The sequence below is a fragment of the Actinocorallia longicatena genome (assembly GCF_039534125.1).
Lineage (GTDB): Bacteria > Actinomycetota > Actinomycetes > Streptosporangiales > Streptosporangiaceae > Actinocorallia > Actinocorallia longicatena.
Map to the genome: position 1 here is coordinate 309988 of NZ_BAAAUV010000001.1, position 227391 is coordinate 537378.

General features: G+C 71.7%; 198 protein-coding genes and 3 pseudogenes (1 of these 201 only partly in view). 89 read left to right on the top strand and 112 right to left on the bottom strand.

The features are described 5' to 3' along the window. Positions 1–40, top strand: partial view of an HD-GYP domain-containing protein gene (locus tag ABD785_RS01375; RefSeq protein ID WP_344821269.1) — the end only. Its footprint begins 1286 nt before the window's first position; only the last 40 of its 1326 coding nucleotides appear in the window; its start codon lies off the left edge, out of view; it ends in the stop codon at positions 38–40. A 176-nt stretch (positions 41–216) separates the two neighbouring features. After that, positions 217–660, top strand: a complete 444-nt coding sequence (locus ABD785_RS01380; protein ID WP_344821270.1) for a DUF4279 domain-containing protein — start codon at positions 217–219, stop codon at positions 658–660. Between the two features lie 16 nt (positions 661–676). Here ABD785_RS01380 and ABD785_RS01385 read toward each other — a convergent pair whose 3' ends face one another. The 3 genes from ABD785_RS01385 to ABD785_RS01395 all read right to left on the bottom strand — a co-directional run bounded on the left by ABD785_RS01385 (position 677) and on the right by ABD785_RS01395 (position 2491). Continuing rightward, positions 677–1015 carry a VOC family protein gene (locus ABD785_RS01385; protein ID WP_344821271.1) on the bottom strand — a complete coding sequence of 113 codons (339 nt, stop codon included), beginning with the start codon at positions 1013–1015 and terminating at the stop codon, positions 677–679. Positions 1016–1091: 76 nt separating this feature from the next. After that, a complete protein-coding gene (locus tag ABD785_RS01390) occupies positions 1092–2108 on the bottom strand; it encodes a LacI family DNA-binding transcriptional regulator (protein ID WP_344821272.1) in 1017 nt (338 codons plus the stop codon). A 38-nt stretch (positions 2109–2146) separates the two neighbouring features. After that, positions 2147–2491 (bottom strand): hypothetical protein, encoded by a 345-nt coding sequence (locus ABD785_RS01395; protein WP_344821273.1) that lies wholly within the window; start codon positions 2489–2491, stop codon positions 2147–2149. On the opposite strand from ABD785_RS01395, the gene ABD785_RS01400 reads away from it, so the two are divergent. The 5 genes from ABD785_RS01400 to ABD785_RS01420 are packed head-to-tail and all read left to right on the top strand — an operon-like array spanning position 2479 to position 8172. Next, a complete protein-coding gene (locus ABD785_RS01400) occupies positions 2479–3117 on the top strand; it encodes a DedA family protein (RefSeq protein WP_344821274.1) in 639 nt (212 codons plus the stop codon). The genes ABD785_RS01395 and ABD785_RS01400 overlap by 13 nt on opposite strands. Before the next feature lie 30 nt (positions 3118–3147). Beyond that, positions 3148–3795, top strand: a complete 648-nt coding sequence (locus ABD785_RS01405; protein ID WP_344821275.1) for a rhomboid-like protein — start codon at positions 3148–3150, stop codon at positions 3793–3795. A 56-nt stretch (positions 3796–3851) separates the two neighbouring features. Beyond that, entirely contained in the window at positions 3852–6356 is a 2505-nt protein-coding gene (nirB, locus tag ABD785_RS01410; RefSeq protein WP_344821276.1) for a nitrite reductase large subunit NirB, read from the top strand. Then, the gene (nirD, locus tag ABD785_RS01415) at positions 6353–6703 is read left to right on the top strand and encodes a nitrite reductase small subunit NirD (RefSeq protein ID WP_344821277.1); all 351 of its coding nucleotides are present in this window, start codon (positions 6353–6355) and stop codon (positions 6701–6703) included. Before nirB ends, nirD begins: the two co-directional genes overlap by 4 nt. Continuing rightward, complete coding sequence (locus ABD785_RS01420) at positions 6700–8172, top strand: FAD-dependent oxidoreductase (protein WP_344821278.1); 1473 nt, start codon at positions 6700–6702, stop codon at positions 8170–8172. The genes nirD and ABD785_RS01420 overlap by 4 nt, the downstream gene beginning before the upstream one ends. A 64-nt stretch (positions 8173–8236) precedes the next feature. Here ABD785_RS01420 and ABD785_RS01425 read toward each other — a convergent pair whose 3' ends face one another. Then, positions 8237–10288, bottom strand: a complete 2052-nt coding sequence (locus tag ABD785_RS01425; protein ID WP_344821279.1) for a molybdopterin oxidoreductase family protein — start codon at positions 10286–10288, stop codon at positions 8237–8239. Further along, the gene (locus ABD785_RS01430; RefSeq protein WP_344821280.1) at positions 10288–11685 is read right to left on the bottom strand and encodes an MFS transporter; all 1398 of its coding nucleotides are present in this window, start codon (positions 11683–11685) and stop codon (positions 10288–10290) included. The genes ABD785_RS01425 and ABD785_RS01430 overlap by 1 nt, the downstream gene beginning before the upstream one ends. 167 nt (positions 11686–11852) lie before the next feature. Between ABD785_RS01430 and ABD785_RS01435 the strand changes: the two genes are divergently transcribed. The 6 genes from ABD785_RS01435 (at position 11853) to ABD785_RS01460 (ending at position 16874) form a co-directional block, all read left to right on the top strand. Next, positions 11853–12362, top strand: coding sequence for a dimethylamine monooxygenase subunit DmmA family protein (locus ABD785_RS01435; RefSeq protein ID WP_344821281.1), 510 nt, complete (start codon positions 11853–11855; stop codon positions 12360–12362). Continuing rightward, a complete protein-coding gene (locus tag ABD785_RS01440) occupies positions 12359–13270 on the top strand; it encodes a PDR/VanB family oxidoreductase (protein ID WP_344821282.1) in 912 nt (303 codons plus the stop codon). The genes ABD785_RS01435 and ABD785_RS01440 overlap by 4 nt, the downstream gene beginning before the upstream one ends. After that, on the top strand, positions 13267–14220 hold the full coding sequence (locus ABD785_RS01445) for a heme-dependent oxidative N-demethylase family protein (protein ID WP_344821283.1): 954 nt from the start codon (positions 13267–13269) through the stop codon (positions 14218–14220). Before ABD785_RS01440 ends, ABD785_RS01445 begins: the two co-directional genes overlap by 4 nt. A gap of 27 nt (positions 14221–14247) precedes the next feature. Next, the gene (locus ABD785_RS01450; protein ID WP_344821284.1) at positions 14248–15333 is read left to right on the top strand and encodes an S-(hydroxymethyl)mycothiol dehydrogenase; all 1086 of its coding nucleotides are present in this window, start codon (positions 14248–14250) and stop codon (positions 15331–15333) included. Then, positions 15333–15950, top strand: a complete 618-nt coding sequence (locus ABD785_RS01455) for an MBL fold metallo-hydrolase (protein ID WP_344821779.1) — start codon at positions 15333–15335, stop codon at positions 15948–15950. Before ABD785_RS01450 ends, ABD785_RS01455 begins: the two co-directional genes overlap by 1 nt. A 66-nt stretch (positions 15951–16016) precedes the next feature. Beyond that, positions 16017–16874: an oxidoreductase gene (locus ABD785_RS01460; protein ID WP_344821285.1), complete on the top strand. Its 858-nt coding sequence runs from the start codon at positions 16017–16019 to the stop codon at positions 16872–16874. Positions 16875–16920: 46 nt separating this feature from the next. Here ABD785_RS01460 and ABD785_RS01465 read toward each other — a convergent pair whose 3' ends face one another. Next, entirely contained in the window at positions 16921–17454 is a 534-nt protein-coding gene (locus ABD785_RS01465; protein WP_344821286.1) for a GrpB family protein, read from the bottom strand. Between the two features lie 81 nt (positions 17455–17535). Continuing rightward, positions 17536–18396, bottom strand: a complete 861-nt coding sequence (locus tag ABD785_RS01470; protein WP_344821287.1) for a dienelactone hydrolase family protein — start codon at positions 18394–18396, stop codon at positions 17536–17538. A 268-nt stretch (positions 18397–18664) separates the two neighbouring features. On the opposite strand from ABD785_RS01470, the gene ABD785_RS01475 reads away from it, so the two are divergent. Beyond that, positions 18665–19555, top strand: a complete 891-nt coding sequence (locus ABD785_RS01475; protein WP_344821288.1) for a metal-dependent hydrolase — start codon at positions 18665–18667, stop codon at positions 19553–19555. Here ABD785_RS01475 and ABD785_RS01480 read toward each other — a convergent pair. From ABD785_RS01480 to ABD785_RS01520, 9 genes are all read right to left on the bottom strand, one after another. Beyond that, positions 19552–20520 carry a PH domain-containing protein gene (locus ABD785_RS01480; RefSeq protein WP_344821289.1) on the bottom strand — a complete coding sequence of 323 codons (969 nt, stop codon included), beginning with the start codon at positions 20518–20520 and terminating at the stop codon, positions 19552–19554. The two genes, ABD785_RS01475 and ABD785_RS01480, sit on opposite strands and share 4 nt — an antisense overlap. Positions 20521–20585: 65 nt before the next feature. After that, positions 20586–20966 carry a hypothetical protein gene (locus ABD785_RS01485; RefSeq protein ID WP_344821291.1) on the bottom strand — a complete coding sequence of 127 codons (381 nt, stop codon included), beginning with the start codon at positions 20964–20966 and terminating at the stop codon, positions 20586–20588. A gap of 31 nt (positions 20967–20997) precedes the next feature. Next, complete coding sequence (locus ABD785_RS01490) at positions 20998–22809, bottom strand: hypothetical protein (protein ID WP_344821292.1); 1812 nt, start codon at positions 22807–22809, stop codon at positions 20998–21000. Next, a complete protein-coding gene (locus ABD785_RS01495) occupies positions 22806–23954 on the bottom strand; it encodes a VWA domain-containing protein (protein ID WP_344821293.1) in 1149 nt (382 codons plus the stop codon). The genes ABD785_RS01490 and ABD785_RS01495 overlap by 4 nt, the downstream gene beginning before the upstream one ends. After that, positions 23951–26158 (bottom strand): DUF5682 family protein, encoded by a 2208-nt coding sequence (locus tag ABD785_RS01500; RefSeq protein ID WP_344821294.1) that lies wholly within the window; start codon positions 26156–26158, stop codon positions 23951–23953. Before ABD785_RS01500 ends, ABD785_RS01495 begins: the two co-directional genes overlap by 4 nt. Further along, positions 26155–27240 (bottom strand): ATP-binding protein, encoded by a 1086-nt coding sequence (locus tag ABD785_RS01505; protein WP_344821295.1) that lies wholly within the window; start codon positions 27238–27240, stop codon positions 26155–26157. Before ABD785_RS01505 ends, ABD785_RS01500 begins: the two co-directional genes overlap by 4 nt. A gap of 51 nt (positions 27241–27291) precedes the next feature. Then, positions 27292–30540 (bottom strand): DUF4132 domain-containing protein, encoded by a 3249-nt coding sequence (locus ABD785_RS01510; protein WP_344821296.1) that lies wholly within the window; start codon positions 30538–30540, stop codon positions 27292–27294. Further along, entirely contained in the window at positions 30540–33767 is a 3228-nt protein-coding gene (locus tag ABD785_RS01515) for a DUF4132 domain-containing protein (RefSeq protein ID WP_344821297.1), read from the bottom strand. Before ABD785_RS01515 ends, ABD785_RS01510 begins: the two co-directional genes overlap by 1 nt. 46 nt (positions 33768–33813) lie before the next feature. Then, on the bottom strand, positions 33814–36276 hold the full coding sequence (locus tag ABD785_RS01520) for a DUF4132 domain-containing protein (RefSeq protein WP_344821298.1): 2463 nt from the start codon (positions 36274–36276) through the stop codon (positions 33814–33816). A 68-nt stretch (positions 36277–36344) separates the two neighbouring features. Between ABD785_RS01520 and ABD785_RS01525 the strand changes: the two genes are divergently transcribed. From ABD785_RS01525 to ABD785_RS01535, 3 genes are read left to right on the top strand one after another with little or no spacing between them, the layout of a single operon-like run. Beyond that, positions 36345–37025 carry a nitroreductase family protein gene (locus tag ABD785_RS01525; protein ID WP_344821299.1) on the top strand — a complete coding sequence of 227 codons (681 nt, stop codon included), beginning with the start codon at positions 36345–36347 and terminating at the stop codon, positions 37023–37025. Positions 37026–37049: 24 nt separating this feature from the next. Continuing rightward, a complete protein-coding gene (locus tag ABD785_RS01530) occupies positions 37050–37454 on the top strand; it encodes an acyl-CoA thioesterase (RefSeq protein WP_344821300.1) in 405 nt (134 codons plus the stop codon). Beyond that, positions 37451–38563, top strand: coding sequence for a zinc-dependent alcohol dehydrogenase family protein (locus tag ABD785_RS01535; protein ID WP_344821301.1), 1113 nt, complete (start codon positions 37451–37453; stop codon positions 38561–38563). The genes ABD785_RS01530 and ABD785_RS01535 overlap by 4 nt, the downstream gene beginning before the upstream one ends. 173 nt (positions 38564–38736) lie before the next feature. Here the strand turns inward: ABD785_RS01535 and ABD785_RS01540 are convergent, their stop codons facing one another. The 3 genes from ABD785_RS01540 to ABD785_RS01550 form a co-directional block, all read right to left on the bottom strand. After that, the gene (locus ABD785_RS01540) at positions 38737–39327 is read right to left on the bottom strand and encodes a TetR/AcrR family transcriptional regulator (protein ID WP_344821302.1); all 591 of its coding nucleotides are present in this window, start codon (positions 39325–39327) and stop codon (positions 38737–38739) included. Next, positions 39324–40079, bottom strand: coding sequence for an SDR family oxidoreductase (locus ABD785_RS01545; RefSeq protein ID WP_344821303.1), 756 nt, complete (start codon positions 40077–40079; stop codon positions 39324–39326). Before ABD785_RS01545 ends, ABD785_RS01540 begins: the two co-directional genes overlap by 4 nt. Positions 40080–40181: 102 nt before the next feature. After that, complete coding sequence (locus ABD785_RS01550) at positions 40182–40910, bottom strand: alpha/beta hydrolase (protein WP_344821304.1); 729 nt, start codon at positions 40908–40910, stop codon at positions 40182–40184. 64 nt (positions 40911–40974) lie between these two features. Between ABD785_RS01550 and ABD785_RS01555 the strand changes: the two genes are divergently transcribed. The 3 genes from ABD785_RS01555 to ABD785_RS01565 all read left to right on the top strand — a co-directional run bounded on the left by ABD785_RS01555 (position 40975) and on the right by ABD785_RS01565 (position 42803). Then, positions 40975–41571, top strand: a complete 597-nt coding sequence (locus tag ABD785_RS01555) for a TetR/AcrR family transcriptional regulator (RefSeq protein WP_344821305.1) — start codon at positions 40975–40977, stop codon at positions 41569–41571. A gap of 121 nt (positions 41572–41692) precedes the next feature. Then, positions 41693–42265 (top strand): copper chaperone PCu(A)C domain-containing protein, encoded by a 573-nt coding sequence (locus ABD785_RS01560; protein WP_344821306.1) that lies wholly within the window; start codon positions 41693–41695, stop codon positions 42263–42265. A gap of 25 nt (positions 42266–42290) precedes the next feature. Further along, a complete protein-coding gene (locus tag ABD785_RS01565; RefSeq protein WP_344821307.1) occupies positions 42291–42803 on the top strand; it encodes a DUF6368 family protein in 513 nt (170 codons plus the stop codon). A gap of 21 nt (positions 42804–42824) precedes the next feature. Here the strand turns inward: ABD785_RS01565 and ABD785_RS01570 are convergent, their stop codons facing one another. Then, the gene (locus tag ABD785_RS01570) at positions 42825–43214 is read right to left on the bottom strand and encodes a RidA family protein (RefSeq protein ID WP_344821308.1); all 390 of its coding nucleotides are present in this window, start codon (positions 43212–43214) and stop codon (positions 42825–42827) included. Between the two features lie 74 nt (positions 43215–43288). On the opposite strand from ABD785_RS01570, the gene ABD785_RS01575 reads away from it, so the two are divergent. Beyond that, positions 43289–43894 (top strand): CGNR zinc finger domain-containing protein, encoded by a 606-nt coding sequence (locus ABD785_RS01575; RefSeq protein ID WP_344821309.1) that lies wholly within the window; start codon positions 43289–43291, stop codon positions 43892–43894. Between the two features lie 7 nt (positions 43895–43901). Here ABD785_RS01575 and ABD785_RS01580 read toward each other — a convergent pair whose 3' ends face one another. Together ABD785_RS01580 and ABD785_RS01585 are read right to left on the bottom strand one after the other, a co-directional pair. Further along, positions 43902–45494 carry a GTPase family protein gene (locus ABD785_RS01580; RefSeq protein WP_344821310.1) on the bottom strand — a complete coding sequence of 531 codons (1593 nt, stop codon included), beginning with the start codon at positions 45492–45494 and terminating at the stop codon, positions 43902–43904. Further along, positions 45491–47212 carry a GTPase domain-containing protein gene (locus ABD785_RS01585; protein ID WP_344821311.1) on the bottom strand — a complete coding sequence of 574 codons (1722 nt, stop codon included), beginning with the start codon at positions 47210–47212 and terminating at the stop codon, positions 45491–45493. Before ABD785_RS01585 ends, ABD785_RS01580 begins: the two co-directional genes overlap by 4 nt. 125 nt (positions 47213–47337) lie before the next feature. Here ABD785_RS01585 and ABD785_RS01590 point away from each other — a divergent pair, with 125 nt between their 5' ends. Beyond that, positions 47338–47766, top strand: a complete 429-nt coding sequence (locus ABD785_RS01590; RefSeq protein ID WP_344821312.1) for a nitroreductase family deazaflavin-dependent oxidoreductase — start codon at positions 47338–47340, stop codon at positions 47764–47766. Positions 47767–47833: 67 nt separating this feature from the next. On the opposite strand, the gene ABD785_RS01595 is transcribed toward ABD785_RS01590, so the two are convergent. Both ABD785_RS01595 and ABD785_RS01600 read right to left on the bottom strand, forming a co-directional pair. Next, the gene (locus ABD785_RS01595; protein WP_344821313.1) at positions 47834–48094 is read right to left on the bottom strand and encodes a hypothetical protein; all 261 of its coding nucleotides are present in this window, start codon (positions 48092–48094) and stop codon (positions 47834–47836) included. 301 nt (positions 48095–48395) lie between these two features. Then, positions 48396–51764 (bottom strand): pyruvate carboxylase, encoded by a 3369-nt coding sequence (locus ABD785_RS01600; RefSeq protein ID WP_344821314.1) that lies wholly within the window; start codon positions 51762–51764, stop codon positions 48396–48398. 199 nt (positions 51765–51963) lie between these two features. On the opposite strand from ABD785_RS01600, the gene ABD785_RS01605 reads away from it, so the two are divergent. Further along, positions 51964–53496, top strand: coding sequence for an alpha/beta hydrolase (locus tag ABD785_RS01605; protein ID WP_344821315.1), 1533 nt, complete (start codon positions 51964–51966; stop codon positions 53494–53496). Between the two features lie 32 nt (positions 53497–53528). On the opposite strand, the gene ABD785_RS01610 is transcribed toward ABD785_RS01605, so the two are convergent. Further along, entirely contained in the window at positions 53529–54137 is a 609-nt protein-coding gene (locus tag ABD785_RS01610) for a TetR/AcrR family transcriptional regulator (protein ID WP_344821316.1), read from the bottom strand. Positions 54138–54230: 93 nt separating this feature from the next. Between ABD785_RS01610 and ABD785_RS01615 the strand changes: the two genes are divergently transcribed. The 4 genes and pseudogenes from ABD785_RS01615 to ABD785_RS01630 form a co-directional block, all read left to right on the top strand. Further along, on the top strand, positions 54231–55118 hold the full coding sequence (locus ABD785_RS01615; RefSeq protein ID WP_344821317.1) for an alpha/beta fold hydrolase: 888 nt from the start codon (positions 54231–54233) through the stop codon (positions 55116–55118). A 43-nt stretch (positions 55119–55161) separates the two neighbouring features. Next, positions 55162–56247, top strand: a complete 1086-nt coding sequence (locus ABD785_RS01620) for a PucR family transcriptional regulator (RefSeq protein ID WP_344821318.1) — start codon at positions 55162–55164, stop codon at positions 56245–56247. Continuing rightward, complete coding sequence (locus tag ABD785_RS01625; RefSeq protein WP_344821319.1) at positions 56244–59378, top strand: MmpA family trehalose lipid delivery protein; 3135 nt, start codon at positions 56244–56246, stop codon at positions 59376–59378. The genes ABD785_RS01620 and ABD785_RS01625 overlap by 4 nt, the downstream gene beginning before the upstream one ends. A 5-nt stretch (positions 59379–59383) precedes the next feature. Next, positions 59384–61363 (top strand): annotated as a pseudogene (locus tag ABD785_RS01630) (alpha-(1->3)-arabinofuranosyltransferase domain-containing protein); the annotation flags it as partial. A 1851-nt stretch (positions 61364–63214) separates the two neighbouring features. Here the strand turns inward: ABD785_RS01630 and ABD785_RS01635 are convergent. Further along, positions 63215–64528, bottom strand: a complete 1314-nt coding sequence (locus tag ABD785_RS01635; RefSeq protein WP_344821320.1) for an acyltransferase family protein — start codon at positions 64526–64528, stop codon at positions 63215–63217. A gap of 134 nt (positions 64529–64662) precedes the next feature. Here ABD785_RS01635 and ABD785_RS01640 point away from each other — a divergent pair, with 134 nt between their 5' ends. From ABD785_RS01640 to ABD785_RS01650, 3 genes are read left to right on the top strand one after another with little or no spacing between them, the layout of a single operon-like run. Beyond that, a complete protein-coding gene (locus tag ABD785_RS01640; protein ID WP_344821321.1) occupies positions 64663–65436 on the top strand; it encodes a glycosyltransferase in 774 nt (257 codons plus the stop codon). Then, complete coding sequence (locus ABD785_RS01645; protein ID WP_344821322.1) at positions 65436–66566, top strand: glycosyltransferase family 4 protein; 1131 nt, start codon at positions 65436–65438, stop codon at positions 66564–66566. Before ABD785_RS01640 ends, ABD785_RS01645 begins: the two co-directional genes overlap by 1 nt. Beyond that, positions 66563–67294 carry an FkbM family methyltransferase gene (locus ABD785_RS01650; protein ID WP_344821324.1) on the top strand — a complete coding sequence of 244 codons (732 nt, stop codon included), beginning with the start codon at positions 66563–66565 and terminating at the stop codon, positions 67292–67294. Before ABD785_RS01645 ends, ABD785_RS01650 begins: the two co-directional genes overlap by 4 nt. On the opposite strand, the gene pgfA is transcribed toward ABD785_RS01650, so the two are convergent. From pgfA to ABD785_RS01690, 8 genes are all read right to left on the bottom strand, one after another. Continuing rightward, on the bottom strand, positions 67258–69096 hold the full coding sequence (pgfA, locus tag ABD785_RS01655; RefSeq protein ID WP_344821325.1) for a cell envelope lipid trafficking protein PgfA: 1839 nt from the start codon (positions 69094–69096) through the stop codon (positions 67258–67260). The two genes, ABD785_RS01650 and pgfA, sit on opposite strands and share 37 nt — an antisense overlap. A gap of 100 nt (positions 69097–69196) precedes the next feature. After that, positions 69197–69664 carry an SRPBCC domain-containing protein gene (locus tag ABD785_RS01660; RefSeq protein WP_344821326.1) on the bottom strand — a complete coding sequence of 156 codons (468 nt, stop codon included), beginning with the start codon at positions 69662–69664 and terminating at the stop codon, positions 69197–69199. Then, positions 69661–69999, bottom strand: a complete 339-nt coding sequence (locus ABD785_RS01665) for an ArsR/SmtB family transcription factor (RefSeq protein ID WP_344821327.1) — start codon at positions 69997–69999, stop codon at positions 69661–69663. The genes ABD785_RS01660 and ABD785_RS01665 overlap by 4 nt, the downstream gene beginning before the upstream one ends. A gap of 39 nt (positions 70000–70038) precedes the next feature. Continuing rightward, on the bottom strand, positions 70039–71733 hold the full coding sequence (locus ABD785_RS01670; protein WP_344821328.1) for a cation:proton antiporter: 1695 nt from the start codon (positions 71731–71733) through the stop codon (positions 70039–70041). A 107-nt stretch (positions 71734–71840) separates the two neighbouring features. Beyond that, on the bottom strand, positions 71841–72941 hold the full coding sequence (locus ABD785_RS01675; RefSeq protein ID WP_344821329.1) for a hypothetical protein: 1101 nt from the start codon (positions 72939–72941) through the stop codon (positions 71841–71843). Between the two features lie 75 nt (positions 72942–73016). Further along, complete coding sequence (locus ABD785_RS01680; protein ID WP_344821330.1) at positions 73017–73901, bottom strand: SDR family NAD(P)-dependent oxidoreductase; 885 nt, start codon at positions 73899–73901, stop codon at positions 73017–73019. Between the two features lie 13 nt (positions 73902–73914). Then, positions 73915–74790, bottom strand: coding sequence for an LLM class F420-dependent oxidoreductase (locus ABD785_RS01685; protein WP_344821331.1), 876 nt, complete (start codon positions 74788–74790; stop codon positions 73915–73917). 53 nt (positions 74791–74843) lie between these two features. Beyond that, complete coding sequence (locus tag ABD785_RS01690; RefSeq protein ID WP_344821332.1) at positions 74844–75809, bottom strand: LysR family transcriptional regulator; 966 nt, start codon at positions 75807–75809, stop codon at positions 74844–74846. A gap of 123 nt (positions 75810–75932) precedes the next feature. Here ABD785_RS01690 and ABD785_RS01695 point away from each other — a divergent pair, with 123 nt between their 5' ends. After that, positions 75933–77195, top strand: a complete 1263-nt coding sequence (locus ABD785_RS01695) for an MFS transporter (protein WP_344821333.1) — start codon at positions 75933–75935, stop codon at positions 77193–77195. Beyond that, entirely contained in the window at positions 77192–77920 is a 729-nt protein-coding gene (locus ABD785_RS01700) for a metallophosphoesterase family protein (protein WP_344821334.1), read from the top strand. Before ABD785_RS01695 ends, ABD785_RS01700 begins: the two co-directional genes overlap by 4 nt. Here the strand turns inward: ABD785_RS01700 and ABD785_RS01705 are convergent, their stop codons facing one another. Further along, positions 77921–80950 (bottom strand): hypothetical protein, encoded by a 3030-nt coding sequence (locus ABD785_RS01705; RefSeq protein WP_344821335.1) that lies wholly within the window; start codon positions 80948–80950, stop codon positions 77921–77923. Positions 80951–81132: 182 nt separating this feature from the next. On the opposite strand from ABD785_RS01705, the gene ABD785_RS01710 reads away from it, so the two are divergent. Beyond that, on the top strand, positions 81133–82374 hold the full coding sequence (locus ABD785_RS01710; protein ID WP_344821337.1) for an ATP-binding protein: 1242 nt from the start codon (positions 81133–81135) through the stop codon (positions 82372–82374). Here the strand turns inward: ABD785_RS01710 and ABD785_RS01715 are convergent. Then, positions 82352–83383, bottom strand: coding sequence for an NAD(P)H-binding protein (locus tag ABD785_RS01715; RefSeq protein WP_344821339.1), 1032 nt, complete (start codon positions 83381–83383; stop codon positions 82352–82354). The genes ABD785_RS01710 and ABD785_RS01715 overlap by 23 nt on opposite strands. Positions 83384–83478: 95 nt before the next feature. Here ABD785_RS01715 and ABD785_RS01720 point away from each other — a divergent pair, with 95 nt between their 5' ends. Together ABD785_RS01720 and ABD785_RS01725 are read left to right on the top strand one after the other, a co-directional pair. Further along, complete coding sequence (locus ABD785_RS01720) at positions 83479–84426, top strand: helix-turn-helix domain-containing protein (protein ID WP_344821340.1); 948 nt, start codon at positions 83479–83481, stop codon at positions 84424–84426. Positions 84427–84494: 68 nt separating this feature from the next. Further along, positions 84495–85247, top strand: a complete 753-nt coding sequence (locus ABD785_RS01725) for a hypothetical protein (protein ID WP_344821341.1) — start codon at positions 84495–84497, stop codon at positions 85245–85247. 25 nt (positions 85248–85272) lie between these two features. Here ABD785_RS01725 and ABD785_RS01730 read toward each other — a convergent pair whose 3' ends face one another. The 4 genes from ABD785_RS01730 to ABD785_RS01745 form a co-directional block, all read right to left on the bottom strand. Further along, a complete protein-coding gene (locus ABD785_RS01730; RefSeq protein ID WP_344821342.1) occupies positions 85273–86304 on the bottom strand; it encodes a mechanosensitive ion channel family protein in 1032 nt (343 codons plus the stop codon). A 106-nt stretch (positions 86305–86410) separates the two neighbouring features. After that, a complete protein-coding gene (locus ABD785_RS01735) occupies positions 86411–87178 on the bottom strand; it encodes an SDR family NAD(P)-dependent oxidoreductase (RefSeq protein ID WP_344821343.1) in 768 nt (255 codons plus the stop codon). 311 nt (positions 87179–87489) lie between these two features. After that, positions 87490–88155 carry a response regulator gene (locus tag ABD785_RS01740; protein WP_344821344.1) on the bottom strand — a complete coding sequence of 222 codons (666 nt, stop codon included), beginning with the start codon at positions 88153–88155 and terminating at the stop codon, positions 87490–87492. Next, positions 88152–89282: a sensor histidine kinase gene (locus ABD785_RS01745; protein WP_344821345.1), complete on the bottom strand. Its 1131-nt coding sequence runs from the start codon at positions 89280–89282 to the stop codon at positions 88152–88154. The genes ABD785_RS01740 and ABD785_RS01745 overlap by 4 nt, the downstream gene beginning before the upstream one ends. Positions 89283–89446: 164 nt before the next feature. Between ABD785_RS01745 and ABD785_RS01750 the strand changes: the two genes are divergently transcribed. The 6 genes from ABD785_RS01750 to ABD785_RS01775 all read left to right on the top strand — a co-directional run bounded on the left by ABD785_RS01750 (position 89447) and on the right by ABD785_RS01775 (position 97014). Continuing rightward, a complete protein-coding gene (locus tag ABD785_RS01750) occupies positions 89447–90901 on the top strand; it encodes an MFS transporter (protein ID WP_344821346.1) in 1455 nt (484 codons plus the stop codon). Next, positions 90898–92649, top strand: a complete 1752-nt coding sequence (locus tag ABD785_RS01755) for an ABC transporter ATP-binding protein (RefSeq protein ID WP_344821347.1) — start codon at positions 90898–90900, stop codon at positions 92647–92649. Before ABD785_RS01750 ends, ABD785_RS01755 begins: the two co-directional genes overlap by 4 nt. Next, positions 92646–94352 carry an ABC transporter ATP-binding protein gene (locus tag ABD785_RS01760; protein WP_344821348.1) on the top strand — a complete coding sequence of 569 codons (1707 nt, stop codon included), beginning with the start codon at positions 92646–92648 and terminating at the stop codon, positions 94350–94352. Before ABD785_RS01755 ends, ABD785_RS01760 begins: the two co-directional genes overlap by 4 nt. Before the next feature lie 133 nt (positions 94353–94485). After that, a complete protein-coding gene (locus ABD785_RS01765; protein ID WP_344821349.1) occupies positions 94486–94689 on the top strand; it encodes a hypothetical protein in 204 nt (67 codons plus the stop codon). Beyond that, positions 94667–95626 (top strand): SDR family NAD(P)-dependent oxidoreductase, encoded by a 960-nt coding sequence (locus ABD785_RS01770; protein WP_344821350.1) that lies wholly within the window; start codon positions 94667–94669, stop codon positions 95624–95626. Before ABD785_RS01765 ends, ABD785_RS01770 begins: the two co-directional genes overlap by 23 nt. 101 nt (positions 95627–95727) lie before the next feature. After that, positions 95728–97014: a cation:proton antiporter gene (locus tag ABD785_RS01775; RefSeq protein WP_344821351.1), complete on the top strand. Its 1287-nt coding sequence runs from the start codon at positions 95728–95730 to the stop codon at positions 97012–97014. 31 nt (positions 97015–97045) lie between these two features. Here ABD785_RS01775 and ABD785_RS01780 read toward each other — a convergent pair whose 3' ends face one another. Beyond that, entirely contained in the window at positions 97046–97831 is a 786-nt protein-coding gene (locus ABD785_RS01780) for a PaaI family thioesterase (RefSeq protein ID WP_344821352.1), read from the bottom strand. A gap of 178 nt (positions 97832–98009) precedes the next feature. Between ABD785_RS01780 and ABD785_RS01785 the strand changes: the two genes are divergently transcribed. Then, on the top strand, positions 98010–98792 hold the full coding sequence (locus tag ABD785_RS01785; protein WP_344821353.1) for a TSUP family transporter: 783 nt from the start codon (positions 98010–98012) through the stop codon (positions 98790–98792). 103 nt (positions 98793–98895) lie between these two features. Here the strand turns inward: ABD785_RS01785 and ABD785_RS01790 are convergent, their stop codons facing one another. Then, entirely contained in the window at positions 98896–99618 is a 723-nt protein-coding gene (locus ABD785_RS01790; RefSeq protein ID WP_344821354.1) for a cutinase family protein, read from the bottom strand. Positions 99619–99816: 198 nt separating this feature from the next. Here ABD785_RS01790 and ABD785_RS01795 point away from each other — a divergent pair, with 198 nt between their 5' ends. After that, positions 99817–100800 carry a magnesium and cobalt transport protein CorA gene (locus ABD785_RS01795; RefSeq protein ID WP_344821355.1) on the top strand — a complete coding sequence of 328 codons (984 nt, stop codon included), beginning with the start codon at positions 99817–99819 and terminating at the stop codon, positions 100798–100800. Positions 100801–100814: 14 nt separating this feature from the next. On the opposite strand, the gene ABD785_RS01800 is transcribed toward ABD785_RS01795, so the two are convergent. Both ABD785_RS01800 and ABD785_RS01805 read right to left on the bottom strand, forming a co-directional pair. After that, positions 100815–101615, bottom strand: coding sequence for a SigB/SigF/SigG family RNA polymerase sigma factor (locus ABD785_RS01800; RefSeq protein ID WP_344821356.1), 801 nt, complete (start codon positions 101613–101615; stop codon positions 100815–100817). 34 nt (positions 101616–101649) lie between these two features. Continuing rightward, positions 101650–102804 carry a glycosyltransferase gene (locus ABD785_RS01805; RefSeq protein WP_344821357.1) on the bottom strand — a complete coding sequence of 385 codons (1155 nt, stop codon included), beginning with the start codon at positions 102802–102804 and terminating at the stop codon, positions 101650–101652. A gap of 229 nt (positions 102805–103033) precedes the next feature. On the opposite strand from ABD785_RS01805, the gene trpM reads away from it, so the two are divergent. From trpM to trpA, 3 genes are all read left to right on the top strand, one after another. Beyond that, entirely contained in the window at positions 103034–103198 is a 165-nt protein-coding gene (gene trpM, locus ABD785_RS41240) for a tryptophan biosynthesis modulator TrpM (RefSeq protein WP_425547713.1), read from the top strand. A 135-nt stretch (positions 103199–103333) separates the two neighbouring features. Then, positions 103334–104575: a tryptophan synthase subunit beta gene (gene trpB / locus ABD785_RS01810; RefSeq protein WP_344821358.1), complete on the top strand. Its 1242-nt coding sequence runs from the start codon at positions 103334–103336 to the stop codon at positions 104573–104575. Continuing rightward, on the top strand, positions 104572–105390 hold the full coding sequence (trpA, locus tag ABD785_RS01815) for a tryptophan synthase subunit alpha (RefSeq protein WP_344821359.1): 819 nt from the start codon (positions 104572–104574) through the stop codon (positions 105388–105390). Before trpB ends, trpA begins: the two co-directional genes overlap by 4 nt. A 46-nt stretch (positions 105391–105436) precedes the next feature. Here the strand turns inward: trpA and ABD785_RS01820 are convergent, their stop codons facing one another. The 7 genes from ABD785_RS01820 to ABD785_RS01850 form a co-directional block, all read right to left on the bottom strand. After that, the gene (locus tag ABD785_RS01820) at positions 105437–106237 is read right to left on the bottom strand and encodes an NPP1 family protein (protein WP_344821360.1); all 801 of its coding nucleotides are present in this window, start codon (positions 106235–106237) and stop codon (positions 105437–105439) included. Between the two features lie 134 nt (positions 106238–106371). Beyond that, positions 106372–109116: an AbfB domain-containing protein gene (locus tag ABD785_RS01825; RefSeq protein ID WP_344821361.1), complete on the bottom strand. Its 2745-nt coding sequence runs from the start codon at positions 109114–109116 to the stop codon at positions 106372–106374. A gap of 152 nt (positions 109117–109268) precedes the next feature. Then, positions 109269–109694 (bottom strand): RbsD/FucU family protein, encoded by a 426-nt coding sequence (locus tag ABD785_RS01830; protein WP_344821362.1) that lies wholly within the window; start codon positions 109692–109694, stop codon positions 109269–109271. Between the two features lie 15 nt (positions 109695–109709). Beyond that, a complete protein-coding gene (locus ABD785_RS01835; RefSeq protein ID WP_344821363.1) occupies positions 109710–110723 on the bottom strand; it encodes an ABC transporter permease in 1014 nt (337 codons plus the stop codon). Beyond that, positions 110720–111688 (bottom strand): ABC transporter permease, encoded by a 969-nt coding sequence (locus ABD785_RS01840; RefSeq protein WP_344821364.1) that lies wholly within the window; start codon positions 111686–111688, stop codon positions 110720–110722. Before ABD785_RS01840 ends, ABD785_RS01835 begins: the two co-directional genes overlap by 4 nt. Further along, positions 111685–113253, bottom strand: a complete 1569-nt coding sequence (locus tag ABD785_RS01845) for a sugar ABC transporter ATP-binding protein (RefSeq protein ID WP_344821365.1) — start codon at positions 113251–113253, stop codon at positions 111685–111687. Before ABD785_RS01845 ends, ABD785_RS01840 begins: the two co-directional genes overlap by 4 nt. A gap of 69 nt (positions 113254–113322) precedes the next feature. Then, entirely contained in the window at positions 113323–114405 is a 1083-nt protein-coding gene (locus tag ABD785_RS01850) for an ABC transporter substrate-binding protein (protein WP_344821366.1), read from the bottom strand. Positions 114406–114525: 120 nt separating this feature from the next. Here ABD785_RS01850 and ABD785_RS01855 point away from each other — a divergent pair, with 120 nt between their 5' ends. Beyond that, positions 114526–115572 (top strand): LacI family DNA-binding transcriptional regulator, encoded by a 1047-nt coding sequence (locus tag ABD785_RS01855; protein WP_344821367.1) that lies wholly within the window; start codon positions 114526–114528, stop codon positions 115570–115572. A 20-nt stretch (positions 115573–115592) separates the two neighbouring features. Here the strand turns inward: ABD785_RS01855 and ABD785_RS01860 are convergent, their stop codons facing one another. Beyond that, on the bottom strand, positions 115593–116072 hold the full coding sequence (locus ABD785_RS01860) for a hypothetical protein (RefSeq protein ID WP_344821368.1): 480 nt from the start codon (positions 116070–116072) through the stop codon (positions 115593–115595). 76 nt (positions 116073–116148) lie between these two features. Here ABD785_RS01860 and ABD785_RS01865 point away from each other — a divergent pair, with 76 nt between their 5' ends. Beyond that, complete coding sequence (locus tag ABD785_RS01865; protein WP_344821370.1) at positions 116149–117282, top strand: LLM class flavin-dependent oxidoreductase; 1134 nt, start codon at positions 116149–116151, stop codon at positions 117280–117282. A gap of 12 nt (positions 117283–117294) precedes the next feature. On the opposite strand, the gene ABD785_RS01870 is transcribed toward ABD785_RS01865, so the two are convergent. After that, entirely contained in the window at positions 117295–117693 is a 399-nt protein-coding gene (locus ABD785_RS01870; RefSeq protein ID WP_344821371.1) for a hypothetical protein, read from the bottom strand. A 181-nt stretch (positions 117694–117874) separates the two neighbouring features. Here ABD785_RS01870 and ABD785_RS01875 point away from each other — a divergent pair, with 181 nt between their 5' ends. Beyond that, the gene (locus ABD785_RS01875; RefSeq protein WP_344821372.1) at positions 117875–118255 is read left to right on the top strand and encodes a hypothetical protein; all 381 of its coding nucleotides are present in this window, start codon (positions 117875–117877) and stop codon (positions 118253–118255) included. Between the two features lie 235 nt (positions 118256–118490). After that, positions 118491–119822: a lipase family protein gene (locus tag ABD785_RS01880; protein ID WP_344821373.1), complete on the top strand. Its 1332-nt coding sequence runs from the start codon at positions 118491–118493 to the stop codon at positions 119820–119822. A 50-nt stretch (positions 119823–119872) separates the two neighbouring features. Here ABD785_RS01880 and ABD785_RS01885 read toward each other — a convergent pair whose 3' ends face one another. From ABD785_RS01885 to ABD785_RS01895, 3 genes are all read right to left on the bottom strand, one after another. After that, positions 119873–121066: a globin domain-containing protein gene (locus ABD785_RS01885; RefSeq protein WP_344821374.1), complete on the bottom strand. Its 1194-nt coding sequence runs from the start codon at positions 121064–121066 to the stop codon at positions 119873–119875. Positions 121067–121139: 73 nt separating this feature from the next. Beyond that, entirely contained in the window at positions 121140–121592 is a 453-nt protein-coding gene (locus ABD785_RS01890; RefSeq protein WP_344821375.1) for an RrF2 family transcriptional regulator, read from the bottom strand. A 61-nt stretch (positions 121593–121653) separates the two neighbouring features. Beyond that, entirely contained in the window at positions 121654–122286 is a 633-nt protein-coding gene (locus ABD785_RS01895; RefSeq protein WP_344821376.1) for a TetR/AcrR family transcriptional regulator, read from the bottom strand. 124 nt (positions 122287–122410) lie between these two features. Between ABD785_RS01895 and ABD785_RS01900 the strand changes: the two genes are divergently transcribed. Both ABD785_RS01900 and ABD785_RS01905 read left to right on the top strand, forming a co-directional pair. Further along, a complete protein-coding gene (locus ABD785_RS01900; RefSeq protein ID WP_344821377.1) occupies positions 122411–123001 on the top strand; it encodes a TIGR03086 family metal-binding protein in 591 nt (196 codons plus the stop codon). 414 nt (positions 123002–123415) lie between these two features. Beyond that, positions 123416–124102, top strand: a complete 687-nt coding sequence (locus ABD785_RS01905) for an alpha/beta hydrolase (protein ID WP_344821781.1) — start codon at positions 123416–123418, stop codon at positions 124100–124102. A 21-nt stretch (positions 124103–124123) separates the two neighbouring features. Here the strand turns inward: ABD785_RS01905 and ABD785_RS01910 are convergent. Then, positions 124124–126004 (bottom strand): annotated as a pseudogene (locus ABD785_RS01910) (bifunctional copper resistance protein CopD/cytochrome c oxidase assembly protein); the annotation flags it as partial. Continuing rightward, a complete protein-coding gene (locus ABD785_RS01915; protein ID WP_344821378.1) occupies positions 125997–126587 on the bottom strand; it encodes a copper resistance CopC family protein in 591 nt (196 codons plus the stop codon). The pseudogene ABD785_RS01910 and the gene ABD785_RS01915, both read right to left, overlap by 8 nt. Before the next feature lie 103 nt (positions 126588–126690). Between ABD785_RS01915 and ABD785_RS01920 the strand changes: the two genes are divergently transcribed. The 3 genes from ABD785_RS01920 to ABD785_RS01930 all read left to right on the top strand — a co-directional run bounded on the left by ABD785_RS01920 (position 126691) and on the right by ABD785_RS01930 (position 131884). Continuing rightward, the gene (locus ABD785_RS01920; RefSeq protein WP_344821379.1) at positions 126691–127521 is read left to right on the top strand and encodes an SAM-dependent methyltransferase; all 831 of its coding nucleotides are present in this window, start codon (positions 126691–126693) and stop codon (positions 127519–127521) included. A gap of 280 nt (positions 127522–127801) precedes the next feature. Next, the gene (locus ABD785_RS01925; protein ID WP_344821380.1) at positions 127802–128824 is read left to right on the top strand and encodes a methyltransferase; all 1023 of its coding nucleotides are present in this window, start codon (positions 127802–127804) and stop codon (positions 128822–128824) included. A gap of 360 nt (positions 128825–129184) precedes the next feature. Then, on the top strand, positions 129185–131884 hold the full coding sequence (locus tag ABD785_RS01930) for a helix-turn-helix transcriptional regulator (protein ID WP_344821381.1): 2700 nt from the start codon (positions 129185–129187) through the stop codon (positions 131882–131884). Positions 131885–131889: 5 nt separating this feature from the next. Here ABD785_RS01930 and hppD read toward each other — a convergent pair whose 3' ends face one another. The 12 genes from hppD to ABD785_RS01990 form a co-directional block, all read right to left on the bottom strand. Then, positions 131890–133020, bottom strand: a complete 1131-nt coding sequence (gene hppD / locus ABD785_RS01935; protein ID WP_344821382.1) for a 4-hydroxyphenylpyruvate dioxygenase — start codon at positions 133018–133020, stop codon at positions 131890–131892. Between the two features lie 128 nt (positions 133021–133148). Then, positions 133149–134414: a glycoside hydrolase family 1 protein gene (locus ABD785_RS01940; protein WP_344821383.1), complete on the bottom strand. Its 1266-nt coding sequence runs from the start codon at positions 134412–134414 to the stop codon at positions 133149–133151. A gap of 80 nt (positions 134415–134494) precedes the next feature. Next, entirely contained in the window at positions 134495–135136 is a 642-nt protein-coding gene (locus tag ABD785_RS01945; RefSeq protein WP_344821384.1) for a TetR/AcrR family transcriptional regulator, read from the bottom strand. A gap of 19 nt (positions 135137–135155) precedes the next feature. After that, the gene (locus ABD785_RS01950; RefSeq protein ID WP_344821385.1) at positions 135156–135617 is read right to left on the bottom strand and encodes a phage tail protein; all 462 of its coding nucleotides are present in this window, start codon (positions 135615–135617) and stop codon (positions 135156–135158) included. A 24-nt stretch (positions 135618–135641) separates the two neighbouring features. Further along, positions 135642–140987 (bottom strand): non-ribosomal peptide synthetase/MFS transporter, encoded by a 5346-nt coding sequence (locus ABD785_RS01955; protein WP_344821386.1) that lies wholly within the window; start codon positions 140985–140987, stop codon positions 135642–135644. Further along, on the bottom strand, positions 140984–142048 hold the full coding sequence (locus ABD785_RS01960; RefSeq protein ID WP_344821387.1) for a 2-oxo acid dehydrogenase subunit E2: 1065 nt from the start codon (positions 142046–142048) through the stop codon (positions 140984–140986). Before ABD785_RS01960 ends, ABD785_RS01955 begins: the two co-directional genes overlap by 4 nt. After that, a complete protein-coding gene (locus ABD785_RS01965; RefSeq protein ID WP_344821388.1) occupies positions 142041–143036 on the bottom strand; it encodes an alpha-ketoacid dehydrogenase subunit beta in 996 nt (331 codons plus the stop codon). The genes ABD785_RS01960 and ABD785_RS01965 overlap by 8 nt, the downstream gene beginning before the upstream one ends. Further along, a complete protein-coding gene (locus ABD785_RS01970) occupies positions 143036–143941 on the bottom strand; it encodes a thiamine pyrophosphate-dependent dehydrogenase E1 component subunit alpha (protein ID WP_344821389.1) in 906 nt (301 codons plus the stop codon). The genes ABD785_RS01965 and ABD785_RS01970 overlap by 1 nt, the downstream gene beginning before the upstream one ends. Continuing rightward, a complete protein-coding gene (locus ABD785_RS01975; RefSeq protein ID WP_344821390.1) occupies positions 143938–145191 on the bottom strand; it encodes a glycosyltransferase family 4 protein in 1254 nt (417 codons plus the stop codon). The genes ABD785_RS01970 and ABD785_RS01975 overlap by 4 nt, the downstream gene beginning before the upstream one ends. Further along, complete coding sequence (locus ABD785_RS01980) at positions 145188–146423, bottom strand: glycosyltransferase (RefSeq protein WP_344821391.1); 1236 nt, start codon at positions 146421–146423, stop codon at positions 145188–145190. Before ABD785_RS01980 ends, ABD785_RS01975 begins: the two co-directional genes overlap by 4 nt. 2 nt (positions 146424–146425) lie before the next feature. Beyond that, positions 146426–146767, bottom strand: a complete 342-nt coding sequence (locus ABD785_RS01985) for a phosphopantetheine-binding protein (RefSeq protein WP_344821393.1) — start codon at positions 146765–146767, stop codon at positions 146426–146428. A gap of 328 nt (positions 146768–147095) precedes the next feature. Further along, the gene (locus ABD785_RS01990) at positions 147096–147491 is read right to left on the bottom strand and encodes a nuclear transport factor 2 family protein (protein WP_344821395.1); all 396 of its coding nucleotides are present in this window, start codon (positions 147489–147491) and stop codon (positions 147096–147098) included. Positions 147492–147577: 86 nt separating this feature from the next. Here ABD785_RS01990 and ABD785_RS01995 point away from each other — a divergent pair, with 86 nt between their 5' ends. Continuing rightward, positions 147578–148126: a TetR/AcrR family transcriptional regulator gene (locus ABD785_RS01995; RefSeq protein WP_344821397.1), complete on the top strand. Its 549-nt coding sequence runs from the start codon at positions 147578–147580 to the stop codon at positions 148124–148126. A gap of 81 nt (positions 148127–148207) precedes the next feature. Here ABD785_RS01995 and ABD785_RS02000 read toward each other — a convergent pair whose 3' ends face one another. Beyond that, the gene (locus tag ABD785_RS02000) at positions 148208–148978 is read right to left on the bottom strand and encodes a DUF6585 family protein (protein ID WP_344821400.1); all 771 of its coding nucleotides are present in this window, start codon (positions 148976–148978) and stop codon (positions 148208–148210) included. A 242-nt stretch (positions 148979–149220) separates the two neighbouring features. Continuing rightward, positions 149221–150615, bottom strand: coding sequence for a tetratricopeptide repeat protein (locus tag ABD785_RS02005; RefSeq protein WP_344821402.1), 1395 nt, complete (start codon positions 150613–150615; stop codon positions 149221–149223). Between the two features lie 184 nt (positions 150616–150799). Here ABD785_RS02005 and ABD785_RS02010 point away from each other — a divergent pair, with 184 nt between their 5' ends. Then, on the top strand, positions 150800–151807 hold the full coding sequence (locus tag ABD785_RS02010; RefSeq protein WP_344821404.1) for a C40 family peptidase: 1008 nt from the start codon (positions 150800–150802) through the stop codon (positions 151805–151807). A 30-nt stretch (positions 151808–151837) separates the two neighbouring features. Here ABD785_RS02010 and ABD785_RS02015 read toward each other — a convergent pair whose 3' ends face one another. The 4 genes from ABD785_RS02015 to ABD785_RS02030 form a co-directional block, all read right to left on the bottom strand. Continuing rightward, a complete protein-coding gene (locus ABD785_RS02015) occupies positions 151838–152707 on the bottom strand; it encodes a universal stress protein (RefSeq protein ID WP_344821406.1) in 870 nt (289 codons plus the stop codon). A 72-nt stretch (positions 152708–152779) separates the two neighbouring features. Then, positions 152780–153733 (bottom strand): Acg family FMN-binding oxidoreductase, encoded by a 954-nt coding sequence (locus ABD785_RS02020; protein ID WP_344821408.1) that lies wholly within the window; start codon positions 153731–153733, stop codon positions 152780–152782. 118 nt (positions 153734–153851) lie between these two features. Next, entirely contained in the window at positions 153852–154898 is a 1047-nt protein-coding gene (locus ABD785_RS02025) for an NAD(P)-dependent alcohol dehydrogenase (RefSeq protein WP_344821410.1), read from the bottom strand. A 219-nt stretch (positions 154899–155117) separates the two neighbouring features. Then, a complete protein-coding gene (locus ABD785_RS02030) occupies positions 155118–155657 on the bottom strand; it encodes a DoxX family membrane protein (protein ID WP_344821412.1) in 540 nt (179 codons plus the stop codon). Between the two features lie 179 nt (positions 155658–155836). Between ABD785_RS02030 and ABD785_RS02035 the strand changes: the two genes are divergently transcribed. The 3 genes from ABD785_RS02035 to ABD785_RS02045 all read left to right on the top strand — a co-directional run bounded on the left by ABD785_RS02035 (position 155837) and on the right by ABD785_RS02045 (position 160167). Continuing rightward, a complete protein-coding gene (locus tag ABD785_RS02035) occupies positions 155837–156571 on the top strand; it encodes a CBS domain-containing protein (protein ID WP_344821414.1) in 735 nt (244 codons plus the stop codon). A 4-nt stretch (positions 156572–156575) separates the two neighbouring features. Beyond that, positions 156576–158813 carry a SpoIIE family protein phosphatase gene (locus ABD785_RS02040; protein ID WP_344821416.1) on the top strand — a complete coding sequence of 746 codons (2238 nt, stop codon included), beginning with the start codon at positions 156576–156578 and terminating at the stop codon, positions 158811–158813. A gap of 79 nt (positions 158814–158892) precedes the next feature. After that, complete coding sequence (locus tag ABD785_RS02045) at positions 158893–160167, top strand: FG-GAP repeat domain-containing protein (protein ID WP_344821418.1); 1275 nt, start codon at positions 158893–158895, stop codon at positions 160165–160167. 199 nt (positions 160168–160366) lie between these two features. Here the strand turns inward: ABD785_RS02045 and ABD785_RS02050 are convergent, their stop codons facing one another. From ABD785_RS02050 to ABD785_RS02080, 7 genes are all read right to left on the bottom strand, one after another. Further along, positions 160367–160522, bottom strand: coding sequence for a DUF4235 domain-containing protein (locus ABD785_RS02050; protein WP_344821420.1), 156 nt, complete (start codon positions 160520–160522; stop codon positions 160367–160369). Between the two features lie 34 nt (positions 160523–160556). After that, a complete protein-coding gene (locus ABD785_RS02055) occupies positions 160557–161279 on the bottom strand; it encodes a DUF3618 domain-containing protein (RefSeq protein WP_344821422.1) in 723 nt (240 codons plus the stop codon). Between the two features lie 512 nt (positions 161280–161791). Further along, positions 161792–162205 carry a globin family protein gene (locus tag ABD785_RS02060; protein ID WP_344821424.1) on the bottom strand — a complete coding sequence of 138 codons (414 nt, stop codon included), beginning with the start codon at positions 162203–162205 and terminating at the stop codon, positions 161792–161794. Between the two features lie 25 nt (positions 162206–162230). Then, the gene (locus ABD785_RS02065) at positions 162231–162527 is read right to left on the bottom strand and encodes a cytochrome C oxidase subunit IV family protein (RefSeq protein WP_344821426.1); all 297 of its coding nucleotides are present in this window, start codon (positions 162525–162527) and stop codon (positions 162231–162233) included. Between the two features lie 3 nt (positions 162528–162530). Next, a complete protein-coding gene (locus ABD785_RS02070) occupies positions 162531–163154 on the bottom strand; it encodes a cytochrome c oxidase subunit 3 (RefSeq protein ID WP_344821428.1) in 624 nt (207 codons plus the stop codon). Beyond that, positions 163151–163918, bottom strand: coding sequence for a hypothetical protein (locus ABD785_RS02075; protein WP_344821430.1), 768 nt, complete (start codon positions 163916–163918; stop codon positions 163151–163153). Before ABD785_RS02075 ends, ABD785_RS02070 begins: the two co-directional genes overlap by 4 nt. Beyond that, entirely contained in the window at positions 163915–164655 is a 741-nt protein-coding gene (locus tag ABD785_RS02080) for a hypothetical protein (RefSeq protein ID WP_344821432.1), read from the bottom strand. The genes ABD785_RS02075 and ABD785_RS02080 overlap by 4 nt, the downstream gene beginning before the upstream one ends. A 180-nt stretch (positions 164656–164835) precedes the next feature. On the opposite strand from ABD785_RS02080, the gene ABD785_RS02085 reads away from it, so the two are divergent. Next, positions 164836–165420 carry a TetR/AcrR family transcriptional regulator gene (locus tag ABD785_RS02085; RefSeq protein WP_344821434.1) on the top strand — a complete coding sequence of 195 codons (585 nt, stop codon included), beginning with the start codon at positions 164836–164838 and terminating at the stop codon, positions 165418–165420. Between the two features lie 1028 nt (positions 165421–166448). Here ABD785_RS02085 and ABD785_RS02090 read toward each other — a convergent pair. Continuing rightward, entirely contained in the window at positions 166449–167279 is an 831-nt protein-coding gene (locus ABD785_RS02090; protein ID WP_344821436.1) for an IS5 family transposase, read from the bottom strand. 123 nt (positions 167280–167402) lie between these two features. On the opposite strand from ABD785_RS02090, the gene ABD785_RS02095 reads away from it, so the two are divergent. Then, positions 167403–167705: a hypothetical protein gene (locus ABD785_RS02095; protein ID WP_344821438.1), complete on the top strand. Its 303-nt coding sequence runs from the start codon at positions 167403–167405 to the stop codon at positions 167703–167705. A 254-nt stretch (positions 167706–167959) separates the two neighbouring features. Here the strand turns inward: ABD785_RS02095 and ABD785_RS02100 are convergent, their stop codons facing one another. After that, entirely contained in the window at positions 167960–170056 is a 2097-nt protein-coding gene (locus ABD785_RS02100; RefSeq protein WP_344821440.1) for a restriction endonuclease, read from the bottom strand. Between the two features lie 646 nt (positions 170057–170702). On the opposite strand from ABD785_RS02100, the gene ABD785_RS02105 reads away from it, so the two are divergent. Further along, complete coding sequence (locus ABD785_RS02105) at positions 170703–172118, top strand: AAA family ATPase (RefSeq protein ID WP_344821442.1); 1416 nt, start codon at positions 170703–170705, stop codon at positions 172116–172118. Between the two features lie 305 nt (positions 172119–172423). On the opposite strand, the gene ABD785_RS02110 is transcribed toward ABD785_RS02105, so the two are convergent. Further along, positions 172424–172552, bottom strand: coding sequence for a hypothetical protein (locus ABD785_RS02110; protein ID WP_344821444.1), 129 nt, complete (start codon positions 172550–172552; stop codon positions 172424–172426). Here ABD785_RS02110 and ABD785_RS02115 point away from each other — a divergent pair. Continuing rightward, positions 172545–173306: a helix-turn-helix transcriptional regulator gene (locus tag ABD785_RS02115; protein ID WP_344821446.1), complete on the top strand. Its 762-nt coding sequence runs from the start codon at positions 172545–172547 to the stop codon at positions 173304–173306. The two genes, ABD785_RS02110 and ABD785_RS02115, sit on opposite strands and share 8 nt — an antisense overlap. Here ABD785_RS02115 and ABD785_RS02120 read toward each other — a convergent pair. After that, positions 173205–174542 carry an MFS transporter gene (locus ABD785_RS02120; RefSeq protein ID WP_344821448.1) on the bottom strand — a complete coding sequence of 446 codons (1338 nt, stop codon included), beginning with the start codon at positions 174540–174542 and terminating at the stop codon, positions 173205–173207. The two genes, ABD785_RS02115 and ABD785_RS02120, sit on opposite strands and share 102 nt — an antisense overlap. Positions 174543–174621: 79 nt before the next feature. On the opposite strand from ABD785_RS02120, the gene ABD785_RS02125 reads away from it, so the two are divergent. Beyond that, entirely contained in the window at positions 174622–175497 is an 876-nt protein-coding gene (locus tag ABD785_RS02125; protein ID WP_344821450.1) for a LysR family transcriptional regulator, read from the top strand. Positions 175498–175809: 312 nt separating this feature from the next. Further along, complete coding sequence (locus tag ABD785_RS02130) at positions 175810–176277, top strand: hypothetical protein (protein ID WP_344821452.1); 468 nt, start codon at positions 175810–175812, stop codon at positions 176275–176277. 115 nt (positions 176278–176392) lie between these two features. Here ABD785_RS02130 and ABD785_RS02135 read toward each other — a convergent pair whose 3' ends face one another. Then, positions 176393–177922 carry an MFS transporter gene (locus ABD785_RS02135; protein WP_344821454.1) on the bottom strand — a complete coding sequence of 510 codons (1530 nt, stop codon included), beginning with the start codon at positions 177920–177922 and terminating at the stop codon, positions 176393–176395. 89 nt (positions 177923–178011) lie between these two features. Here ABD785_RS02135 and ABD785_RS02140 point away from each other — a divergent pair, with 89 nt between their 5' ends. Together ABD785_RS02140 and ABD785_RS02145 are read left to right on the top strand one after the other, a co-directional pair. Next, positions 178012–178767: an IclR family transcriptional regulator gene (locus ABD785_RS02140; protein ID WP_344821456.1), complete on the top strand. Its 756-nt coding sequence runs from the start codon at positions 178012–178014 to the stop codon at positions 178765–178767. A gap of 178 nt (positions 178768–178945) precedes the next feature. After that, positions 178946–180484 carry an MFS transporter gene (locus ABD785_RS02145; RefSeq protein ID WP_344821458.1) on the top strand — a complete coding sequence of 513 codons (1539 nt, stop codon included), beginning with the start codon at positions 178946–178948 and terminating at the stop codon, positions 180482–180484. A gap of 72 nt (positions 180485–180556) precedes the next feature. On the opposite strand, the gene ABD785_RS02150 is transcribed toward ABD785_RS02145, so the two are convergent. From ABD785_RS02150 to ABD785_RS02190, 9 genes are all read right to left on the bottom strand, one after another. Then, positions 180557–181174 (bottom strand): MBL fold metallo-hydrolase, encoded by a 618-nt coding sequence (locus ABD785_RS02150; RefSeq protein ID WP_344821783.1) that lies wholly within the window; start codon positions 181172–181174, stop codon positions 180557–180559. Then, positions 181174–182259: an S-(hydroxymethyl)mycothiol dehydrogenase gene (locus ABD785_RS02155; protein ID WP_344821460.1), complete on the bottom strand. Its 1086-nt coding sequence runs from the start codon at positions 182257–182259 to the stop codon at positions 181174–181176. The genes ABD785_RS02150 and ABD785_RS02155 overlap by 1 nt, the downstream gene beginning before the upstream one ends. 152 nt (positions 182260–182411) lie before the next feature. Then, positions 182412–183038: a CoA transferase subunit B gene (locus ABD785_RS02160; RefSeq protein WP_344821462.1), complete on the bottom strand. Its 627-nt coding sequence runs from the start codon at positions 183036–183038 to the stop codon at positions 182412–182414. Beyond that, positions 183035–183778: a CoA transferase subunit A gene (locus tag ABD785_RS02165; protein WP_425547714.1), complete on the bottom strand. Its 744-nt coding sequence runs from the start codon at positions 183776–183778 to the stop codon at positions 183035–183037. The genes ABD785_RS02160 and ABD785_RS02165 overlap by 4 nt, the downstream gene beginning before the upstream one ends. After that, positions 183778–184701: a fumarylacetoacetate hydrolase family protein gene (locus ABD785_RS02170; protein WP_344821464.1), complete on the bottom strand. Its 924-nt coding sequence runs from the start codon at positions 184699–184701 to the stop codon at positions 183778–183780. The genes ABD785_RS02165 and ABD785_RS02170 overlap by 1 nt, the downstream gene beginning before the upstream one ends. A 153-nt stretch (positions 184702–184854) precedes the next feature. After that, a complete protein-coding gene (locus ABD785_RS02175; RefSeq protein WP_344821466.1) occupies positions 184855–186048 on the bottom strand; it encodes a cytochrome P450 in 1194 nt (397 codons plus the stop codon). Between the two features lie 20 nt (positions 186049–186068). After that, on the bottom strand, positions 186069–187025 hold the full coding sequence (locus ABD785_RS02180; protein WP_344821469.1) for a PDR/VanB family oxidoreductase: 957 nt from the start codon (positions 187023–187025) through the stop codon (positions 186069–186071). A 96-nt stretch (positions 187026–187121) separates the two neighbouring features. Next, on the bottom strand, positions 187122–187862 hold the full coding sequence (locus ABD785_RS02185; protein WP_344821471.1) for an IclR family transcriptional regulator: 741 nt from the start codon (positions 187860–187862) through the stop codon (positions 187122–187124). Next, positions 187859–188776 carry a LysR family transcriptional regulator gene (locus ABD785_RS02190; RefSeq protein WP_344821473.1) on the bottom strand — a complete coding sequence of 306 codons (918 nt, stop codon included), beginning with the start codon at positions 188774–188776 and terminating at the stop codon, positions 187859–187861. The genes ABD785_RS02185 and ABD785_RS02190 overlap by 4 nt, the downstream gene beginning before the upstream one ends. Before the next feature lie 105 nt (positions 188777–188881). On the opposite strand from ABD785_RS02190, the gene ABD785_RS02195 reads away from it, so the two are divergent. The 8 genes from ABD785_RS02195 to ABD785_RS02230 all read left to right on the top strand — a co-directional run bounded on the left by ABD785_RS02195 (position 188882) and on the right by ABD785_RS02230 (position 197841). Further along, positions 188882–189847, top strand: a complete 966-nt coding sequence (locus ABD785_RS02195) for a fumarylacetoacetate hydrolase family protein (protein ID WP_344821475.1) — start codon at positions 188882–188884, stop codon at positions 189845–189847. After that, positions 189844–190788: a cyclase family protein gene (locus ABD785_RS02200; protein WP_344821477.1), complete on the top strand. Its 945-nt coding sequence runs from the start codon at positions 189844–189846 to the stop codon at positions 190786–190788. The genes ABD785_RS02195 and ABD785_RS02200 overlap by 4 nt, the downstream gene beginning before the upstream one ends. Positions 190789–190811: 23 nt before the next feature. Continuing rightward, positions 190812–191546, top strand: coding sequence for an SDR family NAD(P)-dependent oxidoreductase (locus tag ABD785_RS02205; RefSeq protein WP_344821787.1), 735 nt, complete (start codon positions 190812–190814; stop codon positions 191544–191546). Next, on the top strand, positions 191543–192652 hold the full coding sequence (locus tag ABD785_RS02210; RefSeq protein WP_344821479.1) for an FAD-dependent monooxygenase: 1110 nt from the start codon (positions 191543–191545) through the stop codon (positions 192650–192652). The genes ABD785_RS02205 and ABD785_RS02210 overlap by 4 nt, the downstream gene beginning before the upstream one ends. After that, the gene (locus ABD785_RS02215) at positions 192649–193641 is read left to right on the top strand and encodes an amidohydrolase family protein (protein ID WP_344821481.1); all 993 of its coding nucleotides are present in this window, start codon (positions 192649–192651) and stop codon (positions 193639–193641) included. Before ABD785_RS02210 ends, ABD785_RS02215 begins: the two co-directional genes overlap by 4 nt. A 2-nt stretch (positions 193642–193643) precedes the next feature. Beyond that, positions 193644–194576 (top strand): VOC family protein, encoded by a 933-nt coding sequence (locus ABD785_RS02220; protein WP_344821483.1) that lies wholly within the window; start codon positions 193644–193646, stop codon positions 194574–194576. Between the two features lie 63 nt (positions 194577–194639). Next, positions 194640–195536, top strand: coding sequence for a helix-turn-helix transcriptional regulator (locus ABD785_RS02225; protein ID WP_344821485.1), 897 nt, complete (start codon positions 194640–194642; stop codon positions 195534–195536). A gap of 112 nt (positions 195537–195648) precedes the next feature. Next, positions 195649–197841: a beta-glucosidase gene (locus tag ABD785_RS02230; RefSeq protein WP_344821487.1), complete on the top strand. Its 2193-nt coding sequence runs from the start codon at positions 195649–195651 to the stop codon at positions 197839–197841. A 123-nt stretch (positions 197842–197964) separates the two neighbouring features. Here the strand turns inward: ABD785_RS02230 and ABD785_RS02235 are convergent, their stop codons facing one another. The 5 genes from ABD785_RS02235 to ABD785_RS02255 all read right to left on the bottom strand — a co-directional run bounded on the left by ABD785_RS02235 (position 197965) and on the right by ABD785_RS02255 (position 204155). Further along, positions 197965–198189 (bottom strand): hypothetical protein, encoded by a 225-nt coding sequence (locus ABD785_RS02235; RefSeq protein ID WP_344821793.1) that lies wholly within the window; start codon positions 198187–198189, stop codon positions 197965–197967. Between the two features lie 159 nt (positions 198190–198348). After that, positions 198349–200970 carry a glycoside hydrolase family 78 protein gene (locus tag ABD785_RS02240; protein ID WP_486303539.1) on the bottom strand — a complete coding sequence of 874 codons (2622 nt, stop codon included), beginning with the start codon at positions 200968–200970 and terminating at the stop codon, positions 198349–198351. A 42-nt stretch (positions 200971–201012) separates the two neighbouring features. Then, positions 201013–201894, bottom strand: coding sequence for a carbohydrate ABC transporter permease (locus ABD785_RS02245; protein ID WP_344821492.1), 882 nt, complete (start codon positions 201892–201894; stop codon positions 201013–201015). Then, positions 201891–202778 (bottom strand): carbohydrate ABC transporter permease, encoded by an 888-nt coding sequence (locus ABD785_RS02250; RefSeq protein WP_344821494.1) that lies wholly within the window; start codon positions 202776–202778, stop codon positions 201891–201893. Before ABD785_RS02250 ends, ABD785_RS02245 begins: the two co-directional genes overlap by 4 nt. A gap of 75 nt (positions 202779–202853) precedes the next feature. Beyond that, complete coding sequence (locus ABD785_RS02255; RefSeq protein ID WP_344821496.1) at positions 202854–204155, bottom strand: ABC transporter substrate-binding protein; 1302 nt, start codon at positions 204153–204155, stop codon at positions 202854–202856. Positions 204156–204536: 381 nt separating this feature from the next. Here ABD785_RS02255 and ABD785_RS02260 point away from each other — a divergent pair, with 381 nt between their 5' ends. From ABD785_RS02260 to ABD785_RS02280, 5 genes and pseudogenes are all read left to right on the top strand, one after another. Then, positions 204537–205442 (top strand): AraC family transcriptional regulator, encoded by a 906-nt coding sequence (locus ABD785_RS02260; protein WP_344821498.1) that lies wholly within the window; start codon positions 204537–204539, stop codon positions 205440–205442. 382 nt (positions 205443–205824) lie between these two features. After that, positions 205825–206166 (top strand): annotated as a pseudogene (locus ABD785_RS02265) (TOBE domain-containing protein); the annotation flags it as partial. A gap of 42 nt (positions 206167–206208) precedes the next feature. Next, positions 206209–206985 (top strand): molybdate ABC transporter substrate-binding protein, encoded by a 777-nt coding sequence (modA, locus tag ABD785_RS02270; protein ID WP_344821789.1) that lies wholly within the window; start codon positions 206209–206211, stop codon positions 206983–206985. Continuing rightward, positions 206982–207260 (top strand): hypothetical protein, encoded by a 279-nt coding sequence (locus ABD785_RS02275; RefSeq protein WP_344821499.1) that lies wholly within the window; start codon positions 206982–206984, stop codon positions 207258–207260. The genes modA and ABD785_RS02275 overlap by 4 nt, the downstream gene beginning before the upstream one ends. After that, a complete protein-coding gene (locus tag ABD785_RS02280; protein WP_344821501.1) occupies positions 207257–207481 on the top strand; it encodes a hypothetical protein in 225 nt (74 codons plus the stop codon). The genes ABD785_RS02275 and ABD785_RS02280 overlap by 4 nt, the downstream gene beginning before the upstream one ends. A gap of 44 nt (positions 207482–207525) precedes the next feature. Here the strand turns inward: ABD785_RS02280 and ABD785_RS02285 are convergent, their stop codons facing one another. The 5 genes from ABD785_RS02285 to ABD785_RS02305 form a co-directional block, all read right to left on the bottom strand. Further along, positions 207526–207960: a molybdopterin-binding protein gene (locus tag ABD785_RS02285; RefSeq protein WP_344821504.1), complete on the bottom strand. Its 435-nt coding sequence runs from the start codon at positions 207958–207960 to the stop codon at positions 207526–207528. A gap of 178 nt (positions 207961–208138) precedes the next feature. Next, the gene (locus ABD785_RS02290) at positions 208139–208621 is read right to left on the bottom strand and encodes a molybdopterin-binding protein (protein WP_344821506.1); all 483 of its coding nucleotides are present in this window, start codon (positions 208619–208621) and stop codon (positions 208139–208141) included. A gap of 135 nt (positions 208622–208756) precedes the next feature. After that, the gene (locus ABD785_RS02295; RefSeq protein WP_344821508.1) at positions 208757–209359 is read right to left on the bottom strand and encodes a nucleoside deaminase; all 603 of its coding nucleotides are present in this window, start codon (positions 209357–209359) and stop codon (positions 208757–208759) included. Between the two features lie 27 nt (positions 209360–209386). Then, positions 209387–210403, bottom strand: a complete 1017-nt coding sequence (locus ABD785_RS02300) for a Rieske 2Fe-2S domain-containing protein (RefSeq protein ID WP_344821510.1) — start codon at positions 210401–210403, stop codon at positions 209387–209389. A gap of 464 nt (positions 210404–210867) precedes the next feature. Beyond that, entirely contained in the window at positions 210868–212613 is a 1746-nt protein-coding gene (locus ABD785_RS02305) for a serine/threonine-protein kinase (protein WP_344821512.1), read from the bottom strand. Positions 212614–212844: 231 nt separating this feature from the next. Here ABD785_RS02305 and ABD785_RS02310 point away from each other — a divergent pair, with 231 nt between their 5' ends. Genes ABD785_RS02310 through ABD785_RS02320 form a run of 3 tightly spaced genes read left to right on the top strand, consistent with a single transcriptional unit; the run spans position 212845 to position 215231 of the window. After that, positions 212845–213621 carry an ABC transporter ATP-binding protein gene (locus ABD785_RS02310; RefSeq protein ID WP_344821514.1) on the top strand — a complete coding sequence of 259 codons (777 nt, stop codon included), beginning with the start codon at positions 212845–212847 and terminating at the stop codon, positions 213619–213621. 10 nt (positions 213622–213631) lie between these two features. Then, entirely contained in the window at positions 213632–214393 is a 762-nt protein-coding gene (locus tag ABD785_RS02315) for an ABC transporter permease (RefSeq protein WP_344821516.1), read from the top strand. Between the two features lie 43 nt (positions 214394–214436). Continuing rightward, entirely contained in the window at positions 214437–215231 is a 795-nt protein-coding gene (locus ABD785_RS02320) for a MerR family transcriptional regulator (protein WP_344821518.1), read from the top strand. Between the two features lie 293 nt (positions 215232–215524). Here ABD785_RS02320 and ABD785_RS02325 read toward each other — a convergent pair whose 3' ends face one another. Together ABD785_RS02325 and ABD785_RS02330 are read right to left on the bottom strand one after the other, a co-directional pair. Then, a complete protein-coding gene (locus tag ABD785_RS02325; RefSeq protein WP_344821520.1) occupies positions 215525–216487 on the bottom strand; it encodes an alpha/beta hydrolase in 963 nt (320 codons plus the stop codon). A gap of 210 nt (positions 216488–216697) precedes the next feature. Further along, positions 216698–217345, bottom strand: coding sequence for a TetR/AcrR family transcriptional regulator (locus ABD785_RS02330; protein WP_344821522.1), 648 nt, complete (start codon positions 217343–217345; stop codon positions 216698–216700). A 150-nt stretch (positions 217346–217495) separates the two neighbouring features. On the opposite strand from ABD785_RS02330, the gene ABD785_RS02335 reads away from it, so the two are divergent. Together ABD785_RS02335 and ABD785_RS02340 are read left to right on the top strand one after the other, a co-directional pair. Further along, positions 217496–218086 (top strand): methyltransferase family protein, encoded by a 591-nt coding sequence (locus ABD785_RS02335; RefSeq protein WP_344821523.1) that lies wholly within the window; start codon positions 217496–217498, stop codon positions 218084–218086. A gap of 439 nt (positions 218087–218525) precedes the next feature. After that, the gene (locus tag ABD785_RS02340; RefSeq protein WP_344821524.1) at positions 218526–220661 is read left to right on the top strand and encodes an MMPL family transporter; all 2136 of its coding nucleotides are present in this window, start codon (positions 218526–218528) and stop codon (positions 220659–220661) included. A gap of 198 nt (positions 220662–220859) precedes the next feature. On the opposite strand, the gene ABD785_RS02345 is transcribed toward ABD785_RS02340, so the two are convergent. Both ABD785_RS02345 and ABD785_RS02350 read right to left on the bottom strand, forming a co-directional pair. Continuing rightward, complete coding sequence (locus ABD785_RS02345; RefSeq protein ID WP_344821529.1) at positions 220860–222275, bottom strand: HAMP domain-containing sensor histidine kinase; 1416 nt, start codon at positions 222273–222275, stop codon at positions 220860–220862. Further along, positions 222272–222955 (bottom strand): response regulator transcription factor, encoded by a 684-nt coding sequence (locus tag ABD785_RS02350; protein ID WP_425547716.1) that lies wholly within the window; start codon positions 222953–222955, stop codon positions 222272–222274. Before ABD785_RS02350 ends, ABD785_RS02345 begins: the two co-directional genes overlap by 4 nt. Positions 222956–223314: 359 nt before the next feature. On the opposite strand from ABD785_RS02350, the gene ABD785_RS02355 reads away from it, so the two are divergent. Next, positions 223315–224178, top strand: coding sequence for a helix-turn-helix domain-containing protein (locus tag ABD785_RS02355; protein WP_344821533.1), 864 nt, complete (start codon positions 223315–223317; stop codon positions 224176–224178). Here ABD785_RS02355 and ABD785_RS02360 read toward each other — a convergent pair. Beyond that, positions 224175–224930, bottom strand: coding sequence for a DUF6879 family protein (locus tag ABD785_RS02360; protein ID WP_344821535.1), 756 nt, complete (start codon positions 224928–224930; stop codon positions 224175–224177). The two genes, ABD785_RS02355 and ABD785_RS02360, sit on opposite strands and share 4 nt — an antisense overlap. A gap of 605 nt (positions 224931–225535) precedes the next feature. On the opposite strand from ABD785_RS02360, the gene ABD785_RS02365 reads away from it, so the two are divergent. Beyond that, complete coding sequence (locus ABD785_RS02365; RefSeq protein WP_344821537.1) at positions 225536–225745, top strand: DUF397 domain-containing protein; 210 nt, start codon at positions 225536–225538, stop codon at positions 225743–225745. Positions 225746–225782: 37 nt separating this feature from the next. Continuing rightward, positions 225783–226628 carry a hypothetical protein gene (locus tag ABD785_RS02370; protein WP_344821539.1) on the top strand — a complete coding sequence of 282 codons (846 nt, stop codon included), beginning with the start codon at positions 225783–225785 and terminating at the stop codon, positions 226626–226628. The last annotated feature ends 763 nt before the right edge of the window (positions 226629–227391 follow it).

Sequence of the window (227391 nt, forward strand, 5' to 3'; positions counted from 1 at the left end):
CCCGACCGCCCCGATCCCGATCATCAATCCGGCCGGCTGACGGCTCCCTGGACGGCCCGTTCCGCGACGGACGGGTGTTCCGATGCCCAAATTGGACGCGGATTCAGCGCGCCTCGCCTGTTCCGTCCGATCCGCGCCATACGATCGACGCATGTACGCCTGTGCGCTGTCCGGGAAGCACGGCCTCGAAGCCCGGGGTGGAGTGCTCTGACGCCCATGCGGGTAACCCAGTACGCGTATTTCGCGCTCTTCAGTGACCAGGTCTCCGCCGCGGAGATCACCTCACGGCTGAGCCTCGCGCCGGACGAGTCCGACATCCTCGGCAGCGAGCACCCCCATCTCCCCTCCCCCGCGTTCCACAGCTGGCGGATGGTCTGCCGGGAGCCGAACCTCCGCCCGGACGAGCAGGTCATCCGGATCATCACCCGCCTCCAGCCGCACACCGCCCGCATCGCCCACCTGGCCGCGAGCTTCCGCACCCAGTCCTCCGGCGGCGCGGTCCTCCAGCTCGTCCGCTACCTCAACGACAACGACAGCGCCCCCCACCCACCGGGCTTCCACCCCCTCGGCTTCCATCTCGACAACACCGTCATGGCCTTCCTCCACACCACGGGCGCCGCCCTGGACGTCAACGAGTACGACCTCTCCGAGGGGTACTGAGGGTCTGCGCGCGAGGTCAGGAGGAGGTCAGGCAGAAGGGGTGGCCGGCGGGATCCAGGAGGACCCTCCAGCGTCCGTCGCCAGGCTGATGGTCCGGTTTGACCGCGCCGAGTTCCAGGGCCAGCTCTTCCATCGCGTCGAGGTCGTCGGCGTGGAAATCCAGGTGGAACTGCTGCGGCACGTCCTGACCCGGCCATTGCGGCGCCCGGTATCCGTCGACCCGCTGGAACCCCAGGTCACAGCCGGAGCCGCTCGTCAGAGCGACGAACTCGTCCGTGCCGAAGAGCTCGCGCATCCCGGTCAGCGCACCGTAGAAGCTCGCCAGCGTCCGCGGGTCGGCACAGTCCAGAGTCACCCCCCGCAGTACAGCGCCTGGCATCCTTCGCTCCTTCGCGTCCATGTCCACCGCCGAAGCGCTGTCGGAAGAGAAACTAGGCCAGACCGAGGCGGCCGGCGGTGCTTTCGCGGATCTCCAGGGCGAAGGGGATCTGGACGTCCTGGACGGGGAAGGGGTCGTCCTCCGAGACGCGGCGGTGGATGAGGTCGACGGCGGTCCGGGCGATGGCGAGCTTGTCGGGGGCGATGGTGGTGAGGGAGGGGATGCTGTAGGCGCTCTCCTCCGCGTCGTCGAAACCGGCGATCGCCACGTCCTCCGGGACGCGCAGGCCGCGTTCGGCGGCCGCCCGCAGGGCGCCGATGGCCAGCAGGTCGTTGAAGCAGAAGACCGCGTCGGGGGGTTCGGGCAGGTCGAGGAGGTGGCGCATCGCGAGGGCGCCGTCCTGGCGGTGGTACTCGAGCGCGGGGACGATCAGCTCGGGCGACTCGGTCATCCCCGCCTCGCGCAGGGCCGTCCGGTAGCCCTCCAGGCGGAGGGCGGCGGTGCCGCGGCCGGGGTTGGTGCCGATCGCGGCGATGCGGCGGCAGCCCAGGGACGTCAGATGCCGGACGGCGGTGCGCGCGGCCAGGACGTTGTCGATCGCCACATGGTCGATCGGCACGTTCACCGCGTGCTCCCCCACCATGACCAGCGGGATGCCGCGGTCGAAGCCGGTGAAGTCCTCGGCCGCGAGGGCCTGCGGGCTGAGGATCGCGCCGTCGATCATGTGCGGGCCCAGGGCGGTCAGGGCGGTCCGCTCGCGGTCGCGGGTGCCCTGGGTCTGCTCGATCAGCACGTTCCAGTCGTAGCGGCGGGCCGCGGTGATGACCAGCCCGGCGAGCTCCCCGAAGTAGGGGATGCTCAGCTCGGGCAGGACCAGCGCGATGAACCCCGTCTTGCCGCGCCGCAGGTTGCGGGCGCTCAGGTTCGGCCGGTAGCCGGTCGCCTCCAGCGCCGCTTCGACCCTGCGCCGGTTCTCCGGCTTCACGAACGCGTACCCGTTGACCACGTTGGACACGGTCTTCACCGAGACGCCCGCGAGCGCCGCGACGTCCTTGAGCGTTGCGGCCATCCGCGCCCGTCCCTTCACCACGATCCGACGGACAGAGCCTATGGCCGTCGCGTTCCCTCCGCGCTGCGCGGCGCGGCGGCGCGGGCCCGCTGCCAGGCCGCGGGGCCGAGGAAGTGGACGTCGAAGCGGCCCTGTTCGGGCAGGAGAGCGGCGAAGGGGATCTCGCCCGCCTGGATCAGGCCGAGGGCGCGGAAGTAGCCGAACCGGTCGACGCCCGGGGTGAGGACCGACAGAAGATACGAGGTCGCGGGGGTGCGGGCGCTGCTGGGCGTGCTCGGCGGCTGGTCCGGCGGGAACCGGGGCGGGGCGGAGTCCGTTGTGCCCGGACCGGAGGATGGACGGACGAGGACGTGAGGGGTTCCCGGGGCGGATGATCGTCGCACAGCAGCAGGAGAACGACCTGACCGGAGTGGCGGGCTGGGCGGCGGGGGTGATCGAGACGCTGGGGGCGGTGGGCGTGGGCCTGCTGATCCTGCTGGAGAACCTGTTCCCGCCGCTGCCGAGCGAGCTGATCCTGCCGCTGTCGGGGTTCGCGGCCAGCGAGGGACGGGTCAACGTGGTCGCGGTGGCCGTCGCGGCGACGGCCGGGTCGGTGGCGGGGGCGCTGCTGCTGTACGGGCTGGGCGCCTGGCTCGGGCATGAGCGCGCCTACCGGCTCGCCGACCGGATCCCGTTCGTCGACCCCGCCGATCTCGACAGGGCCACCGGCTGGTTCCGGAAGCACGGCGGCGCGACCGTGCTGTTCGGGCGGCTCGTCCCGGTCGTCCGGAGCTTCGTGTCGATCCCGGCCGGGATCGAGCGGATGCCGCTGACCCGGTTCATCCTGTACACGACGCTCGGGAGCGCCGTGTGGAACACCGCCTTCGTGGCCCTCGGCTATCTGCTCGGCTCGCGCTGGGAAGAGGCCGGGACCTACGTCGGCTACGCGACCTGGGCGGTCCTGGCGCTGGCCGTGCTCTGGATCGCGAAGTTCCTCCTGGGCCGCGCCCGTCACCGGAACTTCCCGTGAATTTACGGGAGGCTGGGTAGGGTGCCTCGGGTGGTGGGAATCGTACGGCGGTATCCGGTGCCGTTCTGCTACGCGGGCGTGGTCGCCGCCGTCTCCCTGGTGTGGGGGTACGGGCTCGGGCCCGAACAGCAGCGGGGGTTTCTCGGCTGGGCCAGCACGAACGTGGCGAACCTGACGGTCCGGCCGGTCACGAGCATGATCGTTTCGGCGTTCGTGGCGCAGGAGACGATGGCCCTGTGGTCCGTGATGATCCTCGTGGGGCTCGGGCCGCTGGTCCACCGGTTCGGGAACATGCGGTCGATCGGCCTGGTGCTGGCCGCACATGTCACGGGGACCCTGATCAGCCAGGGGATCACCGCGCTGCGGCTGGCCGTGGGGGCGGCGCCGGACGCCGTCCGCTACATGCACGACGTCGGGCCGTCCTACGTCGTGGTCTCGGCACAGATCGCCGTGGTGTTCTACGGGCACTCGTGGTGGCACCGCGCGATCGCCCTGGGCAGCTGGCTGATGCTGGCGCCGTTCCTGTTCGGCGGCCTCGGCGACTGGGACGTCGCCGCCATCGGGCACCTCAGTGCCATGATCACCGGGGCGGTCGCGGGCGGGCTGCTGGTGCGCCGGACGCCCGCCACGTTGCGGGGAGCCAACCGTGACGCTGTTAACGCTGTGAGTCTCAGTTAACGCTCGGGTGACGGTCGGGACCTCGATGGGTAACTTTCGCCCACTTTCATCGGACCATGGGAGTTAACACAACGGATTTCGAGCTGGTCGTGGTCGGTCATGGGCCCGCCGGACACCGGCTGGTGGAGGCTCTTCGCGAGCGGGACGCCCCCGGGTCCTGGAAGATCACTGTGATCGGGGAGGAGACGCGGACCGCCTACGACCGGGTGGCTCTGACGACCCACCTCGAGGGTGCCGAGCTGGCCTATCCGGCGCACGGCCCCGAGGTCACGGTCCTGCCGGGCGAGAAGGTCGTCTCGATCGACCGGGCCGGACGCAGAGTGATCACCGACGCCGGGCGGGACGTCCCCTACGACGCCCTCGTCCTGGCGACGGGTTCGGCCCCCTTCGTTCCGCCGGTGGAGGGCAAGGACCTCCCCGGAGTCTTCGTGTACCGGACCATCGACGACCTTGAGGCGATCCGGGAGTACTCCTCGACCAGGGGCTCCGGTGTCGTGGTCGGCGGCGGTCTGCTGGGCCTCGAGGCCGCCCGCGCGATCCAGGGACTGGGACTGGACTCGAGCGTGGTCGAGGTGGCGCCGTGGCTGATGCCGCGCCAGCTCGACGAGGGCGGGGGCGCGATGCTCCGCCGCCACATCGAGACCCTGGGCATGGACGTCCACGCGGGCACGCCGATGGCGCGGCTGTCGGCGGGTGAGGACGGGGCGGTCCGGCACGTCGTGCTGTCGGACGGCCGGGAGATCGACGCCGAGGTCGTGGTGTTCTCCGCCGGGATCAGGCCGCGGGACGAGCTGGCCCGCCTGGCGGGGCTCGAGGTCGGGGAGCGCGGCGGCATCGTCGTCGACTCGGCCTGCCTGACCTCCGACCCGGCGATCTTCGCCGTGGGTGAGTGCGCGCTGATCGGCGGCATGGTCTACGGGCTGGTCGGGCCGTGTTTCTCCATGGCCGAGGTCGTCGCGGACCGGCTCGTCAATCCCGACAGCACCGCCTCCTTCGAGGGCGCCGACCTGTCGACCAAGCTCAAGCTGATGGGCGTGGACGTCGCCAGCTTCGGCGACCCGTTCGCCGACGCGCTCGGCGTCACCTACACCGACCCCATCGGCGGGGTGTACAAGAAGCTCCTGGTCTCCGACGACGCCCAGACCCTGCTCGGCGGCGTCCTGGTCGGCGACGCCGAGTCCTACTCCACCCTGCGGGCCTTCGTCGGCGGCAAGCTCCCCGGCGCCCCCGAGCAGATGCTGTTCGGGGGGACCGAGGCCGCGGGCGGCGACCTGCCCGGCACGACCGTCATCTGCTCCTGCAACAATGTGACGGCCGAGGGCATCCGCTGCGCGATCAGCGACCACGAGCTGCGCGACGTCCCCGCGATCAAGGCCTGCACCAGGGCCGGATCCTCCTGCGGCTCGTGCGTCCCCCTGGTCAAGAAGATCCTCGACGCCGAGCTCACCGCCGCCGGGATCGAGGTGTCCAAGGCGATCTGCGAGCACTTCGCCTACTCTCGCGCGGAGCTGTTCGACATCGTGAGGGTCCGGCAGATCCCGACCTTCAGCCAGCTGATCGCCGAGCACGGCACCGGCCGCGGCTGTGACATCTGCAAGCCGACCGTCGCCTCCATCCTGGCCTCGCTCAGCAGCGGCCACATCCTCGACGGCGAGCAGGCGGCCCTCCAGGACACCAACGACCACTTCCTGGCCAACCTGCAGAAGAACGGCACCTACTCGGTCGTCCCCCGCATCCCCGGCGGGGAGATCACCCCCGACAAGCTCATCGTGATCGGCCAGGTCGCCAAGGATTTCGGCCTCTACACCAAGATCACCGGCGGTCAGCGGATCGACCTCTTCGGGGCCAGGGTCGAGCAGCTCCCCCAGATCTGGAAGATCCTCGTCGACGCCGGATTCGAGTCCGGCCACGCCTACGGCAAGGCGCTGCGGACCGTGAAGTCGTGCGTCGGCGAGACCTGGTGCCGCTACGGCGTCCAGGACTCGGTCGGCATGGCGATCCGCCTGGAGCTGCGCTACCGCGGGCTCCGGGCGCCCCACAAACTGAAGTCCGCGGTGTCCGGATGCGCCCGCGAGTGCGCCGAGGCGCAGTCCAAGGACTTCGGGATCATCGCCACGGAGAAGGGCTGGAACCTCTACCTCGCCGGCAACGGCGGGATGCGGCCGCGGCACGCCGACCTCTTCGCCACGGACCTGTCCGACGACGAGCTGATCCGGACGATCGACCGGTTCCTGATGTTCTACATCCGCACGGCCGACCGCCTCCAGCGCACCTCGGTGTGGCTCGAGTCCCTGGAGGGCGGCCTGGAGTACCTCCGCGAGGTGATCGTCGAGGACAGGCTGGGCATCTGCGCCGAGCTCGACGCCGCCATGGACCACCACGTCGAGGTCTACTCCGACGAATGGCGCGACACCCTCGAGGACACCGAGCGCCTGCGCCGCTTCGTCACCTTCGTCAACGCCCCCGACGTCCCCGACTCCTCCATCGCCTTCGAGATCGAACGCGACCAGATCAAGCCCGTGCTCGTGACCGGCCCCCGCCTGGAAGTGGTGACCAAATGACCGCGTTGACCCTGACGACCTCGACGGACCTGTGGACCGACGTGTGCGCCTACGACGACCTCGTCCCCGAGCGCGGTGTCTGCGCCCTCGTCGGCGGCGAGCAGATCGCGATCTTCCGGACCCTGGAGGGCGACCTGTACGCCCTGTCCAACCTGGACCCCTTCAGCGACGCCTACGTGCTGTCGCGCGGCATCCTCGGCTGCCGGGGCGGCGTCGCCACCGTGGCCTCCCCGATGTACAAGAACGTCTTCGCGCTGGAGACGGGCCTGTCCCTGGACGACCCCGAGCGTTCGGTCCGCGCCTATCCCGTCCGGCTGGCCGACGGCCGGGTGGAGGTGTCGACGTGAGCGTGGTCGTCGTGGGGAACGGCATGGCGGGATCGCGGTTCGTCACCGAGCTGCGCACCCGCGACCCGAAGATCCCGATCACGGTCTTCGGCGCGGAACGCCAGCAGGCCTACAACAGGGTGCTGCTGTCGAACGTCCTCGCGGGCGTCACCCGGCCCGACCACATCGGGCTCGTCGACCCGTCCTGGTACGCCGCCCACGACGTCGAGGCGCACTTCGGCGTCGAGGTCGTCCGGATCGACCGTGAGGCCGGGCTGGTCCACGCCTCCGACGGGTCGGCCACCCCCTACGACACGCTGGTCCTCGCGACCGGCAGCACGGCGTTCGTCCCGCCGATCCCCGTCGAGGGCAGCGACCTCACCGCGGCCCGGCGGCTGCCCGAGGGCGCGCTCGTCTTCCGGACCCTCGACGACTGCCGGGAGATCGCCGCGGCGGCCGACGACGCGCGCCGTGCCGTCGTGGTCGGCGGGGGCCTGCTCGGCATCGAGGCCGCCCGGGGCCTGGTCGGACGCGGTCTCGACGTGACCGTGCTGCATCTGGCCGGGCACCTGATGGAACGGCAGCTCGACCCGTCGGCGAGCAAGGTGCTGGTCCGCACGCTCGACCGGCTCAACATCCGCACCCGGCTCCAGGCGAACGTCGCGGGCCTCACCACCGGGCCCGGCGGCCGGGTCTCCGGGGTCGAGCTGGCCCTTCCCGGCGGCGGGTCCGAGCGGGTCGAGGCCGATCTGGTGATCCTCTCGTGCGGGGTCCGTCCCGAGACGGGCCTGGCCAGGGACGCGGGACTGTCCGTCGGCCGGGGCGTCATCGTCGACGACGAGCTGCGCTCGGTCACCGATCCCCGCGTCCGGGCGATCGGCGAGTGCTCCGAGCACCGCGACGAGATCTACGGCCTGGTCGCGCCCGCGTGGGAGCAGGCGGGCGTCCTCGCGGGGCTGCTCGCCGGCACCGAGCCGGACGCCCGCTTCACCGGCTCCCGCCAGATCACCCGGTTGAAGGCGACCGGGATCGAGCTGGCCTCGATGGGCGAGACCCACTGGGAGGACGACGACGAGGACGTCGAGGTCGTCCAGTTCGCCGACTCGGCCCGCGGCACCTACAAGAAGGCCGTCATCCGGGACGGGCGGCTGATCGGGGCGATCCTGCTGGGCGAGACCGGCACCGCCGGCACCCTCACCCAGCTCTACGATCACGAGTCCCCGCTGCCCGCCGACCGTCTCAGCCTGCTGTTCCACGGCATCGGCGCCTCGCCCGAGGCGGCCTCGCCGGTCCGGATCCCCGACGCGGCGACGATCTGCCACTGCAACAACGTCACCAAGGGCCAGATCCGGGCGTGCTGGCAGCGCGGCGCCCGCACCACCGACGAGGTCTCCCGCCAGACCCGCGCCGCGACGGGCTGCGGAAGCTGCCGCGACGCGGTCGAGGGCATCGTCTCCTGGCTCGACGAACAGGACTCCGTCACCGTGTGACGCCCCGCGGAAAGAATGAAGCCGTCCAGGACGATGACGTCCCGGACGGCTTTCGTGTCTCCGCTCAGCCGGCCTTCGCCGTGATCCGGACCGCGCAGACCTTGAACTCCGGCATGCGCGAGATCGGGTCGAGGGCCGGGTTGGTGAGATCGTTGGTGCCCTTCCAGTGGAAGGGCAGGAACACGGTGTCGGGGCGGATCGCGTCGGTGAGGCGCGCCTTCACCACGTTCGTGCCGCGCCGGGTGCTGACCTCGACGAGAGCGCCGTCCTCGATGCCGGAACGCTCGGCGAGGTCGGGGTGGAGCTCCAGGAACGGCTCCGGGGCGGCGGCGACCAGGGAGGCGACCCGCCTGGTCTGGGCGCCGCTCTGGTAGTGGGCGAGCAGCCGTCCGGTCGTCAGGTAGAGCGGGTAGTCCGCGTCGGGCCGCTCGGCGGGGCCGCGGTGCTCGACGGGGACGAACCTGGCGCGGCCGTCGGGGGTGGCGAACCGGTCGAGGAAGGGCCGGGGCGTCCCCGGGTGCTCCTCGTCGGGGCACGGCCAGAAGACGCCGCCCTCCTTCTCGATCCGCTCATACGTGATCCCGGCGTAGTCGGCGATACCGCCGCCGGAGGCCCGGCGCAGCTCGTCGAAGACCTCGGGCGGCACGGTGCTCCACACGCCGGGGGCCTCCAGCCGGGCGGCCAGGCCCTCGATGATCTCCAGATCGGTGCGGACGCCCTCGGGCGGCTCGACGGCCTGGTTGCGGAGCAGGACCCGGCCCTCCAGGTTCGTCATCGTCCCCGACTCCTCCGCCCACTGGGCGGTCGGCAGGACGATGTCGGCGCGTTCGGCCGTCTCCGACAGCACGAAGTCCGCGACGACCAGCAGGTCCAGGGCATCCAGGCGCTCGGTGACATGACGGGCGCGCGGCGCCGAGACGACCGGGTTGGAGCCGAACAGCAGCAGCCCCTTGGGACCCTCCTCGGTGCCGAGGGCCGCGAGCAGCTCGTAGGCGGAGCGTCCGGCGCCGGGGAGCGTCTCGGGGTCGACGCCCCAGACCCCGGCGACGTGCGCGCGGGCCGCCGGGTCGTCGATCTTCCGGTAACCGGGCAGCTGGTCGGCCTTCTGGCCGTGCTCGCGGCCGCCCTGCCCGTTGCCCTGCCCGGTGATGCAGCCGTACCCCGAGCCCTCGGTGCCGGGCAGGCCCAGGCCGAGGGCGAGGTTGATGAACGCGGTGACGGTGTCGACGCCCTGGGCCTGCTGCTCCGCGCCACGGGCGGTGAGGATCAGGGAACGTTCCCCCGCCGAGAGCATCCGGACGCACTCGCGCATCTGCGCGACGGGGACGCCGGTGATCCGCTCCACGCGTTCGGGCCAGTAGCCGTTGAGCGAGGTGCGCAGGGCGTCGAAACCGGTGGTGCGGGCGGCGATGTACTCCTCGTCCAGCAGTCCCTCGGTCATCGCCAGGTGCAGCAGGCCGTTGGCGAGGGCCAGGTCGGTGCCGGGGGTGAGCTGGAGGTGCAGGTCGGCCTGGCGGGCGGTCGGGGTGCGGCGCGGATCGGCGACGATCAGCGCTCCCCCGGCCTCCTTCTGCTCGGTGACGTGCCGCATGAACGGCGGCATGGTCTCGGCGACGTTCCCGCCGACCATGAGGATGACGTCGGCGCGGGCCACGTCGGTGATCGGCCCCGGCAGCCCGCGGTCGAGGCCGAACGCCCGGTTCAGCGCGCCCGCGGCCGACGACATGCAGAACCGGCCGTTGTAGTCGATCTGCGAGGTCCGCAGCGCGATCCGGGCGAACTTGCCGAGCTGGTAGGCCTTCTCGTTGGTGAGGCCGCCGCCGCCGAACACGCCGATCGCGTCCGGCCCGTGGCCGGCCTGGAGCGAGCGGATCCGCGCGGCGACGGCGTCCAGGGCCTCGTCCCAGGAGCAGGGCTCCAGCGGGGAGTCCCTGGACGCCCGCATCAGCGGCGAGGTCAGCCGTCCGGGGACGGTCAGCAGATCCGCCGCCGACCACCCCTTCTGGCAGAGGCCGCCCCGGTTGGCCGGGACGTCCTCCCTCGGCTCGATCCTCAGTTCGGGCGAAACACTCATCCCGCACTGGAGCGCGCAGTAGGGGCAGTGGGTGGCGGTCATCAGACGCCCGCCTCCGCGAGGCTCGACCGGCCGGTCTCGGCGGCGGTGATGCCGCGCTTGCGCAGGTAGAGCGCCCAGGTGGTGATCATGCAGAGCGCGTAGAAGACGGCGAGGCCGATCAGCGCGGGGGCGATCCCCTTGGTCGTCTCGATGGAGATCCGGAAGGCCTGCTGGATGAGGACGCCGCCGAGCGCGCCCACGGCCGAGCAGATGCCGATCGCCGCCGCGGCGTGCCGCCTGCCCGCCGCGGACGCCCTGGCCACGGCAGCCTCGTCGGTGGCGTCGGCCCGCGACAGCGCCTGGATCCGGAAGATCGCCGGGATCATGCGGTAGGTCGAGCCGTTGCCCAGGCCGGTCGCGGCGAAGACGAACAGGAACGCCCCGAGGAACAGCGCCCAGTTCCCGGCCTCCACGGCGTAGGCGACCGCGCCGATGCCCGCCGTCATCGCGAAGAACACGATCATGGTGACGCGGGCGCCGCCGAACCGGTCGGCCAGCCAGCCGCCGACGGGACGGGCGAAGGACCCCACGAACGCGCCGAGCCAGATGAAGTTCGCGCCCTTGACGTCCGGGAACTGGGCCTTGATCAGCACCCCGAAGGAGAAGGCGTAGCCGATGAACGACCCGAACGTCCCGATGTACAGCACGGACATGATCCAGGTCTGGGCGCGCCCGCAGATCGAGACCATCTCACCGACGGTGTAGGCGGTCGTGGCGGTGCGCAGGTTGTTCATGAAGAAGTAGGAGCCGGCGGCGGCCAGCAGCACCAGCGGCATCCACACCCAGCCGACCGCGACCAGCCCGAAGGCGACGATCAGCGGCGGCATGCACAGCTGGGTGACGCTCGTCCCGAGGTTCCCTCCGGCCGCGTTGAGCCCGAGCGGGAGCCCCTGCTTGGAGGCGGGATAGAAGTGGGTGATGTTCGCCATCGAGGAGGCGAAGTTCCCGCCGCCGAGCCCGGTCGTGGCGGCGATCAGCAGCAGGACCCCGAACGGCAGCGAGTCCAGGTTCTCGACCGCGTAGACGAACAGTCCGGTGGGGATCAGCAGCAGCAGCCCCGAGACCACCGTCCAGTTGCGCCCGCCGAACCGGGCGGGAGCGAAGGTGTAGGGGATCCTGATCAGCGCGCCGACCAGGTTGGGCGTCGTGGTCAGCCACAGCACCTGGCTCGTGGTGAACATGCCCTTGGGCAGGTTCAGCACGGCGATGCTCCACAGCAGCCACACGCAGAAGCCCAGGTGCTCGGTGAGCACGGAGAACATGAGGTTGCGGACCGCGATCCGCTTCCCGGTCGCCGCCCAGAACGCGGCGTCGTCCGGCTCCCACCGCTCGATCCACCGGCCCTTGCCCGACTCCGGCGCGGCCTGGTCCGCCCGCGCCTCGAAGACTGTGGTCATCCCGATCCTCCGCGTCTCAACCGATCCGACTCTCAGGACGGTATGTACGCTGCGTTACGGCACGCGCCCGCAACGATGTCGGCGGTGAAACAGGGAACGCACAGCGGTAACAATGAGTTGTTGGCTCCGCCCGCGAGACCGAATTCCGTCGCCGAGAGGGGGTCCGGATGGCGATCGACCGGACGAGCGTGCCCCGCTGGGGGCCCGAGCCCCCCGGGGTGGACGCCGCCGGGCGTTCCTTCGCGATCGTCTCCCTCGGCGAGGCCGCGCTGCCGGTGGCGGCGGCGTGGGCAGCGGAGATCGCCCCCGGCCTGCCGCTCCGGCACGTCCACGCCGAAGTCCTGGACGAGGCGCTCCTGGCCCGGTTCGGGCGCGAACTCGGCCGGGCCGTCGTCGGCTGGCGGCTGATGCTGGCGGGGCCCGAGGACGAGGTCCAGGTGCTGCGGGCCCGGGCGGCCGAGGCGGGGGCGCTGCCGTGCGAGGTCCGCGCGCACGCCACCGCGACCGGCGCCCTGCGCGTGTACTGCGCGCACTGCCGGACGACCGGCAGGGCCGCCGTGGAGATCGGCGGGGTCCTGCCCTGCACGGGCTGCGGAGCGGACCTGGTCGTCCACGCCCACCACTCGCGCCGCCTCGCCGCCTATCTCGGCACCCGGGCCCATGTGGAGACGCCGTGAGGCTCGTGGTCCTCGACGTCGCCGAGGCCTGCGCCGGGGTGCGCACCCTCCGGCTGGGCCGTCCCGGCGGCGGCCCGCTCCCCGCCCATCCGCCGGGCGGCCATGTCGTGGTCGTGGCCGGAGACCGGCGGAACGCCTACTCCCTGACCGGCGACGGCGGCCCCGCCGATCACTACGAGATCTCGGTGCTGCGCAAGGACGCCGGATCGGCCTGGATGCACCGGCTGGAACCGGGCGACCCGGTCGAGGTGTCGGCGCCGCGCAGCCGGTTCGCCCCGGTGGCCGGCGCCCGGCGGCATCTGCTCGTCGCGGGCGGCATCGGCGTCACCCCGATGCTCTCCCACGCTCGGGCCGCGGTCCGGTGGGACCGTCCGTTCCTTCTGCTGTACGGCTACCGGCCCGGGCACGCCGCGCACCTGCCGGAGCTGCGGGAGCTCTGCGGTGACCGGCTTCTGGAATACCCGGGCGGCCGGGAGGACTTCGCCGCCGCCCTGACGGCGGCCCTGCGGTGCCAGCCCCTCGGAACCCACGTCTACGTGTGCGGTCCCGGCTCGCTGATCGGCTTCGTGCTCGAGCAGGCGGCCGAGGCCGGATGGCCGCCGGAACGGGTCCATGTCGAGCGGTTCGCCGCCGAGGAGGCCGGGCCGGGCGTCCCGTTCGATGTACGGCTGCGGTCGGGACGCCGGGTGCCCGTGCCCTCGGGGGTCTCGCTGCTCGAGGCGCTGGAGCGCGCCGGGATCACCCTGCCGAGCATGTGCCGCCAGGGCGTGTGCGGCGAGTGCAGGACCGGCCTGCTGGCCGGGCGGGCGCTCCACCGCGACCTCTATCTGACCGCCGAGGAGCGCAGCACCGCGATCATGCCGTGCGTGTCGCGCGCCGACGCCGACGGGCTGGAGCTGGACCTGTGACCCTCGAGCGCTTTCCCTTCCCCTTCACCCGTGACTCCTACCGCTACAGCACCAACATCGAGCCCGCCCGGACGTTCACGAGGACCGCGACCGGCGGCTGGGGCGCCGACGTCATCGACGTCGACCCTCACTACGCCGCCGATCTGACGCTGCGCGAGGAGATCCTGGCGAGCGACCCGAGCAGGGCCGTCGTGCTGCCGCACATGCGGCCCGCCGCCTGGGACGCCCTCCGCTACGTGCTCACCGAGCTGGCCGCGGCGCACCCGGGCGACTTCCGGCTGCGTCACGACGGCCCGGTCCTGCACTGGGAGAACCGGCGGCGCGGCGTCCGGGCCTCGTTCCGCTTCGGCGACGACTCGGCCCTGCCCTGCGATCCGCTGACCTTCGCCGCGCTCCAGGCCCAGGAGGATCTCGTCCTGCTCGACCAGCGCGAGGACACGCTCTGGGCCGACGCGGGCGTGGTGACGTTCGCCGCCGACTGGTCGCTCGCCTTCGTCATCGGCATGCCGTTCGCGGAGATCCACGGGCCCGTGCCGCGCGTCCACGAGGAGGGGGTCGTCTCCCGCGCGCAGGACTTCCTCCTGCGGCTCGAACCCGGCGCGGAGTTCCGGCGGACGAACTGGTCGATGACGGTCGGCCGGCGGCTGGACGTCTCGGCCGAGGCCTACCCCTCCTGGGGGCGCGACCGGCGTCGCGCCACGGTCGAGGGGACCCTGGCCGAACTGCTGCACCTGCGCGTCGAGGTCCAGCACCTCATCAGGCTCCCGGCCTCGAACGCGATCCTCTTCCTGATCCGCACCCATCTGGCCCCGCTGAGCGAGATCGCCGCGGTGCCGGAATGGCGGCAACGGTTCGGAAGGGTGTTGCGGGAACTACCGGAGGACATGGTGGAGTACAAGGGACTCCAACGCTACCGAGCGGCGGCGGCCACCTGGCTCGCCACGGCTTGAACCCACCCCAACGAAAGGCGGAACAGCATGGCACAGCACGTACGGGGCATCGTCGCTCCGGGACGCGGCGCCCCCGTCGAGGTCCGGACGATCGTCGTTCCGGATCCCGGCCCCGGCGAGGCCGTCGTCCGGATCCAGGCGTGCGGGGTCTGCCACACCGACCTGCACTACCGGGAGGGCGGCATCAACGACGACTTCCCGTTCCTGCTCGGCCACGAGGCCGCCGGCGTCGTCGACCGCATCGGTGAGGGCGTCACCGACATCGCGCCCGGCGACTTCGTGATCCTGAACTGGCGGGCGGTCTGCGGGAACTGCCGGGCCTGCCTGCGCGGCCGGCCCCAGTACTGCTTCAACACCCACAACGCGAAGCAGAAGATGACGCTGGAGGACGGCACCGAGCTGTCGCCCGCCCTGGGGATCGGGGCGTTCGCGGAGAAGACCCTGGTCGCGGCGGGCCAGTGCACCAAGGTCGACCCGGCGGCCTCCGCCGAGGTGGCCGGGCTGCTCGGCTGCGGCGTGATGGCGGGGATCGGCGCGGCGATCAACACCGGCGGCGTCGGCCGCGGCGACTCGGTCGCGGTCATCGGCTGCGGCGGGGTCGGCGATGCCGCGATCATGGGATCCAGGCTGGCCGGAGCCGCGAAGATCATCGCGGTGGACATCTCCGGGGCGAAGCTGGAGAAGGCCCTGGAACTCGGCGCGACCCACGCGATCAACTCCACCATCGACGACCCGGTGGAGAAGATCCGCGAGCTGACCGGCGGGAACGGCGCGGACGTCGTGATCGAGGCCGTCGGCCGTCCCGAGACCTACGAGCAGGCCTTCTACGCCCGCGACCTGGCCGGGACCGTCGTGCTGGTGGGCGTGCCGACCCCCGACATGAAGATCGAGCTGCCGCTGCTGGACGTGTTCGGCCGGGGCGGGTCGCTGAAGTCGTCCTGGTACGGCGACTGCCTGCCCTCCCGCGACTTCCCCATGCTCATCGACCTGCACCTGCAGGGCCGTCTCGACCTCGGCGCGTTCGTCACCGAGACGATCGCCCTCGAGGACGTGGAGAAGGCCTTCGAGCGGATGCACGCCGGCGACGTCCTGCGTTCGGTGGTCGTCCTGTGATCACCAACCTCGTCACCTCCGGCACCTTCTCCCTCGACGGCGGCACCTGGGACGTCGACAACAACGTCTGGATCGTCGGCGACGCCACCGAGGTGATCGTCATCGACGCCGCCCACGACGCCGAGGCGATCGCCGAGATCGTCGGCGACCGCAATCTCAAGGCGATCGTGTCGACGCACGGGCACGACGACCACATCGACGCGGCTCCCGCCCTGGCCGCCCTCACCGGGGCGCCGATCCTGCTGCACCCGGCCGACCTGCCGCTGTGGGAGATGACCCACCCCGGCACCAAGCCGGACGGCACCCTCGCCGACGGCGACGTCCTGACGGTCGCCGGGGTCGAGCTGCTGGTCCTGCACACCCCCGGCCACGCCCCGGGCGCGGTCTGCCTCCACGCCCCGGAGCTGGGGACCGTCTTCTCCGGCGACACCCTCTTCCAGGGCGGCCCGGGCGCGACCGGGCGGTCGTTCTCCGACTTCCCGACCATCATCACCTCGATCGAGAGCCGCCTGCTCACGCTCCCGGCCGACACCGTCGTCCGGACCGGCCACGGCTCCACGACCACGGTCGGCGCGGAGTCCCCGCACCTTCCCGAATGGCTTGACCGAGGTCACTGATCCGCCTCACCGGGGCGTCCTCGGCTGCGCCCCGCTCCCCCGCCCGCGGCCGTCTAGGGTGTGATCATGACGATGGAACGATGGTCGCTGGGCGGGGATCCGGGCGTCGCGCGGGTCGGCTACGGGGCGATGAAGCTGTCCGGCTGGCCGGGAGGCGGGCGTCCGGACCGGGAGACCGCGCTGGCGATCCTTCGGCGGGCCGTCGAGCTCGGGGTGAACCACATCGACACCTCGCACTACTACGCGCGCGACGGGGTCGCGGCCAACGAGCTCATCAGGGAGGCCCTGTCGCCCTACCCCGCCGATCTGGTGATCGTGACCAAGGTGGGGGCGCTGGTCGAGGGCTCCGACATCACCCGGCCCCCGGCGGAGCAGACCGGGTTCAGGCCCGGCGAGCTGCGGCGCGGTGTCGAGGCGAACCTGCGCTCGCTCGGGGTGGACCGGCTGGACGTGGTCAACCTGCGGCTCGGCTCCGTCGACGGTTCGGCGACGCCCCTGGCGGAGCCGCTGGAGACCCTGCTCGCGCTGCGCGAGGAGGGCATGATCCGTCATCTGGGCATCTCGAACGCGACCGCGGCCGAAGTCGCGCAGGCGCGCCGGATCGCGCCGATCGTCTGCGTCCAGAACGCCTACAACCTGGCGCTGCGCGACGACGATCCGCTCGTCGACGCCTGCGCGGCGGCGGGCATCGCCTACGTGCCGTTCTTCCCCGTCGGCGGCTTCCAGCCGATCACCACCGAGCACCTGGACACCGTCGCCGCCCGGCACGGGGCGACCGCGCCCCAGGTGGCGCTGGCCTGGCTCCTCGCCAGATCACCGAACATCCTGCTCATCCCCGGCACCGGCTCCCTCGCCCACCTGGAGGAGAACATCGCGGCCGGCGCCCTGCGCCTGACCTCCCGGGACCTCGCCGACCTCGGCTGATCCGGCCTCGCCCTTTACGTAGTAAGGTTCGGTCTGATCCGGGTCGTCACATCTCCCACACCGGAACCGAGGGCAGCCCCCGGGCGGCGCGGGCGCGGTCCGTGATCTCCTGGATGAGCTCGGTCTTCGCCCGGGTGTAGTCGTCGAGGGGGACACCGCTCGAGGCGATCCTCCGCTTCAGCTCGGCATAGCGCTCGAGGTCACGCGGGTGCCCGCGGAGATGGTCGCGCAAGATCCGCTGGTTCCTGGTCGGCCAGCTCTCCAGCGACACCACGTGCAGGATGCTCGTGCGGCGCCCGCCCGCCATCCCGAAGTACAGCAGCCGGTCGGTCATCGTGTTCACGTGCCGCTCGTAGCCGAGGTCGGCGAGCCGGCCCTCCCCCGCCTCGACCTCCGCGAAGTCCCCGACCGCGGCCATCAGGTCGATCACCGGCTTGGCCGCCAGCCCGGGAACGGCCGTCGAGCCGATGTGCTCGGCCTCCACGAAGACCCCGGGCAGGGCCGCCCTCAGTCCGGCGATGGCCAGCGCCGCGAGCTCCGGCCATCTCGGGTCATATTCGACCACTTCCACCTCGGTCATCACGCCATCCTCGACCAAGGGCCCCCTCGTCCCGTCCGTTCTGGTGCGGGTAGGACACCACGTCGTGTCCCCGCCCGGCCGTCACAGGGGGCAGGTCTCCTCGAACTTCGCGATCGTGCTGCTGGGCGCGGGCGCGGGGCAGAGGAAGGGCGTGTAGCGGGTGTCGTCGTCCACGAACCGCTTCAGCCAGGCGATGCCGTACTGGGCGACCGCGGTGTTCGGCAGGATGTACTGGGCGTGGCCCGCGTTCTTCAGCAGGACGTACGCTTTCTCGGGCGCCGAGGTGAGGCTCGCGTAGAAGGCGCCGGCATAGGTCGCGGCGGGCGCGATGAAGTCGTTGTCCGAGCCGAAGATCATCGTGGGGACCTTCACCCCGGGCCAGCCCTGGGTCTGGTGCCAGGGCGCCAGCGGCACCGCCGCCCTGAGCGCCGGACGCTTCTGCGCGGCGCTCAGGGCCCCGCCGCCGCCCATCGAGTGCCCCATGACCGCGAGCCGGTCCGCGTCGACCCGGTCCCTGACCTCGCTCCGGCCGGTCAGGTAGTCGAGGGCGGCCAGCATCTGGTCGGCGCGGGAGTCGGGACGGTCCAGCACCGAGACGGGTTCGAGGGTGAAGACCACGAAGCCCTGGGACGCCAGCCGCGGCCCGTACCAGCCGACGGAGAACTCGGGCCCGAGGAACCCGGGCATGACCACGACGGCACCGAACCTGCCCTCACTCGTGGAGACCGGGTAGTAGACCGTCCCCTTGTTGAACCCCGCACCGGAGCCCGCGCCCACCGTCACCTGTGCGATGGCGAACGGCCCCTTCTCCGCCTGGAGGCCGGCCGTCGTCGGATCGGGCCCCCGCCGATAAGGACCGTCCGCCGCCCGCACCGCACCGGCGGGAGACACACCCGCGACGGCCAGCGCCACGAGCACCACAAGAACTCTGAAGAGCTTCACGAGGGGGTCCGTTCTCCCGGCATCCGAACCCCCGCAGCATGTGACCCAGGCCACGCCCCCGCCTAGACACCACACCCCAAATCCGACATCCCGTTTTGTCATCCGCTGCAGTACAGGGCCTGCCCCGGCGTCTGCCCCGGAACGGGGTGGAATGTCGGCGCGACACGCCCGTAGAAAGACCAATTCTGGATCAAGAGGCTGTTGACTGATCCGGCTGCCGGGTTGCGACGTCCAACCCTTCGAGACACGATTGGAGGCGCGTTCGTCGATGATGGGTCGCACCCACGCCCTGTCCGGACTGGCGCTGTTCACGGCCGGTACCTATCCCCTGCATCTGCCCGCCGACCAGATCGCCATCGGGGCGGTCGTCTGCGCGGGAGCCGCCGTCCTTCCCGACATCGACCACCACGGCTCCAACATCGCCAGGACCTTCGGCCCGATCACCCGGGGCTTCGCCTGGACGATCGGCAAGATGTCCGGCGGCCACCGCAACGGCACCCACTCCGCCCTCGGCGTCGGGCTGGTCGCCGCCCTGGTGTTCCTGTCCTCCTCGGTCTACACGCGCGACCTCATCACCCTGCAGATCGGCTGCGGCATCACCGCGGCCATGCTGGTCGTGGGCGTGCTCATCGGGCTGCTGCCCACCAAGGGCAAGGGCCGCCGCGCCTACAAGGAGCGCTGGCACGGCTTCGTCTCGATCATCGTCTGCGCGATGGCCGCGACGGCGATCGCGGTGAGCTGCTACCGCTACGGCCACCAGGCCGGCGCCTTCCTCGTCGGCGGCATCCTCGTCCTGGTCCTGGCCGCGGCGATCCGGCCGCTGGCCATCAAGGGCATCTGGGACGACCTCGCGCCCATCCCGATCGCGTTCGTGGCCCTCTGGTACCACGTCGACCTCAGCGTGATGCCCTACGCGATCGTCATCGGCGTCGTCATCCACATCGTCGGCGACATGATCACCCTCGGCGGCTGCCCCATCGGCTGGCCGTGGTCGCAGACCATGTTCGGCCCCAAGTGGTTCAAGACCGGCAGCCGCATCGAGCGCCGGATCGTCGCCCCGATCCTCGTCGCCGTCCTCGGCCTGGGCGTCGTCGTCCACGTCTACCCCGAACTCTCCGACCGCGCCAGAACCTTCCGCGCCTCCTCCCTCCAGCGCTAAAGACGGGTGAGGACGGCGCGGGCGACGTCCTTCAGCCGGGATTCCAGGTCGGCCCGGGTGAGCGGGGTACCGGAATCGCGGCGTGGATACAGGGCCACGACGATGACGACGTCGGCCTTGCGCACGTACAGGTAGGTGGAGGCGCCGTCCGGCCGGCGCTCGAGGACCCGCTCGTCGCCGAGGCCGGGCTCTCGCTGGACGGTGCCGTGCCGGCGCCTGAGGAAGTCCGCGGCCCTGCCCGAGGGGCTTCGGGCGGCGTCGCGGCCGAACCGCCAGATGGTGAGGAAGGCCTCGGCGTCCTTCGCCTCGACGCCGCATTCCTCCCGGCCGGGACGGGCGAGATAGGTGTTGGGAAAGCCGCTCTCGGCGAGGACCGCGCAGGGATCGGGAAGAGCGCCCGTCACCAGCGCCTGCCCCGGCCACCAGGGGTCGAGCCACGGACGCTCCCAGGCCGCGGTCCAGCCCAGCAGCAGAACGAGCCCCACCACCGCGGCAGAAGGACGCGAGAGCAGCCGCCGGACCGGCACCTTCGCGGGCGCCGTCGCCAGCAGACGGTCGAGCCGCGCCGGCGCGCCGAGGCCCCGCGGCATCGTCAGCGTGACCCTCCGCACCGCGGCGAACGGCGGGAGGAACGGCGGACGGCTCCGCTCACCGGCGAGTCTCACCCGGTAGCGGCCTCCCACCTGCTCGACGGCCGCGACCTCGTCCCACCGGATCACCCGCGTCCGACCCGTCCTCCGGTCCTCGATGCCGTCATCGTCAGCCGCGGTGTACCCGAACCGCAGCACCGTCCCGTACAGCAGCAGGAGCAGCAGGGGCGTCTCCCAGACGAGGAAGGCGAACTCCCGGTGCTCCCAGCAGAACCACCCGGCGCCCGCCAGCGCCGCCGCCCACCCGAACCGCGTCGCCACCGATGCCTCGAGGCACACGCCCTTACGCCGAAGCTTGATCGTTTTGACCGTCATGGGCGCTATTAACCCATCAGTCTCGAATCTGGAGAAGTCCTTCCCGGACGGTCAGGCGGGGCGGGTCAGGTGATCTTGAGGGTGGCCTTGTAGGTGGCGGGGTCGATCTGGGTGCCCTGGGTGGGGTGGGGGTCGAGGCGGAGCAGCTCGACGGTGCGGCCATTGATCGTGAAGGAGCGGGGGTCGCCGTTGACGTGGAGTTCGTAGGACTGGTCGTCGGTGGACAGGACGGCGGTCGCGTCGCCCGCCCAGACGCAGGTGACACCGGTCGGGCAGCGGCTGTCGTTCTCGACCTTGGTGAAGGTCAGGCGGGGTGGGAGGTCGAGCCCTCCGCCGTAGTCGAGGGTGGTCTCCCCCGGCGGCGTGGTCTCCCCGGCGTCGGCGCAGCCGCCGCCGACCATGATCACTATTGCGGCCAGGGCGGCCGCGCGCGCGAAGGGTCTCATGTCCGAACGACTATCACGGCGCGGCCTCTGATCATCGGAGGTCGGCGGCGGTCTGCGCGTGGAGATGGGCGGGGAACCAGGTCGCGGGCCTGGGATCGGCCGCCGCGGCGGAGACCAGGGCTGCGGTGGTGGCGAGGCCCGATCCGGCCAGATCACGGGCGGCTCCGGCCAGTCGCGACAGATGGTGCGTGGTCAGGTGGCGCAGGCCGCGGTGGGCGGCGTCGGAGAGGGCGGCGAGCGCCTCGTCGAGGACGTCGGCGAGCGGGTCGGGCGGGAGCGGCGCGGCGAGCGGCAGGGCGGTGCGGTCGTCGCCCGGAGCGAGGTCGGGGACGACGACGCCGCCGGGGGTGAGCACGGCCAGCGGGCCGACCAGCAGGGTTCCGCGGGTACGGCGGACCGCGGCGGTCAGGAGCTCGGGGCCCTGCTCCAGCGCGGCGGCCAGGGCGCCGAGGGCCGCGGGGGTGTGCGCGGCGTGGTCGGCGACGAGCTGGGCGGGAGTCCCCGCCTCGTCGAGGAGGGTCGCGGTGAGGCGTTGCGCGCCGGGGTCGTATCCGAGGTCGCGGACCTCCGCAACGGCCATCACCCGGACCGACTCGGCCTCGACGCGCGGCCGGATCGGCCGGGGCGGCAGTCCGGCCAGCAGGGCGGCGTGCCCGGCGTAGTCAGCGACGATCGGCAGGTCGCGCCAGGAGTTCCCGACGGGCGTCACCGAGGTGCGGGCGATCCGGCCGGCGCCCAGGCTGAGGACGCGGCTGGCGCTGCGCGAGGCCGCCTCGGACACGACGTTCGCCCCGGCCAGGGCCGCCAGGGTGGAGCCGCCGAACCGCCGGGCGCCCAGGGCGTGGCCCGTCACCTCCTCGTCCCAGTCGCGGCGCAGGACCAGGGTGGTGTCGCCGTGGGCGAAGCAGACCGAGGCCGTGCGGCGGCCGCCGAGCGCGGTGATCCGGCAGCCGAGGCCGATGAGGCGGACCTTGCGGAGCGGGGTCTCGCCCGGCTCGTCCGCGCCGAGAGCTCCCGCCCTGGCCCTGGCGTACAGCTCGGAGACGGTGTCGGCGAGCCGGCGCGGCTCGTAGCGGGCGGAGCGTTCGCCGTATCCGGCGAGCTGGTCGCCCAGCTCCGCGAGGCCGCCGGCGATCCAGTGCAGCCCGGCGAGGCCGGACCCGAGCCGGGCGATCCGCCCGGCCATGAGCGGCCCGGCGTGGACGGCCCCCTCGCGCAACACCTCGTCGAGCAGAGCGGTCAGCCCGGTCAGGTCCGGGGCCGCTGCCGCCGTCGCTCCGCCGACCCTGACGGTCCCCTCCCCTCCCGCCCGGAACGCCCACACGGCGAGGATGACCGACTCGGCCCGGTGGGAGGGGGCGGCGTCGGTGACGGCCAGAGCCGGATCGCCCGGCACCGGGAACCGCACGGAGCAGGCCGGCAGCTCCACGGAGGGGACCTCGCCGGTGCCGAACACGACGGTGAGACCGCGGTTGAGCCGGGTCCTGGCCGCCTTGACCGCCCGGACGCCGAACGCCCGCTCCAGCGCCTCGTCGTCGACGTCGGCAGGGGTCCACCCGGCCGGAGCGGCCTCGGTGCGCGGGACCTCGCGCTGGTAGGCCAGGACGAGCCCGATGAGATGGCGGCAGATGCCGGTGGCGGCGCAGGTGCAGGAGCCGCCGTCCAGTCCGGACCCGGAACCGACCGAGGCGGTCGTGCCGTCGGCGAAGACCGCGACGACCGGGTCGCCCGCCGTCAGCTCGGGGACGCCCCCCGCGGCGAGCTCCCTGGCGGCCCGCTTGACCAGCCCCCGGTTGGCGAGGGCGGCGAGGGTGTCCTCGTCGAGGTCGTGCAGCGCGGTCACCGGCCGATCCTCTCCGCGACGAACTCCGCGAGCCGCGCCGGGGTCATCGCCCCGACATGCGCGCCCACGTCCGCGAGGCGGCGCCCCAGCTCCCGGTCGTAGGCCGGTTCCGCCTCCTCGTCGAGAGCCGCGAGCGCCAGCACGTGGGTGCCCTGCTCGGCCAGCCGCCGGACGGTCCGCACCAGCGCCCCCTCGTCACCGCCCTCGTAGAAGTCGGAGATCACCGCGACGATCGTCCGCCGCGGATCCTCGACGAGGGAGGCCCCGTAGGCCACCGCGGAGGCGATGTCGGTGCCGCCGCCGAGCTGGACCTTCATGAGCAGCTCGACCGGGTCCGTGACGTCCGAGGTCAGGTCGACGACGCTCGTGTCGAAGGCCACGAGATGGGTCCTCAGCCCGGGCAGCCCCCACAGGCAGGACGCCGTGACCGCGGAATGGATCACCGATCCGACCATCGAGCCCGACTGGTCGACCAGCAGGATCATCTGCCAGGATCGCAGCTGCGGCCGGGTCCTGGTGTGGAAGCGGGGCCGCTCGATCAGCACCCGCCGGTGCTCGGGCTGGTAGTGCTTGAGGTTGGCCCGCAGGGTGCCCGCGAAGTCGAAGTCGCGGGCCTGGCCCGTCCGGGAGGTCTGCCGCGACCTGGTCCCGGCGAACGCCCTGCGCACCTCGGGCTTCAGCTTGGCCACCAGCTCCCTGACCACCGCCGAGACGATCCGCCGGGCCATCGCCAGGACGTCGGGGTTCATCAGGTGCTTGGTCCGCAGGACCGCGCGCAGCAGCGCCGGGTTGGGCTCGACCCGTTCCAGGACGTTCGGGTCGGTGACGACCTCGAGGATCTCATACCGTTCGACGGCGTCCCGCTCCAGCCGTTCGATGGTCTCCTTCGGGAACAGCCGGTGGACGTCGTCCAGCCAGTCGACGGTCGTCACGTTCGACGGTTCGCTCCCCGCCGACCGGTTCGCCCCGCCGCGCCTGACCCCGCGCCTGGTCAGCTCCTCGTCCCTGCCGTACAGCCATTCCAGCGCGGCGTCCTGGCCCGCGGCCGTCCCGCTGAGGCCGCCGGTGCAGCCCTCGGCGGGCGAGCCGAGGATCAGCCGCCAGCGTTCGAGTCCCTCGTCGGGCGCGGAGGGTCCGGTGGTCATACGGCGGCTCCGGGAAGGTCGTGGGCGGCGAGGAGCGCGGACGCGGCGGCGTCGAGCGCGTGGGCCTCGGCCTGGAGGACGGCCGGGGCCGCCGTGCGCAGGAGTGCCCTGGGGGTGAGCGTCGTGTCGCGGAGGGCCAGCAGGGACCGGGCGATGGTCTCGCGTTCCCGTGGCGGGAAGAACTCGAAGGCCTGGCGGAGGGCGGGGAGGCCGGCCAGGAAGTCCTGGGCGGGCAGGCTGACGATCAGGTCGTCGAGGATCGGCAGGAGCTCGGGGTCGGTGAGCAGTTCCTCGCGGGCGACGGCGAACAGGCCGATCAGCCAGTCGCCGAGCGCGCCCGAGGGCAGGGCGAGCCGTCCGGGCTTCGACGACAGGGTCCAGGCCAGGCCGTGGGCGGCGCCTCGCAGGTCGGGCGGGGCCGCGGAGTCGGCGGCGATCCTTCCGGCGATGGAGGCGGCCGTCTCCCGGGTGATCGACAGCAGCGGGGCCGCGTGGCGGAGAGCGTCGCGGACGGCGGCGACCGCGCGGACGCGGGGCAGGTCGGCGGCGGGGCCGCCGCGCAGCCCCTCGGCGAGCCAGAGGACGCGGGTGACCGCGGCGTCGATGAGGGAGCCGAGCAGGGCCGAGTCCGCGGTGCCGAAGATCTCGTCGTGCCGCCAGAGGGCCAGGACGGTCGCCAGGGTCTCCGCGAGCTCGCCGGGCTCGCGGGCGGCGGCGACGGTGCCGGTCAGCCGGGTGGCGAGCTCGGCCGCCTGGTCGGTGAGGCCGCACAGCGCGGCGTCGAAGAGCACCTCGGCGGGGTCTCCCGGACGGCCGGCGAGCCGGGCGGCGGCGGCCTCGCCCAGGGTGGCGCCGAAGACCGCGGCCTCGATCAGGACCGCGTTCCTGCGGTCGTCGGAGCGGAGCGTCCACCGCTCGTCGAGGACGGGGTCGAGCCCGGTGGCGGGACCGCTGTCGCGCACCGGCCCGGGGACCCCGAGGACGCGCAGCCGGTGCAGCAGCCGGCTCCGCTCCAGATCGGCGGGGTCGGTGAGCTTCAGGCCGACCTGCCCTGGGCCGTCGAGACCGTGCGCCTGGAGCAGCGCGCTCACCTCGCGGACCAGGGGCGGAGCCGGGGTGCCCGGATGCAGCGCGCCGACGCGGTCGCCGCTGAGGACCGCGACCATCTCCACGACGGCCGGATGGGCCCCTGCCGCCAGGGGGGCGCGGCGGCTCCACGGCAGCGGCTGTTCGAGGTCGTCGCTGACCAGCGCGGACACCAGCCCGTCCAGGACGTCGGTGCGGGCGGGAGCGGGATTGCCGCGCAGCCGCGCGAGGCCCTCGGCCTGGGTCCTGGCGGCGATGAGGTCGGCCGTCGAGACGGGCTGCCGCCGTCGCCGCAGCCCCTCCGCGACGCGCTCGGTGAGCCAGCGCCCGGCCGCCTCCACCCCCTCCTCCCAGACCCGCTGGTAGTAGCCGGGCGAGGGCATCCCCGACTGGTAGCCGCCGAAGGCGTCCAGCCTGCGGAAGGAGTAGGGCACCAGATAGCTGCCCGCCCCCTCGGGGACCCCCGGCACCTCGGGCCATCCGGCCGGGCCCGGCCCGGCGGCGAGGCGGCGCAGCGCCGGGGTGTGGAAGCCGCCGGTCACCACGACGACCGGTCCGTCGTCCGCGGCGGCGGCCGCCCGGATCCAGCCCGCCATGTACTCCTCGCGGACCGTGTCGGCCCCGGACGCCTCGGCGTCGCCGCGCACGAGGGCGAAGTAGGCGTCGAGGCGCTCGGCGAGGTCATCGGCCGCCTCGACCTCGAACATCCGGTCCCAGAGCGCGTCGGTGTTGTCGACGGCGAACGCGGCGCACAGCCGGCCGGTGGCCTCGGTGTAGCGGACCTCGGCGTCGGCGTAGCGGTTGGCGCGCTCGGCGAAGGCCGGATGCCAGGCGGGCAGGTCGATGAAGCGGACCTCGGCGCCCGCCGCCCGTCCGCCGGTCAGGGCCGCCCACTCCGGCGAGTAGTCGCAGAACGGGGTCCAGGACTGGTGGCCGTCGCCGTAGGTGAACAGCGCGACGGGCAGCCGGTGGCCGAGCAGCAGCTCGCCGATCCGGTCGTTCATGTCGGCCGGGCCCTCGATGAGGACGTGCGCGGGCCGCACCCGCTCGATCGTGTCCGCGACGAGCCGGGCGCACGCCGGGCTGTGGTGGCGGATGCCCACGAAGACGACGCTCATCCGGGCAGGTGGTGCCGGGCGGCGTGCAGGGCCCGCCACTGCCGTCCGCCGCGCTTGGGGGCGTGCTGTTCGAGGTAGCGGCGGAGCTTGACGAGGTCGTCGGCGTTGTCCTTGGCCGCGGTCCCTGCCAGGCAGGCCACGATGTCCTCCGCCGACCCCGGCTCACCGCGCAGGAACCAGCCGCGCAGGCCGACGGCGTGCGCGACCGACACGGCCTCGGCGGTGCTCATCACGGTCGACAGCCGCTCCATGGTCCGGCCGTCGGAGGTGGTGCCGGACCGCAGGTCGCGGAAGGTCTCGACCAGCACCTCCAGCACGTCGCGGTGCGGTGCGGCCTCGACGCCCGAGCGGCGCAGCAGGGCCGCCGACTCGGCCTCGACCAGGTCGAGCTCGGTGGCCAGGTCGGGGATCGGGAAGACGGTCTCGAAGTTGAAGCGCCTCTTGAGCGCCGCGCTCATCTCGTTGACGCCCCGGTCCCGGGTGTTCGCCGTGGCGATCACGTTGAACCCCTGCCTGGCGAAGATCATTCCTTCGGTTCCGGGCAGCTCGGGGATGGCGACGACGCGCTCCGACAGCAGGGACAGCAGGGAGTCCTGCACCTCCAGCGGGCAGCGGGTGATCTCCTCGAACCGGACGAGACGGCCCTCGGCCATGCCCTTCAGCATCGGAGCGGGCACCAGCGACCGCGCCGACGGGCCCTCGGAGACGAGGAGCGCGTAGTTCCAGGAGTACTTGATCTGGTCCTCGGTCGTGGCGGCTCCGCCCTGGATCGTCAGGGTGGAGGTCCCGCTGACGGCCGCGGCGATCAGTTCCGACAGCAGCGATTTCGCCGTGCCGGGCTCGCCCACCAGCATCAGCCCCCGGCTGGTCGCCAGGGTGACCAGGGCCCTGTCGATCAGCGAGGGGTCGCCGACGAACTTCCGCCGGATCCCCCGGCTCTCGTCGCCGACGACGAACCGGCGGGCGGCCTCCAGGCTCAGCGCCCAGCCGGGCGGCCGGTGCCCGGTGTCGGACTCGGCCAGCCGGGCCAGCTCGTCGGCGTACCGCACCTCGGCGGGCGGTCTCTGCAGGTCCTCGCTCATGGGGTCACCAGCTCTGTCAGGTCGGAGATCACTTCGGGCACTCGCGGTCCCTCAGCTCGTCAGGGCGGTCAGGTCGACGATCACTTCGGAGACCGTGACGGTGTCCGCGGACTCGTCCGGGTCGTCCTCGGCTCCCTGGCGGCCCTCGATGCCGACGGCCTGGAGCGTCTGCTCGAGCTCGTCGTCGGGGTGGGCGTAGGTGAGGCCGGGGGAGAAGTCGATGGTCAGGTGACGGCCCGAGGGCAGCTCGCGGGTGTACCGGTGCACGGTCGCGCCCTCGCCCGCGTCGCCGCGCTCCCAGCCCCGGTACTGCAGGCTGAGGATCTTGGCGGCGGGGACGGTCGCGGCCTCGAACCTGGCCAGCCTGGAGCTCAGGGTCTCGCCCGGATCCAGGGTGATCACGGGCCGTCCGAGCTGCGGGAACGGCTGGAGGATCTCGTAGTCGGCGAAGAGCTCGCTCCAGGCGTCGAGGTCGGGGCCGAGGTGGATCGGATGGGCGATGCGCACCCGCGTTCCGTCCGGCAGCGTGAAAGCCTCGTCGTCGACGCCGGCGAGGGTGCCGTCCTCGGCGACCCGGAACGCCCCGGCGTCGCAGAGGAACACCAGGCGGCGGATCAGGTGCCTCTGCAGCGGATGCTCCGCGAACAGCTCACGGAACTCGCCGGGGGTCCAGGACCGGGTGCGGACCATCGCCCGTTCCAGCCGCTGGATCTGCCGGGAGGCGATGGTCCGGACGTCCTTCTTCAGGCCGGAGAAACGCTGCCGGGCGGCGGCGGCCAGCTCCGGATCGTCCTTGGCGCCGGGGGCGGGGAGCGCCTTGCGGATCCGGCCGTCCTCGTCGAGGACGTACGGGCGGAGCTGCTCGTCGAAGCCGACGGTGAACCGCCGTGGCCCGTAGTCGAGGACGGTGCTGCCGTCCTCGCCGAGCCCCAGGTCGGGGACGAGCCGATCGGCGAGCTGCTCGGAGTCCAGGCCGAGTGCCTCGGCGACCTCGTCGATCTTCTGCTTCGCGCGTTCCTTGAGCGCCTTAAACCGCAGCCGCTGGCCGATGCCGTGCAGATGCATCAGCGCGACGTCGCTGCCGATCGCGGCGAGGACGTCGAGGCCGGCCACCGCCCGCTGGTGCCCGCCCTCCCCCGGCCAGGCCTTGATCATCGGAGTCAGGTTCCGGACGGCCGTGTCGCCGCCGAGGATGCCGAGGGCGGTCAGCGCCCAGCCGTCCTTGGCGGGCAGCCCCACCCGGCGCCAGGCCTCGAAGAGCTCCCAGGAGAAGACGTCCAGCGACTGCGGGGTGCACACCTCCTTGACCGTGGCGAGCCCGGCGTAGACGGCGTCGGGCCGGGAGATGGCGAGCATCGACAGCACATGGGCGGTCGCGGCGGCGGGCAGCGCCCGGCCGTCTGCCAGACGGGGTTGCGGGAGCCGCCCGGGATCCGCCCAGGCGGGCAGGGTCGGCATCCGGCGCGGCAGGTCCTCCAGCGGATCGGCGCCGAGGAGGGCGGCGACGGCCTCCTCGGCGGCGGGGCCGTGGGCGCGGGCCGCCTCCAGAGCGCCGGGTGCGATGCGGAGCGCGGCCTCCGCCGCGGTCCTGGCCCGGCCGGGCTCGCCAAGGGCGTCGGGGATCAGGAGAGCGGCTCCGTGCCTGGTCAGCCAGGTGCGGGCGGTTCCGCGGGCGGACTTCAGGCGCAGCCAGCCGGCCATCAAACGGGCGGTGGCGAGGTCGGAGAAGGGCAGCAGCAGCCGACCCGCTGCCGGGCTCGCCTCCGCCGACGCCCGGAGCCTCGGCAGGGCCTCGAGCCCGAACCTGGCGGCGATCGCCGCCATGACGTCCAGGTCGTCGCCGTAGCGGTCGGGCTTCGCCCAGTACTCCAGCAGCGAGCGGGCGTCGTCCTCGGGGCCGTGCATGAGGTAGTGGTTCAGCGCCCAGATCCCCTCTCCGGACTCCAGGCTCTTCAGGTGGGGACGCCGGATGTTCCTCCCCGACGGGTAGGAGTCCGCCTTCGCCGCCCACTCCTCCCGCTCGCCCGGCAGCCAGCGCAGCTCGGCGGGGTGCGCGGGGGGTTCGAGCTCGAGGACGATCTGCGCGGTCTTCGCCCGGGGACGCGTCCACGGCGGCGCGGCCAGCAGCTCGGGCAGGGAATCCAGAGGAGCCTCGGGCAGGCGCCGCAGCTTTCCCGCCAGCTCCTTAGCGCGGGGCGGCAGATCTCCTTCGAGGAGCTCGGGGTGGCCGAGGAGATGGTCGCGGAGCAGCCCCGCCGCCTTGGGCGACGCGCTCGCGGCGTCCAGGAGCCGCATCGCCCGCACGGGGAAGGCCCGCATCGCCTCGAACAGCCCGGCCGTGAGGTGGCGGTTGTCGTCGCGGTGGCGCAGGAGGAGCCCGAACGCCTCGTCGGTGGGGATCCCGCCGAGGACGGCCGCGATCGCCTTGGCCTCCTCCGAGCCGCTGTGCTCTTCCTCGAGGATCCGTGCCACCAGCGGGACGATCCGCTCCCCGTAGGCGTCGGCGAGGGTGGACAGGACGGGCAGCCGCACGAGGTCCCGGTGCCGGGCCTCGTAGGCCGCGGTCAGCGCGGCCAGATGCGCCTCGGTGCTGAGCGAGCACCACAGCAGCCAGGTGATCCCCTGCCAGCCCTTGGCGAGGTCGGGCAGGAGCTCGTCGACCCATTCCGTCTCGGCCGGTGCCAGGAACGCGGCGATCTTCCGGAAGGACCGGCCCCGCTCGCGCAGCCCCGCGAGGACCGCGACGGCCTCCCGGTACTCCTCGTCTCCCGCGGCGGCCAGCAGCGCCCGGAGCCGGACGACGCCCGAGGAGTTCCAGCTCCAGTCGAAGTAGCGGGTCGAGCACAGGCTCAGCCTGCCCGCGATCGGCCCCTTCTCCCCGTCGGGACGGACACCGTAGGAGGTCCAGGAGACCGTGAAGGTGGCGGCCGAGTGCCCGACGGCCGCGACCGCGAAGGCGAGGCCGTGCTGCTTCACCCAGTGGTCGACGAACATCCCGGCGGGGCGGCGGCCGCCCGCGGTCAGCACTTCGAAGAGGATCGCGGCACCGAGCGGGTCCGGCTCCCCGTCAAGGTAGGAGCGCAGGGCCTTGATGAGCGGAAGGTGGCTGACCGAGTCCCGCGAGATGCTCGCGATCGGCTCGGCCCCGGCGGCGATCAGCGCCTCGACCTTGGCCGTGGCGTCGGCGTCGAGAGAGATCGGCGGGCCGGGGACGCCGCCGCGGCGGGGATGGAAGGAGCGCTTCCAGGGAAAGTCACCGGAGGTCCAGCCGAGAGCGGCCGGTGCGGAGGTGGTGGGCATCAGGAGACCAGTCCCGTCAGGTCGGAGAGGACTTCGGACAGAAGGAGGGGGTCGACTCCCGCGGGAGGCAGGGAGCCGGTGCCCCAGGAGTCGTCGCGGCGCGCGCTGACCCGGACCGCCAGCAGCTTCTGGTCGGGGAACTCCCCGACCGCGCCGACGGCGATCCCGGGTTCGAGGTCGATCGTCAGGAAGGTGCCGCCGGGAAGCGGCCGGTAGATGACCGGTTCGACGCCCGCGTCCTGCGGGCTGCCGCGCAGCCAGCCCCGCTTGGTGAGCCCGAGGAGCCTTCCCGTCGGGACGGTGGCCCCCTCGAAGGCGGCGAACCCGGTCGCGGGGAGGGTGAACAGGGGGCGTCCGAGCTGCGGGAACGGCTGCAGCAGTTCGTAGTCGGCGAACAGCCCGCTCCAGGCGGGCAGGGCGCCGCCCAGATCCAGGGGGTGGGCGATCCGGACCGTCGCGGAGTCCGGGAGGGTGAGGGCGGTGTCGCCGGCGTCGGCGAGGGTGCCGTCCTCGGCCACCCGGAAGGCGGTGCCGCCGTCGGTCCAGACGAGGCGGCGGACGAGATGGCGGAGCAGCGGGTGGCCGGCGAGCAGTTCGCGGAACTCCGCCACCGGCCAGGAGCGGCGGTCGACCATGGCCTGTTCGAGGCGCCGGATCTGGTCGGCGGCGACGGTCCTGACGTCCTTCTTCATCTGGGCGAACCGCTTCTTCGCTTCGGGCGCGAGCTCGGGATCGTCCTTGACGCCCGGTGCGGGCAGGTCCTTGCGGCGTTTGCCGTCCCCGTCGAGGACGTACGGGCGGAGCTGCTCGTCGAAGCCCACCCGGAAGCGGCGCGGGCCGTAGTCGAGGGTGAGCGCGCCGTCCGGCTCGAGGCCGAAGTCGGGGACGAGCCGGTCCCCGAGCTGCTCGCCCGTCAGCCCGAGCGTCTCGGCGACCTGGGCGATCTTCTCCCTCGCGCGTTCCTTCAATCCCTTGAACGGGACGCGCTGGGCGATCCCGTGCAGGTGCTGGAGGGCCGTCTCGGTGCCGATCCCGGCGAGCACGTCGAGGCCGAGCACGGCCTTGGCGTGGCCGCCCTCCCCCGGCCAGGCCCGGACGATCGGGGTGAGCCGCCGGACGGTACCGTCGTCGCCCAGGAAGCCGAGCCCGGTCAGGGCCCAGTTGTCCTTCGCCGGGGCGCCCGCGAGCCGCCAGGACTCGAAGACCTCCCAGCCGAACTCGGCGAGCGACGCCGGATCGGCCAGCTCCCGCACCGCGGTCAGGCCCGGGTAGGGCTCGCCGGGACGGGAGAGGGCCAGCATCATCAGCACGTGCCCCGCGGCCTCGTCGGGCAGCGCGTCCCCTCCGGCGAGCCGGATCTGGGGAAGGCGCACCGGATCGGCCCAGGCGCCGGGCACGGGCATCTTGACCGGGAGGTCGTCGAGCGGATCGCGGGCGAGGAGGTCGTCGATCGCTCCTGCGGCCTCCGTGCCGTAGCCCGCCGCGGCCGATCTGACCCGCTCGGCGGGAAGGACGCGGAGGGCGGCCTCCGCCGCGGTCCGCGCGGGTCCCGGCGCGCCGGTGGCGTCGGGGACCAGGAGCCTGGCCGCGCCCTCGCCGTGCCGCCGCAGCCAGGCGACCGCGATCAGCCGGGCCGACTTCAGCCGGACGAGCCAGTCGGCCATCAGCCGGGCCGTCTCGATCTCGAGGTAGGGCGCGAGCACGACGCCGTCGCGGACCGGTGAGGAGGCGGCGGCGCGTCGCAGCGGCGGGAGGGCGTCGACCTCGAACCGGGCGGCGATCGTGCCGAGGTCGTCCAGGCCTCCCCAGTAGGAACCGGCCGGGTTCCACGCGGCGAGCTGCGGGCGGACGAGGTCGTCCGGCGCGCTGTTGGCGTAGGCGATGGCGCTCCAGCTTCCTCCGTCGCCGGTCAGGGGCGAGGTCGCGGGAGGCGGCCCGTCGCCCCGGGTGTCCCAGCGCTGGAGCCAGTCCTCCCGTTCGCCGGGGTTCCAGTGGATCGAGGCCTCCGCGGGCGGGGTCAGGGCGAGGACGGTCGCGGTGGTCTTCCGCCGCGGCCGGGTCCAGGGCGGTGCGGTCAGCAGATCGGGCAGCTCACCGGGCGGGGCGGTGGGCCGCCGCCGCAGGCCGTCGGCGAACGCCGCGACCGCCTCGGGGAGGTCGCCGTCGAGGAGATCGGGATGGGCGAGCAGATGGCCGCGCAGCAGCCGCAGGTGGACGGGCGACGACGTTCGGCCGAGGGCCTCCACGGCCCGTCCGGGCGCGCACTCCATGGCCGTGCCGAGCGCGGCCAACGCGTCGCCCTCCGGGGGCAGCCCCGTCAGGATCGCGAACACCTCGTCGGTCGCGATCCTGCTCAGGACCGACAGGATCGTCCTGCGGTTGCTCTGCGGGTTTCTCACGTCCAGCGCCTCGGCGAGGAGCGGGACGGCACGTTCGCCGTGCGCGTCGGCGAGGGTCGTCAGGACGGGGAGGGTCAGGGTCCGCCGGCCGAGCGGGATCCGGGCGGCCGCGGTGGCGAGCTGGCCGGGGGTTCCGGCGGAGCACCACACCAGCCAGTCCTCGGTGGCGCGGTCGGGGAAGTTCGCGCAGGCGGCGTCGGTGAGGGCTGTTTCGGTAGGGACGAGGTAGGCGGCCAGCGCCTGGTGGAAGACGCCCCGTTCCGCCGTCTGTGTGAGCAGCGCCGCGGCCTCGGTGTAGAGGGAGTCGTCCGCGGCGGCGAGCAGCGCGCGGAGCCGGAGGGCCGCCGCGGGATCCCACTGGCGCTGGAAGCCGTGGACGGCGTGCCGGATCCGGCCTCCCTTCACGATGGTCTCCCGTGCCTGGAAGGAGATCGAGCGCCAGGCGATCTGGACCGAGGCCAGCTCGGCGACCGACCGGACCGCGAAGGCCGTTCCGTGCTCGGCGATCCAGGCGTCCAGGAACATCCCGGCGGCGAGGTTCCGGCCGCCCGTCAGCACGCCGTACACGGCGGCCGCGCCGCGCGGATCGGGCTCGCCGGCCAGCCAGGCGCGGGCCGAGTCGACGAGGACCGGCTCGCTCTCCTGGTCCCCGAACGCGTGCTCCAGATGCTTCCGGCGCTCGGCGACCAGGGCGGCGACCTTGGCGGGAGCCTTGGCGTCGAGGACGATCCGCGGCCCTTCCACGCCGCCGCGCCGGGGATGGAAGGCCTGCTTCCACGAGCCGGGGAACTCCCCGAACGCCCAGGCGGTCACGGTCTCTCGTCCCACGTGTCACTCCCGTCCCATTGGAATTGGCCGCGAATCTAGCGGGCGGCTACGACAAACCCGCCAAGCCGGTCAGGACCTCCGAGGCGGTGACCGCGTCGAGCACCTCGCCGAGCGGCCGCGGCCCGCGGAGGCCGACCGATCTGACCACCTGGGTCTGGGCTCCCTCGGTGCGGCCGACGGGGATTCCCGGGTCGAGCTCCATCTCCAGGACGTGCCGATCGGGCAGGCGGCGCAGCAGCCGGGGCTCCCATCCGCCGTCCTCGGGGCGGCAGCGCTCCCAGCCGGTGCGGGTCAGGCCGAGCAGGGCCCCCGTCGTCGTGGTGGTCCCGGTGAAGCGCGGCAGCTCCGTGCCCGCGCGCTCCTCGGCCGTCAGGGCGGCGACGGGGCGGCCGAGCTGGCGGAACGGCTGGAGGATCGCGTAGTCGGCGAAGATCTCTCCCCAGGCGTCGAGCGTCGCGGGGATGAGGACGGGATGGGCGATCGCGACGGACGCGTCCGGCGGGAGGACGAACAGGGCGTCGGTGACGCCGGCGAGGGTGCCGTCCTCGGCGACCCGGAACTCCGCCGTCCCTGTCGTCCACACCAGCCGCCGGACGAGATGGACCATCAGCGGATGGCCCGCGAGCCGCTCGGTGAACTCGGCGGCCGTCCAGGAGCGCTGGAGGACCATGGCGCGTTCGAGCCTGTGGAGCTGGTCGGAGGCGACGGCCCGCAGCTCCTTCTTCAGCGCGGTGAGCCGCTTGCGGGCGACGGCGGCGAGGTCGGCGTCGTCCTTGGCGTTGGGCGCGGGAAGCGACTTGCGGACCCTGCCCGCCTCGTCGGTGACGAACGGGCTCAGGCTCTCGTCGAAGCCGAGGACGAAGCGGCGCGGCCCGTAGTCGAAGACCCGCTCCTCGAAGCGCGGGACGAGCCGGTCCGCGAGCTGCTCGCCGTCGAGGCCGAGGCGCCGCGCGACCTGCTCGACCATGCCCTCGGCCCGGCCGCGCACCCCCTTGGACGAGCCGCGCAGCGACAGCCGGTGCAGCGCCCGCAGCGCGTCCTCGGTGTCCATCTCGGCCAGCACCCAGAGGCCGGCGGCGGCCCTGTGGAAATTGAGCCTCGGCCACGACCCGTCGATGGGCGGGACCAGCCGCCGCACCGTCTCCCCGTCGCCGATCCAGGCCTGGGCCTTCAGCACCCAGCCCTGCTCGGAAGGCTCGTCGGCCCGCCGCCACGCCTCGAACAGCTCCCGTCCGAACAGCGCCAAAGACGCGCGGTCCGACAACTCCCGCAGCCGGACGAGCTCGGGATGCGGTGCCTTCTCCGAGGCCGCCAGCAGCGCGACCAGTCCGGCGGCCACCTCGCGCGACCAGGCGGTGCCGCTGTCGCGCAGCCGGATCTGCGGAAGCTCGGCGATGTGCAGCCACGGCGCCGCGGCGGGTTTCGCGGGGAGTTCCAGCGCGGGGACCGGGCCGGTCTCCGGCATGCGGGGCACGACCCCGGCGAGCTCCCTGACCTCGTCCGGGACGTCGAGGTCAGGATGGGCGTTGAGGTGGGCGCGGAGCAGGTCCCTGCCGACGTCGGCCGGATGCTCGTCGCCGCGGGCGACCATCGGCAGCAGCCGGGCGGCTCGTCCGGGGTCGAGACGGGCGGCGGCCGCCACCGCCGGGCGGGCGTTCCCGGCGTCGAACTGGCCGAGGAGCAGCGTGAACGCCTCGTCGGTGCGGACGCGGCCGAGGACGGCATAGGCCTCCTCGCGCTCCCAGCCCCAGCGGCGGCTCTCCTCGAGGGCGTCGCCGATCAGGGGCACGGTCCGGTGGCCCAGCGCGACGAAGAGCGTGGACAGGGCGCCACGGTCGAGCACGGGACGTCCGAGCGCCTCGCGGGCCAGCGCCAGGTCCGGCTCGGTCAGGACCGACGCCCACTGCCACAGCCGCAGGCCCTCGTCGCCGATCCATCCGGAGAGGGACTCTCCTACCCAGTCCGTCTCGGCGGGCAGCAGGTAGGCGGCGGCGATCATGTGCTGCGGGCCCCTGCCCCGGTAGGGGGCGACCGCGGCGACGGTCTCGGCGTAGGCGGTGTCGTCGGCGGCGGTGAGCAGCTCCCGCAGCCGCCCGGCGAGGAACCGGTCGGTGCGGTGGCGGAACGGCTCGGCCACGCGCCGGATCCGGGTCGGCTTCGATCCCCTGGCGGGCGCGTGGGCCTGCATCTCCAGCCGCTCCATGACGGCCGCGGCGGCGAAGGCGTGGCCGTGCTCCGCCACCCAGGCGTCCACGAACGAGGCGACCGGGAGCTTCTTGGCAGCAGCGGCCTCGGCCAGCGCCTGGAGGGCCGCGGCGCGCATCGGGCTCGGCTCGTCCGCCCGGACGGCCGCGACGTAGGCCGGTTCGCTGTCCGGGGCGGCGAGCGCCGCCTCGAAGTCCTTCAGCACGGTGTGCTTCGCCGGGACGGTCCTGGGCGCCAGGTCGGCGGGGACCGGCCCGCCGCGCCATGGATGCGCCCAGCTCATCAGGTCCTCGTGGATCTCCATCGGCTCACCCTAGGACACAAGATCATGCCGAATCGGGAGAAAGCAGAAGCCCGTCATATCCTCGGGGGATGGAGTTGACCGAGGCACTGCGCGGCACCGCCGCGATCCGTGAGTTCACCACCGAGACCGTTCCCGACGAGGTCGTCTACCGGATCCTCGACACCGCGAGGTTCGCGCCGAGCGGCGGCAACCGGCAGGGCTGGCGGGCGATCGTCGTCAAGGATCCCGAGGTCAGGCTCGGGATGCGGGACCTCTACCTGACCGGCTGGGATGACTACCTCGCGCTCGGCGCGGCCGGGCTCGTCCCCTGGGCGCCGCTCGCCGACCGTGCCGCCGAGGCCGAGGCGCTCAAGGCCGAACCGCTGGAGACCGGCCATCCGCGGCTGGCGTTCGCGCGGAACCTCCACACCGTCCCGGTGATGATCGCGGTCCTCGCCGACCTCAACAGCCTGGCCGCCGTCGACCGCGACCACGACCGGTACACCTTCGCGGGCGGGGCGTCGGTCTACCCCTTCGTCTGGAACCTGATGCTGGCCGCGCGGGAGGAGGGGCTCGGCGGGGTTATGACGACCATGCACGTCCGGGCCGAGGAGGAGGTCAAGGCGCTCCTCAAGGTCCCCGGCGATCTGGCGATCGCCTCCGTGGTCTTCCTCGGGCATCCGGTTAGGCGCCCGACCAGGCTCAGGCGGTCCGCCGTGGAGGAGTTCACAACACTCGACGGCTTCGACGGACCGGGCTTCACCGGCTGATCTACCCGCCGGTAAGATTCCGCTGTGGGTTATCTGTACTGGGAAGACGTGCCGACGCGGTGGAACGACAACGACTGCTACGGGCACATGAACAACGTCGTCCACTACGCGATGATGGACACCGCGGTGAACTCCTGGATGATCCGGGAGGCCGGGTTCGACCCGATCCGCGGTGACGCCATCGGCATGTGCGTGGCGTCGAGCTGCCAGTACCTCGCCGAGGCGGCCTACCCCGACGTGATCCGGGTGGGGCTGCGCGTCGGCAAGCTCGGCAACTCCAGCGTGAAATGGGAGATCGGCCTGCACAAGGGCGAGACCCTGATCGCGGAGGGCGAGTTCACCCATGTGTTCGTGGACCGGACCTCGCGGCGTCCCGTACCGATCGCGGGCGCGCTCCGCGACGCGATGCAGAAGCTGGTGGTGGCGTGAGGACGCGGGCCGCGGTCCTGACCGAGACGGGCCGGGCCACGCCCTACGCCGGTTCCAGGCCTCTGGAGATCACCGAGCTCGAGCTCGACGGCCCCGGGCCGGGCGAGCTCCTGGTGCGGATCGGCGCGGCCGGGCTCTGCCACTCCGACCTCTCGGTGATCAACGGCTCCCGGGTGCGGCCACTGCCGATGGCGCTCGGCCACGAGGCCGCCGGTGAGGTCGTCGCCACCGGCTCCGGCACCGGGTTCACCGCCGGCGACCATGTCGTGCTGGCCTTCGTGCCCGCCTGCGGCGAGTGCGCGCGGTGCACGGCGGGGCGCCCTGCGCTGTGCCTGCCGGGCGCCGCGGCCAACGGGGCGGGCAGCCTGCTGGGCGGCGGGCGGCGCCTCGACGGCCGCCGGGTCCATCACCACCTGGGCGTCTCGGCGTTCTCCGAGTACGCGGTCGTCTCCGCGAAGTCGGCCGTCAAGGTCGATTCCGACCTTCCCTTCGAGATCGCCGCCCTGTTCGGCTGCGCGGTCCTGACCGGGGCCGGAGCGGCGCTGCACAGCGCGAAGGTCACGCCTGAGGACTCGGTGGCGGTGTTCGGGCTGGGCGGGGTCGGGCTGTCGGCGTTGCTCGGCGCCAGGTCGCTCGGCGCGCGGCAGCTCGTCGCGATCGACGTGGTCCCCGAGAAGCTGGCGCTGGCCCGCGAGCTCGGCGCCACCCACACCGTGCTGGGCGGCCCCGACGCGGTCGCCGAGATCCGCGAGCTGACGGGCGGCGGCGCGGACAAGGTCATCGAGACCGCGGGCGTGGTGCCGGTCCTGCGCCAGGCCTACGACGTGACGGCCCCGGGCGGCACCACCGTGACGGTCGGCCTCCCGGCCCCCGGCAAGGACCTCGCCCTCCCCGCCCTGAGCCTGGTCGCCGAGGAACGCACCCTCAAGGGCAGCTACCTGGGCTCCTGCCGCCCCCGCGTCGACATCCCCCGCTTCGTCGACCTGTACCGCGCCGGGAATCTGCCCGTCGACCGCCTCCTGTCGGGCACCCTCGCCCTCGACGACGTCAACGAGGGCTTCGACCGCCTGCACACCGGCGAGGCCGTCCGCCAGGTCATCCTCTTCTGAGCCGCCGTCCTAGGGGCTGTTTCAATGTCGGCGCCCGTGGCGAGCGGCGTCCAGGTGCGTGCCTCGCGGGGGCGGAGGAGGGAGTCGACCTGGTTGGGTCGGCGACCGACGACAACCTCGCGAGGTGCGTGCCTGGGCGCCGCGCAGTAGGGCAGTTGACTTTGAAACAGCCCCTAGGTGCGGAGCATGCGGAGGGCGAGGTCGGTGTAGGCCCCGGCGATCTCGGCCGGGGTTCTGCGGGTCTGGGTGGGGAACCAGCGGGCGACGTCGATCGTGAGCGACAGCAGCGCGGTGGACGTCATCGGGTCGGCGGTGAACTCGCCCGTGGCGACGCCGGCGTCGATGGCCGAGCGCAGGCGGCCGTCGGTCCTGCGGCGCAGGGCGAGCAGGTCGCGCTGGTGCTCCGGCGTCAGCGAGGAGTGCTCGTACTGGATGATGCGGGCGAGCGTGTGGTGCTCGGCGTGGAACCGGACCATCGCCTGGACGATCGCGGCGACGCGTTCGGCGGGGCTGCCCTCGTCCGCCCGGTCGCACAGCTCCGCGACGACCTCGTGGCCGGTCCTGGCGATCTCGTAGAGCAGCGCCTCCTTCGTCGGGAAGTGCATGTACATCGCGGCCGGGCTCATTCCGGCGCGCATCGCGACCTGCCGGGTGGAGGTGCCGTGGAAGCCCTGCTCGCCGAACGCCTCCAGCGCGGCGAGCAGGAGCTTCTGGGCCGTGGCCGGGAGATCCGACCACGACTCCTGGACCGAGGGGGTCGTCACAGCGTCGTCAGGCCGCCGTCGACCGGGATCACCACCCCGTTCACGTAGGAACCGGCCCGGCTGGCCAGGAAGACCGCGACGCCCGCCATGTCGTCGGCCCGCCCGATGCGCTTCAGCGGGACGGTGTCGGCGATGACGTCGCCGAAGGCGTCGAGGGTCGCCGCCATCATCTTGGACTCGAACGGTCCGGGGGCGACCGCGTTGACGGTGATGGACTCCGGCCCCAGCTCCTTGGCGAGCACCCGGCTGAGCTGGTGCACTCCGGCCTTGCTCGTGGTGTAGGAGTAGCGCTGGCCCGGGGTCATGATGCCGTCGATCGAGCCGATGTTGATGACCCGGGCCGGGTCGTCGGGGGTCGCGGCGGCCCGCAGGTTCGGCAGCAGCGCACGGGTGAGGTAGAACGGCGCCTTCAGGTTGAGGTCGACGACCTTGTCCCAGGCGGAGGCGGGGAACTCCTCCAGCGGGGCGCCCCAGGTGGCGCCCGCGTTGTTGACCAGGATGTTCAACGGCCCCTCGACCGCCGACGCCAGCCGCACGCACTCGGCCTCGGTGCTGACGTCGGCGGGCACGCCCACGACCTCGCCGAACTCCGAGAGCTCCTTGACCGCGGCGTCGACCGCGTCGGCCTTGCGCGAGCTGATGACGACCTGTGCGGCCCCGGCCTGCAGGAATCCGCGGGCGATCATGAGCCCGATCCCGCGCGTACCGCCGGTGACCAGCGCGGTCTTGCCTTCAAGACTGAAGAGGTTCACAGCCGGCAGATCCCTTCCGATGAGCCCCTTCACGCAACACAAAGGACCAGCTCAGAGGCATGTTCATTTTCCGGGACATCCTACCGTCAGGCTGCCCCGGGGTCAGGAGGCGGGTGCGGCCGCCACCTCGAGGAGGGCTTCGGCCACGGCGGCGGCCTCGGTGATCATGAGGTCGTGGCCGGTGTCGATGTCCCAGAGGCGGCCGGCGGTGCGGGCCTCGGCCACCAGGGCGGGGTCGCGGGTGGCCAGGGTCGAGGTGCAGACGATGTGGAACTTCGCGATCGCTCCGAGCGCGGCCTCGCCGGTGAGGACGAGCGGCTGCTCGAAGCACTTCCACGGGTGGCCGGTCAGCCGCTCGTCCATCCAGGCGAGGTCACCGGGGTCGGTGACGCCGTAGAACAGTCCCGCGCCCGGCGCGGGGAGCAGCACCAGCTCGACGCCGTCGACCACCGCGCCGTGCGGGCGGATCGCCTCGATCATCGGCCCGGCGAGCTTCAGGAGCGACTGCCCGTCGACGGGTGTCGCCGCGTCGAGGTAGACGAGGCGTCCCACCCGGTCCGGCGCGCGGTCGGCGGCACCGGTGACGACCATCCCGCCGTAGCTGTGGCCGACGAGGATCACCTCTCGCAGGTCCTCGTACCGCAGGAGCGCGGTGACGTCCTCGATGTGGGTGTCGAGATCGATGTCCGGATGCAGCAGATGCGACCGCTCCCCCAGGCCGGTCAGGGTCGGTGTGTGCACCTCGTGCCCCGCCGACCTCAGCAGGCGGGCGACCTTCCGGTAGCACCAGCCGCCGTGACCTCCTCCGTGCACCAGAACGTACGTCGCCATGGCCCTGCCCCTCTCGCGCGTCTCAGTAACCGTGTTACTTGAGTAACTTTGTTACCGTAAACGGGTGGAGCGAGCACAGCAAGAGGCCATCGTCGACGTGGTGATCGAGCTTCTCGTCTCCGGCGGCACCGATGCCGTCCACCTGCGCGAGGTCGCCAGGAGGGCGCGGGTCTCCCTCGCGACGATCTACAAGCACTTCCCGGCGAGGGACGACCTCATCGTGACCGCACTGGAGCGGTGGATGGCCGCCAACACCTACACCGACCTCGCCCCGCCCGCCCCCGGCGAGCCCCTCCGCGACGGCCTCATGCGCGTCTTCCGCTACGTCTTCGAGCCCTGGGAGCGCCATCCCCGCATGCTCGAGGCGTTCCACCGGGCGCGCACGGGACCGGGCGGGCACCGTCTCGACCGGCAGGGCATGGCCGCCATCGAACCCGTGGCCAGGGCCGTCCTCGAGGGCGCCGACCCGGACTACGCCGGCGACATCGACATCGTCCTCACCCACATGGCCTACGCCCTCATCGGGCGGTTCGCCGACGGCGCCCTCGAGGCCACCGCCATCCTCCCGATGCTCGAACGCGTGGTCTTCCGCCTGACCGCCGACAACGCGCCGGACGCCTCCGCGGCCGTCGCCCGGCGCACGGGAGGAGAACCCGTGTGAAGATCTTCCCCGGGGAGACCCGGCGTTGCCTCCGCGCCGACCCTCCCATGGTGTCGGGGTTGGCATCCTGCGAAGAGTCGGGATGTTCTTCCCGAACACGGACGAAACGCCGGGAGTCGTGATGGCCGAGACAACCGACCCGCCCGAATCGGCTCCGCGGCAGGGCGGGCGGCGCCGAGGCCGCGCCCTGGCGGCCGTCGCCGTGATCTGCGCGCTCGGCCTCGGAGGCGTGGCCTGCGGCAGGGCGGAGACCGTCAGCCTGCGGCGCGCCATCAACGGTGCCGACACCGATCTGCCCGCCACCGGCAAGGCGACCGTGAAGGTCCGGAACATCTTCGTGCTGGGACCCACGCCGCCCGCCGTCATGCCCGCGGGATCGGACGCTCCGTTCTACGCGCTGATCACCTCGGTGCGGGCCGACCGGCTGCTGTCCGTCACCTCCCCGGCCTTCGCCGGCTCCCGCATCACCGGCGGCTCGGTGCCTGCGCCCGGCGGCGAACTGGTGGACCTGCGGGCCGCGGGGCGTCCGCTGGTGATGCTGACCGGGTCCAGGCAGGCGTTGCGGGGCGGGGAGAACATCGACGTCACCCTGACGTTCGAGCGCGCCGGGCGACGGACCGTCCTGGTGCCGGTCATGCCGCGCCAGGACCCCTTCGACACCTATCCGACCGCCGCTCTCACCACCGGCGGCTGACACCCGGCCCCGAGAAAGCCCCCCGATGGAATACGAGCTGATGCTGTGCCTGCGCCATCCCCGGGCACCCGACTTCCTCGACGTCCTGCTCCACGTGGACGGCCTGGGCCTGCTCGGTGAGGTCGACTGGGCCGCCCGCACGGCCTGGTTCACCCACACCGGCGATCGGGGCGAGCGGGTGGCGGTGCGGGTGAGCGTCCACGAGCACGATCCGCTCGAGTTCGACGACGCCGACGACCTCCGGGCCCTCGGTTTCACGCCCCGCAGCGGGCTGAGCGTCTGGGCGAAGAGCGGGACGCCGTTCGCGGCCCGCGTGACCGCCGAGACCGCGGTCCCGCTCGCCCGCGCCACCGGGGCGATGATCGTCTCGCTCGGCGGGCTGCTGCGCCCGCCGGACGGCCTGCCCGGCGTCCTCGGCGTCATCAGCCTCGACATGTGGGACGGCGAGGGCCACCGGGACCGCACCGTCTGCGACGCCGCCTTCCTCGCGGCGTGGCTCGCCCACCCGTCCTTCCATCTGCTCCCCGGCGAGACCTGACCGCGGCGGCCGGGCCTCCGCTCAGACGACGGCGACGGCGTCGATCTCGACGAGGAAGCCCGGGCCGAGCCCCGCGACGACATGGACGGTGATCGCGGGCGGCGGGTCGGCCGGGTCCCACGCCTTCTGGAAGGCGGCGAACCCGTCGTCCAGCGCGTGGCCGTCCACCACGGCGATGGTCCAGTGCACGATGTTCGCCAGGCCCGCCCCCTCGCTCTCCAGGACCGTCGCGAGGTTCCGGAGCGCCTGGCCCGCCTGCTCCGCGACGGTGTCACCGACGACCTTCCCGTCGGGTCCGACGCCGTTCTGGCCGCCGATGTAGATCGTCTTCGCGGGCCGTTCGACGACGACGGCCTGGCTGAAGCCGGGGTTGCGGTGGAGCCCCTCGGGATTGATGTGCCGGACGCTCATGGTCTTCTCCTTCCGGACGATGACACCCCTTAAAGCGGTGTCTCCTCAACACCAGTTATAGTAGTTACATGCGCATGAGCACAACCGGTCGGGTGCTGCACGACCCCAAGGGAGGGTCGTTCCGCTTCGACGCGGGAGCGGTCTGCCTCGACTTCGCCCACACCGGGGGCGAGGGCCCCTACGCGGTGTTCGAGACGCTCCACCGGCCGTCCGACCTGGCCGCCTGGCTGGCCGAGCCGCCGCTGTCGGCGACACCGGCGGTTCCTCCGTCGGCGGCCGAGCTGACCGCGGCCAAGAGCCTCCGCCAGGCGATCTGGGAGACGGCCCATGACCGCGCGGCGGACCGGCCCCTGACCGGGACCGCGGTCGAGACCCTCAACCGGGCCGCCTCCGCTCCGTCCCTCGTCCCCGAGCTCTCCGCCGGCGGCACGTCCGCGGGCTGGGCCGCCCCGGTCCGGACCGAGCAGGTCCTGTCCGCGCTGGCACGAGAGATGATCGAGCTGCTCACGGGGCCGCTGGCCGCGCGGTTCCGCGAGTGCGCGAGCGACGACTGCCCGCTGGTCTTCGTCGACACCTCGCGCCCCGGCGCCCGCCGCTGGTGCGCCATGGAACGCTGCGGCAACCGCCACAAGCTCCGCGCCCTCCGCGCCCGCCGTCAGGAACCCCCGGAGACCGCGTGACCGGCCGTCAGGGGGCTGCCGCGGTGGCGATGAGGCCGGTGAAGGCGGTGAAGCGGGCGCGCTCCGCCTCGGCCGGTTCGAGGACGAGCCCGACGCCGACGTCCGCGACGGCCGCGCGGAGCTCACGGGCGGCGCGGCGGGCCCGCAGCCGGGAACCGGCGAGCGCCGCGACCCGGCACAGGGCGCCGAGCAGCAGGCCCGCCAGCATCCCTCCCAGGAAGAGCACCGTCGGCCAGGGAACGGCGCCGAGGTCCGGCGTCGGAACGTCGGGCAGCCTCAGATAACCGACGGCGAACAGGGCCGACAGCCATAGGCCGCCAACGACCGTGCACGCCAGCAGCAGCCACTGGACCGCGGCGACGGCCCGCCACCAGCGGGGCTTCGGGGACAGGCCGAGGGAGGTCCCGGTCACCACGCGGTCGAGGGCGTCGTGCAGATCGTCGCCGGGCGCGCGCGCCGCCTTCCTGACGGCCGCCGCCCACGGCTCGGCGACACCCCGGGAGGCGCCCGCTCCCGCCTCACGGATCGCGACGTCCAGGACGGCCCGCCGGACCGGTGAGACCGTCTCCAGCGAGCTGCGTCCGTGTCCCTCCACCCGCAGCCTGCGCAGCGGGTCGGGCCGCAGCGAGCGCAGCCACCGGGTGACCGGCCATCCGGTCGCCGCGACCGTGCGGTGCCGGTGCGCCCTGGCGATCGCCCGCACGACCTCCGGCACGCCCGCGGCTTCGACCAGCGCGTCGGTGAGCGGTTCCGCCATCGGCGGCGGTTCACGATCGTGGCCGTCCGCGGGAAGACGGGCGGCCTGACCGAGCCGGTCCGCGGCCGCCCGGGCGTCGGCCTCCAGCCGGGCGATCCGCTCCCGGCGCCCGGCCACCCGGTCCACGAGGATCTTCCGCAGCTCCGGCAGCCCCTGCCCGGTCCGGGCGGACACCGCGACGACCGGTACTCCGCCGAGCCCATCCGCCTCCAGCAGCCTCCGCAGATCTTCGAGGCAGCGGGACACGGCGCCCGCCGGCAGCCGGTCGATCTGGTTCAGCACCACGATCGTCACGTCCCGGTGCCCGGCCAGCGGCCTCAGATACCGTTCGTGTACGGCGGCGTCGGCGTACTTCTGCGGATCGACGACCCACACGAGCAGGTCCACGGCCCCGACCAGGCGTTCGGCCTCCAGCCGGTGGGACCCTTCGATCGAGTCGTGGTCGGGCAGATCGATGAGGATCAGCCCCGACAGGTCGGTGTCCGCCTCGACGGTGTGCCGGCGCGGCACGTCCAGCCAGTCCAGCAGCGCGGACGACCCCTCGGGATTCCAGCGGGCGGCCTGGGCGACGGCCGTGGTCGGCCGGGTCACCCCGGTCTCGGCGATGGGTGTCCCGGCGATGGCGTTGAACAGCGACGACTTCCCGCTGCCGGTGGCGCCCGCCAGCGCGACGGCGGTGTGCCCGGCCGACAGCGCCGTCCGCGCTCCGGCCCGCGCCACGACCTCCTCGGCCGCCTCGACGTCCTCGTCGTCGAGCCGTCCACGGGCCAGGGCCGCCGCCTCTCCCAGCGCCGTGAGCCGTTCCGCCAGGGAGGGCGCGTTCTTTCGCCATGGCGCCTTCACTTCGCGCCTCCGCCGGAGAGCTCTCCGCGATGGGCCCGGATGGTCCCGGCCACCGCGCGCAGCCGTCCGGGGTCCGCCTCCAGCGTCGGGGACAGCAGCACGGTGAAGCGGCCGCGGTCCTGCGCGAGCAGGACGCGGACCCGCTCCGCCAGGTCGGACCTGGCCTCGCCGGTGAGCCTGCGGACGGCCTGGTCGCCGAAGACGGCCTCCAGCAGCTTCTGGCCGACCACCCCGGTGCCGCCCGCGATGCCGATCTCCAGACCCGACAGCCCGCCCGTCGAGGCGAACACCCCGACCATGAGGAGCAGTCCGAGCCCGTTGACTCCGAACGACGCCGCGCGGGCCGCCCCCCGGCGTGAGGCGCCCTCCCTGCGGACGAGGTCGAGAACGAATCCCTGCCACTCCCGGACCGCCCGCTCCGCCCCGGCCTGGAGCCGCGGCGACGCCCTGCCGAGCCTGCCCGCCTGGGCGACGTCCTCGTCCTCAAGGAGGGCGCGGCCTGCGGGGGTGGCCAGCCAGGCGTCGACCGTGCGTTCCGCGGCGCCGTCGGCGACCGCTCCGATGAGCGCCTCGACGCCGTTGGCCATGGCGGCCGTCAGTTCCCGCTCGGCGAGGGGACGGCCGGTGAACGCCGCGACCACCCGGTCCCTGAGGCGTCCGACCCGGGATTCCAGGCCGCGCATGAGGTCTCCGGTCCCGACGAAGTCCTGCCAGCGTGCCAGGACCTCGCTGCGCAGGAGGCTGCCGTCGCGCATCCCGTCGTCGAAGGCCGTGAGACCGGCCGTGTAGGCGCTCTCGGCCAGGTCCGCGAGCTCCCGGGCGCCGAGCCGCTGCCGCTCCACGGAATCGGCCAGGCCGCGGACGCGGGCGTCGAGGCTGTCGATGGAGCCCGCGAGGGTGCGGTGGACGACCGCGGCGCGCGTCCTGGCGTCCGCCGACAGCTCCTCCAGCCAGCGCCGCACGGGCCCGGCCGCGGTCTCGGGCAGCAGGGCGCCGTTCTCGGGCAGCCGCAGTTCGGGGATCTCGAAGAGCGGGACGGGCCCCAGGCCGTTCTCCTCCAGCAGCCGCCGCAGATCGCGGCCCACGGGCCCGGACGCCTCGGCGGGCACGCGCTGCAGGATGACGGCCAGCGCGGTGCTGCGGTCGCGGGCCCGGCGCAGGAAGCCCCACGGCACGTCGTCGGCGTACCGGGCCGCCGTGGTGCAGAACAGCCACAGGTCGGCCGCGGCCAGAAGCTGCGCGGCGAGGTCCCGGTTGGCCTTGACGACCGAGTCGATGTCGGGCGCGTCCAGCAGCGCCAGCCCGGACGGGACGGTCTCGGCCGTGACCAGCCGCAGGGTCCCCGCCTCCGCCCGCCCGCCTCCCGTGGACCGGGGGAGCCCCGGCAGCACGCGCGTCCCGCTGAACCAGCCGGCGTCCGCGGGATGGACCACCAGGGTGGGCGCGAGGGTGGTCGGCCTCAGCACTCCTGCCTCGGTCACCTCGGCTCCGACGAGCGAGTTCACCAGGGTCGACTTCCCCGCTCCCGTGGAGCCGCCGACGACCGCGAGCAGCGGGGCGTCGAGGGCGGCCAGCCGGGGCAGCAGGTAGTCGTCGAGCTGACCGGCGAGTTCCTTGAGCGCGTGCCGGTCGGAGGCCGTGTCGCCGACCTTGAGCGGGAACATCTCCTGATCGAGCGTGCGCCGCAGCTCCAGCAGCGCCGCGGACAGTCCGGACATGCCGCCCCCATGCCCCCGTTCGGCGCGGCCGAACGCGGTCCTCGCCTGCGGCCGTGGCCGGGTGGGGATGCGGGGCCGGACGGAAGGGTAGGAGGCTGATATCGATCTTGGATGAGGGAGTTCCGATGAGCGGTGAATATGTGCCCAGCCCGGTGTCGCACGCGGCCGAGCAGGTCCGCACCTACGAGGAGAGCGGCGGCACCGAGGGGACGACGATGCGGGGCAAGCCGGTGGTCATCCTGACGACGACCGGGGCGCGCACGGGAGCCGTCCGTAAGACGCCGCTGATGCGCGTCACCGACGGGGAGAAGTACGCCGTCATCGCCTCGCTCGGCGGTGCGCCGTCCCATCCGGTCTGGTACCACAACGTGGTCGCCGAGCCGCGGGTGCGCCTCCAGGACGGGCCCGAGGCCGGGGAGTACCGGGCGCATCTCGCGGAGGGCATGGAGCGCGACCGGTGGTGGGCGATCGCCGTCGAGGCCTGGCCCGACTACGCCGAGTACCAGAAGAAGACCGACCGGATCATCCCGGTCTTCGTCCTCGACCCGGTCTGAGCGGCCCGGCCCGGACATGACGACGCCCGGAGCGGAGGCTCCGGGCGGTCGGCACGCGCGTGGACGGCTACTTCTTCGCGGCCTTCTTCGACGGCGTCTGCGAGAGGGTGCTGGCGGCGGCGGACTTCTCCGCCTTGGTCGCCTTGGGGTCGCCGAGCGTCCTGGCGGCCGCCGACGCGGCGGACGCGCCGGTCTGGCCCTTGCTCTTCGGCGCCTGGGAGAGCGCGCTGGCCGCGGCGGACTTCGCCGGCTTCTTCGTCTTCCCCGTCAGGGTCTTCGACGCGGCCGCGGCCGCCTTCGAACCGGTCTGGCGTTTGTTCTTCGGCATCTGCTTCAGCCTCCTTGTCGGATACGGCAGTCCCGTAACCGCGAAGAGCCCGGCCAAACAACGCCTTCTGACAGAAAACCCCCTCCGGCGGAAGTCCGCGGCCGCCGGAGGGGAAATCTCCGGCGGCCGCGGACGGTGTTCCGGGCCGCGGACGGCTGTGATGGCGCGCGCGGGGCGGAACAGTCCCTGCAGGGGGAAGAACATTGTGTCTTTTCCCTGCACACGGCGCGGATCTTTAGAAGAATTCGGCATCACTGGACGCTCTGCGTAGCCGACCCGCGCGCACATCCACCCTCGGTCATCACTCGATGACGATGAGGAGATCTCCCGCCTCCACCTGGGCCGGTCCCGGGACGACCACGCGGGCGACGGTGCCGCCGACGGGGCTGGTGATGGCGGCCTCCATCTTCATGGCCTCGATGACGGCCACCGCGTCCCCCGCCGCGACCTGGTCTCCCGCGGCGACCTTGGCCGACACCGAACCGGAGAACGGCGCTGCCACCTGGCGCTGGTCGGACGGGTCGGCGCGCTCGGCCCTGGGCGTCTCCGGGGCCACCGAGCGGTCCCGGACGGCCAGGGTGCGGATCTGCCCGTTGACGGTGCAGATGACCTGGCGGCAGCCCGCCTCGTCGATCTCGCCGACCGCCTCGAGCGAGGTCAGGACGCGGACCCCCGGCTCGAGGTCGAACGCGACCTCGACGCCCGGGCTGAGCCCGTAGAGGAAGGCCCCCGTGGGCAGCACGGACAGGTCACCGTAGGCGGCGCGGGACTCGGCGTAGGCCTTGGCGGGGCCGGGGAACAGGAGCCGGTCGAGGGTCGTGCGGACCTCCGGGCCCGCGAGGGCCTTCTCCTCGTCCTTCGTCAGCTCGGCCTTCGGCGGCGTGTAGGAGCGGCCGCGCAGGGCGTCGCCCCGGAACGGCTCCGGCCAGCCGCCGGGCGGGTCGCCGAGCTCTCCGGACAGGAAGCCCACGACGCTGTCGGGAAGGTCGAACCGGGACGGGTCGGCGGCGAACCGCTCCGGATCGGCGCCGGCCGCCACGAGGTGGAGGGCGAGGTCGCCGACGACTTTGCTGGACGGGGTGACCTTGACGAGCCTGCCGAGGATCCGGTCGGACGCCTCGTAGAGCCGCTCGATCTCCTCGAACCGGTCGCCGAGGCCGAGCGCGACGGCCTGCTGCCGCAGGTTCGACAGCTGACCGCCGGGGATCTCGTGCCGGTAGACGCGGCCGGTCGGCGCGGGGAGTCCCATCTCGAACGGGGCGTACAGGCGTCGCACGGCCTCCCAGTACGGCTCCAGCGCCAGGATCGCGTCGAGGTCGAGGCCCGTGGCCCGCTCGGTGTGGTCGGTGTGCGCGACGATCGCCTGGAGGGGCGGCTGGCTCGTCGTCCCCGACAGCGGCGAGGAGGCGCCGTCCACAGCGTCCACCCCGGCCTCGACCGCGGCGAGGTAGGTCGCGAGCTGCCCGCCGGCGGTGTCGTGGGTGTGGAGGTGGACGGGCAGGTCGAAGCGCTCGCGCAGCGCGGTGACGAGGGTGCGGGCGGCCGGGGCGCGCAGCAGGCCCGCCATGTCCTTGATGCACAGGACGTGCACGCCGGCCTCGACGAGGCTCTCGGCCAGCCGCAGGTAGTAGTCGAGGGTGTAGAGCCGCTCCCCCGGCGAGGACAGGTCGCCGGTGTAGCAGAGGGTGCCCTCGGCGATCGCGTGGGTGTGCAGGACGGCGTCGATGGCCGGGCGCATCCGCTCCACGTCGTTGAGCGAGTCGAAGATCCTGAAGATGTCGACCCCGGTCCTGGCGGCCTCCTTGACGAACGCCTGGGCGACCGCGTCGGGGTAGGGGGTGTAGCCGACGGTGTTGCGCCCGCGCAGCAGCATCTGCAGGCAGGTGTTGGGGGCCGCCTCCCGCAGCGAGGCGAGCCGGTCCCACGGGGACTCGCCGAGGAACCGCAGCGCGACGTCGTAGGTGGCGCCGCCCCAGGCCTCGATCGACAGCAGCCCCGGCAGGGCCTTCGCCACGTGCGGCGCGGCGCGCAGCAGGTCGGCGGTCCTGACCCGGGTGGCGAGCAGCGACTGGTGGGCGTCGCGGAAGGTCGTGTCGGTGACGGCGAGGGCGCTCTGCGCCCTCAGCCGCTCGGCGAACGCCCGCGGGCCGGCGGCGAGCAGCACGTCGCGGGAGCCCTCGGGGAACGGCCCTTCGGGCAGCGGCGGGAGCTTGCCCGCGGGGTCGAGCCCGGTGGGCGCCTCACCGTGGGGCCGGTTGACGGTGACGTCGGCCAGATAGGTGACGAGCCGGGTGGCGCGGTCGCCGCTGGAGCGGGCGGTGAGCAGCGCCGGGTGCTCGGCGATGTAGGCGGTGGTGACGCCGCCCGCCTGGAAGTCCGGCTCGTCGAGCAGGGCCTGGAGGAAGGGGATGTTGCTGGCGACGCCCCGGATGCGGAACTCCGCGACGGCCCGGGCGGCGCGGCGCACGGCCTCGTGGAACGTCCGGCCGCGGGTGGTGAGCTTGACCAGCAGGGAGTCGAAGTGCGGGGAGATCTCGGCGCCGGCGTAGGCCGTCCCGGTGTCGAGCCTGACCCCGGCGCCGCCGGGGGAACGGTAGGCGGAGATGCGGCCGGTCCCGGGACGGAAGTCGCGGGCGGGGTCCTCCGTGGTGATCCGGCACTGCACGGCGAACCCGGAGACCGTCACCTCCTCCTGGCGGATGCCGAGGTCTTCGAGGCTCTCGCCGCCGGCGATCCGGAGCTGGGCTTGGACGAGGTCGATGCCGGTGACCTCCTCGGTCACCGTGTGCTCGACCTGGATGCGCGGGTTCATCTCGATGAAGACGTGCTCGCCCCGCTCGTTGACGAGGAACTCGACCGTCCCGGCGTTGACGTAGCCGACCTCGCGGGCGAAGGCAACGGCGTCCGCGCAGAGCCTCTGCACGACCTGCGGGTCGAGCCCCGGGGCGGGGGCGATCTCCACGACCTTCTGGTGGCGCCGCTGCACCGAGCAGTCGCGTTCGCGCAGGTGCACGGTGGTCCCGGAGGCGTCGGCGAGGACCTGCACCTCGATGTGGCGCGGGCGGTCGACGGCCTGCTCCAGGAAGACCGTCGCGTCGCCGAAGGCGCTCTCGGCCTCGCGCCTGGCGGCGTCGACGGCGGCGGGCAGGTCCTCGCGCCGGTCCACCCGGCGCAGCCCCCGCCCTCCGCCGCCCGCGGCGGCCTTGACGAACAGCGGCAGGCCCACCTCGTCGGCGGCCTCGAGCTCGGCGCCGGGCTCGGGCGTCACCGACCGCAGCACGGGCAGCCCCGCCCTGGCCGCCGCGGCGACCGCCTCGATCTTGTTGCCCGCGAGGCTGAGGACACCGCTGGGCGGCCCCACGAAGATCAGCCCTGCCCGCTCACACGCCTCGGCCAGCTCGGGGCTCTCCGACAGGAACCCGTAGCCGGGGTAGACGGCGTCGGCGCCGACCCGCACGGCCGTCGCGACGATCTCCTCGACGTTCAGGTAGGCGCGGACGGGATGGCCCTGCTCCCCGATCGCGTAGGCCTCGTCGGCCTTCTGGCGGTGCAGGGAGAACCGGTCCTCCTCGGCGTAGACCGCGACGCTCGCGATGCCCAGCTCGTAGGCGGCCCGGCAGGCGCGCACGGCGATCTCTCCGCGGTTGGCGACCAGCAACTTGGTGATCATTCCGCCGCTCCTCGTCCTCGGGTACAGAGACGATCACACGACCTTCCCCGTGAGAACAGAATTCCACCTGGTAAATACTCAAGATCTACTCCAAAAGTGATGACTTGTGAAAATGTGCGCCGACCCGCCCCGGGGAAGATCGCGACCAGATCGCTTCATATAGTGACTAGTGGTCACTATCGGTCACGAGGGGAAAGCCATGGGCATCAGGACGGGCTCGATGAGCGGTGTCGTCGCGGTGACCGCGGTCTGCGCGCTGGCCGCCGCCTGCGGCACCGAGAGCGCGGTCGGGACGGCACGGACGGCTCCCGCCCCGGCGATCGCCTGGTCGCCCTGCGAGCTGACGCCCGCCCCCGCCTCGACCGGCACCGCGGCCCCGAGCTCACCGGCGGGACCGGCGCTGGAGTGCGGCACCCTGGCGGTGCCGCTCGACCACTCCCGGCCCGACGCCGCCAAGATCGAGCTGGCGATGGTGCGGGCCGGGGCGACCGGGAGCGACCGGCTCGGCTCCCTGGTCTTCAACTTCGGCGGCCCCGGCGGATCCGGCGTGCAGACCCTGCCCGCGCTCCTGCCCTCCTACGCGGCGCTGAACGCCCGCTACGACCTGGTCAGCTTCGACCCGCGCGGCGTCGGCTTCAGCTCACCCGTGAAGTGCCTGGACGACCGGCGGGCCGACGCCATGAACGCCCTCGACTCCTCCCCCGACACCCCGGAGGAGGCCGCCGACCTGGAGCGGGGCATGACCGAGGGCGTCCAGGCGTGCGAGAAGAACTCCGGCAGGATCCTGCCCTACGTGGGGACCGCCGACGCCGCCAGGGACCTGGACGCCATCCGGCTGGCCCTCGGCGACGCCAAGCTCAACTTCTTCGGCATCTCCTACGGCACCCAGCTCGGCGCCAACTACGCCCACCAGTTCCCCGCCGAGGTCGGCCGCACCGTCCTGGACGCCGCCGTCGACCCGAGCCTCACCGTCGAGCAGAGCAGCTACGGCCAGGCCGCCGGATTCCAGCTCGCCCTCGCCAACTACGCCGCCGACTGCGCCCGGCGCGCATGCGGCCTGGGCAAGGACGCCGACGCCGTCCTGAAGACCGTCGAGAACCTCGTCGCGGGGCTCGACGCCAGGCCGCTGCCCACCAAGGACGGCCGCCCCCTCACCCAGGGGCTCGGCGTCATCGGGGTCGTCGCCCCGCTGTACTCCGAGAGCGAGTGGCCCACCCTCACGAAAGCGCTCACCGCGGCCAAGGCCGGCGACGGCAGCGGGCTGCTGGCCCTCGCCGACGCCCAGAACGGCCGCGACGCCGACGGCCACTACTCGAACATGAACGCCGCGCTCCAGGCGATCAGCTGCGCCGACACCACCGAACGCCCGGGCGTCCAGGACGTCGAGGAGGCCCTGCCCAGATTCGAGGAGGCCTCGCCGGTCTTCGGGAAGACCATCGCGTGGGGGATGCTGAGCTGCTCGGGCTGGCCCACGGAGGGCGACGACGCCGGCCGCGCCGCCACCGCCCCGACATCGGCGACGCCCATCGTCGTCATCGGCAACATCAACGACCCCGCCACGCCCTACGCCAACGCGCCCAAGCTGACCAAGGCCCTCGGCAACGCCCGCCTGGTCACCCTGGACGGCCAGGGCCACGGCGCCTACAACACCGGGAACACCTGCGTGCAGGGCATCGTCAACGCCTACTTCAACGAGGGCACCGTTCCCGCGAACGGCGTCACCTGCAAGTAGGGCGCGCTTCCGGAAGGATCATTCCTGGACGATCACTCCCGGCACGCCTCGCCCAGGACGCCGAGCCCGAACAGGTCGAGGACCCGGTCGATCAGCGCCTCCGCCCGGGACGCGTCGAGATAGCCGTCGACGAACATCTGGGACAGGCCGTAGACCAGTGCCTGGGCGGCGACCCTGATCAGCTCGGGGTCGTCCCGCCGCAGCTCTCCGCGCTCCTGCGCGGCGACGATCAGCTCGGTGACACGGCCGGTGAAATCCCGGTGGCCCGCCTCCAGGGCGGGGGTGCGGGCGCCGCCGAAGACGGCGCCGCGCACGAGCGCGAACCGGTGCGGATGGGCGAGCGCGTAGTCGACGAACGCCGTGCCCAGGGCCTTGAACGGGAGGGCGCCCGCCGAGGTCACCGCGGCGAGCTGCCGCTCGCTGAAGTCGACCGCGACGGCCTCGGTGACCGCGGCCAGGAGCGCCGCCCGGTCGGGGAAGTGCCGGAACGGGGCCGAGGGGGCGACCCCCGCCCTGCGGGCCACCTCGCGGACGGCCACCGCCTCGGCGCCGGCCTCGTCCAGCAGCGCGACGGCATGAGTGACCAAGGTCTCCGGCAGGGATCCGTGGTGGTAGGGCCGTCCGCCCGGCCGGCTGTTCATGAAACCAGTCGTACCACACCTTGACACGTGTCCAGAGGGTTGATGTGATCGGCGATCACATCACCGTGCACACCGACCCTCCCGGGAGCGACGATGGACCTTGACGCGATGCGGCGGACCACCTCCTTCGAACACGACGGCCTGATCTTCGACGTCACCGACCAGGGCCCGCTCGACGGGGAGATCGTGGTGCTCCTGCACGGATTCCCCCAGTCGTCCTCCTGCTGGGACCGGCTGGCGCCCCTGCTGCACGCGGCGGGCTACCGCACGCTGGCCCCCGACCAGCGCGGCTACTCTCCCCGGGCGCGTCCCCGCGGCCGGTACGCCTACCGGCTGACCGCCCTCACCGGGGACGTCCTCGCGCTCATCGACGCCGCCGGGGCGGGCGGCCGCCGGGTGCATCTCGTCGGGCACGACTGGGGCGCGGCCGTCGCCTGGTCGCTGGCCGCCGCGCGGCCTGACGCGGTCGCCACCCTGACCGCGCTCTCGGTTCCGCACCCCGGCGCCTTCCTACGGGCGATCTTCACCAGCCGGCAGTTCCTGATGTCCTGGTACATGTACTTCTTCCAGCTCCCGTGGCTGCCCGAGCTGGTGCTGCGCGGGATCGTCCGGTTCGCCGGACCGCGCTTCGTGGACGGCCTGGCCTCCTACGGTCAGACGAAGGAGGCCGCCGCCAGGGACACCCGCCGCATGATGGAGCCCGGCGCCCTGACCCCCGCGATCAACTGGTACCGGGGAATGCCCTTCAACCCGCCGGGACGCCTCACCCCGGTCACCGTCCCGACCCTGTTCGTCGCGAGCGACGCCGATCCCGCCCTCGGCCGCAGGGGCGCCGAGCTCACCCGGAGATTCGTGACCGGCCCCTACACCTTCCACACCCTCGAGGGGATCGGGCACTGGATCCCGGAACAGGCCCCCGCCCAGATCGCTGAGCTCTTGCACATACATCTCGCAACGGAGCGCCCGGAGCGCATATGGTAGCTATATTCTTATTTTCGAGAATGTAGTTCTTCGAGGAGTGCGGATGCCACCTGCGCCGCGGCGCGAACCAGGCGACGGGCGGAAGACGATCGTCGAACTGGGCTGCGAGCTGGTCTACCGCGAGATCCCGGAGTACGCGGCCGTCCCGCAGGCCGAGCTGATCAGCGGGATGACCGACGCCCTCGCCTCCGCCCGCGCCGCGCTCAAGGAGGACCGTCCGGCCACCCCCCGCGAGCTGGAGGTCATGGAGCGGATCGGGGCCGAGCGGGCGCGGTCGGGGATCCCCTTCCACGCGCTGGTCCGCGCGGTGCGGTCCACCGCGGAGCTCGCCCTGGAACACGGCCAGGGACGCGTGGACGCGAGCCGGATGTGGCAGTGGGTCGTCGATGCCCTGGAGGCCGCGTCGGCGGCGCACCGGCAGGTCGAGCTCGAGATCATGCGCGAGGACCGGTACCGGCGGGCGGCGTTCCTCACCGACCTGTTCGGCGGCCGCCTCAACGGCACGAAGCTGACGATGCTGGCCTCGGAGTTCGGCGTCGACCCGGGCGAGTACTACCTGGCCTTCCGGGCCCGGATCTCCAGCACCGACGTGCGCCGCAGGTTCGAGGCGGCCGTCGAGGGGTCCGGGCTCATCGAGAGCCACCAGGGAGAGCTCGTCGGGGTGCTGGCGGGCTCGCCGCGACTGTTCGGCGACGGGCTCGTCGCGCTGGGCCAGCGGCTGCCGCTGGCGTCGGCGGCCTCCTCCTTCGCCCAGGCCTCGACCGTGCTGCGGGTGGCCACGGCGTTCGGGATGTCCGGCGTGGTGAACATCGCCGACATCCCGCTGCGGGCCGCGGTCCTGGAGAGCCCCAACCTCACCGGCCTGGTCACCGAGCGCTGCCTGGGCGCCATCCCCGCGGTGCAGCGCGACCTGTTCACCCAGACCCTCACCGCCTACCTCGGCCACGACCTGCACGTGGCCGAGGCCGCCACCGAGCTGCACGTCCACCCCAACACCCTGCGGTACCGCATCCGGCGCTTCGAGGAGCTGAGCGGCCTCCATCTCGAACGGGTCGACGACCTGGTCTCCGTCTGGTGGGCGCTGCAGTACGAGCGGATCGCGCGGCGGGACGACCTGGCCGCCCCTTGAGGCGGCGCGTCCCGGCGCTGGTCGTCACGGGCTGCCTGATCGCCGCGGCCACGGCCGTGGCCCTGCGCGGGACGGGCGGCGTGCCGCCCTCCTGCGCCGCGCTGGAGCCGGTCGCGGCCGTCCCGGACACGGGCTTCACCGAGCAGTACCTCTGGTACGGCAACGACAACGGGGACCGGCCGGGTTACCGCGGCTGGGCCCAGGGCGACGGGACCTGGTCGGTGCCGATCACCTCGGGTCCCGACCGGGGCCGGACGCTGTGGATCCACGCCGACACCTTCCTCGGAGCCGTGCGATCCCCGTCCGTGCCTCCGGGGCCCGCTCCGCCGGATCCCCTCTCCTGGCCGGCCGCGCCGCCCGATCCCGAGGCCGCGATCCTGCCCGGCCGGCCCTACTTCCACCACGAACCCGCCGGACGGATCTTCGTCCGCAACAGCGCGGTGCTCGCCGATCCCGGAACCGGACCGGCCGCACCGGGCGTCATCACCGAGACGCTCACCTCGACGCGCCCCGACGGGCGTCCGGGGTCGTGGATCGAGCACCCCGCCGAGCGCCTGCCCCCCGACGATCCGGGCTACCGCAGATGGGAGCCGATGGCGGGAACGGTCGAGGCCGCACCGGCGGGGGACGTGCTCAGGGTCCTGCTGCTGGAGAAGGCCCCCGGCGGCCCCGAGGGGACCGTCACGGCCATGGGGGTGGCGACGCTCCCCCTGTCCGGCCTGCGCGGCGTCCCGGAGGTCGTCCGCTTCCCGCCGCCCCCCGATCCCGCCGACGCCGACCCCGCGAGCCCGCCGGCCGAGCGCAGGCCCTTCTACGGCTACGACCTCCTGCCGCAGGACGGCTTCACCTATGTGTACGGCGGCCAGGCCAACCGGGGCGGCATGCCCGCCTACCTCGCCCGCGTCCCGGCCGGGCGGCTGGCCGATCCGGGCTCCTGGACCTACTTCGACGGGCGGTCCTTCACCGCCGACCAGTCCCGGGCCAGGGCGATCCTGCCGCGCACCGCGACCACCGGGGTCGGGCACGGCTACACCCTGGCGCGGGCGGGCACCGCCCGCTCCCCGGTCCTCCTGCTGTTCACGACCGACCCGGCCGTGCCCTTCGGGGCGATCTCCACCTTCACGGCCTACCGGGCCTGCGGCCCCGCCGGGCCGTGGACCCGCACGTCCTGGAACCTCAAGGCGCCCGCGCTCTGCGACCCGCGGATCAACCCCGAGGTGGACGCGCACTGCGGGGGCGGCTACATGCAGGCCTACAACCCCCACGTCCACCGGTGGGCCTCCTCCTCGGACGGCTCCCGGATCCTGCTCAGCTACGACGTCGTCCCCGGCCAGGGTCCCCGCAACTGGGAGCGGCTCGGCCTGAACCTCGACCGGTACAGGCCGAAGTTCCTCCGCATCACCCTCGGTACCGCCCCGTTGTCCGCCAGGACAAAAGAGTTAGGTCTGACGCCGATGAAAGCCGCACGGCGACCCTCCTACCCTCGGGAGATCTGTCCGGTATCTGCCCCTGTCGAGGAATCCGATGATCTACGTTGTTTCAGGAGTGCTCGGGCTCTGTCTCGCCCTCGGGACCACCACCATGGTGGTGTACCAGGCCGACAAGACCGAGGCTCCCCGCTCCGAGCTCTACAACTATGGAACCCGCTGAGCGCCCGTTGGCCGTTCTGCGTGGGGCTCGGCCTGGGCGCGTTCGCGCTCGGGCCGGCGCTCCGTCCGGGGTTCACGCTCGCCTACGACATGGTCTTCGTGCCCCGGTGGCGCTTTGACGGCGCCCTGCTCGGACTGAACGGAAGCCCGCCGCGGGCCGTGCCGAGCGATCTGCTCGCCGCCTCCCTGACCGCGATCCTGCCCGGCGCCCTGGTCCAGAAGCTCCTCCTGCTGTCGATCTTCGTGATCGCGTGCACCGGGACGGCGCGGCTCCTGCGGGATCTGCCCGCGCCCGCCCGCGCCGCCGCGATGGTCCTGTTCGCCTGGAACCCCTTCGTGGCCGAACGCCTGCTGCTCGGCCAGTGGGCCCTCCTGCTCGGCTACGCGGGGCTGCCCTGGGCCGTGGACGCCGTCCGGAACGGGGACCGCAGGCGGATCGTCCTGGCCCTCCTCCCCGCCGCCGCGGGTGGCTTCATGGCGATGATCATCACTCTGCTCGCGGTCCTGCCGTTCGGGCGCAGGCGGGGCACCGTCCTGCTCGCCTGGACCGTCCTCGGGCTGCCGTGGCTGGTCCCGGCTCTGTCCGGCGCCGGCGGGCTGCCCTCCGCGCCGGTCGGCGCCGAGGTGTTCGCCGCCCGCGCCGACACGCCCTTCGGGACGTTCGGCAGCCTGCTGTGCCTGTCGGGGACGTGGAACGCCGAGGTCGTCCCGCCGATGTACGGCTTCGCGGTGTTCGCCGTGCCCCGGCTGCTGCTCGCCCTGGTGCTGACCGTGATGGGCGCTCGGCTGTGCCCGCCGCTCGCCGTCGCCGCGGCCGCCGGCCTGGCCGTCGCGATGGCCGAGACGGCCCTGCCCGGTGCGGTCGGCTCGCTCATCCGGCTGTGGCCGGGGTTCGCCGTGCTGCGCGATTCCCAGCAGTACGTGGCGCCCCTGGCCCTGCTCCAGGCCGCGGGGCTCGGGGCGCTGGTGCGGTCGGCGCGGTTCGAGGGCGCGGCGTTGCTGGGCACGGCGGCGCCGGTCCTGCTGCTGCCCGGGATGATGCTCGGCGGGCTCGGCCGGCTGACCGCCACGACCTACCCGGACTCCTTCGGCCGGGCGCGGAAGATCATGGCCGGCGACCCGGTGCGCGGGGACGTCCTCCTGCTGCCCTGGCACGCCTACCGGACCTATCCGTGGAACGGCGGGCGGGGCTCCCTGGATCCGCTGGTCCGCCTCCTGCCGCGGACCGTCGTGTTCAACGACGCCGTCCGGGTCGGCGACCGGACCGTCCCGGCGGAGGAGCCGCGCGCCCGCGCCCTCACTCCCCTGGTGCTCTCGCCCCGGCCGCTGACGGAGCCGCTGCGGGACGCGGGCTTCCGCTATGTCGTGATCGACGCCGAGACGGGGTCGTTCGGGGACCGGTTCCCCGGGCTGTCCCCCGTGCTCGAAGAGCCCGAGCTCACGCTCTACGTGCTCGGGCCACCGCCCCTGGAAGAAGGCTGAGCCCGATGGCGACCGACGAGCCGGTACCCGACCCGCGGCTGCGCCACCGGCTGCGGCTCGTGACGGCTTCCCTGTTCCTGGTGGCGCTGACCTTCGTCACCCGGCCCGGGCTGATGATCGCCGACACGAAGATCGACTTCGCGCTGGATCCTTCGGCGTTCGCCGCGCGGGCGCTGCACGCCTGGGACCCCGCGCAGTTCGGGCAGCTCCAGAACCAGGCCAACGGCTACCTCTTCCCCATGGCCGAGTTCTTCATGGGCGGCGCGCTGCTGTCCCTGGACGGCTGGGTGGTGCAGCGGCTGTGGATGTCCGTCCTCGTCCTCGCGGCGTTCATCGGCCTCTACCGGCTCGCCGGGCGGCTGGAGATCGGCACCCCGACGACCCGGCTCGTCGCCGCCCTCGGGTTCGCCCTCTCGCCGCGGCTGATGACCGACCTCGGCGTGCTGTCGTCGGAGGTCCAGCCCGTCGCGTTGCTGCCGTGGGTGATGCTCCCCCTGGTCACGGCGGTGCGCCGGGGCGGCAGCAGGGTGGGCTGCGCGGCCCGCTCCGCGCTGGCCGTGGCGCTGTGCGGCGGGGTCAACGCGGCCTCGGTGCTGGCCGTGCTGGTCGTGCCGTTCCTCTACATCATGACCAGGGACCGCACCGCCCGCCGGTGGCGGCTGCTCGGCTGGTGGACCCTGATGGTCACCACGGCCACCCTCTGGTGGACGGTCCCGCTGGCGATCATGGCCCGGTACGGGTTCTCCTTCCTGCCCTACACCGAGAGCAGCGCCGCGATCACGCCGGTCACCTCGCTCACGAACATCCTGCGCGGCACGCCCGACTGGGTGGCCTGGCTGGTCGGCAGCGGCGGCCCGACCCTGCCGGTCGGCCACGCCCTGTCCCTCACCCCCTGGCTGGTCGTGGTCACCGCGCTGGTCGCCGCCGCGGGACTGGCGGGGGTGCTGCGCAGGGACGCCCCGGAGCGCTTCTTCCTCGCGATCCTGCTGCTGACCGGGATCCTGCTGGTCTCGGCGGGGCACATCAGCGCGATCGAGCCTTCGGTGGCTCCGGCCGTCCGGGATCTGCTCGACGGGCCGCTCGCCCCGCTGCGCAACCTCCGCAAGTTCGACGCGGTGCTGCGGCTGCCGCTCGCGCTGGGCCTCGCCCATCTGCTGGCCACGGCCCGGCCGAAGGTCAGGATCCCGGTCGTCGCCGTCCTGGCCGCCTCCGTGGTCCCCGCCCTCCTGATGGGGCTCGCCGGGCCCGGGCCCATCCGGCAGCTGCCGACCTACTGGGGCGAGGCGGCGGCCTGGCTCAACGCCCGGACGGGGCGGCAGGCCGTCCTCGCCCTGCCCGGTTCACGGTTCGCGGAGTACCTGTGGGGACGCCCCCTGGACGAACCCGTCCAGCAGCTCCTCACCGTCCGATGGGCCGAACGGCAGATCGGCGCGGCCGGGTCCGCCGGGCTGACCCGGCTGCTCGACGCCGTCGACCGGCAGGTCGCGGCGGGCAGGGGCGGTCCGGGGCTGGCCGAGGTGCTCGGCCGGATCGGGGTCCGGTACGTCCTGGTCCGCAACGACCTGGACCGCGTCGAGCTGGCCGGGGCCTGGCCCGCCCGGATCCACCAGGCGCTGGCCGACTCCCCCGGGCTGACCCCGGTCGCGGCGTTCGGGCCCGCGACGTCCGGCGGACTCAGCACCGACGACGCGGTCGACGGCCTCGACCTCGCCTATCCCGCACTGGAGGTCTACGAGGTCGCCGGGGCGAGCGACGTGGTGTCCCTCCGCCCGGTCAGCGACCTGCTGCGGGTCGGCGGCTCCCCCGAGTCCCTGCTCGACCTCGCCGACCAGGGCGTCCTGGACGAGCGGCCGGTCGTCCTCAACGCCGACGACGCCGGGACCGAGCCCGCCGCCACACTGTCGACCGACACGCTGCGCGACCGGACCCGCCACTTCGGGCTGCTGCGCACCGGCCTGTCCCCCACCCTGACCGCGCGGGAGAGCCCGCGTGCCGCGACCACGCCCGGCGACTACCTCGACCCGGCGTGGGGGGCGTTCCGCACCAGGGCCCGCCACGAGGGCATCCGGTCGGTCTCCGCCTCGACCTCGGGATCCGATCCCGGCGCGCTCCCGGCCCAGCAGCAGGGCGGCTACCTGCCCTTCGCCGCGCTGGACGGCGACCTGCGGACGGCCTGGCGCTCCGGTGGCTGGGACGGCGCGGCGGGCCAGTGGTGGCGGGTGGACTTCGAGGGGCCGCGCGACCCGTCCGGGACGAAGGCGGTGCTGGTCCCCGACCGGGCGCTCGGGCCGGTCCCGGTCCGGATCGCGGTGGAGACCGAGCGGGGGACGCGCGAGCAGACCGTCAGCACCGAGCGGGGCGAGCAACTCCTCCAGACGCCGCCCGGAACCACCTCCTGGCTGCGGATCCGGTTCGTCGGATTCGACTCCGCCGCGTCGAGGCGGACCGGCACCGTGGTCTCCCTGTCGGAGGTGCAGGTGCCCGGCCTCTTCGCCGCCCGCACCTACGACGTGCCCGGCCCCGCGGCGACGTCCTACCTGTTCGCCCGGGACCGCGACGACGCCCCCGCCTGCATGCGCGGGCCCGACCGCTGGGTCTGCCACTGGTCGCTCGAACGCTCGGGCGAGGAGGCCTACGGCTTCGACCGCACCTTCACCGCCGACGCCCGGCGGGTGACGCTCACCGGCCGGGCGGTGCTCACCGACACCGCGCTGGCCGACCGGTACAGCCGATTCTCCCAGCTGCCGTCCGCTTCGGCGAGCAGCCAGGCCCACGGCGGGACCGCCACCTGGGCCAGGGCCGCTTTCGACGGCGATCCGGCCACCACCTGGCTGCCCGACGCCGCGGACGACCGGCCCGAACTCGTCCTCAAATGGAAGGACACGAAGCGGATCGACCGGATCACGGTGACCCGGCCGCCCGCCGCCAGGTCCGTCGTCCCCATCGCGATCACCGGTGACGACGGCTCGCTGAGGGCCGGGATCCTGGACGGCACCGGCGTCTTCACCTTCAAGGCGCTCCGGAGCAGCGGCCTGCGGATCTCGTTCGGCACCGCGGCCGAGAACGTCCAGGTCACCGATGTGGTGGTGCCGGGCGTCCGGCCGGTCGCCGCGGCACCCCAGGCGCCCTTCGCGCTCCCCTGCGGGCTCGGGCCGCCCCTCGACGTCAACGGCGTCACCGTCGCGACCAAGGTCCGCGGCACCCACGGCGACGTCATGAACGGACGGCCGCTGCGGTTCACCTCCTGCGGCCAGGCCGCGCTCGCCACCGGCGCCAACCGGGTCCGGTCGTGGACCTACTCGCCCTTCCGGATCGAGGATCTGGCCGTCGGAGCCGAGGCCCTGCCGCCCGCGCCCACCGAGACCGCGCTCAGCGCCGCCCGGGTGCTCTCCTGGACGGCGACGTCCCGCAGGATCGAGGTGACGACGGACTCCGCCGCCTTCCTCACCGTCGCGGAGAACCAGAACAAGGGCTGGACGGCCTCCCTCGGCGGCGAGCGGCTGCGGCCGGTGCGGCTCGACGGGTGGCGCCAGGGCTTCGTGGTCCCCGCGGGCTCCCAGGGGGTCGTCACCCTGACCTTCGGCCCCGACCGGAGCTACCGGGCGGGCCTGGCGGCGGGGCTGGCCGGGCTGGCCCTGGTCGCCGCGGTCGCGGCGACGGCGCGCCGGCGCGTCACCCGGCCGGAGAGCCCCGCCGCGCGGAAGGGCCTGCCGGGACTCCTCGGGATCCCGGCGGGGGCGCTCGCCGGGTTCTGGGTCGCGGGCCTTCCCGGCACCGCGGTCGTGACGGTGCTGGTGACGGTCCTCGTGGCGGGGCGCAGGTTCCGCGCCCTGCGCTCACCCTGGCCTGCTCCCGCTCTGCTCGGGCTGGCCGGCGCGATCACCGCCGTGGGCCTGGCCCGGGGCTCGGACGTCCTGACCGACCAGGTCCCCCAGCTGCTGTGCTGCGCCGCGGTCGCGGCGATCGTCGCGGCGGTCGCGGACCGTCAGGCGGGTGCCGAGCCTGCGGACCGGCTCCTCGAGGAGCCGGTGGGAGAGCTCGGCCACCGGGACGGTCACGGCCAGGGCGAGCGCGAGGACGAGAAGGTAGGGCGCCTCGCGCATCCACGGGCCGATCACCCGGGCGAGCCCGAGCAGCAGCAGGGCGTGCCAGAGGTAGATCCCGTAGGAGACGACGCCGAGCCTGCTCATGACCCGGCCCCCGAAGAACAGGGCGAGCGGGTGCCGGTTGCCGGGGTGCAGGGCCAGCGGGGCGATGAACAGCACTGAGCCGGCGCCGTACAGCAGGATCCGCAGCGAGGAGGACCAGAAGTCGTCGAAGCCGAAGTTCATGCCCCACGGCCCGGTCAGCTCGGTGCAGGCGATCACGTACAGCAGCCCGGCGGCGAGCCAGCACTCGGTGAGGGCGGAGCCCACGGTCACGCAGAAGCGGCGGACGGGACCCTCCGGCTCGGCGGCCGACCAGGCGGCCACGACGGCCAGCGCCATCCCGAGCGCGAACCAGGGCAGGCTGCGCGGCAGCCACATGCCCATCTGCGGCCGCCACTCCGGGTTGTAGGTGAAGTACTGGTACACCAGGCAGCACGGCCACAGCAGCGCCAGCGCCGTGAGCACCCGCCGCGCCCGCACCGCCGAAGCGGTCGCCCTGCGGCCGGCGCAGCCCGCGAGGACCAGCCCGAGCAGCGGCAGGACGGCGTAGAACGACATCTCCACCGGGATCGTCCAGAGATGGTAGAGACCGGTCGGCCCGGTGCCCTGCCACCACGGCGACGGGTCGTAGACGGCGACCATGCCGAGCAGTTCCAGCCAGGTCCCGAGCTCGTCCACGTGCTCGCGGTTGAAGGCGAACAGGCCGATCGCGACGGTCAGCCAGAACGCCGGCACCACCCGCCACACCCGCCGCCACAGATAGGGGACGGTCGAGGGCCGTGACCGGTGACCGAAAAGCGCCGCAGCCCAGGGCCGGTACAGCAGCAGCCCCGACAGGACGAAGAAGATCGCGACGCCGCTGTCGCCGTGCCCGACCAGCAGGGCCAGGACACCGGGCTGTGTCGTCAGCCCGGTCTCCCCGGCCACGTGCAGGGCGAGGACGAGCAGGACCGCGACGGCCCTGGCACCGTCCAGGGAGTTCTGGTGGGGAGCGGAGGACATCTTCCTCAGGGTCTCCCACCCCGGCCACGGCAGCATTGTCGCCGAGGCCAAAATAGCTCGTGACCGCCGATGATGACCCCGGCGATGCCCCGTGACTACCTTCATGCTGCCCCCGTCACGGAAGGAGCGCGCCGATGAGCCCGATCGCGGTCGAAATCGTCGTTCCGGCGTTCAACGAGGCGGAACGGCTGCCCGCCGGTCTCGAGCTGCTGTGCCGGCGGCTGGAACGGCTGCCCGCCCGCGCCGCCGTCCTGGTCGTCGACAACGCCAGCTCCGACGCCACCGCCGAGATCGTCCGGCAGTGGCCGGGCGGGCCGGTGGAGGTGCGGCTGATCCACTGCGCCAAGCGGGGCAAGGGCGCCGCGGTACGGGCCGGGATCCTCTCCTCCCGGGCGGGGATCGTCGGTTTCTGCGACGCCGACATGGCCACCGATCCGGCCGTCCTGGACACGGTCCTGCAGATGATGCGGGTCCATCCCGTCATCATCGGCTCGCGGACCCATCTCGGCTCCCGCGTCGAGGCCCGCCACAGCCGGACGCGCTCGGGCGGCGCCCTGCTCTTCCGCAGGATCGCCGGACGCCTGGTGCCCGGGGTCGGCGACACCCAGTGCGGATTCAAGTTCTTCCACGGCGACCTCGCCCGGCAGGCCGCCCGGCGGCAGCGCAGCAACGGCTTCGCCTTCGACGTGGAACTGCTGGCCCGCTGCGTCCGGATGGGAGCGGCGCCCGTCGAGGTACCGGTGACCTGGAACGACGTCCCCGGCTCGAAGTTCTCCGTGCTCCGGCACGGCCTGCCGGTCATCGCCGAGCTCGCCAGGATCTGGTTCCTGCTGCGCCGCACGCCCGCGGTCCGCGCCGTCCCCTCGGCGAGCGCCGCCGAGATCGCCCTGATCCGGCCGGCCGCCTGATGCCCCTTTCCGGCGGCCCGATGGCCCGGCGGCGGATCGTGGTGGTGAACTGGCGTGATCCGTGGCATCTCGAGGCCGGGGGCGCCGAGGCCTACGCCTGGCAGGTCGCGACCGGGCTCGCCCGGCGAGGTGCCCAGGTGACCTTCCTGACCGCCCGCGGTCCCGGCCAGAGCGGCGGGGAACGCGTGGAGGACGTGTCGATCGTCCGGCTGGGCGGCCGGTTCAGCGTCTACCCCCGGGTCCTGGGCTGGCTTGCAGTCCGGCGGAGCCGGTTCGACGGCGTCGTCGACTGCCAGAACGGCATCCCCTTCTTCACGCCGTGGGTGACGTCGCGGCGGACGCCCGTCGTGTGCGTGACCCACCATGTGCACGAGCGGCAGTTCGGCGAGCACTTCCCGCCGGCCGTCGCCTGGCTGGGCAGGCTGCTGGAGGGGCCGGTGGCCCGGCGGGCCTACCGGCGGCGGCCCAGCGCGGCGGTCTCCCCCTCGACGATCCGCGCGATGCGCGAGCGGCTGAGCTGGGGCGGCGACATCCATCTGGTTCCCAACGGGGTCGAGCCCGCCACCTGCGTCCGGACCCCCGAGCGGGCCCCGACGATCGTGTGCGTCGGCCGCCTCGTCTCCCACAAGCGGGTCGAGCTGGTCCTGCGGATGGCCGAGGAGCTGCGGGACCGGTGGCCGGGGCTGGTGGTGCGGATCATCGGCCGGGGCCCCGACGAGGAGCGGCTCATCGCGCTGGCCGCCGAACGCGGCCTGGACGGCACCGTGCGGTTCGAGGGCTTCGTCCCGCCCGAGCGGCGGGACGAGCTCGTCTCGGGGGCGTGGCTGCACGTGTCGGCCTCGGCCGGTGAGGGCTGGGGGCTCTGTGTCCTGGAGGCCGCCGCGCTCGGCGTGCCCACGGTGGCCCCCGACGTCGAGGGCCTGCGCGACTCCGTGCGGGACGGGATCACCGGCTGGCTGGCGCCCACCGCCGACGCGCTGACCGGAGTCGCCGACGCCGCGCCGAAGCAGACCTCCGACCCGGCGCGCCGCGCCGAACTCGATCTCGCCTGCCGCCGCTGGGCCCGCCGGTTCGACTGGGACACCACCGCCGGACGGATCGCCGACCTCCTCAGCCCGGGAAAATCATGATCGCCTCATCTTCCGCCGCCCTCGCGGGCGTGCTGCCCCGCCCGCTGCTCGGCCGCCTGGTCCGGTCGGTCTACCCCCGGCTGGAGCCCGAGCTGGGCCGGCTGGCGGAGTTCGTGCCCGCCGGGGGGACCGCGCTCGACGTCGGCGGCTGGTTCGGCCCCTGGACGCAGCGGCTGCTGGCCAGGGCGGACCGGGTCGTGACCGTCGAGGCGGATCCGGAGATGGCCGCGCTCCTGGCCCGGACCTTCCCCCGGGCGCGAGTGATCGCCGCGGCCGCCTCGGACACGACCGGGACGGCCTCCTTCGCCGCGACGGCCGTCAGCCGCCTCGCCGGAACCTCGACCGTGTCCGCGGGCGGCGCCACCGTGCCCTGTGTGCGGCTCGACGACCTGGACCTGACGGACGTCCGGTTCCTGAAGCTCGACATCGAGGGCCATGAGCTGCCCGCGCTGCGCGGCGCCGCGCAGACCGTCCGGCGGGACGAGCCCGCCGTCCTGCTGGAGCTCGAGGCGCGGCACCAGCCGATCGAGCCGGTGATCTCCCTGCTCGAGTCGTGGGGGTACCGGGGATCGGTCCTGCACGGCGGCCGCTGGATCCCGCTGCGCGCCTTCGATCTCGAGGGGCACCAGCGCGACCATGTCGGGGAACTGGACCGCGGGTTCGCCGGACGGCTGCTGCGGCCCGAGCCCCGCTACGTCAACTCCGTGCTCTTCCTGCCGGAGAACTGAGCCGACGCCAGGATCCCCGCGACCGCCACGACGAGGTCGGCGAGGACCAGGACCGCCCGGGTGACGACGGCGACGGTCAGCGCCGCCCCGCCGCCGAGGGCCGGGGTCAGGCCGAGTACGAGGGCGCCGTCCAGGACTCCGAGGCCCGCCGGCGCCAGCAGGAACAGGATGCCGCTCGCCCAGGCGAGGGCGTAGACGCCCACCGCCAGCGGCCAGAGCCGCAGCACGGGCTCGTCCGGGGCGACGGCCGCGGCCAGCACCCAGACGTGGCTGCCCCAGAGCGTCCAGCCGAGGACGGTCCAGCCGGTCGCCCGCAGGACGCCCCGGCCGCTCACCGTCCGCTCCAGCGGGTCCCTGCGCGTCAGCCGCATCAGCGCCCCGACGCCGAGGGTCAGCGCTCTGGGATGCAGCCCGACCACGACGGCCACCAGGACCGGCCAGTAGAGGGCCGGCAGGCGGGTGATCGAGAGGGCCAGCGCGCAGGCCAGGGTGATCGCCAGGGAGATCGCGGTGGCGGCGAGGGTGCGGCGTCGCGGCACACCCTCGTCGCTGCCCAGCTCGGCCATGCCGACGACCGACCAGACCGACCCGGGCACGTACTTGCCGAGCTGGCCGAGGAACATCACCCGGGCCGCCCTGCGCCGGGGCAGCGGTGAGCCCAGGTCCGCGAGGATGGTCCGCCAGGCCAGCATCATGCAGACCAGGCCGGCCACCACCAGCGCCAGGGCGGCGGCGAACGGGCGGTAGGACAGGCCGTCCAGGGCGGCGCCCACCTCCGCCCTGCCCTCGTAGAGCCGGACGGCCAGGAACCCCACCGCGCACACGCCGAGCACCGGCCGCAGGGCCCTGGCCAGGGCGCGGAGGCGGCGGGGCCGGAGCGATCCCAGCCCCGCGGTGATCGCGCCCGCGCAGACCAGCATCGTCCCGGCCGTTCCCGCCGCGGCCGGGACGATGATCGTGGCCGCCCGGATCCGTTGGGCGTAGCCGAGGGACCGGCGGGCGGCGTCCGCTCGTCCGGCCTCGTCCAGCCGGACGTCGGTGGTGGCGAGGACGACCGTGCCGGGCGCGGTCCTGGTCACCAGCTTCGCGACAGTCTCCTCACGGCGGTCGACGGGCCAGCCGGTCCTCGGGTCGACCCAGAGGGTGACGGTCGCCTCGTAGGTCCGGTCGGCGTCGTAGCGCTTCGCGCGGTCGAGCCCGAACAGGCGTCCGGACACTCCCTTGATCTCGGCGACCGGAGTGGCGGGGATCCGCTGGACGAACCGGTACGTCCCGATGCCTCCGACCTTCTCCTCGCCCGAGTAGACGGCGGGCCAGGCGCGTCCGGTGACGGGGTCGAAGACCTGGTGGTCGCCCCTGCCGACCGCGCCGATCGGCCACACGTAGCCCAGGCCCGACTGGCGGACACCGGTGTCCTTGGCCACCGAGGCGCCGCAGCAGCCGGTCAGCAGGCCGCTCCTGCGGTCGAAGGCGAGCCGCCAGGACGTCACGTCCAGTTCGGTTCCCGAACCCTCGTCCTCGGTCATCGCGAAGGAGTCCCAGACCGCGGTGCCTCCGACGCTGAGATCGGGGATCCCGTGCAGGGTCCTGGTGGTCGCGATCCTGGCGTCCGGCACCCGGACGCCGCCGGCGAGGTCGAGATAGCTGCCCGCTCCGACGAGCGACTGCCGCATCTCGATCCCCACCGGCGCCTTCACCAGCGCGTCCGCCGCCTGGAACCGCACCAGGAACGCAGCGGAGATCCCGAAGACCCCCATCGTCAGCAGGATCCCCGCCATTACCCGCCGCTCAGGCACACGCATCCCCCGATGCTGCCGCCCACCCCGTGCGGGCAATACGGCCCCGCCGCCAAGCTTCTTTGTCCCCCGGCACAGCACACCCGTCCTGAGCTGGGGAAAGGTGCTAGAGCTCCTCGGCGAGGGCGGCGAGCTGGCCGGTGACCGCGCCCCAGCCCTCGGCGAAGCCGAGCTTCTCGTGGAGGGCGCGGGCGTCGGGGTCGGCGTGCCGGACGACGACCCGGTAGTCGGTGCCGTCCGGGTGGTCCCGCAGGGTGATCGTGGCGGTCATCAGGACCGGGGCCGGGGCGGCCGGCCGCCACTCGCCGTCGATCGCGTTGGTGAACACGATCCGCTCCAGATCGTCGGCGGCGAGGAAGCAGGCGTTCAGGTGGGGGACGAACGCGGTGCCGTCCTCGCTCATCCGGGTCACGAAGGCCCCGCCGGGCCGCGGCTCCAGCCGGTCCACCTTGCAGTGCGCGGGGGCGGGCAGCCACCACTTCTCCAGCCGGGCCGGATCGGTCCAGGCCGCCCAGACGGCCGCACGCGGGGCGCGGATGACCCGGTCCAGGCCGAGGTCGAGGTCGGTATTCATGATCGGTTCTCCTCGGTGTCGGTGACGAACTGTTCGAGGCGGTCCGTGCGCCCCTCCCAGATCCGGCGCTGCTCGGCCAGCCAGCCGTCGACCAGCGCGAGCCGTTCCCGGTTGAGCGCGCACGTGCGGACCCTCCCGGACTTGACGGTGTGGATCAGCCCGTTGGCCTCCAGCGTGCGGATGTGCTTCATGAACGAGGGAAGCGCCATCGGGAACTCTCCGGCGAGTGCGCCCACGCTCGCGGGCCCGTCCCCCAGCCGCCGGATGACGGCGCGCCTGGTCGGATCCGCGAGGGCGACGAACACCCCGTCGAGCTGAGCCGAATACTGAGCCATAGAGCTAAGTATCTGCCTCCCCAAAGGTTAGCGCAAGGGCTAAGTATCGGGGCCCTGCTGGAAGCGGGCGAGTTCGCGGTCGAGGACGTCCTGGGCGAAGGTGAGCGTCCGCGAGCTGTAAAGGCCGAGATCACGGACCGACAGCAGCTCGATCTGCTCGGCGCCCAGCACCTCCAGGACGAGGGTCAGGTACTGCTCGCGCAGGTCGGCGTCGGGGGGCGGGCGCTCCTCGCCCTCGGGCGGGACACTGGCGGCCGTGTCCTCCCTGACCCGCTCCACGACGGCCGGGTCGAACCGCTCCCCCGTGCTCGGACCGTCCAGGATCTCCCCGGCGACCGCCCCCAGCCGCCGCAGGAGCTCCTGGTACTCGGCGCGGTCCGCGCCCGTGTCGTCTCCGGGGACCTTCACGGCCCGGATGACGCGCGGCAGGGTCAGCCCCTGCGCCAGCAGGGTCGTGACGGCCACGACGAAGGCGATGAGCTGGACCTGGGGCCGGTGCGGGGTCCCCGCCGGCAGCGTCTGGGCCGCCGCGACGGTGACCGCGCCGCGCATCCCCGACCAGGCCAGCACGACCCCGCCCCGCCAGCCGAAGTTCTCCGCGACGACGAAGGCGATGTCGCTCTCCCGCTGGCTGATCCGCTGCTCCATCCGCTCGCGGTGCCGCTCGTTGCCGTTGCGGACCGGATCGCCCAGCCGCTCCCGCATCCGGCTCAGCCGTGAGGCCAGCTCGTCGGCGCGCTCCGCGTCATGGCCGATCGACGACACCAGCGGCGCGACGAACAGCATCCGCAGCACGACCACCAGCAGCGAGGCCAGCAGCCCGATCCCGACGGCCTTCGCCGTGCCCAGATCGCTGTTCCCGGCCTGGTCGAGCAGCGTGTGCAGCTGCAGTCCCATCAGCAGGAAGATCGCGCTCTCCAGCAGGAACGCCACGGTCGTCCAGTTGACCGTCTCGGCGATCCGGTCGCGCGCCCGCAGATGCCTCGGGCTCATGTGCCCCGTCACCAGCCCCGTGACGACCACCGCCAGCACCCCCGACGCCCCCAGCTCCTCGGCCGGGAGGAATGCCACGAACGGCACCACGAACGAGATCGCCGTGGTCAGCACGGTGTCGTTCAGCCGCGCCCTGACCCTGACGCTCAGCGCGCCGATCGCGAGCCCGACGGCGATCGCGGCGGCCACCGCCCACAGGAAGTCCAGGCCGATCCGCCACACATGGACGGTCTGCGTCATCGCCGCGATCGCCGAGGACAGCAGCACCAGCGACGAGGCGTCGTTGACCAGCCCCTCTCCCTCCAGGATCGTCATCAGCCGGGACGGCAGCCCCAGCCGCCGCCCCACCGACGTCGCCGCGACCGCGTCGGTCGGGCTGATGATCGCCCCCAGCGCGAACGCCCCGGCCAGTCCCAGCCCGCCGATGACGGCGTTGAACATCCACCCCGACACGAGGGTCGTCACCACGACCAGCAGGACCGCCAGCGAGGCGATCATCTTGAAGTCCCGCCGGAAGTCGATGGCGGGCATGTGCACGGCCGCGCCGTACAGCAGCGGCGGCAGGACGACCGTCAGCACCCAGTCGGGATCGACCTCGACGGGCGGCAGCCCCGGCGTGAACCCCAGGGCCGCGCCGACGACGACCAGCCCGAGCGGGGCCGCGACCCCGATCCGGCGCGACAGGACGGCGACGGCGACGATCGCGATGACACCCGCGACGGCGATGAGAGGCAGTTCCATGGCCGTCCCATTGTGGGAACGGCCCCCCGCACCCGGCCTCCGGCCACGCGGATCATGCACGTCCCCTTACCCACGGGTGACGCGACCGTGTGGAGAGCGGTGTGCGGTCAGGTCGCGCGGCGGGCGATGAAGGCGTCCTCGGGACGGTCGATCGAGCCCACGAGCCACAGGACGCCCCCGGCGGGCGCCAGGGCCTCCAGACGCCCCACGGACCTGGTCTCGCCGGAGCCGTCGTAGATCTGCCGGATGCTCCAGGCTCCGCCCCCGGTCCGGTGCGCGACACCGATGCGGATGTCCTCGTCGTCGTAGGACCACACCCGCATCCACAGGCCGCCCCTGCCGTCCGGGACGGGTGCCCCGGGGATCCAGCCGCCGAAGTGCGTGGGGGGCAGATCCTCCCTGGTCCAGCCCTTGGAGGTGCGCCGCACGAGGAAGCCCTCCTCCTCCCAGCCGGGATGGAAGGCCCCGGCGAGCACGACCCTGCCACGGATGACGGAGATCCCGCTCAGCCGGCTGGAGCGTCCGCTCTTCTTCGGCAGGACACCGCGGACCGTCGTCCATCTCCTGCCGTCGAAGTGCAGCACGGTGCGGGGAGCGGGACCGAGGTCCTCCTCCCCGCCCCCGGCGACGGCCCAGATGTCGGTGCGGGAGACCGCCGCGGCCTGGACGACCTCGCCGGGCACTTTCGCCCTGTGCCAGTGGCGGCCGTCGAAGTGCAGGGCCTTCCTGCGGTCGCGGCCCGTCCCGAACGCCCACACGTCACGGCGCCCGGCGACGGCCAGCTCACCCAGCAGCAGACCGCTCCTGAAGACGGGTCTCCACGCACGGCCCGTCCACCGCAGGATCGTGCTCTTCGCGCACGAGCCGCCCTTGGATCCGGCGCAGGAGTCCGCGAGCATCCAGGCACCGGCGCCGGGCGCGGCGGCCAGCCGGGGAGAGGGCCCGAGGCCCGCCGGCAGCGGGGTGCGCCGCCAGGACCTGCCGTTCCAGTGGTAGGCCAGGGCCCTCGGGTTCGAGTCCGCTCTGCGCTCGCCGACCGCCCAGGCCGCGTTCGGGCCCGCCGCCACGATGTCGTACAGGGAGTCCATCCCGCGGAGCCCGGACAGCTTGACGACCTTCCACGGCGCCGCCCGGCCGGCGGGCGCGGCACCGGCGGCGGCCGGTGTGACGACGACGAGCAGGCCCGCCATGAACGCTCTGCCGCGCATGGTCTCCACCGTTCCCCCGGGTGATCCGACCTCCGGATCCTGCCAGGAACCGGCGGAAATGACCATGCGTCCGGCTCAGGCGCGGGGATCGGCGGTGCCCTCCCGGTCGAGGAGGGCGAGGACGGAGGCGGGAATGTGGTTGGACCAGCCGGAGTCCGGCCAGTTCAGCCAGCCCGCGGAGGCGTGGGTGCCGCCGTCGGGGTGCAGGGTGCCGCCGGTGACGTAGGAGGAGAGGGCGGAGGCGAGGAAGACGGCGCAGTTCGAGATGTCGGTCAGGCGGCCGGTGCGGCCCATCGGGATCGCGGCCCGGGCTCCGGCGGGGGTGTCGAGCGCGTTCGCGCCGCGGGAGAGCCGGGTGAGGTTCGGGGTCGGGGTGTAGTCGGGGGCGATGTTGTTCACCCGGACTCCGTCGGGGGCGAGCTCGACGGCGAGGGTGCGGGCGAACTGCTCGACGGCGGCCTTGGCCGCGGCGTAGACGGCGTAGCCGGGGGCGGCGCGGTGCGCCTCGATCGTGGTCAGGTTGATGATGCTGCCGCCCCGGCCGCCCGCGCGCATCCTGTCGGCGGCGAGGGAGCAGGCGTGCAGGACGTGGAGGAGGTTGGTGCGCAGCAGGGCGTCCCAGCCCTTGGGCGTGGTCTCGGTGAACGGGGCGCGGAAGGTGCCCCCGACGACGTTGACCAGGGTGTCCAGCCGGCCCCAGCGGGCGTCGGCGGCGGTGAACAGCGCCTCGAGCGCCTCGGGGTCGCGGGCGTCGCCGTGGTGGGCGATCAGGTCGTGGCCGCCCTCGGCGAAGGAGCGGGTCAGGGCGGCGACGGCCGCGGCGTCGATGTCGATCACGGCCGTCCGCACCCCGTTGGCGGCCAGGTCACGGGCGATGGCCTCGCCGAGCCCGCCCGCCCCTCCGGTGATCAGTGCGACGGTGCCCCGGAGCCCGGAACGCTCGTCGAACCAGCCGGTCATGAGAGAGGGCCCGTCATGAGAGATAGGTGGTGCCGAAGGACTCGATGAAGTCCAGGTTGGCGGCGGCGTCGGAGGTCCGGCTCGACACCACGATCCAGGTGACGCCGGCCTTCTCCAGTTCGGCGAGGGACTCCCGGTGGCGGTCGGCGTCCACCTCGGGCGAGGTGATCCCGGGGCCCTGGTAGGAGTAGAGGACGTCGATCCGCTCGGAGCGCCCTGCTTCGGCCGCCTCCTCGCGGACCGCGTCGATCGCCCGTCCCAGGTCGGTGACCGAGCCGAGGGAGGGAGTCCGCGCCGTGGCGCTGAGCTCCGCCCCGCCCGACATCGGCATCCAGCCCTGGGCTCGCCGGGCCACCCGGCGGCGGCTGAGCGCGGAGTTGCCGCCCACCCAGACCGGGATCGGATCCTGGACGGGGCGGGGCCTGGCGATCACCTCGCGGGCGTCGAAGTGGCGGCCCCGGTAGCTGAACGGCTCCCCGCTCCAGTGCAGCGGCAGCACGTCGAGGACCTCGTCGAACAGGGCGTTGCGCTCCTGGAAGTCGACGCCGAGCGCGTGGAACTCGCTCTTCTGGTAGCCCGTGCCGATGCCGAGCGTCAGGCGTCCGCCGGAGAGCTTGTCGAGCGTCGCCGCCGCCTTGGCCAGCACGAACGGGTTGCGGTAGGGCGCGACGGCCAGATACGTCAGCAGCCGCAGCCGCTCGGTCACCGCGGCGACGTAGGCGAGCGACACGAACGGATCGAGCGTCTGGTGCCCGCCGGAGGCGAGCCACCGGGCCCCGGGCACCGGATGCTCGCTCAGCGAGAACCCGTCGAACCCGGCCCGCTCCACCGCGACGGCCACCTCGCCCAGCGGCCCGGCGTCGAGGACGTCGCCCTCGAGCCCGCTCACTTCGGGGTAGTGAAAGATAAAACGCACATTCTCAGTAGACAAGAATCGCGTTCTCAGCGCAAGGCGCGAAGTGTCCTCGAGGCCGACCATCGCTCCCAGGTCGGCGTCCAGGCCTCGGCGCCGGGTCCGGCCGGACGCCTGGCCGCGAGGTAGGCCCGGAACTCCGCCAGGCCGGGGTGGGGGTTGTCCGCGCGCCAGATGAGCGACAGCGGGTAGACCAGGGCCGGGGACACCACCGGGATCCGCCGCAGGTCGTAGCTGTCGGGCCAGAGATACCGCGTGCCCTCGCCGACGAGGGTCGCCAGTTCCGCGGAGTCGGCGATCTCGGCGAGCAGCACCTCGTTGCCGAAGACGGGCCCGACGAAGTCGAGGGCGAGCCCGAACGTGGCGATGAGCTCGTCGAAGTAACCGGCCACCTCGGTGCCGGGGGGAATGCCGGGCATCCAGATGCGGTGCCCGGTGAGCTGCGCGGGCGTGACCGAGCGGGCCTCGGCGAGGGCGTGGCGGGGGCCGACGAGCAGCTGGTGCGGTTCGTCGATCATCCGGGCGGTCCTGATGCCGTTCGGCAGGCGGAGCTGCGGGGCGACGGCGTGGAAGCTGGCGTCGACCGTCCCGTCCTCGACGGCCGCGATCGCCATGTCGACGTCGGCGCTCAGCAGGGCGACGACGTCCAGCTCGATCTCGGGGCGCGCACGGTGGAAGTCCTGGAGCACCACGGCCGGCACGATGCGGCGGCTGACGACGTCGATCCGCAGCGCCCTCCTGCCGGGACGCACCGAGGCGTCGGCCCGCGCCTCCGCCCGCAGGAGTTCACGGGCGTGGGGCAGGAACGCCTGGCCGTCGACGGTGAGCCTGGCGCCGCGGGCCGTCCGGGTGAACAGCCGCACCTCGAGGTCCTTCTCCAGCGCGGCGATCCGCTTGGAGACCGCCTGCTGGGTGATCGACAGCTCCGCGGCGGCCTCCTGGAACCGTCCGGCGTCGGCCACCGCCACGAACGTGCGCACCGCGTCGAGATCCATGCGCCGAGCATTGCACACAACTCCGGGTTGTGCCTCACCGCTCCTTCCGTTGTTTGAACTGTCCTCCTGCGCCTTGGTTGGATGGGCCGATCAACAAGGGGTTGTAGCAAGGGAAGCGGGGACGTGGTGGCGCGACGGGCGCTGGGGCGGCGGTTCGGCTGGCTGTGGGCGGCCTATGCCGCCAGCGCCTACGGCTCGGGATTCGGGTTCGGCGCGCTCCCGCTGATCGCCGTGCTGGTCCTGGACGCCGGTCCCGCCCAGGTGGCGGCGCTGTCCGCGGTGGGTCCCGCGGTGGGGGCGCTGATCGCGGTGCCGCTCGCCCCCTGGGTGGAGTTCCACCGCAAGCGCCCTGTGATGATCGCGATGGATCTGGCCAGGTGCGCGGTCATGATGACGATCCCCGCCGCCTACGCCCTCGGCGTGCTCGGCTTCGCCCAGCTGCTGGTCGTCTCGGCCGTGGTCGCCACGTCCAAGATCGCCTTCGCGGCGGCCAGTGGAGCGCATCTGCGCGCCGTGGTCCGGCCGGAGGACCTGCTCGTGGCGAACGCGCGGCTGGAGTCGACGACCTGGAGCTCCATCGCGATCGGGCCCCCACTGGGCGGCGCGGCGACGGCCCTGTTCGGCCCGGTCGTCACGGTGACGGCCGACGCCCTCAGCTATCTGGTCTCCGCGCTGGCCATCGGCGCCATCCGCGGCCGGGAGGAACCCCCGGCGCGGACCGGAGGGGGCCGGATGCGCGCGGGTGAGCTGCTCGACGGCTGGCGGCACCTCCTGGCCCATCCGGGCCTGCGCGCCCTGTACCTCAACACCATGCTCGTCGCCGGGCTGATCATGGCGACCGAGCCGCTGCTCGCCGTTTTCCTCCTGCGCGAGCTCGGTTTCGCTCCCTGGCAGTACGGCCTGGCCTTCGCCGCGCCCTGCCTCGGCGGGCTCGTCGGCTCCCGGCTGGCCCAGCGCTTCGTCGCCCGTCACGGCCGGCATCGGGTCTTCCGGATCGCCGGGACGCTGCGCGCGGTCTGGCTGATCGGGCTGGCCTTCGTGGGGCCCGGTACCGCGGGCCTCGTCACCGTGATCGCCGTCGAACTGGGGATCATCATCAGCATGAGCCTGTTCAACCCCGTGCTCGCCACCTACCGGATCGAGCACACCCCGCGGGATCTCCTCGCCCGCACGCTCACGGCCTGGTCGATCGGCCAGCAGGCGTCCATCGCGGTGTTCACCCTGCTGGCCGGGCTGCTCGCGCACGCGACCGGCGCCCGCGCCGCGCTCCTGGTCGCGGGACTGCTCATCCTGCTCAGCCCCCTGCTCCTGCCCCGCCACGACACACCGGTCCCCGCGGACGGGCGCGAACCCGCCGGGGCCCTGGGTGCGTCTGAGAGCACATGAGGAGATCTGTTCCGGCGGCGGTGGCCGCGCTCGTGTTCGTCTCGGGCTGCGGTCCGCTCGCCACCGTCGTCGACCAGGGGACGGAACCGCCGCTGACGGTCGTGTTCGGCGGGGAGGCGGGGCGGGGACGGCTGCCGGACGGCCTGCGCTCGGCGGATCTGGCCGTCGCGTCGGGTGACGCGACGGCCCTGAAGGCCGCGGGCGTCGGCGTCGTCGTCGAGGCCTCGCGGCCCGGCGGTGTCGTCTCGGTCGAGAAGAGCGTCCAGGACCATGATCTCGTGGTGATCGGCGCGACCGCGCCCTATGACCGGGACGGGCTGGTGCGGGCGGTCCGTGACGCGGGCGGCGACACCGTCCTGGTCTACCTGCTGCCCTCCGCAGGGGAGGACGCCTGTCCGGCGGCGGACCGCAGGGACCTGTTCGGACGGCTCGTCACGGCGGGCGCCGACGTCGTCGTGGCGGCGGGACCGCCCGGTCCCGGCGGCTTCGTCAAGGACGAGCCCACCGTCGTCCACTACGGGCTCGGGCGGCTCGGCGGCGGCGAGGGCGGCCTGCTCACCCTGACCATCGCCCGCCACGACGTCCTGACCGCCGACTGGGCCCCCTCGACGGCCCGCGGCCCGCGCACCGGCGCCGCCGCCCAGTCGGCCCTGGCCCGCTGGCGCGGGCTCCGCACGTCCTGCCCCGGCCTCACCGAGGGATCCGCCGCCCTGGCCGTCCGCTGATCAGCCCGGTTCGCCCGCCCTCCGCCGCAGCCGGAGGGCGCCACCGGCCAGGACGAGCGCCCCGCCGAGGACGGCGACGGCCGTCGGCAGGATCGTCGGGATGCCCAGGTAGGTGGTGATGCCCAGGATCCGGGACAGCCCCCAGGGCAGCAGTGCCATCTGGTCGTTCCACCAGGTGAGGCAGCGTTCCAGGCCGAGGCCCGCGACCAGGCTTCCGAGCAGGAGCAGCGGCACGCCGAGCGCCGTCAGCACCCCGCCGGCCGCGCGCCGCGCCCCCGCCCCGTAGGCGGTGCGCAGGACCAGGGCGGCGACCACGAAGACCCAGCAGAACGCGGCGAACGCCAGGCTGATGTAGACCGAACGTTCGCCCGGCCGGATCCAGAAGCCGTACCAGTAGCGTCCGGGGCCGCGCACCGACAGCGCCGCCAGCAGCAGCCCCACCCTGAGCAGCACGGCGCCGCCGACCGCCGCCGCGAGCGCGAACGGGTCCCGTCCCCGCACCAGCAGGCGCAGGACCAGGGCGAACAGCAGCCACGCGCCGAGCGTCGCCACGAGGTGGGCGACGGACAGGAACGCGGTGAGCACCGACCGCGACGCCACCAGCAGCACGGCGGGCAGCAGCCACACCACGAGCCGGTCCGTCCGCCCCCCGGGCTCGACCCTTCCGGCGCTGAGCGGGCGGGTGAGGCCGAGCCAGAGCGCGCGCAGTCCCGCCGCGCCGGGCCGTCCGCCGATGAGCCGGTGGCCGGGGCCGCCGAACGCCAGGGCGAGCAGCAGCAGGGCCAGCAGGCCGCGGGCGAGCCAGGCCATGGCGAGGTCGCGGTCGGCGTGAGCGAGGCCGAGTTCGGCGGCGGTGAAGTTGTAGGCGGGCAGGGCGGTGTCGTGGCCGTAACGGCTCCGGTGATCGGCGGCCGCGGTCCGGAAGTCCCCCTCGGCCGTCTTCCACGCGGTCTTCGCCGACGACGATCCGGTGGCCAGCCACTGGGCGTGCCGCAGGACCGTGGTGCGGTAGGCGGCCAGCGTGGTGAACAGGTTCCGCTCGTAGGCGGTGGCCGCGAGGAAGCGGTCGCGGGCGCCCGGGTCGCGCCAGGCCGCCGCGGGGGTGGCCTCGATCAGGCCGTGCATCCGCGTGACGAGGTCGGCGGCGCGGCCGCCGTCGGCGATCGCCTCGTCGATCCGGTCGCCCGTGACGTGCTGGACGACGTCGAGGGCGGCGCTGTCGCCGGTGGCGATGTCCCATTCGAAGATCCACATCATGGGCGGGGGTTCCAGGCCGAGCGCCTTGACCCTGGTGTCGGCGTAGGGGCCGATGTAGAGGCCCTTGGTGATCGCCTCACGGGACAGGGCGAGCGCCCGCCCGATCGCCTTGATCGTCCCGGGGTCGTCGGTGAAGGTCGCGCGGATCCAGTCGTCGGTGGCCGCCGCGACGTCGAGGCCGGGATCGGCGGCCAGGCGGCCGGTGAGGTAGACGTTGACGTCCCAGAGCTGCCAGAAACCCTCCCGAAGGTAGAGCGCCCGCGGCCCGGCGTAGAGCGGCCCGCCGTCCTGGGTCCAGTTCCACAGTCCGACGATGTTCGGGTTGGCGGCGAGGAAGGAGCGCAGGGCCTGCTGGTGCAGCGGGCCGAGGGCGTCGGGCAGGGAGCCGAAGCCCTCGAACTCGCGGCGCGACTGGAACTCCACGATCCGCTTGTGGGAGCCGCCGTCGAGCGTGGTGTTGAGGGGCAGGTGGCTGTAGAAGTCGCCGAGGGTGTACTTGGTCGAGACGATCAGGTGCGGGTCGTCGACGCCGTCCAGGGCCTCGGCGTAGGTGGCCGGGTTGGTGTGCAGGTCGCCGACCTCGCCGACGCCGACCGTCCAGCTCCGGAAGATCAGGTCCTTTCCGGCCGGGGAGAGCTCGGCCAGCAGCTCGGTGAGCATCGTGCGGACCTGGGCGGCGGTGGTGACCGCGATCTCCGAGGAGTAGTCCCAGCCGTCCAGCTTGTAGGTGCCGCCGCCCTCGCCGATCCGGACCATGAGGCCGTCGAGGTAGGGCACCGCGGCCAGCAGCTCGCTCAGGCCCGCGCGGTAGACGCGCCACAGGGCGGGGTCGGCGGCGTCGCGGTCGCCGAGCAGGGCCTTGAGCGGCGGCGAGAGGGCGAGCATGTCGGTCTGGAAGTAGATCCGCATGCCGAGGTCGTGGGCCTGGCGCCACATCGGCTCGAACGCCCGGCGCAGGGCAAGCGCCCGGGCGGGGTGCGGGTCGCCCTCGGGGTAGACGGCGTGGCCGCCCTGGTAGCCGTCGAAGGTCAGGTACTCCAGGAAGCCGGGGACGACGACGCCGTTGTAACCCTGGGCCAGGGAGTGGGTGACGAATTCGTGGAACTGGCCGGAGATCCGCGCGGCGGCCGCCGTGTCCACCCAGGGGGCGTCGGGGAGCAGGGCCGAGCCGACCAGGTCGGTGTTGAGGCCGTAGTCGGTGCCCGGGGCGAAACGGGCGGGGTCGGCGTCGAGGCCGACCGAGCCGTGGTCGACCAGCCGCAGCGGCAGCCGGGGCGTGACGGGCACGCCGTCCTGGCCGGCGGGGATCACGGCCGCTCCCGAGCGGATCCGGTCGGCCAGCGTGTAGAGGCCGCCTGCGGCGCCGGCCGGGCCCTCGGCGTCCAGGCGCAGGCCGTCGCCGTCCCGGCCGAGCCGGAAGGTCTCCGAGGCACCGGTTCCGCTCACCGCGACGGTCAGGCCCCGGCCGGAACCCGACTCCCTGATCGCCGGTGCGGCCGCTCCGCGGTCGCGCAGGGCGCTCGCGACGGCCCCGGCGGCGACGCGCACCCGCTCGGGCGTCCCCTCCGGCAGGACGATCGCCTCCAGCTTCGGCGGGGCGACGGCCGCGGCACCCGGCCCGGCCTCGGCCCGCTCGACCGGGATCCGCGCGGGCTCCACGCTCAGCCCGAGCGCGGCCCCGACCTGCCCGGCCACGAGGCCGCCCAGAAGGAGCAGGACGACGGCCATGACCAGGGGAAACCAGGCCCGAAGACGGCCCGTTCTGCTCGACATCGGGACATCGTAGGGCCAACAACCCAAATCTGAACAGCGCTCATGTTCTTCTGAAGTGCCAGCCCAGGGCCAAGGCTCGGCCATGACCGGCGCTCCCCGCCGGAAGCACCGGGAGACGCCGGTAGCGTCCGGCCCATGCGTGGAACTTCCCGGACGGCCGCCGTCGGCGATGCGAGGTGCCGGTGACGATCCCGGAGATCGACTACGAGGCCGTGTTCCAGTCCAACCCCAGCGCGATCCTGCTCCTGACCAGGGAGTTCGACATCGCCGCCGCGAACCGCTCCTACGAGAGGATGACCGGCGCGGTCGGGGCGGAGATCATCGGCAGGAACCTGTACGAGGTCTTCCCCGGCGGAGCGGATCCGAAGAAGGCCCCGGGCCCGGCCCGGGTCCGCGCCTCGCTCGAACGGGTCCTGGCCACCGGCAGGCGCGACACCGTGGGGCTCCAGCGCTATGACGTCGAGCTGCCGGACCGGCCCGGGGTCTTCGAGCCCCGCTACTGGAGCGTCATCAACGCCCCCGTCTTCGACACCGACGGGCGGGTCGTGATGATCCTCCACCGGGTCATGGAGGTCACCGCGTTCCTCACCCAGCTCCGGCAGGCCCATGATCACGGCATCACGGCGACACCCGCCGAGGTCGAGGCGATGGAGGCCGAGTACTACACCAGGGTCAGGGAGCTCCAGCAGGCCAACGAGCAGCTCAGGACGGCCCACGCCCTGGAGCGGGAGATCGCCGCCGCGCTCCGAGAGTCCGTCGAACGTCAGCAGCGTTTCGTCTCCGACGCCTCCCATGACCTGCGCAGTCCGCTGACCGGGCTCCAGACCCGCCTGGAGTTCGCCCTCCAGGACGCGAGCGACGACCCGCAGCAGACGATCCGCTCGGCGCTCAAGGACGCCGAACGCCTCACCGAGATCGTCGCCGACCTGCTCGAACTGGCCCGGCTCGACGCCGCCACGCCCGTCTCCACCGAGAAGGTCGATCTCGCCGGCTTCGTCACCGAAGAGCTCGGCCGCCGGGTGTCCAGGGTGCCGGTCTCCCTCGATCTGGCCCGAGGAGTGATCGTCGACGCTTCGCCCGTCCGGCTGGCACGGCTGCTCGGCAACCTCCTGGCCAACGCCGAACGGCACGCCTTCCACAGGATCGAGATCACCGTCGCAGCCGACGAGGACACCGCGATCCTCCAGGTCGCCGATGACGGCCCCGGCGTCCCGGCGGCCGACCGCGACCAGATCTTCGAGCGCTTCCACCGGCTGGACGAGGCCCGCCGCTCCGACCCCGGCGGCACCGGCCTCGGCCTGCCCATCGCCCGGGAGATCGCCCGCGCCCACGGCGGCCGCCTCCTGCTCACCGACCGGGAGGGCGGGGCCTGCTTCGTCCTCCGGCTCCCCCGTTCCGTCTCTACCGGTGGAGACTCAGGGTGATGTGCGGGGACAGGGCGGCGAGGAAGCCGGGGGCGTCGAAGAGCGCACCGGCGGAGGCGACGCCCGTGGCCTTGGCCTGACCGGTGAGCAGACGGTGGACCGCCTCCACCACGAGCGGCGCGCTGACGGCGTAGATGTCGCGGCCGGTCGCGGACGCCCGCCGCTCCTCGCCGCCGGAGCGCACGAGGACGTCGACGACGAAGAGCTGATCCGACCTTCCGCGCTCGTCGGCCGCGGCCGGGGCGGGGGTGTCCGCCGAGGCCAGCTCGGCCGCCGCCGTCACGGTCATGTAGGTGCTGACCTCGGGAACGTCCAGATGGCTGGGGACGGTGACGATGTCGGCCATGGAGAACTCGCCGATCACGGGCCGGGTGCCCATCGGGCCGGGGAAGGTCCACTCGAGGGTGGGCGGGGCGTCGTCGCGGTACTCCAGCCGTCCGCCGCTGTAGCGGACACGGCGGCCGTCCCTGCGCCGCCGGGAGACCGCGCCCGCGGCGCGGGTCCCGGCCGTGGGGTGCCAGCCGCTCAGGCCGTAGGCGATGTGCGCCTCTCCGGCCCGCGTCCAGTCCCCCATCGCGGCGGTGACCAGCAGGTCGCCGAGCCCTCCGTAGAAGGCCATGGCGGGGAGCACCGCGATCCCGGCGTCCTCGGCGCGGCCGGCGAAGTGCGCGAAGGTGTCGAGGTTGGCCTCGATCTCCGCCGCGACGTCGAGGTAGGGGACGCCCGCGCGCAGGGCCGCCTCGATCAGCGGGGCGGCGGTCGTGGCGAAGGGGCCCGCGCAGTTGACGACGGCGTCGGCGCCCGCCAGCGCGCGGTCCAGCGCGGCGGCGTCGCCGACCGCGGCGGGCCGGATCTCGAGGCCGGGATGCGAGGCCGCGAGGGTGCGCAGCGCGGTCTCGTCGCGGCCGGACAGGATCGGGACGAACCCCCGGTCGAGCAGTTCGGCCACGACGAAGCGCCCGGTGTGCCCGTAGGCCCCGTAGACCGTCACCGTGTGGGTCTTCTCCATCAGGTCCCCCTCAGATCGTTCCGCTCCGTTCATCTTTCCGGCCCGCGGTGACGGCCACGAGTGGCGAGAACGCCGATATCCGTACACTTTCGGACATGAACGTCGTCGCGGTGGTCGTCACGGAGGGGATGCTTCCGTTCGAGCTCTCCCTGGCGTGCGAGGTCTTCGGTTCCGGTCCCCCGGGGCTGGGCGAGCCCTGGTACGACCTCGTCCTCTGCGGCCCGGCCCCGGTGCGGGCCGGACGCTTCACGCTGGAACCCGACCACGGCTTCGACCGGCTGCGCGACGCCGGGACGGTGATCGTCCCCGGGTGGGCCGACATCGACGAGGAGCCGCCCGCCGGCCTGGTCGAGGCGGTGCGCGGCGCCCACGAGGCGGGGGCGCGGGTGGCCTCGCTGTGCACGGGCGCGTTCGTGCTGGCCGCCGCGGGCCTCCTGGACGGCCGCCGCGCGACCACCCACTGGGCCCACGCCCGGGCCCTGGCCGAGCGCCATCCGCTGGTGGACGTCGATCCGGACGTCCTCTACGTGGACGAGGGCAGCATCCTGACCTCGGCGGGGAAGGCCGCCGCGATGGATCTCTGCCTGCATCTGGTCCGTCTGGACCGCGGCTCCGCGATCGCCAACACGGCGGCCCGCCGCCTGGTCGTCCCGCCGCACCGGGCGGGAGGCCAGGCCCAGTTCATCACCGCGCCGGTGCCCGACCGCGACGACCATCCGCTCGCCGACCTGCTCCCCTGGGCGATCGAGCGCCTCGGCCACCCGCTGACGGTCGAGGACCTGGCCCGCCGGGCGAACATGAGCTCACGCAACCTCGCCCGCCGCTTCCGTGCGGTCACGGGCACCACCCCCTTGCGGTGGCTGCTCGACCAGCGGATCCGCCATGCCCAGGAGCTCCTGGAGTCGACCGGCGACAGCGTCGAGTCCATCGCCGCCGCCACCGGCCTCGGCACCGCGACGACCCTGCGCCGCCACTTCAACCGCACTCTCGGCGTCCCGCCCGACACCTACCGCCATACCTTCCGCGGGACCCGTCCTACCTGACGGGGAAGCCGAGCGGTCCGTCCCGAAACGCGCTTGCGGATGGGCGGGACACTGCGGACACTCGAAGAATGTCCAAGGTCCTCGCCGTGGTCTGCCTGGTGGCCGGTGCCATCATCACGGTGGCCGGGTTCACCGGGCTCGTGCGCGCCGCCCAGGACGCCCACGGCTACGAGCACGCGCCCGCCTGCGGGACCGCGGCGGCAGCAGCCGCGCCGGAGAAGAACTGTGTGCTCACTCTGTCCGGCGTCGTCGTGGCCCGGCGGACCTTCCAGGAGACCAAGACCGATCCGAACCCGGCCCCCGCGCCGTTCCCGCAGCAGCCCGCGATCCCGCCCCCCGCACCGCCGGTGCCTCAGTACCGCCTGCTCCCCGCCGCGGCGGCCGAGCGGGTGCTGGCGGCGCGCGAGAGCGTCACCGTGCACGAGATCCGGGTCTGGCTGCTCGACACCACCATCCGGAAGTTCCGGGTGTCCACCGAGCTCTACGACCTGTCCGCCCCCGGCACCCCGGTGACGGTCGACCTGTGGCGCGACCACCCGCTGATGATCACCGTCGACGAGCTGAGCCTGAAGCTGCCGCCGCCCGAGCAGTACCACCTCGACCGCTTGACGATGATCTGGGCGGGCTTCGTGCTGCTCGCCTGCGCCGTCTATCTCAAGCTCGACTTCCTCGGCCCCTTCCCCAACCGGCGGTACCCCCACTACCGTCGCGAGTTCTTCCTGGAGGCCGTCTCCCACCTGGCCATCGTCATGTGCGGCGCCGTCCTCGCGGTCTACTTCGTGAGCATCGTCGTCTCCATCCTGTTCGCCGTCATCTTCTGAGCCGGGACTTCTGAGCCCGGACGCCTCAGGGCGTGAGGGCGTCGGCCCGCAGCGAGGGCAGCGACTCGGGATGGTGCTCGCGCAGATAAGCGATGAGGTGCTCGCGGACGTCGCAGCGCAGGTCGAAGGAGCTGGCCGAGTCGTGGGCGCTCATCAGGGCGCGGAGCTGGACGAGGCCGTTGGGGAGGACCTCGGTGACCTGGAGGGTCCAGTCGACGCGGTCCCACAGCGGGTGCTCCTGGAGATAGGCGTAGAGGACCTTGCGGAGCTCGGGGACGGGGACCGACCAGTCGACGTGCAGGAACACCGAGCCGATGATGCGGCTGCCGTGCCGGGTCCAGTTCTCGAACGGGCTCTCCGTGAAGTAGGAGACCGGGAGGATCAGGCGGCGGTCGTCCCAGACCTTGACGACCACGTACGACAGGGTGAGCTCCTCGACCCGGCCCCACTCCCCCTCGACCACGACCACGTCGTCCAGGCGCAGCGCGTCGCTGAAGGCGATCTGCAGACCGGCGAAGAGGTTGCCGATCGACGGCCGGGCGGCGATGCCGACGACCAGTCCCGCGACGCCCGCCGAGGCGAGCAGCCCCGCGCCCAGCGCCCGCACCTGCGGGAAGGTGAACAGCGCCGTGCCGAGAGCGACGATCACCACCACGACGGCCAGGATCCTGCGGACCAGCATCATCTGGGTCCTCGCCCGGCGGGCGCGGACGTTCCGCGCGCCCTCCACCCGGGTCAGCCGGTTCAGCGCCGGGTCGGTCACCGCGAAGGAGATCCTCAGCAGCAGCCAGGTGACCGCCCCGATGGCGGCGATCCGCAGGACGTGCTCGACGGCGTTCTCCATCCCGCCGTCGAGCAGCCGGTAGGGCATGGCGGCGTTCGCGCTGGCCACGACGGCGGTGACGAACGCCGGGGCCGCGCAGCCCGGCGCCGTGGCCCGCACTCCCGGCCGCCCGCGCGACAACCGCCCCGCGAGCAGCCGCCGGCCGCCCTCCACCACCGTGACGGCCACCGTCACCGAACCGACCAGCAAGATCCACGCCCACAAAGCGGACACCCGACGTCAACTCCCTACAGTCCCACCAGCACTTTCCCTCCCAGTGCTATCCGCCTGTGCCCGCGCCGAACGAGACCTGGGTCACCCCGCTGCCGATCCGTGGCGCTCACCACGGCACGGGACCGTCCTCGGCGAAGAACCCCGCGGTCGGACCGCCGGCCGGAAGGGTGGCCAGCCGCACGGCGACGACGGCGCCCTGGGCGACCGTGAGGAATCCGGTGTGGTCGTTGCTGTCGGTGCCGACGAAGCCGGGCGCGGCCGCGTTGACGAGGATGCCGTCCTTGCGCAGCTCGTTGGCGTAGTTGACGGTCACCGCGTTCAGCGCGGCCTTGGACGGCGAGTAGGCCGCCGACGGCAGCAGCCCCGCGAGGGGACCGTCCGGATCACAGGCGAGGGTCAGCGACGCCGCGTGGCTGCTCACGTTGACGATCCTCGCCTCCGCCGACCGGCGCAGCAGCGGCAGCATCGCGTTCGTCACCGCGATCACCCCGAAGACGTTGGTCTCGAACACCCGCCGCACCATCTCCAGATCGACGGAGCTGGGGACCTGGTCGAAGGCGTCCGCGGGCGAGATCCGCCCCGACCCGGTGATCCCGGCGTTGTTGACCAGGACGTCCAGCCTTCCGAACCGCTCCCCCACGGCTTCGGCGGCGTCCCGGACGCTCCCCGCGTCGGTGACGTCGAGCCCGATCGCGTGGGCGTCGCCCCCGCCCGCCCTGACGGCGGCGCCCGCCTCCTCCCCGAGCCGCGGATCCCGCGCCCCGACCAGCACCGTCATCCCCAGCCCGGCCAGCTGCTCCGCGATCCCGCGCCCGATCCCCTTGTTCGCCCCGGTGACCAGCGCGATCTTCCGTCCTGCGGTGAGCTCGCTCATGTCCGTCCCTCACGGTGAAGGGGGTCCCTCTTCCGGGACCCGCTCTTCACCCCGAGACGACGCGGTCCACGGCTTTGTGACACCTTCGCGAAAATCTTCCGGGAAAGGGGCGAGCCCGCCGAGACGGGGGCTCGCGGCGGGCTCGCGGGTGCTGCCGACGGGGGCACGGCAGCACGGCTGGCGCAGACCCGCGCGTGCCGTGACGGCCCGCGCGAGAGCCTGCTCCACCATTATGTGACAGTCGACACATTCGCGCCATATGTAAAGGACCACGGATCCCGAACGACCTCGACGTTCCCCCGCGCCGTCCCTCACCCGGGCCGGGGGCGCGGGGTGACGAGGCCGGACTCGTAGGCCAGGACGACGAGCTGGGCCCGGTCTCGGGCCTGGAGCTTGGTCATCGCCCTGCTGACATGGGTCTTGGCCGTCGTGGGGCTGATCACCATGTGGGCCGCGATCTCGTCGTTGGACAGGCCGCGGGCCACCAGGGTGGTGACCTCGCGTTCGCGCCGGGTCAGCGCGTCGAGGGCGCCGGGGGCGGGGTCGGGACGGCGGGTGACGTACTCGCCGATCAGGCGGCGGGTGATCGCCGGAGACAGCAGCGCGTCGCCCCGGGCGGCGACCCTGACGCCCTGGAGGAGATCGGCGGGCTCGGTGTCCTTCACCATGAAGCCGCAGGCCCCGGCGCGCAGCGCGTTGAAGACGTACTCGTCGAGGCCGTAGTTGGTCAGCACCACGACATGGACGGCGCTCAGCCGCTCGTCGGCGGCGATCAGCCGGGTCGCCTCGATGCCGTCCATCACGGGCATCTGGATGTCGACGAGCGCGACGTCGGGCCGGTGCTCCAGCGCGAGCGCGACGCCCTGCTCGCCGTTCACGGCCTCGGCGACCACCTCGATATCGTCCTCGATCTCCAGCAGCGCCCGGAACCCGCCGCGGATGAGCGCCTGGTCGTCCACGAGCAGCACCCGGATCACGACGGCCCGCCGAGCGGGAGTTCGGCGCGGACGGTGAAGCCGCCCTCGGGGCGGGGCTCGGCCCGCAGCCGCCCGCCGAGCGCCGCGACGCGCTCCCGCATGCCGAGCAGGCCGGTGCCGGGCACGGGCGGTGCGTCCGGGTCGGCGTCCCCGTCGTCGTCGACCCGGACGACCAGCTCCCCGCCCGCGTAGTCGACCCGGACCTCGGCCGACGCGCCGCCGGAGCGCCGCGAGACGTTGGTGAGCGACTCCTGGATGATCCGGTAGGCGGCCCGGTCCACCTCGGGCGGCAGCTCCCGCCGCGCGCCGGAGATCGTCAGCGTGGCCGTGAGCCCGGCCGAGCGGGCCCGGTCCACCAGATCGTCGAGCAGGTCCAGGCCGCTGGGGCCGGGATCCTCGCTGTCGCGCAGGATCTCCAGGGTCGCGCGCAGCTCCCGCATGGCGTCGCCGCTCGCCTCCTGGATGGCCAGCAGGGCGGGCGGCGCCTCCTCGCCGCGCCTGCGCGCCAGGTGGACGGCCACCCCCGCCTGCACCTTGATGACCGAGATGCTGTGGGTCAGGGAGTCGTGCAGTTCCCTGGCGATGCGCAGCCGCTCCTCGCCGGCGCGCCGCCGGGCGACCTCCTCACGGGTCCGCTCGGCCTCGGCCGCCCGCTCCTGCGCCTCCTCCAGATAGGCCTGCCGGTGCCGGGCGACGATCGCCGCGATCCCGGCCGCGACGAACCAGCCGACCAGGAGCGAGGAGTTCTGCAGGTCCTTGAGCGAGGCGTCCTCTCCCGGCAGGTTCGCCAGCAGGTCGGCGGCGAGGAACGCCGTGCTCGCCAGCGCCGCGGCCACCGGGCGCCCGGCGCCGACGGCGGCGAACACCATCACCATCACGGGGAAGGCCGCCGCGGGTCCCGGCTGGATCCGCACGTCGACCATGAGCATGCAGGCCGTGCTGACCAGCAGCGCCGCCAGCGGTGCCCGCCGCCAGCCGGCGAGCGCGAGCGATCCGCCGAGCGCGGCGAGGTGTTCCAGGGCGCCCGCGTGCGGCGTGACGGCCACGACGACCGAGAGCAGAACCGCCATTCCCGCGGCGAGCAGGCCGTCCTGGGTGCCCGGACGCCGCACGTCAATGAAGCTCATCTGCGCAGATTATTGGCTGTTTCCGGCAGATTCCTCGGCTGGAAGTGCCGCCGTCGACTACTACCGGCGGAGTAGCCGGGCCGTTCCTGCTCCCCTCGCGTCAGCCCCAGGAGTCTCCCCTCGCACGACGACCGGAGGCCGTCGCGGAGCCGACCATGTCCGGCATGAAGACGACACAAGCAAGGAAGCCGGAATCGGTCGCCCGTCCTGAGGCGCGGCCGGGCCTCACGCTGGCCGCGGTGGCGGTCGTGCAGTTCATGGTGTCGCTCGACCTGTCGGTCGTGAACGTCGGGCTCCCGCGGATCGGCTCCGGCCTGGGCTTCAGCGCGGTGGGCCTGACCTGGGTGATCCATGCCTACGCGCTGACGTTCGGCGGGCTGCTCCTGCTGGGTGGCAAGGCCGCCGACCGGTACGGGCGCAAACGGGTCCTGCTGCTCGGCCTCGGGCTGTTCGGCCTGGCCTCGCTGCTCGGCGGCCTCGCCCAGGAGCCGGGCCATCTGGTCGCCGCGCGGGCCGCGCAGGGCGTCGGGGCGGCGGCCCTGGCTCCTGCCGCACTGTCGCTGCTGACCACGACGTTCACGGCCGGAAGGGCCCGGGTCCGTGCCTTCGGGGTGTGGAGCGCGACGAACGCCGCCGGAGGCGCCCTCGGCGTCCTGATCGGCGGGCTGCTCACGGAGTACGCCGGCTGGCGCTGGGTGATGTTCGTGAACGTCCCCATGGCGGCCTGCGCGCTCGCCCTGGTCCTGCGCGGCGTCACCGCCTCCCCGCCGGTCGCGCGGGCCGGGCGCCCCGACGTGCTCGGCGCGGTCCTGGCCACCGCGGGCCTGACCCTGCTGGTCTTCGGCGTCGTCCGCACCGACGGTCACGCCTGGACCTCCCCCGCGACCCTGTCGACCCTGGCGGTCTCCGCCGCGCTGCTGGCCGGCTTCGTCGTCGTCGAGCGGACGACCCGGCGCGATCCGCTGGTCCGGCCGGGGCTGTTCGCCCACCGGACGGTCTCCGTCGCGAACGCCTACACGCTCCTGGTCGGGGCGGTCATGGCGTCCTCCTTCTACTTCATGTCCCTCTATCTCCAGCGGGTGCTGGGGACGGGCCCCGCGCTGACCGGGCTGGAGTTCCTGCCGTTCGCCCTCGGCGCGGTCGCCGGGTCCGTGCTCGCCATCAAGCTCGGCTACCGTGTCGCGCCGCGGACCCTGCTCTTCCTCGGCGGGCTGCTCGCCTCGGCCGGTTTCGCCTGGTTCGGCCTGATCAGCCCGGACGGCACGTATCTCGTGGACGTCCTGGGGCCGTCGATCATCGCCAGCGTCGGCTTCGGGCTCTGCCTCGGGCCCGTCGTCTCCATCGCCACGGCCGGGGTCGCACCCGGTGAGACGGGGACCGCGTCGGCCCTGCTCAACAGCTCCCGCCAGATCGGAGCCTCGCTCGGGCTCGCCGCCCTCGGCACCGCCGCGCACGACCGGACGGGACACGCCGTCACCACCGAGGCGCTCAACGACGGGTACGCGCTCGGGCTGACCCTCGGCGCGGTGATCCTGGCGGCGGTGGCCCTGCTCGCCCTGGCGCTCCCGCGCGGCACCGGTCCCGCCTCCTGGGCCGAACCCGCGGACGGTGCCGCGTGAGCGCCGCGGAACCCGGGCTGCTGCGGCCGCACGTCCGGGGCTTCGCCACCGTCGTCGTCCTGCAGGTGATCGGTGCCGTCGCGGGGCTGGCACCGCTCCTGGCCGTCGCCGAGCTGGGCCGTGCCCTGCTGGCGCCCGGTCCCGCCGACGAGGGCCGGGTCTGGACGGTCGTGGCCGCGGGGGCGGCGGGCCTGCTCGTCCGGCTGCTGTGCACGACCGTCGCCTCCGGCCTCGGGCATCTCCTCGACGGCCGGGTGCAGCTGGCGTTCCGGCGGCGGCTGGCCGAGCGGCTGGGGAGCGTGCCGATCGGCTGGTTCTCCCGCCGTGGGACCGGGGAACTGGCCAAGGTCGTGGGCGAGGACGTCAGCGCCGTCCATCCGTTCATCGCCCATGCCCCGGGCGAGCTCGTCTCGGCGTTCGTGGTGCCGGCGGTGTCGCTGGCCTACCTGTTCACCGTCGACTGGCGGCTGACCCTGATCACCCTGGTCCCCGTTGTCTTTGCGGTCGCGCTCGTGCCGCTGATGATGACGCCGGAACGGCTGCGCGAGCAGCGGGAGTTCGACGCCGCGATGTGCCGGATCGCCGACTCCGTGGTCGAGTTCGTCCAGGGCATCGCGGTGGTGAAGGCCTTCGGCGGGACCGAGCGGACCCACCGGGCCTTCCGCACGGCCGTCGACGACTTCACCGGCGCCTTCCTCCGCAGGGTGCACGGCCTGGCCAGGGCGGCGGCCGGGATGCAGGTGGCGCTGTCGCCGCCCTTCGTGCTGCTGGCCGTGCTGACCGGGGGGGCGGTCCTGGTGACGGACGGCTCCCTCGCGCCGGCGGACCTGCTGCCGTTCCTGCTGCTCGGCCTGGGTCTGACCGCCCCGGTGGCGGCGCTGGGCCATGGCTTCGACGATCTGCAGAGCGCCCGCCGCGCGGTCGGCCGGATCCGGGACGTCCTGGAGGTTCCGTCGCTGCCGGAGCCCGCCGGACCCATCGAGCCGCGGGGGCACCGGATCGAGCTGCGCGGCGTCCGGTTCGGCTACCGGGACGGCCACGCGGTCCTGCGCGGGATCGATCTCGTGCTGGAGCCCGGCACGGTCACCGCGATCGTCGGGCCCTCGGGGGGCGGGAAGTCCACGCTGGTGCGGCTGCTGCCCCGCTTCTTCGATCCGGACGAGGGCTCGATCTCCCTCGGCGGCGCCGACCTGCGCGACATCGGCGGCCATCGGCTCCACCGGATGGTCTCCTTCGTCTTCCAGGACGTGCGGCTGCTGCGGGCGTCGGTCGCCGAGAACATCGCCCTGGCGGTCCCGAGGGCCGGTCTCGACGACGTCGTGCGCGCCGCCCGGCTGGCGGACGTCCACGAGCGGATCCTGGAACTGCCCCGCGGATACGACACCGTGCTCGGCACGGAGGCCGTGCTGTCGGGCGGCGAAGCCCAGCGGATCTCGATCGCGCGAGCGCTTCTCGCCGACGCCCCGGTCCTGGTGCTCGACGAGGCCACCGCCTTCGCCGACCCCCGGACCGAGCGGGCGGTGCGCCGCGTTCTGACCGAACACTCCGGCGACCGGACGACGCTGGTCATCGCCCACCGGCCGGAGACCATCGCCGATGCCGACACCGTCGTGGTGCTGGAGGACGGGGTGATCGTCGAGCGCGGCGACCCCGCGGCTCTGCTCGCCCTCGACGGGCGGTTCGCCGCGTTCTGGCGCGCCCGCCGGTCACCGGACGGCAACGCTCTTCTCGAGGAGGGACTCCGATGATCCGCATGCTGCTGCGCGTCCTGGGCGAGGAGTACGCGCCCCCGGTGCGGCGCACCGTGGCCCTGATGACGGTCACCGCGGTGGTCGAGGGGCTGTCGTACGGCCTGCTGGTTCCGATCCTGCGGGCGCTGTTCGGTACCCACCCGGCGGACGCCCGGCCGTGGCTGGCCGCGTTCGGGATCGCTGTCGCCCTCTACGCCGCGCTGCGCTACGCGGGCGACCTGTCGGGCTTCCACGCCGGGACCACGCTGCTGCGCGGCATGTACCACCGGCTCGGCGACCAGCTGGCCCGGCTGCCCGTCGGCTGGTACGGAGCGGGGCGGGCCGGGGAGGTGTCGGTCCTGGCCGGGCGGGGCGTGCTGCGGGCGATGAGCGTGATCGCACATCTGCTGGGTCCCTTCATCTCGGCCTGGGTGACCCCCCTGACGATCGTCGCCGTCATGACGGCCTTCGACCGGCGCCTCGGCCTGGCCGCCCTGGCCGCCGTCCCGGTGGTCGCGGCGATCCAGGTCCTGGCGGGACGCTCGATGGCCGCCGCCGACGCCGAACGCGCCGGACGCGACCACGAGGCCGCCGACCGGGTCATCGAGTACCTCCAGGCCCAGCCCGTCCTGCGGGCCGGGGGCAGGACCGCCGAACGCTTCCGGCTGCTCGACGACTCGCTCCACGACCTCCAGCGCGGCTCCCGCCGGTCCGTGCTGGCGGCGCTGCCCGCGACGGTCGCCCTGACTCTCACCGTGCAGGGGTTCTTCACCGCGCTGCTCTTCCTCGGCGCCGCTCTCGCCCTCGGCGGCGGCATCGGGGCCGCGGACCTGCTGGCGGTCCTCGTGCTGGCCGCCCGCTGCGCCGATCCGCTGCTCTCGCTGGCCGAGATGGGCGGACGGCTGCGCGGAGCCCGTTCCGAGCTGGCCCGGCTCGACGCGGTCCTGCGCGCCGAGCCCCTGCCGGAGGCCGCCGAGCCGGTCGAACCGGTGGGCCACGCGCTGGAGTTCGCGTCCGTGGTCTTCCGGCGCGGAGACCGCACGGTGATCGACGGTCTTTCGCTGTCGGTTCCGGAGGGGCAGCGGCTCGCCGTCGCCGGGCCCTCCGGTGCCGGGAAGAGCACCCTGCTCCAGCTGATCGCGCGCTTCCACGACGTGGATGCGGGCGCGGTCCGTGTCGGCGGCGCCGACGTGCGCTCGATCGGCACCGAGGACCTGATGCGGCGGATCGCCGTCGTCTTCCAGGACGTCCACCTCTTCCACGGCACGATCGAGGAGAACGTCCGTCTCGGCCGTCCGGGAGCGAGCGACGCCGAGGTGCGGGAGGCAGCGGCGGCGGCCCGGCTGGACGAGGTGGTCGACCGGCTTCCCGACGGCTGGGCGACCGAGGTCGGCGAGGGCGGCGCCCTGCTGTCGGGCGGCGAACGCCAGCGCGTCTCGATCGCCCGCGCCCTGCTGAAGGACGCCCCGATCGTCCTCCTGGACGAGATCAGTTCGGCCCTTGACCCCGTCAACGAGGCGGCCGTCCATGCCGGGGTCGAACGCCTCATGGCGGGCCGCACAGTGATCATGGTCGCCCATCGGCTCCGCGCCCTCCAGCACGCCGACCGGGTCGTCCTTCTCCAGTCCGGCCGCGTCACCGCCGAGGGCACGCACCGGGACCTGCTGACCCGCGACGGCCCTTACGCCGCCTTCTGGAACCCCGAACCCGCCACCCTCTGACGTCCCATGCACTCACCCGTCCGCGAAACTCCTGACCACCGCCTCCGCACGACCACCCGCCCCGCCCCGCCCGTCGTGGAGACGCTGGGACGAGGAGTGCCTCGAGCCGCTGCGTTCGGGCACCGTGGGCCGGGTGGCGTTCGACGATCTACGCGGACCCGCCATCGCCCCCGCCGCGGCGGCCCGCCCGTGGATCGGCGAGCTCGGCGACGAGGCCTGCTACCGGTTCACCCCGACCTCGCTCAGCGGCCGCCGCATCCGGAACCCGGAGGGCCGGAGGCATCCGGAGACCGGTTCCGCGCCGAATACCGGGCATGCCGCTCTTCTCCCTCGCTGACGCCGCCCTCGACCGCAGTGTGGTCCTCGGATACACCCGGATCGGGTACCGGCTGCGCGAACCCCACTGGAAACCGCTGCCGGAGCGCCTGACCGGGGCCTACATGATCACCGGGGCGACCTCGGGGATCGGCGGGGCGGCCGCGGCCGCGCTGCTCGCGCTCGCCGCCCGCGTCCACCTGCTCGCCCGCGACCGCGGGCGCGGGGAGGCGGCCGTCTCCGAGCTGCGCCGGGCCGCACCGGACGCCGACGTACGGCTGTGGCTGTGCGACGTCAGCGATCTGGGCGACATCGCCCGGTTCGCCGAGGAGTTCCTGGCCTCGGAACCCGGCCCGCTCCAGGCGCTCGTCCACAACGCGGGCGTCTTCCCCGCCGAGCGCACCGAGACCCCGCAGGGGCACGAGACCGCCCTGGCCACCCATGTGCTCGGCCCGCACCTGCTGTCCCTGCTGATGGCTCCGCGGCTCGCCCTGGCCGGGCCCGGACGGCTGATCTGGGTCACCTCAGGCGGCATGTACGCCCGCAGGCTCGACCAGGACGACCCGGAGTACAAGGAGGGCGCCTACCGCGGCGGCGTCGCCTACGCGCGGACCAAGCGCATGCAGGTCGTCCTCGCCGAGCTGTGGGCGGCCGCCGAACCGCCCGGCCGCATCGTCGCGCACTCCACCCACCCCGGCTGGGTCGACACCCCCGGCCTCGCCCATGCCATCCCCCGCTTCCGGACGCTCGTCTCCCCCGTCATCCGCACCCCCGGCCAGGGCGCCGACACGATCGTCTGGCTGTGCACCGCGACCCCGCCCACCCGGGTCAGCGGACGCCTCTGGCACGACCGCGCGTCCCGCCCGGCCCACTACGTCCCCTGGACCCGCGAGACGCCCGCAGCCCGCGCGGCCCTCTGGGATCTCTGCACCGGAGCCGCCGCCCCTTTCCTCCCCTGATCGGCCGTCTGACCCGGTGACGGCCGGTCGCGGCGGACCATGAGAGAGGATGAACGCCGGGACCCTTCCTGGGAAGCGTGGGAACGCAAAGGAGATCGGTGATGTTGGATTCGATGGCCACGGCCGCCGACATGAAGCTGGCGACCCTGTTCGCCGGCATCGCGGTCGTGCTGCTGACCGGCGTGTTATTCGGCCGGATCGCGCAGTCGCTCCGCCAGCCGATCGTGATCGGCGAGATCGCGGCGGGCATCGTGCTCGGGCCGAGCCTGCTGGGGCTCCTCCCGGGCGACCCGAGCGGCCTGTTGTTCCCCGCGGAGGTCCGTCCGCTGCTGTCGGCCGTCTCCCAGGTCGGCCTCGTCCTGTTCATGTTCATGGTCGGCTGGGAGTTCGAGAAGCGCCTGATCAAGCCGCACGTCGGGATGGCGGCCGGGATCTCGCTGTCCTCGGTGGCGTTAGCCTTCGGCCTCGGCGCTCTCTCGGCCGTGGTCCTCTACGACGGCCACGACACCGTGAACGGAGAGCACATCTCCTTCACCGCTTTCGCGACCTTCATGGGCGCGGCCATGTCGGTGACGGCCTTCCCCGTTCTCGCCCGGATCCTGTCGGACCACCGGCTCTCCGACACCCGGGTCGGCACGCTCGCCCTGGCCAGCGCCGCGATCGACGACGTCCTGGCCTGGTGCATGCTCGCCTACGTCTCCGCGCTGGTCACCTCGGGCGGCGACCCCGGCGACCTTTTCATGATCGCCATCCGCGGCGTGGTCTACGTGGCTCTGATGTTCCTGGTGGTCAGGCCGCTGCTGGACGCGATCACCTGGCGGTTCGCGGGCAAGGAGCGCTGGCGGGCGCTGCTGGTGGTGCTGTGCGCCGGGGCCCTGCTGTCGGCGTGGGCGACGACCTGGATCGGCATCCACGCGATCTTCGGGGCGTTCCTGTTCGGTTTCGTCACCCCGCGCGAGCCCGCCCACCTGCTGGTGGAGCACATCCGCAGGCCACTGGAGCAGATCAGCCTGATCCTGCTGCCGGTCTTCTTCATCGTCACCGGCCTGGGCGTCGACATCGGCGGCCTGACCGGCACCCGGTACCTCGAGCTGGCCCTGATCCTCGCGGTCGCCTGCTCGGGCAAGCTCCTGGGCTCCGTCATCCCCGCCCGCCTGTCCGGTCTCCCCTGGCGCGAGGCCGGGACCCTGGGCCTGCTCATGAACACTCGCGGCCTCACCGAGCTGGTCATCCTCAACGCCGCCGTGAGCCTGGGCGTCCTCGACGGCCAGATGTTCACCATGATGGTCATCATGGCCCTGTTCACCACCGCCCTGGCCGGCCCCCTCCTGCCCCGCGGCCCGGCCCTCGAGGCCCTCCGGTCCCGGCCCGAACCCGCCAAGACCTGATCCCGGCGGCCTGATCTCCGCGGCCTGGTCCTCAGGATCCGGCCGCCGCGGGAACCCCGGCGAAGGTGCGGGCGGTCGCGGTGACGCACAGGCGGTCGTCGCGGCCGCTGTCGCGGAGTTCGGCGTGGCCGAGACCGTGCCGCACGTGGGCGGTGGCGGTGGCCGGGCCGATCCGGACGGGCTGGAGGTAGCGCAGGGCCAGCGAGGACAGGGTACGGCCGGGCTCGAGGGACAGGAACGCCTCCTCCACCGCGAGGGCGATGAGCCCGCCCCCGACGGTGCCGGAGGCGTTGATCCCCTCCTCGGAGCGCTGCAGGACGGCCACCCCCGGTCCGCGGCGTGCGCATCCGGCGCGTTCGGCGAACGGCACCGCCAGCGGCTCACCCGGCGGCAGCCCCGCGGCGGCGGACGGGATCGGCGGCATCACGATGGCCGGATCCGGGACGACCATGAACGATCCGGTCGCGGTGCCGATCGGCTCCCCGCTCTCGTCGGCGAACTCGATTCCGGCGACGAACACCGACCGCCCGGACTTGACGACCCGGCACACCCCCGTGACCGTCCCGGAACCCGGTGCGGGCCGGTAGAGATGGACGTCCAGGTCCAGTGTCACCGGCACCCGAGGCGTCATGACCTCGACGGCCAGCCGTCCGGCCAGGTAGTCGGCCCATGAGGCCAGGATCGAGGTCCGCAGCCGCCCCGTCCCCGGCGCGTGCATCTCCGGGGTGATCCACCCGCTCCCGTGCATCTCCCCGCCGTCCAGCCGGATCCCGAAGCCCAGCTCCAGCAGGATGCTCCGGCGACGCTCCTCCCCCACGATGCCTCCCCGTCCGGCTCCCGCCGGTGAATACAACGTTCTCAATCGGAAGAATATCCGTACCATTCCGGCCGGGATGAGCCGGGGCGGGCTCGTCCGGGGACCGGCTGCCCGGCACGGCCGCGGGATGCGGCAGGATCGGCGCGACGGAGTCGGCCCCTCGGACGGATCGAATGGCGTGAGCTGGGAGATGCTGGTCGCGGGCGTCGCGGCGGGGATGGCCGTCGCCGTCGTGACGGCGCCCGTCGGCGTCTCGGGGGCGGTGTTCCTGCTGCCGATCCAGCTCAGCGTGTTCGCGGTGCCGAGCCCCGCGGTGACGCCGACGAACCTGCTGTTCAACGTGGTCTCGGTGCCCGGCGCGCTGATGCGCTACCGCCGCGCCGGCCGGCTGGGCGGGCCGCTGACCCGGCTGCTGCTGGCGGGCACGCTTCCGGGGGTGGTGGCGGGGGCCGTGATCCGGGTGGCCGCCGTCCCGGGACCACAGGTGTTCCGGCTGCTGGTCGCGGTGCTGCTGCTCCCGCTGGGTCTCTGGCTGTGCGCCCGGACCCTGCGCCCGCCGCGCCACCGCGACGTGAAGCCGCCCGGCCCCCGGACGATCACCATCCTGGCCGTCGCGGTCGGCGCCGTCGGCGGTGTGTACGGCATCGGCGGCGGGTCGCTCCTGGGCCCCATCCTCGTCGGCCGCGGCCTGCCGGTCGCCGCCGTCGCCCCCGCCGCGCTGGCCTCGACGTTCCTGACCTCGGTCGCCGGGGCCCTCACCTACTCCCTGATGTCCTTGGCCTCCGACGGCAGCATCGCCCCCGACTGGGTGCTGGGCCTGGCCTGCGGAGCGGGCGGCCTGGCGGGCGGATACCTGGGCGCCCACCTCCAGCCCCTGCTGCCCGAGAAGGCCCTGCGCCTGCTGCTCGGCGGCCTGGCCCTCGCCCTCGCCCTCCTCTACCTGGGCCAGGCGCTCCTCTGAAACGGCCGGCCGGAAACGGAAGCACCCGCCGGGGCGACAGGAGCAGGCCTGACGGCGCTGCCAAGAGGCCTTGAGGCCGCCAGGCCTCGGCCCTGGTGGGTGGCTAGGAGTTCTGGATCTGCTGGACGGCGAACTGGGCGCCCTGGTCGTTCATGCCGTTGAAGAAGTAGAACAGGTGGGAGATCGGGTTGCCGGTGCTGCCCTGGCAGACGAAGTCGCTCTTCTCGCAGTAGTCCTTCATCCGGGAGGCGTAAGCCGCCAGCTCGCCCTTGGTGCGGGGCTTGTCGCCGCTCTTGCCCGGCTCGAACGTCCCGGCGTTGTAGGGCTCGCCCGCGACGAAGCGCGGGTCGCCGTACAGGACGATCGCAGCGATCCTTCCGGGCACCGTCACGGACACCTCGCCGGCGTTCTTCCCCACGAGCCGGCCGGCGGGCGGAACCAGGGAGTCGCCGGTCACCTGGGCGCCCTGCGAGTAGCCGATCAGGATGTACCGCTGGTCGGGGCAGGCCGCGGACTCGTCGTTGAGCAGCTTGATCAAGGCCGTGACCCCGGCCTCGGGACTGGTGTCGAAGTTCGGCGCGGCGGGGTAGACGAGCTCGGTGTACTTGGTCCGGCCGGGCAGCGCATTGGCGATCTTGTCGCCGATCGGCTTCTGCAGCCAGCTGCCGCTCTGCGGTTCGAACGTGCCGCGCGAGGAGATGACGCTGACCGGCTTGCAGTCGGCGGCGCTCGCGGGCAAGGCCGGGGCGATGACGCTCACCCCGCTGGTGAGCGTGACGAGCGCGGCCGCATGAGCGGCTGTGCGGATGACGCGGGACTCGACCATGGTGCGGACTCCTGACGTTGACGCCGGGCGGGTCGCCCACTCTCGCCCCGGAACGTCGCCGGAGATACGGAGTTCACGAAGACGTCCGCACACCACATTGTTATGGGTGTAACAAAGCTGCCCCCACCGCCCGGTGGACCCTGACGTCCGGGGTCGCGGGAAGGTGCCGGGGTTGAGATGGCGGGGGTTGAGCGGACAATGGCGAGTGTGATTGTCGACTGCGCGATCTACCGGTCCGGCGTGCGCCAGGACTTCGACGGCGGCCTCAGCGAGACCCTCGCCATCGCCAAGGGCGAGGACGGAGGCAAGGCGTTCGCCTGGATCGGGCTGCACGAGCCCACCGAGGAGGAGTTCCACGGCCTCCGCGAGGAACTCGGGCTGCATCCGCTCGCGGTGGAGGACGCCGCCAGCGGCCACCAGCGGCCCAAGCTCGAACGCTACGGCGACATGGTGTTCGTGGTCGCCAAGACCGCCTCCTACGGCGGCGACTCCCAGGTGACGCTCGGCGAGATCATGCTGTTCGTCGGCACCGACTACGTCATCACCGTCCGGCACGGGAAGGCCAACCCCCTCCGCGACGTGCGGCGGCGGCTGGAGGCCGATCCCGCCCTCCTGTCCAAGGGGCCCAGCGCCGTCCTGTACGGGGTCTGCGACGAGATCGTCGACGCCTACGACCAGATCACGCACGACATCGAGGCGGACCTGATCACTCTGGAACGCAAGATCTTCGCCAGGGGCGCCCAGGACGTCACCGAGCAGGTCTACGGCCTGAAGCGCGAGGTCCTGGAGTTCCGGTCGGCGGAGGACCCGCTCATCCCCGTCGTCCAGGAGATCGCCAAGGGCCGGGTGACGCAGTGCGACGGCACCGAGGAGCTCTTCCGCGACGTCCTGGACCACCTGCTGCGCATGGACCGCGCGATCGACGCCCACAACGAACTGCTCACCAACATCCTCACCGCCCACCTCGCCCTGCTGGGCAAGCAGCAGAACGAGGACGTCCGCAAGATCTCCGCCTACGCCGCCCTCCTGGCCATCCCCACCCTCATCGCGGGGATCTACGGCATGAACTTCGAGCACATGCCCGAGCTCTCCTGGACGGCCGGCTACCCCCTGGCCATCGGCTCCATGGCCGGGGTCTGCGCCCTCGTCCACCGCCGGTTCAAGAAGAGCCACTGGCTCTAGGGTTCGAAACAGACCTAGAGCGGGTCCGCCGGTTCGAGTTCGGCGCGGAGCTTCTTCAGGGTCTGGGCGAGCAGCCGGGAGACGTGCATCTGGGAGATGCCCATCTCGGCGGCGATGTCGCTCTGGGTCTTGTTGCCCCAGAACCGCAGCAGCACGATGGTGCGTTCGCGGGCCGGCAGCGATTCCAGGAGGGGCCGGACCGCTTCGATGTCGACGAGATGGGACAGGGCGTGCTGGTGCTCTCCCAGGGTGTCGCCGATGGTGGTGTCGTCGCTCCAGCCGGGGCTGTCGAGGGAGTCGGGGTGGTAGGCGACGTCGGCGTTGAGGGCGTCGATGATCTCGTCCTCGCTCACCTCGAGCAGCCGGGCGCTCTCGCTGACGGTCGGCGCCCGGCCCTGGTCCTGGTAGAAGTCCGCGGTCGTCCTGCGCAGGGCGAGCCGCAGTTCCTGGACCCGCCGGGTGACGTGCATCGCCCAGGTCGTGTCCCGGAAGTGCCGCTTGATCTCCCCGCTGATGGTGATGCTCGCGTACGGATGGAAGTGGTCGCCGAGCAGCGGGTCGAACCCGTTGACGGCCTTGACCAGGCCGACCATGCCGGCCTGGACCACGTCCTCGGGCACGGGCCTGTTGCCCGCGTACCGCCGCGCGATGGCCCGGACGTAGGGCTGGTACAGCTCCGCCATCCGGGTGCGGATGTCCTCGCGTTCCGAGGCCGCCTTCGTCCCGGGTTCGTCGGCGAGCGCGGCGAGCCGCCTGAGCAGCTCCTCGGGCTCTCCGCTGGAGAAGGGCAGGTCGGCCCGCTCGTTCGAGCTCATCTTTCCTCCGTGCTGGGGGTCGGACGGGCGCGGGCTAGGCGATCTTGTCGTAGAGGGAGGCGGTCTCGCGGGCGATCCGGTCCCAGCTGTGCCGCGAGGCCACCCGGTCGGCGGCGGCGATGCCGAGGGCCTCGCGGCGGACGGGGTTGGCGAGCAGGTCGCGGACGCGGCGGGCGAGGGCGCCCGGCTGGAGGTCCGGCACGAGCACGCCGGTGATGCCGTCCACGACGGTGTCCCGGTGGGCGCCGGAGTCGTGGGCGATGACGGGGACGCCGCAGGCCATGGCCTGGAGGGCGATGGTGCCGTAGGGGTCGTGGTGCAGGGCCAGGACGAGGTCGGCCGAGCGGATGAGCCGGGGGGCCTGCTTGCGGGCGAGTTCGCCGAGCATGATGACGCGGTCGTCGACGCCGAGGTCCTTGGCGAGCGTGCGGAGCTCGGTGGCGTCGGGGTCGGTCTCCAGGTCGGCGGCGTGCGGTCCGCCCGCGATGACGAGCTCGGTGCCGGGCAGCCGGGTCAGCGCTCGCACGGCCAGGTGGGCGCGGGAGTCCGGTCCGGTCAGCACGAGCAGGCGGTGACGCTCGCCGCGCGGGGCGACGGGGCCCCGCTCGGTGAACTCCTCGGTGTCGACCCCGGTGGGCAGGACGGCGATGCGGGTGCGGGGCACTCCGAGCCGGACCAGGTCCTCGCGGTCGTCGCCGCACGGGACGGTCGAGGCGGCCGCGGACCGGCCGAGCGCGCGCTCGAGGCGGGCCTTCGCGGCGGGATCCACGCGTGCGGCGTGGGGGGCGGGCGGCCCGTAGGTCTGGAGCAGCGGAAGACGCCGGCCCGCCGCGAGCTGCTCGGGAGAGGCGGAGATCTCGTCGGCGCCGAGGCTGCGGGAGGCGGTCATGGCGGCGAGACCCGAGGTCCAGCCGTGCGCGTGGACGACGTCGGGGCCGGTCTTGGCCCACCGCCTGGCCAGCGCCTCACCGAAGGCGCCCAGATGCGGGAGCAGGTCGGCGCCGTCGAGGGGGCGTTCGGGGCCGGCCGGGATCGGGTCGACCACCACGTTCGCCGCCAGCGTGGTACGGCGCTTGCCCGGCTTCTCGCTCCGGGTGTGAATGGTCACGTGATGCCCCTGCTCGCCCAGCTCACGGGCCAGCGGGGTCACCTGGTCGATACCGTCGACGGCGATCATCGAGATCTTCATGAGAGGCTCCCAGCTGGAGGCGCAGGAGCAGTCCCGGAAAGACGAAAGAGTGCCGTCAGGACGCGCTCACGCGCCTCCGGATTGATACTTCGGCAGATCAGAAAACCTGCCACCGGAGGGCGTGCCTGCGTCTTAGGCACTCGCTGATGAGTATGCCACGTTCTCGCGGCCGGTGGAACCGCATTCGCCGGATCATCGGTGGATCACCGCGCCTGTTAGGCTGCGGAACATGCCCGTCGCCGCCCGTCTCGCCCCTGGTTGCCGCCCTCGCGGCTGCCGGGCGCCCGCACGGCGCGTGCACGGCCGAAGGGTCCGGTACGCGATCGGCTCCGATCCCGGCCAGGTCAACGGCATGCGATGGCCCCGCGCGCCGCGCATGACGCAGGGCGCCTGAGCACACCTTCCGCCGCCCGTCCGCCGCCTTCGTCGCGGCGAGACGGCCGGGCCCTGCCCCTCTGCGTGGAGACGCGATCGGTGTTCACCATCGAGCCGACGGCCGGGACGCGTGTCCCGGCGGAGGAGTTTCCGCATGTCCAGCACGTTCTTCGTTCCGGCCCCCGCGGGCCGGGCCCCCGACGCCGAGGGTTATTTCGGCGCGTTCGGCGGCACGTTCGTCCCCGAGGCGCTCGTCGCCGCGGTGGCGGAGGTCGCCGCCGAGTACGAGCGGGCCAAGGCCGATCCGCGGTTCGCCGCCGAGCTCGGGGCACTGCTCGCCGACTACACAGGCCGGCCGAGCGCCCTGACCGAGGTCCCCCGGTTCGCCGGGCACGCCGGCGGCGTCCGGATGTTCCTCAAGCGCGAGGACCTGAACCACACCGGCTCCCACAAGATCACGAACGTCCTCGGGCAGGCGCTGCTCGCCCGGCGGATGGGCAAGCGGCGGGTGATCGCCGAGACCGGTGCCGGGTCGCACGGCGTGGCGACGGCCACCGCGTGCGCCCTGTTCGGCCTCGAGTGCGTCATCTACATGGGCGAGGTCGACATGGAGCGCCAGGCGCTGAACGTCGCCCGGATGCGGATGCTCGGCACGCGGGTCGTCCCGGTGGCGTCCGGGTCGCGGACCCTGAAGGACGCCATCAACGAGGCGTTCCGGGACTGGGTCGCCCACGTCGATTCCACGCACTACCTGTTCGGCACGGCGGCGGGCCCGCACCCGTTCCCCGCGATGGTCCGCGACTTCCAGCGCGTCATCGGCGTCGAGGCCCGCGGCCAGCTCCTGGACAGGACCGGGAGCCTGCCCGACGCGGCGGTCGCCTGCGTCGGCGGCGGATCCAACGCCCTCGGCCTGTTCCACGCCTTCCTGCCCGACACCGGTGTGCGCCTGGTCGGCTGCGAGGCCGCCGGGCACGGCGTCGCCTCCGGCGAGCACGCGGCGACGCTGTCGGCGGGCGAGCCCGGCATCCTGCACGGCTCGCGCTCCTACGTCCTCCAGGACGAGGAGGGCCAGATCCTCGAGGCGCACTCCATCTCCGCTGGCCTGGACTATCCGGGCGTCGGCCCCGAGCACGCGCATCTCAAGGAGCTCGGGCGCGCCGAGTACCTGCCGATCACCGACGACGAGGCGATGGAGGCGTTCCGGCTCCTGTCGCGCACCGAGGGGATCATCCCGGCGATCGAGAGCGCCCACGCGCTCGCCGGGGCCCTCGTGATCGGCAGGGAGCTCGGCCCCGGCGGCCTGCTCCTGGTCAACCTGTCCGGCCGCGGCGACAAGGACATGGACACCGCCGCCCGCCACTTCGGCCTCTACGGCACCGAGGGAGAGTTCCTGTGAACGGCAACCTGCGGCTTCTGGCCGACACCTTCGCCGCGACCAGGGCCGAGGGCCGCGCCGCGCTCGTCGCCTACCTCCCGGCCGGCTACCCGACCGTCGACGGCGGCATCACCGCGATCACGACGGTCCTGGACTCCGGCGCCGACGTCTTCGAGATCGGGCTGCCGCACAGCGACCCGGTCCTGGACGGCCCCGTCATCCAGACGGCCGACGACATCGCGCTGCGCGGCGGTCTCAGGATCGCCGACGTCATGCGGACCGTCCGGGAGACCTTCGCCGCCACGGGCAAGCCCGTCCTGGTCATGTCGTACTGGAATCCGATCGTCCGCTACGGCGTCGAGCGGTTCACCACCGAGCTCGCCGAGGCGGGCGGGGCGGGCTGCGTCCTGTCCGACCTGCCCGTCCAGGAGTCGGCGGAATGGTGCGAGCACGCCGCGCGACGGGATCTGGCGACGGTCTTCGTCGTCGCGCCGAGCACCGGGGACGACAGGCTGAGGCGCATCACGGCCGCCGGATCCGGTTTCGTCTACGCCGCCTCGACCATGGGCGTCACCGGCGTCGGCGACATCGGCGCCTCGGCGGCCGATCTCGTGCGCAGGACCAGGGCGGTGACCGATCTGCCGGTCTGCGTCGGCATCGGGGTCTCCACGCCCGGCCAGGCCGCCGAGGTCGCGGGCTTCGCCGACGGTGTCGCCGTCGGCACCGCCTTCGTCCAGGCCCTGCTCGACTCCCCCGGCGAGGAGGCGGGACTGGCATCGCTGCGCTCCCTCACGAACGCCCTGGCCGGGGGCGTCCGCGTGGCGGCACGGACCTGACCGGGTGACCGGCTCCCGGGTTCACGGGAGCCGGCCGTCCGGCGGTTCAGTGGGAGCAGGCCTCGCGGGCCATCTTGGCGGGGTTGGAGTCGGCGCTCCCCCAGGCGGCGGCGTTGGCGTCGAACGCCTGGTAGAGGGCGCCGTCCCGGACGACCTCGACGAGGCCGCCCGGCTGGTCGGCCCAGACCCGGTAGTCGGCCTGGCGGTACTCGTTGTTCGTGTACGCCGACAGGACGTCCTTCAGCCCGCCCTGGTTGTTGAACATCGAGTGGCTGCCGAAGCCGACGAAGACGCGCGGGTGCTCGCGGCCGAGTCCCGCGCTCGCGCGGACGGCGTCCCAGCTCTCGGCCGAGCCCCACGCCACGACCCGGTGGCCGCCGTGCGCGCTGAGGAGCAGCCGGTCCCGTACCCAGGTGGTGCCCGAGCGCCTCCAGACGACGTCGACGTGCTCGAAGTCGTGCCGGTGGCCGGACGGCCTGAAGCCGCTGGTCGCCTGGTAGATCGTGAACGTCACCCGGTACTCGTCGGAGGAGCACCGCTGGGCGGTGTAGTAGGTCGGGAACGCCGAGCCGTGCGGGGCGCATCCGCCGTCGCTGTTGGGCCAGTTCTGCACGGCGCCGCCGTCGGCGGGGGCGCCGGCGGAATCGAAGGCGGCCTCGGGCCAGCAGGGGTCGTTGCCGTTGGCGCGCGGGAAGTTCCACTGCGGCACCGACCTGGCCGCGAAGTCGCCGGGAGCGGAGGGATCGGGCAGCGGGACGTTCGCCGCCGCGGGGGCCGTGACCAGCAGTCCGGCCAGCGGCAGGGTCACCAGCGCGCACAGCCGGGCGGATCGGGGTGAGAGGGACAACGGGCTTCTCCTCATGCTCATGATCCACAAGGCTCGGCGCACATCGTAAACCCCTCAAGCCGGGACGGAAAGGGACGATCGACGGCATTCGGCCCGGCCCGGGTACGAGGACCCGGGCCGGACGGTCATGAGGGTCAGGGCGTCCAGGGCGCGGCCAGGCGCCAGGTGGTGTCCTCGGAGTAGTGCGCGGTGGTGTCGCGCGGTTCCGTCCCGCCCGAGGCGGCGATCCAGACCTCGGAGTCGTAGTGGCGGAGCGAGGAGGAGGGCAGGTTGAGGGAGGTCAGCGTCACGTCGCCCGAGCCGTAGCGGCCGGGCTGGGCGCAGAAGGTGGCGTCCTGGTCGAACAGGATGCCGCCGTCGCGTGCGTCCTTGCGGATGCGGAAGGCGGAGTGGCGCAGGTAGTGGCCGGGGAAGTTGCGGGACTCGAAGGAGTAGCAGCTCGGCTCGGCCAGGCCGGGCCGGATGACGAAGGTCGCGTCGGCCTTGAGCACGGCGTCGCTGCCGGAGGTCACGACGTCGGTGCGGCCGAGGCTCGCCTGGTGCCGCAGGTAGCGGTCGGTGAAGCCGGGCGTGACGACCTGGAACGAGCGGGCCTGCCCGGTCGGCAGGTCGGCCGAGCTGCGCCACCAGGGGGTGGAGAGATTCCAGGTGGCGTCCGCGGCGAAGCCGGCCGGGTTGTCCCAGGCGTTCGCGCCGCTGCTGTTGGAGATGAAGACCTCGGAGTTGATGTGCCGCAGGTAGCGGCCCGGCAGGTTCGAGGACTCCAGCGAGGTGCCGCCGGCGGCGAGTCCGGTCCGCGCGCAGAACGTGGCGTCGGCCGCGAACAGCGCGCTGCCGTCGTTCGCGTCCCTGCGGACCCGGTAGCCGGAGTGCCGCAGGTACTGGCCGGGGGTGCCGCGCGACTCGAACGACACGCACGAGGCGTTCGCCAGGCCCGGCCTGACCACGAAGGTGGCGTTCTTCTTGTCGGCCTCCCCGCTCGCGGCCGTGACGACGGACGTCACCGCGGGCGCTGCGGGCACGCTGAGGGACCGGTCGGTGTAGCCGCTCGTGGTGACCTTCAGCGAGATGGGTGAGCCGACCGGCAGATAGGTCCCCTGTCCCGCGGCCTTCACGCTGTTGTTGACGGCGAGGACCTGCGCGAAGTCCATCTTCCGCACCTGCCGGTCATAGGTGAAGAAGCCGTTGACCTCGTTCTCCACGTCGGTCGGTTCGGTGTAGACCGACGCCGACAGCCCGCGGGTGGCGACGAGCTCGCGCAGCTGCCCCGTGATGTCGACGTAGCTCCGGGTCAGCGAGGCGGCGTCGGGCAGCATCACGTAGCTGGCGCCCTTGCCGGGTGCGTACTCGTGCCCGGGGACGCTCATGCCCAGGCCGCCGTACTCGCCGAGGACCGCGATCCGTGACGCCGTCGGCTGGTGGGGCATGCCCGGACCGACATAGATGTGGTCGTCGATGGTGTCCCCGTTGCCGCCGTCGAATCCGCAGCAGTTGGAGCCGGAGTTGTTGGTGACGAGCCTGCTGGGGTCCCAGCCCTTGACGAGGTCGGCGATCCGGGCGGGATCGTACTCGCCCCAGCCCTCGTTGAACGGAACCCACAGGACGATCGAGGTGATGCCCTTGAGGTGGTCGATCATCCGGTGGAGCTCGTCCTCGAAGGCCGCCTTCGCGGCCGGGGTGCCGGGCACGCGGGCCGGGGAGGGCATGTCCTGCCAGACCATCAGGCCCAGTCTGTCCGCCCAGTAGTACCAGCGGGCCGGTTCGACCTTGATGTGCTTGCGGACCATGTTGAAGCCGAGGGCCTTCTGCTCCTGGAGGTCGAACTTGAGGGCGGCGTCGGTCGGCGCGGTGTAGACGCCGTCCGGCCAGTAGCCCTGGTCGAGGGTGCCGAGCTGGTAGACGAACCTGCCGTTGAGGACCGGCCGCAGGACGCCGCCGACGACGGCCTTGCCGATGGAGCGCATGCCGAAGTAACCGCCGACGACGTCACCGCCGCCGGTGCCCGTCAGGGTGACGCGCAGGTCGTACAGGAACGGGTCGTCGGGCGTCCAGAGGTGCGCGTTCGGCACCGGGACCCGCAGATGGGCTCCCTGGGCACCGGTCGCGGTGCCGACGACCTGCCCGCCGGACAGGACCTCGGCGCGCACGCCCTGGGCCGTCCCGGTCACCTGGGAAAGGACGTCGACGACGCCCGCGCCGAGGTCGGGGACGGTGTCGAGGCGGGTGATCCGGGCCGCGTTGACCGGCTCCAGCCAGACGGTCTGCCAGATGCCGCTGGACGCGGTGTAGAAGATGCCGCTGGGATCGAGGCGCTGCTTGCCCACCGCGACGTCGGCGGCGTCCACGGGTGAGTGGACCCCGACGATGACCTCGTTGGAACCGGCGCGCAGCGCGCTCGTCACGTCGAAGGAGAACGGGTCGAACCCTCCGGTGTGAGAGCCGACGGACGTCCCGTTGATCCACACCTGGGAGCGCTGGGTGACGGCGCCGAAGTTGAGCTGGACGTTCCGGCCGCTCCAGCCCGCCGGGACGGTGAACGTGCGCCGGTACCACATGGAGTTCTCGTGGCGTTTGATCCCCGACAGCGCCGATTCGATCGGGTAGGGCACCAGGACGGTCTCGGCGAGGTTCTGGCCGGTCGGCGGGGTGGTGAGGCTCGAGGCCCCGGCGAAATGCCACTGGCCGTTGAGGCTCTGCCAGTCGGGCCGGGTGAGCTGGGGGCGGGGGTAGTCGGGCAGCGGGTCGGTGAGGGACACCTGGCCGGTCCACGGCGTGACCATCGGCGGCGTCTTCGGCTCGTAGGCGGCCTGCGCGGCGCCGGGCGACGCCACGAGCGCGGTCGCGAGCAGCGACAGCGTCGTCAGGAGGGAAAGGAGCACTCTGCCTGCACGGTGCGTTCTTCGCATCGTCTCTCGTTCTCTTTCGGGGGGTGGTCGAGCACGAGTCGTAGGGGTGCCGCCTGGGCGGGGTGACGCGGCGGTGCCCGTTCTGCCGGGCCTTGCGGGGGGAGCCCTCCTCTCGGGACGGTGGTTCAGGACGCGGCGGTGACCGCGCCGATGGTCAGCAGGATGTTGGCGTAGTGCCGGTCGTCACCGGTGGCGATCGTGGCGGCCAGGGTCCGGTCGAGGCAGGCGGCGTAGAAGTCGGCGCGTGGCACGGCGCTCAGCGGGACGTCCGGGCCGAGCAGCCCGGCGAACGCGGGCTGGAGCGCGGAGTCCGAGCCGTCGTCGGGGCGCATCATCAGGGCGGACTCGACGGGGACGGCGTCCAGGATCGTCGCCAGGACCTCGTCGGCGGCGATCAGTCCCGGCCGCAGGTTCAGGTGGATGAGCGGTGCGGCCGGGTTGGCGTTGGTGCTGTGGGCGAAGTTGCTGTCGGCGATGAGGATCCGGCCGCCGTGCCCGGAGGCGGCGAGCACGGCGAGCAGCGGTGGATGGATCAGCGGGTAGCGCAGCATGGACGGATCCCCCGGTCAGGTTCGCGCACGGGACAGGTACCGCTGGACGACCACCACGACCAGCAGGAACGCCCCGCTGACCACCGACTGGTAGTTGCTGTCCAGGGTGCCGATCTGGTTGATGACGTTCTGGATGACCCGCAGCAGCAGCACCCCGAACAGGGTCCCGGTCACCGTTCCGGCGCCGCCGGTCAGGAGCGTCCCGCCGATGACGACCACGGCGATCGCGTCCAGTTCCAGTCCCACGCCGATGACCGTCACGCCCGATTCCAGGTAGGCGGCGGTCATCGCGCCCGCGAGCCCGGCCAGCAGCCCGCTCAGCGTATAGACGATCATCTTGGTGCGGGCGACGGGCAGCCCCATCAGCAGCGCCGACTGCTCGGCTCCGCCGGTGGCGAAGAGCGTCTGGCCGAATCCGGTGCGCCGCAGCAGGACCCCGCCCGCGGCGAACAGCAGCAGCGCGATGTAGACGGGGTAGCCGATGCCGAACAGCTCGCCGCGGCCGATCTCCAGGAACGCGTCGGACTCGGTGATCCGGTAGGTGGTGGCTCCCTCGTCGGTGATGGCCAGCAGCAGCCCGCGGGCGAACAGCAGTGTGGCGAGGGTGACGATGAACGCGGGCATTCCGGTGCGGGCCACGAGGAATCCGTTGAGCAGGCCGATCAGCCCGCACACCGCGAGCGGCAGCAGCAGCGCGCCGAAGAAGCCCCACTGGGAGCCGTAGGCGGCCAGCACCCCGCCGAGCGCGTACACCGAGCCGACCGACAGGTCGATGCCCCCGGTGATGATCACGAAGGTCATGCCGAGCGCGATGACCGCGAGGAACGAGCCGTCCAGGGCGAGGTTGCCGAGGTTGCCGGTGGTGCCGAAGTTCGGGAACGCGATCCAGGCGACGATCATGACCAGGACGAAGACGACGGCGGTGCCCTGCCGCTGGAGGGTGCGCGCGGCGAGGCGTCCGCGGACCCGCTGGGCGGACGTGCCGCTCGCGGGCGCGGACGTGACGGGCACGGGGGTGGGGGCGCTCATCGGCTGCTCCGTTCACGCGCGGCGTACACGGCGACGACGATGATCGCGGCCTGGATCATCTGGGCCGTGGAGTCCGGCAGGTTGTGCTTGATCAGGGTGGCGCGGACGAGCTGCATGAGCAGGGCCCCCGCGACGGTCCCGGCGACACGGACCTTTCCGCCGGTCAGCGGGGTGCCGCCGACGACGACCGCGGTGATCGCCGACAGTTCCATCAGCGAGCCCAGATCGGCGGGGTCGCTGGCGGCCAGACGGGCCGTGGACAGGATCCCGGCGATCGCCGCGAGCAGCCCGCTCAGCACGTACACGGTGACCAGGACCCGCCGGACGGGAAGCCCGGACAGCTCGCTCGCCGCCCGGTTGCCGCCGACCGCGACCAGGCGGCGCCCGAAGGTGGTCCGCCGGACCAGCAGCCCGATCATCACGGCCAGGAGCGCGGCGACCAGGACGCTGACCGGAACTCCGAGGACGTCACCCGAGCCGAGGTTCAGGAGGCTCTCGTTCTCGATCTGCTTGAGCTGCCCGTCGGCGATGACCAGGGCGAGCCCGCGCCCGGCGACCAGCAGCGCCAGCGTCGCCACGATCGGCTGGATCCCGATCCGCGCCACGAGGAGCCCGTTGAACAGCCCCGCGGCCAGCCCGGCGACGAGCGCGAGCAGGAGCGCGGGGAGGAGCCCGTAGCCGAGGTAGAGCGGGATCAGCGCGGCGGCCAGCGCCATGACGGCCCCGACGGACAGGTCGATGCCCTCGGTTCCGATCACCAGGGCCATGCCGAGGGCCACGATGACGATCGGCGCCACCTGGATGAGCTGGGTGCGCAGGTTCCCGACGGTCAGGAAGTTCGCGGTGAACAGGGCGTTGAACAGCAGGAGCACCGCGACGGAGGCGTAGACGCCGTAGTCCTGCAGCCAGGTTGCCGTCCTGCCGCGGTCGAGGCGCGGCCGGGCGGTGAGGCCGGCGGTCGTCATGGGAGGGTCCCTTCGGAGGTGGCCGGGTCGCCGCCGGGCGTCGCGTCGAGCGGCCGTGAGTGCTGGGACAGGGCGGTGAGGACCTCGGCCTCGGTGACGGCGGCCCCGCGCAGGTCGCCGACGACCTCGCCGTCGCGCAGCACGATGAGCCGGTCGGAGCCCTCGATGAGCTCCTCCATGTCGGAGGAGATCAGCAGCACGCCGAGGCCGTCGCCGGCGAGTTCGTCGATGAGCTTCTGGACCTCGGCCTTGGCGCCGACGTCGATGCCGCGGGTCGGCTCGTCCAGCAGGATCAGCTTGGGCTGGAGGCAGAGCCAGCGGGCCAGCAGCACCTTCTGCTGGTTGCCGCCGGACAGTTCCGACACCTTCTGCTCGGGACTGGAGATCTTGATCCGGAGGCGTTCGACGAAGGTGTCGACGATGGCGTCCTGGCGGGCGCGGCTGACGAGCCCGAACCGCGACAGCCGGGGCAGCGCGGCGAGCACGATGTTCTCGCGGACCGACAGGCCGGGGATGATGCCGTCGGCCTTGCGGTCCTCGGCCAGCATCGCCATGCCCGCGTCGATGGCGTCGCCGGTGCTGCCCAGCTTGACCTGGCGGCCGCCGAGCACGACCGTGCCCCGTTCCAGGGGGAGCGCTCCGAAGACGGCGCGGGCGGTCTCGCTGCGGCCGGAGCCGAGCAGCCCGGCGAGCCCGACGACCTCGCCGGAGCGGACCGTCACCGACACGTCCGACAGGCGGTGCGGGCTGGTCAGGTCGCGAGCCTCGAGGAGGGTCCCGGCGACCTCGTGGTCGTCGTCGCTGAAGTGGGTCGTCCCGTGGGCGCGGACCTCGCCGAGGTCGCGGCCGAGCATGAGGGAGACCAGGCGGAGCCGGTCCAGGTCGGCGAGGTCGCCGGTGTGGACGAGCTTGCCGTCGCGCAGGACCGTGACCCGGTCGCAGATCCGGTACAGCTCGTCCATGCGGTGGCTGACGTAGACGATGGCGATGCCGTCGCGGTGCAGCCTGCCGATCACCTCGAAGAGCGTCTCGACCTCGCGGGGTTCCAGCGAGGAGGTCGGCTCGTCCATGATGACGACCTTCGCCTCCACCGACACCGCGCGGGCCAGCGCCACCATCTGCTGGGCGCCGACCCCGAGCGCGCCCAGCGGCCGCCGGACGTCGCCGGTGATCCCGTAGCCGGACAGCAGCTCCGCCGCCATCGCGTCCATGCGGTCGGTGTCGATGAGGCCGAGGCGGTTGCGCGGTTCGCGTCCCAGGAAGACGTTGTGCGCCACGCTCATCAGCGGGACGAGGTTGACCTCCTGGTAGATGGTGGAGATCCCGGCCCGCTGCGCCTGCACGGGGCTGGTGAAGACGACGGGCTCGCCGCGGTAGCGGATCTCCCCCGCGTCCGGGCGGTGCACCCCGGTCAGCGTCTTGATCAAAGTCGACTTCCCGGCGCCGTTCTCGCCGACGAGGGCGTGCACCTCTCCGGGCCGCAGCGCGAACGACACGTCGTCGAGCGCGCGCACGCCCAGGAACTCCTTGGTCACCCCGGTGACCTCGAGCACGGGATCGCTCATCGGATCCTCCTTTCCCAGCGGACCGGCCGGACCCCGGTCACCCCGATCGGGGCCCGGCCGGAGATCGGTCTAGTACGCGTTGCCGACCTTGTCCTTGGCGTTCGTCTCGTCGTACTCGTCGTCGGAGATGATCACGTTGGCGGGGATGGCGGTGCCGTCCAGGAACTGCTGGAGCGTCTGGAAGGCGAGCGGGCCGAAGCGCGGGTTGGACTCGACGACGGCGTTGTAGCCGCCGGTGGTGATGAGCTTGACGGCGTTGCGGGTGCCGTCGATGGAGACGATCTTGATGTCGGTGCCGGCCTTCTTGTCGGCCGCCTTGATCGCGTTGACGGCGCCGATGCCCATCTCGTCGTTCTCGGCGTAGACGGCGTTGATCTCGGGGTTGCTCTGGAGGAGCTGCTCCATGACGGCCTGGCCCTTGGACCGGTCGAACTCGCCGGTCTGCTCGGCGACGATCTCGATGCCGGAGGAGCTCGCGATCTTGTCCTTGAAGCCCTTGGTCCGGTCGGTCGTGACGTTGTTGCCCGACGCCCCGAGCAGGATGGCGACCTTCGCCTTGCCGCCGGTCACCCGGATCATCTGGTCGGCCGCGCGCTCGCCCTGCTGGACGAAGTTCGAGCCGATGAAGGTCAGGTAGTCGGTGCAGGGCTGCGAGGTGACCTTGCGGTCGATGGTGATGACGGGGACCTTCTTGGCCTTGGCGGCGTCGAGCGCGGGCTGGAGGCCGTCGGAGTTGAGCGGTGCGACGATCAGCGCCTGCGCGCCCTGGTCGAGCATCGACTTGATGTCGCTGATCTGCTTGTTCAGGTCGCTCTGGGCGTTGGTGACCAGCAGGTTGCCCGAGGAGATGCCCAGCTTGGCGGCCTCGTCCTTGATCGACTGGGTCTCGGCGATCCGGAAGGGGTTGGCCTCCTTCTCCGACTGGGAGAAACCGATCTTCGCGGTCTTCAGGTCGATCTTCGGGTAGCCCGCGGCCTGGAGCGTGCAGCCGGCGCCGTCGCTCGGCTGCACGGACGCCGCCGACGCGGCGGGGCCGGCGCCGGTCTTCCCCTTGTCGCCGTCGGACTCGCTCTTGGCGCAGCCGGTGAGGACGAGGGACAGCGCCGCGGCGGTGACGATGCCACGTGTGACGAAGCGTTCGGAAACTGCCATGGGGACTCCTTCTGGGGGTGGTGTGGAGCATTTTTACAACGATGGAACGACGTTGTAAATAGTTGGGAGCGATCTGTAGGCTCCGCTCCGAGAGCGTTACTTCACCGAAGGGGACAGCCGATGGCCGCAACACTCAAGGACGTCGCGGCGCTCGCCGGTGTCTCGGTGAAGACCGTGTCCAACGTGGTCAACGGCTATGGCTTCGTGAAACCCGAGAACCGGCGCAGGGTCGAGGAGGCGCTGGCGACCACCGGTTACCGGCCCCATCTCGGCGCCCGCAACCTGCGGCGCGGCAGGACCGGATTCATCGCGCTGGTGCTGCCCGAGCTGAGCATCCCCTACTTCGGCGAGCTCGCCGCGCTCGTGATCACCGCGGCCCAGCGGCGCGGCTGGAACGTCCTCATCGAGCAGACCCAGGGCACCCGCGACCGGGAACGGTCGGCGCTCACCGCGATGGGCCCGCACATGATAGACGGGGCCATCCTGAGCCCGCAGGCGCTGGCCACCGAGGACTTCGCGGCGTTCCACCGGGAGGTTCCGCTGGTCATGGTCGGCGAGCACGCCGTGGACGTGCCCATCGACCATGTCGCCATCGACAACGTGCTCGCCGCGCGGACCGCCGTCGGGCACCTGGCCGGGATCGGCCGCCGCCGCATCGCCGCCATCGGGCAGAACCCCCACCGCGGCACCGCGTCGCTGCGGCTGGAGGGCTACCGGGACGCGCTGACCGAGGCGGGCCTCCCGCTCCTCGACGATCTCGTCGTCACCGCGATGGAGTACCACCGCCACGACGGGGCGGAGGCGATGCGCCATCTGCTCGCCCGGCAGGAGCCTCCGGACGCGGTCTTCTGCTTCAACGACCTGCTGGCCATCGGCGCGATGCGCGCGGCGGTCGAGCACGGCCTGCGCATCCCCGAGGACCTGGCCGTGGTCGGCTTCGACAACACCGAGGAGAGCGCCTACAGCATCCCCTCCCTCACCACGATCGCCCCCGACAAGTCCGCGATCGCCGAGGCCGCCGTCGACCTGATCTCCCGCCGCGGCACCGCGGCGGCGGAGGACGCCACGTTTCCGGTCCAGGACATCCAGACCCCGTTCACCCTGAAGATCCGCGAGAGCACCGTCGCCCGCACCACCCAGCTCAGACGCCGCGGACCAGAGGCCTGACCAGCACGGATCAGCAGGCCCTAGCTTGCGCAGTCCTGCTTCGTGGCCATCAGCCACATCACGGTGACCTTGCCCTTCACCACCTGGAACCCGTAACGGACGGTCTTGTGGCCGGGCACCGGGACCTGGTCGAAGCTGAACCCGATCTTCAGCCGAGGGTAGGCCTTCTTCACCTGCTTGATCGTCGAGCCGACGCCGATGCCGCGGGGAGTCCTGGCCTTGGCCGGAGCGCCGATGGCGACCAGCCCGTACTTCCTCGAGAAGAGAACGCCGACGGGCGACCTGTACTTTTTGCTCTTGAAGGCGGCGTGCATGCACTGCCCGGAGAAGGGCGTGGTCTTCAGCTTGCCGGTCGCCTTCGCCTGCTTCAGTGTCATGTGGATCCGGACGCCGTTGTAGCCGCCCTTCTTTCCGAAGGAGCCCTTCGCGGCCGCGTCGGCCGGAAGCTGAACGGCCAGAGCAAGGACGAGGGCCGCCGCGATGACGGTGGACTTCCGCACATGTGCCTCCCGGGGTCCCCGCAAGCCTCCCACCGGCAGGACGTTCGGTGCAATTTATACTTATCATGTCGGTTTTATGAGTTCACTGAAGTTCCACTGGTTCATCCCGACGAACGGGGGCGACGGGCGGCAGGTGGTCGGGGGCGGCCACGGTGTCGGCGCGGAGGGTGCCGGGCGTCCCGCCTCCGTGCCCTACCTCGGGCAGATCGTCCGCAGCGCCGAGCAGCTCGGCTTCGACGGAGCCCTGACCCCGACCGGCGCCTGGTGCCAGGACGCGTGGGTGACCACCGCGATGCTGAGCTCGCTGTCGCAGCGGCTCCGGTTCCTGGTCGCGTTCCGTCCCGACTCGGTCTCGCCCTTCCTCGCCGCGCAGATGGCCGGGACGTTCCAGAACCTGTCCGGCGGACGGCTCCTGCTCAACGTCGTCACCGGCGGCGAAGACCACGAGCAGCGCATGTACGGCGACTTCCTCGGCAAGGACGCCCGCTACGACCGCTGCGACGAGTTCCTGACGATCGTCCGGAGGCTCTGGGCCGGCGAGACCGTCACCTTCCAGGGGAAACACCTGTCGGTCGAGGACGCCACTCTCGCGCAGCGCCCCGACCCCGTCCCCGACGTCTACTTCGGCGGATCCTCCCCCAAGGCCCTGGACGTGGCCGCCCGGCACAGCGACGTCTATCTCACCTGGGGCGAGCCGCCCGCCGCGGTGGCCGAGAAGATCGGCACGCTCCGCGAGCTCGCCGCCGCCGCCGGACGCGAGCCACGGTTCGGCATCAGGCTCCATGTCATCGCCCGGGACACCTCGGCCGGGGCATGGGCCGAGGCCGACCGGCTTCTGGCCCACATCTCCGAGGACGACATCGCCCGCATCCAGTCCGGCCTGAAGCGCAGCGCCTCGGTCGGCCAGCGGCGGATGCTCGAGCTCAACGGCGGCACCAAGGACGGCCTGGAGATCCATCCGGGCCTCTGGGCGGGCGTCGGCCTGGTCCGGGGCGGAGCGGGGACGGCCATGGTCGGCTCCCACGCCGAGATCGCGGACCTCATCGAGCAGTACGCCGCCGTCGGCATCTCGGAGTTCGTCCTCTCCGGCTATCCCCACCTCGAGGAGGCCTACCGCTTCAGCGAGGGAGTCCTCCCCGAGCTCACCCGCCGCGGCCTCTGGCACCACCCCGCCCCGGTCGCCACCCGGGCGTCCGTGCCCTTCGCCTGATCGGCACCCGGGTCAGACGCGGGAGACGGTCCTCGATCGCCGGTGGTTCGCGCCGGTGGCCTCGAACTGGGCCATGCGGTAGGCGGACAGCGACACGGGAGGGGCGGGGTGAGGGTCGACAACCTGGTGGTGTTCCTTGCGGGTGGGGAACATCACCAGATCGATCAGGGTGAAGAAGATCCGGGCGAAGCCGAAGACGAACAGGGCGAAGGCGACGGGCAGCGTCAGCCAGAGCTCGCCGGGGACGGCGATGGCCGCCGCCGCGACCGCCACGGTCACCCCGGCGATGCGCATGGACCGGCGGGGGTTCCACGGGCATCCGGGCAGTCCGGTGCGGATCCCCCGGGTGAGCCGCCAGAAGACGGCGCACCCGACGGCTGCCAGGGCCATGGTCAGGAACACGCCGGACATGGCGCTCCTCCAAGGATGCGTGAGGGATGGATAAGTTCATCGTGCATCGGACCACGTCAAGGCACGTCAAAGCGGACATAGATCTTTCACTTCTCGCATGTTCCGGAGCCGGTGGGGTACTGCCCGGTCCCCGGCCGTACCCATTGCCGGAACGCGCGTCTAGCAGGCCTGGAGTGTCCTGATGAACGATCCGCCGACCGACCCGGCCGACGCACCCGGGGAACCGGTGCCCGGAGTTCCGCAGGGCCGTGATCCCTCCCCCTCCGAGGTCGCGCGGATGGGGGCCGAACGCCAGAGCGCCCTGGACCGCTTCGACGAGGAGCGCCTGCAGATCATCGCGGGGCTGACGGCCGTCCAGGACGATGCCGAGGCGCAGGTCGCCGCCGGCACCATGTCCCTGGCCCAGGCGGCCGTGGCCGTCGAGGCCGCCCGCCTGGAGGCCCTCGACCAGGACGCCGCCGCCCGCCGGGCCGCGGGAGCGCACATCGAGCAGGCCGCCCTGCACCCCGAACACGACCCCGCCGACCTGACGCCGGATCTCCCCGGAGAACTCCCCGAATAGGAACGGCGAGATCGCCACGGTCCCGAGCCGCTCCCGGAACGCGGTCCGGGTCCGGTCGTACCGTGCCCGCCGGGTGCCGCTCTTTTACGGCCCCGAATCGACCGGCTACTGCCACCTGCTGTGTTTGTCATAAAAAGGTGAGATCCGGGCGTTGAGTCCCCTCTCTCATGCGTAGATGAGGGCTGGCTTCATACGAGAATGTGACTTCCCTCACTTCCCACCCCCGGAGTCAGGCATGAAACTCACCACCCTCGTGCGGACGGCCGTGGCCGTTCCCCTCGCGGCCGTGCTCAGCGCGGCAGGCCTGGCCGGAGCCGTGCACGCGGCCGATCCCGTCGTCTCGCGCGGCATCACCATCCCCGCCTTCTACACTCCGCCGGGAACGCTCCCGGCGGCGAACGGAGCCCTGGTCCGGACGGAGCCGCTGCCCCTCGGGCTGAGCCTGCCCGGGCTGGACGGGCAGGCCCTGCCCGGCACCGCGACACGCCTGATGTACAAGTCCACCGACTCCAACGGAGCACCCGTCGCGGTGACCGGCGTCTACATCGAGCCGTCCCGGCCCTGGCTGCGCGGCGGTGGACGGCCCCTGGTGGCCGTCGCCTCGGGCACCATGGGCCAGGGTGACCAGTGCGCCCCTTCGTTCGCCCTCCAGTACCCGCTGACGCTGACCGGCGACACCCTGTCCGTCGGGTACGAGGACCTGGCGATCTACCGCCTGCTGTCCACAGGCGCAGCCGTCGTGGTCACCGACTACGTGGGCCTCGGCTCGACCGACCGGCTGCACACCTACGTCAATCGCCTCGACGGCGGCCACGCCCTCCTGGACGCCGCCCGCGCCGCCCGTTCCGTCCCGGGCGCCTCCATCACCGCGGCCTCCCGGGTCGGGCTGTACGGCTACAGCCAGGGCGGCGGCGCCAGCGGCTCGGCCGCGGAGCTCCAGCCGTCCTACGCGCCGGACGTCAACCTGGCGGGCGCCTACGTCGGAGCGCCTCCCGCCGACCTGACCTCCACGATGAAGGGCATCGACGGCAGCGCCCTGGCCGGGGCTCTGGGCTGGTCGATCAACGGCTTCGCCCAGGCCGACCCGGTGCTGCGCAACGTCGTGGACACCAACGTCAACGCCGCGGGACGGGCCGCGCTCCTGGACCTGTCCACCATGTGCGTCGGCGACGCCCTCTTCGGCTACGGCTTCGCCTCCAGCAAGAAGTGGATCACCAGCGGCAAGTCCCTGTCAGAGGTCATCGCCGCGAACCCGGCGGCACAGGCGTCGCTGAACGCCCAGCGCATCGGGACGCTCAAGCCGACGACGGCCGTCCGGGTGGTCACCGGCACCCAGGACGACATCGTCCCGCACGCCCAGGCCCGTCAGCTCGCCGTCGACTGGTGCGCCAAGGGCGCCAACGTCACCTACGACCCGGTCGTCCTGCCCAACCTCGGCGACAAGATCCTCACCAACCACCTCACCCCGCTGCTCACCGACCAGACCAAGGCGGTCGACTGGATCGCCGACCGTCTCGCGGGGTGGACGGCCCTCTCCAACTGCTGGTCCATGCCGATCCAGCCCTGACCTCGGGCGTCCTCGCGCGGTCCGCGGCCCTCTCCCGTTCGGGAGGGGGCCTAGGGAAGCCAGCTGTCGGGGCCGAAGGTCTCGTAGTGGATGCGGGCCGCCGGAACTCCCTTGGCCAGCAGGTCGGTGCGGACGGAGCGCATGAACGGCACCGGGCCGCACAGGTAGGCACGGGTCCCGGCCGGGACGTCCAGCTCCGAGAGGTCGGCGTACCCGTGACGGTCGGCGGGCCAGGGAGCGTCGGGGTTCTCGTACCAGACGTGGGCGGTGGCCTCGGGGAGCTTGGCGACGAGCTGCCGCAGCTCGGCACGGAAGGCGTGGCTCCCCGGGCCGTGGTCGGCATGGACGACCGTCACCGGCCGGGCCGAGCCCGTGGCGGCCAGATGGGCCAGCATGCTGATCATCGGTGTGGCCCCGATGCCGGCCGAGGCCAGCAGGAGCGGCGCGTCCTCCTCGACCAGGACCGTGTCCCCGAAGGGCGGGCTGATCTCGATGACGTCGCCCTCACGCAGCTGGGCATGGAGCCGGTTCGAGACCTCTCCGGCGGGCGCCCCGCCGGCCCCGTCGACCCGCTTCACCGAGATCCAGCGGTCGGTCCCGTTCGGCGCGCACGACAGGCTGTACTGCCGGATCTGACGTGCCCCGTCGGGCAGCTCCACCCGGACCGAGACGTACTGGCCGGGCAGGAACGGCGCGGCCGGGGACCGGTCGGCCGGGCGCAGCATGAACGTGGCCACCTCCGGGGTCTCCTCGACCCGGCCCACGACCTTCCAGGGCCGCCAGACGTCACAGCCTTCCACGCCCGCCTCCGCGTAGAGGCGGGCCTCGAGCGCGATCAGGGCGCCGGCCATGAGCCAGTAGACCTCGTCCCAGGCCGCCGCCACCTCGGGCGTGACGGCGTCGCCGAGCACCTCGGCGACGGCGGCCAGCAGGTGCCGCTGAACGATCGGGTACTGCTCCGGGGCGATCCCGAGCGAGGCGTGCTTGTGCGCGATCCGGGCCAGCAGCTGGTCCGGCCGCCGGTCGGGCTCGGCCACCAGCATCGACGCGAACCCGGCGACGGCTCCCGCCAGCGCCCTGCTCTGGCTTCCGTCGGCCTGGTTGCCCCGGTTGAACAGGTCGCGCAGCAGTTCGGGACGGGCGGCGAACATGTTCCGGTAGAAGACCGCGGTGATCTCGTCGATCGCGGCCCCGACGGCGGGCAGTGTGGCGCGGACGATCGCGGCGGACGGTTCGGACAGCATCGGCGCTCCTTAAATACGAATCTTAGATTCGTATTATTGCGCCCGCTCCGGCATCTCCCTCATCGGGGTCACCTCAAGCCTCTCCGGGCCGCCCCACCAGCAGCCTCACCAGTACCGGCCCCTGCGGCCCCTCCACCAGATCCCCGATCGTCACCGGATCCAACGTCGCGTAGAACGCCTCCTGCGCCTTCCGCAGCTCCCCGCGCAGCCTGCACTCGCCGCGCAGCGGGCAGGCCGGCTCCTCCTCGCACCCCACCACGTCCCCGATGCCTTCCAGCTCCCGCACCAGCCACCCGACCGAGATCTCTCCCGCGCCGGGCGCCAGCGCCAGCCCCCCGCCCCTCCCCCGCCGCGCCTCCACCACGCCCGCGTGCCTCAGGCGGCTCACCACCTTCGCCACATGAGTGAAGGGCGCCGCCACATCCGCTGCCACCTGACGGGCGGTCGGCTGCTCCTGCGTCCCGTCCAGCACCGCCAGCCGCATCGCCACCCGCAACGCCAGGTCAGTGAACCTCGTCAACCGCACCCCACCACGCTATCCCTCCAGCGGACAGCGCCGGGCGAGCATCCGGGCCGGGCTTCCCGACCTAGTGCCAGGGGTCGGCGGCGGCGGCGAGGAGGTGGTGGAGGGTGCGGGGCAGGGAGAGGCCGGGGTCGTCGAGCCACTGCAGGGTGGCGATGCGGAGGGCGGATTCCAGAGCGGCGGCGAGGGTGCGGGCCCGAAGCCGGGCGTCGAGGTCCGGGTCGAGGGGAGGGCGGCCGTCCTCGGCCGGGGGCCGTTCGCTCGCGGGGATCCGGTCGACGACGAGGCCGGCGAGGACGCGCTCGCTCTCGACCGATCCGGCGGCCATCCGGCCGAGCAGGGACGGGTGGCGGCGCAGCAGCCGGATCTGGGCGCTGTGGTCCGGATCCTCGTCGTTCTCGGCGATGAGCTGCCCGGCCGCCCCGCAGAGGGCGGCCCACGCGGGTTCGGCGGGAGGCCGGGCGGCGACGAGTTCGTGCAGCCGCCGGCGCCGCACCTCGTCGGTGTACAGCACCGCCTCCTCCTTGTCGGCGAAGTAGTTGGAGAAGGTGCGGCGGGACACGTTCGCGGCCTCGGCGATGGCCTCGACGGTCACGTTGTCGAGGCCGTGTTCGATGGCCAGCCGGACCGCGGCCTCGTTCAGGGCCTGCCGGGTGGCGGCCTTCTTGCGTTCACGCAGGCCCGCGGTCATGGTCATGCCCCAGAGGATAAGGCTCCTTGCCGGAGACGAATATTTGCCCATTGGGAAATATTGCCCATTGCGCAAGATTATGGAAGCCTGGTGCCGCGAACGACTCCGCCGACGCCCCGAGAGGCATCCCATGGCCCCGCAGATCGATCTCGCCACCGCCGCCGCCGAACTCTCCGCGCTCCTCGCGGGCGTCCGCGACGACCAGCTCACCGCGCCGACCCCGTGCGCGGACTTCACCGTCGCCGACCTCATCGACCACGTCGACGGCCTGTGCCCCGTCTACGCGGCGGCGGCCGTCAAGAGACCCTCTCCCCCGCAGCCCGAGGGCCCGTCCGGCGACGGCTCCCGCCTTCCCGCCGACTGGCGCACGAGCATCCCCCCTCACCTCGACGCCCTGGCCCTCGCCTGGAGCGACCCCGCCGCCTGGGCGGGAACGACCCGGGTCTCAGGCCACGAAGCCCCGGCCCAGGTCGCGGGCGTCCTCCTCCTCACCGAACTGATCGTCCACGGCTGGGACCTCGCCCGCGCCACCGCCCGCCCCTACACCGGCGACCCCGAGACACTCGGCCCCTGCCTGACCCTCGTCTCCCCTCTGTTCCCCCCTGATCAGCGCGGAGCGGACTCCTATTTCGCCCCCGCCGTCGAGGTCCCCGCCGACGCCTCCCCCCTCGACCACCTGATCGCCTTCATGGGCCGCCACCCCTCCTGGACCCCCTCCTGAGCCCCGGAAGATCCGGCGAAGAAGGCGAGCACCCGGCGCCACGCGTCCCGCCCGGGGCCCGGCGCGGGCGGGCGGTTACGCTCTCAGACGACCTAATGCTTGCTCGGCGGGAGAGGTGCGATGGACGTCGTCGTGGAGAGAAGGCACGGGATCGGGTTTCCGGCGCGGGCGTTCACGTTCCTGTTGCGGTTCTGGCTGCGGCCGCTGATGCGGTACATGCCGTTCACCGCGTCCGGTTTCCGGATCGGGGCGTCGTTCGAACCCGCCTCACGGATCATGGTGCCGCCGCGCGGGACCCGGACGCGGCCCGTTTCCTTTCCCGGCTTCAAGGCCGAGTGGGTGTGCGGCCCGGGGGTCGCGCCGCCCGGTGCGGACCGGGGGACCGTCATCCTCTATCTGCACGGCGGCGGGTTCATGGTCGGCGGGCTGAACACCCATCGGCGGATGATCGCCCGGCTGTCGGCCGCCGCGGGGGCGCCCGCGCTGTCGGTCGCCTACCGGATGCTCCCCGCCGCGACACTGCCCGAGATGGTCGACGACTGCCTCGCCGCCTACCGGCATCTCCTGGATCTCGGTCATCCCGCTGATCGCATCGTGGTCGCCGGGGACTCCGCCGGCGGCTTCCTCTCCTTCGCCACCCCGCTCCAGGCGATCCGGGACGGTCTGCCCGCGCCCGGCGGCATCGTCGCGATCTCCCCGCTCACCGATCTCGACCACACCGCCAAGCTCGCCCACGCCAACCTCCTGCTCGACCCGTTCATCCCCGGCTCCCGCCTGCCCCTCCTCAACGATCTCCTGCTCGCCGATCTGGCCCCCGATCCGCTGCACTCGCCCGTCAACGGGGCCCTCTCCCAGCTTCCGCCCACCCTCATCCACTGCGGCTCGACCGAGATCCTGCGCGTCGACTCCGAGCTCATGGCCGACCGCCTCGCCCAGGCGGGCGTCCCGGTCACCCTCGTCATCTGGGACCGCCAACCCCACGTCTTCCAGATCTTCGCCGACGCCTGCCGCGAGGGCCTCCGCTCCCTCACCGAACTCGGCGCCTTCGTCCGCGCCCTCCCCGCCACCCGCGCCTCCGGCAACCGCGACACCGCGGCCTGACCCCGCGGCGCGACGGGATCGGCGGATCAGGATCAGGAGGACCAGCAGGGACGCGAGGGCGGCGAGGGCCAGGGCGAGGGCCCCGCCGAGATGCTGGTCGCGGAGCTGGGAGGTTCCCCAGGGGCGGGCCAGCGAGCGGTACCAGCCCGGGGCGAAGACCTCGTCGGACGTCATGATGGCGACGCCGGAGCAGGCGTGAAGGGGAAGGGCCGCCAGGATCAGGGCGACGCGCTTCGCCGGGGAGAGCCGGGGGGCGCCGCTCCCCGGTCCGATGATCGGCAGAAGGTACAGGACGCCGGCGGCCACGAAGAGCAGCATCGCGAGCGCGTGCAGGGAGTGGTCCCACAGGGACGCCTCGAACAGCGGGGTGGAGTAGAACCCGTACAGGCTCGCCACCAGCAGGACCGGCCCCGCAAGCGGCCGGGTCAGGAGCCGCAGCGGACGGCTGTGGACCAGGGCGAGCAGCAGTTCGGGCGGAGTCCTGCCGGGGCCTCCCCTGCGAGGGCGCAGCGCCCTGAGCGCCAGGGTGACGGGGGCGCCGAGCAGCAACGGGATCGGTGCGATCAGGCTCAGCACCGCGTGCTGCACGAGGTGCGCGCTCGTCAGCACCATGCTGTAGCGGGCCAGCCCGCTACAGGTCGCGGCCAGGACGATCAGCAGCCCGGCGGCCCAGGCGACGGTGCGGGAGAGCGGCCAGGGCTGACCGTCGCGGCGCAGCCGCACCACCGCCATGGCGTACAGGACGGCCCCGGCCGTGACCAGGGCGAGGAACAGCGGATCCCAGCGCCATCCGGACGCGTAGGCGGCCGGGTCCGGCGGTCCGGGAAGCCGGAAGCCCAGCATCGCCTCCGCGGGGCCGATCTGCCGTGCCGCGACGGCGGGCGGCGCCGTCCGGGACAGGCCGACGGCCAGGCCCATGGTGGCGGCCATCACGACGAGCTCCAGCGCCGCGACCCGCACGAAGACACCGGTTCCCTGCCCGGTGCGCAGCGCGGGGACGCTGACCCGCCGGTGCCACCACCCGAGGCCGCCCAGTCCGGCGAGCGCGGCCGTCTTGGCCGCGATCAGCACGCCGTAACGGCTCCCGAGGTGCGGGCCGTCGAGCCGGATCCACGCGTTGACGAGCCCGCTCGCCGCGACCACAGCGAAGCACACCGCGGCCAGCCTGCTGTAGCGCGCGACGATCTCACCGAGCTGGTCCCTCAGGAGCCATGCGGCGGCCACCAGCACCAGCAGGCCGCCGATCCACACGGCCGCGCCGAGAACGTGCGCGGCCAGGCTGTAGGCCGCCAGGGAGTGGTTCGCGGCGGACGCCGCATGGCCGGTGAAAGCCGGCGGGAGCAGCCCGGCCATCGCCAGGAGCAGCAGAGGACCGGCTCCGCCCGGTGTCCGGGGCCGGTGTGCCAGCACCGACAGGGCGGCGGCGGTCACGACGACCAGCAGCAGGGCCCGCCCCTGGCTGACCTCGGTCAGGTAGGCGGACAGCACGGATCCCGTCAGCACCTCGGCCGGCGGCTTCCCGTACAGGTCCGCGACCGACAGCACCGCCACCGCCAGCGCCGCGACCGTCCAGGCCGTCGCGCTCGTCGACGCCGCCCGCAGGCAGCGTCCGGCGAGGGGCGACAGCCAGCCGTAGTCGTCCGGGAGGAAGACCACGACGGCCAGGAGCAGGCCCACCGTCACCGTCCCGGCGGCGTTCATCGCGAGCTCGGCGGCGGGCACCATGCCCTTGAGGTAGGACCCGGCCTGCACCAGGTCGGTGCCGTCCTCCGGCAGGAACGTCGCCCTGAGGGCGTCGCCGAACCGCAGCGTGAACGCCAGGACGACCAGTGCCGCCGCCGCCATGCCCAGCCCGAGCCGCAGCGTGCCGCCCGGAGGCCGCGGAGGCGTCTCCTCAACCATCACGGCGACGGGTTCGCCGGACCGTCAGCACCGTCCCGGACACCAGGGCGACGGCGACCGCGCCCAGGGCCAGTTGCGCCCCGATCGGCTCGGAGGAGGTCTCCGGCCGCGAGGTCGTGGCGGCCACCTGCGTGACGGCCGGAGCGGCTTGCGCCGGGGTCTTCCCCGCGGCGGGCCGGAACGTGAACTCGCGGGAGCCGCTGACGATGTGGCCGTCGACCGACACCGTCCGGAACGCCACCAGGTAGCGTCCGGCCCGCGACAACGGGACCAGCGGCTGCCGGGCCACCCCACGGTCGATCTCCGGAGCCCCGGCACTGACGACCGCCCCCGCGGGACCCGTCACCCTGATCACCGTGAACCGGCGCTTCAGCGGCTCGCTGAACGTCAGCCTCACCTCGCCGGGCGCGTCCGTGAGCACCGACTTCTGCCCCGGCGTCATGCTCTCCAGCTCCGCGTGCGCGCTGCCGGGAACGGCGGAGAACACGACCAGCGCGCCCGCCGCGACGCCGACCGCCGACGCCTTCAACGGCCCTGACCACTCCCGCCGGCGCCCGCAGTGCCGCCGAGTCCGTATCGTCACCCTCATCCCACCCGGTACGGGCGTCGCCCGCCCATCGTTCAGCCGCTGAGACCCGAATTCCCGGGGACCGGTGATGCAGCGGTGACGCGGCTAATATGCCGAGATGAACAGCAGCGGCCGGGGCGTCTTCGATCCGAGCGTGCCGAACATCGCGCGGGTGATGGACTACCTGGACGGCGGCAAGGACAACTTCGCCGTCGACCGGGTCCTCGCCGACCGGCTTCTGGAGATCACGCCGGAGGTCCCGATCCTGATCGGGGAGCTCCGCAAGTTCGTGCGCAAGGCGATCGCCTACCTGGCCGGCCAGGGCATCCGGCAGTTCGTCGACATCGGCTGCGGCCTGCCCACCTGCGGCAGCGTCCATGAGATCCTCCAGGAGCTCGACGTCCGGGGCACGGTCGTCTATCTGGACGAAGATCCCGTCGTCGTGGCGCACGGCCAGGCGATCCTGTCGACCTACGGCAGGTCCGCCGGTCCGGACGCCCCGCTGACCCGCGTCATCAGGGCCGACCCCCGCGACCCCGGCGCGCTGCTGTCCCGTCCGGAGCTGACGGAGCTGATCGACTTCGCCGAGCCCACGGCGTTCCTCGTCCGCACCCAGCTGGCCCTCCTCGACGACCCCGAAGCCACGGCGCTCATGGAGAGCCTGATCGACCGGCTCGCCCCGGGCGGCCATCTCCTGATCTCCCACATCGTCCGCGATCCCGCCGAAGCACGGACCGACGAGATGACCCGCCTCTTCAAAACCGACGAGATGTTCGACGGCGACCGCGACCGGGTCCGCACCCGCGCCCAGGTCGCCGGCCTCCTGAAGGGGCTCGACCTCGTCTCTCCCGGCCTGGTCCCGCTGCCGGCCTGGCGTCCGGTCTTCGGGGAGCCCGCGGTCGACCCGGAGACGTTCCTGGGCGTAGGCGCCCTCGGCCGCAAGCCCTGACCCGCACCGGAACGGCGGGCGGCGCTCCCGGAAATCGGGAAACAATGGCGTGCCCGCCCGGTGGCATTCCCTTTCACGGTAAGCGGACGGGCACCCCCAGGTGCAACCCCTAGATACCCCTAGGGGCGATTAGCCATTCGACTGGGGAAAGCGATCCGATGCCCGGAGCTGGCTTGACAGATCAATCCCGACGCAGCGAAGGTGGCAAATGCGATCAGCGGTCGCCGATCCCCGGAATTCGCCAGTGAATGGAGCATTAATGGGTGCGGACGTTCTCGACATGGCAGGACTCACGAAAATCATCTTCGGCGCGGCGGCGTTCCAGTACGTGAATGCCGGCTCCGAGCTCGGCCTGTTCGACCACCTGCACAAGACGCCTGATCTCACCGCCGAGCAGATCGGCGCGGACCTGTCCCTGGCCCGGCGCCCGGTCGACACGCTCCTGCTCGGCACCACCTCGCTCGGCCTCACCGTCCGTGACGGCGAAGGGCGGTACCGCAACGCGCCGCTGGTCGAGCAGCTGTTCGCCGAGGGCCAGTGGGAGATCATCCGGGACGTCATCGGTTTCGAGGCGCACATCGTCTACCCGGGCCAGCAGGACTTCACCGAGTCCCTGCGCGAGAACACCAACGTGGGGCTGCGCCGCATCCCCGGCAACGGGCCCGACCTCTACCAGAGGCTGTCGGAGACGCCGTTCCTGCAGAACGTCTTCTACAAGTACATGCGCTCCTGGTCCGAGCTGGCCAATCCGCTGCTCATCGAGAAGACCGACCTGTCAGGGGTGACGACCCTGCTGGACGCCGGCGGCGGCGACGCCGTCAACGCCATCGACCTGGCCCGTGCCCACCCCCACCTGCGGATCACCGTGCTGGAGATCGAGCAGACCGCCCCGATCGCCCGGCGCAAGATCGTCGAGCACGGCCTGGAGGACCGCGTCCAGGTGGTGGTCGGGAGCATCTTCGAGCCCTACGCCGGCGAGTACGACTGCGTCCTGTTCTCCCACCAGTTCGTCATCTGGACCGAGGAGGAGAACGTCCGGCTGCTCAGGAACGCCCACGCGGCGCTGCGCCCGGGCGGCCGGGTCATCGTGTTCAACTCCATCACCGACGACACGGGCGACGGCCCGCTCATGGGCGCGCTCGACAGCGTCTACTTCACCGCGCTCCCGGCCGAGGGCGGAATGATCTACCCCTGGCGTGACTACGCAGCGTGGCTGGACGAGGCCGGCTTCACGGGCATCGAGCTCATCCCCTGCCGGTCCTGGACCCCCCACGGCATCGCCACGGGCACCAAGCCCGAGTAGCCCGGCCAGCCCGATGACCGGCGCCGGGCCGGGCGCCTCCCGCGTCCGGCCCGGCGCCGCGCCATGCCCAGGCCATTGGACGCCGCCCGTGCCGAACGGGATTGCTCCATTCACCGGCCGACCGATGGAATCGCGCGAAAATCCCGCCGGTCTCCACTAATTCCAGGAGATCTCCGCACCGCGTCCACCGGTTCTGGCAGCAGGTGACTTTCGGTGATCTTGGCGTGACATAAAGGAAGGACCAAAAAGCCTCCGAAAGGAGGGTAAGGGCTATACGATAACCGGGCGGGTTTTAAGCGTTTCTCCCACAAGGATTCTGATAGGCCTATTGGAGCAATTGTCAGGAGGAAAGTCCCGGGTATGCGACTCGCCGAACGCGACAGGCACCTGACGGCCCTCCGGCGGCTGTGCGCCGAGCCGGGCGCCATGCAGCTGGTGGTCCTCACCGGGCCCGCGGGCAACGGGAAGTCCGCGCTGCTGCGCGGGTTCGCCGACGAGGCTCGCGCGTCGGGGGCCCTGGTCCTGACCGCCGTGCCGGAGCAGGGCGAGCGGGACTCCCCCTGCGGGGTGCTCCAGCAGCTGCTGGACGGAGCGTCCGGGGATCCCGCCGTGCAGGAGCGGTTCGACTCCCTGCTGGGCGTGCTCGCGGCGGCGTTCGCCGGGGAGGCCGTGCCGCGCCCGTCCGAGCTCGGTCCCGCGCTCGGCGCGGTCAGCCGGCTCCTGCTGTCGATCAGCGAGCAGCGTCCGGTCGTCATCGTCATCGACGACGTGCCCTTCGCCGACCCGGCGTCGCTGCTGTGCGTCGCCCATCTGACGCGCAGGATGAGCGCGCGCTCCCTGATGGTGCTGCTGGCCGACCGCGACCTGTCGCCGGGACCGCAGGCCCGGCAGTTCGCGCGCCGCTGCCTGCACGCGAAGGTGACCCATCTCGCGCTGCCGCTGCTGACCCCGGCGGGCGTGGCGGAGATCGTCGCCCGGGAGCTGGCGGCCCCGGAACTCGCCACACCCTTCCACGCCGCCACCGGCGGCAGCCCGCTCCTGCTCAGCGCCCTCATCGAGGACCACGCCGCCGCGACGGGCCAGGACGGCCGTGGCGCGGGCCGCCGGGCGTTCGCCGACGCCTCGCTGTCCTGCGTGCGCCGCTGTGGCCGGATCACCCTCCCGGTCGCCCACGCGATCGCGGTCGCCCGCCGCCGCTTCGGCCCGAGGCTCATCGGCGCCCTGCTCGGCCTCGACCCGGCCGAGGTCGGCGACGCCGTCGACCAGCTCACGGCGGCCGGGCTCCTGCTGGACGGCGGATTCCGGGCCGGAGAGATCGAGGCGGCGGTCCTGCGGACCATGGAACCCTGCGCACGCGAGAAGATGCACCACGACGCCGCGCTCCTGCTGCTGCGCGAGTCCGACGACGCGAGCGAGGTCGCCGCCCATCTGGTGCGGGCGGGCCGCGCCGCGACCGCACCCTGGGGCGCCCGGGCCCTGGAGTACTCGGCGCGGCAGGCTCTGGAGGGCAACCGCTACCGCCAGGCGGCCGAGTACCTCGGCGCGGCGAGCCGGATCGCGAGCGCGCCGGACACGAGCCGGGCCGTGGCGCTGCTGGCCAGGGCGGAGTGGCAGCTCGACCCCGCGCTCGGCTTCGTGCACGTCGGCGAGCTGACCGAGGCGTTCTGGCGAGGCGACCTGTCGGCGCGGCAGTCCGTCGATCTGGTCGCCTCTCTGCTGTGGCACGGTGACCGGCCGGGCGCCGAAGGCATCGGCGCCGAGCTGGACCGGCGGGAGGAGGGGTTCGGCGAGCACGACCGGGCGGCGCTGCGGCTGGGCCGGCTGTCGCTGGCGTCGGCGTATCCGGGGTTCGTCGACCCGGCCAGGACCAGGGCGATCGTCGAGCGGGGCGTGTCGTGCGTGACCGAGCCCCAGGGCGCGCAGGCCGCGCAGGCCCTGGCGCGGGTGCTGTACGGCCTGCCCCCCGACGCCGTCAGCGCCGACCCCGAATGCCTGCTGACCCGCCACCGGCTCGACGAGACCGTCGTCCATGTCCTGCGCTGCCTGCTGTACAGCGACCGCGACGACCGGGTGGAGCGGCTGTCCCAGGAGGTCCTGGCGCACGACGGCGGGCTCGAGGCCAGGACCTGGCGGGCGATGGTGCTGGACGTCCGTGCCGAGGCGGCGTTGTGCCGGGGCGAGTTCACCCTCTCCCTCGACGCCGCGAAGTCGGCCCTCGACGCCCTCTCCCCGCTCTCCTGGGGGACCGCGATCGCCGGTCCGCTGGGCAGCCTGCTGCTCGCCGCGACCCGGCTCGGGCTGCACGACGAGGCGGATGAGGCCGTCCGGCGATCGATCCCGGAGGAGGCGTTCGCGACCCGCGCCGGACTGCACTACCTGCGCGCCCGCGGGCACCACTTCCTCGCCACCGACCGGCCGGGCGCCGCGCAGGCGGACTTCGGGACCTGCGCGGAGCTGGCCGCCGCCTGGGGGGTGGACCGCGCGGCGCTCGTGCCCTGGCGGGTCGATCTCGCCGAGGCCCATCTCGCCTCGCGCGACCACAGCGGCGCGGCGCGGCTGGCGTCCGCGCAGCTCGCGCACGAACGGGAGGTTCCGCCCAGGGTGGCGGGGCGGGCCCTGCGCATCCTGGCCGAGGCCGGGGAGCTCGAGGACCGCGTCTCGCTGCTGGAGCGCTCGGCGGGCCTGCTGCGCAGATCGGGCGACCACTACGGGCACTCCCGGACGCTGGCCTCGCTGGCCGCGGCCTACCGGGCGGCGGGCGACGTCCGGCGCGCCAAGAAGGCCTGCGACGCCGCCCACCGGATCGCCGTCCGGTGGGCGTTCCCCTCCCCCGTCACCGACGGGACGGCGCCCGAGCCGCCGAGGATCGACCGCAGGGAGCGTTTCGACCTGCTCACCGACCAGGAGCGACGGGTGCTGACCATGGCGGCGGAGGGCCAGAGCAACCGGGAGATCGCGGGCCTGCTGTACGTGACGGTCAGCACCGTGGAACAGCACCTCACCAACTGCTACCGCAAACTCAAGATCAAGAGCAGGGTCGACATCCCGCTGGCGCTGTGAGGGCGTCACAGGTTGCCGCGCTTGTCCTGCTCCCGCTCGACGGCCTCGAACAGCGCCTTGAAGTTGCCCTTGCCGAAGCCCTCGGAACCGTGCCGCTCGATGATCTCGTAGAAGATCGTCGGACGGTCACCCGTCGGCTGGGTGAAGATCTGCAGCAGGTAGCCGTCCTCGTCGCGATCGGCGAGGATGCCCAGCTCGCGCATCTCCTCCAGGCCCACGCGGGTCTCGCCGACCCAGCCGGGCAGCGCGTCGTAGTAGCTGCCGGGGGTGGCGAGGAACTCCACGCCCGCGGCGCGCATCCGGCGGACGGTCCGCACGATGTCGTCGGTCCCGAGCGCGATGTGCTGGACTCCGGCACCGCCGTGATATTCCAGGAACTCGTCGATCTGGGAACGCCGGGGACCGGCGGCGGGTTCGTTCAGCGGGATCTTGACGGTCCTGGAGCGGTCGGCGACGACCTTGCTCATCAGCGCCGAGTACCGGGTGGCGATGTCCGATCCGATGAACTCCTGCATGTTCGTGAAGCCCATCACCCGGTGGTAGAACTCCACCCATTCGTCCATCCGGCCCAGCTCGACGTTGCCCACGAGGTGGTCGACACGGTCGAACCACTCCTCGGCCTCGGGTTCCAGGACCGGCTCGGCCGCGACGAATCCGGGCGCGTAGGGGCCGTGGTAGCGGGACCGGTCGACGAAGGAGTGACGGGTCTCGCCGAAGGTCCCGATCGCCGCGCGGACGAGCGTCCCGTACTCGTCGGTGAGCTCCCGGGGCTCCTCCAGCGGGATCGCGCCGCGGGCCACCGCGTAGGAGAACGCGGCCTCCACGTCGGGCACCGCCAGCGCGACGTCGGTGACACTGTCACCGTGCGCCTCCACGTGCCGTCCCAGATCGGTGCCGCCCTTGAGCGGCGCGGTCAGGACGAACCGGGCGGTACCGCACTGCATGACCTGCGAGCGCGCGTCCCGCCGCCCGGTCTCGGGCCCGGCGTACCCGATGCGGCGCATCCCGAGCGCGGCGGAGTAGAAGTACGCCGACTGGATCGAGTTGCCGACCGCGAAGACCAGCGAGTCGATGCCCAGCAGCGGAAAGCCCTCGTCGAGCAGAACGGCCTGCGAAGCTGACACGGGCTCGGCCATCACGGATTCCCTCTCTGCGGCGTGCCCCCGGATCCGGGGTGCCCCGAACCTAACGAGGGCCGCGCACCCGCAGAACCCCAGACCGTGCCCCTATCCGCCCCAGGATGCGGGGCCGCCCGGCGCCGGGATCAGGGCAGGGCGTTGCGGCGGGCGACGGACCCCAGGTAACGGCCGCTGTCCTTGACCTGCCGCTGCTGGGTGGCGCGGTCGACGGCGATGACGCCGAAGGTGGGCGCGTAGCCGAGGATCCATTCGAAGTTGTCGAGGGCCGACCAGTAGCAGTAGCCGCGGACGTCGACGCCGTCGGCCGTGCAGCGGGCCACGCCTTCCAGTGCCTCGCGGATGAAGGCGACGCGGCGGAGGTCGTCGCCGGTGGCGATGCCGTTCTCAGTGACGATCATCGGCAGGCCGGCCTCGGCGGCACGGCGCAGGACGTTCTCCAGGGCCCGGGGGTAGAACTCGTAACCGAGCTGGGTGAGCTCGGCGTCTTCGGGGTGGGGCAGCACGCCCGAGGGGCCGGTGCGGGCGCGGGTGTAGTTCTGGACGCCGAGGTAGTCGTCGCCCTCCATGGCCGGTAGGAAGCCGGTGAAGCTCTCCGCCCACAGGCGGTCGGCGGTGGCCTCCCCGCCCGGCTCCGGCTGGAAGTCGGTGAGGGCCAGGGACAGCCCGATCCGGGTGTCCGGGCTGGCCTCCCTGATGGCGGCGCGGGCCGCGATGTGCGCCCGCTTGACGACGTCCATGCCGGTGTCGCTGACGGTGAACAGGAAGACGTTCAGCTTGTCGGGGGTGGTGCCGAGCGCTTCGGCGCCCGCCGCGAGGCCGGGGCCGAGCATGTCGGCCAGGATGTCGCCGATCCCGACGGGGGCGTGCGCGTCGTCCTCGCCGGGCTGCGGCGTCAGGCTGCGGATGAGCGGGGCGATGTTGGCCTCGTTGATCGTGCACACGTACGGGATCAGGGAGCCGAGCTCGCTCATCACCGCCGCGCAGTAGGCGGCGAACCGCTCCGGGGTGCCCGCGTGCTCCCAGCCGCCGAGCTTCATGAGCCAGCGCGGGCTGGTGAAGTGGTGCAGCGTCACCAGCGGCGTGATCCCGAGGTCGTGGCAGGCCTCCAGGACGTCACGGTAGTGGGCGATCGCGGCGCGGGAGAAGCGGCCGTCCTCCGGCTCGACGCGCGCCCACTCGATGGAGAACCGGTAGGAGGTCAGGCCGAGCTCCTTGAGCAGGGCCAGGTCCTCGCGGAACAGGCGGTAGTGGTCGCAGGCGTCGCCGCTCGGCTCGGTGAAGAAGCTGCCGGGCATGTTCTCCAGGACCCACAGGTCGCTGCCGATGTTGCCGCCCTCGACCTGGTGCGCCGCGGTGGCCGCACCCCACAGGAACCCCTCAGGAAAGATCATCGCAGCGCTCCCGCATGACGTGGACCATGGATCACTCTGAAAGCTGAGTAAACCATAGAATTACCGAAATCTGATCTGACTCAGGATTCGGTTTCCGTGAGCGAGGCGCGGGCCTCCCGCCGGTCCTCGCCGGTGAGCCGCCGGAACGCGGCCACCAGGACCTCTCCGAGGTCGAAGGAGGGGTCGGCGAGCCACTGGAGCTGGAGCCCGTCCCAGGTGGCCAGGAACTGGCGCGCCACCTGCACCGGGTCGAGTCCGGGAGGGGCGAGGCCCGCCTCCTGCCGGCGTTCGATCATCCTCGCGTGCCGCGCCACCGTGGCCGCGTAGCGCTGGGCGAAGTACTCCTGCGCGGGATGGCCGGGCGTCGTCGCCTCCCCGGCCAGTGCCGCGTACAGCCGCAGGACCCCGGCCCGGCGCGTCACCGAGTCCGCGAAGGCCCGCAGCCGCTCCGGCAGGCCGGCGTCGGAGTCCCCGCCGTCATCGGCCTCCGCCTGCTCCTCGTCCGAGCGCCGCAGCGCCGCCACCAGCAGATGGTCCTTGCTCGGAAAGTGGTAGAGGACGGTCGGCTCGCGGGCCCCCGCCCGCTCGGCGACCTCGGCCGTGGTGACCCCGCGGTGCCCCTTCTCCACGACGATCTCGAGCACCGCCGCGGCGATGGCCTCCCGCCGCTCCGCCGACCGGGCGTACGGGCCGCGCTGCCTGCTTCGGGCGGGAGTCGTCATGAGACAACCCTACGGCCGGTCAGTACTCGTTCTTGATGACGAAGTAGGACCCGCGGATGGTCCCGGCCAGCTTCGACTTCTGCCGCGCGAACTTGAACGCCCCGAGCTCCTCCGGGACCTCCATCCCGTCGGAGAGCTTGAACCCCACCGCCCGCTTCCCACCGCTCTCCACGGTGTACATGACGTTGACCGACAGCCCGCTCTCATAGAACACATAGGCCATCCGGATGCCCTCGACCTCGAACGAGGTCGCCTCCAGCGCAGGCGAGGAGATGACGATGTCCCGCTCCTCCTTGAGGATCCGGCTCACCCACGCGACGGCCTCCGCCGCCTTCTCCGCCGGCTCCACCGTGAACACATGGCTGTACTTGTTCCTGAAGTACCGGGCCTCGTTGGCCCGCAACCCCGCGAGCGCCTCCACGACCGGCGACGACTCCAACCCGACCGTCGAGACGTCCACGAAATCCACGACATAGGACATGGCGATCCCTCCTCCTCACCCAGCTTAGGCACCGGCCGCCCCGCCGGACGACCCCGCCCCGGCCCGGCGGGTGATGGCCTGGAGGCCCACCAGGTCGTCGGGGAGGGCGTCGGGGACCGTCTCGTCGAAGCGGGACAGGGCGCCGTGGCGGAGGGCCGCGGCGGTCCACAAGATCATGAGAAGGGCGCAGAGGACGTAGAGGAGGCCGATGCCCCGGGATTCGCCGGTGCCGAGGATCGGGCCGAGGAGGGGGGCCAGGGCGCCGTCGGGGCGCAGGAGCGGGTCGAGGACTCCGGGCAGGAGCGGGGCCAGCAGGACGAAGCCCAGGGGCTGGGTGGACATGGCGAGGGCCTGGTTGACGGCGATGACCCGGGCGTGGAAGCGGTGCGGGACCTTCGTGTGGATGATCGTCATCCAGATGCCGTCGACCACCGACATGGTCACGCACATCCCGAACACGCCCACGGCGATCAGCGGCAGCGACGGCCGTCCCCCGGCGACGGCGCAGCATCCGGCGAAGGCCAGGCAGAACAGGAGCATGCCGCGCATCCGGCGGCGCGGGCCTCCCCACAGGGCCATGAGCGCCCCGCCCGCGGTCGCGCCGATCCCGGCGACCATGGCGATCCAGCCCGCGTCGGACAGCCCGCCCACCGCGAGGGCCAGCGGGGAGATCAGGACGAAGACCGCGCCCAGGAAGACGTTGAGGACGAAGAAGTAGCCGACCATGGCGCGCAGGCCCGGCCGTTCCCACAGGTAGGAGAAGCCGTGCCTGATCTCGGCCCGCAGGGTCTCGCGCGGACGCCAGGGCATGGTCGCGGGAAAGCGCACCAGCAGGAGGGCGCCGACGGCGATCACATAGCTGATCACGTCGATCAGGAGGATCAGCTTGAGCCCGAAGGCGGCCATCATCCCGACGGCGAAGACCGGTACCAGGAACCGGGACACGCCCATGGTGAACTGCACGACCCCGTTGGCATGGCCCATGTACTCCTTCGGGATCAGCTGCGGCACGGCCGACCCGTAGGCGAGCCGCTGCGTGGTCAGCGCGACCGACAGCAGGGCGAGCAGGACGTACAGGTCGACCGAGCCCAGGTCGCCGGTGAGCACGAGCCGCAGCAGCAGGATCCCCTGGATCACCCCCGCCGCCACCCCGGACGCCAGCAGCGCCCGGCGCCGGTCCGCCCGGTCGATCAGCGCCCCGACGACCGGCGCCGCGACGAGCCCCGGAAGCGTCGCCACCAGCGCGAACACCGTGAACCGGGCGAGCGATCCGGTCTGCAGATAGGTCCACAGCGGGATCGCGTACTCCGTCAGCGCCGTCCCGACCATCGAGACCATCTGCCCGGCGGCGACGGCCAGGAACCGGCCCATGCCCGGACGGACCCCGGAGGCCGCCGCGGGCCTCCCGCCGACGGCCGCGACCCGCCAGGTCTCCCCCGTCCCCTCGGTGAGGTCCTCATGGACGCTCGTGATGATCGAGGCCAGCTCCCCCGCCCTGAACTTGAGGAAGTAGTGGCCGGCCTCGTCGATCTCGACGAGCGCGGTCCGCTCGGTGAGGAAGCCCCACTCGCGGTACCGCTCGCGGGCGAACTCGGTGCCGGGATCCCGCTCACCGGTCACCGAGACGACCGGGGCGGACAGCCGGGCCCCCTCGGCCAGCAGCCGGGTGAAGTACTCCTCGGACCGCTCGCCGTCCTCGCGCATCGCCCTGACCAGGAACCTGCGCTGTTCGGCGTCGGCCTCGCTGAGGTCGGCGCCGGTGGCCTGGAGCCAGTTGGCGTAGATCTCGTCGCTGCGCAGCCGCTCGATCCGGAACGTCCGGTAGAGCGGCCCCAGGATGCGCCCGTCGGGCCGGGCGAAGGGGAAGACCCCGCCCAGGTAGACCGCCTCTATCCGCCGTCCGGCCCCCTCCAGGCCCAGGGCGATCTCGATGGTCAGCGCGGCGCCGGGACCGCAGTGCCCGTACAGGACGAGCGGCCCGCCGACCCGTTCCAGGATCTCGGCCACACAGCGCCGGGCGACCTCCTCGATCGGCTGGGTCTCCTCCTCGACGGCGAACTCGTGGCCCGGCACCGCGAGGGCGAGCAGCGCGTGCTCGGCCGGGAGCGCGTCGGCCAGCGGCTGGTAGACGATCGCGGAGGCCCCGCCGTAGGGGATGCAGACGTAGGTGACGACGGGCGCGGCGGTCCTGGTCAGCTCGTGGAGGAGCCCGCCGGACGCCTCCGGGGCGCTCGAGGCCGCCGCGGCGACCGCCCGGACCGTCGGATCCCGGAAGAGCTCGACCACGGTGACCGGACGGCAGCCGGCCGGCAGCGCCTTGCGGAGCCGGGCCACGGCCTGCGTGGCCAGGAGGGAGTGCCCGCCGAGGTCGAAGAAGTCGTCGAGCGCGCCGACCTCGGCCACGCCCAGCACCTCCGACCAGATCCCTGCGACGAGCTCCTCGACCGGGCCGTGGGGGGCGGTGAACTCCCCGGCGGGCTCCTCGGGCACGGGCAGCCGGGCCCGGTCCACCTTGCCGTGGGCCTGGAGCGGCAGCCGGTCCATCCAGACGAACCTGCCCGGCACCATGTAGTCGGGCAGCCGCTCGGACAGCCCGGCCCGCAGCTCGGCGGCGGGGGTGCCCGCGGTCCCCTCGAGATAGGCGATCAGCCGGTCGTCCCGGACGACCGCCACCGCGCGCACGACCCCCTCGCACCCGCCGAGCGCGGCCTCCACCTCTCCGAGCTCGACCCGGAATCCGCGCAGCTTGACCTGGTGGTCGCGGCGGCCCAGGAACTCCAGCTCGCCGCCGGGCAGGAACCTGCCCAGGTCGCCGGTCCGGTAGAGCCGGTCCCCCTCGGCCGCGAACGGGTCGGGCACGAACTTCTCCGCGGTGAGCTCGGGACGTCCGAGATAACCGCGCGCCAGCCGGTCCCCGCCGATGTGGATCTCCCCCGCGACGCCGGGCGGCACCGGGCGCCCGTCCGGGTCGAGCACGTACACCCTGGTCCCGGGCAGCGGACGGCCGATCGGGGTGAGGGTCCCGGTGTCGCCGTCGTCGGTGACCCGCCAGGTCGTCGCCCCGACGGTCGCCTCCGTCGGCCCGTAGTGGTTGTGGATCTCGCAGCCACCGAGCCGGGCGAGCTCGCGGACCCACGCGGTGCGCGAGGCCTCGCCGCCGAGGATGAGCGCCCGGCGCGGGAGCAGCGCCGCCGCCCCGGCCTCGTCGGCCAGCGCCGCGAGGTGCGACGGCGTCATCTTCAGGTAGTCGATCCGCCGGGAGGCCACGAAGGAGGCCAGTTCCGCCCCCGAGGCCCGCTTGGACAGCATGTGCACGCAGCCGCCGGTCGCCAGAGCCAGGTAGAACGTGGTGATGCCGAAGTCGAAGTGCAGCGACTGCAGCAGCCCGAACGACGATCCCGGCACGATCGCGAACCGCCGCCGCACCCCCTCCAGATAGTTGACGATCTGCCGGTGCTGGACCGCGACCCCCTTGGGCGTCCCGGTCGAGCCCGAGGTGTAGATGACGTAGGCCAGGTCGTCCGGGGCCGCCTCGCCGGAGGGCGCGTCGGGTCCGTCCGCCGGGCCGTCGGTGTCCAGGCACACGATCCGGCCCGCGTAACCGGCGAAGCGCGGCCGCAGTGCCGACACCGTGATGAGCACCGGGGCTGCGGAGTCGGCGAGCATGTAGGCGAGCCGCGCATCCGGTGCCTCGGGATCGAGCGGCAGGTAGGGCGCGCCGGCGTTCAGCACGCCGAACAGCGCGACGGCCGTGCCGAGGGACTGCGGCAGGCAGATGCCGACGGGCCGGTCGGGGCCCGCTCCGGCGCTCCGCAGGCGACGGGCGAGACGCTCGGCGTCCGTCCGGAGCCGCCCGTAGGTCAGGGTCTCGCCCTCGAACGTCACGGCGGGAGCGGCGGGATCATGGCCGTCGATCACCCGGTGCAGCAGCGGCCACGGCGGGCTGACCTCGCCGGTGTCGTTCCAGTCGTCGACGAGCCTGCGGCGCTCCCCCGGGGTCAGCAGCCCGAGGTCGCGCAGCGGGGCCGCGGGGGTCTCGGCGATCGCCCGGAGCAGGGTCGTGAACAGGTCGGCGACCTGCCGGACGGCCGGCTCGCCGAACCTGTCGGAGCGGTAGCGGAAGCACAGCTCGACGCTGTCCGGCAGCTCCCGGACGATCAGCGCGAGATCGAAGGCCGCCTCGTCGAGCGGCCTGCCCCACCGCTCGGTGACCAGCTCGGACGGCCAGGCCCGGCGTTCGGTGTGGGCCTGCTGGAGGATGACCGCGCTCTGGAAGACCGGTCCCCCGCCGACCGCCGAGACCAGCTCGTCGAAGGGCAGTTCGTGGGTGAGTGCGGCGGCGAAGGAGGCCCGGGTCCGGCCGGCCGCGTTCTGGAAGGGCTGGCCGGGGTCGAGTTCGGTGCGGAGCGGGAGCACGTTGATGAAGCAGCCGATCAGCGGTTCGAGCTCGGTCCGGTTGCGTCCGCCGGTCACCGACCCCACCGTGATCGTCTTCTCCCCGGTGATCCGCAGGAGGAGGGTCTTGTAGGCGGTGAGGAAGGCCAGGAAGGAGGTGGTGCGCGGGCCGCCCGCCCGCCTGACGGCCTCGGCCAGCCCGGCCGGGATCGAGGTGACGACCTCGGCGCTGCGGGCCCCGCCGGTCTCCGGCCCGCCGCCGGGCAGCGTGGTGGGCGGGCCGCCGAGGGCCGCGCGCCAGTGATCGGCGCGCTCCGCCCGGGTCCGCTCGTCGAGGCGGGCCCGCGACCAGGCAGCGTAGTCGGCGTACTGGACGGGCAGCTCCGGCAGGTCGGGAGCGGTGCCCGTCCGGTGGGCCCGGTAGGCCGCGGCCAGCTCGGCGATCGCGTTGTCGACCGACCAGCCGTCGGAGCCTGCGTGGTGCCAGACCATCATCAGCCGGTGCTCGGCGGGCGCCACCCGGTACAGGTGCACCCGGAACTGGGGCGCCCGGGCCAGGTCGAACCGTTCGCCCGCGGCCCGCTTCGCCAGCTCCAGGGCGCGTTCCTCGGGGTCGGCCCCGGCGCTGACGTCGACGAGCGCGAAGGGCGGCTCCAAGGAGGGCAGCACCTCCTGGAACGGCTCGCCGCCGACGTCGACCAGGACGGTCCGCAGCGACTCGTGGCGTCGCACGAGCGTCGCGACGGCCTCCCGGAGGGCGTCCTCGTCGAGGGGTCCGTGCAGGCTGAGGCCGGCGGTCACGTTGGCGACCCCGCCGGGATCGACCTGGGCGGCCAGCCACATCCGGCGCTGCTCGAACGAGGCCGGCAGCGGGCGGCCGTCCCGGGGCAGCCGGGCGATCCGCGCCGACCGCCTGGCCAGCAGCAGGGCCAGCGCCTCCTGCCGGTCCGGCGTCAGTTCACTCGCAGTCGTCACGCCGCGCCCTTCCCCTCGAGGTTCCCCCGCAGCGCCTGCAGGAACTGCAGCGCCTCGCGTCCGTTGACGAGCCGATGGTCATAGGCCAGGCCGAGCGTGACGACCGACCGCTGCGCGACCGCGCCCTCCTCGTCGAGGTAGAGCTCGGGACGCGGTGCGCACAGCGAGATCGCGCACGCGTGCCCCGGGAACACGATCGGGATAGCGATCACCGCGTCGGCGTCGGTGTTGAGCGCGACCAGGATGTTCGAGCCGGCCAGATCGGCGTCGGCGAAGGCTCCGCGCAGCGCGGTCATGCGGTGGCGCATGGCGGTCCGGGAGATCTCCCGGAGGCCCAGGCGTGCGGCATCCCTGATCACCGGCACGTACAGTCCCTTGCCGAGGTCGATCGTCAGGCCGACGTGGGGCGCGCCGGAGTGGCGGACGTTCAGGCCGTCCAGCTCGGCGAAGAACAGCGGGAACTCCCCGTGCAGCCCGGCGACGGCCTCGATCAGCAGTTCGGGCAGGCCGACCAGGGTGCGCAGCTCCCTGGTCAGCCGCGCCGCCGCCGCGAGGGTCCCGGTGACGTCGACCTGGATCGCGGTGAAGGCGGCGGGAACCGTCTGCCAGGAGCGGGTGACCGTCGCGGCGACGCCCCGCTGGACGGCGGGGAGCGGCTCGGTCCCGGCGGCGCCGAGCAGAGATTCGATGTCGCCGCTGCGGACGAGGGTGAGTCCCAGCCCGGCCACCCGCGCCTCGTCGATCCCATGGGCGTCCATCAGCGCACGGGCCGGACCGGTGACGACCGGCCCGCCGGACGCCCGCCCGGCCTCCTCGGCGGCGGCCCGCCCGGCCTCGCCGACCCGGGCGATGGGCTGGCCCGGACGGCAGGTCGCACCGGCCGGCAGCAGCCTGCTGAGCGTCCCGCCCTCCTCGGACAGCAGTTCCTCGATCGCCTTGGACGTCTCGATGAGCGCCACCGGATCACCCGGTGCGAGCTCGGCGCCGTCCTCGGCCAGCCAGTCCACGAGCACGTACTCGCTGTCGTTGGTGTTGAGCTTCGGCACGCTGATCTCAGTCACGGAGCGCCTCCCGTACGGCCCGGCGGATGTCGGTGTCCTGCACGAGGACCTCCTGTTCGAGGTGGCCCGCGGTGGGCACGACGGAGTCGGCGGCGTGCACGAGCGCGACCGGCCGGCGCAGCCGCTCCCAGGCGATCTCGTGCAGCCGGTGGGCGACCTCGCTCCCCCAGGTGCCGCCGCCGGTGCCGTCCTCGGCGACGACGACCGTCCCGGCCCTGCCGAGCAGCCCCGCGACGGTCTCGGCGTCGAAGGGGTAGAGCCTGCGCGGGACGAGCAGCAGGCAGCTGATCTCGTCCTCGACGAGCAGCGCCCTGACCGCGTCGAGCGCCCGGTGGGTCAGCCCGCCGGGCACGATCAGCACGCAGTCGCAGTCCTCGGGGTCGTCGAAGGAGACCCGGGTGAACCCGTCCGCCGTCGCGTACCGCAGGAGCTCGTCGACGATCCCGCCGGTGAAGGTCCTCCGGCCGTAGAGGACCTTGTCCTCGAACAGGACGCACGGCTCCTCGAGCGCCAGCATGGTGTCGAACAGGTCCCGGTGGCCGTCGAAGGGCGCGACCTCGAACAGCGACAGCCCGGGGATCCCGACGAAGTGCTTCTGCAGGCTCTGGCTGTGCGTCGGCCCGTACCCGCGGCCACCGCCGGTGGGGCACCGCACGACCAGCGGCACCGCGACCCGCCTGCCGTACATCGACACCGACTTGGCCGCGAAGTTGACGATCTGGTCGAACGCCAGCGTCACGAAGTCGGAGAACATGATCTCCACGATGGCCTTGTCGCCGGACAGGGCCAGCCCGCCGCCGACCCCGACGATGCCGCCCTCGCTGATCGGGGTCGACAGGACCCGGTCGGGGAACCGGCTCGACAGGCCGCGGGCGACCTTGAAGGCACCGCCGTAGGGGTCGAGGAGGTCCTCGCCGATCAGGTAGACGCCGGGGTCGTCGGCGAGCAGGCCGTGCAGGGCCTCGTTGAGGCTTTCCGCCACCCGCATCAGGGCCTCCAGCGCGACAGCGGACGGGCCAGGACGTCGGCGGCGACGTCCTCGACGAACGACCGGGCACGGGCGTCGAGATCGGGCCGGGCGGCGGCGAGCCCGGGATACCAGTCACGGGCGGCGGCCTCCCTCAGCTCGGCGGGGGTCCGGGTGTCGTCGCCCTTGCTGTGCGGGCCGAGCCGGTGCGTGCGGACCTCGAGGACGAGCGGTCCCGCGCCCGCCCTGGTCTCCTCGATCAGCGCGGCGGTCTCGGCCCGGATCTCGCCGGGGCGGCCCGCGGACGTCACGAGGTGGCGGGCCCCGAAGGCGGCGGCCCGCCCGCCGATCGTGCCGGCCATCTGGTGCCCGGTCGGGGTCGACTGGGCGATGCCGTTGTGCTCGGTGACGACGACCAGCGGCAGCCGCCACAGGACGGCCATGTTGAGCGCCTCGTAGACCGCGCCCTCACCCCAGGTGCCGTCGCCGATGAAGGCCAGTGCGATGCCGCCCGGCTCCGAGCGGGCCAGGTGCAGGGCGGCGCCGGCGGCGACGGGCAGGCTCTGCCCCTGGATTCCCGTCGACAGGTAGCGGCCGTTCAGCAGGTGCTGGCTTCCGCCGACCCCGGCGCAGACCGCACCCTCCCGGCCCATGATCTCGGCGAGGAGTCCGTAGGGGTCGCGGCGCACCGCCAGATAGTGGCCGTGGCCGCGGTGGTTGCTGAAGACGAAGTCGCCGTCGCGCAGCAGCGGGGCCAGCGCGACCGGGACGTGCTCCTGGCCGAGGCAGGTGTGAGTGGTGCCGTTCAGCAGGCCCTGGTCGTACAGGTCGAGCAGCTTGCGTTCGAAGTGCCGGATCACCAGCAGCAGGCCGTCGTCGTCGGTCAGGAGGTCGTCCGCGACGGGCTCGAGGACTCCTTGGCTCATGTGCCTTCCTTCGTGAGGAGGTGGACGAGGGCGGCGAGGCGGTGCCGGTCGGAGGGGAGCCCGGGACGCGCCGCCGCCCCGATCGGCGGGGACGGGCGCAGTCCCGCGAGATAGGTCTCCAGATCCGCGGGGTCGAGCGAGGCGACGAACTCCGACGCCTTCCGACGCGACAGCTCCGCGATCCGCGCGTGGTGCTCCGGATCGTCGAGCAGGGCTCTGACCGCGTCGATCCACGGCCGGGGGTCCTGTTCGGGGATCCGCGGCTCGGGCCGGCCGCCGAGGGCCGCGTAGCCCTCGATCGGCCGGACGGGCAGCAGGTAGGGGACGCCGAGCTTGGCCTCGCCGAGCCCGCCGACGTCGGAGGCGAGCACGGGGACGCCGCGGAGCATCGGCTCGACGGCGGTGTAGCCGAACGTCTCGTCCCACAGCGACGGCACCACGACGATCCTGGACCGCGCCCAGATGGCGTCGGTGTCGTCGGTGGCCTCGGCCAGCTCGATGTTCGGGCGCAGGGCCAGTTCGGCGAGGTCGTGCGGGGTGGTGCCCCAGGTGGGCACCGCGAGAAAGCGGACCTCGGGCAGCGCGTCGGCCAGCGCGAGGAAGATCGGCAGGCCCTTGTAGCCGCAGGGGTTGATCATCGTGACGGCCGTGCCGTGGTGCACCGGGTGCGGTCCGGGACCGTAGACGTGCGGGCGGACCAGCGTGGAGTCGATCTCGCCCCAGGTCCGCAGGTAGCTCTGGGCCGTCCGGCTGACGGCGACCACCCCGGCCGACCGGCGTACCAGGCGGGTCCCGGCCTCGCTCGGGTAGAAGGCGCGCGGCCCGAACGGAAGCTGCTGCAGGGTGTGCGCCAGATAGACCACCCGTCCGGGGGTGGCCCGGTGGGCGACGCCCAGCATCATCAGGCCGGGGTCGTCGGAGGGCACGAGCGTCCAGTCGGGGGCGAACTCCCCGAGGCACCGGCGGGCCTGCGCCGGCAGCCGGGACGGCCGGACGACGAGATGGGCCAGCACGCCGTCCAGCCGCGCCACCACGAGCTCCTCCGAGACCGACTCCAGCTCCGCGCCGCCCGCCTCCAGCCCGCCGACCAGGTCCTCGAGGCCGGTGTGGCCCAGTTCTCCGCTGACCGGGGCGACCACCGCGCACTCGTGGCCGCGGGCGGCGAGGTCGCGCATCAGGATCCGGTTGGACTTGCTCGCCCCGCCGTGGGTGCGGTGGAAGAACATGTTCTGCGCCAGCAGGACCCTCACCGCCGCGCCTCCAGGACCTTGAGCAGCGCCGCCCGTCGCGGCCCCGACAGTCCCGGCGGGAGGGCGGGCCCCTGCTCCGTGCTCCGGCCGGTGCCGGCGAGGCGTTCGATCTCCTGGACGGCCCCGGCGAGGCCGTCGGCCGCGGTGAGCGTCTCGGCGCCGGTGCGCACCGCCTCGTGCAGGAGGGCGGCGATCAGGTCCGGCCGCCAGGAGGCCGCCGGCAGCCATCCCGCGAGGCCCGAGGCGGCGAGCCGTTCGGCGTTGTCGGGCCGGTCCACCCCATGGGCGAGGATCACCTGCGGGGTGCCCGAGACCAGCGCGCGGGCGATGGTGCCGATGCCGCCGTGGTGCAGGATCGCCCCGGCTCCGGCCAGCGCGGAGTGGAAGGGCAGGGCGGGCACCCAGTGGACGTTCTGCGGCAGCGGCCGCGGCACGAGGTCCCGGTGCCGGACCACCAGCAGCGCCGGGAGCCCCGCCTCCGCGCAGCCGGCGACCGCGCGCTCGTAGAAGGCCGGGTGCATCATCCGGCCCGTGCCACCGGTGACCACGATCGGGGGGACGGGGCCCTGGAGCAGCTCCGCGGCGGCGGGCGGGACCGGGAAGCTCCGGTCGTCGGCGAGCGGGAACCCGGTGAGCAGGGTGCCGGACGAGCGCGCCCCGGCCTCGTCGAACCAGCCGGGCCAGAACCCGAGCTGCAGGTCGGGACGGCCCCAGGGCGTCACCGGATCCAGTCCCGCGGCGGCCCGCACCCCGGCGAGGCCGGACTTCAGCGCGGTGGCGTACAGGTGCCGGGCGGGCCGCTCGGCCATGATCTGGATCGGTGAGACGGCCGCCCAGACCGCGGGCGCCCCGAGGCCCTCGGCCGCCATCAGGGCCGACAGCGCGGAGGTGTGCCGCCCGATGACGACGGTGCCGCCCGGCACGTGCCGCTCGGCGATGGCCTCGTACTCGGCGGTGATCTGGCCGAAGAGTCCGTTGCGCTCGTAGAACCCGCGCCAGCGGTCCAGGCGGTTGCCGGCCAGCAGCGGCGCGGTGTCGGCGAGCTGCCGCTCGTACTCGGCCTCGGTGTCGATCGCGACGAACCCGAGGCCCCGGCGTTCGATGGCGGGGCCGTAGGGCGCGTGCGTGATGACCGTGACGTCGTGGCCGCGCTCTCGCAGGAGCGACCCGAGCCGCACGAACGGCAGGACGTCGCCGTCCGTCCCGTGGGTCACCAGGAGCTTCGTGCCCATCCTCAGCGGTCTCCGCCCTCGGCGAGCAGTGCGCGGACCTGCTCGTCGCTCAGGGCGTCGAGCTCGGCCATCAGTTCCTCGAGCCTGCCGTCGTCGGCGCCCTCGGCCAGCGACTCGTCGATGGCGCGTGCCGCGACGGCCACCGTCAGGTCCTCGGCGAACAGCATCTCGACCGGCAGCTCGACGCCGTAGGCGTCCTGCACTCTGGCGACGAAGCGCAGCAGGGTGAGCGACTGGCCTCCGAGCTCGAAGAAGTCCGCGTCCCGTGACTTCGGCTCGGCTTCCAGGAGTTCCGCCCACAGCCGCGTCACCGCGGCCTCGGTGGGCGTCAGCGCCTCGTTCATCGATCCTCCCGTGAGGGAGCGCTCTCCGCCCGGACGTGTCCCGGCCCGAATGCCGACGTCATGGGAGCGCTCCCACAGGGAGGGTACGCACCGACCGATTTCGGTCGCAAGGATGAAAAGACAGGCCTCGGCGGCGCCCCGGACGCTCCGCGTAACCCGCCGGTAACCCGTTCTGTCCAGGCTTTCCGGTCCCGACCCAGAGCCGCAACGCGGCCTTGACAACCGTGAAATCAGCCTCGACCGGGCTGACCGACTCCGGCCAGAAACACTCGAACTCCTGTGCGGAGGGGTGCGCCGGGCGGCCTTCCGGAGGACGGGAGGAGGCGCGTCAGGCCGCCGCGGCCTCGCGCATGCGGGCGACGGACGTGGCGTCCATGTAGTCACGGTTGTGGACGATCAGGCCGTCGCGGATCCGGAGCACCAGCAGGCCCGGGATCGTGAAGGGGCGCCCCGCGACCTCGCCGACGACAATGTGCTCGCAGACGACCACCTCCGGGTCGTCGGTGCGGCGGACGACGATGTCGACGACGTCCGCGACCCGGAACGGAGTGGACCCCCACGACGCGGTGTAGGCGGCGCGGACCTCCTCTCGACCATGGAGCGCGGCGGGCATCCCCGCCATCCGGAAGGGGAACTCGTGGACGGCGTCCTCGGCGTACAGGTCGGCGAGCTCATCCGCCGACGTGTGGCGCATCGCGTCGTAGTAGCAGCGGACCGTTTCCATGATGGACCCCATTCGCTCAACAAGTGATGACTCAACGAGTGTAGAGCAAACACCGGCGCCCGCGGGAGACGGCCTAGAGTCAAGGAATGACACTCAGCCGCGCCGAGCGCCGAGCCGAGACCGACGGGCGCATCCTGGACGCCGCCCGGCGGCTGTTCGCCGAGCGCGGCTACGAGCGCACCACGATCAGGAGCGTCGCGTCGGCGGCCCGGGTCGACCCGGCACTGATCATGCAACGGTTCACCAGCAAGCAGCACCTGTTCGACCGCGCCGTCCAGCCCGCGGGCTCTCCGGGCCCGGCCGCCGATCCGGTCGAGGAAGTGCTGGGCACGCTCGGCTGGAAGCTCGGCGAGCTGCCGCCCGAGTCCCTGGCCATGCTCCGCTCGATGCTCACCCATCCCGAGGCCGCCGCCTCGGCGCGCTCGGCCCTGACCGCCCAGATCGGACGCCTGGAAGCCTCACTCGACGGCACCGACGCGCGCCTGCGCGCCACCCTCATCACCCTGGTCATGCTGGGCGTGACCATCGGCCACCAGCTCCTGCACCTGGAAGAGCTGCGCGACACCCCGCCGGAGGAGATCGCCGGGCTGCTCCGCCCGTCCCTCCAGGCCCTCACCGCCGACCCGGCCCCGTGAGTCGCGGGCGCGCACCGTGCTCCCCGTCCCGCAGATCGCCCGGAACGCCGGCGCGCCGTCATCGCGTTCCGGGGCTCGGGGTCATCGCGTGCGGGTCAGGTGGTCGGTGAGGGCGAGAAGGAGGTACAGGTTCGGGATGCCGTCGACCGAGCGGAAGACGATGGCGCGCCTGCCGACGTCGACGCAGAGCGTGCCCTCCTCGATCCTGACCTCGACCTCCCCCCAGGACGCGTGGCGGCGCCCGTCCCGGATCCCCTCCCCGGTGACCTCGATCGGCCCGAACGCGACGGCCTCGCCCGCCTCCAGCCGCCGCAGCGCGTCCGGCAGCCGGGCCGCGGTCACCGACTGCTGGATGTGCACCCCCCACACCTCCGGATCGTGGAACTCGCGCCCGATGCGGACCTTGCCGCCCCCGGGCTTCCGCAGCGTGTAGACGTGGGTGAGGACCCCGCCGTAGGAACGGTGGCTGATGATCTCCTGGAGAACGGTCATCGAGTCCCACCGGAAGACGTGCTCCGCCCGGCCTCGCACCACGACGACCAGGCCGTTGTCGAAGATGTGCAGTTCCATTCCGGCGTTGTGCGAGTCCACTGTCCGGTTCGTCAGCAGTCCGAGCACTCCCACCCCCGCGACGGGAACGCCGACCACCAGCCAGAGCAGCTCACCCGACACCAACCCGATCACCAGGGGCACGAGACCGGCCACCGTGACGACCATGGTCCGGGCTCCGATCTCCCCGGTCCGCGACCGCGGCCCGTAGGAGGCCCGCGGCCGCCCCAGCCCCTCCCCTGCCGCCGCCGCCCGGACGGCCTCACCCGGCACGGGCGGCTCCCGCCGCTCGGTCTCCGCCATGACCACTCCCCAAAAAGACGAAAACGTCTATTTATCTTACAAGCCAGAAAGGGGATTCGGCAGGCAAAGGCGAAATGGTCGGCAGGAGGGCGGGCAGTTCGGGGAACGCCTCGTAGGCACCGGAAGCCTGCGGACGTCGCGGATCCTCAGGACGTCGGAGCCGTTCCTGACCGCCTCCGCCGCGACGGGTCGGCACCGGCGAAGTCACCGTGGGCGGAGGAGTGTTCGGGGGGCGAGCGCCCTCACGGGACGGACGGTGACCGGTGGCTGAGGACGGCGGCTTCGGAGCGTGCTCGGGTGGCGGTGGCGGCCTGGCCGAGGGCGTCGGCGAGGCGGGCCTGCTGGAGCCAGTTGAAGGGGCTGCACGGGCGCACGCCGATGCGCTCGCTGATCAGGGTCCGGGCGAGGTCGTGGTCGCCGCCGCGCAGGGCGGCCTCCAGCAGGGTCTTCTGGACGGCGTCGCGCTGGGCGTGGCTGCCGCCGAACTCGTTGATCCGGTGCCGGATCGGGGCCAGCAGCGCGATCACCGAGGCGTACTCGCCGGAGGCGTAGGCCAGCAGGGCGCGGGCGACGGGCAGGCCGATGTCGGCGGTCATCGCATGGTTGCCGACGCCGGGGTGCGGCTCGGCCAGCCAGCGCGACCGGGCCTCGATCAGGTCCGAGGCGGCGGAGATCCGTCCGGCACCCAGATAGGCCATGATCGCGTGGACGTCGTTGAACGCGTAGTGCGGGACGGCGACCTTGGGCTCCCACGCGTCGGCGAGCGCGGTCCAGCGGGCCTGCTGTCCGGTGTCGCCGAGCAGCAGCAGCCGCCAGAGCAGGGCCGAGCCGTCCAGCAGTTCCATCGCGGTCGAGCCCACGGCGATGGAGGCGTCGTAGATCTCCAGGGCCCGGGCGGTGTCGCCGCTTTCCAGGGCGAAAACGGCGTAGTGCCACCAGTTGTGGACGGCCAGGAAGTTGCCGGTCCCCCAGTCGCCGACCCGCGCGTCGTAGAAGCGCCGCCCCTCGGCGAACCGGCCGCGCATCTCGTGGGTGTGGGCGACGGCGTGCACGGCCCACACGTCGGACGGGTTCAGCTCAACCGACCGCAGCGCCACCTCCTCGGACCGGTCGTAGTGCCCGGCCTCCTCCAGCCCGAAGCCGTACATGCCCAGCACCGGCCCGAAGTGCTCGTCGTCGGCGCTCCACGAGGTGAGCACCCCGCCGACCCGGTCGCGCAGGGACCGCGCGTCACCGGTGAGGAAGTCGATCTGGTGGCCGACCGCCAGCGCGAGGACGTCACGCGGACCGGCACCGGCCAGCACCGCGCCCGCTCCGTGGATGTCACCGTCGAGCCAGATCCGCGCCGCGTGGAGGTGCAGCCGCTCGGCGGGCAGGAACGCGTCCTGGTCGGCGGAGGCGGTGTAGGCGTCGAACGCCGCCCGCGCGGCCGCCGCGTCGTCCGGCTCGGTGCCCATCAGGCCCAGGTAGGCGGCGAACACCTGCGGCATCGGCGCGGTCGGATCCGCCTCCAGCGCGGCCTTCGACTCGGTCAGCAGCTCCTCACGGAAGTACAGCAGGCCGTGCACCGCCGCATCGAAATGCGCCACCGCCTCGTCCGACCCCGTGTACGCCAGCCCCTGCCGATCCGTCGCCATGCACCCCGCCTCAGCTCGATGTCCACCCTGGAACCGACCTTACGGCCCGGCCCCCGACCCTGACCCGACGGCCTCCAAAAGACTCGGGAAAACCCCGCGGCGCAGGGCCGAACGGAACGGCTGAACCGTGGTCCGGCGTCACCCGTACCGCTGCCGACGGACGATGGCGAAGGGTGGGGCTCGGGTGCGTGGTCGCGGAACGGTGCGGGTCGTCTGCTGGGCCGCATCGCTGGTGCTCGTCGTACCGCTGGCCGCTCCGGGCGTGGCGGGTGCGGAACCCGCACCGTCCCGCACGGAGCTGACGGTGCGGGAGAAGAAGCTGGTCGACGAGCTGGAGGTGCTGGGGGAACAGCACAACGGGCTGACCGTCCGGCTCCAGCGGGCCAAGCGGGCGGCCAAGGTCGCCCGGGACTCCTCCGACCAGGCCCAGACGCGGTTCGAGGAGCTCCGCGGCGACGTGGCGAAGCTGGCGGCCCAGTCCTACATGAGCGGGAGCCTCGACCAGGTCTCGGCGCTGGTCGCCACGGACGACCCGCAGCGCCTGCTCGACCAGTACTCGGCCCTCAACTACCTGAGCGTCCAGGGCAACGACAGGCTGACCGTCGTCCTCGGCGCGCTGCAGCGGGTCCAGCGGACGCGCAAGGCCGCCGATGACCGGATCTCCCAGGTCGGACTGCTGACCAAGGAGTCCGACGGCAAGCGCAGGAAGATCGAGGTCCTTCTCAGGAGCGTCCGCAAGAAGCTCGGCAAGCCGCCGGCCTCGCCGAAGGACCCGCCGCCCAACGTCCAGCCGGGAAAGGCCTCGGCGAAGGCCATGAAAGCGGTCAACGCGGCACTCGCCCAGCTCGGCGTCCCCTACTCCTGGGGCGGCGGCAACGCGGCCGGCCCCAGCTTCGGGACCGCCCAGGGAGCGAACATCAAGGGCTTCGACTGCTCCGGCCTGACCCTGTACGCCTACGCCCAGGTCGGCATCAACCTCCCGCACTACACGGGCGACCAGTGGAAGATGGGCACCCGCGTCACCCGTGCCCAGCTCCAGCCGGGCGACCTGGTCTTCTTCCACTCCGACCTGCACCACATGGGCCTCTACATCGGCGACGGCAAGATGGTCCACGCCCCGCAGACCGGCGACACCGTCAGGATCAGCACCATCGACGACCGCCCCTTCACCGGCGGCGTCCGCCTCACCTGACCACCGCGCTTACGGCTACTGCCTGGCCGTTCAGGACGGGACCACGACGATCGGGCAGTGGGTGCGGTGCAACAGGGCGTGGCTGACCGAGCCGAGGAGCAGGCCGGTGAAGCCTCCACGGCCGCGGGAGCCGACGACCAGGACGTCCGCCCGGGCGGAGGCCGCGGTCAGCGTCCTGACCGCACCGCCGTGGACGACATCCTCGATCACCTCGACGTCCGGGTACTTCTCCCGCCAGCCCGCGAGAGCCTCCGACAGGACCCCGGCCTCGTCTTCGGCGGCCAGATCCTCGTCATGGCCGAACGGCTGCAGAGCGCCGGGGCCGGCCGGAACCGGATGGGTCCAGGCGTGCACCGCCCGCAGACGCGCATTCCTGCGGGACGCCTCCTCGAAGGCGAAGGCCAGCGCGGGCTGCGCGGTTCTCGCCGAATCGACTCCCACCACCACTTCGAGCGTCGCACCCGGTTGGAGCCGGCCGACCACCGCCGTCGGGACGGAAGCGTGCGCGACGACCTGGAGGCTCACCGAACCGAGCAGCAGCCCGGAGACCTCGCCGAGCCCGTGCCCTCCCACCACCAGGAGTTCCTGTCCCTCCGCTTCACGGAGCAGCCCCTCGGCCGACCCGCCCGGCACCAGCCCGGTCTCCGGGCCGAGATCGGGAGCGATCTCAGCGGCCCGCTCGGCGGCCTGCTCCAGCAGGTCCCGGCCCCCATCGCGCAGCACCTCCCGCATGGCCTCGATCTGCGGCTCGGCGGAGGGCTCCAGGATCCAGGGCGCGATCGCGTAGACGATCCGCAGCTCCCGGCCTCGGAGAGCGGCCTCCCCCGCCGCCCATTTCACGGCGTCCATCGAGGCCGCCGACCCGTCGATCCCGACCACGATCTTCTGAGTGATGTTCATGCCTCAACAGTGCCGCCTGGCGGCCTCGGAACAAAGGACAAAGGTCCTCGCCTCGCGTGCGGGACGGCCGGGTCAGAGCAGCACGTCCTCGGGCGGGCGGCGTCTGGTCGGCGGGGCGGGCGGGCCGTAGCCGATACGGACCACGCCCTGGACGGCGAGGCCGTCGTGGCCCAGCAGGTCCCGCAGGGCCGGGTCCTCGAGCGGCTGGGTGAACAGGCAGGTCTCCAGGCCGTGCCGGACGGCCTCCAGCAGGACGTTCTGCAGAGCCTGGCCGGCACGCAGCCAGTCCTCGGGCCCGTCGCCCGCGGTGGAGAGCGTGGCGAGGCAGGGCTCCCGCTCGAACTCGGCGGTCCGGCGGCCGGGGGTCTCACGGTCCGCGGCGAAATCGCGCAGCGGGAACGCGGCTCGCGCGCTCCGGGGCCCGACCGCGTCGAGGAAGACACCGTCCTCCCGGTAGGGGTCGTCGGTGGTCCACCGCCGCAGCTCGTCGCGGTGGGCCGGGTCGGCGCGCATCCGCGTGCCGGCGGTTCTGGCCAGGCTGAGCAGAGCGTCGCGCTCCGGATCGCCCGCGAACTCCAGGACGGCCCGTTCGCGGCGCGCGGCCTCGGCGAGGGCGGCGAGCCGTGCCGCCGCCGGGACGCGGTCCTCGAAGGGCTCCCTGTTGGACCGGCGGCGGCTGATGGCCTCGTACAGCTCGCGGTCCTCGTCGCGGACCGGTGCCGCTCCGTCCGCCAGGACCGTGGCCACGTGCGTGGAGCGGCGGGGGTCTGGCATCAGCACGGTGCGGGGCGGAAGTCCGCTGCGCCGCATCGCGATCCGCAGGTTCATGATCGCCGCACCGAGGCTGAGGTGGAGTGCCCTGCCGCGGAGGTCGGCCGACGGCAGGCGGCGGGTCAGGTCGGCGTGGACCTCGATTCCCCCGGGCACGGGCCGGAACAGCCACGGCTGGGTGTTGTGGAGGGACGGCGCCCTGGTGGCGGCACCGATCCAGTCCATGATCGTCATGGTCTCTTCGAGGGACGGCATCATCGGCTCCTCTCGTGGCCTTGCCAGCAGCATCCCCGCATGCCGCCGCGCCCGTGGCAGGCCAACGTCCCGACCGGCGGGGACCTTCGTCCCCCGGAGGAGCGGGTGTCCGCCGATCTCAGGGGGTGATGACGGCCCGGCCCAGGAGGGTGCCCGCCTCCAGCCGTCGGTAGGCCTCGACGGCCTCCGCCAGTGGGAACGTGGTGCAGGCCGTGGTGAGCAGGCCGCGGGCGGCGAGGTCGAGGACCTCCGTCAGCTCCGGCCGGGAGCCCCAGTAGGTCGTCTGGACGGACACCTCGTAGGGAAGGGCGAAGAAGGAGAACGGAAGGGTTCCGCCCGCGATCCCCACGAGCGTCAGGTCGCCGGCGGAGCGGACGACACCGGCCGACAGGGCCAGGGTCGCGTCCGCGCCCACGAAGTCCAGCACCACGTCCGCGCCCCGGCCGCCGGTCGCCGCGCGGATCCGCTCGGCGGCTTCGTCGCCCGGGGACAGGGCGAGTTCGGCGCCGCTGGTCTCGGCGAGCCTGAGCGCCTCTGGACGGCTGTCGACGGCGACGATCCGGGCGGCGGTCGTCGCCTTGAGGATCTGGACGGCCAGGTGACCGAGGCCGCCCACGCCGATGACCACGGCCGTGCTTCCGGGCGTCAGTTTCTCCCGCGACCGGCGGATCGCGTGGTAGGGCGTGAGCCCGGCATCGGTGAGCGGTGCGGCGGCCACGGGATCGAGGCCCTCGGGCAGCGGCACGAGGTGACGGGCGTCCGGTACGAGCATGAAGTCGGCCATGCCGCCGTCCAGCCCCAGCCCGCAGCCGCCGGACGGGACCGGGGCACCGGCGGGATCCTCGCAGTAGCTGTCCACGCCGAGCCGGCAGCGGATGCAGGTCCCGCAGCCCCACGCCCCGTAGACGGCGACGGGCTGGCCGGTGCTCAGACCGCGCACGCCGTCACCGAGCTCGTGCACCCAGCCGGTGTTCTCGTGGCCGAGGGTGAACGGCGGCCCCCACGGGAGCAGGCCGCCCTCGAAGTCCCGCATCAGATGCAGATCGGAGTGGCACGCCCCCGCCCCGGCGATCTTGATCACGACCTGGCCGGGGCCGGGCGACGGGTCGGGGACCTCGACGAGCTCGGGGCCGGACTTCCATTCCAGCAGGCGCAGCGCACGCATCCAGGGCCTCCTCGACCGGAGCCGTTCGGTCGCTCCTGTCCCCACCGGCCGAAGCCGCACGTCGAGGGCCGGAGTTCCGCTCCTGTCCCATGCTTACGCCCGCCGGACGGGCCATTCCTAGGCCCTCGGCGGATACTGCATCTTGGCGGCGGTGGGTCTTGTGCCCCGCCGGAAACGTGCGAAGGCCCCGCCGGAGCGGAGCCTTCGCCGAAGGAACGGTCACCTGGTGATCGGGTACTTGCGGACGAAGGGGAGCCTCCCCCACCAGCCGCCCAGGCCGAGGGTGTCCCCGGCGTCGACCAGGGCCAGGCCGACCAGGACGGTGGCGTAGATGAGGTGGTCGTCCATGAGGACGTTGTTCTCCGGGGGCAGGACGGCGCTCCACATCATGACCAGCAGCAGCGCGCCCGCAGCGGCGGCGAACCGCATCCCGATGCCCAGGATCAGCGCGGTGCCGATGCCGAGCAGCCCGAGCATGAACAGCCAGTCGACGATCGCGTGGCCCGCGAGGTCGTTGTAGAAGCCCTGGAACGGACCGGCCGCGGCCTTCGACAGGAACCCGCTGGTCGGGTGCCCGCCGTCGATCCACGCCTGGGCCTTGGCGGTCTCGTGGCCGAGCCCGAAGGTCTTGTCGAGGAACGCCCACAGGAACACCCAGCCCAGCGCGATCCGGGCGATCGCCCAGACATAGCGGACGGCGGGAGCCTCGGTGAACGGGGAGGTCCGGATGAAGTGGTGCCGACGCTCGGTGGTGGCCATCTCAACTCCTTGGGGGGTCCTTTTTCCTGCGTTTCGAGCATCCGCCTCAGAGGCCTTCGGGGGCTGCTGCCGGAGGTCACCCCTCGATGGGACCTCCGTCCCCTCCTCGACGGGACCTGTCGCACTGACCCGTTCCGCTCACGGACGCGAGCCTGGAGAGACGGCACTGAGGAGGCGTGATGAGGAGAACGACCGTCGGGGACGTGATGACCCGGGACGTGGCCAGGGTCCTGCCGGACACGGCTTTCATGGAGATCGTGAAACTGCTCGCCGAACGCCGGATCAGCGGCGTCCCGGTGATCCATCCGGTCGACGGGCGGCCGCTCGGCGTCATCTCCGAGACCGACCTTCTGGCCAAGGAGGAGTACAAGTCGCCGGAGCTCGACCGGCCGTCACCGGCCGAGACGTGGCTGCGACGCCGCCAGCGGGACAAGGCCGAGGCCTTCCGCGCCGCCGACCTGATGACGGCCCCCGCCGTCACGGTCACCCTGGAGACGACCGTCATCGAGGCCGCCTGCCTGATGGACTTCCACGGGTACAACCGGCTGCCCGTCGTCGACCGCCGGGGGCGTCTGGCCGGCATCGTCGCCCGCTCCGACCTGCTGAAGGTCTTCCTGCGCCCCGACGCGGAGATCCGTGAGGAGATCTCCCGGGAGGTCCTGGAGTACTACCTCCGCCAGGATCTCAACCTCCTCACCGTCCGCGTGAGGGACGGCGTCGTCGAGCTCGACGGGCAGGTCGACCGCAGGAGCCTCATTCCGGTCGCCGTGCGCCTGGCCTCGGCCGTCGAGGGCGTCACACGCGTCGTGGAGAACATGACCTTCGTCGACGACACGGCCGACGCTATGCGTTGCGATACCGATACGAATCGTGGCGGTTTGCCGGACAGAAGCGGATTGGGGGGTGTCGACTGAGGGCGTGAAAGACGACGAGGGACTCTTCCGCGCGCTGCTCGAGGCGGCGCCCGACGCGATGGTGATCGTCGACGACGCGGGCGTCATCGGCCTGGTCAACGCCCAGACCGAGACCCTCTTCGGCTACACCCGCCACGAGCTCCTCGGCCAGCCGATCGAGATGCTCATCCCCGAACGGTTCCGCGGCCACCACCCCCTGCACCGGCACGCCTACACCGGGAACCAGCAGGTCCGGCCGATGGGCGCGGGCCTCGACCTGTACGGGCTCCGCAAGGACGGCCACGAGTTCCCCGTCGAGATCAGCCTCAGCCCCCTCGAAACACCCGACGGACTCGTCGTGTCCGCCGCCGTCCGCGACGTCAGCGAACGCAAGGCGGCTCAGCAGCGGTTCCGGGCCCTGCTGGAGGCCGCGCCCGACGCGATGGTAATCGTCGACGACACGGGCGTCATCCGTCTGGTCAACGCCCAGACCGAGACCCTCTTCGGCTACACCCGCCACGAGCTCCTCGGCCAGCCGATCGAGATCCTCGTCCCCGAACGGTTCCGCGGCCACCACCCCGCCTACCGTCAGGGCTACGCCGGGAACCAGCAGGTCCGGCCGATGGGCGCGGGCCTCGACCTGTACGGGCTCCGCAAGGACGGCCACGAGTTCCCCGTCGAGATCAGCCTCAGCCCCCTCGAAACACCCGACGGACTCGTCGTGTCCGCCGCCGTCCGCGACGTCAGCGAACGCAAGGCGGCCGAACAGCAGGTCAACGAGCTCGCCCTGCTGGTCCAGTCCTCCCACGACGCCATCCTGGTCAAGACGCTCGACGGCACGATCACGTTCTGGAACGCCGCCGCCGAGCACATGTACGGATACACCGCCGCCGAGGCCATCGGCTCCCCGGTGAGCATGCTCATCCCCGCCGGGCTCGACGGGGAGCTCTCCGACCTCCTGGAACGGCTCGGCAAGGGCGAGCACATCGAGCACCTGGACACCATCCGGGTCGCCCGCGACGGCCGGGGCCTCGACGTCGACGTCACGCTCTGGCCGGTCCGCAGCCGCGACGACACCATCATCGGCGGCTGCGCCATCGTCCGCGACATAGGAGAACGCAGGCGCGCCGAACGTGAGCTGACCCGCCTGTACGAACAGCAGCGGCATGTCGCGCTCACCTTGCAGCGCAGCCTGATGGGCACACCCGCCCAGGTGCCGCGGATCGAGGCCGCCAGCCGCTACCTTCCCGCCACCCAGGGCGCCGGCGTCGGCGGCGACTGGTTCGACCTCATCGCTCTCGCCGACGGCCGCATCGGCGTCCTGATCGGCGACGTCATGGGGCGCGGGCTCGAAGCGGCCGCCATGATGGGCCAGCTCCGCTCGGCCGCGAACGCCCTGGCCCGCACCGCCATGCCGCCCGCCAAGCTGCTGCGGACCCTGGACGCCATCGTCGCCGACCTCCCCGACCAGCTCGTCACCTGCTCCTATCTGGTCATGGACCCCGACGCGGGCGAGGTGACGATCTGCTCGGCCGGCCATCTGCCCGTCCTCATCGTCGACGGCAGGACCGTCCGCAGGCTTCCCGCCCCGATCAGCGTCCCGCTCGGCGTCGGCGAGATCCCCCACGAGGAGGCGACGATCACCGTCCCCTCGGGATCGACGCTGGTGTTCTACACCGACGGCCTCATCGAGTCCCGCGGCACCGACATCGAGACCCGGCTCGACATCCTGGCGACCGCCCTCGAAGACGCCTTCGACGGCGGTCTCTCCCTGGAGAAGAGCACCGACAGCGTCCTGTCCTCCCTCCTGCCCGACCTCGAGGGCCACGACGACGACGTGACCCTGCTGATGGTCCGCCTCCCTGCCACCCCTCTCGCCACGGCCGGCACCTATCTGACGGTCGACCCCCGCTCCGTCATCAACGCCCGCCGCTTCCTCTCCGCCACCCTGCAGTGCTGGGACGAGACCGCCGGCTGCGAGGACCTGGCCGGCGTGGCGCTCCTGCTCACCTCCGAGATCGTCACCAACGCGATCCGGCATGCGCAGGGCCCCATCCGCATGCGCGTCCACCGCACCGAACACGACCTCACCGTCGAGGTCACCGACCACAGCCCCCTACAGCCCCAGCCCCGCCGGGCGAGCGACACCGACGAAGCCGGTCGCGGCCTCCAGCTCGTCGAGGCCCTCGCCGACACCTGGGGCACCCGCGCCACCAACAACGGCAAGACCGTCTGGTTCACCAAGTCCCTCTCCCGCTCCTGACGTCGCGCCGAAGATCCTCCGAACTTTCCGCGTGGTTCCGGCGTCCCAGGGGCAGCATCTCGAGACGGAGGGTTCGATCATGAAGCTGCTCGCTGCCGCAGGCTCCGGAGTACTGGCCGCTGGGCTCGCCGCCGCCGTCGCGACACCCGCCCAGGCGAAACCCCCGGCAGCCGCCTGGGACCTCGACGGCGACGGCCGCGCGGACCGCGTCGTCGAGGTGACGGGCATGCTGAAGGTCCATTACACCCGCAAGGGCAACGGCACGAGGCTGATCGGACGCGACATCGTCAAGCCGGTGGCGGCCGATCCCGCCGCCTGCTCTCTCGCCTTCCCCGTCTCGGCCGACTTCGACCGGGACGGCTACGCCGACCTCGCCGTCGTGCACCGCTGCCTGGCGACGGCGGGAAAGTGGGACGGCCCCCTGGTGACGGTCCTGTACGGAGCGCGCAAGGGCGTGACCGGCAAGCGAGTGAGACACCTGCCGCAGCCGGACGGCGAACTCCTCGTCCGCGAGACGTTCGGCCTGGTGGCCGCGGACGCTACCGGCGACGGCCGTCCCGATCTGGTCGTCCTGAACCGGTTCCATGCCGAGGGCTCCCGCGAGGTGCGGATCTTCGACCGTCTGGCCAAGGGCTCCTCCCACGCGGCCACCGCGGCCTTCGGGGCGCAGAGCCACTACGCGGCCGGCGCGACGGTCGTCTTCGGCGACTTCAACCGCGACCGCAGACCCGACCTCGTCATCTCCGACGGCGACGTCGAGTCCGACGTCAAGACGATCAGCGTCCAGTACGCCCGCAAGTCCGGCGGCTTCGGCCCCTCCCTGCCGCTGGGCCGCACCGAGCGGATCGACCCGATCGCGGCCGACGTGAACGGCGACGGCTTCACCGACCTGGTCGGCGGCTTCATGCCGGGCGACCGCACCGCCAAGGGCCGCACCTGGGTGCGCTACGGCGGAAGGAAGGGCCTCGGCCCGCTGAAGCGCGTCCCCAACACCCCCTCGGGCACCCTGGCCGCCGCCGACCTCGACGGCGACGGCCGCTCGGAGATCGTCGTGGGGCAGTACTGGTCCGCCGTCGACGGCAGGCCCACCGCGGGCTCCCTGGTGGTGCTGCGCGGTTCCCAGAAGGGCCTCACCGCCAAGGGCCGTCAGCGCATCACCCAGAACACCCCGGGCGTCCCCGGCGAGGCCGGCGAGAGCGAGTACTTCGGCAAGGCCCTGACCTTCGCCCGCTACACCGGTTCCCCCCGTCCCGACCTCCTGGTGGGCGCCCCGGGCGAGGGCCGCGTCACCTACCTGTTCCGCGTCAGGAACGGCAGGCTCTCCCTCACGAAGGTGAGGCGCTTCGTCGGTTAGCGGCGGGAGCGGCCTCCGGGCGTGCGAGATGGCGCCGATGCAGAAGCGGACGCCGCGGCCGAAGGCGGTATGGGATCGGATCGCGGGCCGGTCCAGGTCGCCGGGCCGGGGTAGGCGTCGGGCTCGGCGGCTCCCCACAGCAGCATCAGCCGCGATCCGGCGGGCAGGTGAACGCCGCCGAGCCGTGTGTCGCGGGTCGTCACCCGGAACGGGCTCTCCAGGCGGAGGGCCAGGAACCGGTGGCCTTGCGGACGCCCTGGGCACCACCGCGCTGGACCGCCGCCCGGACCGCTCCGGCGATCGCGCCCTGCACGGTCGCGGCGATGAGGACCTCACCAGGAGAAGTCGGTGTCATCGGGACGCGGCGGCTCGTGCCAACCCTCGGTACATCATGACACCGGCTGCTCACCGTCGGAGTGGAGCTTCTTGCAGGCGACCACTCCGGCCGCCGTGGCGACGACCGCGAGCAGCGTCACGCCCTTCCTGCCGGAGGACTCCGTCGCCGGGACCAGGTCCTGGCCCTTCTTCGCCGCCTTCCGCGCGTTCCCGGCCGCCCTCTTCGCCGCCCGCCTGCTCAGGTCGGCGGCTTGGGCGGCCCGGTCGCCGCGCAGCGCGGCCTGCGTGTATCCGGCGGCCTGCCCGAATGCCCGCTGGGCCGCGTCGGCGGACTTCTCCCAGCGCGTCCTGCGGGCACGGCGACGCCGCACCGCCCAGGCCGCGGCCCCCAGCACGGCGGCGCCGCCCATGGCGGCTCCACCGCCCTTGAGCCTCCCGGCGTTCCGGGGGTCCCGGACCGCCTGACCGGCCCGGTCGGCGTACTCCGCGGCCCTGACGGTCGCGGTGGCGAACCCGGCCTGGGCGTTCACCCTGAGCCGTTCCGCGGTCTGCTGAGCACGTGCCTTCACATCGGCCTTGGCCGCCAGGGCTTCGACGGTGTCGCCGAGTTCCCCGCGCGTCTGCTCGATCTCCTCGCGCAGCGCCCGGGTGTCCGAGGAGGAACCCTCATCGGCCTTCCCCGCCTTCGTGGCGCGCGGCGTCTTGGGACGGGGAGGGGAAGCGGTGGCCGGGGTGTCGCCCGGCTGGAATGCCGGATCAGAAGTCGAGTGGGTCATCGTGCGTCCGTTCCTTGAGCTCGTTGAGGTTCTGCCGGGTGGTCACGACGGCTTCCCGGAGCGGCCGCCGGCAGGACCGCCGTCCTGTGGCAGGCGACCGCTCGGAGGCCCGCTCGACCAGCTCGGCCGCCACTCACGATCCGTGCCGTCCGCCATCGCCGTATCCTCCTCCGCCGGTCACGCGCCCAGGCGTCCACGCCGAGGCTGCGCTTTCGTTGCCCCCTCATCACCGTCCGAAACGAGCCGGGGCCGGGTCGGAGCGGTGACAGTAGACGGGCCCGGAGGACACGCGGCCCTCACCGATCTGCTCGGCCGGTGTCGGCGAGCCGCCTCCTGGACCAGGCGACGCGGTCGCCTCCGCTGTGCCGAAGAACAGGGAATCGTCTGGATCCGCATGCCGTCCTCGTCGTTGAGGAGCTGGAGCGTCGCGAGGTGGTCGTCGCACCGGAGGACGTCGTCCGGTGCGGACAGGACGCCCTCTTTCATGAAGCCGAGGGCGCGGCGGGCGAACTTCAGCGACAGCTTGGCATCCGCCATGTTGACGATCGGGCCCAGTGCACAGGGGATCCCTCGAAGTACCTGCGCGAGTGCCTGGTCACGCCCTGGCAGCTGCTGAGGGAGAGGTTCTGCTGGAAGGCGCCGGTCACGAACGCCTGATGGGCACGGCGCGCGGAGCCGTTGACCGCCGGTGCCCGCAGGGCCGAGCCGTCCATGATCGCGTCGAAGTGCGCGATGAAGGCCCGCTTCGCCTGCTCGGCCGCCGGGCCATCGAACAAGGGGGCCAGTTCGGAGACCTGGGCCCGGATGTTCTCCACGACCTCGGTCGCGAGCGCGCCCAGCTCGGGTTCGATGGCCCGTCCCAGCAGCGTGAACGGAAAGAGCGGGGCCGGTGCCGAGGCAGAAGTGAGTGAACGGGACTCGTTCATGAACCGTCCTCGACAGGCCGGGCCGTCAGATGAGGTAGAGGGTGAGCAGGGTGGTCCAGAGGATCGCGAGCCAGGCGTCGGTGGTGTGCCTGAGCCAGCGGGGGGCGTGGCGGACTTCCATGAAGTAGCGGATGATCAGGCGGCCCTTGATGGCGGCGAGGACGACGATGACGGCGACGAGTTCCTTGCCGACGGTCGTGGTGGCCTCCGACTCGCCGGGGGTGAGGAGCCAGGCGAGGACGGTCGCGGCGGCCAGCACCGCCCAGGAGACGCCGATGGCACGTTTGTCCCGCTTGGAAGCTTCCGTGGTGGTGGGGGGCATGGGTCACCTCATCAGGTAAAGGAGGGCGAAGATGACGACCCACAGCAGGTCGATCATGTGCCAGAACAGGACGCTCTGCTCGACGATGGTGGGCCGCTGTCTGCCGACGGCGCGCAGTTCGCGGAGGGCGACGCCGAGGACGAGGAGGCCGAGGGCGAGATGGACGAGGTGCAGGCCGGTGAAGACGTAGTAGTAGCTGAAGAACTCGTCGTGGATGGTGCGGCCGTGGCTGAGCCCGTCGTGCCATTCGTAGATCTTCAGCAGGACGAACAGGACCCCGCAGCCGCCGGTGGCCCACAGCAGCCGCCGGGCACCGTCGAGTGCCCCTTCGCGGACGGCGATGACGGCACGGGCGGCGAACAGGGAGCTGGTGAGCAGGACGACGGTGTTGACGACCCCGACGCCGATGTGCAGGTGCCGCTGGGCGGCGGAGAACTCCTCGACGGACTGGGCGCGGAAGACCATGTAGACGATGAAGTAGCAGCCGAAGAAGAACAGGTCTCCCAGGACCATCACCCACATGTCGATGTCGCCGGGCAGGCGCCGGTCCCCGCCCTGGGCTTCGGTGCGGGCGGTGGTGGAGACGGGCGGCTGAGGGCTGGGCGGATGGGGGCTGGGCGCGGTCATCGTGAGCCCTCCGGCTCGTACAGGGCGGGGGTCTGGGCGGATTCGCGTTTGGCGGCGATGCGGAACAGGGCCAGGAAGCAGGTGATCCAGACGCCGAAGATGACGAGGGCGAGGTAGAGGGTGATCATGCCGTTCCAGGCGAACGCCCCGGACTTGTACAGCCACATCTGGCTGGCCAGGAGCTCGGTGACGATCTGCCAGATGGTGACGTAGGCGAACCACTTGGGGAAGATGTGGTTCTTGTCGTAGATGACGGCGATGGCGACGACGGTGTAGGCGGCGGTGAAACAGCCCAGCGACCCGTTGTAGGACAGCATCCCCAGGTCGTAGAGCATGTAGAGGATGCGGGGCTCGCGGTCGGGACGGAAGACCGCGGTGAGCCAGCACACCAGGATGACCTGGAATCCGGGGATCGCGCCGACGCCCATCGTGGCGATGTAGGCGTAGGCGAGCATCTTGCCCGAGGACATGCGCTTCATGAAGTAGCCGACGATGCCGTTGGCGATGGCGGCGCCACCGGCGATCATCAGCAGGAACGTGAATCCGATCTGGATGCCGAGCTGGTGCTGGTCGAACCAGGCCGCGGCCTGGGCCTGGCTGACGTCCGGGCGCGGCGGAGGAGTGGCACGCCCCAGGAAGCAGACCCCGATCGTCAGGGCGAGGTAGAAGATCGTGAACGCCCAGTAGACGATCCAGACCTCGCGTTTGCCCGCCTTCTGCGGGGCGGCGGACCCGTCGGCGGGGAGCGTGGCCGTGCTGGTCATGACGGCAGCCCCTCCTGCTCGGCCTGGCGGCGCAGGGCGGTCCGCAGCAGGAAGAACATCACGATGACGAACGCCGCGAACGCCGTGTTGCGCAGCCAGAACGAGATCAGCCCGTCCCAGGCGAGCGGGCCGTCGCGGAAGACCGCCGCGCCGGCCGAGGGCAGCATGGCCACCGCGGTCGCCAGCGCGTAGTGGCCCGTCCAGCGGGGGAAGACCGGCGCGCTCCGGTCGTCGGCGTAGACGGCCAGCGCCAGCAGGACGAACTGGCCTACCAGCATCCCGATGGGCGCGATGAAGATGATCCAGGCCATGTCGTTGAGCACCTGGGTCAGGTCGTCACCCCGGTCGGGACGGAAGGCGGCGACGGCGAAGAAGATGTTCGACAACGCGAACAGGGTCGCCCCGGCCACCACCGCGGTGAGGTAGGAGAAGGCGTAGATGTGGCTCTCACTGCGCATCCGCTGCATCTGCACCATGATCAGCACGAAGAACGGGACGATCAGGATGCCCAGCAGGTTGAAGCCGACCATGCTGAACTGGATCATCCCGGTGTTGTCCCGGTAGAACTCCCCGACCTCGGCCGCGCTCATGTCCGGCGACATCGGCGGGAAGAAACCGGGAAACGCCACGAACAGCACCAGCAGGACGAATGCCAGCACGGGCGCCGACCACAAGATCACCTGCTGAGCCCGCATCGCCGAGACGGCCTTCTCCTCGGCCTCGGTGAGGACCTGCATGCCTTGCTCCCTTCTCCAAGCGAGAACGACATTCTCTTCTGACGTGAAGAGGCTTGCCGCAGCCGTAGCATGGCCCGATTTCTGACGACCGTCAATAATAGGGATGGGCTAAGGTTGGCCCCTATGGGCGGAAATACGACGGAGACAGGTTCTGACCAGCGTCAGGGACGGAGCGTCCCGGTGCGGGCACGATCGCACATCAGCCGGGCCGCGATCGTGCAGGGAGCCCTGGCGCTGTGGCGGACCAAGGGATTCGCCGGCACCACCGTCACCGACATCTGCAAGGCGGCCGGGGTCTCCAAGGCGCTGTTCTACGTCTACTTCGCCCGCCGCGAGGACGTCCTCATGGAGATCGAGGTGTTCACCATGCGCGACGCCCACTCCGCCGCCGAGACTCTCGCGGCCCGCCCGTACGAGCTCGTCGACCTGATCGAGGCCGTCATCGACGTCCTGGAACAGGGAATGCGCCGCTACCCGCCCGACCTCGTGTTCGAGGCCGTCATCGAGTCCTACCGGATCGAACGCCGCGCCCTGGCCGCCGGAGCCACCGACGCCGACCTCTCCTTCCTCTTCCTCCAGCCGTTCCAGCAGGCCCACCGCGACGGCAAACTCCCCGCCGACCTCGACATCATCCAAGCCGCCCGAACCGCCCAGATCCTCGTCGGCGACGGAATCCGCTCCTGGGCCGCCCGCAACTGCGACCGCCCCCTGGCCGCCCCCCTCGCCGCCGAGGTCGCGGTCCTGATCCTCGGCCACCGCCCCTGAACCCGACGCGACGTCAGAGCCGTCGCTCTCCGGCCAACTGACCATCGGCTGTCGGCCCGGCGGCGCAATGCGTGCTGGGTCCTGCCGATGACGAAGGAGCGGAAGGCCCGCCCACCGGTATGGGTTCGAACCCTGCGGCTCTCAGGTGAGTGACCTGGCCGAGGTGCAAGAAGGACGCGAGTGCCGACCTTCTCGTCAACGCCGTGGGCGTAGAACAGCCCACCGCCGCTCGCCGGAATTCCGCGTGGCGGCCGACCCGTCCACCGGCTCGTACCACATCGCACTCTGCGGACCGAGGATCTGGTGGGCGGACACCACGGTCTGCCTCCGGCGGTCGATCGCTAGAAGGGTCCGATCGGAGAGCGGCGTCGCCGGACTTGCTGGACCGCCCACGCTCGATCTTGGTGGAACGTCCCCAACCATCGAGAGGCTTGGTCCGCTACGCCTTGCTCCGCACCACCTGACCTGCGGGTGGCGGTCCGGGCCGGATTGGCCCTACGATCTCCGTCACCTCAAGATCTGGAGCCGATTTGTCCCTTCGTATCCTGTCCGCCGTCGCCCTGACGACAGCCTTCTGCGCCCCCGCGCATCCCGCGGCCGCCGCCGACCCCCTGTACACGGCCATCGGCACTCCACGGGCGGACGGAGGCCTCGACCTCACCGGCAATCTGCGGGGCAACGTCCCCGGTCACGCCGGGCTGGCCTGGGCCGACCGCGGCGAATCCTTCTCCCTCCGCGGACAGCTTTTCTACGAAGACCCGGTCCTGCACAGGTTCCAGCCGCTCCCCGGCGCCCGTCTGACCGTCACCGAACACCGCTGGAACCAGGCCCCGATCCCCCGCGGCGATATCACGAGCGGACCGGACGGCACCTTCACCCTGTCCGGCCCGGCCGACCAGCGCAACAGCAGCTTCACCGTCACCTTCGCCGGCACCGACCGCTACGCCGCCACCACCGCCCGAGGCGATTACAACGCACTCTGGCCCACCCGCTTCTACGGTCTCAGAACGTGTTTGAGAGCTGATTGTTTAGAGGTGTTCGAGGGGTCGTGGTCCGGGGCGGGTGGCGGGGTGGCCGCGGGTGATGCGGCGGGTGATCTGGTCGATGGCGGCCCAGCGGATGAGGGCTTCGCTGGTGGTGGGGTGGCGTTCGTAGTCGCGGGCCAGGCGTCGTCGTAGGAGGAGCCATCCGTTGGTGCGTTCGATGACCCAGCGGCGTGGGTGGACTTGGAAGCCTTTCTGGCCTGGGGGTTTGCCGATGATGTGGAGGGTGAGGCGCAGGACGTCGGCCGCCCAGGTGACCAAGCGTCCGGAGAATCCCTGGTCGGCGAACACGGTCCGGCAGGAGAAGAACAGGACCAGGCCAAGCAGCAGGCTGGTCGCTCCCGTTCGGTCCTGGACCGAGGCGGGACGGACCATCACTGCCAGCAGTAAGCCCTGGGTGTCGGTGATGATGAACCGTTTACGTCCGTTGATCTTCTTCCCTGCGTCATAGCCGCGGGTGTCGGCCCCGACGGTGTCGGCGGCGTCGACGGTCTGGGAGTCCATCACCGCGGCCGACGGCTCGGGGTCGCGGTCCAGGTCCTGGCGCAGACGGCGCCGCACCACGTCCACGATCTTCTCGGTGACGCGGCGTTCCTCCCAACGTTGGAAGTGCCAGTAGACCGTCTGCCAGGGCGGGAAGTCGACCGGCAGGTACCGCCACGCGCATCCGGTCTGGTTCACATACAAGATCGCATCCACGATGTCCCGGCGCGGATGCTTCTCCTTACGGCCGTCCCAGTGCGCGGCTGGCAGCAGCGGCTCGATCAACGCCCACTGCGCGTCCGTCAGGTCCGAGGGGTAGGTGGGGCAACGCACCCACCACACCTAGCATCACGTGCCGTAGCAAGACGGTCACATGTCAAACACGTTCTCACTGGCAAACGAGTCCTCGAAGGCCGCAAGGGCAAGAAGCACTGGACGGTCCACCTCCAGGGCCGCATGCAGCGCAAGGTCCACGGAACCTGGCTCTCCTTCACCAACAAGACCAAGGACCGCGGCCCCTGCAGCATCGGCATCCAGTACCGCCTGCCGAACTCCACAGCCTGGAAGAACCTCCGCGGCATCCCTTGCGAACGGCTCACCACGAAACGCTTCGACTACACCGCCACCACCAAACCCCGCACGGCCCACTGGCGCCTCTACTTCATCGAGCCCGCCACCCAGAAAACCGCCTATTTGGGCTCCCAAACCCACCGCTCCTCCCTGAGCAAACCCGTCTACCTCAAAATCCCCAATCACTGACCCACCCGGCCCACCACTCCAAAGAACGTCCGCACCCGACCCAGCCTCGCCTCTCCCGAATGAGATCCGACGAGCTCATCCACGCTGCGGCAACAGCCGAGAACGATTTCATCAAAGCCGCCCGCGATGAACTGATCGCGTCTGAGGCGATCACTCCTCGCGTCGTCCCGGCCACCAGATAGCTGCCAGATGATAATCATGCCGAGCGAGCTGTGGCGGCGTCGGCGGTTCCAGTCGCCGCGAGTAGGTGTCGGTTAGGAGATTGCGACACCATGATCTCTAGCGAGACCGGCGAGGCCGTCGGCGTATCCCTGGCCGACGGAGCGCAGTCGCCATGCGCCTTGGCGGCGGTAGAGCTCGGCGCAGATCAGGACGGTTTCGGTGTCGGCGTCTGAAAGGAGCGCACGGACAGTGCCGTCCCGCTCGGTCACGGTGAGCCGGACGGATCCCGGTGGTCCGCTCGTCACAACAAGTACAGAGGAGACGTCGGTGGCCAGCCGGCTGGGATCGATCTGGATGCTCTTGCCAGAAGCGTCTAGGACGACCGCACCATCGGGTGAGGCGGGCTGGTTGTAGAACACGAAGTCGGTGTCGGCTCTGACCTGCCGGTCAGAGCCGAGGAGGAGCGCACAGGGGTCGTGCTCAGGCGATGGCAGAGCGAAGTCGAAGCGCAGAAGCCCTCCGGTGACTCTGACATTCTGGCCGTTCCGCAGCTCGTCTGGCTGCGGGGCAGGATCGGTGCCCGTGCTCGGAGAGGTGCTGTCCGGCCTGGGGTCGTGCCAGCCCTCCGGAGCGGTGATCCGGGCCTCTATCCCGGCGTGCTCCTTGAGTAGGAAGAGCAGGTTCGCTCCATCGAGCAGTTCGATCGGTTTGTTCTTGGCGAAGTCGTAGGAGGCCTGACCGTATCCGCTGGTCGTGACGAGAATGCCCTTGGAGGCGCCCTCATTCTGGAGGGTTCCGTAAAGGTCGCGGACGGCCGAAACTCCGACCGTGTTCCGATATCGCTTCGCCTGGATGACGACCTTGCCTCCCATGATCGGGCGGGGATCGTAGGCCACACAGTCAACGCCTCCGTCTCTCGACGCTCTGGTCTGGCGCGTCTCGAGTCCCATTCGGGCGAAGAGGTTAGAAATGAGCCCCTCAAACTCGGTTGGGCTCATCTCCAGGAGGTTGGGCCGCTGGTCCAGCTCGCCGAGAACATCGGACTCCTCGATGAAACGTGGGTCAACCATGGTGAACTCCAGCACCGGCCGGACCGGCACGAGTTCAGCGGAGTTTCGTGAGACCCCGGCGCCCAAGTGCTTAAGGCATGCGGCCGGCTCGACCCGGGCCAGATCGAGTTCTGAGAAGGTCTCGCGTGTAGTACGGAGCGTGAGGAGACACGGCCGAACCGGACGTCCGGTGGCCGCGTCGATGGTGCTCACCATGCCGTTGAAGACAATGGTCGCCACCTGCCTGTCAGCGTCTGCCGTAAGGATGTCCCGCACCACCCGCAGAGCGACCTGACCGACCACGGAGGTGTACTGGGCTTTGATCTGCGTGGCCGGGCGAGCAGTCTCGGTGATCGAGTCGGAGGTCTTCACGTAGCGATAGTTCTTCGCGGTCGGAACGACGTCGATCGGCGGCAGTTCGTACTCGACGACGAGTTGAGCCGATTCCGGAACGTAGGCCAACCGCCATTGCTCGGGGAGACCTTCGGGGTATTCGGCGGCGGTGAGGACCAGGTCGAAGTAGGCGACGATCGCCTGGGGTCGACCTTCAGCGAGTTCTCGCTTGAAGGCGTCCACCTCCGCATGTTGCTGTCGTGCCTGTTCCATCACTACCGCGGCCCGCTCGGAATGCCGCCGCTGGAGTTCGGCAAGCCGTGCCTGCCGGCCCTGTTCCCGCCGGGCGTGTTCAGCGCATGCCTGCTGATAGGCCATCTGCCCCTGTCGAACTTCTTCTTCGTGGCGAGCCGCGTTGAGGAGCTTGGACAGTCCGGTCAGCGGTGGCGGCATGAACTGCTCAGGCCGGGGCGCTGGTTCGACAGGCCCTGCCGCGCCGAGGTCGAAAGGCCCCACTTCGGCCGGCTGCTTGAGCTTGTCGACGGAGAATCGCGTGTTCCGGCCGAGACCAGAAATAAGAATGGAGTCGAGTTCAGCGATGCGCTGAGCGATCGCTTCGTTCATCGCCACGGCTTCTGCGGCACGAGCTTCGCCATACAGGCGCTTGCGTTCCCTTTCGTCGGCGGCCACAGACCGCTCGTATGCGGCCTGAGCCCGAGCGGCCTCCCGTTGGCCCGCCGCCTGGGCCCTTTGCCTGGCGGCTTCGGCGCGAGCCGCTTCACGCTGCATCCGCGCGACCGTGGCCATGAACCCCTGCCGCCTCGCCATATCCCCCACCCGTCGCCGACACCACCATCGTCAACGATATGCGTCAATACCGACCGACCGGGAAAGCCTCCACCAAAATGAGACCTCCAATGCTTCTGATGCTGTCAGCACACGTCACAAAATACAGATAAAAGAAACAAATGGCACAAAACCACGGTCACGTAGACGTTCTGGCTGTTCGCACGCGATATCAAGATCTATGCTGCGATTCCGGGCCGAGGGATGGGAAGGGCTGGCCGATCGCCACAGGGGCCGCGCAGCCGCCCCTCCCGAACCCCGGCGGAAATCAAGGACAAAGTCCTGGCCGACTACGACCGGCCAGTCGATCCGCGCCACGCAAAAGCCACCAGCGCTACGAACGCGCCGCTCCCGGCGACATGATCCACATGGACGTCAAACATTCGAGCCGTGAGCCGGTTCGCCTCACGGCCGGTCGGCTGACGCCCGGCGGCTTCCGGTATACGGCAACGGCCTCGAGCTAGCGGTCCTTATCGGTGGCCTCGAGGGCCGCACCGAGCGACTCGCCTGCCCGCGTCAGAGGCCCTGATGAGTGCCGGGGACCGCGCGCCCGGGCTCCGGCGTGACGCGTTCACGTGGCCGCGCCGCGGTGGCGGATACTACGAGGATGCGCTTGCTGGAACGGGAGACGGCGACGGCGGCACTGGCCGGGTACGCGGCCGAGGCTCGGCGCGGGGCGGGACGGCTGGTCCTGGTCGGCGGCGAGGCGGGGATCGGCAAGTCCGCCCTCCTCGAGCAGTGCGAACGGGATCTGCCGCAGGCGCGCTGGTCGTGGGGTGCGTGCGACGGGCTGTCCACCCCGCGCCCGCTCGGACCGCTGTTCGATGTGGCCGAACAGCTCGGCGGCACCCTGCTGGAGCTGTCGCGTGCCGGCGCGGGCAGGGACGAGCTGTTCCGCGGGCTCCTGCGCGAGGTCGGCGATCCGGACACGCTCGACGTGGTCGTGGTGGAGGACGTCCACTGGGCGGACGAGGCCACCCTCGACCTTGTGCGCTTCCTCGGCCGGCGACTGCACCGAGCGGCCGTTCTTCTTCTGGTCACCTATCGGAGCGACGGCCTCGCGGCGTCCGACCCGCTGCGCGTCGCCCTGGGCGATCTGGCCGCTCAGCGGTCGGCCCGGCGCATCGACCTGGCACCCCTGTCCGCAAGGGCGGTGCACGTGCTGGCTGGTGGCAGCGCCGCGGACGCCGCCACCCTGCACCGCCTGACCGGAGGCAATCCCTTCTACGTCGCCGAGGTCGTCCGGAGCGGGACGCCCGGGGTGCCCGGATCGGCACGCGACGCGGTCCTGGCACGGGCGGCACGTCTCAGCCCCGCCGCTCGCGAGGTCCTCGACACCGCCGCGCTGACCGGCAGCAGGGTCGAGTCACGGCTGCTGGAGTCGGTGGTCCCCTGCCCCTCCCCCGTCATGGACGAGCTGATCGCCTCCAGTCTCGTCATCTGGGACGACTCCCGGCTGCGATTCCGTCATGAGATCGCTCGTCTCGCCATTGAAGGAGCGGTTTCCTTCCATCGCAGTCGAGGCATCCACGCCATGGTCCTGGCGACGCTGGATGCTCAGGGCTGCGACGACGACGCCCGGATGGCCTTCCACGCCGAGGCCGCCGCCGACCCGCCTGCGGTGGTGCGCCACGCCACCGCCGCCGCTCGCCGCGCGGCTTGGCTGGCCTCCCACCGCGAGGCCGCGGCGCAGTACCGGCGGGCGCTGCGCTTCGCCGCCGACGCTGACGCCGACGCCGCCACCCTGGCCGAGCTGTATGAAGGGCTCGCCGAGGAGGCGGCGCTGCTCGATCAGTGGCAGGACGCCGCCGAGGCCTGCGAACGTGCGCTCCTGGAGTGGCGCGTCGCCGGCGACCGGCTCCGGGAGGGCGACACCCTCCGGCGGCTGTCGCGCATCAGCTGGAACATGTGCCACGGCGAGACCGTCGCCGCCGAGGCCGCGGTGGCCGTCCTGGAACCTCTCGGGCCCGGCGTCGAACTCGCCTGGGCCTACGCCACCCTCGCCAACCAGAAGATGCTGTAGTACGAGCACGACGCGGCGCGGGACCACGCGCAGAGGGCTCAGGCGCTGGCCGAGCGGCTTGACGCCACCGACGTTCTGAGCAGCGCGCTGAACACCCTGGCGGTCTCCGCCTTCGGCCTGGGCGCGGAATGGGAGCCCGGGCTGCGCCTCGCTCTGGAGACCGCGCTGGCCGGACGGCACCAGGACCAGGCCGGCCGGGCCTTCAGCAACCTGGTCGCCCTGCACAGCGGCCTGCGGCGCTTCGCCGACGCCGAGCACCATCTGGCCGAAGGCCTCGCCTACTGCCGCGAGCACGACCTCACGACCTATCTGACCTGCCTGCGCAGCGAGCAGTCCACCATCCTGGAGCACACCGGCCGGTGGGAGGAGTGCCTGACGATCAGCAACCGCATTCTCGCCAGCGCGAGCCGGTCCCCCGCGAACCGGATGTGCACCGTCCGCAGGATCGGCTCGATCCTCGCGCGCCGCGGCGAATCCGGCGTCTGGGATCACCTCGACGAGGCCGCGGTTCTGGCCGAGCGCACCGGTGAGCCCCAGCAGATCGTCCCGGTCCGCCTCACCCGCGCCGAGGCCCGCTGGCTGGAGGGCGACGTGCACGAGGCGCGGCGTGAGGCAGAACTCGCCGCGGCCGCGGCCGGCCGGTGCGGCGCGTGGGAGCGCGGCGCCGTCGCCGTGTGGCTGCGGCGCACCGGATCCCCGCACGTGCTCCAGGGCCCCTTTCCTGAGCCCTACCGCCTCGAGCTCGAGCGCGACCCGGCTGCGGCGGCACGCGCCTGGACGGCGCTCGGCTGCCGCTACGACGCGGCCCTGGCTCTCTCCGGAGCGGGACGCGAACGCGAACTGCGCGAGGCTCTGCGCATCCTCACCGAGCTCGGAGCCCTGCCCGCGACCCGCATCGTCCGACGGGACCTGCGCAGGCTCGGCGCCCGCTCGCTCCCGGCCGGACCCCGCGCCATCACCCGCGAGGACCCCGACGGCCTGACCCGACGCGAACGTGAGGTGCTCGCCCTCATCTGCGAGCACCTCACCAACGCCGAGATCGCGGCCAAGCTGTTCATCTCGACCAAGACCGTCGGCCACCACGTCTCAGCGATCCTCACCAAGCTCAACGTCCCCACCCGCGCCGCCGCAGCCGCCATCACCCGCGACCTGCGAACCGTCGAACGGCTGGACCCGAACGAGCCCTAGCCATGTCTTACGGGCTCCTCCGTGGCGAGCGGCGTCCAGGCGCGTTGCGCGGCAGGGCCTGATCCACGAAACAGGCCCTGGCGACGGTGTTCGACGGCGCACGCTCGTCCGGGAGGCGCGCCAGGCAGCGAGGCCCGCCAGGACGGCACCCGCCGCCATCACCCCACGCGGCGACGAGATGTCCACCACCCGGCCGCCCAGCAGCGCGCCCGCGGCGATCGCCGCGTTGAACACCGACGACAGCAGTGCCGTCCCGGCTTCACCGCCCCCGGCGCCCACCACCCAGATCTGACCCGTCACCGACACCCCGCCGTAGGCGACGCCCCACAACAACAGCAGCAGGAGCACGGCGGCCACGGCCCACGCGCCCACCGGCGCCAGCAGCGCCGTCGCCACCGCGATCAGCGCGGCCAGCACCGCCATCGCCGCGCCCGGGTCCCGGACGGCCGCCCGCCCCACCAGGAAGTTCCCCGCCACACCCGCCACCCCATATCCCAGCAACGCGACGCCGACCAGCACCGGTCCCGCCCCCGCCACCTCCTCAAGGAACGGCCGCACGTAGGTGTAGGCGGCGAAGTGACCCGTCACCACCAGCGCCGTCGCGACGAGCACCGGACGCAACGCCGGCGAACGCCACGCCGCGACCACCTCCGCAGGCCGCACCGCCGCCTCCGCGGGCAGCGGCGGCAGCGCCCGGACCAGAGCGGCGAGAGCGATCAGCGCGAGCAGCGCCGCCGCCCCGAACGCCGCGCGCCACCCCGCCACCGCGAGGATCAGCGCGCCGGCCGGGACGCCCAGCACCGACGCCACACCGATCCCGCCCGCGATCATCGCCGCCGCCCGGCCGATCCTCCGCTCGGGCACCAGCCGCGGCGGCAGCCCGGCCGCGAACGCCCAGAACCCGCCGATCGCCACTCCGACCAGCACCCGGGCCGCGAGCACCACCGCGAACACGGGGGACAGAGCCGTCAGCAGATCGGCGACGGCCAGCAGAACCATCAACGCGCACAGGACCGTCCGGCGGTCCCGGCTTCGCACCAAGACGGTCAGCGCCGGGGCGGCGACCGCCGCGACCAGTCCGGGGACGGTCATCGTCAGGCCCGCCAGCCCGTCGGGGACATCGAAATCGGAAGCCAGCGGCGTCAGCAGCCCGACGGGCAGCATCTCGCTGGTGACCAGGGTGAACGAGCCGAAGGCCACCGCGGCCACCGACCCCTTCCGCTCGCAGATCGTCATGCGATCCAGCGTCGGCGGCGGCGGGCCCGGGAACAACGACGAAGATCGAATCCTTGGTTCAACCAGGCTAAGGAGTGCGATGGACCAGCGGGAACTGCAATGCTTCATGATCGTGAGCGAGGAGATGCACTTCGCGCGCGCGGCCGAACGGCTCTACCTGTCGCCCGGACGCGTCAGCCAGCTCATCAAGGCCCTCGAGACGCGTGTCGGCGCGCCGCTGTTCGAGCGCACCAGCCGGAGGGTCGCGCTCACCCCGCTCGGCGAACGGTTCCTCGCCGACCTGCGGCCCGCCTACCAGGGAATGCAGGACGCGCTCAGCCGGGCCAGGAACGCCGCCCGCAGCGTCGACGGCGTTCTGCGCGTCGGGTTCCTCGGAACGCCCACCGAAGTCGTCACCGAAACCGTCACCCGCTTCGAGGGACGCCACCCCTCCTGCGCGGTGGAACTGATCGAAATCCCGCTGTCCGACCCGTTCGGGAAGCTGCGCGCGGGACTGGTCGACATCTCCTTCACCCTGCTTCCGGTCACCGAACCCGACCTGGCCGCAGGGGAGCCGCTGAACAGCGTCCCGCTCAAGGTGGCACTGTCTCCGGCGCACCCGATGGCCGGCCGTCCTTCCCTGGACGCCGAGGACCTGGCCGAGATCCCGCTGATCGGCCTCTCGGGCCCGGCACCTCGCCGGTGGCGCCGGCTGACCGCCCCCGAGCACACGCCCGCCGGCCGCCCGATCCCGTCGGCGGGCACCGCCTCCACCAGCCAGGAAGGCCTGACCCAGGTCGCGCTCAACCGCGGCGCGATGCTCTTCTGTACTCCCACCGCCGCCTACCACGGCCGCTCCGACGTGAAGTTCGTCCCCGTCACCGGCCTCCCGCCCTCCTCCCTCGGCCTGATCTGGTGCAAAGCCACCACCACCGCCGCGATCCGCGCCTTCCACACCGTCGCCCTCACCCGCTGACCCGCACCACGCACCCGGTCGACCACCCGGGCCACCAAGATCACCGAACACGACACCGCAGATGAGGGGAACGGGCAGACGTGCTTCGTCCCGTTCTGCGGACGCTCCGCCCGCGGCAAGGACGTCATGCCCCGAACACCAGACGCGTCGGCGGAACGCACCAGGGTCTCCGCCCAGCTCGCCGCATGAGCGCACATTCCCTCATCCCGAGCCCTCGAAGAAGTTCCGCCCCCATCGGCTCCGGAACAATCTCCGCGACGGGATGACGTGGACCACGGGATGTGGTGGTCTGGGGATGTGAGCGGTGTTCTGGTGAGTATCGTCGCGGCCCTCGCAGCGCTGAGCGGGTCAACGCTCACCTACCTGTTCCAGCGGCGCACCGCCCGGGACAATGAGCGGTTCTCGCGCGAGCAGCGGCTCTGGCAGGAAAGAGTCGCCGCCTACAGCTCGTTCGTCGCCGCCGCCACCGACTTCCGGCGTAGCCAGAACGACCGCTGGCACTTGGAGCGGGAAGACCCGCAGAGCGCACCGTTCATCGCGGCACGAGAGGAGTCATATCGGCTGCGCGCCCAGGCCACCGCCGCCGCCTGCCGAGTACGGCTCGTCTGCGGGGATCCGGAGATCGGACGGCACGCCCAGCGAGCCCTCGACATCGCCACGGACGTCCACCTCGGCATAGACGAGAATGACCGGGCGACCCGCGGAGCCGCTGCCCGCCAGGCCCTCGACGAATTCCTCACGATGGCCTCCACCCACGTGAACGGCCCCCGCCGCACCTGACCACGACGACCCCGCACGTACAGTCGTGCCGCAGATCCGACGACGCCCTGGACGCAGTCCTCGCAGCCTTCACCGCCCGAGCCGCGGCCCTCAATATGACCACGGCCCCGGAACGCTAGGAAGTCTGCCGAGGGAAGGAGGAATACCAGGCCTCATCGGTGGGAGTGCGGGCTTCGCGGAGCCAGATCAAGGTGGTGTAGGTGGCTAGGAGGGAGGCCGCGGCACAGATCAGCAGGCCGACGGAGTAGCCGTGCCAGAGGTCGTCGAGATTCGAGGGAGGGGCGGATCGCTGGAGCAGGGCGGTGATGGCGATCGGGCCGACGAAGAGGCCGATGTTGCGGGCCGCGCTGATGACGGCTGTCGTCAGGTTGAGGTGGCGGGCGGAGATCGCGTTCATTGCCGCTGCGGTGAGGGCGGAGAAGATGAACAGGAAGCCCGCGCCGATGAGGAGGAGCGGACCCAGGAGGACGAGGAGGCCTGTTCGGGTGATGGGGACGAAGGCGAACCAGACCTCGCCCGTGGTCAGCAGGATCAGGCCGGTCGCGATGAGAGGGCGGGCCCGGAAGTGGTCCATCATGCGGGGAAGCATCAGGCCGAGCAGGGAGGGGACGCCCTGCAGGACGACGAAGTAGATCGCTGAGTCCGTCGCGGACTTACCCTGAAGGCCCAGGCGGACGCTGAGAACGTAGACGCTGCCCATGAAGGCGAACGAGCCGATCACGGCCGCGACGACGGCCGCGGAGAACGTCGGCACCTTGAAGATGTCCAGGTTGAGCATGGGGGTGGCTTCGCGGCGTTCCGCCAGGGGAAATGCCGCCAGGCTCGTGAGGGCGACGAAGGCCGCCAGCAGCGTGGTGACCGAGGTCCATGAGCCGAGTGCTGCGCTCGCCACCGCGAAGAGCGTGCCGCCGATGCCGATGGCGAGGGTGACCTGCCCGGCCCAGTCGAGGGATCGGCCGGGCACGATCTCCGAGTCGTCCGCGAACAGCGCGATGACCACAAGGCCGACGAGGGCCAGCGGAGCGACTCCGAGGAACGAGGCCTGCCAGGCGAAGGTCTTGCTGAGAAGACTGCTGTAAAGGAATCCCACCATCGTCGCCAGCGACAGGGTCATCGTCCAGGTGGCGACGCCTCGGGACCGGCTCAGCGCGGTCGGAGCGCCCGCCGTGGCGATGGCCAACGACGCTGGGATGACGACACCGGCGCCGACGCCCGTGACCGCCTGACCGAGCTGGAGCTGGTGAATGCTCGAGGCCAGGCCGGTGAGCGTCTCCCCCGCGGCGACCACGGAAACACCGATCATGAGCATGCGCTTACGGCCGAAGAGATCGCTGAGCAACCCGGCGTTGAGCGCCAGGCTCGCGGCCGGAAGCAGGAAGGCCGCCGTCACCCAGGCCAGGTCGGCGCCGTTCGCGCCGAGGGACTGCTGGATACCGTGGACGATCGGGCCCGGTACCACCGTGGCCACCTGCGCGATCAGGACTGCCGTACAAGCGGCGAAGAGCGTGCCCGGGGAAACACCGGCGCGTCGCGAGGTTCTGGTCACCTCGCCTCCTTCTAGGGGGTGAAAGGTGCCGATGCGCTGAACAGGGGATGCCGGCTGCGCCGGATGCTCATCGGCCGAGAGGTTGACGGCACCGAGCATGATCTAGATCACACTTTTCCACCACAGGCGTTCCATTGAATGGAAGGCCTGGGTGCAGGCCGAATGCCGATACGGCCATGATGAGGTCCATGGCCAGGTCACCCAGTGGAGAGTCGGTACTGACCCGAGCCGTTCGGATCTTCGAGGCGTTCGGGCCGGACAGGTCGGTGCTGTCGCTGAGCGAGCTCAGCCGGCGCGCCGATCTGCCGCTGGCAACCACGGCCCGCCTGGTCGATGAGCTGACCCGTCATGGTCTGCTCTCACGGGACGAGCTCCGGCGCGTGTGCGTCGGAACCAGGATGTGGGAACTCGCCGAGCGCGCCTCTCCCGTTCTCGGTCTGCGTCAGGCGGCCCTGCAGTCCATGCACGATCTCCAGGCTGTGGTGGGGCATTCGACCCAGCTCGGGATCCTGGACAGTGATCAAGTGCTCTTCGTGGAGCGGCTCGCCGTCCCTGGTTCGACTCCGAACGTCACCAGGACCGCGGGCAGGCTCCCCCTTCACGCCTCGGCATCAGGCTTGGTCCTCCTCGCCCATGCCCCGGCGGACATCCGGGATCGGGTCGTGCAGGGGCCGCTGCCGGGGTTCACCGAGGCGACGCTCCGTGAAGAACATGCCCTGCGCCGGGCGCTCGCCGAGGTACGGGACAGGGGATTCGCGTTCTGTCCGGGGCACATCCATCCGGATGCCACCGGCATCGCCGTGCCCGTCCGCACCCGGGGTCGCGTCGTGGCGGCGCTGGGTCTGGTCGTCCCCAACGACGACGTCGCCTGGAGCCTCATCAGGCCGTTGCAGGTCGCCGGCCTCCACCTCAGCAGAGCACTCGACACCGCACAAGTCTCCTAGATCGCCTTGGTTCCGTTTCCCAGTCCGGCCGCCGGTAATACTTGGCGTCTATAGCCGGTATCCCAATCATCTATTTCTCAAATGGCTGTGATCGCAGCCACATTGTCTCTGCGCGTCGGGTCTTCCACGACGGCCCCCCAGAGGAGGAATGGTGAAGGATTCAACCGGTAGAGGTGGTGTGGGCACGCTCATCGCTGCGTGCATCGCCATCTTCGTCACCCAGATCGCGAACGTGGTTCCCGCCCCGATCGTGGGAGCGATTCAGCAGGACCTGCATGCCGACGGTGTCGCCCTCGCATGGGTGACTTCGGCGTTCTTGCTGCCGACCGCGATTCTGGAGCTCAGCTTCGGAGTCCTCGGCGATCTTTACGGCCGCAAGCGGGTGCTCATGGGCGGCACTGTTCTCATGGCCGTCGGCGGCCTCATCACCGGCGCGGCCGGCAGCGTCGGGCAGCTGGTGGTCGGGCAGGCCCTCACCGGCATCGGGGCGGGCGCGATCATCCCGACCTCGCTCGCGATCGCCGTGGCAGGGGCGCAGACCGCCGAGCGGCGCTCGCGCGGCATCGCGACCTGGACGATGGCCCTGTCGCTGGGCACGATGGCCGGCGTGGTCCTGAGCGGGGCCCTGGGAGAGGCCATCTCCTGGCACGCGTCCTTCTCCGCGGTGGCTCCGCTCTCCCTGCTGAGCCTCATCGCGACCGCGGTTCTGGCAGGAGAGTCAAGGTCCCCCGAGGGACGCTCACTGGACTGGGCCGGTCAGGCGACGATCGCCGTCGGCATGTTCTGCCTGCTCTACGGAATCGTCCAGGGCGCGAGCACGTCGTGGACCTCCACCTCAGTGATCGTCACTCTCGCCGTCGGTGTCCTCGGGCTCGCGGCCTTCATCGGGGTCGAGAACCGGGTCGCGGCGCCGATGCTGCACCTGGCCGTCTTCAAGAACCCCGCGTTCTCAGCCGCGGCCGCGGCGGCCGTGATCGGGATGTTCTCCTTCATGGGGTGCGTCTACGCGCTCTCGATCCGCGTGGGGACGCTCCAGGCCAAGACGGGCCTGGCCGCAGCCGCCTTCTTCATCGTGCTGCAGGGCGTTCCCTGCGTCCTCGGTCCCGTCCTCCCCCGGATGATGAACCGGTTCGGAGCACGCAGCCTGGTCAGCGGCGGGCTGGTGCTGCTGGCCGCCGGAGAGTTCTGGATGGCGACCCTGTCCCTGGCGCAGGCCTCGCTTCTCGACCACCTGGGCCCGCTCCTGCTCGCGGGGTTCGGCTTCCTGTTCATCGTGTCGGCCATGACGGCCGCCGCGGTGGAGGCCGTCCCGCTGTCGCAGACAGGCATGGCCAGTGCGGCCATCAGCACCGCCCGCGACTTCGGCATGTGCATCGGCCCTGCCATCATCAGCGCGCTCGCGCTCAGCGCCGCCACGGACGCGCTCCCCGGCCGGCTGAAGTCCGTCGGACTCGAAGGTCCGCAGGCAGGCGTCGTCACGAACATCGCGGAGCAGGGCGGCCCGTATGCCCTCCTCGGAGCCCCTCTAGGGCCGCTGCGCGAGCAGGCGGCCGGGGCGGCGCTGCAGTCTCTGTCGCATGGCTTCTCGGTCGGGCTCGTGATCTGCGGGGTCGCCTCCCTGGTCGCGGCACTGGCGACCGCCCTGTGGCTCCGGGAGTCCTCCGATCGTGTGGTCGCGGCGCCCATCGAGGCGGAGCCGACCGCCGCTCCCGCTTGATGAGCTGAATCCGCGAAGTACACGAACGCGCGGGGGCCCGAAGGCCCCCGCGCGTTCAGCCGTCCCATGGTGTCAGTGGCCGCGGGTGATCCAGTCGAGCAGATGGGGGGCTTCTCCGCCGATGGTGGTGGAGACGCCGTGCCCGGTGTGGACGATCGTGTCGGCCGGCAGGGTCAGCAGGCGTTTCTCGATCGAGGTGATGATGGTCGGGAAGTCGGAGAACGACCGCCCGGTGGCTCCGGGGCCTCCCTGGAAGAGCGTGTCGCCGGAGAAGACCGCCCCGAGTTCGGGTCCGTGGAGGCAGATGGCACCGGGAGCGTGTCCCGGCGTGTGGACCACGGTGAGGTCGGCTCCGGCGACGGTGAGGACCTGGCCGTCGGAGAGATCGCCGTCCGGAGCGGTGTCCGGGTGGGTCATACGCCAGAGTTCCAGGTCAGCGGGGTGCAGCAGGATCGGGGCGCCGGTGAGTCTCGCGAGCGCCGGCGCGGCGTCGATGTGGTCGTTGTGAGCGTGGGTGCACGCGATCGCCTTCACGGTGCGGTCACCGATCGCGGCCGCGATGGCCTCCGCGTCGTGGGCGGCGTCGATCACGATGACCTCGGTGGAGTCGCCGATGATCCAGACGTTGTTGTCGACGTCCCAGGTGCCGCCGTCGAGGGAGAAGGTGCCGGAGGTGACGAGCTTCTCGATCACAGGATCACCACCGAACGCAGGACGTCGCCCTGGTGCATCCGGTCGAACGCGGCCTCGATGTCTTCCAGGCTGATGGTCTCGGACACGAAGGCGTCCAGCGGCAGGCGCCCCTGGAGGTGCAGGTCGACGAGCATCGGAAAGTCCCGGGAGGGCAGGCAGTCGCCGTACCAGGACGACTTGAGCGAGCCGCCGCGCCCGAAGACCTCCAGCAGCGGCAGCTCCAGCTTCATGTCCGGGGTGGGCACGCCGACCAGCACGACGGTTCCGGCCAGGTCGCGGGCGTGGAAGGCCTGGTCATAGGTCTCGGGCCGGCCGACCGCCTCGATGACGACGTCCGCGCCGTTGCCCTCGGTCAGCTCTCTGATCGCCTCGACGGCGTCCCTCTCCTTGCCGTTCACGGCGTGGGTCGCGCCCAGCTCAATCGCCTTGTCGAGCTTGCGCTGGTCGATGTCGACCGCGATGATCTTTCGCGCACCGGCGAGCCGCGCCCCCATGATCGAGGCCGCGCCCACGCCGCCGCAGCCGATGACCGCGACCGAGTCTCCACGCGTCACTCCCCCGGTGTTGATGGCGGCGCCGATGCCCGCCATGACACCGCAGCCCAGCAGCCCGGCGACCGACGGGGACACCGCCGTGTCGACCTTGGTGCACTGCCCTGCCGCGACCAGGGTCTTCTCGGCGAAAGCGCCGATGCCGAGAGCGGGCGACAGTTCGGTGCCGTCCTCCAACGTCATCTTCTGCTCGGCGTTGTGGGTCGCGAAGCAGTACCAGGGACGGCCGCGCAGGCAGGCCCGGCACTGGCCGCACACGGCGCGCCAGTTGAGGATGACGAAGTCGCCCGGCGCCACCTCGGTGACTCCCGCTCCGACCGACTCCACGACTCCCGCCGCCTCGTGCCCGAGCAGAAACGGGAACTCGTCGTTGATGCCTCCCTGCTTGTAGTGAAGATCGGTGTGGCACACCCCGCACGCCTGAACCTTCACCACGGCCTCGCCCGGCCCGGGGTCGGGGATGACGATCGTTCGGACTTCGACGGGCTCGCCGCGCTTCACGGAGACCACTCCGCGTACTGATTGCGCCATTGACTGACACTCCTTGTTCATTGCGAGCAGGACACACGGAGCGGCCGCCGATCCTGGATCGGCGGCCGCTCACGCATGCCTCGGACAATGGCCGTCCTTAAGCGGACGGCCGGGTTACGGATCGATGTGATGGCCCACCAGGCCGGAGACGTTCATCGGACGTGTGCCTCCGTGCGGGCCCGCACCTCCTCCGGTGTCACGCCTGGAGCGGTCTCGACCAGGGCGAATCCCTCGGATGTGATGTCGAAGACGCCGAGATCGGTGATGATCCGATCGACGCAGCCGCGGCCTGTCAGCGGAAGAGTGCACTCCTTGACGAGCTTGGGAGCGCCGTCCTTGGCGGTGTGCTCCATGACGACGATCACGCGGCCGGCGCCGTGGACGAGGTCCATCGCACCACCCATTCCCTTGATCATCTTTCCGGGAACGGACCAGTTGGCGAGGTCTCCGGCGGCGGAGACCTGCATGGCGCCCAGAACGGCGACGTCGATGTGGCCACCGCGGATCATGCCGAAGGACAGCGCGGAGTCGAAGAACGCGGCCCCCCGCACGACCGTGATGGTCTCTTTCCCCGCGTTGATCAGTGCTGGGTCGACGTGCTCTTCGTCCGGGTAGGGGCCGACGCCCAGGACGCCGTTCTCGGACTGGAGGACGACGTTCACTCCGGCCGGAAGGTGGCCCGGTACGAGCGTGGGCAGTCCGATGCCGAGGTTGACGTAGGCGCCGTCGGGGAGTTCCCGCGCGGCCCTGGCGGCCATCTCGTCGCGGGTCCAGGTCATCGGGTGGTCCTCTTCTCGATCGGCTTGTCGGCGGCCTGCTCCGGGGTCAGGACGACCACGCGGTCGACGAACACACCGGGGAGGTGGATCTCATCGGGAGCGAGGTCGGTCAGCTCCTCGACCTCCGCGACGGTGATCCGGCCCGCCATGGCACAGAGCGGGTTGAAGTTCTGAGCCGACTGGTCGAACACGAGGTTGCCGAACCGGTCGGCTTTGCGGGCGCGTACAAGCGCGAAGTCCGTCACGATGCCCTCCTCCAGCACATGGGGGCGGCCTCCGAACTCTCGTTCTTCCTTACGGGGCGAGGCGAGCTCCACCGAGCCGTCGGCGGCGTAACGCAGGGGCAGGCCGCCCTCCGCGACCGCGGTGCCGACTCCGGCCGGCGTGTAGAAGGCGGGGATTCCCGCGCCGCCGGCCCGCAGGCGTTCGGCGAGGGTTCCCTGCGGGACGAGTTCGACCTCGATCTCGCCGCCCAGGTACTGGCGGGCGAACTCCTTGTTCTCTCCGATGTAGGAGCCCGTGACCCGGGAGATCCGACCAGAGCCGAGGAGCTGTCCGAGCCCTCGGCCATCGACACCGCAGTTGTTGGACACCACCGACAAGCCGGATGAGCCCCGCTCGTGAAGGGCGTCGATGAGCGTGAACGGCACACCGCACAGCCCGAAGCCGCCCACGGCGAGGGTGGCGGCATCCTGGATGTCCGCCACCGCAGCGGCGGCCGACGTCACGACCTTGTCCATCAGCGGGTCTCCAGTTCCGAGGCGAAGTAGTGGGGGCGGGTCCGCGGGCGCGGCCTGGCAGCGGGGATCGGCTGTGGGTCGGTGCCCGCGACGACGGTGTTGGTGATGGATCCGATGCCCTCGACGGTCATCGTCACCACGTCGCCCGGCTGGAGCGGGCGGGGTTCCCTGCTCCCGGTCAGGCCCCAGAGTTCGGCGAGGCAGCCGCCGTTGCCGCAGGTTCCGGAGCCGAGCACGTCCCCGGGCCGCACCTCCGTTCCTCTCGAGGCATAGGCGACGAGATCCTCGAACGGCCAGCCCATGTTCGACAGCAGGTCCCTGCCGATCTCCTCACCGTTGACGGCCACGCTCATCCCGATCCTCAGGAAGCCGTCGGCGTCGCGGAAGCGCTCCAGTTCGTCGGCGGTGACGATCCAGGGACCGAGGGTGGAGGCGAAGTCCTTGCCCTTGCACGGACCGAGGCCCACGGTCATCTCGGCGCCTTGGAGGTCGCGCGCCGACCAGTCGTTGAAGATCGTGTAGCCGAAGATGTGGTCACGGGCCTGCTCAGGCGTCAGATCACGGCCCGGCCTGCCGATGATCGCGGCGACTTCGAGTTCGAAGTCGAGGACCTGTGAGCCCGGCGGGATGGGGATGTCCGCACCGGTGCCCACGATGGCGTAGGGGTTGGTGAAATAGAACGTCGGGGCGGCGTACCACTGGTCCGGAACCCCTGTCTCTCCGCTGACGCTGCGTCGAACGCCCTCGACGTGCTCCTCGAAAGCGACGAAGTCCCGGACGGTCGGCGGTTCGAGCGGTGCCAGCAGGCGTACGTCTTCAAGCGGCACCGGTTCGCGCTCGAAGGCACGGCGGGTCGCGTGGCGGATCTCGAACTCGCTCCGTTCGATCAGCCGGGCGATGGACACGTCCAGGGGATAGATCATCCCCTGTTCCACCACACCCTGAGCGTGCCTTCCGCGCTGCTCATAGCCCACATAACGCATGTCAGACGTCCCTCCTCGACCTGGGGTGACGTCCACTTTCGCCGCCTTGGTGCGAATATGGGAAATGGATACTCGGCATATCAGCCATTGATGTCATGAATGGGTTACTCGAACGGGCAGGGAGGCGAACGCCCTCAGGGTGTTGTTGTGGTGGCGCTGCGGCTGTCCCACGAGCGTGATGTCCTGCACTCGCCGGGCGAGCGCGGTCAGGACGGCCTCGGCTTCCAGCCGGGCGACATGCTGGCCGACGCACTGGTGCAGGCCCATGCCGAGGCCGACGTGCCCGGAGGGGTTGCGGTCGAGGTCGAAGTCGTCCGGCCGGTCCCAGCGGCGGGGGTCGCGGTTCGCGGCACCGAGGAACATGAGGATCTTCTTGCCTTCGGGAACGGTCACTCCGCCGATCTCGATGTCCTGCTCAGCGGTTCGGAAGAAGAACTGGACCGGCGACTGCCAGCGGACGGCCTCGTCGAAGGCGACCCTCGCGAGCTGGGGATCGTTCCGTAGCTTCCGCCACTGATGGGGGTGGCCGGCGAAGGCGTACAGCACCGCGGCCAGCCCGTGGACGGTCGTGTCGACGCCGGCGGACAGCAGGGACCGGACGACGAGCGGCGCCTGCTCGGGCAGGAGGTCTCCGCGGTCGGCGGCGGCCCAGATCGCCGCTCCGAACCCGTCCGGGGTGAGAACCTCCCTCCGGCACTGGGCATTGACCCAGGCGCTGAGGTCGGCCGCCTGCGGATTCCCCTTGGCGACCAGCTCGTTCGGCGGGCCGAAGGAGTTGAACAGGTGGTCGCCGTAGGGCAGCAGGTTCTCACGGCCTTCGGCGGGAATGCCGACGGCGTCGGGGAAGACCTTGAGCGGGAAGGCCTCGGCCAACGCCGGAACAGCGTCGAACTCCGGTTCTTCAAGAACCTGGTCGACCAGTTCCTGAGCGGCGAGGAACCACTGCTCGCGCAGCCCTCGCAGGGCCCGGGGCCCGAGGATCTTCGACAGAACGGCACGCGGAGCGTCGTGGTGCGGCGGATCGGCTTCGAGCAGGAGGCTCGGCGGCCGCCACGGCTCTTCCTTCCGGAAGTTGCTGAAGCCGACGCCGGCTGAGGAGCAGAAACCCTGCCAGTCGACCAGAGCACTGTGGACATGTTCATACCGAGCCATCGCGTACACGTCGTAGCGCGTGAGGTGGACGATGGGCCCGGCCTCGCGCATGACTCGCTGCAGGGTTCCAGGGTCCTCGAGGTTCGCGGCGTTGAAGGGATCGGTGTCGATCGCGGGGATGTCGATGACGTTCACGGGGTGCTCCATGGGGTGGTTCAGAGATCGAGGACCAGGAGATCGGTTCGCGCCCGGGAGACGCAGATGAACATGCAGTCCCCGGCAGCGCGTTCGGCGTCGTCGAGGAGCGAGTCCCTGTGGTCGGGCAGGCCGGCGAGGACGGTCGTCTCGCACGTACCGCAGAGTCCCTGGGCGCAGGACGACAGCACGTTCAGGCCCGCATCAGCACAGGCGTCGAGGATGGAGCGGCCGGGCGGAACGGACAGAGTCCGACCGGATCGGCTCAGTTCGACGGAGAACTCCCTGTCCTCGGCGGATCCGGCCGTCTCCGGCGCGGAGAACCGCTCCGTGCGAAGGACTCCTGTGGGCAGCCCTGCGCATGCCGTCTCGACGGCCGCGAGGAGCGGTGCCGGCCCGCAGCAGTAGATTCTCGTGCCAGGGCCGGCCTCTGCGACGAGGGAGGCCACATCGATGAGGCCGTGCTCATCCTGCGGAACGACCGTGATCCGATCGCCGTGCTCGGCCAGCTCGTCGAGGAAGGCCATCGACGTCCGGGTTCTGCCGCCGTAGATCAGGCGCCAATCAGCACCGAGCCGTTCGGCCGCCGTCAGCATCGGGAGGATCGGCGTGACGCCGATGCCTCCGGCGACGAACAGGTAGCGCGGCGCCGGGACGAGCCGGAAGGCGTTGCGCGGCCCGCCGAGTCCGATGTGGTCGCCGACCACGAGCTCGTCGTGGATGAAGGCGGAGCCGCCCCGCCCGTCGGGCTCGCGCAGAACTCCGACCCGGTAGCTGCGGGAGTCCCAGCGATCGCCGCACAGCGAGTACTGGCGGGTGAGTCCGTTCGACAGGACGAGGTCGACGTGCGCACCCGGCGCCCAGTCGGGAAGTCGCCTTCCGGCGGGATCTCGCAGGGTGAGCGTGACCACGCCGTCGGCCACCGGGGTCTTCGCGGTGACGACCAGGTCGAGCACGGCCGGAGCGGGATCGGCCATCGGTCCTCCTCGGTTCGGGGAACCAGAGGATCCGTCTCCGGACGGTGGACCGGAAGGCGGGTTCTCACTCAGTGAGAGAAAAGTTCGTGACGGCCGTCACAAGGCCTGGCCGAGCGCCCGGGAGACGCCGCGGGCGGCGGCCCTGACGGCCGAGATCTGGGCACGCGCATGGGCATCGTTGGGCAGGACGGCTCCGAGGGCGGCGACCACCTGTCCGGTGCCGTCCCTGATCGGTGCGGCGATCCCGGCCGCTGCCGGATCGATGTATCCCGGGCAGAACACGTATCCGGTGCGCCGGATCTCCGCCAGCAGGACCCGCACCTGCTGGGCGCTGTGCGGGGTCTGCGGGGTGTAGCGCGTGAGGGCTCCGGCCAGGATCTCCTCCTGGAGATCCGGATCCGCGTGGGCGAGCAGGACCAGTCCGCCGGAGGAGGCGTGGAGGGGAAGCCGGCCGGCGATCCGGGTGATGTTGACGATGCCGCCGGGTGCCGACAGCCGCTCGACGAAGAGCGCCTCCCGTCCCCCGAGGACGGCCAGCTGGGTGTGGTGGCCGACGACATCATGAAGATCCTCAAGGAAGGGCATCGCGGCCTCACGCAGGCCAAGGGTCGGAGAGGTTCGCGAGGCGAGCTCCCACAGCCGCACCCCGATCCGGATGCGGCGATCCGGGTCGCGGGCCAGCAGCCCCAGGCCGACCATCTCGTTGACCAGCCGGGAGGCGGTCGCGATGTGCAGATCCGAACGCCGTGCGACCACGGACAGCCGAAGCGCGGGGTTCTCCGGGTCGAACGCCTCAAGGATCCTCACCACCCGCGACAGGACGCTCTCGCCCGTCACGCCGGAAGCTCGATCCGTTCACCGACTTCTACCAGCGTCTCCCGGAGCCACCGGTGCGCCGGGTCGGCCTGGTGGACGGGGTGGTACCAGAACGCCTCCAGGATCGGGACGACCTCGAACGGGCACGGGTGGATCGCGAAGTTGCCGAGGACCGCCAGCTTGCGGGCGAGGCGCTCCTGGACGAGGGCGATCCGGCGGGTGCCGGGGATCAGGAACGGCAGCGACTGGAAGTTCTCCACGACGATCTCTATGTTCGGTTCGACCCCGCGCATGGTGAGCTGCCGGGCCGCCGAGGCGATGGCGGTCGGGCCCCGGAAGGTCACCACCCACGGCAGGGTCCGCAGGTGCTCCATCGTGAGGCCGCCGGCGAGGTCGGGATGGTCCGGGTCGGCGATCACGACCCAGCCGTCGGTGTAGACGTCGACGGCAGGGTGGGCGGAGATGAAGCCGTGGGGCATGATCAGGCCGTCGATCGAGCGGAGCGTCGTGTCGATGTCGTCGACCCGGGGCACGTTGATCTGGAGAAATCTGAGCCGCACCTGGGGAGCCCGCTCCTCCAGGATGCGCATCAGCTCGCCACCGAGAACGCTCACGACGTAGTCGGAGGTGACGATGGTGAACTCCCGGTCGCTGTCCGCCGGGTCGAACTGGGGGCGGGCCGAGAAGACCCGGTCGACCACGTTGACCGCCAGGCTCGTGGAGTCCACCAGGGTGGCCGCCAGCGGCGTCAGCTCGTAGGTGTTGCCGAAACGGATCAGTAGCTCGTCGCCGAAGTGACGACGTAGCCGGCCGAGGCTGGAGCTCATTGACGGCTGGGTCAGGCCGAGCCTCCTGCCCGCCCTGGTCACATTGCGCTCCTCGAGCAGCGCGTGCAGGGCCATGAGCAGGTTCAGGTCAAGGCTTTCGAGCTTCACGGAACGCCCCTAATAGACGTGATCTATAGCAGGCATATTGCCTATCGATTTCTCAAATCATTGCATCTCGGGCACAGTGATGGCAATCACAGGAGAGGCAACGTCTTGGAAACCTATTCGCAACCCTCGCGAACATTCGCTCTGAGCACCTTCGCCATCGACGCCGAGGAGTTCCCCGGTCTCGTCGTCGGCGAGCACGTGCTCGACCTGCGCGGACACTGGCCTTCGGTCGACGCCGTCCTGCGGGAGTGGGACCGTGCGGAGCCGGTTCTCGTAGAGCTCGCGAACAGTTCCGACCACCCGTGGATCGCACTTTCCGATCTCGCGGTGCGGGCGCCCTTGCGACCGCGCCAGGTCATCCAGTCGGGAGCGAACTACCGCACCCACGTGGTCGATCTCGCGGTCGCCCACCGCGATGACCTGACGACCCCCGAAGCAGTGGCCGCGGCCCGCGCCGAGGTCGGCGCGATGATGGACGAGCGAGCGGCCAAGGGAACGCCTTACCTGTTCACCGGGCTGCCGAGCGCGGTGGCGGGGCCGTATGACGACCTGGTTCTGCCGGGTTACAGCGACCGGAACGACTGGGAGCTGGAGCTGGCCGTCGTCATCGGACGTCCTGCCTTCCGCATCACCCGCGAAGAGGCGCTCGACCACGTCGCCGGGTACACGATCTGCAACGACGTCACTTCCCGTGACCTGGTCTTCCGCAAGGACATGAAGGAGATCGGCACCGACTGGTTCCGGTCCAAGAACGCCCCCGGCTTCCTGCCGCTCGGCCCCTTCCTGGTGCCCGCGCGGTTCGTCGGCGACCCGGGCGACCTTCAGGTGACCCTGACGGTCAACGGTGAGGTCATGCAGGACGAGTCGACCAAGGACATGCTCTTCGACGTCGCCGCGCTGGTGTCGGCCGCTTCGCAGATCGTGCGCCTGGAACCGGGTGACCTCGTCCTGACCGGGAGCCCGGCGGGCAACGGCATAGCCTTCGGCAGGTTCCTGCGCGACGGCGACGTCATGGAGGGCACCATCACCGGCCTCGGCACCCAGCGCATCGTCTGCCGGAGCGAGGCGTGAACGCCGAAGAGGCCATCGCCAAGGCCGCGGCCGACTACTCCAACTGGGGCCGCTGGGGCACCGACGACGTCCGCGGCACCCTCAACTTCCTCACCGAGGCCAAGCGCGTCGAGGCGGCCCGGCTGGTACGGCGCGGGGTGAGCTTCTCCCTGGCCCAGAGCTTCGACATGAACGGACCGCAGAAGGGCTGGCGGCGGCGCACCAACCCCGTGCACACCATGCTCGACACCGGAGTGGACGCCGCGCTCGGCAAGCAGGGCTTCCCGCACGGCATCGGCGGCGCCGACGACGTGATCGCGATGCCGCTCCAGTGCTCCACCCAGTGGGACGGCCTCGGCCACATCTTCGACCACGGCAAGGCCTGGAACGGCCGTCCCGCGGAGAACGTCGTCACCAGCGACGGCGACCTCGTGACCGGCATCGAGACGATCGCCGGAATCGTCGCCGGACGCGGTGTCCTGCTCGACGTCGGCCGGGTCATCGGCGGCGGCGAGCTGCCGGACGCCTTCGCCATCACCGAGGAGCACCTCCTCGCGACCGCCGAGGCGCACGGCGTCGAGATCGGCACCGGGGACATCGTGTGCGTCCGCACCGGGCAGCTCGCCCGGGTCCGCCGGGACGGCTGGGGCGAGTACGCGGGCGGTCCCGCGCCCGGCCTGTCGTTCTGGTCGGCGGGCTGGATCCACCGCACCGAGATCGCCGCGATCGCCACCGACACCTGGGGCTTCGAGGTCCGCCCCAACGAGTTCGAGAACGCCTTCCAGCCCCTCCACCAGGTCGTCATCCCCAACATGGGTCTCCTGGTCGGCGAGATGTGGGACCTGGAGGCCCTCGCGGAGGACTGCGCCGCCGACGGCGTCTACGACTTCCAGCTCGTCGCCGCTCCCCTGCCCATCACCGGCGCCGTCGGATCGCCGATCAACCCGATCGCGCTCAAGTGACCGGACGCGTGGCGGGTCTCAGCGTGGTCATCACCGGTGCGGCCGGTGGTCAGGGCGCGGCCGCGGCACGCCTCCTTTCCGCCGAAGGAGCCAAGGTGATCGCGACAGACCTGCACGAGCAGCCCGGCGAGGACCTCGCGACCGCGCGCTACCGGCGGCTCGACGTCACCGCGGCCGAGGACTGGGCCGAACTGGCCGCCGAACTCGGTCAGGTCGACGGGCTGGTCAACAACGCGGGCGTCACCTGGCGGGCACGGCTCGGGGAGGTGGACCCGGTGGAGATGAGCCGGGTCCACGCGGTCAACGTGATCGGCCCCCTGCTCGGCATCCAGGCCCTCGCCCCGCTCATGGCCTCCGGTGGATCCATCGTCAACGTGGGCTCGCTCGCCGCGATCAGTGGCCACTATCCGGTCGCCTACACCACCAGCAAATGGGCGCTGCGCGGTCTGTCGGCCGCCGCGTGCCTGGAACTCGGGCCGCGCGGAATCCGGGTCAACACCGTCCATCCGGGATTCATCGAGACGCCCATGACGGCATCGGCCCCGGCGGCGTTCCGCGAGGCCAGCGTCACCGAAACACCGCTCGGCCGCACTGGGACACCCGACGAGGTCGCCGCCCTCGTCCTGTTCCTGCTGTCCCCCGAGTCCTCCTACATCTCCGGCGCCCAGATCGCCGTCGACGGCGGTCACAGCGCTCACGGCGGCGTCAAGTCGATCTCCGATGCCCTGCGGCATCACACGAAGGGAACCCACCCATGACCACCGGCATCAAGGTGCTGATCGTCGGCGGAGGCGTCGCCGGCACCGCGCTCGCGACCTTCCTGGCCCGAGGCGGCGCCGAGGTCGACCTCCTCGAGGCCAAGACCGCATGGTCCGCGCTCGGCTCCGGGATCACCCTCCAGGGCAACGCCCTGCGGGTCCTCCGCGACCTCGGGGTGTGGGACGCCGTGCAGGCCAAGGGGTACTCCTTCGGGTCGGTCGGGATGAAGACCCCCGACGGCACCCTGCTGTTCGAGCACCAGGACCTGCGGACCGGCGGCCCCGAGCTGCCCGCCACCCTCGGCATGTACCGCCCCGACCTCCAGGCGATCCTCGTCGAGGCCGCCACCGCGGCGGGCGCGCGGCTCCTGCTCGGCCGGACCGTCACCAGCGTCGACCCGGTCGTCTTCGACGACGGCTCCACCGGCTCCTACGACCTCGTCGTGGGCGCCGACGGCATCAACTCCACCGTCCGCGCGATGATCGGCGTCGACGTCAAGCCCGAGCCGGTCGGCATGGGCATCTGGCGGGTGCACGCCAAGCGCCCCAAGGACGTCGAGCGCACCGACCTCGCCTACGGCGGCCCGTGCTACATCGCCGGGTACTGCCCGACCGGCGAGGAGACCCTCTACGCCTACCTGGTGGAGAAGGCCCGCGACCGGGCGTCCATCCCGCCCGCCGACAAGGCGACGCTGATGCGCGAGCTCGCCGAGCCCTACGGCGGTGCGTGGGACGAGATCAAGAACGACATCACCGACCCGGACCGCGTCAACTACACCTGGTTCGAATCGCTCCTGGTCGAGCGGCCGTGGAACCGCGGGAACGTCCTCCTCATCGGCGACGCCGCCCACGCCTGCCCGCCCACCCTCGCCCAGGGCGCGGCCATGTGCCTGGAGGATGCCGCCGTCCTCGCCGAACTCGTCCTCGCCCGCGGCGCGATCGACGACCAGCTGTTCGGGGACTTCATGGAGCGGAGGTTCCCGCGCGTCCAGGCGATCGTGGAAGGGTCCCTCCAGCTGGCGAGGTGGCAGCTGGAACCCACGCCCGACGCCGACGTTCCCGGCCTCATGGGCCGGACCGCCGCGATGGTGAGTGAGCAGCCGTGACCACTGTTGACGTCCACGCGCATGTGATCCTGCCGAAGGTCGAGGAGACCGTCGCCGGCCAGCCCGGCCTCGCCGCGCACCGGGAGCTCGACGCCCGTCGCAACGGCCAGGAGGCCCTCGGCGTCTCCGGCAAGATGATCGGCGAGCGAATCCGCCGGCTCACCCAGGTCTCAGCCCGGCTCGCCGACATGGACGCCACCGGGGTCGACGTCCAGATCGTCAGCCCGTCCCCCTCGCACTACCACTACTGGGCCGGACCGGAGATCGCCGAACGCGTCTACCGGCTCGCCAACGAAGGCACCGCCGAACACTGCGCCCAGGCGCCCGACCGGCTCCACGGACTCGGGCTCGTACCGCTCCAGCACGCCGATCTCGCCGTCACCGCGCTCGACCACGCACTGGACCTCGGGCTCAAGGGCGTCGAGATCTCCTCACACGCACCCGGCCGAGAACTGTCAGATCCCGCGCTGGACCCGTTCTGGGCACGTGCGCAGGAGCGGGAGGCCGTCCTGTTCCTGCACCCGTTCGGCTGCACCCTCGACGAGCGCCTGGACCGCTGGTACCTGTCCAACATCGTCGGCCAGCCCACCGAGAACGCCGTCGCCCTGTCCCACCTGATCTTCTCCGGGGTTCTCGACCGGTTCCCCGCCCTGAAGGTCCTCGCCGCCCACGGTGGCGGCTATCTGCCGACCCATCTGGGCCGCGCCGACCACGGCTGGCAGGCCCGGCCCGACGCACGCGGCTGCGCCGAGAAACCCAGCAGCTACCTGCGCAAGCTCTCCTTCGACTCCCTCGTCCATGACCCGCGCGTTCTGCGCCACCTGGTCGAGGCCGTCGGGGCCGACCAGGTGCTGCTCGGCTCGGACTACCCCTTCGACATGGGATCCGACGACCCGGTGGCCGCGCTGCGTGCCGCCGGATTCCCCGACACCGACTTCGACGCGATTCGCGGGGGCAACGCCGCCGCCCTTTTCTCCCTGAAGGACTGACCATGCGACTCATCACCCATCTGCGGCACGTCGACCTGGCGGTGCCGGACTACGACAAGCAGCTGGACTTCTACTCCGGCGTGTGGGGCCTCACCGAGGTCGCCAGTGACGACGGCGTCTCCTTCCTCGCCGCCGAGGGCTCGCCCGAGCAGTACATCGTCCGGCTGCGCAAGGACGCCGACAAGCGGCTCGACCTCATCGCCTTCGGCGCCCAGACCCCCGCCGACGTGGACGCCCTCGCCGAACGCCTCGGCACCGCAGGAGTCCAGCTGATCTCCACCCCCGGGAAGCTCGACACCCCCGGCGGCGGCTACGGCTTCCGGTTCTTCGACCTCGACGGCCGCACCGTCGAGATCTCCGCCGACGTCGCCCTGCGCACCCACCGCAAACTGGAACCCAAGGAGTCCGTCCCCGTCCGGCTGTCGCACGTCGTCCTCAACGCCCCCGACATCACCGCCACCCGCACCTGGTACGAGACCCACCTGGGCTTCGCCCTGTCCGACACTCTCTCCTCCCCCTACATGGGCGAGGTCATGCACTTCATGCGCTGCAACCCCCAGCACCACAGCCTGGCCATCGCCAAGGGCCCGCACACGTCCCTGCACCACATCAGCTTCGAGCTGCGCGGCATCGACGAGTACATGTACGGCACCGGCCGCCTCCTGCGATCCGGCACCCGCATGATCTGGGGTCCCGGCCGCCATCTCGCCGGCGACAACACCTTCTCCTACTTCCTCGACCCCCACGGCAACACCGTCGAGTACACCACCGAGCTGGAGAACCTCGACGAGGACACCTGGCACCCGGGCGTCCACGACTTCTCCCAGCCCGAGGTCACCGACCAGTGGGGCACCGCCAACCCCATGAACGAACTCATCGCCAAGGAGTCCTTCAACGACCCCGACCGCGGCGTCTTCATCGCGCCGCCCATCTGACAGACTCCGCGGCGGCCCGCGCTCACCGTGCCGGGCCGTCGCGGCACCACCCGGAGCCACCCCATGAACCCCAACACCCGGCACGACCATCAGATGCCTTATGCCGGCTCGCCGCAGACGACCCAGGTCGAATCCCCGCCCCTGCGGGTGAGCGACCTCAATGTGAGCCGGTTCGCGCGGAGCGGATCCGACCTCCACCTCCACGAGCGCTTCGAGATCGTCCTCATCACCGGTGGAACCGGGCTTCACCGGACCATGACGGGCTACCGGCGGGTCGGCCGCGGACACGTCCTCCTCCTGCGCCCCGGAATGTGGCACTCCTATGAGGAGTGCAGAGACCTCGCAGGTCTGACCTGTGAAGCGGCTCCCGGCCTGTTCGACAAGGAACTCGCCTGGATCTTGGAAGACCCGCTTCTGGGACTGCTGTTCACCGAGTCCGTCCAGACCCCGAATTTCATCGAGCTCTCGGACAATGACCTCTCTCCCGCGACAATCCATCTCCAGGAGCTCCGAGAACTCCAACGGCATTCCCCGGTGTCGCACCGTGCGGACCTCTTCGGGCGCTTCCTTCTCCTTGCGAGCTGCATCGCACAGGCCGGAGCCACCCGCGAGGCGGCCTTGTCCATCGACGTTCCCGACCATCCGGCCGTCCTGACGGCCATCGAGATGTTCAACAATGATCTCTCGTATGACTGGACACTCGCCGAATTGGCCGGTGCGCTGCACCTGACCCAAGGTCACATCGTCCGCCTGTTCAAGAGCGGCGTCGGGATACCACCGATGGCCTACCTGTTCCGCCAGCGCGCCAAGAAGGCCGCCCACCTGCTGAAGAGCACCGACGCAGGGGTCGCGGAGATCGGACATGCCGTCGGCTGGACCGACCCGAATTACTTCACCCGGCGCTTCAGGACATATTTCGGCATGAGCCCGACCCGCTATCGGGAATCGCAGATTTCCTGAGGGGAAAATCGTCCTACCAGAGGCCGGTTTCGTCCTGTCGCGAACAACCCGGCGTGGCGCACTCTTCTCTCAGCCCTCCGGGCAATGCACTTCCACCCCCTCGAGGAGAAGAATGCGCACCCCCCTTTCGCGGCTGAGAACCGGAATCGTCGTCACCGCTCTCACCGCCGGCGCCCTGAGCGCCTTTCCCCCTCTGGCGTCCAGCGCCCTGGCCCGCCCGTCCTACCCCGCCGGCTGCCCGTGGATGGACGCCGGTAAGACCCCCGACCAGCGAGCCCGTCTGCTGCTCAACGCCAGTTCGCTGGAGCAGAAGATGCGCTGGCTCAACGAGCAGGCAGCCACCCGGCCTTCTCAGACCACCTTCGAGGACGGCGTCACCTACCCGGCGCAGCTCCCCTGCACCCCGGCGATCGTCTACACCGACGGCCCCGACGGCGTCCGCGGTACGACCGGCGTCACCGCCTTCCCCGCTCCGATCTCCCTGGCCTCGACCTGGAGCAGCGGCCTCAGCTACGCCAAGGGCAAGGCCCAGGCCGCCGAGGCCGTCGGCAAGGGCAGGACCGTCGTCCTGGCTCCCGGCATCGCCGGCGGCAGAACCCCGCTGTCCGGTCGCAACTCCGAGTACCTCGGCGAGGACTCCCTCCTCAGCGGCACCCTGTCCGCCGAGAACATCAAGGGACTTCAGACCGGCGACCCGTCGAAGCCGACCCTCGCCGTCCTGAAGCACTACGTCGCCAACGAGCAGGAGACCGATCGCACCGCGAGCTCCTCCAACGTCGACGAGCGCACCCTGCGCCAGGTCTACGACCTGCCGTTCGAGATCGCCGTCAAGAACGGCAGGCCCGGCGGCGTCATGTGCTCCTACAACCAGATCAACGGCGTCTACGCCTGTGAGAACGACCTCCTGAAGAACGTCCTCAAGGGCACCCTCGGCTTCGACGGCTTCGTCGTCTCCGACTTCTGGGCCGTCCGCTCCACCGCTCCTTCCCTCAACGCCGGGATGGACCAGGAGCTCAACAAGCCGATCTACTACACGCCCGCGGCGCTGAACGCGGCCGTGACCACCGGCCAGATCACCCCGGCGAAGATCGACCAAGCGGCCTTCCTGGTCGTCCGCGCCTACATCAGGGCCGGGCTCTTCGACCACCCCGCGCCCGCTCCCGCGGACAACGTCTCGACCACCGCCGACAAGAACGTCGCCCTGTCGGTCGCGACGCAGGGTTCCGTGCTGCTGAAGAACAGCGGGATCCTCCCCCTTCAGGGCTCCGGTAAGAAGATCGCGGTCATCGGCCCGACCGCTTCGAACACCCCCACCGACGGCATCAGCGCCAGCTCGGTGTGCGCCTCGCTCTTCTTCGGCCAGCCGTCGATCTCCTGCCCCTCCCCCGTCGCGGGCGTCGACGCCATCCGGCAGCGTGCCGCGCAGAACGGCGGCACGGTCACCTTCGACAACGGGCAGAACCTCGACTCCGCCAAGGCCGTCGCCCAGGCCGCCGACGTGGTCGTCGTCTTCGGCCACTACACCGAAGGCGAATTCGCCGACCGCCCCAACCTCAACCTCGACGGCAACGGCGACGCGCTCGTCGACGCGGTCGCCACGGCCAACCCCAGCACGGTCGTCGTCCTGCAGACCGGCAGCGCCGTCCTGATGCCCTGGCTGCCCAAGGTGAAGGCCGTCATGGAGGCCTGGTACGCCGGCGACCAGCAGGGCACCGCGATCGCCAGGCTCCTGTACGGCGACGACAACTTCACCGGCCGCCTGCCGATGACGTTCCCGAAGGCTCTCTCCGACACCCCGACCAACACCCCCGCGCAGTTCCCCGGCATCACGGACGCCAACGGCATCCGCCAGGTCAGCTACTCCGAGGGCCTCAAGGTCGGCTACAAGTGGTACGACGCGCAGGGCATCCAGCCCCTGTACGAGTTCGGCTACGGCCTGTCCTACACGAAGTTCCTCTACAGCGGCCTCCAGGTGGCCAAGCCGTCGCCCGGCTCGCTGAAGGTCAGCTTCCTCGTGAGCAACATCGGCGCCCGCGCCGGCACCGAGACGAGCCAGGTCTACCTGACCCTGCCCGCGGCCGCGGGCGAGCCCGGCAAGCGCCTGGTCGCCTTCTCCCAGCCCAGCCTGCTCGCGGGTCAGTCCAAGGTCGTCACCCTGACCATCAGCGGAACGACGCCCGACCACCCCTTCTCTTACTGGAAGACCTCCACCCACGCCTGGACGACTCCGGCCGGAGCCTTCAAGGTCCAGGTCGGTCCCTCGTCCCGCACGCTCCCGCTGGGCACGACGGTCACCCTGCCGTAGTCATGCCGGAAGCGAGTCGATAGGGCAGGCGCAGCCTCGATCAGGCGGCCAGAAGCCCGAGCGCCCCGTGGTCAAGCTGGAATCCAGCCGACCACGGGGCGTGTCGCTTTTCGAGGAGGCGTCTCAGCGGAGGAGCGCGGCCGCGACGCCCGCGTCTACGGGGATGTGCAGGCCGGTGGTGTGGGTGAGGTCGCCGCCGGTGAGGGCGAAGACCGCACCTGCGACGTGCTCGGGGATCCGGCCTTCGCTGCTCCCCGCACTACGCGATCCGGGTGATCCGGCGGGCGTGATCCTGCTGGAGGCAGGGCTACCGGGCGTTCCGGTGACCGCCGTCGGCTTCCACGACACCGCCTCCGCCGTGCCCGGTGCCGCGTTCCGATCTCTCGTCGCCGCCGCCCAGCCGCTGACCCGCTATGTGCCGACCGGTTCAGCGCCACGCTCCCGCAGAGCAGATCCATGACGAATGCCCGTGCGACGAGCTTCGCACGGGCATTCGTCTGTCCGGTGTCAGCCCAGAAGAGCGGGCGTGGCCTCCGGGAGCGGATCCTCGTGAGCGGCGCGGAACGGCATCCGGTGAACATGAGTTCCGGAGCCGAGCTCGAGCTCCACCCCCTCGTGGCCGGGCAGGCTCACGGTGGCGGTGACACCCGGAGGAAGCGTCACCTTGAGTTCGAACACTTCCCGCACGCGCTCCCAGCGGACGTCGACCACTCCGTAGGGCGTGCGATGCGAGGTCGCGGCGTGGGCGAGACCGCCGCCGGGGCGGGGAGCGATCGTCACCTTCCGGTAGCCGGGAGCGGCAGGCCTGAGACCCGCCACCGTCTGATGGATCCAGTCGGCGACCCCGCCGAGCGCGTAGTGGTTGAAGGACGTCATGTCACCGGGGTTGATCCGGCCGTCGGGCAGGACGCTGTCCCACCGTTCCCACACGGTGGTGCCACCCTGGACCACCGCATAGAGCCAGGAGGGGCACTCGGTCTGAAGCAGCAGCCGGAAGGCGTCGTCTAGGGCACCGGCCGAGGTGAGCGCGTCACAGACCAGAGGGGTGCCCACGAAGCCCGTGGCGATCCGGTGCCCGTTGGCCCGGACGAGCTCGACCAGGCGGCGTCCGGCCCGCGCACGCTGGGCGTCCCCCGTGATCAGCCCGAACTCGAGCCCGAGTGCGTAGGCGGTGGGAGTATCGCTGGCCATGCGTCCGGAGGGCGAGACGAACTCGACGCTGAAGGCGGCTCGGACCCGCTCGGCCAGCTGGCTGTAGTGGACGGCTTCCGCGTCACGTCCCAGGATCCCGGCGGCCTGCGCGAGAAGATCGGCCGATCTCGCGAAGTAGGCGGTCGCGACAAGGTGAACATCGGTCCGTGCCTCCTCCGGCCGCTCCGGCGGAGCGGTCGGGTCGAGCCAGTCGCCCAGCTGGAATCCGCTGTCCCAGAGATGAGAGCCGCCGGCGCGCACCGCCACCTGATCGACCCATGCCCGCATGCTGGCGTACTGACGGCGGAGAATGTCGAGGTCGCCGAAGCGCTCGTAGAGGGTCCACGGCACGATCACGGCCGCGTCGCCCCAGACCGCGGTGGGTTCGGCGGGGAAGACGCCCAGGTCGATCCAGGGAACGTAGACGGGGACGGTGCCGAACTGTTCCTGTTCGGCGGCCAGGTCCTCCAGCCAGGAGGAGAGCATCCCGGCGCAGTCGTAGAGGTAGGCGGCGGTGGGCGCGAAGACCTGGATGTCGCCGGTCCAGCCGAGCCGCTCGTCACGCTGCGGGCAGTCGGTCGGCAGGTCGACGAAGTTGCCGCGCATGCTCCACACGACGTTCTCGTGGAAGCGGTCGAGCTCGGCGTGGGAGCTGGAGAACCAGCCGGTCCGTTCCATGTCGGTGTGGCAGACGACGGCCTGCACGTCGTCGGCGGTCAGCTCGCCCGGCCATCCGTCGATCTGGGCGTAGCGGAACCCGTGCATGGTGAACCGGGGTTCCCACTGCTCGCGGCCCTCGCCCCTGAGCGTGTAGGTGTCGACCGAGATCGCCGACCTCAGTGGCCGGACACCGAGTTCGCCGTCCTCCAGGACCTCCGCGTGCCGGAGGGTGACCGTGTGGCCGGCGGGTCCCCGGACGGTGATCCGCAGTCGGCCGGCGATGTTCTGCCCGAAGTCGACCAGGGTCTCACCGGCGGGCGAGGTGAAGATCTTCACGGGGCGGAGCGTCTCGGTCCGGCGGACGGGGGGTCCGCTGGGAGCGACGAGCACGCCCGCGTCGTGGCCGATCGTCCGGACGGGCTGCCATCGCGTCTCGTCGAAGCCCGGTGCGGACCAGCCGTCCTGTTCCAGCCGGGCGTCGTAGGTCTCGCCCTCGTAGGCTCCGACCGCCGTGATGGGACTGGGCGCCGTGCGCCAGGAGGCGTCGGTGCCGAACGTCTCGACGGTCCCGTCGGCGTAGTGCAGTTCGAGCTGTGCGAGAAGCCCGATCTCCGCGCCGTAGACATGGGTCCGGCCGCCTTCGAAACCGATCCGGCCGCGGAACCATCCGTCGCTGAGCCAGGCGCCGAGGGCGTTACGGCCCTCGGCCAGCAGCTCCGTGACATCGTAGGTCTGATAGCGCAGGCGATGGGAGTAGCTGGTCCAGCCGGGCGAAAGCACGTCGGCGCCGACGGTCCGGCCGTTGAGCTCCAGCTCGTAGACGCCCTGGGCGGTGCTGTAGAGACGGGCTCGTGTGAACGGGGCACGAACGGTGAATTCGCCCCTCAGGAGAGCGGCGGGATCGGGCTGTGCCGTCCCGCCCGGCTCCTGTTCCGGTGAGATCATCTCGGCCGTCCAGTCCGAAGGGTCGAGCAGACCCGCCTCGACCTCGACCGGTTCGCTCCACGGCGACGGTCCACCGTCGGTTCCCCAGACACGCACCTGCACGCTGTGCCGCTCTCGGGAGGCGAGGGCAGCACCGGGCCAAGGACGGAACTGGCTCTCTTCGGATTCGACGGGACCGGTACCGGTGCCGTCAACGGCGATCTCATAAGCGCTCTGGGCCCAGCCGGGCTCGGCTCCCGTCACCTGCCAGGAGATCCTCGGCCGGGCGACCCCGATACCGAGAGCCTCCCTCAGATGTTCAATCCGGACAATACCAACACGTATAGCAGCCATCAGGGGAAGGATCTCTTTCGGAAAGCGGCGGCCGGGGCTTGATCAGCCCTTGACGGATCCGGCGGTCAGGCCCTTCATCACCTTCTGGTTCAGCACCAGGTAGATGAGGAGGGTCGGGAAGACGGCCATGCAGACCGAGGCGAAGGTGGGTCCCCACTGACGCTGGCCGTACTGGCCGACGAAGTTGAGCAGGCCGGACTGGACGGTGCGCAGGTTGTCGTCGCTGATGAAGGTGAGCGACAGGAGCAGGTCGTTCCAGATGAAGAAGAACTGGACGAGCGAGACGGTCACGACCGCGTTCCGCACGGTGGGGAGGACGACGCTCCAGAAGGTGCGGTAGAGCCCGGCGCCGTCGATCGCCGCCGCCTCCAGGACCTCGCGTGGCACGGCCTTGAAGTAGCCGGCCATCAGGAACACGCTGAGCGGTAGCCCGAACACCGTGTAGGTGATGATCAGCGACCAGAGGTTGTTGATCAGACCGGCCTGGAAGTAGATGGTGAACAGCGGCAGCAGGACCATCTGGAGCGGCACCATGACGCCGGCCAGGAACAGTAGCAGGACGCCTTCCCGGCCTTTCCACCTGAGCACTTCGAGCGCGAACCCGGCCATGACACTGAGCACGATGATCAGTGCGAGGGCGGGGAAGGTCGCCAGGATGCTGTTGCGGAAGTAGACGCTCATGTTGCCGGTCGTCCAGGCGTCCACGTAGTTCTGCCAGTGGAATCCCCGGGGCAGCGCCCACATGGGCCGGGAGGAGAACTCGTCCTCGGCCTTGAGCGAGGAGATGCCCAGCCACACCAGCGGGGCGAGCTCGACGATGACCAGGAGGGCTACGGCCAGCCGGACGGGCACGTGCCCCAGCTTGCGGACGAACCTGGTCCGCGACTTCGGCTTGCGGTGGACAGTGGAGATCGTGGCCGTCACTTCCGGACGTCCTTTCGTGAGGCACGGAAGATCACGAGGGTGACGGCGAGACTCAGCAGCGTCAGCGCCATCGCGATGGTGGAGCCGTAGCCGTAGTCGCCGTAGGAGAAGGCGGTGTTGTACATGTAGAGCGTCAGCGGGGTCGTCGCGTCGCCCGGCCCGCCCTTGGTGAGGGCCAGGACCGAGTCGAAGACCTTGAGCGTCCCGTTGATGCTGAAGATGATCGAGGAGACCAGGATCGGGGTCAGCAGCGGCAGCACGATCCGCCGGGTGAGCGTGAAGCCGGAGGCTCCGTCGAGGCGGGCGGATTCGAGGATGTCCTCGGGAATGTCGACCAGTCCGGCGTAGAGCAGGACGGCGTAGAAGCCCATGGACCGCCAGATGTCCATGATCACCAGGATCCAGAAGGCGCCCGAGGGGGTGCCGAGCCAGTCCTGAACGTGCGAGCCGAGCCCGACGCCCGACAACGTGGCGTTGAACAGGCCTTCCTGCGGAGAGACCTGGAACATCTTCACGAACATCTGGGCCACGGCCACGGTCGGCAGGACCACCGGGAAGAACACCAGTGTCCGCACCAGGGACGAGGCCTTGCGCAGGTAGAAGATGTACATCAGCGAGAGGATCAGGCCCGCGCCGACCTGGCCGACCGTGACGACGGCGGCGTATTTGAAGGTCATTCCGGCGGACTGCCAGAAGGCGTCATCGCTGAACAGCTTGGAGTAGTTGTCCAGGCCGGTCCAGGAGAAACCGCTGAGGGCGTTGCCTTCGAAGAAGGTGTAGCCGGCGGACCAGATGATGGGCACCAGCATCACCAGTGTGTACACGGTGAGCGCGGGCCCGATGAAGAACAGGATCGCACGGCGATCCCGAAGCAGTTTCTCCATGGGGAGCCTTCCGGGGAAAGGGGAGTCAGGACGCGGCCCGCCCAAGATCAGGACGGGCCGCGTAAGAGCGGAGGATCAGCCGGCGAGGGCGTCCTGGACCTTGGACATGAAGTCCTGCGGCGACATGCTGCCGGTGACCAGGCGGGCGGCGTTCTTCTGCGAGACCGAGGTGGCCTTGGCCGAGAACAGCGCCTCGAACCACAGCACCGGCTCCTTGGTGCCGTCGATCCGCGTCTGCACGAGCTTGGTCGTCTCCGAGAGGTCGGCCGGCGGGGTGGCCGCCTTGAAGCCGGAGATCAGGCCGCGCTTGGTGAGGGCGGTGCCGCCGTAGTTGGTGGCGAGGTACTTCAGCCACTCGCCGACCGCGGGCGTGTAGGCCTTGGCCGACACCATCGTGGGCAGGCCGACGTTCATCGGGGTCTGCTCGGCGTTGCCGGCGCCGCCGGTGACCGCGGGGAACGGGATGTAGCCGATGTTGTCGGCACCGATCTTGTTCTTCTTGGGGTCGTTGAAGTCGCCGACGGCCCAGCTGCCCATGTAGAACATGCCGGCCTTGCCCTGGAGGAACAGGTCCTCGGCGGGCTGGTACTCCAGGGTCGTGACGCCCTTGCCGAAGAAGCCCTTCGAGCCGAGGTCGGCGATCGCCTGGGCGGCCTGTACGTACTGCGGGTCGGTGAGCTTGGCCTGGCCGTCGGCGACCTTCTTGAGGGCGTCCGGGCCGAGCAGGCGGAAGATGTAGTCGCCCAGCAGGCGGGTGATCGGCCAGCCCTCGACGCCGGAGGCGGCGAACGGCTGGATGCCCTTGCCCTGCAGGGTCGTCGCCGCGGCGGTCAGCTCGTCCCAGGTCCTGGGCTCGGTGATCGCGTTGTCGGCGAAGATCTTCTTGTTGAACCAGATGCCCTCGACGTTGAGCTCGAACGGCAGCGCGTAGAACTTGCCGCCCTGGAGCTGCTTGACCACCGAGATCGCGGCAGGGCTGACCTTGTCGATGACGCCCAGCTCGGTGAGCTTGGCCTCCAGGTCGACGGCCTTGCCGGTCTGGCCCATCTCGGTCTGGGCGGCGGGCGTGTTCGGGGCGTTGAACAGGACCGGGAGGGCGTTCTGGGCACCCAGGAGCTGGAGCTTCTGGTCCAGGTCGGTCTGCGCGACGAAGGTGTTCTTCAGGGCGCTGCCCGGGTGGTCCTTGGAGTAGCCCGTCATCAGGTCCGACAGGACGGTCGGCCAGTTGTCCGTGGCCTGCTGGACCGACAGGAACTCGACGTTCACCGGGCCCGAAGCGTCCTGGCCCGCGTCAGAGCCGCCCTTGCCCGTGCCGCCGCAGGCGGCCGCGGCCAGGAGGGAAGCGGCGACCGCGATCGCGGCGAATTTTGATCTCACGTGTTTCTCCCGTGGGTGTCGAAAGCTAGCGAAAGGTCCGGCACCGGCTGGGCCGGACCGCCAACCCCCGAGCGGCCGCACCAAGATCAAAAGGGGATGGATCTTCGGTGCGGCCGTAGCTGAGCTGCGAAGGCCGTGTTTCGGATGCGTTTCGCGTTTCTTAACGATGGATGATGGCCTCTTCCAGGCCCGCACAGTTAGCCTCTGATGCGCTTGTAGTAGCACGAAGTTGACCTGATCTTGATATATGGCCACTCTGACGACCTGAAGTCAGTTATCTGCTAGCACAAGCCAAGATTGTGCTAGTGCTGGGCGCTCTGTCTCAGACACCATCCATGAACCACCTGAACCACCTTGAATCCGGAGATAGGCTCCCCACGCATGAGAGACGATCCCGTCGCCGAGTCCAAAGGGCTCCTGTACTTCACCGACGGATCCCTCGCATACGCCGGCCGTTACTCCCACCAGGACACCTTCGACGCCCACACCCACAGCTTCGTGGAGATCGCCGTCGTCCTCGGAGGCCAGGGCAACCACCACACGATGACCGGCGACACCCCGCTCACGCGGGGAGACGTCGTGCTCCTCCGGCCTGGCACCTGGCATGGCTACACCGAATGCCGGGATTTGGAGCTCTTCAACTGCTGCTTCAGCGCCGAGCTCCTCACCCGGGAGCTGGCCTGGACGCAGGAGGACCCGATCATCAGCTACCTGCTGTCCACCGGGCCCTACTCGATGCACCGCCGCGGCATGCTGACAGCCCACCTCGACGAGCCGGCCCTCGAAGAGGCGCTCGTGCATCTCGACGGCCTCGACGATCTCCGTCGTCGCCCCCTGACCCAGCACCGCGCCGATGTGATCGGGCGCCTGTCACTCTTCCTCGGCAACCTGGCGAGAGCCGTAGCCGAGGCCAACTTCGTCACTTCAGCCGGCCCGACGCATCCGGCCGTCGTGCAGGCCATGCGTGCGCTCGAAAGCCGCGTCGCCCACGACTGGACCCTCGTCGAGCTCGCCGACCGGCTCCACCTGACCTCGAGTTACCTGGTCCGCCTGTTCAAGAGCGAGACCGGCCTCCCGCCCATGGCCTACCTGGCCCGGCAGCGCGTCGAGGCCGCCGCGGACCTCCTCCTTCACACCGACGACTCCGTCTCCGTCATCGGGGAGCTCGTCGGCTGGAACGACCAGAACTACTTCGCCCGCCGCTTCAAGGCCCACTTCGGCCTCAGCCCGTCCGCCTACCGCAAACGGTTCACCACCAGATCGGCGCAGCTCTCCCCGCCCGAATAGCCGCCCGATCCGTGTCCGATGATGGCTACGCCGTCCCCCACTGGGCCGCTCGATCCGCTTCTTGGACCACCCTTCGTTTCACAGTGGGAACCATGCGCTGCTCGGTTTTCTCCGCTGCTTCCGCGACCTGTGGCCGAGGCCCGGTACGGGGTGGACGATCGTGGTGGCGGGCTCGCCGGAGCGCGGGGGGTGATCGCCGGCTCCTCTGGCAGACGGATCGGAACGGTGTGGCAGCGACCACCGAAGAAGGTACCGCTGGGTCGCCACGACCACCTACTGGGCGCTGCTCCGCCGCGAAAACCACCGCTACAACACTCATTGAGCCGCATCTGCCATGGCTAGTATTCATTTACCTTGGCTTCTGCGGAGCTAAGATGACGCCGTGACGACGTTTCGGATCGGGGAGGCCGCTGGGTTGCTCGGGATCAGTTCCGACGCCGTCCGGCAGCTCCTCGGCTCCGGGAGGCTCCGCGCACGGCGGGACGCCCAAGGCCGCCGGATCATCGCCGGGAGCGGCGGCGGACGGGGACGGTCTTCGACGCGCAACCGCTTCACCGGCATCGTGACCGAGATCATCAGGGATCCGGTCATGGCGCAGGTGGAGATCGCCGTCGGCCCGTTCCGGGCGGTGTCCCCATTGAGCGGTCAGGCCGTGGACGGACTCGGCCTCGAGGTCGGTGTCGTGGCCTCCGCGGTGGTCAAGTCCACCAACGTCGTCGTCGAGCTCCCCTCACTCAACGCTGAACCCGCAAGGAGACCCCCCACCATGTACAGGCGCCTCACCCGCTGGGCCCTCACCGTCCCGCTCGCCGTCGGACTCCTCGCGGGAGCCACCGCCTGTGGCTCCGACGACGACTCCCCCTCCTCCGGAGGTGACAAGAAGCTGACCGTGTTCGCGGCCGCCTCCCTCACCGGGACCTTCACCGAAATCGGCAGGAAGTTCGAGGCCGCCCACCCGGGCGTCAAGGTCACCTTCAACTTCGGGTCCAGCGCCACGCTCGCCCAGCAGATCACCCAGGGCGCGCCGGTCGACGTGTTCGCCTCCGCCAGCCCTGCCACGATGAAGACCGTCACCGACGCCTCCCTCGCGGCATCCCCGACGACCTTCGTCCGCAACAAGCTGCAGATCGCCGTCCCCACCGGCAACCCGGCCAAGGTCGACGACCTCGCGGACCTCGCGAGCCCGAAGGTGAAGGTCGCGCTCTGCGCCGAGCAGGTCCCGTGCGGCGCCGCCGCGGTCAAGGCCCTGGCGGCCGCCGGGCTCACCGTCAAGCCCGTCACCCTGGAGCAGGACGTCAAGGCCACCCTCACCAAGGTCGAGCTCGGCGAGGTCGACGCCGCCCTCGTCTACAAGACCGACGTCCTGGCCTCCGGCAAGGTCACCGGCATCGCCTTCCCCGAAGCCGACAAGGCGATCAACGACTACCCCATCTCCGCCCTCACCAAGGCCGGCTCCCCCGACCTGGCCAAGCAGTTCGTCGACTTCGTCCTGTCCCCCGACGGCGTCACCGTCCTCACCCAGGCCGGATTCGACAAGCCGTGACCCCGCCGGAAGAGCCCGCCCCGTGCCGGCGCGGTCGGCCGCTGCCGACCGCGCTCTGCCTCGGCGGGCCCTTCCACGGGCTGCTCCTGCACCACCATCAGGACCTCGGCATCCTGATCATCAAGCCGGGAACGGACTACGATCCCGACCTGTGCCGCTACGAGGTCACTCGCGAACTCGTCCATCATCCGGGCGCGCGCGAGCCCTGCACCGTCCTGCGCTGGACCCCGCCCGGCACCTACACCTCCTGCGGCCGATCCGGCGAGGAACTGTGAACGGCTCCGCCACCGGCCGGCTCATCGCCCGTGGCGTCAGATCCGTGACCAGGACCGTCGAGCGCGACGTCCGGGCCCGCCTCATCGTCAGCCGGCCCGACGGTAGCGGTATCGTCCCGGTCAGCCTCAAGCCTCAGCCGCCGGTCCGGCCGGGTGAACCCGTCGCAGCCCGGGCCGAGGACGAGCTCCGCCCCTGGACGGCGCGAGGGGCACCGCCGTGACAACGGCCGGCAGCAGTGGGCGCATCCCGCAGGGCGACCCGATGTCAGCGGGTCGGGTCGGTGAAGATCCGCAGGTCAGTGACGCCGCTCAGGTTGCGGGCGCCGCAGACGTCGGACGGCAGGACGAGCTGCGGACCCTCGCCGTCCAGCAGGGTGCCGTCGCGGCTCAGGCCGAGCAGGACCCGCTGGTTGGCGAACTCCGGGTCGATCTCCGCCCAGGAGATCACCACCCGGTGGCCGTCTCCTCCCCACAACGAGATCATGAACCGCAGACGGCTCTTGCGCTCGCCCGGAACGAACCTGGGAGCCGCCAGCGAGGCGACGTCCAGCAGCAGCGGCCCGCCGAACCTGTGGCGACGCAGACCGCTCTTGCGGCAGGCGAAGGAGATCTCCTGCTGGTACTGGGGGAGGCTCCGCAGCTCGGCCATCGTCAGACCACGCGGCGCGGACACCTCACCGCCGAGAAAGACAGCCCCCACTGCGGCTTCCCTGCGATTCGCCACTCCACACCCCCTCCAGGACGCCCTTATCCCTCACTCTTCCCCTTTACACCCTAGATCGACCATCCGCGAAAGCAAGGCGATGGTCGCCTATGTCCTCTCAAAAATGAGTAATCGGAGCGCGCCACCATTGCAGATGCCGGTCTCGTCATCCACGTCAGCGGACGAGGCGGTCGACGCTTCCGATGTGCAGCCGGGTGACGGCGCTGACGTAGCGCCCGCCCTTGACATCGCCCGGGACGACCAGGCGCGGGCCGGTCTGGTCGAGCGTGGCGCCGTCCTCGCTGACGGCCAGGAGGACCGGGGTTCCGGCGAAGCCGGGGTCGATCTCCGCCCAGGAGACGATGGCCCGGTAGCCGTCGGAGGCGGTCGCGGCGACGAAGAAGCGGAGCTGGTCGTTCTTGACCGCGGCGTCGAAGCGGGGCTTGACCGCGCCGGCGACGTCCAGCAGGAGCGGGCCGGTGCAGGTGTGCTGCGGGAGTGCACGCAGATCGGCGAAGTTCAGGGCCCGCCGGTGAGCGATCTCCCCCGTGACGACCACTTTGCCCGGCTGGGCGGGGTGGCGCACGACCGCGCTCGCCGAGGGTGCCAGCAGCGCGAGCACTGCGACCACGAGGAGCGCGAGGATCCCGCGCGTCACCGTCGAGGCGGTCGTCGCCGACAGCGCCAGGGCTGAGCGTCCGATCGCCGTGCCTCCGCGAATCCCGCCTGCATGGTGGAGGGCACGATCCTCACGCTCACCGCGTTCGAAACCGACCTCGGCCGAGAACCGGGTTCAGGAGCCGCCGCGGGCGTTGTAGACCGTGACGTCGTCGCGGGCCCCGTAGGCGCGGAAGACCTCGACGGCCTCCTCCCGGAGCGGGCTGAGAACGACCTCGATGCCCCGGGCGGCGAACTGGTCGGCCCAGTCCTCGCGCATCGGGCCCTCGTCGAATCCGGTCAGCTTCTCCAGCTCCGGCCCGTCTCCGGCGAGGAGAAGACGGCGGACGCCCGACCACAGGACCGCTCCGTAACACATGACGCACGGCCGCCAGTTGACGACGATCTCCAGCGGCGGCAGCCCGTCCCCGCCCAGGTCCCACACGCCGAGCCGGGTCTGGGCCAGCGACAGCGCGACGGCCTCCGCGTGCGTCCCCGACAGATTCGAGGCGAGCACGAGGTTCACCCCGGCCGAGACGATCCGCCCCGTCCCGCTCTCCACGACGATCGCGGCGAACGGCCCGCCCGAGCCTTCGCGGTGGTTGCGATCGGCGAGCCGGTTGACCAGCCGGACGCGGTCGTCGTCGGAGGCCAGGCGCTCGGGGACGTCGGCGAGCAGGTCCGGAACCCAGGCGGGCAGCGAAGCGCCGAAGGAGAGGGCGAGTGCGGAGGTGTCCATGGTTTCCCCTTTCACGGGCGGAAGCGCTCAGGCGGTGAAGAAGTGGCTGAGGCCGAGGTCGCGCAGTCCGCGACGGTAGGCGACGGAGCTGCGGTCGGCGGGGATGTTGACCTCGATCCGTGGGTCGAGGGGCAGGTTCTCGGGCCGCTGCACCTCCACGATCTCCCGGTCTTCCTCGAAGATCTGCCGGTTGAACGCCTCGATCTCGGCGGCCGGCTGTTCGGTGGCGAAGTTCTTGGCGATCGGGCAGAACATCCGGGTCCTGCGCGCCGACACCGGTGAGGCCGCGTTGAGGATGTTGAGCCGTCCGCCCTCGGGGAAGTGCACGACGAGTTGCGCGGTGAAGGGCAGGTCGACGTCGAAGCGCCGCAGCCAGCGGAAGCCTTCCGGTGACTTCAGGCCCGTGGCGTGCGGGTAGTTGGCGACCGTGCTCCAGTAGTCGGCGGAGAAGCCGCGGTCGTTCCGCGCCGTCCTGTAGTCGGGGACCTCGGTGTTCGCGGGATCGGCGAAGGAGCCGGCGTGCACGAACGCGAAGTGCGCGACGTCGATGAAGCCCTCGACCTGGCGTCCGGCGAAGGCGGCGATGTCGATTCCCGGGCAGGTGACCTGCTGGAAGCCCGGATCGTCCCAGTGGATCATCTCCGGCGGCGCCTGCCCGGCGCCGGGGCGGAGGCACGTCCAGACGAGGCCGTACCGCACGACCGCGGGGTGGGTCGTGAGCCGCATCCGGTCGGGGATCTTCGCCTCGGGGTGGGCCGGGACGGCCACACACCGGCCTCCCGCTCCGAACTTCAGCCCGTGGTAGGCGCAGGACACGCCGGTGCCGTCGCCGCTGCCGAGGCTGAGCGGGACGCCGCGGTGAGGGCAGATGTCCCCGGCGACGACGATCTCTCCGTCCGCGCGGTAGACCACCAGGCGCTCGTCCAGGAGGACGACGGGCAGCGGAGCGTTCCCGACGTCCGCCGTGCGGGCGACGGGGTACCAGTAGCGGGCGAGGATCTCCCGGTCGGCGGGGTCGAAGGTGCTGTCGGACGGATCGGGCATGGAACTCCTCGGAAGCGAGGGAAGGGACGGCAGGCGACGAGACGTGCCCGGTTCACCTTCCGTGCGCGATCCGTCCCCTGGTCCATGCCGTGCGATGAACGCCCCGGCGGAGGTCCGCACATCGCGACACCCGTTCCTCCCCTCCGCCGCCGTTCCGTCTCCAGGCTGACCGATCTTGTTTGCCGACCGGTTCCGGCCGGGTGAACGCCCTGTTGCGCGTCAGCGGAAAGGGCCGCCGGTCAGTGGCTGATGGGGACGGCCTTGGCGTTGAAGCACGGCGAGGCCCTCACCATGGCCTGCCTGGGCTTCCGCTGGTTCAACATCGGAACCTTCACCGCGGTCTGCCTCGTCATGCTCCTCCCCAGCTGGATGGCTCTTACGTCTGCAGGCGGAATCAGGTGCGGTCTCGTCGGAGGTCGTGAGGGTTGTGTGGCTGTTCTTCTCCGATGCTGATCTCGCGCTTGTCAGCGGCCGAGCTTGAGGAGGATGGTGCCGAGGTCGCGGCGGGCGTGGAGGGTGTCCGGATGGTCGGCGCCCAGCGCGCTGGTCCGGCCGTTCACCGCTGATCGAAGTGCCGTCTCGGCTTCGGTGAGGCGGCCGAGCTCGCCGAGGAAGGCGCCGACGTTATGGAAGGCGGTGAAAGTGTCGGGGTGGTCGGGGCCCAGAAGGCTGAGCCGTCCCTCGAGGACCGCACGCAGTTCTGCCTCGGCTTCTCCACTGTGACCCAGTCCCCAGAGTGCTCGGCCGAGTTCCTGGCGGCTCCACAGGGTGTCGAGGTGGTCGGGGCCGAGGATCCGCGACCGGCCTTGCGCCGCGGCGCGGAACTCGGTGACGGCGTGCTGGAGCCGCCCCTGGTCCCTCAGGACCTCGGCGAGGTCGTGCCGTCCCCACAGAGTGTCGACGTGGTCGGGACCCAGGACCCGGAGACGGCCGTCGACGGCGGCACGCAGCTCTGTCTCCGCCTCGGGTAGTTGTTCGAGGACTCGGAGAAGAGCGCCGAGGTTGTGGTGAGCCCAAAGCGTCTCGTAGCGGTCAGGGCCCTGGACGCGGAGCCGTCCGTCCCGGGAGATTCTGAGGTGCTGCTCTGCTTCGGCGAACCGGCCGAGGCGCCAGAGGGTGCGACCGAGGTCCTCGCGGCTCCGCAGGGTGTCGACGTGGTCAGGATCCAGGACCCGGAGACGGCCTTCGAGAGAGGTGAGGAGCTCGGCGGCAGCATCCTCCAGCCGCCCGAGTTCGCGGAGCGTGACCCCGAGTATCCAGTGTTCGCGGAGGGTGTCTGGATGGTCAGGACCCAGAGACTGCCGCCGCGCGTTCAGCGCGGCGCGCAGCTCGGCCTCACCTTCGCCGACGTTCTGCCGTTCGGGGACGGTTCGGAGACGGGCAGGTGCCGGTGGCCTGGTGGAATCCGGATGGCCCACCAGGGCCATCAAGACGTCGGTGGCCGTGGGGCGCCGGTCGGGGTTCTTGTCCAACGCGGCGACGATCAGACGATGAACGGGGTCGGGCAGCGCGGAGAATTCGGGCTCGGCATGGACGATCTTCCACATGATGCTGTGCATCCCGTCGCCGCCGAAGGCCGGCCGCCCGGTACCCGCGTAGACCATGGTCAGAGCCCAGGAGAACAGATCACTGGCCGGACCGACGGGGCCACCGGTGATCTGTTCGGGGGACATGTAAGCCGGTGTGCCGACCAGGCCGCTGGTCTGCGTCGCGACGGTGTCCAGGGCACGGGCGATCCCGAAGTCGATGACCCGCGGGCCGTCAGGTCCGATGAGCACGTTGTTCGGTTTGAAGTCGCGATGGACGATCCCGGCCTGGTGGATCGCGGCCAAAGCCGAGACGGTGCCGACCGCCAGCCGTTCCAGCGCCCCCGCGCCCCGCGGCCCGTCACGGGTGACCGACTCCTGCAGGGAACGCCCGTGAACGTACTCACTGACGACGTAGGGAACAGCGCCGACCGTGGACGCCTCCAGAACCTGAGCCGTGCAGAACCCGGCCACCCTGCGCGTGGCGTCGACCTCCCGCAGGAATCGCCTCAGCGCCTGGTCATCGCCGGCGAACCGGGCGTGCAGAACCTTGACCGCGACCGTGGCCCCGTCCGGCGCCTCCGCCAGATAGACCCGTCCCTGCCCGCCCTCGCCCAGCACCCTGATCAGACGGTAGCCCGCGATCTCCGGCAGGCCCTCCCCGAACTCCCCAGGCCCTGCCACCTCGCACCTCCACCCTGGGCGGCCATTGAGGACATTGGACCATGAGAACACCCTCGGCGAACGACCGTCCGGACAAGTCGGATGAACGCCCCCTGCTGAGCCCCCGTTCACAGCGGGTCGCCGAGAACGTCGGCTCGAGGCGGCTCAAGCGCACTCCGGGTATGTCGTCAGCGGCATGGGCGGTCGTTCCGGGTTGACCTTGACGTAGCGTCAGGGTCGCATGCTGGCGGCATGAGCAATCCAGCGGTGGACGGCCCCGCGATTCAGGTGCGAGGTCTCGAGAAGTCGTTCAGAGATCTGCGCGTGCTTCGCGGTGTGGATCTCGAGGTGGCGCGGGGAAGCATCTTCGCGCTGCTCGGGGCGAACGGGGCGGGCAAGACGACCCTGGTGAAAATCCTCGCCACGCTGCTCAAGGCCGATGCGGGCAGTGCACGCATCAACGGATTCGATGCCACGACGCGGGCCGCCGACGTCCGTGAGTCGATCAGCATGACCGGGCAGTTCGCCGCCGTCGACGAGATCCTCAGCGGGCGCGAGAACCTCGTCCTGGTCGCGAAGCTGCGGCACCTGAGAGAACCGGGGGCCGTCGCGGACGACCTGCTGCGCCGTTTCTCGCTGACCGACGCCGGGGCCCGGCGGGCCTCGACCTACTCCGGAGGCATGCGCCGCCGCCTGGACATCGCGATGAGCCTCATCGGCAGGCCGGCGGTCGTCTTCCTCGACGAGCCGACGACCGGGCTCGACCCGGAAGCCCGCCTCGAGGTCTGGCAGACCGTCAAGGACCTCGCCTCGACCGGCACGACCGTACTGCTCACCACCCAGCACCTGGAAGAGGCGGAGCAACTCGCCGACCGGATCGCGATCCTGCACCACGGCCGGATCATCGTCGACGGCACCCTGGCGGAGCTCAAGGCGCTGCTGCCCCCCGCCGAAACCGCATACGTCGAGAAGCAGCCCTCCCTCGAGGACGTCTTCTTCGCGGTCATCGGCCGGGAAGACACGGAGTAAGGAAACGATCATGGCAACGCACTTTCTCGGCGACACCGCGGTCCTCACCGGACGGAGCCTGCGCCACGTCACCCGCAGCGTCGACACCATCATCACGACCGCGATCACGCCGATCGCGCTGATGCTGCTGTTCGTCTACGTGTTCGGCGGAGCGATCGACACCGGGACGTCCTCCTACCTGGACTACATGCTGCCCGGCATCCTGCTCATCACCATCGCCTCGGGCGTCTCCTACACCGCGTTCCGGCTTTTCACCGATCTGCGGGGCGGGATCTTCGAAAGGTTCCAGTCGATGCCGATCGCCCGCTCCAGCGTGCTGTGGGCACACGTCCTGACCTCGCTGGCCGCGAACATGATCTCGCTGGCGGTCGTCGTCATCGTCGCGGTCGTCATGGGTTTCCGCTCAGACGCCGGGGTCGCGGCCTGGCTCGCGGTCGTCGGCATCCTGCTGCTGTTCACCCTGGCGCTGACCTGGATCGCGGTGATTCCCGGGCTCACCGCCAAGACCATGGAAGGCGCGAGCGCGTTCTCCTATCCGCTCATCTTCCTGCCGTTCATCAGCTCGGCGTTCGTCCCCACCGGCACCATGCCCGGCCCCGTGCGGGCCTTCGCCGAGCACCAGCCGGTGACCTCGATCGTCAACACGATCCGGGCGCTGTTCACCGGGCAGCCGGCCGGCAGCGAGATCTGGACCGCCCTCGCCTGGTGCGCCGGCGCCCTCATCGTCGCCTACCTGTGGGCCGATCGCGTCTACAGACGCAAGCTCTCCTGAGAGCCGCCGACCGGGCCCCGACGGGGAAGGGCAGAATCAGACCATGCTGACGATCGGTCAACTGGCGGCCTACACCGACGTCACGGTGCGGACGGTCCGGCACTACCACCAGATCGGGCTCCTGCCCGAGCCCGGCCGGGACGCCTCGGGCTACCGGCGGTACGGAGCGGGGGCCGTCGTGGCCCTCATCAAGATCCGCACCCTCGCCCACGCCGGCGTTCCGCTGTCGCAGATCGGCCGCCTGCTCGAAGCCGACGAGCAGGACTTCGCCGCAGCGATCCGGCAGATCGACGACCGGCTGCGCGGGGAGATCGAGCGGCTCCGGTCCAGCCGCGAACAGGTCACCCGGCTCGCCTCCGGGGACAGTCTCGTGCTTCCCGCGGAGGTCGTCGGCTATCTCGACCGGCTCCGGAAGCTCGGCGTCTCGGAACGCATGCTGGAGGGCGAGCGGGACGGCTGGATCCTGATCTCGGCCCGCTGGCCCGACCGCATCCAGGAGATCGTCACCTGGAAGATCGCCGAGCTCGAAGATCCGCGCCTCGTCCGGCTCTACCTCATCCTCTCCGAACTCCTCAAGATCGACGGCGACGACGACCCGCGGCTGGAGGAGGCGGCCGACATTATGGCCGAACTGGCCGACGAAGCCTACGCCGCCGGACACACCGACTTCGGCGGACCGGACGACGACCCCCTCCCCTTCGACCTCCTCGACTCCCTCGCCGACGAAGCCGACCCCCGAGCCGAACGCCTCCGCGTCCTTCTCCGGGAACGGGGCTGGAACGGCTGGACCCGCCTCGAACGCCTGGACCCGCCCGACCGCCCCCCGAACCAGCCATGACCACGATCAGGCGGCACCACCCACGTGCGCTCCCTCCGAACGGATCAGCGGGTGCGGTGGACGACTCGTCGTCGGGAGGCACTCTTAGTTGCCTTTCCCACGTGCCCGATCAGGCCAATCGACCGGCCGGGCCGGGCCGGACATGCCGGAGGTTCGCGAGTTCGACCGGCTCCGCCTGGACGACCAGCGCAGCCCCCGCGACCGACACCCGTAACGCGATGACGTGCTGCACGTACCCGAATCCCGCCAGGGGCCCGTCTGCCTAATGATCCCCGGCACCGCGTCCGCTGGTCCTACGCGGCCTTCTCTCCGGTAGCGGGCAGGTCGCGGATGAAGGCGCCCATCTCCTCCAGAGAGCGCAGGCCCTCCCGGCAGAAGTCGGCGAAGATCTGGAAGACGTGGGGCTGGCGGTCCCAGACGACGAGGGTGACGGGCACACCGGCGTCCGACAGGCGTCCGGCCATCAGCTCGGCGTCCACCCGCAGGATCTCGGTCGACCCCACATGGATGAGGGTCGGCGGCAACGCGGCGAGGGCCCCGTTGACGGGCGAGTGCAGCGGCTCCAGCACGATGCCGCCGAGCAGCACCGGGGTGAGTTCGGACAGCAGAGCGCCGGGGATGTAGGGGTCGAGCAGCAGGTTGGCGTGGGCGAGCTTGTCGGTGTGGTCGAGGTCGGTCAGCGGCGACATCGCCACCAGGCCGCCGGGTGCGGGCAGCCCGTCCAGAACGGCCTGCAGCGCCGCCGCGAACGTCAGGAACCCGCCGGCCGAGTCCCCGGCGATCACGATCTCGTCCGCCCGGTACCCCTCCTCCAGCAGGAACTCGTACGCCGTCACGCAGTCGGCGATCGATCCCAGGAGCGTCGTGCCGGGCAGCTGCCGGTAGGCCACCGACAGCGCGGGAGCCCCCGACGCCGCCGACAGCCGCGCCACCATGCGCCGGTGCGTGCGCAGCCCTCCGACCACGAACCCGCCCCCGTGCAGGTAGAGAACGACCCGGCCGCTCCCCTTCATGGCCTCCACCCCCGGCCCGGCGATCCACTCCGCCCCGAACCCGTCGAACCGTACAGCCGCCCGGCGTGTGCCCGGCGGCGTCACCAGGACCGCGCACAGCGGGTCGAGGGCCTTCCACAGGCGCATCCCGAACGGAGTGAACAGCACGTACCGCATCAGCGGCCGCAACCAGAAGCGCAGGAAGAACGTGAACACCCGTGCGGGCACCCCCACGCCGTGCCGCTCCTCCACCACCCGTCCCATGACGGCCTCCCATCGAGCAAACGCTTGGCCTCAAAGTTATCGGAGGGCCTGGACGGTGCCGGAAGCGGCCAGGACATGTTCGTAGAAGCCACAAAAGCTGCGATCCCTCCGCCCCACGAACTCCGCGCCCTCCCTACCGAACAGCGGCGCGACCAGCCCACCAGCGTCGAGGAGACCCAAGGCAATGGCGCCCTCCCGCTTCGGCCGGAGTCAACGGAGCGGTGCCGGGAACGGCACAGGGCTCTGGCCGTCGTCGTGGAAGGCCCGGTCCGCGGACTCGTCCCCACTGCCGGCCGGGAGCGTCAGGTAGCGGGTCAGCAGGGTGACGAGCTCGTCTTCGAAGTGGGCCAGCCGGTGGGGACCGTCGCCGGTGACGTAGCGATGGACCGCGGACTCGATCGTGATGACGACGAGGCGGGCCGCCATGGCCGGGTCGGCGACCGTCACGGACGGATCGGACGTGAGGAGCGACTCCGCCAGCGTCACCGCCCTGGCTTCGGCCTCCCGCAGGAACTCCAGGAATTCGGGCGATCGGGGGGCCTGCTCGAACAGGACGCGGTGCAGGGCCGGATCGTGCCGGTGGTTGTCGATGGCGGCGCGGACGAACAGACGGATCGTCTCCTGCATCGTCTCGGGGAGCGGGCCCCACGCCAGCAGTTCCTCCATGGCGGCGATCCCCGAGCGGGCGTGTGCGGTGGCCAGTTCCAGCAGGATCGCGTCCTTGTTCGGGAAGTACTGGTAGAGCGACCCGATCGAGTGGCCGGCGGCCTCGGCGATCCGGTTGGTGGTACCCGCGGTGTACCCGTGCTCGGAGAAAACGCGAGCAGCCGCCGCGAGCAGGCGCTCCCGGGTCTCCATCGCGCGCAGCTGACCTGGGGTCTTTCTGGGCCGAAGCCGCCTGTCCGCCATCGCCGCTCCCTGTGTGAAAGCGAGTAGCCACCGGGCCGCTCGGCTACCCACCATTGCATGTGAGGCAACCCTAACCATCGCTGCTCACGGAGGTCTCTCATGCCCACGATCGCTCTGGTCCTCTCTTTCGTATGGGCGCTTTCGGCGTTCGTCCTGCGTGCCTGGATCCAGTGGAGGCGCTACGGCGACACCGGCTTGCGCGGCCCCGGCAAGGGCGCGGGGCGTCCGATCGCGCTGCTGCTCTCGGCGGGCCTCCTCTGCGGCGCCGCCGGATCAGCGGGCGCGCTCCTCGGGCTGGATCCGCTCGCCTTTCTCGATCACACGGTCGTGAGCCGGGCGGGCCTGGCGGTCGCCGTGGCGGGCGTAGTCGGGACGGTCATCACCCAGCTGGCGATGGGGGCGTCCTGGCGAGTCGGCGTCGATCCCGCCGAGCGCACCGACCTCGTCACGTCGGGCCCCTTCGGCCTGGTCCGGAACCCGATCTACAGCGCCATGATCACCACCGTCGCGGGACTGGCCGCGATGACCCCCAACGCGGTCGCCCTCGCCGGGCTCCTGCTCACGATCCTGGCCATCGAACTCCAGGTCCGCGTCGTCGAGGAACCCCACCTGCGTCGCGTCCACGGCTCCTCGTTCGACCACTACACCGCCTCCGTCGGCCGCTTCCTCCCCCTCACGGGCCGCTCCTGACACCGTCCCCGGACGATCAGCCGGAAATGCGCGGTGCGATCATCGTCGGTGGCGCTCAGCCGCTGACGACCTGCCGCGGCTGGTCTTCACCTGCCGCCGTCCGGTGCTCGACCCGCCGGCCAGGGGTCGCGCCGACCCTGCGGATGCTCGGCGGCATCGCCCCTCGACGTCGGTGCCGCCGTTCGCTGAGCGCTCCGACGCCGCGGAGCACCCGAGCCGCGCGATGGCCGCTACGAGCGGTGTGCTCATCCCTGTCCGCGGGCTGTGTCTCCTTGGCCTTTCCTGCCTCGGGCAGGACCTCGACGCCACCGCGTTGGTGGGTGCGCTGAGCGCCCGGTTCGGCCGACCGTCCTGAGCGGCGCCCTAACAGTCGTCTCAGGTTCGCTCGGTAGGACGGAGGCATCAGATCAGCGATGAACCCGTAGGTAGGAGGCTCGTGATGGCAGTCAGCGCAGCGTCGGCCGGTCGGTTGACCGGCCGGTGGGTGCCGTGGTTGGTGATCGGCATGTGGGTGGTGCTGGCGGCGTTCATGGTGCCGCTGAGCGGAAAGCTGAGCTCGGTCACCACCGATGCAGCTGTGGACACCCTGCCGGCCAGTGCCGAGTCCACCAAGGTGGCGATGCTGGAGGACGGTCTCCCCGGCGGGGAGGACAACACGTTCGTCTTCGTGTACCACCGAGCCGGCGGCATGACCGACGCCGACCGCGCGACGGTCGAGCGCCACTACGCCACCCTCTCCAAGCGTTACCCGCCCAAGGCGGCGGCACCGGCCGGAGACGAAGACGAAGGCCCGCCGACGAGACCCTCCGCCGACGGCGAGGCGATGATGTTCACCCTCCCGGTGAGCACGGCCTACGGCGGGCCGGAGGCGATCGTCGGCCCGTTGCGCGACGCCGCGAAGGACCGCCCCGCCGGCCTGGAACTCGACGTGACCGGCCCGGCCGCGGTCGACGGAGACATGGACGCCGTCTTCGACGGCATCGACCTGCAGGTCCTGCTCACCACCATCGTCGTCGTCGCGCTCCTGCTGATGCTCACCTACCGAAGCCCGGTGCTGTGGTTCATCCCGCTGATGGTCGTGGGTGCGGCCGCACTGACCGCGATGGCAACCGTGTACCTGCTCGTCAAGGGCTTCGGCATCGTGGTCAACGACCAGAATTCGGCGCTGCTGACGATCCTGGTGTTCGGCGTCGGCACGGACTACGCACTGCTGCTCATCGCCCGCTACCGGGAGACACTTCACCATCACGAGAACGTCAGGGTCGCGATGGTCCACGCGCTGCGCGGCGCGGCGCCGGCCATCGTCGCATCCGCGGCCACCGTGGTGGCCGGCCTGCTCTGCCTGCTCGTCGCGGACCTGAACAGCACCAGCGGGCTGGGCCCGATCGGTGCGGCCGGCGTGCTGTGCGCGCTGGTGGCCATGCTGACGCTGTTCCCGGCGGTGCTCGTGGTGCTCGGCAGGCGGATCTTCTGGCCGGCCATCCCGCGGTTCGGCACGGCCGTGGCGGAGAAGCCTGGGTTGTGGGGACGGCTCGGCACCGCCATCAGCCGCCGCCGGTGGGTGGCGACGCTCGGCTCGCTCGGAGTCCTCTGCGTGCTCGCCATCGGGCTGGTGGGCAACACCGGCGCCCTTCGGGAGCAGGACCAGTTCCTGTCCGCGCCGGAGTCGGTCACCGGCTTCACCGTGGTCAGCGAGCACTTCCCTGAGCTCGGCGGCCAGCCGATGACGATCTTCACTCGGCCGGCGTACCAGGAGCGGGTGCTCGCCATCGTCAAGGGCACTCGCGGTGTGGCCCAGGCCCTCCCGGGTGAGACCAATGGCGGCTGGGCCGACATCTCCGTGTTCCCGGCGGACGCGCCGGACACCGTCGCGGAGTACGACACGATCAAGCGGGTGCGCGCAGCCGTGCACGCGGTGAGCGGGGCGGAGGCGATCGTCGGCGGGCCGAGTGCGGAGAGCCTCGACACCGAGGTGACCACCAGCCGCGACGAGAAGCTGGTGATCCCGCTGGTGCTCGCCGTCGTCCTGATCGTTCTCGGGCTGCTGCTGCGGGCGATCGTGGCCCCGCTGGTCCTCATGGCCACCGTGATCGTCTCCTTCGCCGCGGCCTTCGGCGGCAGCGTGTTCGTCTTCGACGCGATCCTCGGGTTCAAGGGCATCGACTCTTCGGTGCCGCTGCTGGCATTCCTGTTCCTGGTGGCGCTCGGCGTCGACTACAACATCTTCCTGACCAGCCGGGCCCGGGAGGAGACCGCGCGTCTCGGCACCGGAGAGGGCATGCTCAAAGCCCTCTCCGCCACCGGTGGCGTCATCACCTCGGCGGGACTGGTCCTGGCGGCCACGTTCGCGGTCCTCGCCACGCTTCCGCTGGTGATGCTGATCGAGGTCGGGTTCCTGGTCTCCTTCGGCGTGCTGCTCGACGCCCTGCTGGTGCGGTCGGTCCTGGTGCCCGCCCTCACCCTGCTGATCGGCCGGCGGATCTGGTGGCCGAGCCGGCTGTCCCGTCCAGCGGCGGAACTGCCCAACGGTCAGCAGTCGCTCGCCGACGACGAGGAGCCCGCGCCGCAACGGTGAGCGCGGCGGCACCAACGAGATCCGGGACGGGGACCCACGCCCGTCCCGGATCTCGTTCGTGCGCCCGACGGCCACCGCCCTTTGGTCCCGCGACGGGGCCGGGGTCGGCGCATCGCGGTGTCCTGCCCCGTGGTGGGCCGCGCGGGCCGTTGCCCGGTGGCCGCCGCCCATGGATCCTGCGCCACGCGGCGGGACGGGTCAGCGCATCGGGGCGGGCAGGGCCGCGGCCGGAAGGTCGACCCGGAGCAGTGCGCCACCGCGTGCGGAGCGGGCGACGGTGGCCCGGCCGCCGTGGGCGTCGACGACCCGCTGCACGATCGACAGCCCCAGACCGGATCCCGGCAACGCCCTGGCGCTGTCAGCACGGTAGAACCGGTCGAACACCCGCGGTACGTCGGCGGCGTCGATGCCCGGACCGGCGTCGTCGACCTCGAGCACCGCCGACGCGCCCTCGGCACGGAGCCGGACCTGGACAGGCTGGTCCGCGGGGGACCACTTGCCGGCGTTGTCGATGAGGTTGAGCACCGCCCGCTGGAGCGCGGCGGGACGTCCACTCACCCACACGGAGGTCACGTCGAGCGCGACCTCGATGGCGGGCACACGGGAACGCGCCCGGGTCGCGGCGGCCACCACCACGTCGGCGAGGTCGAGCAGCTCGGTGCTCTCGTCGCTGACGTCACCGCGCGCCAGGTCGGTCAGCTCGGCGGCAAGGGTGCTCAGCTCGGCCACCTGGGCGCCGAGATCGTCGAGCAGCCGGGTCCGGCTCTCCGCCGGCAGCGCGCTGTCCAGAGTGCCGCGCCGATCGAGCCGGATCAGCAGCTCGACATTGAGGCGCAGGCTGGTGAGCGGGGTCTTGAGCTCGTGGGCGGCGTCCTCGGCGAGCAGCCGCTGGGCCCGCCGGGAGTCCCGGAGCGCAGCGAGCATGTCGTTGATCGACTGGATCAGGCGCCGGACCTCCCCACCGCCCTCATCCGGGATGTCCGCGTCGAGATCCCGGGTGTGCGCGACCCGTACCGCGGCGGCGGTCAGCCGGTCGATCGGTGCCAGCCCGGTCCGCGCCACGGTCCGTCCGACAAGGGCGCCGCCGACCACGCAGAGCAGCCCGATCAGCAGCATGCCCAACCCGAACCGGGTGATCGGGCTGTCGTCGTCGGCGACACGAGCCACCTGGACCGCTCCGTCGCCCGCCCGCAGCGTGTAGATGAGGTAGCCGTCGCTGTCGTCCGCCTCCATCAGGTCGGCTGAGGCGCCCCGCGCCACGCGCCCGGCGTGCTCGCTGACCGAGGGCAGCGCGGGTTGGCCGGCCGGCGTCCGGGTCGAGCCGTCGGGCAGGACGACCCGCACCAGCCGACCGGATCCGGGATACGGCGGCAGCTGGACCTGCGCCAGACCGGCGCGCTCCGCGTCCGTCGCCAGGACGCGGGAGTCGGCGCGGAGCTGCTTCCCGGCGACGTCCTGCAACTCCCGGTCCAGTAGCTCGATGCCCACCTGGAGGGCCCCGAACACGCTGACCGCGATGGCCGTCGCCGCGATCACCGTCAGCCTGGTCCGCAGGGACCGGCGACGCCACCATCGGGCCAATCGGCGCGGTTCCCGGTCGGCGGGCCCGCTCACGGAGGAGTCTCTCGCAACGTGTATCCCAGGCCGCGCAGCGTGTAGATCAATCGCGGCTCACCTTCGGCCTCCAGCTTGCGGCGCAGGTAGCTCACGTAGACCTGGAGGTTGTTGGCGGTGGCGCTCATGTCGAAACCCCAGATCGCCTCGAACAGCGCGTCGCGGGTCAAGACCCGGGTCGCGTTGCGCATGAGGACCTGCAGGAGTGAGAACTCGGTCCGGGTCAGACGCAGCGGCCGATCGCCACGCCACGCCTCGAACCTGTCGGGATCGAGCCGGACGTCGGCGAACGACAGAATCTGCGCGTCGCCGTCGGGCGGCATGCGCCGGCGCAGCAGGGCCCGCACCCGGGCCAGCAGCTCCTCGGTGGCGAACGGCTTGGGCAGGTAGTCGTCGGCGCCCGCGTCCAGCCCCGCGACCCGGTCGGAGACCTGGTCACGGGCGGTCAGCATCAGCACCGGCAGATCCCGGCCCGCGGCCCGCAGCCGTCGGCAGGTCTCCAACCCGCCGAGGCGGGGCATCATCACATCGAGGATCAGCAGATCCAGCGTGTCGCCGCCGACCCCACCGACCCCGTCGAGCACGGCGAGACCGTTGGCGACGGTGCGGGTGTCGTAACCCTCGACCTGGAGCACCCGCTCCAGCGACTCACGGATGGCCCTCTCATCATCCGCGATCATGATCCGCACGCCGGCCCGCCCCCTTCCAGTCGATGCTTTTTCCGCTCATTGTCCCCGATCAACCTGAGGCCAGGCTTAGAGCGGTCACGAGAGAGACATCGCCAGCTCGAACAAATCCCCGGGCGGGGCTGCCCAGGCAACCAGCCCATGGGGTTTGTGGTGGCTGAACCATGCGTCTTGCTGGACGCCAGTGGCTTGCCAGGTGATCATTGCTTTGGCGCCGGTGCTCGCACGTTGGTTGACGCAGATCCCGACCGCCCAGTCCAGACCATGAAAGATCTTGATCTCCCGACTCCAGAGGTCAGTTCATTCCCGGGGAAGAATGAGACTCCCACCTTCCTTGAGATGATGTTCTTCCGATGCCTGCCTCACCTTCTTCCTCCGCTCAAGCCGCCCGGCAGCGCCTCGCAGCCCAGTTGCGGGAGATGCGCAGAGCCGCGGGGATCACTGGCGTGCAGTTCGCCAGGGAGGCCGGGTGGGCTGACTCGTCTCTTGCCTCTGCGATCGAACTCGGCAAGAGAACGATCACCGTGGAGCACGTGCGGCTCTGGTGCCGGATCTGCGGAGCGTCCGGGGGGCTCACCACAGACCTTCTGGCGGAGCAGGCTCAGGTCGCCGGAATGTGGGTGACCTATCAGCAGCTCAATCGGGGTGGTCTGAAGGGCGCCCAGAAGTCGATCCGCCAGGTCTACGAAGAGTTGACACTTGCCCGCTCCTACCAGCCGAAGGTGTTCTCCGGCATGGTCCAGACAGAGGACTACACCCGCGCTGCCATGGCAGGTGTGGTGATCGAACAGGGCGTCGACGTCGAGAACCCGGCCGAGGACCTGGCGGCGGCCGTAGCCGAACGCATGGACCGTCAGACGATGCTGAATCGCACCGACGCGAAATGGCTGTTCCTCATGGAGGAGTGGGTTCTCTGGGTCCGCCCGTATCCACCGCAGGTCCACCGCGAGCAGCTCCGGCACCTGCTGGAGGTGATGCGGCGGCCCAACGTCGTCGTCGGGATCATCCCCATGAACACCTTCCGACGGGGCATCCATCCGGAGGAGGCGTTCGACATCACCGACTCCCACATGGCCACGGTCGAGCTGGCCAGCGGCTACCTGTCGGTGACGCGCCCCGATGAGGTGAGGATGTACACCGAGCTGTGGGACCGTCTGTGGTCCCTCGCCACCTTCAAGAACGCAGCCGCCTTGATCGAGCGTGCGATGGACCGCTAGGCCGGCTTGTAGTCGGCGTGCGGGATCCCCCGTTCCCAGAGCATCTCGAACATCCCGACCACCGGCAGGATCGAGCGGGGGTCGGTGACGTACTCCATGCGGCCGGTGTCGGTGCCGTCCCCGGCGGTGAAGTTGTAGGCGACCAGCCGCTGGTCGTACATGAAGAAATCCGCCACCGGGTGCGGCAGATCGAAGGCCAGATGACGCGGCAGCCATCGCAGCTCCTCGCCGGCCTCGACGTTGCCATAGCTGATCGCGTGCTCCCACCGGATGTAGTCGCTGACCGGCTCAGAGACGATCCGGAGCCGCCGGAACCTGACTCCGCGCCCGACGGCTCCGCCGACGAGCGTCTTCCATCCTTCCCATGCCTCGTAGCCGGTGTCCCCGTCCTCCTTCCACTTCACGAAAGCCGGATCGGTCGCATCGTAGGTGTCCCGCGCCTCGAGGTGGACCACGGACCGGACGGAGCTGTCCAACAGAGCTTCGAAGGTCGGCTCGCCATAGCCCTCTCTTCCCTTCTCATACGTCCGCGTCAGTGCTTCAAGAATGTCGGGGACTTCCTCCGGCGGGAGCCATACCGCGGTCTCATCGTCGGCGATCGAGGTGTGCTTCGTGAGGCGGGCCAGGGCCTCCTGGTCGACGACCGTCCGGCCAACGAAGTAGGGCGCACCGGTGGCCGGGTCGACGAACACCGCGATGCACTTGTTCGAGGGAGAGCCGTCGTCCATGCCGACGAAGTCGAGTTCTTCCACAGCAAGCCTCCGGGATGGCTCGGGGGTACGGGTCTGAGAATCCCTTCCAGCGTTCCCGAGGCTCGAGCGGTTCAAGCGATCCGGAGGTGTCTAACTCTGTCTAATCCATGGCCATATCAGGCGACGCGCTCCTACCGTCAAGGACATGAGCGTCAGCGAAGCAAGCGCGGTCGAGCTTCCCCAAAGCGGCCAGGCGACGGGAATCGGCTTCCCCCCGACTTCGCCGGGTCCGCCCATGACTGCACCTCACCCGAGCTGACGAAGCGGTGCGTCCCTACCGAGGCATCAACGAGTCCCAAGCCGTCTTAGTCGAGGCCTGGCATCTCCACCATCTCGGCCATCGTCAAGCTCATCGGTGATACCCCGGGCGGGTCTTGATCTCATATCCGGCCTTTCCGGTGCACGCACTCATCCTGCTGCCATAAGGCCACTCGGCCAGCGTCGCCTTGCGGAGAGGCGTGCGCGAGATCGTCGGCCTTGTCCCCATCTCCTCCGGGTGGAGGGTACCGCTGGATGTGTGCGCCACTACCGATGGTCGCCGTCCGCCCGGAGGTCTGCACGACCAGTGCGCGGACCGACCGCGCAGGGAGGCTCTAGGAGGAGCCATGCAGAACAACGACCTGTACACGATCGACATCACCGGAGCAGACTGGACCAAGCCCTGCGGCGGCAACGTCGGCGACGACTCCCCCGAGAGCTGCATGGAGTTCACCCGGCTCCCCGGCGGCATCGCGATCCGTGACTCCAAGCAGCCCGGCATGAGCCCCATGCGGTTCAGCGACAACGAGCTGACCGCCTTCCTCGACGCCATCTGACCCACTGACCGCAACTCCCTCTGGCAGGCTTCCCGACATGATGAACAAGACCCACTGGAACGACCTGCCACAGGGGGTCCGCGAAGCAGCCCGCGAGCACGTGGGCAACGTGACGGCAGCCCAGACGATCTCGGCGGGCTGGAACTCTGCGGTCACTCTCGCCGCCGACACCGAGGCGGGCCGACTGTTCATCAAGGGCATCCGCCTTGATTCAACGGGCCAGGTCGCGATGCTCCGCAGAGAGATCGCCATCAACCCGCACGTCGCTCACCTGTCTCCCGAACTCCGGTTCCACGTCGAGACCGACAGCTGGCTCATCGCCGGCTTCGACTTCATCGAAGGCCGCAGGGCCGACTACTCCCCCTGCTCACCAGACATCCCCCGAGTACTCGAAGCCATCGACGTCCTCACCGCCACGCCCTGCCCCGACATCACCCTCAAATACGCCGACCAGCTGTACTCCAGCCAGGGCGACATCGACCTCATGCGCCGGGTCAGCGGCGACAACCTCGTCCACACCGACCTCACACCAGCCAATGTGCTGATGACCCCGAACCGCGTCTACCTGCTCGACTGGGCCCGCCCAACCCGCGGAACCTCCTGGCTCGACGCCGTCAGCATCACCCACTTCCTCATCACTTGCGGACACTCCCCCAAAGACGCCGAAGCCATCAGCTCACAGATGCGCGCCTGGAAGAACCTCGGCCCCGGTGACCTCGACGCAATGGTCCACAACGGAAGCGCCACCCGATCGACCTGGGGCCTCAAACACTTCGACGGCGACCCCTGGACCAACTCCTCATTGGAAGCCGCCCGCCGATGGTGGGACTACCGCCGAGCACACCAGGAACAAATCAACCACTCTGCCAAAACAAGATCGTAGAATCCTAGATTCCAGTCCGTTCATCGGCAGGCCCCGTGCTGCCCACCTGAGCGACAGCGCGCGCTCGGCGGCAGATGAGTGCGTTCCGGGATGCCGTTAGCTCCTGCGTCCGGTCACGCCGCCGGACTGGCCCGTCCGGTCTCCACGCCGCGTTGGCCAGTTCCCAGGCGCGGGGGGGGAGGCGGTGTCCGCGGACTTACGGGCTGCCTGCTCAGCGCAACGCCCTTGTCCATCCTGGCGCGGAACCCGACCTACGTCCCTCCTAGAAGGAGATGCCGGGTGGCAGGTTCGCGACGTTACCGGGCTCGACCACATAGATGACCGCGGTGTCGCCATCTACCCGGATCTGGAGACGAGCAGTGAATAGAGACCATCGACTGATGGTGAGTCGCCTCACTGCGGATCCGTCGAGGTGCTGGCGCTGCCGGTCGGCACCGAACCACCAGAGACTGGCATGGTGGCTTGGCCTTTCCCTGTAGGGCCGCGTGTTGCAACGCTGCGAGCGGGACCTCCTCGGGGACTCCTGGAACTTCCCCTACGGACCCGCTGTAATACTGAAGGTTTTTCATCCTTGGATGAAAAACCTTCAGTGGTAGTGCGGACGCTATCGAAGCCGGCAAGTGTCCCGCGGCCCGATGCGCAGGAAGCCCATCTGACAGAGATCATTCATGGTCATTCCGCTACACAGTGACGCGGTCTCCTGGAGCGCTGTTCGGACATCTGATCTCCACCCGGAGATCAGGATGGCTTCCTATACTCGGGG

Excerpts from the sequence above, each read along its gene's own strand:
- ABD785_RS02155 (WP_344821460.1), bottom strand. The coding sequence starts at position 182,259 with ATGGCGCAATCAGTACGCGGAGTGGTCTCCGTGAAGCGCGGCGAGCCC.
- ABD785_RS02340 (WP_344821524.1), top strand. The coding sequence starts at position 218,526 with ATGGCAGTCAGCGCAGCGTCGGCCGGTCGGTTGACCGGCCGGTGGGTG.
- ABD785_RS02310 (WP_344821514.1), top strand. The coding sequence starts at position 212,845 with ATGAGCAATCCAGCGGTGGACGGCCCCGCGATTCAGGTGCGAGGTCTC.
- ABD785_RS01720 (WP_344821340.1), top strand. The coding sequence starts at position 83,479 with ATGAACGTCGTCGCGGTGGTCGTCACGGAGGGGATGCTTCCGTTCGAG.
- hppD (WP_344821382.1), bottom strand. The coding sequence starts at position 133,020 with ATGGCCGAGCCCGTGTCAGCTTCGCAGGCCGTTCTGCTCGACGAGGGC.
- ABD785_RS02160 (WP_344821462.1), bottom strand. The coding sequence starts at position 183,038 with ATGACCTGGACCCGCGACGAGATGGCCGCCAGGGCCGCGCGGGAACTC.
- ABD785_RS01790 (WP_344821354.1), bottom strand. The coding sequence starts at position 99,618 with ATGGTCGAGTCCCGCGTCATCCGCACAGCCGCTCATGCGGCCGCGCTC.
- ABD785_RS01945 (WP_344821384.1), bottom strand. The coding sequence starts at position 135,136 with ATGACGACTCCCGCCCGAAGCAGGCAGCGCGGCCCGTACGCCCGGTCG.
- ABD785_RS01985 (WP_344821393.1), bottom strand. The coding sequence starts at position 146,767 with ATGAACGAGGCGCTGACGCCCACCGAGGCCGCGGTGACGCGGCTGTGG.
- ABD785_RS02055 (WP_344821422.1), bottom strand. The coding sequence starts at position 161,279 with ATGACCCACTCGACTTCTGATCCGGCATTCCAGCCGGGCGACACCCCG.
- ABD785_RS01465 (WP_344821286.1), bottom strand. The coding sequence starts at position 17,454 with ATGACCGAGGTGGAAGTGGTCGAATATGACCCGAGATGGCCGGAGCTC.
- ABD785_RS01425 (WP_344821279.1), bottom strand. The coding sequence starts at position 10,288 with ATGACCGCCACCCACTGCCCCTACTGCGCGCTCCAGTGCGGGATGAGT.
- ABD785_RS02125 (WP_344821450.1), top strand. The coding sequence starts at position 174,622 with ATGGACCAGCGGGAACTGCAATGCTTCATGATCGTGAGCGAGGAGATG.
- ABD785_RS01640 (WP_344821321.1), top strand. The coding sequence starts at position 64,663 with ATGAGCCCGATCGCGGTCGAAATCGTCGTTCCGGCGTTCAACGAGGCG.
- ABD785_RS01690 (WP_344821332.1), bottom strand. The coding sequence starts at position 75,809 with ATGGATCTCGACGCGGTGCGCACGTTCGTGGCGGTGGCCGACGCCGGA.
- ABD785_RS02240 (WP_486303539.1), bottom strand. The coding sequence starts at position 200,970 with ATGGCTGCTATACGTGTTGGTATTGTCCGGATTGAACATCTGAGGGAG.
- ABD785_RS02095 (WP_344821438.1), top strand. The coding sequence starts at position 167,403 with ATGCAGCGCAAGGTCCACGGAACCTGGCTCTCCTTCACCAACAAGACC.
- ABD785_RS02250 (WP_344821494.1), bottom strand. The coding sequence starts at position 202,778 with ATGGAGAAACTGCTTCGGGATCGCCGTGCGATCCTGTTCTTCATCGGG.
- ABD785_RS01770 (WP_344821350.1), top strand. The coding sequence starts at position 94,667 with ATGCCGCTCTTCTCCCTCGCTGACGCCGCCCTCGACCGCAGTGTGGTC.
- ABD785_RS01570 (WP_344821308.1), bottom strand. The coding sequence starts at position 43,214 with ATGAGCGTCCGGCACATCAATCCCGAGGGGCTCCACCGCAACCCCGGC.
- trpB (WP_344821358.1), top strand. The coding sequence starts at position 103,334 with ATGTCCAGCACGTTCTTCGTTCCGGCCCCCGCGGGCCGGGCCCCCGAC.
- ABD785_RS01850 (WP_344821366.1), bottom strand. The coding sequence starts at position 114,405 with ATGGCAGTTTCCGAACGCTTCGTCACACGTGGCATCGTCACCGCCGCG.
- nirD (WP_344821277.1), top strand. The coding sequence starts at position 6,353 with ATGACCGCGTTGACCCTGACGACCTCGACGGACCTGTGGACCGACGTG.
- ABD785_RS01550 (WP_344821304.1), bottom strand. The coding sequence starts at position 40,910 with ATGGCGACGTACGTTCTGGTGCACGGAGGAGGTCACGGCGGCTGGTGC.
- ABD785_RS01800 (WP_344821356.1), bottom strand. The coding sequence starts at position 101,615 with ATGAGCTCGAACGAGCGGGCCGACCTGCCCTTCTCCAGCGGAGAGCCC.
- ABD785_RS01750 (WP_344821346.1), top strand. The coding sequence starts at position 89,447 with ATGAAGACGACACAAGCAAGGAAGCCGGAATCGGTCGCCCGTCCTGAG.
- ABD785_RS01870 (WP_344821371.1), bottom strand. The coding sequence starts at position 117,693 with ATGTCCGGCGTGTTCCTGACCATGGCCCTGGCAGCCGTCGGGTGCGCC.
- ABD785_RS02365 (WP_344821537.1), top strand. The coding sequence starts at position 225,536 with ATGCAGAACAACGACCTGTACACGATCGACATCACCGGAGCAGACTGG.
- ABD785_RS02035 (WP_344821414.1), top strand. The coding sequence starts at position 155,837 with ATGAGGAGAACGACCGTCGGGGACGTGATGACCCGGGACGTGGCCAGG.
- ABD785_RS01680 (WP_344821330.1), bottom strand. The coding sequence starts at position 73,901 with ATGACCGGCTGGTTCGACGAGCGTTCCGGGCTCCGGGGCACCGTCGCA.
- ABD785_RS01495 (WP_344821293.1), bottom strand. The coding sequence starts at position 23,954 with ATGACCACCGGACCCTCCGCGCCCGACGAGGGACTCGAACGCTGGCGG.
- ABD785_RS02165 (WP_425547714.1), bottom strand. The coding sequence starts at position 183,778 with ATGGACAAGGTCGTGACGTCGGCCGCCGCTGCGGTGGCGGACATCCAG.
- ABD785_RS01715 (WP_344821339.1), bottom strand. The coding sequence starts at position 83,383 with ATGGAGAAGACCCACACGGTGACGGTCTACGGGGCCTACGGGCACACC.
- ABD785_RS02115 (WP_344821446.1), top strand. The coding sequence starts at position 172,545 with ATGTGCACCGTCCGCAGGATCGGCTCGATCCTCGCGCGCCGCGGCGAA.
- ABD785_RS01475 (WP_344821288.1), top strand. The coding sequence starts at position 18,665 with ATGATGGGTCGCACCCACGCCCTGTCCGGACTGGCGCTGTTCACGGCC.
- ABD785_RS02025 (WP_344821410.1), bottom strand. The coding sequence starts at position 154,898 with ATGCGTGCGCTGCGCCTGCTGGAATGGAAGTCCGGCCCCGAGCTCGTC.
- ABD785_RS01670 (WP_344821328.1), bottom strand. The coding sequence starts at position 71,733 with ATGGAACTGCCTCTCATCGCCGTCGCGGGTGTCATCGCGATCGTCGCC.
- ABD785_RS01970 (WP_344821389.1), bottom strand. The coding sequence starts at position 143,941 with ATGAGCCAAGGAGTCCTCGAGCCCGTCGCGGACGACCTCCTGACCGAC.
- ABD785_RS01835 (WP_344821363.1), bottom strand. The coding sequence starts at position 110,723 with ATGAGCGCCCCCACCCCCGTGCCCGTCACGTCCGCGCCCGCGAGCGGC.
- ABD785_RS02350 (WP_425547716.1), bottom strand. The coding sequence starts at position 222,955 with ATGATCGCGGATGATGAGAGGGCCATCCGTGAGTCGCTGGAGCGGGTG.
- ABD785_RS01980 (WP_344821391.1), bottom strand. The coding sequence starts at position 146,423 with ATGGGCACGAAGCTCCTGGTGACCCACGGGACGGACGGCGACGTCCTG.
- ABD785_RS02315 (WP_344821516.1), top strand. The coding sequence starts at position 213,632 with ATGGCAACGCACTTTCTCGGCGACACCGCGGTCCTCACCGGACGGAGC.
- ABD785_RS01500 (WP_344821294.1), bottom strand. The coding sequence starts at position 26,158 with ATGAGCGTCGTCTTCGTGGGCATCCGCCACCACAGCCCGGCGTGCGCC.
- ABD785_RS01600 (WP_344821314.1), bottom strand. The coding sequence starts at position 51,764 with ATGATCACCAAGTTGCTGGTCGCCAACCGCGGAGAGATCGCCGTGCGC.
- ABD785_RS01565 (WP_344821307.1), top strand. The coding sequence starts at position 42,291 with ATGGAATACGAGCTGATGCTGTGCCTGCGCCATCCCCGGGCACCCGAC.
- ABD785_RS02335 (WP_344821523.1), top strand. The coding sequence starts at position 217,496 with ATGCCCACGATCGCTCTGGTCCTCTCTTTCGTATGGGCGCTTTCGGCG.
- ABD785_RS02170 (WP_344821464.1), bottom strand. The coding sequence starts at position 184,701 with ATGATCTATCCCCTGGACGTGTCCATCGCCCGGCTGATCGAACGGAGC.
- ABD785_RS02220 (WP_344821483.1), top strand. The coding sequence starts at position 193,644 with ATGCGACTCATCACCCATCTGCGGCACGTCGACCTGGCGGTGCCGGAC.
- ABD785_RS02045 (WP_344821418.1), top strand. The coding sequence starts at position 158,893 with ATGAAGCTGCTCGCTGCCGCAGGCTCCGGAGTACTGGCCGCTGGGCTC.
- ABD785_RS01940 (WP_344821383.1), bottom strand. The coding sequence starts at position 134,414 with ATGATCTTTCCTGAGGGGTTCCTGTGGGGTGCGGCCACCGCGGCGCAC.
- ABD785_RS02330 (WP_344821522.1), bottom strand. The coding sequence starts at position 217,345 with ATGGAGACCCGGGAGCGCCTGCTCGCGGCGGCTGCTCGCGTTTTCTCC.
- ABD785_RS01390 (WP_344821272.1), bottom strand. The coding sequence starts at position 2,108 with ATGGCCGCAACGCTCAAGGACGTCGCGGCGCTCGCGGGCGTCTCGGTG.
- modA (WP_344821789.1), top strand. The coding sequence starts at position 206,209 with ATGTACAGGCGCCTCACCCGCTGGGCCCTCACCGTCCCGCTCGCCGTC.
- ABD785_RS01875 (WP_344821372.1), top strand. The coding sequence starts at position 117,875 with ATGAACGATCCGCCGACCGACCCGGCCGACGCACCCGGGGAACCGGTG.
- ABD785_RS01610 (WP_344821316.1), bottom strand. The coding sequence starts at position 54,137 with ATGAACAGCCGGCCGGGCGGACGGCCCTACCACCACGGATCCCTGCCG.
- ABD785_RS02300 (WP_344821510.1), bottom strand. The coding sequence starts at position 210,403 with ATGCCCGATCCGTCCGACAGCACCTTCGACCCCGCCGACCGGGAGATC.
- ABD785_RS01795 (WP_344821355.1), top strand. The coding sequence starts at position 99,817 with ATGGCGAGTGTGATTGTCGACTGCGCGATCTACCGGTCCGGCGTGCGC.
- ABD785_RS01560 (WP_344821306.1), top strand. The coding sequence starts at position 41,693 with ATGGCCGAGACAACCGACCCGCCCGAATCGGCTCCGCGGCAGGGCGGG.
- ABD785_RS02295 (WP_344821508.1), bottom strand. The coding sequence starts at position 209,359 with ATGGACACCTCCGCACTCGCCCTCTCCTTCGGCGCTTCGCTGCCCGCC.
- ABD785_RS01665 (WP_344821327.1), bottom strand. The coding sequence starts at position 69,999 with ATGGCTCAGTATTCGGCTCAGCTCGACGGGGTGTTCGTCGCCCTCGCG.
- ABD785_RS01460 (WP_344821285.1), top strand. The coding sequence starts at position 16,017 with ATGACGATGGAACGATGGTCGCTGGGCGGGGATCCGGGCGTCGCGCGG.
- ABD785_RS02320 (WP_344821518.1), top strand. The coding sequence starts at position 214,437 with ATGCTGACGATCGGTCAACTGGCGGCCTACACCGACGTCACGGTGCGG.
- ABD785_RS01840 (WP_344821364.1), bottom strand. The coding sequence starts at position 111,688 with ATGACGACCGCCGGCCTCACCGCCCGGCCGCGCCTCGACCGCGGCAGG.
- ABD785_RS01645 (WP_344821322.1), top strand. The coding sequence starts at position 65,436 with ATGCCCCTTTCCGGCGGCCCGATGGCCCGGCGGCGGATCGTGGTGGTG.
- ABD785_RS01905 (WP_344821781.1), top strand. The coding sequence starts at position 123,416 with ATGGTCGGCGGGCTGAACACCCATCGGCGGATGATCGCCCGGCTGTCG.
- ABD785_RS01995 (WP_344821397.1), top strand. The coding sequence starts at position 147,578 with ATGACACTCAGCCGCGCCGAGCGCCGAGCCGAGACCGACGGGCGCATC.
- ABD785_RS01510 (WP_344821296.1), bottom strand. The coding sequence starts at position 30,540 with ATGCCCACCACCTCCGCACCGGCCGCTCTCGGCTGGACCTCCGGTGAC.
- ABD785_RS02260 (WP_344821498.1), top strand. The coding sequence starts at position 204,537 with ATGAGAGACGATCCCGTCGCCGAGTCCAAAGGGCTCCTGTACTTCACC.
- ABD785_RS02210 (WP_344821479.1), top strand. The coding sequence starts at position 191,543 with ATGACCACCGGCATCAAGGTGCTGATCGTCGGCGGAGGCGTCGCCGGC.
- ABD785_RS01920 (WP_344821379.1), top strand. The coding sequence starts at position 126,691 with ATGAACAGCAGCGGCCGGGGCGTCTTCGATCCGAGCGTGCCGAACATC.
- ABD785_RS01725 (WP_344821341.1), top strand. The coding sequence starts at position 84,495 with ATGTCCAAGGTCCTCGCCGTGGTCTGCCTGGTGGCCGGTGCCATCATC.
- ABD785_RS02075 (WP_344821430.1), bottom strand. The coding sequence starts at position 163,918 with ATGACCAGCACGGCCACGCTCCCCGCCGACGGGTCCGCCGCCCCGCAG.
- ABD785_RS01865 (WP_344821370.1), top strand. The coding sequence starts at position 116,149 with ATGAGTTCACTGAAGTTCCACTGGTTCATCCCGACGAACGGGGGCGAC.
- ABD785_RS01805 (WP_344821357.1), bottom strand. The coding sequence starts at position 102,804 with ATGAAGATCTCGATGATCGCCGTCGACGGTATCGACCAGGTGACCCCG.
- ABD785_RS01700 (WP_344821334.1), top strand. The coding sequence starts at position 77,192 with ATGAGGAGATCTGTTCCGGCGGCGGTGGCCGCGCTCGTGTTCGTCTCG.
- ABD785_RS01520 (WP_344821298.1), bottom strand. The coding sequence starts at position 36,276 with ATGGAGATCCACGAGGACCTGATGAGCTGGGCGCATCCATGGCGCGGC.
- ABD785_RS01745 (WP_344821345.1), bottom strand. The coding sequence starts at position 89,282 with ATGAGCTTCATTGACGTGCGGCGTCCGGGCACCCAGGACGGCCTGCTC.
- nirB (WP_344821276.1), top strand. The coding sequence starts at position 3,852 with ATGGGAGTTAACACAACGGATTTCGAGCTGGTCGTGGTCGGTCATGGG.
- ABD785_RS02100 (WP_344821440.1), bottom strand. The coding sequence starts at position 170,056 with ATGGCCACGGTCGCGCGGATGCAGCGTGAAGCGGCTCGCGCCGAAGCC.
- ABD785_RS01450 (WP_344821284.1), top strand. The coding sequence starts at position 14,248 with ATGGCACAGCACGTACGGGGCATCGTCGCTCCGGGACGCGGCGCCCCC.
- ABD785_RS01930 (WP_344821381.1), top strand. The coding sequence starts at position 129,185 with ATGCGACTCGCCGAACGCGACAGGCACCTGACGGCCCTCCGGCGGCTG.
- ABD785_RS01615 (WP_344821317.1), top strand. The coding sequence starts at position 54,231 with ATGGACCTTGACGCGATGCGGCGGACCACCTCCTTCGAACACGACGGC.
- ABD785_RS01485 (WP_344821291.1), bottom strand. The coding sequence starts at position 20,966 with ATGAGACCCTTCGCGCGCGCGGCCGCCCTGGCCGCAATAGTGATCATG.
- ABD785_RS01895 (WP_344821376.1), bottom strand. The coding sequence starts at position 122,286 with ATGACCATGACCGCGGGCCTGCGTGAACGCAAGAAGGCCGCCACCCGG.
- ABD785_RS01430 (WP_344821280.1), bottom strand. The coding sequence starts at position 11,685 with ATGACCACAGTCTTCGAGGCGCGGGCGGACCAGGCCGCGCCGGAGTCG.
- ABD785_RS02355 (WP_344821533.1), top strand. The coding sequence starts at position 223,315 with ATGCCTGCCTCACCTTCTTCCTCCGCTCAAGCCGCCCGGCAGCGCCTC.
- ABD785_RS01435 (WP_344821281.1), top strand. The coding sequence starts at position 11,853 with ATGGCGATCGACCGGACGAGCGTGCCCCGCTGGGGGCCCGAGCCCCCC.
- ABD785_RS01950 (WP_344821385.1), bottom strand. The coding sequence starts at position 135,617 with ATGTCCTATGTCGTGGATTTCGTGGACGTCTCGACGGTCGGGTTGGAG.
- ABD785_RS02140 (WP_344821456.1), top strand. The coding sequence starts at position 178,012 with ATGGCCAGGTCACCCAGTGGAGAGTCGGTACTGACCCGAGCCGTTCGG.
- ABD785_RS01925 (WP_344821380.1), top strand. The coding sequence starts at position 127,802 with ATGGCAGGACTCACGAAAATCATCTTCGGCGCGGCGGCGTTCCAGTAC.
- ABD785_RS01880 (WP_344821373.1), top strand. The coding sequence starts at position 118,491 with ATGAAACTCACCACCCTCGTGCGGACGGCCGTGGCCGTTCCCCTCGCG.
- ABD785_RS01505 (WP_344821295.1), bottom strand. The coding sequence starts at position 27,240 with ATGAGCGAGGACCTGCAGAGACCGCCCGCCGAGGTGCGGTACGCCGAC.
- ABD785_RS02370 (WP_344821539.1), top strand. The coding sequence starts at position 225,783 with ATGATGAACAAGACCCACTGGAACGACCTGCCACAGGGGGTCCGCGAA.
- ABD785_RS01635 (WP_344821320.1), bottom strand. The coding sequence starts at position 64,528 with ATGTCCTCCGCTCCCCACCAGAACTCCCTGGACGGTGCCAGGGCCGTC.
- ABD785_RS01885 (WP_344821374.1), bottom strand. The coding sequence starts at position 121,066 with ATGCTGTCCGAACCGTCCGCCGCGATCGTCCGCGCCACACTGCCCGCC.
- ABD785_RS01705 (WP_344821335.1), bottom strand. The coding sequence starts at position 80,950 with ATGTCGAGCAGAACGGGCCGTCTTCGGGCCTGGTTTCCCCTGGTCATG.
- ABD785_RS01650 (WP_344821324.1), top strand. The coding sequence starts at position 66,563 with ATGATCGCCTCATCTTCCGCCGCCCTCGCGGGCGTGCTGCCCCGCCCG.
- ABD785_RS01830 (WP_344821362.1), bottom strand. The coding sequence starts at position 109,694 with ATGCTGCGCTACCCGCTGATCCATCCACCGCTGCTCGCCGTGCTCGCC.
- ABD785_RS02070 (WP_344821428.1), bottom strand. The coding sequence starts at position 163,154 with ATGACCGCGCCCAGCCCCCATCCGCCCAGCCCTCAGCCGCCCGTCTCC.
- ABD785_RS02000 (WP_344821400.1), bottom strand. The coding sequence starts at position 148,978 with ATGGCGGAGACCGAGCGGCGGGAGCCGCCCGTGCCGGGTGAGGCCGTC.
- ABD785_RS02325 (WP_344821520.1), bottom strand. The coding sequence starts at position 216,487 with ATGGGACGGGTGGTGGAGGAGCGGCACGGCGTGGGGGTGCCCGCACGG.
- ABD785_RS01845 (WP_344821365.1), bottom strand. The coding sequence starts at position 113,253 with ATGAGCGATCCCGTGCTCGAGGTCACCGGGGTGACCAAGGAGTTCCTG.
- ABD785_RS01585 (WP_344821311.1), bottom strand. The coding sequence starts at position 47,212 with ATGTCCGGACTGTCCGCGGCGCTGCTGGAGCTGCGGCGCACGCTCGAT.
- ABD785_RS01735 (WP_344821343.1), bottom strand. The coding sequence starts at position 87,178 with ATGAGCGAGCTCACCGCAGGACGGAAGATCGCGCTGGTCACCGGGGCG.
- ABD785_RS01595 (WP_344821313.1), bottom strand. The coding sequence starts at position 48,094 with ATGCCGAAGAACAAACGCCAGACCGGTTCGAAGGCGGCCGCGGCCGCG.
- ABD785_RS01400 (WP_344821274.1), top strand. The coding sequence starts at position 2,479 with ATGATCGTCGCACAGCAGCAGGAGAACGACCTGACCGGAGTGGCGGGC.
- ABD785_RS01990 (WP_344821395.1), bottom strand. The coding sequence starts at position 147,491 with ATGGAAACGGTCCGCTGCTACTACGACGCGATGCGCCACACGTCGGCG.
- ABD785_RS01675 (WP_344821329.1), bottom strand. The coding sequence starts at position 72,941 with ATGCGCGGCAGAGCGTTCATGGCGGGCCTGCTCGTCGTCGTCACACCG.
- ABD785_RS01380 (WP_344821270.1), top strand. The coding sequence starts at position 217 with ATGCGGGTAACCCAGTACGCGTATTTCGCGCTCTTCAGTGACCAGGTC.
- ABD785_RS01965 (WP_344821388.1), bottom strand. The coding sequence starts at position 143,036 with ATGCGGGTGGCGGAAAGCCTCAACGAGGCCCTGCACGGCCTGCTCGCC.
- ABD785_RS02135 (WP_344821454.1), bottom strand. The coding sequence starts at position 177,922 with ATGCTCGGTGCCGTCAACCTCTCGGCCGATGAGCATCCGGCGCAGCCG.
- ABD785_RS02060 (WP_344821424.1), bottom strand. The coding sequence starts at position 162,205 with ATGAACGAGTCCCGTTCACTCACTTCTGCCTCGGCACCGGCCCCGCTC.
- ABD785_RS01760 (WP_344821348.1), top strand. The coding sequence starts at position 92,646 with ATGATCCGCATGCTGCTGCGCGTCCTGGGCGAGGAGTACGCGCCCCCG.
- ABD785_RS01605 (WP_344821315.1), top strand. The coding sequence starts at position 51,964 with ATGGGCATCAGGACGGGCTCGATGAGCGGTGTCGTCGCGGTGACCGCG.
- ABD785_RS02065 (WP_344821426.1), bottom strand. The coding sequence starts at position 162,527 with ATGCCCCCCACCACCACGGAAGCTTCCAAGCGGGACAAACGTGCCATC.
- ABD785_RS01855 (WP_344821367.1), top strand. The coding sequence starts at position 114,526 with ATGGCCGCAACACTCAAGGACGTCGCGGCGCTCGCCGGTGTCTCGGTG.
- ABD785_RS02050 (WP_344821420.1), bottom strand. The coding sequence starts at position 160,522 with ATGACACCGACTTCTCCTGGTGAGGTCCTCATCGCCGCGACCGTGCAG.
- ABD785_RS02180 (WP_344821469.1), bottom strand. The coding sequence starts at position 187,025 with ATGGCCGATCCCGCTCCGGCCGTGCTCGACCTGGTCGTCACCGCGAAG.
- ABD785_RS02230 (WP_344821487.1), top strand. The coding sequence starts at position 195,649 with ATGCGCACCCCCCTTTCGCGGCTGAGAACCGGAATCGTCGTCACCGCT.
- ABD785_RS01480 (WP_344821289.1), bottom strand. The coding sequence starts at position 20,520 with ATGACGGTCAAAACGATCAAGCTTCGGCGTAAGGGCGTGTGCCTCGAG.
- ABD785_RS01590 (WP_344821312.1), top strand. The coding sequence starts at position 47,338 with ATGAGCGGTGAATATGTGCCCAGCCCGGTGTCGCACGCGGCCGAGCAG.
- ABD785_RS01575 (WP_344821309.1), top strand. The coding sequence starts at position 43,289 with ATGAGCACAACCGGTCGGGTGCTGCACGACCCCAAGGGAGGGTCGTTC.
- ABD785_RS02120 (WP_344821448.1), bottom strand. The coding sequence starts at position 174,542 with ATGACGATCTGCGAGCGGAAGGGGTCGGTGGCCGCGGTGGCCTTCGGC.
- ABD785_RS01620 (WP_344821318.1), top strand. The coding sequence starts at position 55,162 with ATGCCACCTGCGCCGCGGCGCGAACCAGGCGACGGGCGGAAGACGATC.
- ABD785_RS02005 (WP_344821402.1), bottom strand. The coding sequence starts at position 150,615 with ATGGCGACGGATCGGCAGGGGCTGGCGTACACGGGGTCGGACGAGGCG.
- ABD785_RS02225 (WP_344821485.1), top strand. The coding sequence starts at position 194,640 with ATGAACCCCAACACCCGGCACGACCATCAGATGCCTTATGCCGGCTCG.
- ABD785_RS02030 (WP_344821412.1), bottom strand. The coding sequence starts at position 155,657 with ATGGCCACCACCGAGCGTCGGCACCACTTCATCCGGACCTCCCCGTTC.
- ABD785_RS01775 (WP_344821351.1), top strand. The coding sequence starts at position 95,728 with ATGTTGGATTCGATGGCCACGGCCGCCGACATGAAGCTGGCGACCCTG.
- pgfA (WP_344821325.1), bottom strand. The coding sequence starts at position 69,096 with ATGCGTGTGCCTGAGCGGCGGGTAATGGCGGGGATCCTGCTGACGATG.
- ABD785_RS02080 (WP_344821432.1), bottom strand. The coding sequence starts at position 164,655 with ATGCAGGTCCTCACCGAGGCCGAGGAGAAGGCCGTCTCGGCGATGCGG.
- ABD785_RS01660 (WP_344821326.1), bottom strand. The coding sequence starts at position 69,664 with ATGAATACCGACCTCGACCTCGGCCTGGACCGGGTCATCCGCGCCCCG.
- ABD785_RS02020 (WP_344821408.1), bottom strand. The coding sequence starts at position 153,733 with ATGCCGTCCCTCGAAGAGACCATGACGATCATGGACTGGATCGGTGCC.
- ABD785_RS01525 (WP_344821299.1), top strand. The coding sequence starts at position 36,345 with ATGGAGTTGACCGAGGCACTGCGCGGCACCGCCGCGATCCGTGAGTTC.
- ABD785_RS01900 (WP_344821377.1), top strand. The coding sequence starts at position 122,411 with ATGGCCCCGCAGATCGATCTCGCCACCGCCGCCGCCGAACTCTCCGCG.
- ABD785_RS02105 (WP_344821442.1), top strand. The coding sequence starts at position 170,703 with ATGCGCTTGCTGGAACGGGAGACGGCGACGGCGGCACTGGCCGGGTAC.
- ABD785_RS02015 (WP_344821406.1), bottom strand. The coding sequence starts at position 152,707 with ATGAACATCACTCAGAAGATCGTGGTCGGGATCGACGGGTCGGCGGCC.
- trpM (WP_425547713.1), top strand. The coding sequence starts at position 103,034 with ATGCCCGTCGCCGCCCGTCTCGCCCCTGGTTGCCGCCCTCGCGGCTGC.